The organism is Pseudoduganella lutea (assembly GCF_004209755.1).
In the GTDB taxonomy this organism is placed as follows: domain Bacteria; phylum Pseudomonadota; class Gammaproteobacteria; order Burkholderiales; family Burkholderiaceae_D; genus Rugamonas; species Rugamonas lutea.
Window position 1 is genome coordinate 7,115,404 of the sequence record NZ_CP035913.1, and the last position, 230,686, is coordinate 7,346,089.

Annotated in this window: 153 protein-coding genes, 1 tRNA gene and 9 pseudogenes (2 of these 163 running past the window's edge); 63 read left to right on the top strand and 100 right to left on the bottom strand. The window is 66.1% G+C overall.

Annotated features, from left to right (window positions below; all coding sequences use genetic code 11):
• Both EWM63_RS30090 and tnpB read left to right on the top strand, forming a co-directional pair.
• Positions 1–681: the 3' portion of a PEP-CTERM sorting domain-containing protein gene (locus EWM63_RS30090; protein WP_130189802.1), read on the top strand. The gene continues 105 nt to the left of window position 1, outside the view; 681 of the gene's 786 nt are visible here — the last part of the coding sequence; its start codon lies beyond the left edge, outside the window; the stop codon is at positions 679–681.
• Positions 682–684: 3 nt separating this feature from the next.
• Complete coding sequence (gene tnpB, locus EWM63_RS33155; protein ID WP_130189803.1) at positions 685–990, top strand: IS66 family insertion sequence element accessory protein TnpB; 306 nt, start codon at positions 685–687, stop codon at positions 988–990.
• Between the two features lie 705 nt (positions 991–1,695).
• On the opposite strand, the gene EWM63_RS30100 is transcribed toward tnpB, so the two are convergent.
• The 21 genes and pseudogenes from EWM63_RS30100 to tssA all read right to left on the bottom strand — a co-directional run bounded on the left by EWM63_RS30100 (position 1,696) and on the right by tssA (position 29,772).
• Positions 1,696–1,782, bottom strand: a tRNA-Leu gene (locus tag EWM63_RS30100).
• 879 nt (positions 1,783–2,661) lie between these two features.
• Complete coding sequence (gene tssM, locus EWM63_RS30105) at positions 2,662–6,198, bottom strand: type VI secretion system membrane subunit TssM (RefSeq protein ID WP_130189804.1); 3,537 nt, start codon at positions 6,196–6,198, stop codon at positions 2,662–2,664.
• Between the two features lie 12 nt (positions 6,199–6,210).
• Positions 6,211–7,572 (bottom strand): type IVB secretion system protein IcmH/DotU, encoded by a 1,362-nt coding sequence (gene icmH / locus EWM63_RS30110; RefSeq protein WP_229487601.1) that lies wholly within the window; start codon positions 7,570–7,572, stop codon positions 6,211–6,213.
• Between the two features lie 69 nt (positions 7,573–7,641).
• Positions 7,642–8,985, bottom strand: a complete 1,344-nt coding sequence (gene tssK, locus EWM63_RS30115; protein WP_130189805.1) for a type VI secretion system baseplate subunit TssK — start codon at positions 8,983–8,985, stop codon at positions 7,642–7,644.
• Positions 8,986–9,051: 66 nt separating this feature from the next.
• Complete coding sequence (gene tagH, locus EWM63_RS30120) at positions 9,052–10,584, bottom strand: type VI secretion system-associated FHA domain protein TagH (protein WP_130189806.1); 1,533 nt, start codon at positions 10,582–10,584, stop codon at positions 9,052–9,054.
• Positions 10,585–10,686: 102 nt separating this feature from the next.
• Positions 10,687–12,123 carry a serine/threonine-protein kinase gene (locus EWM63_RS30125; protein WP_165390995.1) on the bottom strand — a complete coding sequence of 479 codons (1,437 nt, stop codon included), beginning with the start codon at positions 12,121–12,123 and terminating at the stop codon, positions 10,687–10,689.
• 27 nt (positions 12,124–12,150) lie between these two features.
• Complete coding sequence (locus tag EWM63_RS30130; protein ID WP_130189808.1) at positions 12,151–13,029, bottom strand: Tll0287-like domain-containing protein; 879 nt, start codon at positions 13,027–13,029, stop codon at positions 12,151–12,153.
• Positions 13,030–13,069: 40 nt separating this feature from the next.
• Entirely contained in the window at positions 13,070–13,987 is a 918-nt protein-coding gene (locus EWM63_RS30135) for a hypothetical protein (RefSeq protein WP_130189809.1), read from the bottom strand.
• Positions 13,988–13,992: 5 nt separating this feature from the next.
• Positions 13,993–16,047: a type VI secretion system Vgr family protein gene (locus EWM63_RS30140; protein ID WP_130189810.1), complete on the bottom strand. Its 2,055-nt coding sequence runs from the start codon at positions 16,045–16,047 to the stop codon at positions 13,993–13,995.
• Between the two features lie 38 nt (positions 16,048–16,085).
• Positions 16,086–17,027 carry a hypothetical protein gene (locus EWM63_RS30145; protein WP_130189811.1) on the bottom strand — a complete coding sequence of 314 codons (942 nt, stop codon included), beginning with the start codon at positions 17,025–17,027 and terminating at the stop codon, positions 16,086–16,088.
• 50 nt (positions 17,028–17,077) lie between these two features.
• Entirely contained in the window at positions 17,078–17,467 is a 390-nt protein-coding gene (locus EWM63_RS30150) for a DUF4280 domain-containing protein (RefSeq protein ID WP_130189812.1), read from the bottom strand.
• A gap of 7 nt (positions 17,468–17,474) precedes the next feature.
• Positions 17,475–18,953, bottom strand: a complete 1,479-nt coding sequence (locus tag EWM63_RS30155) for an NAD(P)/FAD-dependent oxidoreductase (protein ID WP_130189813.1) — start codon at positions 18,951–18,953, stop codon at positions 17,475–17,477.
• A gap of 64 nt (positions 18,954–19,017) precedes the next feature.
• A complete protein-coding gene (gene tssH, locus EWM63_RS30160) occupies positions 19,018–21,702 on the bottom strand; it encodes a type VI secretion system ATPase TssH (protein WP_130189814.1) in 2,685 nt (894 codons plus the stop codon).
• 23 nt (positions 21,703–21,725) lie between these two features.
• Positions 21,726–22,784, bottom strand: a complete 1,059-nt coding sequence (tssG, locus tag EWM63_RS30165) for a type VI secretion system baseplate subunit TssG (RefSeq protein ID WP_130189815.1) — start codon at positions 22,782–22,784, stop codon at positions 21,726–21,728.
• Positions 22,769–24,727, bottom strand: a complete 1,959-nt coding sequence (gene tssF / locus EWM63_RS30170) for a type VI secretion system baseplate subunit TssF (RefSeq protein WP_130189816.1) — start codon at positions 24,725–24,727, stop codon at positions 22,769–22,771. The genes tssG and tssF overlap by 16 nt, the downstream gene beginning before the upstream one ends.
• Positions 24,728–24,767: 40 nt before the next feature.
• Positions 24,768–25,226 (bottom strand): annotated as a pseudogene (tssE, locus tag EWM63_RS30175) (type VI secretion system baseplate subunit TssE); the annotation flags it as partial.
• Complete coding sequence (locus tag EWM63_RS30180; RefSeq protein WP_130189817.1) at positions 25,219–26,010, bottom strand: type VI secretion system accessory protein TagJ; 792 nt, start codon at positions 26,008–26,010, stop codon at positions 25,219–25,221. The pseudogene tssE and the gene EWM63_RS30180, both read right to left, overlap by 8 nt.
• Positions 26,011–26,082: 72 nt before the next feature.
• Positions 26,083–26,564 (bottom strand): annotated as a pseudogene (locus EWM63_RS30185) (Hcp family type VI secretion system effector).
• 70 nt (positions 26,565–26,634) lie between these two features.
• A pseudogene (gene tssC, locus EWM63_RS30190) lies at positions 26,635–28,133 on the bottom strand (type VI secretion system contractile sheath large subunit).
• A gap of 16 nt (positions 28,134–28,149) precedes the next feature.
• Positions 28,150–28,650, bottom strand: coding sequence for a type VI secretion system contractile sheath small subunit (gene tssB, locus EWM63_RS30195; RefSeq protein WP_130189818.1), 501 nt, complete (start codon positions 28,648–28,650; stop codon positions 28,150–28,152).
• Between the two features lie 69 nt (positions 28,651–28,719).
• On the bottom strand, positions 28,720–29,772 hold the full coding sequence (tssA, locus tag EWM63_RS30200) for a type VI secretion system protein TssA (protein WP_165390996.1): 1,053 nt from the start codon (positions 29,770–29,772) through the stop codon (positions 28,720–28,722).
• A gap of 73 nt (positions 29,773–29,845) precedes the next feature.
• Between tssA and EWM63_RS30205 the strand changes: the two genes are divergently transcribed.
• Together EWM63_RS30205 and EWM63_RS30210 are read left to right on the top strand one after the other, a co-directional pair.
• The gene (locus EWM63_RS30205) at positions 29,846–30,310 is read left to right on the top strand and encodes a hypothetical protein (RefSeq protein WP_130189820.1); all 465 of its coding nucleotides are present in this window, start codon (positions 29,846–29,848) and stop codon (positions 30,308–30,310) included.
• A 211-nt stretch (positions 30,311–30,521) separates the two neighbouring features.
• Entirely contained in the window at positions 30,522–32,381 is a 1,860-nt protein-coding gene (locus EWM63_RS30210) for a serine/threonine-protein kinase (protein ID WP_130189821.1), read from the top strand.
• A 6-nt stretch (positions 32,382–32,387) separates the two neighbouring features.
• Here the strand turns inward: EWM63_RS30210 and EWM63_RS30215 are convergent, their stop codons facing one another.
• Both EWM63_RS30215 and EWM63_RS30220 read right to left on the bottom strand, forming a co-directional pair.
• Positions 32,388–32,927, bottom strand: a complete 540-nt coding sequence (locus tag EWM63_RS30215; protein ID WP_130189822.1) for an OmpA family protein — start codon at positions 32,925–32,927, stop codon at positions 32,388–32,390.
• A 95-nt stretch (positions 32,928–33,022) separates the two neighbouring features.
• Complete coding sequence (locus EWM63_RS30220) at positions 33,023–33,781, bottom strand: PP2C family protein-serine/threonine phosphatase (protein ID WP_130189823.1); 759 nt, start codon at positions 33,779–33,781, stop codon at positions 33,023–33,025.
• Between the two features lie 820 nt (positions 33,782–34,601).
• Here EWM63_RS30220 and EWM63_RS30225 point away from each other — a divergent pair.
• From EWM63_RS30225 to EWM63_RS30235, 3 genes are all read left to right on the top strand, one after another.
• Entirely contained in the window at positions 34,602–36,149 is a 1,548-nt protein-coding gene (locus EWM63_RS30225; protein WP_165390997.1) for a ShlB/FhaC/HecB family hemolysin secretion/activation protein, read from the top strand.
• A 65-nt stretch (positions 36,150–36,214) separates the two neighbouring features.
• The gene (locus EWM63_RS30230) at positions 36,215–43,357 is read left to right on the top strand and encodes a YDG domain-containing protein (protein ID WP_165390998.1); all 7,143 of its coding nucleotides are present in this window, start codon (positions 36,215–36,217) and stop codon (positions 43,355–43,357) included.
• Positions 43,358–43,429: 72 nt separating this feature from the next.
• Positions 43,430–43,774, top strand: coding sequence for a hypothetical protein (locus EWM63_RS30235; RefSeq protein ID WP_130189826.1), 345 nt, complete (start codon positions 43,430–43,432; stop codon positions 43,772–43,774).
• A gap of 90 nt (positions 43,775–43,864) precedes the next feature.
• On the opposite strand, the gene EWM63_RS30240 is transcribed toward EWM63_RS30235, so the two are convergent.
• Together EWM63_RS30240 and EWM63_RS30245 are read right to left on the bottom strand one after the other, a co-directional pair.
• The gene (locus EWM63_RS30240; protein ID WP_130189827.1) at positions 43,865–44,329 is read right to left on the bottom strand and encodes a DUF2726 domain-containing protein; all 465 of its coding nucleotides are present in this window, start codon (positions 44,327–44,329) and stop codon (positions 43,865–43,867) included.
• 67 nt (positions 44,330–44,396) lie between these two features.
• Positions 44,397–47,696: a glycoside hydrolase family 2 TIM barrel-domain containing protein gene (locus EWM63_RS30245; protein ID WP_130189828.1), complete on the bottom strand. Its 3,300-nt coding sequence runs from the start codon at positions 47,694–47,696 to the stop codon at positions 44,397–44,399.
• A 164-nt stretch (positions 47,697–47,860) separates the two neighbouring features.
• Here EWM63_RS30245 and EWM63_RS30250 point away from each other — a divergent pair, with 164 nt between their 5' ends.
• The 4 genes from EWM63_RS30250 to EWM63_RS30265 all read left to right on the top strand — a co-directional run bounded on the left by EWM63_RS30250 (position 47,861) and on the right by EWM63_RS30265 (position 52,768).
• The gene (locus tag EWM63_RS30250) at positions 47,861–48,142 is read left to right on the top strand and encodes a hypothetical protein (RefSeq protein ID WP_130189829.1); all 282 of its coding nucleotides are present in this window, start codon (positions 47,861–47,863) and stop codon (positions 48,140–48,142) included.
• A gap of 105 nt (positions 48,143–48,247) precedes the next feature.
• On the top strand, positions 48,248–49,405 hold the full coding sequence (locus EWM63_RS30255; RefSeq protein ID WP_130189830.1) for an acyl-CoA dehydrogenase family protein: 1,158 nt from the start codon (positions 48,248–48,250) through the stop codon (positions 49,403–49,405).
• Positions 49,406–49,412: 7 nt separating this feature from the next.
• Positions 49,413–52,340, top strand: a complete 2,928-nt coding sequence (locus tag EWM63_RS30260; protein ID WP_130189831.1) for a response regulator — start codon at positions 49,413–49,415, stop codon at positions 52,338–52,340.
• 188 nt (positions 52,341–52,528) lie between these two features.
• Complete coding sequence (locus EWM63_RS30265) at positions 52,529–52,768, top strand: hypothetical protein (RefSeq protein ID WP_130189832.1); 240 nt, start codon at positions 52,529–52,531, stop codon at positions 52,766–52,768.
• A gap of 55 nt (positions 52,769–52,823) precedes the next feature.
• Here the strand turns inward: EWM63_RS30265 and EWM63_RS30270 are convergent, their stop codons facing one another.
• The 4 genes from EWM63_RS30270 to EWM63_RS30285 form a co-directional block, all read right to left on the bottom strand.
• Positions 52,824–54,356, bottom strand: coding sequence for a S41 family peptidase (locus EWM63_RS30270; RefSeq protein WP_130189833.1), 1,533 nt, complete (start codon positions 54,354–54,356; stop codon positions 52,824–52,826).
• Between the two features lie 33 nt (positions 54,357–54,389).
• Positions 54,390–55,046, bottom strand: coding sequence for a hypothetical protein (locus tag EWM63_RS30275; RefSeq protein ID WP_130189834.1), 657 nt, complete (start codon positions 55,044–55,046; stop codon positions 54,390–54,392).
• Positions 55,047–55,727: 681 nt separating this feature from the next.
• The gene (locus EWM63_RS30280) at positions 55,728–55,967 is read right to left on the bottom strand and encodes a hypothetical protein (RefSeq protein WP_130189835.1); all 240 of its coding nucleotides are present in this window, start codon (positions 55,965–55,967) and stop codon (positions 55,728–55,730) included.
• Between the two features lie 393 nt (positions 55,968–56,360).
• Positions 56,361–57,386, bottom strand: a complete 1,026-nt coding sequence (locus EWM63_RS30285) for a LysR family transcriptional regulator (RefSeq protein WP_130189836.1) — start codon at positions 57,384–57,386, stop codon at positions 56,361–56,363.
• Between the two features lie 102 nt (positions 57,387–57,488).
• On the opposite strand from EWM63_RS30285, the gene EWM63_RS30290 reads away from it, so the two are divergent.
• Together EWM63_RS30290 and EWM63_RS30295 are read left to right on the top strand one after the other, a co-directional pair.
• On the top strand, positions 57,489–58,592 hold the full coding sequence (locus EWM63_RS30290) for an alkene reductase (RefSeq protein WP_130189837.1): 1,104 nt from the start codon (positions 57,489–57,491) through the stop codon (positions 58,590–58,592).
• A 66-nt stretch (positions 58,593–58,658) separates the two neighbouring features.
• Positions 58,659–59,045: a nuclear transport factor 2 family protein gene (locus tag EWM63_RS30295; protein ID WP_130189838.1), complete on the top strand. Its 387-nt coding sequence runs from the start codon at positions 58,659–58,661 to the stop codon at positions 59,043–59,045.
• A gap of 101 nt (positions 59,046–59,146) precedes the next feature.
• Here the strand turns inward: EWM63_RS30295 and EWM63_RS30300 are convergent, their stop codons facing one another.
• The 4 genes from EWM63_RS30300 to EWM63_RS30315 all read right to left on the bottom strand — a co-directional run bounded on the left by EWM63_RS30300 (position 59,147) and on the right by EWM63_RS30315 (position 64,079).
• Complete coding sequence (locus tag EWM63_RS30300) at positions 59,147–60,334, bottom strand: YsnF/AvaK domain-containing protein (protein WP_130189839.1); 1,188 nt, start codon at positions 60,332–60,334, stop codon at positions 59,147–59,149.
• A 28-nt stretch (positions 60,335–60,362) separates the two neighbouring features.
• Positions 60,363–60,785, bottom strand: coding sequence for a YsnF/AvaK domain-containing protein (locus EWM63_RS30305; protein WP_130189840.1), 423 nt, complete (start codon positions 60,783–60,785; stop codon positions 60,363–60,365).
• A 226-nt stretch (positions 60,786–61,011) separates the two neighbouring features.
• Positions 61,012–61,407 (bottom strand): DUF1987 domain-containing protein, encoded by a 396-nt coding sequence (locus EWM63_RS30310; RefSeq protein ID WP_130189841.1) that lies wholly within the window; start codon positions 61,405–61,407, stop codon positions 61,012–61,014.
• A gap of 38 nt (positions 61,408–61,445) precedes the next feature.
• Positions 61,446–64,079 carry a bifunctional diguanylate cyclase/phosphodiesterase gene (locus EWM63_RS30315; RefSeq protein ID WP_229487602.1) on the bottom strand — a complete coding sequence of 878 codons (2,634 nt, stop codon included), beginning with the start codon at positions 64,077–64,079 and terminating at the stop codon, positions 61,446–61,448.
• Positions 64,080–64,404: 325 nt separating this feature from the next.
• Between EWM63_RS30315 and EWM63_RS30320 the strand changes: the two genes are divergently transcribed.
• Positions 64,405–65,922, top strand: coding sequence for a CYTH and CHAD domain-containing protein (locus EWM63_RS30320; RefSeq protein ID WP_130189843.1), 1,518 nt, complete (start codon positions 64,405–64,407; stop codon positions 65,920–65,922).
• A 163-nt stretch (positions 65,923–66,085) separates the two neighbouring features.
• Here EWM63_RS30320 and EWM63_RS30325 read toward each other — a convergent pair whose 3' ends face one another.
• The gene (locus EWM63_RS30325; protein WP_207221194.1) at positions 66,086–67,888 is read right to left on the bottom strand and encodes a glycoside hydrolase family 43 protein; all 1,803 of its coding nucleotides are present in this window, start codon (positions 67,886–67,888) and stop codon (positions 66,086–66,088) included.
• 177 nt (positions 67,889–68,065) lie between these two features.
• Positions 68,066–68,839: an MHFG family PEP-CTERM protein gene (locus tag EWM63_RS30330; protein ID WP_130189844.1), complete on the bottom strand. Its 774-nt coding sequence runs from the start codon at positions 68,837–68,839 to the stop codon at positions 68,066–68,068.
• 239 nt (positions 68,840–69,078) lie between these two features.
• On the opposite strand from EWM63_RS30330, the gene EWM63_RS30335 reads away from it, so the two are divergent.
• Positions 69,079–69,873, top strand: a complete 795-nt coding sequence (locus EWM63_RS30335) for an MHFG family PEP-CTERM protein (protein ID WP_130189845.1) — start codon at positions 69,079–69,081, stop codon at positions 69,871–69,873.
• A 60-nt stretch (positions 69,874–69,933) separates the two neighbouring features.
• Here EWM63_RS30335 and EWM63_RS30340 read toward each other — a convergent pair whose 3' ends face one another.
• The 4 genes from EWM63_RS30340 to EWM63_RS30355 form a co-directional block, all read right to left on the bottom strand.
• On the bottom strand, positions 69,934–71,241 hold the full coding sequence (locus EWM63_RS30340) for a hemolysin family protein (protein WP_130189846.1): 1,308 nt from the start codon (positions 71,239–71,241) through the stop codon (positions 69,934–69,936).
• Between the two features lie 270 nt (positions 71,242–71,511).
• A complete protein-coding gene (locus EWM63_RS30345; RefSeq protein ID WP_130189847.1) occupies positions 71,512–73,158 on the bottom strand; it encodes a PD40 domain-containing protein in 1,647 nt (548 codons plus the stop codon).
• 738 nt (positions 73,159–73,896) lie between these two features.
• Positions 73,897–74,664 (bottom strand): hypothetical protein, encoded by a 768-nt coding sequence (locus EWM63_RS30350; RefSeq protein WP_130189848.1) that lies wholly within the window; start codon positions 74,662–74,664, stop codon positions 73,897–73,899.
• Positions 74,665–75,613: 949 nt separating this feature from the next.
• On the bottom strand, positions 75,614–76,360 hold the full coding sequence (locus EWM63_RS30355; RefSeq protein ID WP_130189849.1) for an SDR family oxidoreductase: 747 nt from the start codon (positions 76,358–76,360) through the stop codon (positions 75,614–75,616).
• Positions 76,361–76,454: 94 nt separating this feature from the next.
• Between EWM63_RS30355 and EWM63_RS30360 the strand changes: the two are divergent.
• A pseudogene (locus EWM63_RS30360) lies at positions 76,455–77,368 on the top strand (AraC family transcriptional regulator).
• Between the two features lie 140 nt (positions 77,369–77,508).
• Here the strand turns inward: EWM63_RS30360 and EWM63_RS30365 are convergent.
• The 5 genes from EWM63_RS30365 to EWM63_RS30385 form a co-directional block, all read right to left on the bottom strand.
• Positions 77,509–78,000 carry a hypothetical protein gene (locus EWM63_RS30365; RefSeq protein WP_130189850.1) on the bottom strand — a complete coding sequence of 164 codons (492 nt, stop codon included), beginning with the start codon at positions 77,998–78,000 and terminating at the stop codon, positions 77,509–77,511.
• Between the two features lie 604 nt (positions 78,001–78,604).
• Entirely contained in the window at positions 78,605–79,198 is a 594-nt protein-coding gene (locus tag EWM63_RS30370) for a hypothetical protein (protein WP_130189851.1), read from the bottom strand.
• A gap of 229 nt (positions 79,199–79,427) precedes the next feature.
• Positions 79,428–81,305: a glycoside hydrolase family 2 TIM barrel-domain containing protein gene (locus tag EWM63_RS30375; RefSeq protein ID WP_130189852.1), complete on the bottom strand. Its 1,878-nt coding sequence runs from the start codon at positions 81,303–81,305 to the stop codon at positions 79,428–79,430.
• Positions 81,306–81,326: 21 nt separating this feature from the next.
• Complete coding sequence (locus EWM63_RS30380; protein WP_130189853.1) at positions 81,327–84,062, bottom strand: exo-rhamnogalacturonan lyase family protein; 2,736 nt, start codon at positions 84,060–84,062, stop codon at positions 81,327–81,329.
• 223 nt (positions 84,063–84,285) lie between these two features.
• Positions 84,286–86,730: a glycoside hydrolase family 2 TIM barrel-domain containing protein gene (locus EWM63_RS30385; protein ID WP_165390999.1), complete on the bottom strand. Its 2,445-nt coding sequence runs from the start codon at positions 86,728–86,730 to the stop codon at positions 84,286–84,288.
• 229 nt (positions 86,731–86,959) lie between these two features.
• Between EWM63_RS30385 and EWM63_RS30390 the strand changes: the two genes are divergently transcribed.
• Together EWM63_RS30390 and EWM63_RS30395 are read left to right on the top strand one after the other, a co-directional pair.
• Positions 86,960–89,944, top strand: a complete 2,985-nt coding sequence (locus EWM63_RS30390; protein ID WP_130189855.1) for a TonB-dependent receptor — start codon at positions 86,960–86,962, stop codon at positions 89,942–89,944.
• A gap of 282 nt (positions 89,945–90,226) precedes the next feature.
• Entirely contained in the window at positions 90,227–91,387 is a 1,161-nt protein-coding gene (locus EWM63_RS30395) for a response regulator (RefSeq protein WP_130189856.1), read from the top strand.
• Between the two features lie 36 nt (positions 91,388–91,423).
• Here EWM63_RS30395 and EWM63_RS30400 read toward each other — a convergent pair whose 3' ends face one another.
• Positions 91,424–91,942: a M23 family metallopeptidase gene (locus EWM63_RS30400; protein WP_130189857.1), complete on the bottom strand. Its 519-nt coding sequence runs from the start codon at positions 91,940–91,942 to the stop codon at positions 91,424–91,426.
• A gap of 178 nt (positions 91,943–92,120) precedes the next feature.
• On the opposite strand from EWM63_RS30400, the pseudogene EWM63_RS32745 reads away from it, so the two are divergent.
• Positions 92,121–92,195: pseudogene (locus EWM63_RS32745) on the top strand (type II secretion system protein); the annotation flags it as partial.
• Positions 92,196–92,654: 459 nt separating this feature from the next.
• Here EWM63_RS32745 and EWM63_RS30410 read toward each other — a convergent pair.
• Positions 92,655–93,452: an FRG domain-containing protein gene (locus EWM63_RS30410; RefSeq protein ID WP_130189858.1), complete on the bottom strand. Its 798-nt coding sequence runs from the start codon at positions 93,450–93,452 to the stop codon at positions 92,655–92,657.
• Positions 93,453–93,639: 187 nt separating this feature from the next.
• On the opposite strand from EWM63_RS30410, the gene EWM63_RS30415 reads away from it, so the two are divergent.
• The 9 genes and pseudogenes from EWM63_RS30415 to EWM63_RS30455 all read left to right on the top strand — a co-directional run bounded on the left by EWM63_RS30415 (position 93,640) and on the right by EWM63_RS30455 (position 107,132).
• Positions 93,640–95,181 carry an MBOAT family O-acyltransferase gene (locus EWM63_RS30415; RefSeq protein ID WP_130189859.1) on the top strand — a complete coding sequence of 514 codons (1,542 nt, stop codon included), beginning with the start codon at positions 93,640–93,642 and terminating at the stop codon, positions 95,179–95,181.
• A gap of 24 nt (positions 95,182–95,205) precedes the next feature.
• On the top strand, positions 95,206–96,528 hold the full coding sequence (locus tag EWM63_RS30420) for a hypothetical protein (RefSeq protein WP_130189860.1): 1,323 nt from the start codon (positions 95,206–95,208) through the stop codon (positions 96,526–96,528).
• Between the two features lie 304 nt (positions 96,529–96,832).
• Entirely contained in the window at positions 96,833–97,306 is a 474-nt protein-coding gene (locus tag EWM63_RS30425) for an FxsA family protein (protein ID WP_130189861.1), read from the top strand.
• A gap of 727 nt (positions 97,307–98,033) precedes the next feature.
• A complete protein-coding gene (locus EWM63_RS30430; RefSeq protein ID WP_130190700.1) occupies positions 98,034–98,693 on the top strand; it encodes a PEP-CTERM sorting domain-containing protein in 660 nt (219 codons plus the stop codon).
• Between the two features lie 502 nt (positions 98,694–99,195).
• Positions 99,196–102,129, top strand: coding sequence for a TonB-dependent receptor (locus EWM63_RS30435; protein ID WP_207221195.1), 2,934 nt, complete (start codon positions 99,196–99,198; stop codon positions 102,127–102,129).
• A gap of 32 nt (positions 102,130–102,161) precedes the next feature.
• The gene (locus EWM63_RS30440; RefSeq protein WP_207221196.1) at positions 102,162–103,760 is read left to right on the top strand and encodes a family 43 glycosylhydrolase; all 1,599 of its coding nucleotides are present in this window, start codon (positions 102,162–102,164) and stop codon (positions 103,758–103,760) included.
• Between the two features lie 1,446 nt (positions 103,761–105,206).
• Entirely contained in the window at positions 105,207–106,004 is a 798-nt protein-coding gene (locus EWM63_RS32750) for a S8 family serine peptidase (RefSeq protein WP_229487603.1), read from the top strand.
• Position 106,005: 1 nt separating this feature from the next.
• Positions 106,006–106,305: pseudogene (locus tag EWM63_RS33160) on the top strand (MBL fold metallo-hydrolase); the annotation flags it as partial.
• Between the two features lie 185 nt (positions 106,306–106,490).
• Entirely contained in the window at positions 106,491–107,132 is a 642-nt protein-coding gene (locus EWM63_RS30455; RefSeq protein WP_229487605.1) for a ComEC/Rec2 family competence protein, read from the top strand.
• A gap of 24 nt (positions 107,133–107,156) precedes the next feature.
• On the opposite strand, the gene EWM63_RS30460 is transcribed toward EWM63_RS30455, so the two are convergent.
• Together EWM63_RS30460 and EWM63_RS30465 are read right to left on the bottom strand one after the other, a co-directional pair.
• Complete coding sequence (locus EWM63_RS30460) at positions 107,157–109,379, bottom strand: family 1 glycosylhydrolase (RefSeq protein WP_130189865.1); 2,223 nt, start codon at positions 109,377–109,379, stop codon at positions 107,157–107,159.
• Between the two features lie 332 nt (positions 109,380–109,711).
• The gene (locus tag EWM63_RS30465) at positions 109,712–110,521 is read right to left on the bottom strand and encodes a cyclase family protein (RefSeq protein ID WP_130189866.1); all 810 of its coding nucleotides are present in this window, start codon (positions 110,519–110,521) and stop codon (positions 109,712–109,714) included.
• A 186-nt stretch (positions 110,522–110,707) separates the two neighbouring features.
• Here EWM63_RS30465 and EWM63_RS30470 point away from each other — a divergent pair, with 186 nt between their 5' ends.
• Positions 110,708–111,694, top strand: a complete 987-nt coding sequence (locus EWM63_RS30470) for a LysR family transcriptional regulator (RefSeq protein WP_130189867.1) — start codon at positions 110,708–110,710, stop codon at positions 111,692–111,694.
• Between the two features lie 27 nt (positions 111,695–111,721).
• Here the strand turns inward: EWM63_RS30470 and EWM63_RS30475 are convergent.
• The 11 genes and pseudogenes from EWM63_RS30475 to EWM63_RS30525 all read right to left on the bottom strand — a co-directional run bounded on the left by EWM63_RS30475 (position 111,722) and on the right by EWM63_RS30525 (position 125,542).
• Positions 111,722–114,159, bottom strand: a pseudogene (locus EWM63_RS30475) (efflux RND transporter permease subunit).
• Positions 114,156–115,163, bottom strand: coding sequence for a WD40/YVTN/BNR-like repeat-containing protein (locus EWM63_RS30480; RefSeq protein ID WP_165391000.1), 1,008 nt, complete (start codon positions 115,161–115,163; stop codon positions 114,156–114,158). The pseudogene EWM63_RS30475 and the gene EWM63_RS30480 overlap by 4 nt, the downstream one beginning before the upstream one ends.
• Positions 115,164–115,267: 104 nt before the next feature.
• A complete protein-coding gene (locus EWM63_RS30485) occupies positions 115,268–116,665 on the bottom strand; it encodes a DUF1329 domain-containing protein (RefSeq protein ID WP_229487607.1) in 1,398 nt (465 codons plus the stop codon).
• Between the two features lie 20 nt (positions 116,666–116,685).
• On the bottom strand, positions 116,686–118,371 hold the full coding sequence (locus tag EWM63_RS30490; RefSeq protein WP_130189869.1) for a DUF1302 domain-containing protein: 1,686 nt from the start codon (positions 118,369–118,371) through the stop codon (positions 116,686–116,688).
• A 199-nt stretch (positions 118,372–118,570) separates the two neighbouring features.
• On the bottom strand, positions 118,571–119,539 hold the full coding sequence (locus EWM63_RS30495) for a cupin-like domain-containing protein (protein WP_130189870.1): 969 nt from the start codon (positions 119,537–119,539) through the stop codon (positions 118,571–118,573).
• Between the two features lie 55 nt (positions 119,540–119,594).
• The gene (locus EWM63_RS30500) at positions 119,595–120,539 is read right to left on the bottom strand and encodes an NAD-dependent epimerase/dehydratase family protein (RefSeq protein ID WP_130189871.1); all 945 of its coding nucleotides are present in this window, start codon (positions 120,537–120,539) and stop codon (positions 119,595–119,597) included.
• A 10-nt stretch (positions 120,540–120,549) separates the two neighbouring features.
• Complete coding sequence (locus EWM63_RS30505) at positions 120,550–121,551, bottom strand: fumarylacetoacetate hydrolase family protein (protein ID WP_130189872.1); 1,002 nt, start codon at positions 121,549–121,551, stop codon at positions 120,550–120,552.
• Entirely contained in the window at positions 121,548–122,141 is a 594-nt protein-coding gene (locus EWM63_RS30510) for a cupin domain-containing protein (protein WP_130189873.1), read from the bottom strand. The genes EWM63_RS30505 and EWM63_RS30510 overlap by 4 nt, the downstream gene beginning before the upstream one ends.
• The gene (locus EWM63_RS30515; RefSeq protein WP_130190703.1) at positions 122,141–123,271 is read right to left on the bottom strand and encodes an FAD-dependent oxidoreductase; all 1,131 of its coding nucleotides are present in this window, start codon (positions 123,269–123,271) and stop codon (positions 122,141–122,143) included. The genes EWM63_RS30510 and EWM63_RS30515 overlap by 1 nt, the downstream gene beginning before the upstream one ends.
• A 74-nt stretch (positions 123,272–123,345) precedes the next feature.
• Positions 123,346–124,293: a VOC family protein gene (locus tag EWM63_RS30520; protein WP_130189874.1), complete on the bottom strand. Its 948-nt coding sequence runs from the start codon at positions 124,291–124,293 to the stop codon at positions 123,346–123,348.
• Between the two features lie 76 nt (positions 124,294–124,369).
• Positions 124,370–125,542, bottom strand: coding sequence for an alpha/beta hydrolase family protein (locus tag EWM63_RS30525; RefSeq protein ID WP_130189875.1), 1,173 nt, complete (start codon positions 125,540–125,542; stop codon positions 124,370–124,372).
• A gap of 304 nt (positions 125,543–125,846) precedes the next feature.
• On the opposite strand from EWM63_RS30525, the gene EWM63_RS30530 reads away from it, so the two are divergent.
• Entirely contained in the window at positions 125,847–127,049 is a 1,203-nt protein-coding gene (locus tag EWM63_RS30530; RefSeq protein ID WP_130189876.1) for a porin, read from the top strand.
• A gap of 9 nt (positions 127,050–127,058) precedes the next feature.
• Positions 127,059–127,466, top strand: a complete 408-nt coding sequence (locus EWM63_RS30535; RefSeq protein ID WP_130189877.1) for a type 2 periplasmic-binding domain-containing protein — start codon at positions 127,059–127,061, stop codon at positions 127,464–127,466.
• Here the strand turns inward: EWM63_RS30535 and EWM63_RS30540 are convergent.
• A complete protein-coding gene (locus EWM63_RS30540; protein ID WP_130189878.1) occupies positions 127,447–128,382 on the bottom strand; it encodes a LysR family transcriptional regulator in 936 nt (311 codons plus the stop codon). The genes EWM63_RS30535 and EWM63_RS30540 overlap by 20 nt on opposite strands.
• Positions 128,383–128,528: 146 nt before the next feature.
• Between EWM63_RS30540 and EWM63_RS33220 the strand changes: the two genes are divergently transcribed.
• The 5 genes and pseudogenes from EWM63_RS33220 to EWM63_RS30570 all read left to right on the top strand — a co-directional run bounded on the left by EWM63_RS33220 (position 128,529) and on the right by EWM63_RS30570 (position 132,464).
• Positions 128,529–128,918, top strand: coding sequence for an ABC transporter substrate-binding protein (locus EWM63_RS33220; protein WP_165391001.1), 390 nt, complete (start codon positions 128,529–128,531; stop codon positions 128,916–128,918).
• Positions 128,918–129,723, top strand: a pseudogene (locus EWM63_RS32755) (ABC transporter substrate-binding protein). The gene EWM63_RS33220 and the pseudogene EWM63_RS32755 overlap by 1 nt, the downstream one beginning before the upstream one ends.
• Positions 129,724–129,735: 12 nt before the next feature.
• Positions 129,736–130,785, top strand: a complete 1,050-nt coding sequence (locus EWM63_RS30560) for a Rieske 2Fe-2S domain-containing protein (protein WP_130189882.1) — start codon at positions 129,736–129,738, stop codon at positions 130,783–130,785.
• Entirely contained in the window at positions 130,782–131,720 is a 939-nt protein-coding gene (locus tag EWM63_RS30565) for a PDR/VanB family oxidoreductase (protein WP_130189883.1), read from the top strand. Before EWM63_RS30560 ends, EWM63_RS30565 begins: the two co-directional genes overlap by 4 nt.
• A gap of 138 nt (positions 131,721–131,858) precedes the next feature.
• Positions 131,859–132,464 (top strand): TetR/AcrR family transcriptional regulator, encoded by a 606-nt coding sequence (locus tag EWM63_RS30570; protein ID WP_130189884.1) that lies wholly within the window; start codon positions 131,859–131,861, stop codon positions 132,462–132,464.
• A 249-nt stretch (positions 132,465–132,713) separates the two neighbouring features.
• On the opposite strand, the gene EWM63_RS30575 is transcribed toward EWM63_RS30570, so the two are convergent.
• The 5 genes from EWM63_RS30575 to EWM63_RS30595 all read right to left on the bottom strand — a co-directional run bounded on the left by EWM63_RS30575 (position 132,714) and on the right by EWM63_RS30595 (position 141,847).
• Positions 132,714–135,239: a glycoside hydrolase family 3 protein gene (locus EWM63_RS30575; protein WP_130189885.1), complete on the bottom strand. Its 2,526-nt coding sequence runs from the start codon at positions 135,237–135,239 to the stop codon at positions 132,714–132,716.
• Positions 135,236–136,528 (bottom strand): MFS transporter, encoded by a 1,293-nt coding sequence (locus tag EWM63_RS30580; protein WP_165391002.1) that lies wholly within the window; start codon positions 136,526–136,528, stop codon positions 135,236–135,238. Before EWM63_RS30580 ends, EWM63_RS30575 begins: the two co-directional genes overlap by 4 nt.
• Positions 136,525–138,192, bottom strand: a complete 1,668-nt coding sequence (locus EWM63_RS30585) for an alpha-L-rhamnosidase-related protein (protein ID WP_207221197.1) — start codon at positions 138,190–138,192, stop codon at positions 136,525–136,527. Before EWM63_RS30585 ends, EWM63_RS30580 begins: the two co-directional genes overlap by 4 nt.
• Before the next feature lie 30 nt (positions 138,193–138,222).
• Positions 138,223–140,910 carry a TonB-dependent receptor domain-containing protein gene (locus EWM63_RS30590; RefSeq protein ID WP_165391003.1) on the bottom strand — a complete coding sequence of 896 codons (2,688 nt, stop codon included), beginning with the start codon at positions 140,908–140,910 and terminating at the stop codon, positions 138,223–138,225.
• A gap of 115 nt (positions 140,911–141,025) precedes the next feature.
• Positions 141,026–141,847: a DeoR/GlpR family DNA-binding transcription regulator gene (locus tag EWM63_RS30595; RefSeq protein WP_130189888.1), complete on the bottom strand. Its 822-nt coding sequence runs from the start codon at positions 141,845–141,847 to the stop codon at positions 141,026–141,028.
• 197 nt (positions 141,848–142,044) lie between these two features.
• On the opposite strand from EWM63_RS30595, the gene EWM63_RS30600 reads away from it, so the two are divergent.
• The 9 genes from EWM63_RS30600 (at position 142,045) to ppk2 (ending at position 154,887) form a co-directional block, all read left to right on the top strand.
• Complete coding sequence (locus EWM63_RS30600) at positions 142,045–142,734, top strand: response regulator transcription factor (protein WP_130189889.1); 690 nt, start codon at positions 142,045–142,047, stop codon at positions 142,732–142,734.
• 5 nt (positions 142,735–142,739) lie between these two features.
• The gene (locus tag EWM63_RS30605) at positions 142,740–144,149 is read left to right on the top strand and encodes a sensor histidine kinase (RefSeq protein WP_130189890.1); all 1,410 of its coding nucleotides are present in this window, start codon (positions 142,740–142,742) and stop codon (positions 144,147–144,149) included.
• Entirely contained in the window at positions 144,146–145,435 is a 1,290-nt protein-coding gene (locus EWM63_RS30610; RefSeq protein ID WP_130189891.1) for an ABC transporter substrate-binding protein, read from the top strand. The genes EWM63_RS30605 and EWM63_RS30610 overlap by 4 nt, the downstream gene beginning before the upstream one ends.
• A 489-nt stretch (positions 145,436–145,924) precedes the next feature.
• Complete coding sequence (locus EWM63_RS30615) at positions 145,925–147,736, top strand: pectate lyase-like domain-containing protein (RefSeq protein WP_207221198.1); 1,812 nt, start codon at positions 145,925–145,927, stop codon at positions 147,734–147,736.
• Between the two features lie 230 nt (positions 147,737–147,966).
• Positions 147,967–148,227, top strand: a complete 261-nt coding sequence (locus EWM63_RS30620) for a hypothetical protein (protein WP_130189893.1) — start codon at positions 147,967–147,969, stop codon at positions 148,225–148,227.
• Positions 148,224–150,944 carry a glycoside hydrolase family 3 protein gene (locus EWM63_RS30625; RefSeq protein WP_130189894.1) on the top strand — a complete coding sequence of 907 codons (2,721 nt, stop codon included), beginning with the start codon at positions 148,224–148,226 and terminating at the stop codon, positions 150,942–150,944. The genes EWM63_RS30620 and EWM63_RS30625 overlap by 4 nt, the downstream gene beginning before the upstream one ends.
• Positions 150,945–151,366: 422 nt before the next feature.
• Positions 151,367–152,698, top strand: a complete 1,332-nt coding sequence (locus EWM63_RS30630; RefSeq protein WP_130189895.1) for an MFS transporter — start codon at positions 151,367–151,369, stop codon at positions 152,696–152,698.
• Between the two features lie 156 nt (positions 152,699–152,854).
• Positions 152,855–153,922 carry a patatin-like phospholipase family protein gene (locus EWM63_RS30635; RefSeq protein ID WP_229487610.1) on the top strand — a complete coding sequence of 356 codons (1,068 nt, stop codon included), beginning with the start codon at positions 152,855–152,857 and terminating at the stop codon, positions 153,920–153,922.
• A gap of 44 nt (positions 153,923–153,966) precedes the next feature.
• Positions 153,967–154,887: a polyphosphate kinase 2 gene (gene ppk2 / locus EWM63_RS30640; RefSeq protein WP_130189896.1), complete on the top strand. Its 921-nt coding sequence runs from the start codon at positions 153,967–153,969 to the stop codon at positions 154,885–154,887.
• A gap of 95 nt (positions 154,888–154,982) precedes the next feature.
• On the opposite strand, the gene EWM63_RS30645 is transcribed toward ppk2, so the two are convergent.
• A complete protein-coding gene (locus EWM63_RS30645; protein ID WP_130189897.1) occupies positions 154,983–155,525 on the bottom strand; it encodes a hypothetical protein in 543 nt (180 codons plus the stop codon).
• Between the two features lie 349 nt (positions 155,526–155,874).
• On the opposite strand from EWM63_RS30645, the gene EWM63_RS30650 reads away from it, so the two are divergent.
• On the top strand, positions 155,875–159,594 hold the full coding sequence (locus EWM63_RS30650) for an SdrD B-like domain-containing protein (protein ID WP_130189898.1): 3,720 nt from the start codon (positions 155,875–155,877) through the stop codon (positions 159,592–159,594).
• A gap of 51 nt (positions 159,595–159,645) precedes the next feature.
• Positions 159,646–160,389, top strand: coding sequence for a PEP-CTERM sorting domain-containing protein (locus EWM63_RS30655; RefSeq protein WP_229487611.1), 744 nt, complete (start codon positions 159,646–159,648; stop codon positions 160,387–160,389).
• Positions 160,390–160,451: 62 nt separating this feature from the next.
• Here the strand turns inward: EWM63_RS30655 and yghU are convergent, their stop codons facing one another.
• Together yghU and EWM63_RS30665 are read right to left on the bottom strand one after the other, a co-directional pair.
• A complete protein-coding gene (gene yghU / locus EWM63_RS30660; protein WP_130189899.1) occupies positions 160,452–161,288 on the bottom strand; it encodes a glutathione-dependent disulfide-bond oxidoreductase in 837 nt (278 codons plus the stop codon).
• Between the two features lie 192 nt (positions 161,289–161,480).
• Complete coding sequence (locus EWM63_RS30665; protein ID WP_130189900.1) at positions 161,481–162,707, bottom strand: ROK family transcriptional regulator; 1,227 nt, start codon at positions 162,705–162,707, stop codon at positions 161,481–161,483.
• A gap of 580 nt (positions 162,708–163,287) precedes the next feature.
• Between EWM63_RS30665 and EWM63_RS30670 the strand changes: the two genes are divergently transcribed.
• On the top strand, positions 163,288–166,353 hold the full coding sequence (locus EWM63_RS30670) for a TonB-dependent receptor (RefSeq protein WP_229487612.1): 3,066 nt from the start codon (positions 163,288–163,290) through the stop codon (positions 166,351–166,353).
• A gap of 164 nt (positions 166,354–166,517) precedes the next feature.
• A complete protein-coding gene (locus EWM63_RS30675; RefSeq protein WP_130189901.1) occupies positions 166,518–167,765 on the top strand; it encodes a GGDEF domain-containing protein in 1,248 nt (415 codons plus the stop codon).
• Between the two features lie 127 nt (positions 167,766–167,892).
• Here the strand turns inward: EWM63_RS30675 and EWM63_RS30680 are convergent, their stop codons facing one another.
• Positions 167,893–168,804 (bottom strand): sugar kinase, encoded by a 912-nt coding sequence (locus tag EWM63_RS30680; RefSeq protein WP_130189902.1) that lies wholly within the window; start codon positions 168,802–168,804, stop codon positions 167,893–167,895.
• Between the two features lie 176 nt (positions 168,805–168,980).
• On the opposite strand from EWM63_RS30680, the gene EWM63_RS30685 reads away from it, so the two are divergent.
• A complete protein-coding gene (locus EWM63_RS30685) occupies positions 168,981–170,624 on the top strand; it encodes a methyl-accepting chemotaxis protein (protein ID WP_130189903.1) in 1,644 nt (547 codons plus the stop codon).
• 301 nt (positions 170,625–170,925) lie between these two features.
• Here EWM63_RS30685 and EWM63_RS30690 read toward each other — a convergent pair whose 3' ends face one another.
• The 4 genes from EWM63_RS30690 to EWM63_RS30705 all read right to left on the bottom strand — a co-directional run bounded on the left by EWM63_RS30690 (position 170,926) and on the right by EWM63_RS30705 (position 175,983).
• The gene (locus EWM63_RS30690; RefSeq protein ID WP_130189904.1) at positions 170,926–171,579 is read right to left on the bottom strand and encodes a MarR family winged helix-turn-helix transcriptional regulator; all 654 of its coding nucleotides are present in this window, start codon (positions 171,577–171,579) and stop codon (positions 170,926–170,928) included.
• A gap of 63 nt (positions 171,580–171,642) precedes the next feature.
• Entirely contained in the window at positions 171,643–173,520 is a 1,878-nt protein-coding gene (locus EWM63_RS30695) for a putative bifunctional diguanylate cyclase/phosphodiesterase (RefSeq protein ID WP_130189905.1), read from the bottom strand.
• A complete protein-coding gene (locus tag EWM63_RS30700) occupies positions 173,517–174,002 on the bottom strand; it encodes a YfiR family protein (protein ID WP_130189906.1) in 486 nt (161 codons plus the stop codon). The genes EWM63_RS30695 and EWM63_RS30700 overlap by 4 nt, the downstream gene beginning before the upstream one ends.
• A complete protein-coding gene (locus EWM63_RS30705; protein WP_130189907.1) occupies positions 173,992–175,983 on the bottom strand; it encodes a TonB-dependent receptor plug domain-containing protein in 1,992 nt (663 codons plus the stop codon). Before EWM63_RS30705 ends, EWM63_RS30700 begins: the two co-directional genes overlap by 11 nt.
• A gap of 294 nt (positions 175,984–176,277) precedes the next feature.
• On the opposite strand from EWM63_RS30705, the gene EWM63_RS30710 reads away from it, so the two are divergent.
• Positions 176,278–179,631 carry a DUF8487 domain-containing protein gene (locus EWM63_RS30710; RefSeq protein WP_130189908.1) on the top strand — a complete coding sequence of 1,118 codons (3,354 nt, stop codon included), beginning with the start codon at positions 176,278–176,280 and terminating at the stop codon, positions 179,629–179,631.
• Between the two features lie 52 nt (positions 179,632–179,683).
• Here the strand turns inward: EWM63_RS30710 and EWM63_RS30715 are convergent, their stop codons facing one another.
• From EWM63_RS30715 to EWM63_RS30730, 4 genes are all read right to left on the bottom strand, one after another.
• Positions 179,684–180,145 carry a hypothetical protein gene (locus EWM63_RS30715; RefSeq protein WP_130189909.1) on the bottom strand — a complete coding sequence of 154 codons (462 nt, stop codon included), beginning with the start codon at positions 180,143–180,145 and terminating at the stop codon, positions 179,684–179,686.
• 1,490 nt (positions 180,146–181,635) lie between these two features.
• Positions 181,636–184,293, bottom strand: a complete 2,658-nt coding sequence (locus EWM63_RS30720) for a glycoside hydrolase family 3 C-terminal domain-containing protein (protein WP_130189910.1) — start codon at positions 184,291–184,293, stop codon at positions 181,636–181,638.
• 251 nt (positions 184,294–184,544) lie between these two features.
• Positions 184,545–184,907 (bottom strand): TIR domain-containing protein, encoded by a 363-nt coding sequence (locus EWM63_RS30725; protein WP_130189911.1) that lies wholly within the window; start codon positions 184,905–184,907, stop codon positions 184,545–184,547.
• 234 nt (positions 184,908–185,141) lie between these two features.
• On the bottom strand, positions 185,142–186,830 hold the full coding sequence (locus EWM63_RS30730) for a sensor domain-containing diguanylate cyclase (protein ID WP_229487613.1): 1,689 nt from the start codon (positions 186,828–186,830) through the stop codon (positions 185,142–185,144).
• A 277-nt stretch (positions 186,831–187,107) separates the two neighbouring features.
• Here EWM63_RS30730 and EWM63_RS30735 point away from each other — a divergent pair, with 277 nt between their 5' ends.
• Complete coding sequence (locus EWM63_RS30735) at positions 187,108–190,851, top strand: CHASE domain-containing protein (RefSeq protein ID WP_130189912.1); 3,744 nt, start codon at positions 187,108–187,110, stop codon at positions 190,849–190,851.
• Positions 190,740–191,081 carry a response regulator gene (locus EWM63_RS32195; protein WP_229488003.1) on the top strand — a complete coding sequence of 114 codons (342 nt, stop codon included), beginning with the start codon at positions 190,740–190,742 and terminating at the stop codon, positions 191,079–191,081. Before EWM63_RS30735 ends, EWM63_RS32195 begins: the two co-directional genes overlap by 112 nt.
• Before the next feature lie 81 nt (positions 191,082–191,162).
• Here EWM63_RS32195 and EWM63_RS30745 read toward each other — a convergent pair whose 3' ends face one another.
• Positions 191,163–191,867, bottom strand: coding sequence for a GntR family transcriptional regulator (locus EWM63_RS30745; protein ID WP_130189914.1), 705 nt, complete (start codon positions 191,865–191,867; stop codon positions 191,163–191,165).
• Positions 191,868–192,070: 203 nt separating this feature from the next.
• Here EWM63_RS30745 and EWM63_RS30750 point away from each other — a divergent pair, with 203 nt between their 5' ends.
• Entirely contained in the window at positions 192,071–195,043 is a 2,973-nt protein-coding gene (locus EWM63_RS30750; protein ID WP_130189915.1) for a glycoside hydrolase family 2 protein, read from the top strand.
• A gap of 13 nt (positions 195,044–195,056) precedes the next feature.
• Here the strand turns inward: EWM63_RS30750 and EWM63_RS30755 are convergent, their stop codons facing one another.
• Together EWM63_RS30755 and EWM63_RS30760 are read right to left on the bottom strand one after the other, a co-directional pair.
• On the bottom strand, positions 195,057–196,547 hold the full coding sequence (locus EWM63_RS30755) for a peroxidase family protein (RefSeq protein ID WP_130189916.1): 1,491 nt from the start codon (positions 196,545–196,547) through the stop codon (positions 195,057–195,059).
• Positions 196,548–196,925: 378 nt separating this feature from the next.
• Positions 196,926–197,264, bottom strand: a complete 339-nt coding sequence (locus EWM63_RS30760) for a hypothetical protein (RefSeq protein WP_130189917.1) — start codon at positions 197,262–197,264, stop codon at positions 196,926–196,928.
• A gap of 294 nt (positions 197,265–197,558) precedes the next feature.
• Here EWM63_RS30760 and EWM63_RS30765 point away from each other — a divergent pair, with 294 nt between their 5' ends.
• On the top strand, positions 197,559–198,455 hold the full coding sequence (locus EWM63_RS30765) for a phosphate/phosphite/phosphonate ABC transporter substrate-binding protein (RefSeq protein WP_130189918.1): 897 nt from the start codon (positions 197,559–197,561) through the stop codon (positions 198,453–198,455).
• A gap of 2 nt (positions 198,456–198,457) precedes the next feature.
• Entirely contained in the window at positions 198,458–201,211 is a 2,754-nt protein-coding gene (locus tag EWM63_RS30770) for a putative bifunctional diguanylate cyclase/phosphodiesterase (RefSeq protein ID WP_130189919.1), read from the top strand.
• A 236-nt stretch (positions 201,212–201,447) separates the two neighbouring features.
• On the opposite strand, the gene EWM63_RS30775 is transcribed toward EWM63_RS30770, so the two are convergent.
• Positions 201,448–202,140, bottom strand: a complete 693-nt coding sequence (locus EWM63_RS30775) for an SOS response-associated peptidase (protein ID WP_165391004.1) — start codon at positions 202,138–202,140, stop codon at positions 201,448–201,450.
• A 140-nt stretch (positions 202,141–202,280) separates the two neighbouring features.
• On the opposite strand from EWM63_RS30775, the gene EWM63_RS33020 reads away from it, so the two are divergent.
• The 5 genes from EWM63_RS33020 to EWM63_RS30795 all read left to right on the top strand — a co-directional run bounded on the left by EWM63_RS33020 (position 202,281) and on the right by EWM63_RS30795 (position 208,782).
• Positions 202,281–203,042, top strand: a complete 762-nt coding sequence (locus tag EWM63_RS33020) for an MFS transporter (RefSeq protein ID WP_307720813.1) — start codon at positions 202,281–202,283, stop codon at positions 203,040–203,042.
• On the top strand, positions 203,027–203,569 hold the full coding sequence (locus EWM63_RS33025) for an MFS transporter (RefSeq protein ID WP_307720814.1): 543 nt from the start codon (positions 203,027–203,029) through the stop codon (positions 203,567–203,569). Before EWM63_RS33020 ends, EWM63_RS33025 begins: the two co-directional genes overlap by 16 nt.
• Positions 203,566–205,233 (top strand): glycoside hydrolase family 43 protein, encoded by a 1,668-nt coding sequence (locus EWM63_RS30785; protein ID WP_130189921.1) that lies wholly within the window; start codon positions 203,566–203,568, stop codon positions 205,231–205,233. The genes EWM63_RS33025 and EWM63_RS30785 overlap by 4 nt, the downstream gene beginning before the upstream one ends.
• Before the next feature lie 155 nt (positions 205,234–205,388).
• The gene (locus tag EWM63_RS30790) at positions 205,389–207,344 is read left to right on the top strand and encodes an MHYT domain-containing protein (protein WP_165391005.1); all 1,956 of its coding nucleotides are present in this window, start codon (positions 205,389–205,391) and stop codon (positions 207,342–207,344) included.
• A gap of 223 nt (positions 207,345–207,567) precedes the next feature.
• A complete protein-coding gene (locus EWM63_RS30795) occupies positions 207,568–208,782 on the top strand; it encodes an MFS transporter (RefSeq protein ID WP_165391006.1) in 1,215 nt (404 codons plus the stop codon).
• Positions 208,783–209,274: 492 nt separating this feature from the next.
• Here the strand turns inward: EWM63_RS30795 and EWM63_RS30800 are convergent, their stop codons facing one another.
• Positions 209,275–210,423 (bottom strand): glutathione-independent formaldehyde dehydrogenase, encoded by a 1,149-nt coding sequence (locus EWM63_RS30800; RefSeq protein WP_130189924.1) that lies wholly within the window; start codon positions 210,421–210,423, stop codon positions 209,275–209,277.
• 286 nt (positions 210,424–210,709) lie between these two features.
• Between EWM63_RS30800 and EWM63_RS30805 the strand changes: the two genes are divergently transcribed.
• Positions 210,710–211,228 (top strand): zinc-binding dehydrogenase, encoded by a 519-nt coding sequence (locus tag EWM63_RS30805; RefSeq protein WP_207221199.1) that lies wholly within the window; start codon positions 210,710–210,712, stop codon positions 211,226–211,228.
• Here EWM63_RS30805 and EWM63_RS30810 read toward each other — a convergent pair.
• The 7 genes from EWM63_RS30810 to fdhD form a co-directional block, all read right to left on the bottom strand.
• On the bottom strand, positions 211,225–212,871 hold the full coding sequence (locus EWM63_RS30810; protein ID WP_130189925.1) for a sensor domain-containing diguanylate cyclase: 1,647 nt from the start codon (positions 212,869–212,871) through the stop codon (positions 211,225–211,227). The two genes, EWM63_RS30805 and EWM63_RS30810, sit on opposite strands and share 4 nt — an antisense overlap.
• A gap of 132 nt (positions 212,872–213,003) precedes the next feature.
• Positions 213,004–213,288 carry a GyrI-like domain-containing protein gene (locus EWM63_RS30815; RefSeq protein WP_130189926.1) on the bottom strand — a complete coding sequence of 95 codons (285 nt, stop codon included), beginning with the start codon at positions 213,286–213,288 and terminating at the stop codon, positions 213,004–213,006.
• 278 nt (positions 213,289–213,566) lie between these two features.
• Positions 213,567–216,065 carry an ABC transporter permease gene (locus tag EWM63_RS30820; RefSeq protein WP_165391007.1) on the bottom strand — a complete coding sequence of 833 codons (2,499 nt, stop codon included), beginning with the start codon at positions 216,063–216,065 and terminating at the stop codon, positions 213,567–213,569.
• A gap of 211 nt (positions 216,066–216,276) precedes the next feature.
• Entirely contained in the window at positions 216,277–216,540 is a 264-nt protein-coding gene (locus EWM63_RS30825; protein WP_165391008.1) for a hypothetical protein, read from the bottom strand.
• Positions 216,541–216,627: 87 nt separating this feature from the next.
• Entirely contained in the window at positions 216,628–216,819 is a 192-nt protein-coding gene (locus EWM63_RS30830; RefSeq protein WP_130189929.1) for a hypothetical protein, read from the bottom strand.
• Positions 216,816–218,690 carry a DUF4132 domain-containing protein gene (locus EWM63_RS30835; RefSeq protein ID WP_130189930.1) on the bottom strand — a complete coding sequence of 625 codons (1,875 nt, stop codon included), beginning with the start codon at positions 218,688–218,690 and terminating at the stop codon, positions 216,816–216,818. Before EWM63_RS30835 ends, EWM63_RS30830 begins: the two co-directional genes overlap by 4 nt.
• An 82-nt stretch (positions 218,691–218,772) precedes the next feature.
• The gene (gene fdhD, locus EWM63_RS30840) at positions 218,773–219,621 is read right to left on the bottom strand and encodes a formate dehydrogenase accessory sulfurtransferase FdhD (RefSeq protein WP_130189931.1); all 849 of its coding nucleotides are present in this window, start codon (positions 219,619–219,621) and stop codon (positions 218,773–218,775) included.
• Positions 219,622–220,114: 493 nt separating this feature from the next.
• Here fdhD and EWM63_RS30845 point away from each other — a divergent pair, with 493 nt between their 5' ends.
• Positions 220,115–221,461: a tyrosine-type recombinase/integrase gene (locus tag EWM63_RS30845; RefSeq protein WP_130189932.1), complete on the top strand. Its 1,347-nt coding sequence runs from the start codon at positions 220,115–220,117 to the stop codon at positions 221,459–221,461.
• A 467-nt stretch (positions 221,462–221,928) separates the two neighbouring features.
• Here the strand turns inward: EWM63_RS30845 and EWM63_RS30850 are convergent, their stop codons facing one another.
• From EWM63_RS30850 to EWM63_RS30890, 11 genes and pseudogenes are all read right to left on the bottom strand, one after another.
• Positions 221,929–222,525 carry a beta clamp domain-containing protein gene (locus EWM63_RS30850; RefSeq protein WP_130189933.1) on the bottom strand — a complete coding sequence of 199 codons (597 nt, stop codon included), beginning with the start codon at positions 222,523–222,525 and terminating at the stop codon, positions 221,929–221,931.
• A gap of 81 nt (positions 222,526–222,606) precedes the next feature.
• Entirely contained in the window at positions 222,607–222,807 is a 201-nt protein-coding gene (locus EWM63_RS30855; protein ID WP_130189934.1) for a hypothetical protein, read from the bottom strand.
• A gap of 2 nt (positions 222,808–222,809) precedes the next feature.
• Positions 222,810–223,199, bottom strand: a complete 390-nt coding sequence (locus tag EWM63_RS30860; protein WP_130189935.1) for a hypothetical protein — start codon at positions 223,197–223,199, stop codon at positions 222,810–222,812.
• 204 nt (positions 223,200–223,403) lie between these two features.
• A complete protein-coding gene (locus EWM63_RS31950; RefSeq protein ID WP_165391009.1) occupies positions 223,404–223,541 on the bottom strand; it encodes a hypothetical protein in 138 nt (45 codons plus the stop codon).
• 9 nt (positions 223,542–223,550) lie between these two features.
• On the bottom strand, positions 223,551–223,721 hold the full coding sequence (locus EWM63_RS31955; protein WP_165391010.1) for a hypothetical protein: 171 nt from the start codon (positions 223,719–223,721) through the stop codon (positions 223,551–223,553).
• A gap of 1,448 nt (positions 223,722–225,169) precedes the next feature.
• A pseudogene (gene terL / locus EWM63_RS33165) lies at positions 225,170–226,854 on the bottom strand (phage terminase large subunit).
• 71 nt (positions 226,855–226,925) lie between these two features.
• The gene (locus tag EWM63_RS30870; protein WP_130189936.1) at positions 226,926–227,135 is read right to left on the bottom strand and encodes a hypothetical protein; all 210 of its coding nucleotides are present in this window, start codon (positions 227,133–227,135) and stop codon (positions 226,926–226,928) included.
• Between the two features lie 7 nt (positions 227,136–227,142).
• The gene (locus tag EWM63_RS30875) at positions 227,143–227,436 is read right to left on the bottom strand and encodes a DNA packaging protein (protein WP_130189937.1); all 294 of its coding nucleotides are present in this window, start codon (positions 227,434–227,436) and stop codon (positions 227,143–227,145) included.
• Positions 227,433–227,660 carry a hypothetical protein gene (locus EWM63_RS30880; RefSeq protein ID WP_130189938.1) on the bottom strand — a complete coding sequence of 76 codons (228 nt, stop codon included), beginning with the start codon at positions 227,658–227,660 and terminating at the stop codon, positions 227,433–227,435. Before EWM63_RS30880 ends, EWM63_RS30875 begins: the two co-directional genes overlap by 4 nt.
• A gap of 60 nt (positions 227,661–227,720) precedes the next feature.
• On the bottom strand, positions 227,721–228,563 hold the full coding sequence (locus tag EWM63_RS30885; protein ID WP_130189939.1) for a glycine-rich domain-containing protein: 843 nt from the start codon (positions 228,561–228,563) through the stop codon (positions 227,721–227,723).
• A gap of 2 nt (positions 228,564–228,565) precedes the next feature.
• Positions 228,566–230,686 carry the 3' portion of a phage tail fiber domain-containing protein gene (locus EWM63_RS30890; RefSeq protein WP_130189940.1) on the bottom strand. It continues 510 nt past the right edge of the window, so only the last 2,121 of its 2,631 coding nucleotides appear in the window; its start codon lies off the right edge, out of view — the gene reads right to left on this strand; its stop codon occupies positions 228,566–228,568.

Here is a 230,686-nt window from a genome sequence, read left to right on the forward strand (position 1 = left end):
TCGGTAACCGATTTGGATCCGCATGACGGAATAGTGAGCAATATTTCAGACATTACGTATCATGCGGATATACAAACTGGGGTTCAAGCTGTTCCCTCATACTTCAATTCCGCTTCAGCATACGAACTGGGGGAAGCACACGCAGTAACTGGCTCCTCGGTCTGGGGGACCAGCGCAGCAAGTGCGACTGGGGTGTTCGGGGAATTTCAGCAGTCGTTCACGACGTCGAGCCGATTCGCTGAAGCGAACGACTTTACACAAAAGTTTTGGTCATCAGTATTCCAGGACTATAACTTTATCCTTACAGGGAACACGCGTGTTGATGTAACCGGATACATAACGCTGACTGTCGATGCGACGCACGAACTTGGTACCGACAATTTGGAAAACTTCGCCTTCATTGGCCTTTTTGATTGGGCCACATTTCCGACCTACGATCAGGCGATCAGCTTTAACACCAGTACTCCAGGGCACTACGCGCAAGAATACGAAATCAGCTTGTCAATTGAAAACACCGTAATTCATAACAACCACATTAACATCGTTCTATCCAGCAATTTGACTACGTATAATCGCGGAAGCGTACCTCAAGTTCCTGAGCCGGCGACGGTGATGATGTTGACTGGCGGCTTCCCCTTCGCCGTATGGGCAGCGCGCAGGCGTAAAATACTCACCGCCTGAAAGGTGGTTACTGCGACCACGTGCTTGTTTCGGGGACGCTGCTGCGATCTCAGCAAAGTGCTGTGGTGGAGCGGCGATGGCCCATGCCTGCTGTGCAAGCGTCTGAAATATGGGCGTCCTAACTGGCCTCAGGCGAGCAGCGGCACCGTCACGCTGGCACTTGCGCAGCTTTCAATGTCGCTTGAACTATTGTCTGACGCCGACCGGAACGCACTTGGCGACCGGATTCGGCCTTGTCGCACTATGGGCCGCGTAAGCTTGGCGGCATGCTTGACGCCGCCGACCTGCCCGACGATATCGCGGCTTTGAAGGCCATACTGCTAGCCAGCGAAGCGCCTGCTGCATGCATGGAGACACCGCAGAGCAGAGCGAATCGCTTGGCGCCTCTGACCGCCGAACTGTCGAGGCGTGACGCCGAGATCGGCAGTTGAGGCTGGTATTGGCTAAGCAGGCGGCGCATGCAATTTCGCCGCAGCTCTGAAAAGCTGATCAGCAGATCGAATAACTGGAGCTCCAGCTGGAAGACCTCGAAGCGGAGAAGCTGTCGCAGAGAACCAGACACCTCCAGAGGTGGCGCTTCGCAAGAAAGCCGAACGCAAGCCGCTGCCACCCGCATCTGCCGCCCTACCGCCAAGGCGCGAACTATGGCCGAGAAGGTGTGGAGCTTCAAGGCAGCTTGCTGGCGCTGCACATAACAATCACGGCCTGCCTCTGACGAAGATCGAGCTGCCCGGCGCATTCGATCGTCCGCAGGGCTGCGGCTAGGCTTCACCCGAACTGGCAGAGGAAATCGGACATTACCAGTCACGCCGCCTGCGCGAAAGCTGGTACCGGCAAGTACGGATCGCACGGCGCGGCAGTCCCAAAAGATCAGCTCGCCACACCGCTGAGAACATGACAGGCACTATACCCGGCACCGGCACGGCAAGGTGGAGACGCCGAGAAGGTCATCTCTGCGGAACTGGAGTGCGATCTGTTGACGGTGAGCGCTTCGCTGCAAACCCGCATGAACGCTGGTGCCCCGGGCCGGAATCGAACCGGCACGCCCTTGCAGGCAACGGATTTTAAGTCCGGTGTGTCTACCAATTTCACCACCGGGGCACAGAGCCCGGCATTATGACATGCTTGCAGGCTAACTTCCAGAGCAACCGGACACGCTCCCTTATTCGTGAGATGTCGATGTCTTTAACGAATAACTCAGGCTTACGCCGCAATGCCATGCCGGCACGATCGGGCCGCGTGGCTGGAATAGCTCGCCGAAGTTCTCGGCAAGCTGCCCGTCGCAAAAAAGCCTGGATCGCGTAGCAGCCCGCCCTTCAGGGCGGCAGGATTGGGGCCCGTCGGCGAGTTGGAGCAGGAACGTCCTCCTAGACGCGATACCTGATGTTATTGCCCGCACCTCTGTCTATGATCGTCGGAGGCATGCGCTTCGTCACCGTTCGCCGGAGATCATAAGGGAATATCTGTGCATTGGACATGCCCAGCGCTCCTCAGAGCAATCACGAGATCCTGGCAGTTGTACTGAGCGGTTCCTGTCCAGTCGCCTCTTGTCGCAGCTACCACCCCGACCGCGCTGATCACCTCCCCCAGTGTCCTGGCCGGATTCAATGTCAGCGTTTCAAGCTTCCCATCGGACCTACCCGGAGATTCGCGTTGTACAGCACCGAGTACCCGACCTCCATCAGGTCCACCTTGATCGAATGTGCGTCGCCTGTCAGGTAAAGTTCCTAATGCGCCTCCTGGACATCATCGAATCTGTAGATCCTGATCTCGTGTATCACGCTGGCGAGATTGCCAAGGCCAAGGGCCCCTGGATTAACCGCTACTGCATGCGGGGCGTGATTCACGGCCGCTGCATTTCCTGACATATCCCGCGCATGATCGGCAAGAAATTTCTCCTTCTCGCGTTGCCGCAACGATGACCGCTGTTTATCTGGCTTCCATGAGGACGATGAATGCGATCAGTCCTTCGCCTCGCAATCACAACCCCTCCATGCACCTGAACTGCTCCAGCACCCCACGCCGGAACGGATTCACCACGCTGCTGGCTGTCATCTCGAAGACCGCCTTTTTCCCATCCACGTCGAACGTCACCCGATACCGTTCGCTCTGAGCGGTCGTCTCCACCGTGCCCGCATCGAGCATGCGCAGCCACGCCCAGGGCCCCTCCTTGCGCAATGCGCCCTGCGCGGCGGGCGGTGTCGCGTCCAGCTGCACCACCCCAGTGCCCTTCCCGCTCGGCACCTGGAATGTCGCGGTCCCCATAGCCCCGGGCGCCACGGCCAGTGGCTGACCATCGATGTCCAACGTCAGCTTGGTGATCGCCGGATCGAGCGACACGGGCCGCAGCGCGAAGCGCATCGAGGCAAGCTGCCCACCACCACCGAACCACGCGTCGCGAATGCGGGCGGCGCGCTGGAATTCGTCGAGCGTGCCCTGCGAAATGCCCAGTGCAGCATTGCCGGCGGTCGGGCGCCAGCGCCACTGGCTGCCGCTCATGTCCACGTATTGCGCGAGATTCTTCTGGAAGAAGTCGTCGATCATGCCGCCCGGCGCGAACAGCTTGCCGAAGTCCTCGGCGGGAATGTCGGCCGCGGCGCCGCGCCGGATCGGGTAGCGGCCGGCCACGGCCTGGCGGCAGAACGTGGCCGGGCCGGCGCGCCACAAGGCGTTCAGGCGTTCGCGTTCGCCGCCCGAGGCCAGCCCGGCGCCGCTGCTGTCGAGTGCCTTCAGCATGCCGGCCAGGGGTTCCGGCTTGCCGTCCGCTTCCAGGCGCACCTTGGCCAGCGCGTCGGCTGGCGGCGGTGGCGCGCCGGTGCGTTTGGCTGATGCAGCGGCGTCCAGGAAGACGGCGACATCCTTCAGCAACGCCAGCGTTGCGTCGAGTGGTGGCGGGGTGCCGGCGGTCAGCTTGTGGAGGGCATCGAAATGTTCGTCGACGGGGTGCATGGCCGGCGCGCCGGCGGGGGCGGCCGGCGTGCCGAGTGCGCCCTGCAGGCGCTTCGTATAGGTGCCCAGCTTGCGCATCACGCCCGCGGCGGCCGCGGGCAGCGCGTCGGGCTTGGCGGCGCCGCCCAGCGTGGTTTCCCGGCTGGCGGCCAGTAAAAACTTGCGCAGCGGGGAATCGGCGCCGCCCAGCAGGTTCGTTACCCGCGCGCCCTGCTCCATCGTGTCGAATGGCCGCACCGCCACGTCGGCCAGCAAGGCGTCCCATTGCGCGATGTAGTCATCGTAGTAGAGGCGCAGCACGGCTTGCTGCATGGCGGCGGCATCGCCGCCGGCTGCTTCCTGCCGCGCCAGCACCCAGCGCTCGGCGGCCACGTCCGACAGCGCCTCCTTGCCCGCTTCGAGGAAGCGCGCGTGGCCGGCCACGGTGAACATGCCGTTGATGCCGCGCGTGAGCGGCTCGCCGCTGCGCCGCGCCAGCACGGACGCCGCTTGCGGGCCACCGGCGCTGACGGCCGAGAATTCCTGCAGGCCGCTGGCCATCACCTGCCGCTTCAGGCTTGCATACACGCGCTGCTCCAGCGGCATTTGCGCCAGCGCCAGGCGCGTCTCGCCAACCAGGTCGCCATCGAGCCGCGGCATCGCTTGCCCTTCCTTGAGGTTTTCCAGCAGCGCTTCCTGGTGCGCCACAAGGGCGCGCAGGCCATCTTCGCCGAGGCCGGCCTGGGCCTGCGGGTTGTCCCATGCCAGCCAGCCGGCCACCGATTCGGTATCGAAGCGGGCCGGGTCGCCCAGCATCAGATAGACCCTGAGCGTTTCGTACAGCGTGTCGGCATCGCCAGCGTTGCCGCGCCGCAGCCGCTCCTCCATCCGCTGCTGCACGCGCGGCAGCAGCGTTTCCTGCAGCAGGCGGCGGTAGGCAATGCGGGCCGCCTCACCGAGCTTGTCGCCCTGGTACAGGCCGAAGCGCATCGACCAGGGTGGCGACTGCTCCCGCTCCGCATAGCCGCCGGGCAGCGCGCGGGCCGCGTCCAGCAGCGGCAGGAACGGCCCGCCCGCCGCCACGCGCTTCGCCAGGTCGGCCGTGCGGGCCGCCATCTCTTTGACATAGGCGCCGTTGCGCAGGTAGCTGCCGACCATGCCGGCGGCCGTCAGCACGAACAGCAGCACGGCGCCGCCCAGCGCACCCCATTGCAGCCAGCGGCGGCGGCGCTCCAGCGCATGGTTGACGCCGGCCATTTCCGCTTCCGGGAACATCACGTCGCGCAGTACCCGCGTGAGGAAGTAACTGCGGCCTTCCAGCCCTTCCGGCCCACCCGCGCCATGCGGCGCGAGCACCTGGCGATCGACGCCGAACGAGGCGGCCAGCGCGCTCATCACCCGGTCCAGCGGCGTGCCCTCCTGCGTGCCGCTGCTGAAGTACACGCCGCGCAGCAGCGCGCCGGGCTCGAAGCGGTTCGGCTCGAACACGTCCTTTAAAAACGCATTGAGCTCGTCGCGGATGCCGGCGAACTGCTGGGGAAAGCGGTAGATCAGTGCGCGCCGCTCAGGGTCGCGCTCCTGCTGCATGCGGGCCAGCACACGGCCCTGCAGGCGCTGTTCGAGCAGGTCGAATTCGCCCGAAAAGGCCGCCAGTGCGGCCGCCACCGAGACATCGGGTTTTCCCGCTTCGGGCGGGAACGTCATGCCCCATGCCTGGCCGCGCTCTTCACGGCTCAACGTGTCGAAGAACTCGACGAAGCCGGCCAGCAGGTCGCACTTGGTGACCAGCACGTACACGGGAAAGCGCAGGCCCAGTTGCTCGTGCAGCTCCTTCAGGCGGGCGCGCAGCGCGGCCACATGCGCGGCTCGCCCGGCCTCATCGCGGCGCAGCATGTCGGTCACCGACAGGGCCAGGATCACGCCATTGATGGGGCGCCGGCGGCGGTGCTTTCGCAGCAGTTGCAGGAAGCCGGTCCATGCGGCACTGTCCGCCTCGGCATTGCTGTCCTGGGTCGTGTAGCGGCCCGCCGTGTCGAGCAGCACCGCGTCGTCGGTGAACCACCAGTCGCAATAGCGGGTGCCGCCGATGCCACCGATCGCCCCCTTGCCCATGACGCCGGCCAGCGGGAATTTCAGCCCGGAACGCGTGAGCGCGGTGGTCTTGCCCGTGCCGGGCGCACCGATGATCATGTACCACGGCAGCTGGTAGAGCCCGCCCCGACCACCCGTTTTCGACTTGCGCAGGATCGCCAGCGATTCGCGCATGCGCGTCGTGAGTTCGGCCAGCTCGGCCTGCGTTTCCGGCGTCTCCTTTGTTCCCTCGGCGCCGGCCGGCTTGTTCTGCGCCGCGAGGCTTTCCATCAGCCGCAGGTTGGCCAGCTTCACAGCCAGCCGCTTGCCGCCGAACCAGAGCGCCCACAGCAGCAGCAGCGCCAGGATCCAGTACCAGCGCACCCGTTCCGATGCAAAGGGCGCACTGCCGTCGAACGACAGCAGCGGTGCCTCGAACCAGATCACCAGCGCCAGCAACAGCACGCCCAGCAACGCCAGCACGGGCGGCTTGACCAGCCAGCGGAACAGCTTTTTCATGGAGGCTCCTCGCTACAGGGTGGGTGCCGGTGTGGCGACGATGATTTCCACGCGCCGGTTGCGGGCCCGGTTGGCCGGCGTGTCGTTCGGCACGCGCGGCGCGGCCTCGCCATGACCCTCGACTTCGTAGCGCGCGGGCGGGCCGGCGCGCGCGGCCAGCAGGCCGCGCACCGTTTCCGCGCGGGCGCGCGACAATTCGTAGTTCGACGGGAACCTCGCGGAAAGGCCGGGCCGCACATTGTCCGTGTGCCCCACCACCAGCACCTTGCCCGGCACCGTGGCCAACGCGTCGCCGATGCGGCCCAGCAGTGCCAGGTGCGCCGGCGCCACTTCGCCGCTGCCCGATGCGAACACGCCGTCGCCGCGCAGCGTGATCGTGGAGCGCCCACCGCTGTCGACCACGCTGACGAGGCCCAGGGCGATTTCCGGCGCCAGGAAGCCGGCCAGGTGGGCGGGCCGCGCCGGGACGGGCATTGGCGCAGGCGCCGCAGCCGGCGGACGTGCCGCCTTCAGCGACAGCAGGTTGGCGAACACGGGATCGGAAGCATGGCCCAGCCGGTAGGACAGGGTCAGGTGCAGTAACAGCAGCAGCGTGGCGCCGGCCGCCGCGACGATCCACACGGGCACGGCGCGCCACAACGGTTCCCCCTTGCCGCCCTGGCCCTGCCAGTGCACGGACAACTCCGGCGCGGCGGTTCCCCGCTCCCGTTCGATCATCTGCAACAGGCGATCGCGCAGCGTATCGAGCTGGCTCCGGCCGTTTTCCATCACGCGGTAACGGCCTTCGAAACCCAGCGCGAGGCAGACATACATCAGTTCCAGCGCAGGCAGGCTGGCCTTCGGGTTCTGGCTCAGCTTTTGCAAGATGAGAAAGAACTTCTCGCCGCCGAACGCCTCGTTATGGAAGGTCACGAGCAGGCTGCGGCTGGGCCATGCGCCGCCGCCCCACGGCGTGGAGGCGATGGTTTCATCGAGCAGCGTGCACAATGCGTAACGTGCCGCCGCGATCAGCTCATGGTCGACCTGCGCCGCCCGCACCGTCGTTTCAAAATTGCGTACCGCCTGCACGAGGCTCACGCGCAAGCCTTCCACGTCGGGATGGGACGCCATGCGGCGCAGCGGCGGCACCAGGTCCAGCAAGGGATTGGCCGCCTGAACGAGCGGATTCAGGCCGGCACCATGCAGGTGGACGGGGCCGGCGGGCCGCGATGCCGGCGATGGCGGCACCGTCGCCGGCCCCGCGGTCCCCTCGCGCGGCAGCAGGGATGGCGGTTGCACAGGCTGTTGTTGCGCCGCTGGCTGCGTGGGGGGCCGCGGCACGAGCATCGTGCGGTCCGAGTCGGGCAACGGATGGTCGGATTCACTGGCAGTCACGGTATCGCCCCTGTCAAATCGACGGCGGCCGGCGGTGCATGCCGCGCATCGCCGCCGTCCATCGCTTCCTTACTTGCGGATGGCCCAGAATTCCATTTGCAGGCCCGGATATTCGTTCGGCACGTGCATGGCGAATCCGGCCGACGTCAGCAGGGGGCGCCAGTATTCGCTGTTGCGGTCCAGTTCAAAGTACGTGTACCCGGCGTGGAAGGGCAACTGGCGTGGCGCCACGGGCAGTGCGCGCAGCGCGATGCCGGGCAGTTGCAGGTTGACGAGGTCGCGGATCTTTTCGACCGAGCCGATTTTCACCATGGCCGGGAAACCGGTGCGCACCGCCTCCGGGGGCACCTGCGCATTCACCGCCAGCACGAACGTGGCCGAGCGCAGCAGCTCCGGATCGGGCACCACGGCCACGCGCAGGCCGAACTGGCGCTCTTCCAGCTTCAGCGCCACCGCGTGCGGATCGATCACCTGCGACAGCGCGGTGCGCACGTCGTCCATCAGCGGCTGGAAGCTTTCGGCCAGCCGGTCGTGCCGGTAGGTCGGATACCCGTTGGCCAGCTTGTCGGGCCGGCTGAACGTGGCCAGTTCGCCCGCCAGCCGCGCCACCTCGGTGTACAGCGCCTCGGGGTGCAGGCCCGTCATACCGGCCAGGTGCGTGAACAGGGGCAGGCTGCGATTGAGCAATTGCAGCATCAGGAAGTCGGCGATTTCTGCGGCGCCGCCCACGCCCGGCTGGCTCAGGCGGCTGGCCAGCGCCTGGGCGCGCTGCCCCAGCAGGCCCACCAGCTCGTCCGCGAAGGCGCCCAGCCGGGGTGCCGCGCGGTAATCGAGGCATGGCGGGCAATAGGCCGCATCGAGCACGACGCGGTTGTCCGGCCGCCGCTCGATCACGCGCGCAACGCCAAGGGTCGTCCAGCCATTGGCCACGTCGCGCGCCAGCGCCAGCCGCAGGCGCAGGCTGCCCACCTGCATGAGCGCCGCGTTATCGAGCCCGTTGCTGTCCATCGCCTCGTACTCGACCGCCTGGTAGCGGGCAAAGTTCTCCGGATCCGCGCGGCTCTCCGGGCTGTCGCTCGTCTCGGCGATGCCGGGCCGCCGCACCGGCAGGGCCAGCACCACCAGCATGTCGCGCGCATCCTCGGGGATATGCAGCGGCATGGGCAGCATGTCGTCCTGCGGCAGCACCAGCGTGGTACCGTCCGGCAGCACGGCGCTGCACGACGGCAGTGCCAGCTTGCCCTGCGCCAGCAGGCCCTCGTCGATGACGAGCGAGGAGAAGCCCCATGAATAGGCGCGCACGCCGGCGACACGCGCCTCGATCACGCTGTGCAGGTAGCGGTCATGCTGCTGCAGGTGTTGCGGCTGCAGCAGCATGCCCTCCGACCAGACCACTTTACGATTCCACGACATCTTGCCCCGCTCTGTCCAGGTGAATGTTCAGCGGCCGGCCGCGAAGGCCAGCCTCGCTTGCCAACCTCATTTGCCAACCTCACGCAGGCGCCGCACCTGTTCCTCGTAGGCCACGGCGAACGCCTCGCCGAACAGGCGCTGGAAATCCTCGTCCGCCTCCACGGCCAGCCGGTCGTACAGTTCCACCATCCGGTCCCACATCCGCGCCTTGCGGTTTCCCGTGAATACCTTGTCCAGCACGCCCGGTTCCTGCAGCCGTTCCTCGATCGCCTGCGGGTCGAAGCGGCGCAGCACCCCGGCGAGCGCCGCACGCGTGCCCGCCATCACCGCCAGCTCGTGGGCGCGCAGATCGACAAACGCGCCGGCGAAGGCCTGCTGCGGCGCCAGGTAACCCGGCAACGGCCCTTGCAGCATGTTCGTCAGTGCGGTCGACGCGTCTGGGAAGAATTTCAACGGGTTGTTTGCCTGCGGCGCGATCATCGTCATTTCCACGCGGCTTTCGCGCTTCGTCAGGGTGCGCGCCATCAGCGCAGCGATGGTGCCCGCCGTTGCTTCGCGCAGCATCGCGCCGGCCAGCTCCGCCAGTTGCTCCGCGTCGTGCCGGCTGTGCAGCTCCGGCACGCCCAGGCCCCGGAGCAGCGCCTGCAGGACCCGGCTGTCGTCGGCCGCCGGCGCTGGCGCGGACGCGGCGCGAACCGGCGCCGCCGGGACGGGCGCGGGCGCGGGCGCCGGCTCGCGTGGCGGCGCGGACACCACGGGCGCCTGCACGGGTGGCCGCACGAGTTCCGTCACGGCCTCCAACGCGGGTGCCTGCACGGGCGCCTGCACCGGTGCCTGCTCGGCCACCGGGGCCGGCTGGACAGCGGTAGCCGGCGGCGCGGCGTGTTGCGCGGGCACGGGCGCGGGCTGCCATGGCGCCGGCGCCCGTGGCGCGGCTGGCGCCAGCAGGTCCGCCAGCGGATCGTAATCATGTGGAATGGCCGGCGCCGCCGAGGCGGCAGGCTGCGGCATCACGAATGCTGCCTGTTCCGGCGGTGCGTGGTCGCTCTCAGCGCCCCGGTAGCCCTGGCCCGGCGGCCGCGCAGCTGGCGGTGCAAGGTTCAGGCCGAGCGGATCGGCGCCCGGGTCGAAGTCGCTGGCGAACAGGCCATCCACGTTCATGATGCCGGCCGACGCGAGAGGATCGGCCGCATGGCCGAACAGCGGCACCGGGGGTGTTGCGGGTTCCCGCAGCGTCGGTTCCGCGTCCACCGGTGCGGGGACGGGTACGGGCGCCGGCGCGGGCTCCGGCTCCACGGTGGCGACCAGCGAGTAGTCGCCGATATCGATCCGCTCGCCCCCGGTCAGCCTGACCTGTCCGGCCGACCCCAGCAACTGCCCGTTGACGAGGCTGGGATTGCTGCCGATATCGACCAGGTACCACCCGCCATCGCGAAACTCCACGCGGGCGTGGGCACGGGAGATGTACTTGGTGGGATCGTCGAGCACCAGGTCGCTGCCGGCGGCCCGCCCCACCACGCCATCGCGGTCGAAGCGCCGTCCGACGGGCGGCACCGGTGCGGCGCCGCGGTAGGTATGAACGTCGAGGGAGATCGGCATCGCAGTCCTAACGGTAGGAATCAACGCGAACAACGGGGCCAGCGCGCCGCCTGGAAAAGCGGGGTTGGTGCAAACGATTATAGCGCCGCATCGCAGTGATAATCATGCCTCCCCCACTTCTTTCAGGTAGCGTGCACGCTCCGTGCTGTCGGGCACATGGTCGGCCAGCAGGCGATGGAATTCGGCGCGGTCGACGGCCACCTTCGATGCGCGCTTGACGAGCACCCTGGCGATCGGCCCGATGAAGGTGGCCAGGCGCCGCTGCGTCGCTTCCAGGAATTCAGGCGACAGCTGCGCCGCGAGCGTGCCCGGGCCGGGCGCCGCGTGCGTGCCCGAAGCCAGCAGGCCCGACCCGCCCTTTCCCGTGGCCGTCGCCGTCGACGTCGATGCCGGCCCGTGCCGGCCGCGGATGTCGCGCACGCTGTCGCGGAACCGCGTGCGCCCCTGCTCGGTGTCGATATGGGGCAGCAGCCGCGCCACCAGGTCGTCGATATCGGCCGCTTCCCTGCCGGCGCCCTTCAGCAGCACCTTGGCCATCGGCCCGACCTCGCTGGACAGCGCTGTCTGCAGCGCCGGCGCCATGGCCGCCAGCCAGGATGGTGCGCCGGTCGCCGTCTGCCCGGGCTGCGACAGCGGGCGCGGTGGCTCGATCCCGGCCGGCGGGCGCTGCAAGGCGAGCACCGTGCGCTCGTTGTCCTCGTCCGTCAGCGGCCGGCCGCCGTTGTGCTGCAGGTGCGCGTCGGCCAGCGCATCGGCGAAGGCCTGCGCCGTGGGAAAGCGCTCCGCGGCGTCCTTGGCCAGCGCCCGCCGCACGACCGCATCGAAGGCCGGGTGCAGGCCGGCGCAGCGGGTACTGGGCGGCGCCGGCTCGTCATGCAGCACCTGGCAGATCACTTCCGACGCGGTGCCGGCAAAGGGCCGTGTACCCGTCAGCATCTGGTACAGCACCACGCCGGCCGAGAAGATATCGGCCCTTCCATCCACCGGCCTGCCGTGCAGCTGTTCAGGCGCCATGTAGGAAGGCGTGCCCACCACCGCGCCCACTTGGGTCAGCGTCGATGCCTCCAGCCGGGCGATGCCGAAATCGGTGATCTTGACCTGGGCATCGCTGGCCACGAGGATGTTGGCGGGCTTGATGTCGCGGTGCACCACGCCGCGCCCATGGGCATAGCCCAGCCCCCGCAGCAGCTGCGCCATGCAGGCCATGGCGGCGTTCAGCGCCATCGGCACGTCGCGCGCCAGGAACGCGGTCAGCGGCGTGCCCTCCACGTATTCCATGGCGATGTAGGCGGTATCGCCTTCCTCGCCGAAATCGTAGACCGTGACGACGTTCGGGTGCAGCAGGCGGCCCGACGCCTGGGCCTCGTTGCGAAAACGCGCCACCAGCTCGCCGGCCTGCGCGCCGTCGAGGCATTCGCGGCGTATCGTCTTCAGCGCCACGGTGCGCGCGATGCGGGTGTCGAACGCCCGGTACACGACGCCCATCGCCCCCGTGCCCAGCACCCCTTCGATGCGGTATCTGCCGATCGTCTCCGCCATGGTTCCCCTGTTTCCGCTCATCCGACCTTACTCGTCCAGCATCTTCATCGCACTGGCCAGGCTGGTGCGCATGCGGTTGAACGAGCGGGCCAGCGTGCTCAGTTCGTCGTTGCCCCGCACCGCCACTTCATCGGCCTCGAAATTACCCATGCTGACCTGGTCCGCCACCGTGGCCAGGCGCCGGATGCGGCGCGTGACGAACAGGTGCACCATCACGTTCAGGGCCACGAACACGGCGAGAAAGACGCCGGCCAGCGACAGCATGAACGTGCGGAAGATGGTATCGGCGCGCCGCAGCGGCACGGTCATCGGCACAGACACCACCTGCGCCCCGATCACCTCGTTCAGCTTCCAGCCGAAGCCGTTGTTCGGTCCGTAGATGTCGACCATCGTCTTCGGCGCCATGGCGGCGGTCGTATGGCAGGACAGGCAGGCCGGATCCTTGATCTGCAGCGGGCGCGCAATGTACAGGCTGCGCCCGGTCGGCGTATCGCGCTCGCCGATGAATTCCTTCAGCTCGGCCCGGCGGCGCAGCGCCTGCACGATGTCCACTTCCCAGTCGGCGGCCTTGTCGCGCAAGTTCGTCGGGTTCAGCGTTGCTTCCTTGTACGTGAAATCGGGATACGATTTCAGGATCACGTTCATCGTTTCCACCGCCGAATACGAAGGCACCGATTGCGGGTGGAACTGGAACTTCATCTGGTTGCGCAGCAGCGGCGCGATCTGCCCGGCCGTGTACCCGCGCACGCTCATCGCCGCCTCCAGCAACAGGCGGGCATTCTGCAGCGTTTCCTGCCGCGCACTGCGCTGCAGCAGCCGGTCGGCCACGACGCCGGCGGCGATGAAACCGACCGCGAAGATCGACACGAACACGAGATTGAACTTGGCGGCGATGGAAAGTCTCATCGATGTCTTTCGGTCATTTGCATGCATGCACGACGGTTCATCAAAACAGTTCGGCCGCTGGCCGCGGCGCGGCCGGGCGCCTGTGCGGCTGCGACCCTGGCTGCGACCCTGGCTGCGACCCTGGCTGCAAATCTTGCTGCAATACCGGCCGCCACCCGGTGCTGGCGCCGAATTCCGCTTCGAGGGCGCCGCGGAATGCCGGGTCGGCCAGGCGCGGCCGGAATCGCGCCACGAACCCCTTGCGCAGCGGCGCCGGCGCCCGCAGCCATTCGGCCACATCCGCGAAGGCTGCCTCGCGCTCCTTCACGGGCGCCACCTTGCCGCCCTTCGCCGCGGCCGGTGCCGGCACCAGCGCATCACGAAACGCCGGCGGCAGCGCCGCGAGGAAACCGGCTGCCGGCCGGCCCACCACCGGCTTGTCCGCCACGAACGTGCCGAACTGCTCGCTTGCCAGCTTGACAGGCGTGGCAGGCTTGCCCTTGCCGCCGGGGCGCGTCGCCTGCAGCGCGCCTTCCTCGGCAAACACGGCGGCGTTGTCGCCGTGGTGGTGCACGATGGCCACTCCGGCGGGCAACGTGACCTGCAGCGTGGGCGCGACGATGCGCGCGCCACCGGGCGCGGCCACCTTCACCCAGCCCCGCAACAGCGCGACGTCGATGCCGCCGTTGCCGGGCAGTCGCGCCAGCAGCAGGCGCGTGTCCGGCCCCAGCGCCATGATTGCCCGTCCCGCCTCGACCTGCGCGCCGGCACCGGCCGTTTCCAGGATATCGTCCTGCCGCACGGCGCTGCCGGCAGGCGCCCGGTACACCGTTGCGCCGCGGATGAGGCGCAACGGCCCGTCGGCCATCGACACGACCGCCGCCGGCGCCGGCTGCGCAGCCGTGCCGGCGCCGGATGCGCCGAGCAGCGCGGCCAGGGCGAGGTTCGCAAGGGAAGCGGAAAGAACGCCGTGTCGCATGGGTGCTAGTTGATCTTCACCAGCGAACCTTCGACGGTGAGGATGCCGCCGGCCTTGATCGACATCATGCCGTCCGCCTCGATGGCGATCTGGGCCGACTTTATCGTGATCTTCGCCGGTTCGATCTTGACGCTGCTTCCCCCGACTTTCAGCTCGATCGACGTGCCCGCCTCGACGACGATCGTCTTGCCCACATCGACCTTCTGGTCGGCATCGACCTTCACGGTCTGGTTCTTGTTGACCGTGCGCTGTTCGTCACCCTTGATCGTGCTGGCCAGGTTGTTGTCGATGGCGATGGTTTCGTCGTTCGCCACGTGACGCTTGCGGTCATGCTTGACATCGATGCTCTGGTCGTTGTCGATGGCGATGGTTTCGTCGTTCACCACGTGCAGCTTGCGATCGTGCCCAACGTCGATGCTCTGGTCGTTGAAGATGGCGACGGTCTGGTCGCCCTTGTCCTTCTTTTCAAACCCCACCTTGAGCGTGTCGTTGTTCTTCACCACCCGGTTGCAATCCTTTTCCGCCTGGATGTACAGCTCTTCCGCGCCTTTCTTGTCCTCGAAGCGCAGCTCGTTGTAGCCACCGCCGCCCTTCGAGCTGTTGGTCTTGATGGTCGAGCGGGTCTGGTTGGCCGGCAGTTCATAGGGCGGGATCGTGTCGGCGTTGTAGACGCAGCCGGTGACCAGCGGCTGGTCCGGATCACCCTCGAGGAAACTGACGACGACTTCCATGCCGATACGGGGAATGAACATCGCGCCCCACCCCTTGCCTGCCCAGCCCTGCTGCACCCTCACCCAGCAGGAACTGGTCTCGTTGTCCTTGCGGTCGCGCTCCCAGTGGAACTGCACCTTGATACGGCCATGCTTGTCGGTCCAGACTTCCTCGCCCGCCTTTCCCACCACGATCGCCGTCTGCGGACCGTGCATGAACGGCTTGCGGGCAATACGGGGCGGACGGTAGCTGTGCTCCTTGCCCACGGCCTTGAAGGCGCAGCCGAACTCGAATGCGGCCTCGCCGCCGCCGCCGCCGTTACTCGCATAGGCGTTGGTCGAGAATTCGATTTCCGTGGCGGTGACGAGAAATTCGCGGTTCTGGTCTGCCCGCGGATGCTCGGCCAGCTTGAACAACGTTCCGGCGCCGATGCCGCGCGCATTCGTGGCGCCGTCCACCTGTTCACCCTGCCCGTGCAGCGCTTCCATCCGGGCGCGCGCACGCTCCTCGCCCGCACCCACCGCCTTGTAGCGGCCGGGGTAGTCATACTGGCGGAAGCGCTGACCGATGAAGGGTGCCGCAATGGCCGACTTCACCAGCAAGCCGCCACTGCGCACTGCCGCCGGCTGCTCGAAATCGTAGTCGTTCAGCGCATACTCGGCCGATTGCACGGCGCCCGCGGGCCACATCCGCGTGACCGACTTCTCCGGCGAGCGGCGGCCTTCCTGCTCGTCCCAGAACGGCAGCGTGGCATAGCCGGCGGCGGTGGCATGGGCGCCGTAGCTGTCGGCCAGCACCATCGTGTGGCCGCCGGCGTCGTGCCGGAAGTAGTAGTAGATGCCTTCCTCCTCCAGCAGCCGGCTGACGAATTCAAAATCGGATTCGCGGTACTGCACGCAGAATTCACGCTTTGCGGGCGTTGACGAGAGCTTGCCCGCGTCGATTTTGACCAGGCCGCCATATGCGCCATCGCCGCAGACGGCCTTCACGATGTCGAGCGTGGTCTTTTCCTGGAAGATCCGGCAATCGGACGATCGGGTGAGCAGCCACAGGGCCGGGTGGACCACCGCTTCCCAGGCCGGCATGCCGTCGCGCCAGCCCAGGTAGGCGAAGCGCGTGACGATGCCATGGAAATGCCGCTTGCCGCCTTCCTCCAGCTCGAGCGTGATCGCCAGTTCCTTTCCCAGCACGTCGGCGGTGGCGATATCGGCGCGCGCGGATGCCAGCATCACACGCAGTTCGAACAGCCGGCCAAGTCCCTCGCTGCAGTGGGCGCGGCGGAACAGCAACGCGTCGGGGCCGAGGCTCGATGCGACGGTGACGGGGCGATTGGCTTGGGTGGGCTGCATGGTGATGTCGGTGAGGGATCGGGGAGTCGGGTTGCTGGCTAGCGCTTGTCGGCCTTCCTGGCGGTTTCGCGCAGATTCCGGTAATCGGTCAGCGCGTCCACTTGCACCGCCACCATGCGGGGCAGGTCCTCGGCATAGTCGAAGAAGTCGATCCGCCTCGGCCGTATCCAGTCGAGCACGGCGCCATCGTCGCTCCAGTAGCAGATGATCGCGCTGTCCGTCGTCCTGGTGTCCGCGCGGCCGCGCGCACTGCGCAGGATGACGCCGTCGAGCTTCAGCAGGTGCCGCACTTCGTACAACGCCGCCGCCATTGACCGGTGCAGCAGTTGGTCGGCCTTCGCCTCGTCGCTTTCGCACAGGTCGGACAGCGTCATGTAGCACGGCAGTTCGTGTGCGATGTCGGCATCGCGTCCCAGTTCGTCGACAATGTTCCTGAATTCGGGATCCGTGAAGTCCATGTACAGGAACCGGGCTGCCTTGACGACCTCGTAAGTGACCACGTATTTGGCACCCGCGCCCAGTACCGGATTGACCCGCCCGTTGGCCATCCGGCGGTCGCCGTGCACCCGCACGCCGCGCTGCAGATCGCACTCGCCCGTCGCAGGGTCCACCATTTGCGTGTAGTGGCCCAGTTCGGCGTCGACGCCGAACCTGCCGATCTTGGACAGCATGGACGCCTGCTTGAGCCCCTGCTGGGGAGCAATGCCGAAATAGGTGCCGCAGTACTTGACCTTGTCGAGGAAGTTTCCGGAAAGGCGCACGTCGTCGCGCTCGCTCCCTTTGGGATGACTCTGCACCAGTCCGCCGGCGCCCTGCACGTATTCCGGGTTCAGGTAGCGCTGCATTTGTGTTTCCACGTCCAGCGTCACGATATGCGGCTCCAGTGTGACAGCGGCGAGCTTCTGGCTCCTGATCGTCGCGCTCATGCAATCGAATATTTTCTTGACGAACGGTGGCGTGATCGTTTTCCAAACATGCATGGCATTCTCCCTGGCCCGCGCTGGGCCCTGTACACCCAACCTGCTCCAGCTCATGGCACCTGCGTCTTGACGGTCCCGGAAGTGGTGAACTGGATCACGCCGCCCCAGTTGCACATGCATTTCGACACGTTGTCCAGCGTGGGCATGTTCGCCAGCAGCACGGTGGGCGCGCCGGGCACCCATGGAGCGGCCGTGGCCGGGATGCAGGGCATCGGTGTCAGCACGCCCAACGCCGCCGCCGTGGCCGCGGCCACGACGGGATTGGCGGGCGACATGCACACGCCGAACGGCAGGATGTTCACCATCGGCACGTGGTCCATGATGTTGGCCGCCGGCGGCCCTTCGCACAGCACCTTGTTCTTGGGCAGGACCACCAGCGACGACGGGGCGGCGCCCATCGTGCAGGTCATCATGGCGCCCATGGATACCTGGTTCGGCATGGCGGCCTCACGCCCCCTGGCCGGGAAGCTTGGCCAGGTCGATTTTCAGGTCGTACTGCGCCTTGAATCCCTGGAAGAGCGAAAGGATATCCGCGTCCTTCAAGCCGAATGGCGTGGCTTTGCGTGCGTTCACGACGGCGATGACGATCGCCTCCCTCGCGCTGTACGGAATGTCCATTGCATAGCGCTGTGCCAGCAACTGGAAAATGTCGCGCTGGTTCGCCTTGTTCCAGTTGAACGTTGCGACGTCCGTCTGGCGAAATCCCGTCAGCGCATTGATCGTGGCATCGATGATCGCGATCCCCTCCGGCGGGCGGCCGCCGCTGCACAGTACCTCGCCAACCTTCGCATAGCCGTTCACCCTGTTTTCCTCGAGCTTTTTACGGATCTCTTCTATGCCCAGGCCACGGAATACCGCGGCCCCCACGACCCACAGGTCGCCTTCCTTGTCGCGCAGCGCCGTGATGGCCTTGCGCTCGTCAGGCTGCGAGAAGCGGTAGTTATGGTCCCACACGGGTTCCATCCTGTCCTGAAGGTTGCCTTTCAGGATGCCGCCCGGCCCCAGGGCGTCGACCGGATTCGCGCCGACCGAATACACGAGCTGGTCGCAGTCGACCGAGGCCACCCCCTGGGGCCGCTTGTCCGCCTTGAAATGCACGCGCAGCCGGCCGCCGAACGGGTGCGGTTTGTCCAGTGTCTCGATACGGTCGATCTCGCAGGCCTCGATCAATCCGGCCTGTTCGGCCCTGGCGATCACGTCCGCATTGCGCCCGACGGGGTTCCCCTCGGTCTTGATCTGGTCGAGCCCGCGCCGGCAGCCCCACAGCAAGCCCTTTGCCGCCATCGCGAATGCATGGGCCACGGCCCATGACGACGATGCCGAGCCACCGTATACCACCACGTCGAGGCCTTTCGGCTGGGCCTTCGTCATGTACTCGATCGAATCGATATACTCGCCGGTGGCGGCCATCTGGCTTTCGTCGTAGGGGCCCTCAAATGGGATTTTCAGCGCCGCCAGCGTCTGGCTGCGGCCAGCCCCGGACGCGATGATGACCTGATCGGCCGTGTAGTTGCCACCGATGTCGGTTTCCACCCGGTACAGGGGTCCGACCGGATAGACCCCCGTGACATTGGCCTGCAGCTCCCACAGCGTGGGAAGTTTTTTCGCCTCGCGATCGTTCAGCGACTTGGTCCACAGCTTGTGCAGCAGCTGGTTGTAGTCCTTTGTCTGGATGAACTCGTCGTGGCCGCCTTGCAGTCCAGGATCCGGCGGCAACCCGGACGGCCGCAGCAGGTGTTCCGGCTGGCCCATCCGGTGCGAGGGATTGTAGTCGCCGACCTTGTCCCACAGCTGGCTGCCGGTCTTGCCGATCACGAGCGTGCGTGTCTTGGCGAATTGCCGCGCGCGCGTCCCTTTCAGGGCCGCATGGACGAATGTGGCAGCGCTGGTGCCGCGGCCGATGACGATCTGGTCCCAATCCGACATGATGATCTCCCCGCACCCGGCGCCAGGCCGCAAGTGCCCTGAATGGTTCCTTATACCCGGCTTGTCATGCCACCTCGTAGCCGAATGCCTTGTCGTTTACGCGCACCATGATGCGGCGCACCACCTCCGGCGTGCCGGCGCGCTGGAGCAGCCTGCGGCTCAGTTCCGGCAACAGCGTGTTGGTCAGGATCGCATCGATCATCCTGCCGCCCGATTCGCTCTCCGTGCAGCGCGACACCACCAGCGCGACCACGTCGTCGTCATAGTCGAGCGGCACGCCGTAGCGCTGCTGCACGCGGCGGCTGACCCGCTCGAGCTGCAGGCGGACGATGCTGCCAAGGATCTCGTCCGACAGCGGATAGTAGGGAATCGTCACCAGCCGCCCCAGCAGGGCCGGCGGGAACACTTTCAGCAGCGCCGGGCGCAGCGCCTTGGCCATGCCCTCCGGATCGGGCATCAGGTCCGGGTCCTTGCATAGCCCCGCGATCAGGTCGGTGCCGGCATTGGTGGTGAGGATGATGAGCGTGTTCTTGAAGTCGATGAAGCGGCCTTCGCCATCTTCCATGAACCCCTTGTCGAACACCTGGTAAAAGATTTCATGCACGTCCTGGTGGGCCTTTTCCACCTCGTCGAGCAGCACGACCGAATAGGGCTTGCGCCGCACGGCCTCGGTCAGCACGCCCCCTTCGCCATAGCCCACGTAGCCCGGCGGCGCCCCCTTCAGCGTCGACACCGTGTGTGCCTCCTGGTATTCGCTCATGTTGATCGTGATGAGATTCTGCTCCCCACCGTACAGCGCCTCGGCGAGGGCCAGCGCGGTTTCGGTCTTGCCTACGCCGGAAGTGCCGGCGAGCAGGAACACCCCGACAGGCTTGCCCGGATTGTCCAACCCCGCGCGCGAGGTCTGGATGCGCCGGCCGATCATATCCATGGCATGGTCCTGGCCCACCACCCGCTGCGACAGCACGGTTGCGATGTTCAGGATGTTTTCCACTTCGTTCTTTGCCATGCGGCCGACCGGGATGCCGGTCCAGTCGCCCACCACGGCGGCAACGGCCTGGTAATCGACGATGGGCAGGATCAGCGGCTGCTCGCCCTGCAGCGCGGCCAGCTTCGCGCCCACGCCTTTCAACTGTTCCTTCAGTCCGGCGCGCTCATTGTCTTCCATGGCCGTGCCGCCTGCTGGCGTGCCGTCCACGGGCTTGCCGCCGTCGCGCAGCCTTGCGCGCAGGGCCAGGAGTTCATCGACCAGCGCGCGCTCTTCCTGCCAGCGCGTTTCCAGCGCATCGAGCCGTTCCTGTTCCTCGCCCAGCGCGGCCAGCGCCGCCTCGGCACGCGCCACGGTATCGATGCCGATCGCATCCTCGCGGCGGATGATGTCCAGCTCCGTGTTCAGCGCATCGATGCGCTTGCGGCTGTCATCCACCTCGGCCGGCGTCGCGTGCAGGCTCACCGCCACGCGGGCGCTCGCCGTGTCGAGCAGGCTCACGGATTTGTCGGGCAACTGGCGCCCGGCGATGTAGCGGTGCGACAGGCGCACGGCCGCTTCCAGCGCTTCGTCGAGGATCTGTACCTTGTGGTGCCGCTCCATCGTCGAGGCCACGCCGCGCATCATGAGGATCGCGCGCGCTTCATCCGGCTCGTCCACCTGGATGCTCTGGAAGCGCCGCGTCAGCGCCGGGTCGGCCTCGATATGCTTCTTGTATTCGGCGAAGGTGGTGGCGCCGATGGTGCGCAGCGTGCCACGCGCCAGCGCGGGCTTGAGCAGGTTGGCCGCGTCCCCCGTGCCGGCGGCACCGCCGGCGCCCACCAGCGTATGGGTCTCGTCGATGAACAGGATGACCGGCTTTTCGCTGGCCTGCACTTCGTCGATGACCGAACGCAGCCGCTGCTCGAATTCGCCCTTCATGCTGGCGCCGGCCTGCAGCAGGCCCACGTCGAGCACCAGCAGGCGCACGTCCTTCAGCGCCGGCGGCACGTCGCCACGGGCGATGCGCTGGGCGAAGCCTTCCACCACCGCCGTCTTGCCGACCCCCGCCTCGCCGATCATGATCGGGTTGTTCTGCCGGCGGCGCATGAGGATATCGACCATCTGGCGGATTTCATCGTCGCGCCCCACGATCGGGTCCATCTTGCCGCCCCTGGCCTGCTCGGTCAGGTCGACGGTGTATTTCTTCAGGGCTTCCTGCTTGCCCATCGCGGCGGGCGCCACGGCACCCGAGGCCTCGCCCGGCGCGGCAGTCACGAAGCCATCGCTGGCCGCCATGCGCGCCTCCGGCGATTCCTTCAGCAAGGCGGCGAAGCGCTCGACCAGGTCGTCCGGCTTCACGCGCTCGAACTGGCGGCTGATCGCGAACAGGGCATTGCGCAGGTTCGGGGTCTTGAGACAGGCCATCACCAGGTGGCCGCTGCGAACCGCTCCCTCGCCGAACATCAGTGTGCCGTACACCCAGCCACGCTCGACCAGTTCCTCCACCTGCGACGACAGGTCCGTCACGGACGTGGCGCCGCGCGGCAGCCGGTCCAGCGCCGCCGTCAGGTCGCGCGCGAGCACGGCGCCATCGAGTTCGTAATGACGAATGATGCGGTGCAGGTCCGAATCCTGCAGCTGCAGTATCTGGTGCACCCAGTGGATCACTTCCACGTAGGGATTGCCGCGCAGCTTGCAGAATGTGGTGCTGCTTTCGATCGCGCGGTAGCACAGCGCATCGAGCTTGCCAAACAGTTTGACACGGCTGATATCGGCCATTTTCTTCTCCTCTCCTGTCCCGGTCACGCCGCGCGAGCGGCTCCCCTGAGTGTCAATCGATCCGCGTCGCGCGTCGCCGGTGCGCTGGCGAGATACGTCGTCCAGCCCAGCCGCCGCGCCCGCGAAGCGTCCGACGTCAACGCGAGCGGCGGCACCTGCTCCTTCTTCAGCACCAGCCGCACGTCCCAGTCCAGCGCGATGCCGGCATATTGGCGCACCCATGCCTGCAGCCGCCGCATGCCCGGCGTGCCGGGCAGCAAGCGAAGGTAATCGGCATGGTCGAGCGGGCCGAACACGAGGCGGAACCGGTGCTGGCAATCCCAGACGGCTTTTCCCAGCACGGCCGACGTGCCGAGCCTGTTACCCACGCCCCGGCCCACTCCTTGGCCCAACCCTTCGGCAGCCTGTTCCCTGCCGATGCGTGTCTGCCCGTGTGCCGGAATCGGCATCCAGTGGCCCACGAACTGTTCGATCCGCACGGGCAGCCGGTAATAGGCGCGCAGGATCGTGGCCAGCCCGGCGGCCGGGCGCTTGCCGTTCGCCAGTAGCCCGGCAAAGTGCCGCTTGGCGAAATCGCCGATGTCGTCCCGTTGCTGCAGCGCCGGGCTGCCGATGCCGCACAGGCAGCCCACGTAGTCGCCGAAGCGGTCGCTGTCCGGCCGGTCCAGGCTGATCGCCGGCTCGGCGCAGGCGCGCGCACGGTAGAACAGCGACAGCGCGCGGTGATGGAAGATGTCGAGGAACGCGACCAGCGTGCCGTCGCCATGATTGCGGCTGCGTTCCCGCGCGTATTCCGTGAGGTGCAGCGGCAGCGGGCCGTTCGCCCCCAGCAGCCCGACGAAGTTGACCGTCAGGCGCGCCTTGCGCGAGGCGTCGGCCGGCGTGTAGGCGCGCAGTGCGCCCGGTTCGAAGCCCAGCGACGGCTCCTGCCCGAAGCGCACGGCTTCGTCGCGCGGCCGCAGCGCCGTGCCGATGCGGGGCAGGTGCGGGTAGGCATTCTCCAGCAGCCGCACGGCCTGGAAGAAATCCATGCGCGCGGCACGTTCGGCCAGCTGGCGTTCCACCACTACAGGATCGCGCATGCACCCTCCCTGGCCGCCCAGCGCATGATCGTGCCCCGGCCCACCGTGCGCACCACGGTCTCGGTGAAGGTGTTGATGCTCGCATACTGTGCAAAGAAATGATTCAGCACGCCCCCCAGCAGGAAGGCACCAGCGCCCTCGAACGCCGCGTCGTCGAGCGTGACGGTGATCTCCAGGCCGCGGCCGAACGTGATAGGCCCCGGCGTGGGCATGCGCCGCGTCACGGGCCGGGCGTGTACAGAGCGCACGCCTTCCACCTGGCGCTGGGCGATCGGATCATCCTTGTGGCAATACAGGGCCAGCAGTTCCCGCAGGGCGACGGCACCTTCCGCGCGGCCCCCTTCGCGCCCGTTGCCTGCTTCGCCTGCCCGTGCGCCGGTTATTCGTGCGTCGCCCTCGCGCGGGTCGTCTTCGGCATCGACCAGCGACAGGTAGTTCAGCGACAGCTGGTTGATCAGCCGCCATGCCATGGCACCGTCGGCGAACGATGGCAGCGGCCGGCTCGGCCCGGCTACCACGCGCACCGCCTGCACGGGAGCGCCGCCTTCGAGCATGAAATCGGTGCTGCCCACGCCCAGCGGCATCGACAGCGGCAGGTCGCGATTGGTGCACCACACACTCACGCCCAGCTGGCGCAGGTCGTGCCGGTACGGGGCCTCGCCCGCGTCGACCAGGGAAATGAACGTCTCGCTGCCCACGTAGGACGAGCGCGGACCGCGCTCGCGCTGCCGCTGGGACAGCAGCCGCGGTTCCCGCCGCACATGGTAATAGGCGCGCCTGGGCCCGCCCAGGTCGGCGGCGCCGTACAGCGGTTCGAAGCGTTGTTCGCCATCGGCGCCGCTGCCGTAACCGGTGACACCGGCGATACTGTGCACCTCGAAATCCATCGGCCGCGTGCGGTCGACGAGCACGTGGTGCTCGAACAGGTCGCCGGACAGGTCGATGCGGTCGGCCCGCCGCGGGAACAGGTTGACAACCGGCGTGCAGTTCAGTGCGAAGTGCGCCGTGTCGAGCATCTGCTCGAGCCGGGCGTCGCCCTGGTCGAGCAGGATCACGATATCGAGCTCGCTGTCGGCGCAGCAGGAAACGGCGTCGCGCAGCCCGGTGATGTCGAGGAACAGGAAGCGGGATGCGAAGGCAAAGTATTCCTGCAGCAACCGGTACCCTTCGAAGCTTCGCTGGGCACCGGGCAGGAGCGCCTCGGCCGCCGTGAACCCGGCCGGCTGCAGGGCCTTGCGTGGCAGCAGGCGGTACCACGTGGCCGGCCGCCGCGCGGGCATCACCAGCACCCCGGCCGCGCTGGCAAGCAGGCGCTCGTAGATCTGCGCCGGCAGCGCGTCGCCGCCGCGCAGGTGCAGCGCCAGCCGGTCCAGCGCCAGCGTGTCGAACGGCGCATCGTGGGTGGTGCGCAGGCGCAGGCGCAGGCCGGCCTTGATCCCGGGCGGCAGCGCATGCTCCACGTTCGCGATGCCGCCGATGCTGCCGCCGTGCGTGAAGAACTTCGCCTCCACCAGTTCCATCGGCCACAGCGTGAGCGCATGGGCGGTGCGGTACTCGCAGGCCGTGAGGTCATCCTTGCCCAGCAGGCTGCGCATCGTTGTGCCGGCTGGAATGCGGAAGCCCGGCGCCAGTGCCGGGCTGGCGAGATCAGGCTGGCATTGCACGACGGCCATCGAAGGCGTAGGCGCGAGGAAATCCGGGTAGACGAGTTCGGACAGGTGCTGCGTAAAACGGGGGAATTCCGCATCGATCTTCATCTGCACGCGCGCCGTCAGGAACGAGAACCCTTCCAGCAACCGTTCCACATACGGGTCGGCGCAGTCGAATCCCTCCAGCCCGAGCCGGCCGGCGATTTTCGGGTAGCGGGCCGCGAACTCGCCGCCCATCTCGCGCAGGTGCTGCAGTTCCTGGCTGTAATAGTGCAGGAAACGGGGCGAAGTCATCGCACGGCCCGCCCTGGTCGGTCACGCTGACCTGGGAGACGTCGAGATCGAGCTCCGTGCGCAGGTACAGGCGTTCGGGATACGGCTGCGCCCACAGGTCGCCCTGGATCTCGAACACCAGCCTGGCGATGCTGTCGCAGGGGATTGCCCGCACGGCGACGGAAGCGCGGTTCAGGCGCGGCTCGAAATCCCAGATCGCCTGCCGGATCGCCCGCTCCAGGTCGGCCAGCTGCATGCCGGCCAGTGACGCACCCGAGAGATCGGGCATGCCGTAGTTCAGCACGGAATCCGACAGATGGGGCAGCGCCGGGGCGTTCGTCACGGACATGAGGTTCGTCGCATTGAGGAGCCAGCCGAGGTCGCGCAGCACACCATCACGCAGGACCCGGGCCGACAGCACCCGGCGTTCGCGCGATTCGACGGGCGATTCGGGCTCGTGGTCGGTCAGGCGGTCCAGCAGCGAAGGCTGCAGGCGTTCGCGGGGCGACAGTTCAGCCATTGCCGGCCTCCTCGCCGCCAAGGAACACGATGCTGCGCGTGTCGAGCAAGGGATGCTCGCCTGCGTCGGTGACGAACATGCGCTGGCCGAGGCCGCGCGCGCCCAGCCACTCGGTACGGCGGGCGAGCTTCAGCGCATTGTCGCCCTCCTCCACCGTGCCCACATAGCGGGTCGGGATCAGGCCAACGGATCGCGCGCCGTTGCTGAAGACGAAATCGGCCGCCGTCCAGACGGTGTCGCGCAAGTCGGCCGGCGCTTCGATCTCGATGGCCGCCAGGCGCGTGAAAGGAATCCAGAAATAGCGGCCGTCGATAATGGCTTCGAGGATGGGGCCGAGGCGCTGGTCGGCGTCGGCCAGCCACGCGAAGGGTTTGCCGTCGATAGTTCCCGCCGAGCCGCTGGCCGCCTCGAAGGCCTGTTCACGCAGCGCCGCGGCCTGCCCGGGGGATGTGTGCTCGAGCCGCAGGGCCTCGACGAGCAAGCCGACCCAGTCTTGCGGTTCGCCAAAGATCAGCGGCCCGCGTTCACCCGCGAACACGGCCGCGCGAAACGCCTCGCAGCGGATCGCCTCGCGGTAGGTCTGCACCATCGGCAAGGTGGCGGCATCGAGCTCGCCGGCCACGTTCAGCTGGGTCAGCGCACGCTGCCAGTCTCCCTTGACCGCCAGCAGCTGGAACAGGAACGTGCGCAGCTGCACATTGGCCGTATCCTGCCGGATCGCTTGTTGCAGGGCCTCGAGCCCTCCCGCCAGGTCGCCTTCACGGACGAGCTCTTGCGCCAGCATAGTGGTCTCCCGGTTGAATGCGTCGGTACGTCGATGGGGCCCGCCGTGCGCGGCGGGCCATGGCGGTGCCGGTCAGTCGGGGCTGTTGCCTGCGATATTCCAGACGAACGGCATGTAGGCCGTCACGCCGCCCTTGTCGGTCTGCGGCTTGTAGCCGAAATTGACCTTGGCGAAATTGAGCGTGACGTTCTCGGTCAACCGGTCCTCGCCACCGCTGCCGCCGGTCGAGATCGACGTCACGATCACTTCTTCCATGGCGATCGAGATGTAGTCCTGCTGCCCCTCGCCGGACTTGCGCACCAACAGCTCGGCCTTGGTGACGTGCGTGCCTTTCGCCAGCGCCGTCATCAGTGCGTTGGTCGCGCTGTCGACATACTTCGTGAACGACAGGTCCTGGAAGCTGGCCTTGCCCGCCCGCCGCCGCCGCCCATGTGGGTGGTGCCCGACTGGCTCATGCCCCAGCTCCACGCGAGTACGTCGATCTGGTCGGCGAGTTTCGTGTCGCTCGATTCGCCCTTGATGCCATCCATCTTGATGTACATGTCTACGGCCATTTTGATTCTCCGGTTGTGCCGCGGCCGTGCGCCGTGGCGATGGTGGAAACAACGCTGTCAAACAGGTCCTTCAGGTTTTCGCAGAAGGAAGCTTCGATACCAGCCGCAATGAAACGGTCAAGCCCTCCAGCTGGTAATGAGGGCGCAAATAGAACTTCGACGCGTAGTAGCCTGGATTGCCTTCGACTTCCTCGAGCACCACTTCGGCCGCGGCCAGCGGCTTCTTGGCCTTGTATGCCTCGCTCGAGTTGGCGGGGTCGCCGTCCACGTACTGCATGATCCATTTCGTCAGCCAGCGCTGCATTTCGTCGCGCTCCTTGAACGAGCCGATCTTGTCGCGCACGATGCACTTGAGGTAATGCGCGAAGCGGCAGGTCGCGAACAGGTAGGGCAGCCGCGCGGCCAGGTTGGCATTCGCGGTGGCGTCGGGATCGTCGTATTCGGCCGGCTTGTGCAACGACTGCGCACCGATGAAGGCAGCGAAGTCGGTGTTCTTCTTGTGCACGAGCGGCATGAAGCCGTTGGCTGCCAGCTCGGCCTCGCGGCGATCGGAAATCGCGATCTCGGTGGGGCACTGCATGTCCACGCCGCCGTCGTCGGTGGGGAATGTATGCACCGGCAGGCCTTCCACCGCGCCGCCCGATTCGATGCCACGGATGCGCGAGCACCAGCCATACATCTTGAACGAACGGTTGATGTTCACCGCCATCGCATAGGCCGCGTTGGCCCATGTGTAGTTCTTGCTGCCGGGGGCGGTCGTGTCCTCCTCGAAGTCGAAGTCGGCCACGGGGTCGGTCTTCGCGCCATAGGGCTGGCGGGCAAGGAAGCGCGGCATGGCCAGGCCCACGTAGCGCGAATCCTCGGATTCGCGGAACGAGCGCCATGCCGCATGCTCGGGCGTCTGGAAGATCTTCGTGAGATCGCGCGGGTTGGCCAGCTCGTTCCACGATTCCATCAGCATGACCGACGGGCGGCGGCGGAGATGAAGGGCGCGTGGGCCGCGGCCGCCACCTTCGCCATCGACGTCAGCAGTTCCACGTCCGGCGCGCTGTTGTCGAAGTAATAGTCGCCGACGATGCAGCCGAAGGGCTCGCCGCCGAACTGGCCGAACTCCTGCTCGTACATCTTCTTGAACAGGGGGCTCTGGTCCCAGGCCGTGCCCTTGAATTTCTTCAGGGTCTTGCCAAGGTCGTTCTTCGAGATGTTCAGCACGCGAACCTTCAGCATCTCGTCGGTTTCGGTGTTGTTGACGAGGTAGTGCAGCCCCCGCCACGCGCCTTCAAGTGCCTGGAACTGCTCCGTGTGCAGGATCAGGTTCACCTGCTCGGTGAGCTTGCGGTCGAGCGCGGCGATCAGACTTTCGATCGTGCCCAGCACGTCGCCCGAGATCAGGTTCGTTCCCGCCAGCGCCTGTTCGGCCAGCGTGCGCACGGCCACCTCGACGGACTCCCGCGCCTTGTCCGACTGTGGCCGGAATTCCTTTTGCAGCAGGGAGCTGAAGTCGCTTGCCTCCAGCGTGCCCGCCTGCCCATCGCCTTCCAGTTTCGCTGCTGCCGATGCTTCTGCCATGGCTGTCTCCCTGTGATTATTCGGTCGGCTTCGGCGCCGCGGTCAGCGACTGCATGAGGGCCGGTTCGGCCAGCAGTTTCGCGATCAGGTCCTCGGCACCCGTCTTGCCATCCATATAGGTCATCAGGTTGGCCAGTTGTCCGCGCGCTTCGAGCAGCTTGCGCAATGGTTCCACCTTGCGCGCGATGGCGGCGGGGCTGAAGTCGTCCATGCTTTCAAAGGTGAGATCGACCGCCACGTTGCCTTCGCCGGTCAGTGAATTGGGCACCTGCACGGCCACGCGCGGCTTCATCGCCTTCATCCGCTCATCGAAATTGTCGACATCGATTTCGAGGAATTTTCGGTCCGACACGGGCGCCAGCGGGTCGGATGGCTGACCGGACAGGTCGGCCAGCACGCCCATGACGAACGGCAGCTGGACTTTCTTTTCCGCGCCGTAGACCTCGACGTCGTACTCGATCTGCACCCGCGGCGCGCGGTTGCGTGCGATGAACTTCTGACTGCTTTCCTTGGCCACGATTTCCTCCTGATGATTGAATGCCGCGTTTTTTTGCGCAGTGGTACGCCTGCAGAACGACTTCCGGTGCTACTCCTGCAGCGGCCCGCGGATGACGAGCAGCTGCTTGACGCCGTCCGGCGCCAGGTCTTCCATCACTTCGATGAATGTCTTCGGCACGAGCCGCTTGGCCCGCTCCAGCAGCAGCGGGACGGGGCTGGAGGGCTCCTGCCGCTGGTAATAGTCGAGCAACTTGTCCAGTGTCTTGATGACGTCGTCCCGGTCCCGGACCTCGCCCGAGATGCCCGCGACGGCGGTGGGAGCGGTCGCTATTGCGCCGGTGCCGCCGGTGTCGCCGGCGGCATCGCCTCCCTCGGGCCCCGCCGCTTCGGGCTGCACGTACGGCTGCAGCGTGGCGCCGATGCGCGCCAGCGGGCGCAGCAGCGGTGCAAGATTGAGGGCCTGCGCATTGCCGACACGGCGCACGAGCGTGGCTTCGATACGCATCACGCTGGCATGGGCCTGTGTCGCCGCCGCGAGTACCTGGCGCAGGGTTTCCTGCATGGGTTCCTGTGACATGGCCTGGAGTGCCTTGTCGATCGATGCCGGGGCCATGGCCGTTTGCCCGGCGGGCACGGCGGCTTCGCCGCTCGCGTAGTCGAGCTGGCGCAGCGACAGCGGCCCCAGGCCAGGCAAGGCCACGAACGAGGCTTCGTTCAGCTCGCGCAGCACGGTGGCCGTGTCGGCCAGGGGCGCGAGGCTGTTGATGCGCAAGGTGGGATCGTTGCCGTCGTCGGCGTCGAGCTGCGGGTGCAGATCGTCCCAATGTGCTTCGAGCATGCCGTCGATCGCCTGCAGGCCGCTCGCCAGGCCGGGCACGCCATCCAGCGCCAGCAGCGCCCGGGCCAGCGGCACGGCAATGCGCAGGTCGCGGGTGCGGCCCAGCAGTTCCACGGCCTGCCTGCGCACCAGCTTCCAGTCCGGTGGCACGGCCGGGGTCACGGTAACGCCGTACTGCACTTCGGGCTTGCCGACGAGGTTGCGCTCCAACTCCTGGAAGGCAGGGTCGTACTCCAGATTGGGACCGCATGGCGCATCGTCGCTGACCGCCTGCCCCAATATCCCGATATCGATCATTTCCATGGCGCCATTGCCCGATGAATAAAAAACGCGAGTCGCCCCCCCGCGCATCCAAGGATGTGCCGGCTCGCTTTTAATGAATGATGTGCTGGTCGAATTGCTGCCGTGTACAGGTCAGACGGCAGCCCCAATATGGGCGTGTCTCTTCAATGCGAGTCCTGGATTCTTCGCCCCGTTAGCAAGGAGTGCTTTATCAAAGAATATTTTGCCGGAAATCCAGGCCTCATCCTCCGCCGATCGGCGGCATTATTCAGGTTCTTCCGCTAGCGCCCGGATCGGTAATCCGGGCGTGGTTCGGGGCGCCACCGATGCCTTTATTGGACGCCTGGATTGCAAACCCGGCGCTTCGGTTCGTTATTGGCATCTGCCCCGTCATTTCCGGTTAACTATACTGCCGCCGCAAGCAAAAAATGAAAATTATTTTTATGATGTTTTAATTTTGATACGCACGGCAACCACATCCGCTGGCACGACAGTCAGCCTTATTCAATTCATGACTGAATTGATTTCCTGTACAGCAGGATTCTCCGCCGATAATTAAACTATCCGGAAGGTAATAGCCATTGTCATCCCACCGTCCGATGCCGCTGATTACCAATGTAGCAAATCCCCCGGCGTGTTATTACCCCACTTATTAATGGGTGCCATGGGCGGGAAGCCATGTTAATCTTGCCCACAGCTTTGCCAGCCGCGCGGGCAACCCCGGCACGGCATTCGAGGCAGCAGTCGAACCTACCGGGAGCGCTCAGCGCATGAACCAGCCGCATGACGACGAGCACACTGTCCTGGCTTCCAGCGCTCCGCTCGGCGTTCCTCCCGCGGTGCCCGGAACGGGCCATGACGACAACGCGCTCCCCATCGGCGCCCGCCTGGGCGATTTCGAGATTGTCGGCATCCTCGGCATTGGCGGGTTCGGCATCGTGTACCGGGCGCACGACCATTCGCTCGACCGGGATGTCGCGCTGAAGGAATACATGCCATCGACGCTGGCATCGCGCTCACAGGCGAACGTGCGCGTCAAGGCGACGCATCACGCGGAGATGTTCCAGGCCGGCTTGCGCAGCTTTATCAACGAGGCGCGCATGCTCGCCCACTTCGACCACCCGGCGCTCGTCAAGGTCTACCAGTTCTGGGAAGCGAACGGCACGGCCTATATGGTAATGCCGTGTTATCACGGCAAGACGCTGAAGCAGGCGCTGCAGGCACGCCCGGGGCCACCTGGCGAGGCGTGGCTGAACAGGCTGCTGGCGCAGTTGCTCGATGCGCTCGAACTGATTCACGGCGAGCACTGCTTTCACCGCGATATCGCGCCCGACAATATCCTGATGCTGGACGATGTGCGCCCGCTGCTGCTCGACTTCGGGGCCGCCCGGCGGGCCATCGAGGGCATGACGCAGGCGTTTACCGTCATCCTCAAGCAGGGCTACGCACCGATCGAGCAATATGCCGAAGTGCCGGGCATGCAGCAGGGTGCATGGACCGACCTGTATGCGCTGGCCTCGGTGGTGCATTACGCCATCGACGGCCGCCCGCCGGTGCCGGCCGTTGCCCGCATCATTGCCGATCCGTACGTGCCGCTGGCAGACAGGCTTGCCGGCAGCTACAGCGAGGGGTTCCTGGCGGCGATCGACCAGGCGCTGGCGGTCAAGCCCGAGCAACGCCCGCAAAGCGTTGCCGAAATGCGAACGTTGCTGGGCCTGGACAATAAAGCGGCGTCCGTGGCGCTACCAGGCGCGGCGCTGCCGTTTGCCACGCCGCCAGCCGTGCCACCGGCTGCCACATCGTTTCCATCGCCGCCCGCCTCGCCGCCGCCGTTGCCACGTTCCGCTCCGCCGCCCGCATCACCGGCGCCTGCGGCCGTGCCATCCACGGCCGCGGCAGCCGGTCGCGCCAGGTCGCGCGGGCCGGTCTATGCCGGCGGCGTCGCCGTTGCGCTGGTCGTGGCAGGGCTGGGTTACTACCTGCTCTCCGGCAATCCTTCCACGCCCGCAGCGTCCACGCCAGGCGCCCAGCCGGGGCCGCCGGCGACGACAGCGGCCCCGGCACCCACGCCGGTGCAGCCGCCAGCCACGCCGCGCCCGTTCGAGCCCGTTGCCGCCCTCGACGACATCCTTGCCGCCGCCAGCCCTGACCGCACGGTAACCGTCCAGGTCGACAAGCCACGGGTGCGGATCGGTCGGGACGCGCTGGAATTCTCGGTCCGCGCATCCCACGCGGGCTATGTCTACCTGTACATGGTCGGCAGCGACCGCAATAACTTCTGGCTGCTGTTCCCCAATGCGATCGACCGCGACAACGCCATCGCCGCGGGCGAAACAAGGGAACTGCCTGGTTCGACTCGCGGCAAGGGCCGGTGGCGCCTGGAAGCGGGCGGGCCGCCAGGCACCGACCAGCTGGTCGTGATGGTATCGGATGCGCCACGCCGTTTCGACGGCGCGGGCCTTGTCGCCGGGGAAGCGTTCGCGGAGTTTCCCATCGCCCGCGCGGCACAGCTGCACCGGGCGTACACGGGAAAGACGCCGCTGTTCGCCGGCGTCCCCGACTGTGCCGGCGCGGCCTGCTCCGGCGCCTATGGTGCCGCCGCGTTCGCGGTCGAGGAAGTCAACCGCTGAACCCGTTTACTTCGACAGGTTGACGACGGTGACGCGCCGGTTCTCGGCGGCGATCGGGTTGGCCCTGTTCATCAGTTCGCGGTCACCCTTCCCCACCGGCTCGAGCCGCGCGGTATCGATCTTGCCGCTGCTGACCAGGTAATCGCGCACCGATTCGGCACGCGCCTGCGACAAGGCCAGGTTGCCCTCCGGCGTGCCGCGCGGATCGGCATGGCCTTCGATGGCAAAACGGAAACCGGCCAGCTTTTCCGACACGAGCGCCTCGCGCACCACGTCGAGCGAGCGCCGGGCGGCGGACGTCAGCGCCGCGGAATTGGTTTCAAATGTGATCAGCAACGAGGCGCTGGCCGGCTTGGCCGCATGGCCGCCGGCATCGTCGTCGCGGGTCACCCGCAGGCTGCGCATGCGGACCGGCTTGGCCGGCGGCGTCAGCGCATCGACCAGCGCCTTTTCCGTGACCTGCCCTTCCGTCAGCACGGGTGCCTCCTGCCCCAGCACCGGCAACGCCGCCAGCAGGCTGGCGGCCACCAGGATACGTCCCTTCATATCGAACTCCTTCAGCTTTTCGCTACGTGAAAGGCGCGATGTTCCCGCCGCGCGCCACCGGTCCAGTTGCCTTATAGCCATGCCGCATGGCAGGCTCATCGCAGCACCGTCGTGCATGAATCGGCGCAGGCGACCGCCAGCGCCGAATAGTTATCCTGCCCCGGGCGGCCGCGCTCCCTGATCAATTGCTCGAGCTGAAACAGCCACGTGTCGGGATCGACGGACGCGGCCAGGTTCCGCTCCATGTCGGCCTCGGCCACGTATTCCCAGAATCCGTCCGTGCACAGCAGGAAACGATCGCCATCGCGCACGTGCAGCGGCGCCGCCTCGACGCGCGGCTCGGGCGGATCGGTGTCGCCCATGGCGGCCAGCAGCGCATTGCGGTGACGGGAACCGCGCAGGTCACCCGGCGCCAGGTAGCCCGCATCGACCATTGTCTGCACCACCGAATGGTCGCGTGTCTGCAACAGGATGACGTTACCGCGGAAACAATACAGTCGCGTATCGCCGACATGCGCCCAGGTCGCCCGGGCATTCCGGGTGTCGACGGCCAGCACCACGAGCGTGGCGCGCATGCCGGCCAGCCCGGGGCGGCGGCGCTGCTCGGCCACCAGGCTGTCGTGCGCGGCGCGCACCGCGCCGAGGACATTGGCGGAGGTGGGCTGCGGTTGCCCCTGAAACCGGCCGAGCACGCCCTGCACGACGATCCGCGACGCAAGCTGGCCGCCGGCGTGGCCGCCGAGACCGTCGGACAGTACGCCGAACCAGCAGTCGGGGCCAGCCCAGAAACCATAGGCATCCTCATTGACCGCACGGCCACCGGGGCTGGAAAGCACGGAAACACGCAGATCCATAGGAGCCTGTCCGCCAATCTGTTGCAAACCATCGCTAACCCGAAGAAAACCCATCCGTTCGGGCTTATTTCCCTCGCATATTGCCGTTTCGTTCGGTAGCCAATAAGAAGCCGGGAAGAAGCCGGGAAGAAATGCAGGCGCCGAAGAAACCGGCGGCCATTCTCAGCAATTAACAGCGCAGTTATCAAAATAATATTTTGATTCTAGCGACGTCATTAGGGGGTGGCAAGGAATTCCCACCTTGTTGCGGCGGCACCACGCAGGATTAAATACGAGCGCTTTGGACTATACTGGCTTAACTTTTACCACGTGATGCTGGCGTTAATTCACGCATGCACTTGTGTGTATCTGACGGGTGTTTTCGGCTGTCCAGATGGACTGAGCAATATATTCCGTTTTGCAATCGGCCATATCGGCCACGCCATAAACCGACACAAAAACCACCACAAAAATCACCACGAGAGCCAGCAAGAGCCACTGAGAGCCAACGCATGAGCCGCCCCTGCCCGGTCGAGCATCCGGCAGGCTTTATTTCACGCGCCATTTTCGCGCGGCGCATTCGCGATACCTGTTGCCGGTGCAGATCGTTTGTATTGAAAAGCCATCCCGCAATCTGCCTGATAACGCAATGAACGGTGGCGATCCTTGCCGGTGAGTACCGGCACGATAAGGAGGAACAATGGTCATACGCTTGCGTTGCCTGGTCATGCAGCTTGCCCACGCCCTCCGTACGACAGCACCAGCATTTTCTCTTGCGCCACGCGCCACGGGGCTGGCAAGCCGGGCAGGCTATTGCGTTGCCATCGGCCTGCACATGGGGATGGCCTTCGCACAGGAACCGGCCGCACCGGCGAGCCAGCCCGGCATGCCGGTGCAGGCCGTGCGCGTGGAAGGCAATACCCTGCTGCCCGAACACACGCTGCGCGAACTCACCGCGGGGCTGGCGGGCAACCGGCACACCTTGGCCGAACTGGAAGCGCTGGCGGCGCGCGTGCAGGAAGCCTACCGGAACGCGGGCTACGGCGGTGTCGTCGCCTACCTGCCGGAGCAGGATATTTCAACAGGCAATATCGTGATCCGGGTCGTCGAGGGCAAGCTGGCGGCCGTGCGGGTGGCGGGCAACCGGTACTTCGATACGGCCAATGTCCGTGCGGGCTTGCCGAGCCTGCGCGAAGGCACGACCCCGCGGGTGGGCCATGTCGATCGTGACATCCAGCTCAGCAACGACAATCCCGCGAAGAACGTCAAGGTCACGCTGACGGCCGGCGCGCAGCCCGGCGACATCGATGCCGACGTCGCCGTGACCGACACCGACCCGCTCCAGTACCTCGTCGGCTACGGCAACACGGGCAACCGCAGCACCGGCCGGCACCGGGTGAGCGTGGGCATCCAGCATGCGAACCTGTTCGGCCGCGACCACGTGGGCACGCTGCAATTCCAGACCTCGCCCGAAGATCCGGGCCGCGTGAAGATCTTCAGCGCCGGCTATCGCATTCCGCTGTATGCCCGCGCCGCCTCGCTCGATGCCTTCGTGGCGCACTCCAGCGTGAGCAACGGCACCACGATCACGCCGGCCGGGCCGCTGTCGTTCACGGGCCGGGGTACCGTGGTCGGACTGCGCGCCAACCGCAATCTCGACCGGATCGGCGAGTACGACCATCACGTGACACTGGGCATCGACTGGCGCGACTACGAGGACGACTGCTCGATCGGCGACTTCGGCCCGGCCGGCTGCGGCTCCGCCGCGGTGGACGTGTCCACCGTACCCGTCAGTGTTTCCTACACGGGCCAGAAACAGGGGCCGCGCCTGGCGTTCGGCGTCAGTGCGGGGCTGTCGGTCAATACCGGAGGAAGCTCGCGCGCCACGTTCGACGCAGCGCGCCCTGGCGCGCCGCGCACCTATGCGATCGCCAGGGCGGCCGGCTTCGTCGACCGCGCATGGACGGCACGATTCTCGGTCAATGGCCGCCTCGACATGCAGTACAGCCCGCACGCGCTGATCTCCGGCGAGCGCTTCGGCATCGGCGGCGCGAACAGCGTGCGCGGCTATGCGGAGCGGGAAATGGCCGGCGATACGGGCTTCCTCGTGCGTTTCGAAGCCGCACCGGCACCGATCGACGTGGCAAACGGCGTACGCGTGCGGCCCTACCTGTTCGTGGACCACGGCCGCATCGTCAACCACCGGGACCTGCCCTGCCGCGGCGCCGGCGAAACGTCGTGCAAGCTGACGGGGGCAGGTATCGGCGTGCGCCTCGGCCTGGGCCGGAAAGCCACCGCCAGCCTCGATATCGGCCGAGCGCTGGAGCGCGGCATCACGACATCACCGGGAGACGTGCGGGGCCATGTCTCGCTCAATCTCGTTTTTTGACGGACCTGGCCGGGGCCTCGCTGTCTCGTCTCCATCGCAAGCCAGCTCCACGGGGGAATATCATCATGAAGCAGTCGATCGGTTCCATCGCCGCCGGCAACGATAGCGGAGCACGCCGCGCCGGACTCGCACGCCACGACAAACGCGCGCTGGAGCACCAGCACGCCCACCTTGCGCGGCACGCGATCGCCACCGCGATCGCCGCGGCATTCGGCACGGTGGCCGCGTGTGTTGCCATGCCGGCCTGGGCGCAATTGCCGACCGGTGGCGCCGTCGCGCATGGCAGTGCCGCCATCGCCACCGATGGCAACCGCATGACCGTCACGAACAGTCCGAACGCGGTGCTGAACTGGCAGTCGTTTTCCGTGGGTGCGCGCAACAGCGTGCACTTCGCCCAGCAAAGCGCCGCCAGCCAGGTATTGAACCGCGTGGTCGGCAACGACCCGTCGGCCATCCTGGGCAGCCTGTCGTCGAATGGCGGCGTGTGGCTGGTCAATCCGCACGGCGTTCTGTTCGGCAGCAATGCCCGCATCGACGTGGGCGGCCTTGTCGCCTCCACGCTGGCGTTGTCGAACGAGGATTTCCTGGCCGGGCGGTTCCGCTTCGACAGCGGCGCCCTGCCCGGCGGCCAGGTGCTGAACCAGGGGGAGATCCGCACCAGCTTCGGCGGGCGCGTGTGGCTCATGGGCGACTCGGTGCGCAACGAAGGCCTTGTCCACAGCCCCGCTGGCCACATCGTGCTGGCCGCCGGCAAGAGCATCGAACTGGTCGACTCGGGCATGCCCAACGTGACGGTGCGCGTTACCGCACCCGATAACGAGGCCGTCAACCTGGGCACCCTGCTGGCGTCCGGCCGTGGCAGCATCGACGTGCATGGCGGCATCGTCAACCAGCAGGGCATCGTCCGTGCCGACAGCATCGGCACGGATGACGGCGGCCGCGTCGTGATGAAGGCCAGCGGTGACGTCACCCTCGGCGCCGCCAGCCGGACCAGCGCGTCGGCGGCGGGAACGGGTACCGGCGGCCAGGTGCTGGTGCAATCGGCGACGGGCGCCACGCTGGTGCAGGGGAACGTGTCCGCCACCAGCGGCGGCGGCAAGGGTGGGCGCGTCCACCTGTTGGGCGAGCAGGTTGGTGTCCATGGCCAGGCGCAGGTCGACGCATCCGGCGCCACCGGCGCGGACGAGGTGCTGGTCGGCGGCGACTACGGCGGTGCCAATGCCGCCGTGCAGAACGCGGCGGCGACCTACTTCGGGCCGGGCGCGTCGATCCGGGCGAATGCCACGGGCACCGGCGATGGCGGCAAGGTCATCCTGTGGGGCGACCGCGCCACGCGCGCGTTCGGCGCGATCGCGGCGCGCGGCGGGCCGGCTGGCGGGAACGGCGGGTTTGTCGAGACTTCGGGCCTGTTCCTCGATGCGCAACCAATGGCGATCGACGTGGGCACGCACCATGGCGCACCGGGCACGTGGCTGCTCGATCCCGGCAATATTTCGATCACCGAGGGCTGCTGCATCTCCGGGATCGCGGGCACGATCAACTTCACCTACACATCGAACACAAACGATGCGGCCATTCCCGCCAGCGTCATCGCGACGGCGATCGAGAGTGGCAATAACGTGATCGTGCGCACCGGGGGCGGGGCCAACACCTCGCAGGAAGGTGACATCACCGTGGCGAGCGATATCGTGGTGCAGAGTGACTCCGCAACCGGTTCGCTCACCCTGGAGGCCCACAACGACATCATCGTGAATCCGGGCGTGAAGATCACGGCCCTTGGCACGCCGATGCAGGTGAGGTTGACCGCGGACAGCGATGCCAACAATGCCGGCGCCATCGTGTTGAACAGCGGCGTGGAAATCGGCACCCGGGGTGGCGCCATCGAGATGTTTGCGGCCAACGGCAGCACGGGCGTGGGCGATGGCATCAGCATCGCAGGCAGCACCCTCGAAGCCGGGTCAGGCCAAATCGCCCTGAATGGCAACACGGTCAACATCAGCGGCAACAGCTCGCTGACGGGGGTGAGCTTCGCCATCGTCAGCAACGCCACCACCGTTACCGGCTCGACGCTGACCGCAAGTATCGCGGGCATCTCGCTGTCGGCACGTAATCCTGCCACGAGCACCGTCACACTGACCAGCAGCACGCTGACGGCGGAGTCGCCCAACCCGACGCTCGGTGTCATCGACATCCGCGCCGGCACGCTCGACACGGTGGATGCAACCCTCAATGCCAGCGGCAACATGAACCTGGCGACGGCGCTCCGCACGTCCATCGACGGAGGCAATATGCGGGGCAGTGCCATCGTCATCAATGCCAGGGCCGTGGATATCACCGGCGACAGCAACCTGACGGGCACGAACGTCGGCATCACCGCCGGCGACGTCGCCGTCACCGATTCGACGTTGTTCGCGGCCGACGGGCGCGTCGGCGTCACGGCCAGCGCTTCCCGCGGCACGGGCGGCGTCGTCCTGCGCGATGCGCGGCTCGAGGCCAATGCGGACAACAACGAGGGCGCGGGCCTCGTTTCCGTCGTGGCCCGCACGCTTGAGGCGACGGACACCGAATTGCGCGCCGCGAACACCATCGACGTGGTGACCAGTTCGCCCGATGGCGAAGGCGCCAGCGTCGTCCTGCGCGCCACCTCGCTGTTCGCGGGCCCTGAATCGCAGGTGGCGGGCCAGCTGACCATCACCGCCGACGAGATCGATGTCGGCAATACGGTCCTGGACGGTGCCAGGTTCGTCGACCTGGTGGCGCCGTCCGTCACCATCGCGGCCGACAGCACGGTCAGGGGACAGCGTGTCGCCATCTCGGCGCAACGCCTCGGAATCGCGGACTCGCGCATCACCGCATGGGACGGCGCCATCGAACTCAGGGCCACCAGCGAAGCGGGAAATGGCGCCGCCACGCTGTCCAACGTCGTGCTCGATGCGGCGGCCGACTCCCCGACAGGGGCGGATGGCATCGACATCGTGGCCGACACGTCGGTCATGTCCGGCATCGACATGACGGCCGCCGGCGACGTGTCCATCACTGGCACGGCGACGTCCATCGACAATTCCGGCAGCGAGGCGGCCATCCGGGCGGCGGGGCTCGACATCACGTCGGGCAGCACGGAACTCGACAACGTCAACGTCACCGCTTCGCGGGAGGGCGACGCCATTACCATCCGCACCGGCACCCTGGTCAATCGAGGCAGCCGGTTTACCACGCTTGCCGGCCGCTGGCTGGTGCGCCTCGGTGCCGGCCAGCAGGGATTCCCCGCCGCGGACCTGGGCGAGCTCGACTACACATTCGTGCAGGTGAACGCCAGCGAGGCCGATCCGGTTGTCAACGGCATCGGCGCCCATGGCATCCTGATGGATGACCCGCTCAACATCGAGGTCAGGGTCGACGCCTCGCGTCCGTATGACCGTGGTACGGCGGCCACGTTCTCGCAGGCCCTGTCGCACGACGGGGGCACGGGCATCCTGGTGCTGCGCCGCGAAGGCAGCAGCATCGCCAACGGCGAGTTCGAGGACTGGAACGCGGGCACCAACAAACCCATCATCTACCAGACCGAAGGCGGCTACTTCGACATCTCAACGGCGAACGAGAGCCCCGTGTACAGCGCCACGCAATCGTACGTGGCCGACATCACGCCGAAACAGGTCACGCTGTCCGGCCTGGCGGTCGTGCCGAAGGTGTATGACGCCACCCCCTCGGCCACGCTGACCGGGGCACTCGCCGGCATCATCGAGGGCGACAGCGTCACCGTCAGCGACGCCACCGGGCTGTTCAACGACAAGAACGCGGGCGTGGACAAGCCCGTCGTGCTCACCGGCGGCACGCTGGCCGGCCCGGACAATGCGAACTACCAGCTGACCGGCGGCGCCGCGACCACCGTGGGCACCATTACCCCCCTCCCGATCACGGCGGCGGGCATCACGGCCGCCGACAAGGTGTATGACGGCGGCGTGTCTGCCACGCTGGCGGGATCGCTGTCCGGGGCCCTGCCGGGCGACGACCTGTCGCTGGCCGGCGCCACGGGAGCATTCGACGACAAGAACGCCGCCACGAACAAGCCTGTTACCGTGACGGGCGGCGCGCTGGCGGGCGCGGACCGGGCAAATTACCTCCTCGAGCCCGGCTACGTCACGCGCGCCACCATCGCCCAGCGGCCCATCACGACGGCAGGGATCACGGCGGCCGACAAGGTCTACGACGGCACCCGCGCGGCGGCGCTGGACGGCACGCTGTCGGGCATGCTCCCCGGCGACATCGTTGCGCTGGAAGGCGCCACCGGCTTGTTCGCCGACAAGAATGCGCAAGCCGCCAAGCCCGTCACGATCACCGGCGGCGAGCTTGCCGGCGCGGATGCGGGCAATTATGTGCTCGCGCCCGGGCATGTCCCGCAGGCCACCATCGCGCCGCGCCCCATCGGCGCCAGCGGCATCACGGCCGCCGACAAGGTGTATGACGGCACGCGCACCGCCAGCATCGCGGGCGTGCTGGCAGAAGCACTCGAAGGCGACGATGTGTCACTAACCGGTGCCACCGGCCTGTTCGACACGAAAAACGCGGGTAACAACAAGACCGTGTCGATCACGGGCGGCACGCTGGCCGGTCTTGACGCCGGCAACTATACCCTCGGCTCCGGCACCGGCGCCAGCACCACTGCCAGCATCGCGCGCAGGCCGATCTCGGCCACGGGCATCACGGCGGCCGACAAGGTCTATGACGGCAACCGCATTGCCGCGCTGTCGGGCTCGCTGTCCGAAGCGGTGGACGGCGACGACGTGTCGCTCGATGGCGCCACGGGACTGTTCGACGACCGGAATGCGGGAGTCGACAAACCCGTCGCCATTTCGGCGGGCGCGCTGGCGGGTCGCGACGCCGGCAACTACGTGCTCGATGGCGGGCACACGGCCACGGCCACCATCGCGCCGAAACCGATCGCCGCGACCGGGATCACCGCGCTGGACAAGGTCTATGACGGTACGCGCACCGCCAGCATATCGGGCCTGCTGGAAGAAGCGATCGAGGGCGACGATGTCGCGCTGGCCGGCGCCACCGGCCTGTTCGACACGAAGAACGCGGGCGCGGGCAAGGTCGTCACCGTGACGGGTGGCGTGCTGGCCGGCGCCGACGCCGCCAATTACACGCTGTCGGGCAGCCAGACCACCACGGCGGCCATCACCCCGCGCCCCCTCGACGCCACGGGCATCCGTGCCGCCGACAAGATCTACGATGGCAACCGCAATGCCACGCTGTCGGGCACGCTCTCAGGGGCGATCGCCGGCGATGCGGTAGCGCTGGACGGCGCCACCGGCCAGTTCGACAGCAAGAACGTGGGCACCGACAAGGCGGTGAACATCACGGGCGGGTCCCTGGCGGGCGCCGATGCCGCCAACTACGTGCTGGCGGGCGGCGGCACGGCCCGCGCCACCATCGCGCCGCGCCCGGTGGACATCGGCCTCGCCGGGCAGGTCATCAAGGAATACGATGCCACCACCGCCGCCAGCCTGGGTGCCGGCCAGTTCGTGCTGAACGGCGCGATCGCCGGCGACGCGGTCGTGGTCGGCGGACCCGCGCAAGGCAGCTTCGATTCGGCCAATGCCGGCCAGGGCAAGACCGTCAGCGTGACCGGCGTGTTCCAGATTTCGGGGGCCGACGCGTTCAATTATCGCGTGGGCGCCAGCAGCCCGGCAAACGGCGCCGGCGTGGTCACGGCGACCGTCACCGGCAACGTCGGCACGATCACGCCCGCCACGCTGTTCTACACGGCGACACCGGCGGTGCGCGAACCGGGCGTGCCCGCCGCTGGCCTGACGGGCACGGTGACCGGCTTCAAGGGAGACGACAGCCTCGCCTCCGCCACCACGGGTGTGCTGGTATGGCAGGCGGCCTCCACGCAGGCGCGGCCCGGCCTGTACCCGGTGCTGGGTTCCGGTCTCGCCGCGCTGAACTACGTGCTGGTGCAGGCGCCCGGCAACGCCGTTGCGCTGGAAGTGACGGCCGGCGTGTCGCCCGCCAACCCGCCGCAGCGGGCGCAGGAAAGCAGCACGGCGGCGATCGCCGCCGCGCTGGCGTCGGCGCTGCCACGGATCGACGCACCGCGCGCCGGCAGCGGCCTGCTGGACATGTCCAATCCCGCTGTCGGCCGCACCTATGGCGCCGTGCGGATCGGCGCGATGTCGCAGGATGAACTGACCCGGATGATCGCCCAGCGGCGCGATTTCAAGCGCAAGCTGTTCGCCGATGCGATCTACAAGCTCGAGCTCGACGCCAGCCTGGCCGATGTGCAACCCTGCACCACGGTGATCGAGGCCAGTTCCGGCGCCTGCCGCATCACGCCGAACCAGCTCAACCTGATCCAGGCCGACACGCGGCTGGCCGCGCTGGTTGCCCCGGTGAGCACGACAGGCACCTCCGTGGGCGGCAGCACGGGAAGTTCGGCGAACGGCATGGCGGGCAAGGCGGCCGCGCGCGCGGCCACGGCGCACGTGCCGCAGATCCAGCGCAAGATTGCCGTGCTGTTCGGTATCAACGACTATGCCGACAAGACCATTCCCCCGCTGGAAAACGCGGTGCCGGACGTCGATGCCGTGTCCGCGCTGCTGGAACAGAAGCTGGGCTATGACGTGCGCGTGGTGCGCAACCCCACGAAGGCCGACATCATCCGCACGCTGAACCAGTTGTCGGTCGAGATCAACGACACCGACAGCGTCGTCATCTATTACGCCGGCCATGGCTTCTCGCTGGAAAAATCCGGTGCCGGCTACTGGCTGCCCGCCGACGCGCAGGCAAGCGAGCCTGGTCGGTGGATTTCCAATGGCGACGTGGCCAGGCTGCTGTCGGGCATCCGTTCCAGCCAGATGGTGCTGATCTCGGACAGCTGCTATTCCGGCGCGTTCGCACGGGACGGCATGGATGCCGTGGGCCGCGACGTCACGCCCGAAGGCGTGCTGGCCAAGCGTTCCGTGGTGGTGATCTCGTCGGGCGGCGACGAACCGGTGGCCGACGAGGGCAAGGCCGGCCATTCGATTTTCGCGTGGAACCTGATGGAAGCGATGCGCTCGGTATCGGCCTGGAAACCCGGCAGTACCGTGTTCAACGATGTGCAGGCGGGCGTCCGCAAGGAATTCCCGCAGACACCGAAGTACGGTTCGGTCACGGCGGCGGGTCACCAGGCCGGCGGGGATTACCTGTTCGAGCTGCGGTAATGCACACCCTTTGCGTGGCGGGGCGCCAGCGTCTGCGCGCCCCGCCACGCGCCGACCTGCTATGCTTCGCCCATGACTACCGATTCCGATATTGAACTGTCCGGCCCGTTTCAGGCCACCGACAGCAGCGGCCGCACCCTCGACGTGAAGGCCATCCGCATCTTCGACGAAGGCTACGGCATCATCGATGTCTATGTCGACTTCGCGAAACCCCTCGATGGCGGCCACAAGGACAGCGTACTGCTGCGCCAGATCGTCGAGCGCCTGCGCACGCTGGGTTACAAGGGCCCCGATTTCGGGCTCAGCGATCCGGGTTTGCAGGAAAGCAAGCTGATCGTGCTGGAAGCGCCCGAGGAATTCGCCGCCTTTGCCAAGAGCCGCGGCTGGAAGAACCTGGCCGAAGAGTTCGACGAGTAAAGTCCGACGAGTAAAACAGGGTTTTGCGGGGGCGCTCCCTGAGCAGCATGGGCGCGGTGCGTGCCGGCTGCCGCCCGGCGGTGCTTGCCCCTAATCCAGGATGATCGACCTGATCGTTCCGACCGACGGTTTCGCACGGGATTCGAAGCGCACCGTGCGTATGCCGCCCTGCGCGAGCCGCTCGTCCCTGATCTCATCCCTGGCGCGCTGGTGCGTCCTGTCATCGAGTTCCACCACGGCGACCACCTCGCAACGCCTGTCGCATATCACGTAATCCACCCGCTGCTGCGCCACGCGCAGGCGGTCGATGTACCGCCTCTTCTCGCTGGTGCTTGCCGCTTCGATCAGCGCGGACATGGCGACCTGGGGAAACACATAGTGTTGCGGCAACGCCGCGACGAGGCGTCCGAAAAACTCCAGCTCGTTTCCCGTCATCAGGGGCCGCTCCCGGTACACGCCCAGCGCAATGCGCTTGCGCCGCCGATCGGCCAGGAACACCGCAACGGCCAGGACGAGCGCGGCCATCACCAGCGCCAGCATCACTTCTTGTTTCATCAGACAACTATCTACAGAGCAATAAAGACGGCATCTTAGCCGGTGATGCCGTCGAGAGCCAGCCCTGTTACTGGAATCGGAACGTCAGGCTTCCCTGGTACGTGCCCTGCGCAACAGGCCATGCCGCCGACGGGCCCAGCACCTCGGTGGCGCTGAACTTCTCGCCGATGGCGGGAATGGCGTGCAGCCACGACAGGTCCCCGGCGGGGAACTCCACCGTCGTGTTCACATGCGAGATGCGCGGCGTGCCCACCCGCAGGTAGCCGTCCGGCTTCCCTGCACTGACGAGCAAGGTGCCGCCGGTCGTCTGCAGGCGCGCCCACCGTACGCCGGCAAAAAAACCCTGCGATTCCGGGTAGCGGAACGTTTCGCCCGGCTGCTGGTCGACGTGCGCCACGTCGTGCACGCCCAGCCAGGTGCCATGGAGGCGGTTCTTCCACACGCGATACGGGCCTTCGCCCAGCCAGCGCATCGAACGCAGCACCGTTTCCGGATGGTCGAACGTCACGCCGTGGTACTGCACCGTGCCGTCGAGCCGGTACGCGTAGTCGAGGCGCAGCGTGCCGTCGGCGTGCAACGTCCAGCGCACGCGGTCGAATTTCGCCCCATCGCCCGTGCCATCGCCCGCGCCATGCCGGACTTCGAGCCATGCGCCCGGCGCATTGCCGGCCTGGCCCGCGGTAGCGGTGGTGACGGTGGCTTGCCCACCATCGGCCGCGGGAAAGCGCTGCGCGGCATGGCCCAGCCGCACGCCGCCGAAGGAAAGCGACTCGCCGTGCTCGTCCACCGGTGGCGACACGCGCACCGCCAGCACCGGCTGCGGCGGGAAACGGTACTCGGTGCCATCGGCACGGCGGCGCGTCGCGTCGAACAGTGTTTTCCAGTGTTCCCCGTCGGGGCTGATCTCCAGCTTGAACCGGGCATAGGCCGTTTTCCGGGCGGGGTCCGGTGCGATGTCGATGACGCTGGCCACCTGCGGGTGCGCGAGGCGCCGGATCATGCCAATTTCAGTGCCTGTTTCAGTGGCAGTGCCGCTTTCTGTGCCGGTGCCAGTGCCGGCGCCGGTGCTGCCCCCTTCCTCGCTGGCGAACGGCAGCCACGTCACCGCCGCCCCCGTGGCCGGGCGGGCAAACGCCAGGCGCGGGCCGTTGGCCAGCGCTGATTCTCGGTCGCCATGACGCAGCGACAGCAACTGGCCGTTGCCATCGAAGCTTGCGCTCACGGCGCCCGCCACCAGGCGGTAGTGGCCGCCCGACCCCTCCACCCGTTCGACCCGCGGTGCCCCGGCGGCCTTGCCGGATGGCGCCACCGGGGCCGCCCGCTGCGCCAGGTCCGGCGCCGGATACATCCACGTCCACAGCTGGCCGCCATCCGGCCCCGTGGCGGTCACTTCCAGCGCATCGGCGCCATGGCTGCGCCAGTTGGCCGGCAGGCGCAGGTCGAGCGTGCCGCTGCCACGCGCGGCGACGGCCGGGCCGCGCGTCGTACCCTGCGCCAGCACGCGCAAACCGCCGCGTGTCGCATTGGAGCGCGTGTCGGGTCCCATGTCGGGCCGCGCAAAGCGCACCAGCCGCCAGCCGAAGCGCACCTTGTCCAGGCTGTGGAAGTCATAGCGGTTATCGACGGGCAGGCGGCCGTCGAAGCGATCGTCCAGCACGGCGGCGCCCAGCTGTACGGGCGACCAGATATGCCGCACGGCGTGATAGCTGCCCTCCTTTTCGTGGGCCGGGCCGACGATGCCGTCCGGCCCGTACGTGCCGTACGGGTCGACGCGGCCGCCCTGGTCCGTGCGCACCACGCCTTCGTCGTTCAGCGCCCAGATCACGCCGCCCACGCCAAACGGCGAGGCCATCATCGCGCGCCAGTAATCGTCCAGACTCGCCGCGCCGCCGCCGTCGTACAGCGCGTGCAGGAATTCGGTGGGCATGAACAGGTTCGGGCCTTGCAGCCGCTCGTTGAGCAGCTTCCAGTTCGGGTAATGCTTCGTGTCGAGGTCGCTGAAGATCGCCCACGGGTGGATGACGGGCCGCCGCTGCGGATCGTACCGGTGGTATTCGTCGTCGAGCTCGAAATTGAAGCCGCCCTCGTTGCCGTTGGCCCAGAACAGGATGCTGGGGTGGTTCACGTCGCGCGGGACCATTTCCTTCACCAGCTTGCGGCCGATCTCCGTGCCGTGCGCAGCCTGCCAGCCGGACAATTCGTCGATCACGTACAGCCCCAGCTCGTCGGCCGCCCGCAGGAAGGCCGGATCGGGCGGATAGTGCGACATGCGTGCCGTGTTCATGTTCATCGACTTGATCAGGCGCGCGTCCGCGTAGTTGTCTTCCGGATCGAGAGCGCGGCCCGTGGCGGGACGGAAGCTGTGCCGGTTGACACCCTTGATGACGATCTTGCGGCCGTTCAGGTACAGGCCGTCGCCCTTGCGCACCTCGAACGTGCGGAAGCCGAACCGCTCGGTGGTCGTGTGCAACGCCTTGCCGCCGTGGCGCAGCGTGAGCCGCAGCGCATACAGGTTCGGCGTTTCGGCCGACCACAGGCGCGGTTGCCCAATGGTTGCGGCCAGCCGCAGCGGGGTGGCATCCGCCGACGGCACTGTGGCGGCACCATCGGCGGTGGCGGCGGTGGCGCTGAAAGGCTTGCCGACCGGCTTGCCGGCCGCATCGAGCACCTGCGCTTCCACGACCGTGCCGGCCACCGACCCGGCCAGCGTCACCAGCGCGGCAAGCGTGCCGTCGGCGCGGGCATCGATGGCGGTGTGCGCGATCGCCTGCACTGGCGCCGCTTCCAGCCAGACGGGCCGGAAGATCCCGCCGAACACCCAGTAATCGCCGCGCCGCTCGGCCTTGTCCGTCAACGGGTCGGTGGCGCGCTTGCTGACATCCACTTCCAGCACATTCGCCGCATCGGGCGAAAAACGCACGAGCTTCGTGATGTCATGGCTGAACCGGTAGAAGCCCCCGACATGCGGCGCGCCGGCCGCCACGCCGTTGACGCGCACGGCCGTTTCCGTCATCGCCCCTTCGAACACGAGCCGGATGGTGCGCCCGCGCCAGGCCGGCGGTACGGTGAAACGCATGCGGTACTGGCCCTGTTCCGTGAAGCGCTTCTCGCCTTCCCCGTAATCGTAGCCGCCGAAGCCCTGCAACTCCCAGTTCGACGGCACGGGGATGGTGCTCCATGCGCCGGCGCGGCGGCCGGCCGTGACGCGGAAGTCCCATGGCACGGCCGTTTTCGGACCAGTACCCGACAGGTAGCGCACTTCGGTGACGGGCGCCGCGGCAGGCGGGGACACGGCGGCGGCGTTTCCGGCCGCGGCGAGCAGCGTGCAAGCGGCAATCGCCGCCAGGAAATTCGTTGGCAGGAGCATGGGAACGGTGGCGGAGTGCGGACCGCCCAGCATAGCGCGATCGTCCGGCCGGATGGGGTCTTGCTTTCAAACGCTCATCATCATGCGCGCGCCGGCCCCTGGTGCGTTCCGCTAACCTTCAGCCGAACCACTCGAACCATTCAGACAAACCACGGAAGCACACCATGCCGGACCAGCAATGGAGTTACGACGCCGTGACGGCAAGCGCACTGCGCACCATCACGGACATCGCCACGCAGGCGCGCCGCGCCGAGGGCCAGCAGGCGGAGCCGCATTGGGCGATGGCGCACGGCGTGCTGCGCTGCTGGTGCGACCTGGTCGGCGACGCGGCCCGCGACGAGGACCGTGCGATGCTTGAACAACTGTTCGAGGGCATGCCCGTGCCGCCGGACAGCGATGCCGCCGGCTGGCATTTCACGTCGGTGCTGGTCCTGCCGCGCCAGTAAGCTGCGCCGCGGGCCTCGCGTGCCGGGCGTCGACCTTGGGCCCATCGTGCGCGTATCTGACCGGTCGTTCGCTTATACTGGGCTTGTGCCTAATACCGAGCCCCCATGATCTTCCCGAACGAACTCGAGCAACTCGTCAGCCTTACCCGCGACATCGTCGCCAGCGACGTGGCGCCGCGCGCCGCCGGGGTCGACGAGCATTGCACGTGGCCCGCGGCCTCGATGGAAGCATTTGCCGCGGCGGGCCTGCTCGGCCTGCAGGTGCCGGCAACACTCGGCGGCCACGGCCAGGGCCTGCTGGCGCTGGCCGCCGTCAGTGCCGAGATCGCCCGCGCCTGCCCTTCCTCTTCGCTGTGCTTCGGCATGCATTGCGTGGGCACGGCCGTGATTGCTGCCAAGGCCACGGCCGACCAGCAGGAACGCTACCTGCGCCCCATCGCCGCCGGGCGGCACATCACCACGCTGGCGCTGTCCGAAGCGGGTACCGGCGCCCATTTCTATCTGCCGGAAACGCAGCTGGTCAAGGGCGACACGGGCTATACGGTCAACGGCACGAAGCAGTTCGTGACGAATGGCAGCCATGCCGATTCCTATGTGGTGTCCACCCTGGCCAGCGACGGCAGCGCGGCCGGTGGCGATTTCAGCTGCCTGGTGGTCGACCGCGACACGCCCGGGATGGGCTGGCAGGGCGACTGGGCGGGCTTCGGCATGCGCGGCAACTCCTCGCGCGCGCTGGTGCTCGACAGCGTGCAGGTGCCGGCGGCCAACCTGCTCGGCGCCGAGGGCGATCAGGTGTGGTATGTGTTCGAAGTGGTGGCTCCCTTCTTCCTGATGGCCATGGCCGGCACCTATCTCGGCGTGGCGCAATCGGCGCTCGAAGCGGCCGGCGCGCACCTGCGCAACCGGCGCTATGCCCACTCCGGTGCCGCGCTGCGCGACATTGAAACACTGCAGACACGCTATGCGAAGATGTGGATCGCCTTCCAGAAGACGCGCGCACTCGTGTTCGAGGCGGCGGCGCGGGGCGACGCCGGCGATCCGGACGCCTTGCCCTTCCTCCTGGCCAGCAAGGCCGATGCCGGCGAAACGGCGATCGCCCTGGCCGGCGATGCGATGACGATCTGCGGCGGCTCGGCTTACCGCGACAACAGCCGCGTCGCGCAGATGCTGCGCGACGCCCGCGCCAGCCATGTGATGTCACCCACCACCGATCTGCTGCATCTCTGGGCGGGGCGCGCGCTGCTCGGCATCCCGCTGCTATGAGGTCGGCATGAGGCCGGCGGCCGAACCGGGCGCGCTGCTGGTCGGCGGCCCGGCCGCCGGGGAACTCGCCGCCACGCTGGCGCGCCAAGGCATCGTTCCCGTGCACGTGGCACCGGACGAGGCACCCGCCACGCTGTCCGCCGCCGTGCAGGGCGGCCATCCACCGGCCATCTGCGTGCTGATGGGCTTGCATGCGGACCCGCTCGCGCTGGTGCGCGACCTGCGGCGCCGCTGGGCTGGCGGCATGCTGCTGGCCTGTCCACCGGACCGGCTGCCCGAGCTGCGCCGCCAGCTCAGCTATACGCCGATGCTGGGGCCCAACGTGACGCTGCTGGATGAAAGCGATCCCGCGCTGGCGGGCGAGATCGTCAAGGCGGTGCAGGCGGAGGCGCGCGGCCGGCAGTTGCGCACCACGCTGCAGCGCGCCAATGCCGCGCTCGCGTCCATGGGTGGCACGGCGGCAGGCAACTTCCAGCGCCTCGCCAGCGCGGAACGCTACCTGACACGCTTCCTGGAAAAATCGGCCGAGGCGATCGCCGGGCTCGATCCGCAGGATCGTGTGCTGTACTGGAACGACGCGGCGGCCCGCCTGCTCGGCTTGCCCACACGTGAGGCGCGCGGCCGCAACGTGCACGAGCTGCCGTTCTGGAATGCGGACGTGCAGCGCGTGCTGGCGGACCTGCATGGCGGCGCGGAACACGCGGTGGCCGAGGTGCAGCGCGCGCCGGGCGCACAGGAGGGCGGGCTGCCGGTGGCCGTGCTGGAAGTGGCCGTGTCCGCCATTACGGATGAACACGGCACCTATGCCGGTGCGATGCTGCTGCTGCGCGATGTGTCGGAACGCCATCGCCAGCTGGCGCTCGAACGCTCGCGCAGCATCGAGGCGCTGTCCGTGGCGAACAGCCGCTACCGCCATCTGGCCACGCTGTTCGACCGGGCGCCCGGCTTCCTGGCCGTCACGCGCGGGCCGGATCACGTGTTCGAGCTGGCCAACCGCGCCTACCTCGCCACGTTCGGCAGCCGCGACCTGCTCGACCGCTCCATGCACGACGCATTCCCCGAGTTGCGCGACCAGGCGTTCGTGCAGATCCGCGACACGGTGTACCGCACCGGCGAGCCGTACATCGGCCGGGATGTGCCGGTCAGCGTGCGCCTGCGGCCGGGCAGCCAGCTGGTCGAGCGCTTCCTCGACTTCGTCTACCAGCCGCTGACGGGGAAGGATGGCCGCGTGTGGGGCATTTTCTGCCAGGGCAACGACGTGACCGAGCAAAAACGCATGCGCGACCAGTTGCTGGCCCACCAGAACGAACTGGAGCGGCTGGTCGCCGAGCGCACAGCCGAGCTGCAAAGTGCCCAGGCCGCGCTGCACCACGCGCAAAAGCTCGAAGCGATCGGCAAGCTGACGGGCGGCGTGGCCCATGACTTCAACAACATCCTGCAGATCCTGCACGCCAACCTGGAACTGCTCGCGCAGGAACCCGGCGTGGCCGGTGCCGGCGATGCCGCCAGGCGCGTGGACAGCGCCATGGCGGCGGTGGACCGCGGCACCAAGCTCACGGCGCAGTTGCTGGCCTTCGCGCGCCGCCAGCCATTACGGCCGGAACCGGTGGACCTGGCCGTCGTCGTGCGCGGCCTCGACGACCTGCTGCACCGAGCGCTCGGCGAGGCGATCGACATCGGCACCGTGGTCGAAGCGGGCCTGTGGGCCACGCTGGCGGACCGCACGCAGATGGAAAACGTGCTGCTCAACCTGGCCATCAATGCGCGCGACGCCATGGCGGGCACGGGCCGGCTGACGATCGAGCTGGGCAACGTGGAGCTGGACAGCGACTACGCGGCGCGGCAGGAGGATCTGCAACCGGGGCAATACGTGATGCTGGCCGTTTCCGATACGGGCCATGGCATGACGCCCGACGTGCTGGCACGCGCCGTGGAACCGTTCTTCACGACGAAGCCGGAAGGCGAAGGCACCGGCCTGGGCCTCTCGATGACCTATGGCTTCATGAAGCAGAGCGGCGGCCACCTGAAGATCTACAGCGAGCCGGGCAAAGGCACGTCCGTCAAACTGTTCCTGCCACGCACGCTGCAGGTACCGGTCACGCCCGCCGAGCCCACCGTCGGCGCCGTGCACGGCGGCCATGAAACGGTGCTCGTCGTCGAAGACGATGCCGACGTGCGCGCCGTCGTCACCGATGCGCTGGGCAAGCTGGGTTATAAGGTGCTGCAGGCCGCGCACCCGGAGGCCGCGCTGGCCATCCTGCAAAGCGGCGCCCGCATCGACCTGCTGTTCACCGACGTCGTCATGCCTGGCACCCTGCGCAGCCCGGAGCTGGCGCGCCTGGCCACCACGCTGCTCCCCGGCATCGCCGTGCTGTTCACGTCGGGCTATACGCAGAATGCGATCGTGCACGCCGGCCGGCTCGATCCGGGCGTGGAGCTGCTGAGCAAACCCTACAGCCAGCAGCAACTGGCGCTGCGCGTACGCCAGGTGCTGGATCACCGGCCCGCTGCTACCGCAGCGGCGCCCTCCCCTGCCCCCGTTCCTGACTCCGCGCCGGCCAGTGCGCCTGTTCCCGCTTCCGCCGAGGCACCCGGCGCTCCGGCGCGGCCCCGGGTGCTGGTGGTGGAAGACAACGCGGATGGCCGCGAGCTGCTGTGTGAAATGCTCGACCTGCTCGGCTGCGACGCCACCGGGGCCGCCACGGCCGAGGACGCGCTGCCGCTGCTGGCCGCGGCCGATATCCTGCTGACCGATATCAGCCTGCCGGGCATGCCCGGCATTGACCTGGCGCGGCAGGCCCACGGCGATCACCCGCGGCTGCGCATCGTGTTCGCCAGCGGCGGCACGCCGCCGGACGTGACCTTCCCGTCGGCGGCGATCCGCAAGCCGTTCTCGATGGCGCAGCTGGAAGAAATCATCAAGGGTGGCGGCTGAAACAAAGCGCCGTCACCCGAACTTGGCGACCTTGAGACGCACGCGCAAGCTGCACCGGATGGCAGGCACCGGAGCGCTCGCAAGCGGAATGTGGATCAGGTCCTACACCCGCAGCCGCTCCAGGACTATTCGTGCGCGGTCAGCCCCAAGCTACTGTTGAACCACATTTCATGACCACGGAGGACAGCATGTCGATGCAAAGCGAAAGCAAGGACAGCAAGGCAGGCAATCACCAGCGCACGCAGGACGGCACAACGGGCGGCAGCGCTGGCAACGGCAGCACCGGCGATACAGGCGCCATTGAGGGATCGGCCGCAAGCCAGGGCAACCAGCAGTCCGGTCAGCAATCCAGCCAGCAGAACGCGATGCCGCCCAGCGAGACGGATGACGACCAGTACGACCAGGGCACCGTGCAGCAAGGGCCGTGAGCGGGCCTGGCAAATAGCTTCCCCTGCAGCTCGGGGCTGGTTCTGCACTGCATCCTCAACGCCGGAGTGCGCTTAGCGTCGCAGCGCGCACGGCTTCGGTGCTGTTGAAGTCGACGTCCAGCTCAATATCAGGAACCAGTGTCTCACCGTCGCCGCGTACGCGGTTACGCCAGACCTTGATGGGGATGAAAAGCTGATTTCCGCTGGGCAGTGGCACGGACGCACGCTCAAGGTAAGCAGTGTCCGATGCGGTCGCATGCCCCAATTGAACTGAACCCGGAATCAACCGTACCTGATCCACGAAGTCGAGGCAGGCGCTGGCGCAGTTACCGTCCGTGATCACCGCAACTGTGCCGTTGAAACGTCGAAGCCGGCCATGACGCGAGGCGACTTCAGCGCGCGTTAATCGTGGTACACCTGCGGAATCCACCCAAGGATTGCCTGCACGCCTGGCATCGCGCAATCTGGCCAAAAGCTGCTTTGTTTCTTGCGTGCGTGGGTCGGCACTGCCATAGCGTTCCGACATCATGTCGACGTAGCCGTTTATGCCGGAAATCGAAATATCGGAAACCCGCCATTGTGCATACACCTGAAGCTGGCGTTCGAGTCCGCTGGTATCGAATTCCAGGCCGCCTGTGACGGCATCGAGAATCTGCTGGCCAACCGCACTGTCGCCCCCGGCATTTCCGCGCGTATCGAACACAATCGAACGCACGTCACGCAAGGCGGCAATTTCCCTCGACATGATGTCCAGATCCTTCGCCGCATCGGGACCGGGCATGAAATCGGGGACCCTGATCCAAAGCACATTGTCGCGGAAGTCATAGCGATTGCGGCGATCGGGCGAGTACGTGTGGACGCTGCGCAGGCCCTTCCACACATCCATTGTGGGCATACGCCGATACTTCGCCTCCACTACCATCTGCTCGCCATCCGGCCGAACAAACGTGCAGCGCTTCAATTCCAGACCGGCAAGTCTCAGGGAACTCAGCTCCGGAAACAGGCTATTGCGCACGGCAGGTAAATCACGCCGATCAAAGTATGGGGCCTGGTCGTTCGCGACGATCGCACTGGGCGTACGACCGTCACATTCCAGCAAAGTCGCGCCGAGCGTCGGCAAGGGGCCGTCCCACTTCGGCATGACTGCAGTGACGACGACCGCACCGCCATGCTCATCTACGCGCCACCCGTTGACCATTTCGTGGAAGCCACCGCTACGAGCGTTGTCCGAGTATGCGAGATGACCGTCCTGGAATCCCGTAACGTAGTAGCGGACTGCCGACATCATCGTGTCGTAATTGATTACCCGAGGGATCAGCGCTCGCGCTTCACGGTAGCCCTGCTCAGTCCATAAGCGCACGCCGGGATTGGCAGTATCGATGTAGCCGGGATGCGCCGCAATAATGGCGGCGTGAACCGCATCCAGGTCTGCAAGGGCCACGGCTTGCCACTGCTCCGGCGTCTTGTCCGGTGTCGGCGCGCCATGGATGGCCTGGTAGCCCACCAAGGTAGCTGAGCATACGAGCGCGACAGACAGCGTTGTTCGCGTGGGACTGGCGGCAAACAAGTGTCCGATTTTCCATTGCATAAGCGCTCATGCGGTTTATCAAAACACACCAGCTTAAAGAAAATCCGAGCTCGAATGTGCGTGCATTCTCACATTGAAAACTGCCGCTTCTGGGCCGATTGCAGACGTCCAGTATACGGCAGCTTCCGCCCAGAGCGCACGTGGGTGCATATGCCGATTTGCATGCCTAGGTATGCCCGGCCGCTCGTCCGTAGTTTCTCTTATCCTGGAATACTCACAGTCCAGATTGACGTAGCCGCGCTCCCACGACCACTCGTCAGCGGAGCAACGCTCGAGCCGCAACCCGTCGCTGGTCGGGTAAATGCGAAGCTTTACAAGCATTTTTGCCGTGTCTTCGCACTTCCAGTTGAAGGGCCCGGAGTCCGGCAGCCTGATAGAGCCGACTGTAAAGTTCTTAACTTCTACATACCCGGCACCCATGCACATTCCATTCGTGCCTTCAGATATCCTGACATCGATTTTGACCGTGTCTTTACCTACACGACATTGCAGCTTATGTGCGCCCTTTGGCAAAACGCGCACACCCTCCATATTGTTTACCACAAGGCTGAACTGCTTGTTGTGTTGGGTTACCGCACTTAATTCAAACCCGCTTCCTTGGCATCGACTTGCTGCACCGAAACTGATGACGTCAGCTAACACTGCACGATGCACGAATAGGGAAAGGGCCAGCACGAGAAGGATTTTCATAGTCGATCTTTTGTTCAAAATTGCTTTCATCTGGCGTCGCTTCCAGCCGATCTCGGCCGTTCATCGAAGGACCGGTGCCGCCCTAAAACCGGGCGGTCAGATTGACTTCGATAGCCGTGCTTTCGTTTCCCTATCGCAAAGAATAATACTTCCTACCCGCACGGAATTCTTCGGTATCTTGCCCAGGCAAGTCACAACCTTCCGGCGCCCTTCAGCGGGCGCGTCCACATCCAGAATTTTGAAATGCGTAAGGTTGAAGGATGCCTGAACGTCAAATGCCGGGCCATCAGGAGGCTGGACAGTTACAACCGCAGAGAAATTCTTGAACGGACCTTGCGGTGACGGTTGAAAAAAGGGCGCGCACACGAGTCCCTGGTTCGTAAGATCGAATACGTCCTCCACCCTCAAAAGTTCGACTCTCATCACTTCTCTATGTTCCGTGGCCATGTCTCGGGCGACGTCTCCATCGTCCGCTGTTGACCGAACTCGGCCGTTCGCCGCAGCATGGCAGGTCGTCGAACTGGAAAAGTCACAGACTGTCATGACCGTCTGCAACCGCGCGGATAGTGCCGGGTCACGGCGCATTTCTCGCCGGCTGGCGGGTTGAAGGGATCGATTTTAGTTGGCATTGGATTTTCGACTTATGGATTCGGGCTGCAACGACAAAGAACTGCTCGTGGCTCATCCATGTAAGGAGATAAGCAATGCCAAGATCGCTCCCAGAGTAATCATGCCAACGAGAGTGACGGCCATGAACTCGTAATAGATTTCCATGGCACGATCTTTCTGGGCACGGATGGCCCAGATTTCCTTCAGCGTTACGGGACGTACTCTGCCGAACGTCGCAATGATGATCACGTATCTTCCAACACCAAACAATACGGTCTCGAAAAGCAGATGAAATGCTAATTCCAGAATCATGACCGTGCTCCTTGATTGTGTTGTGGAATGGCGCAGGCAAGGTCTTGTCGACCTCGCTGCTATGCCCTGTTGGTGCGCCTAACAAGGCCAGATGGATCGGCTGTAACCATCTTTGATGTCGACAAGCTCGAACGCATTCCGGACACCAGAGCGCCGTGGTTCATGACTGGCATGAGCGATCCGGAGGGGCGAACCTGCCTTGGAACAGCGATAACTGTACATGACATTTCAGCGGCCGTGCACAACACTATGTCAGCCACATCGATTGGCAGCTACTGGTCTCCATACACGAGCGAAATTTCTGTTATCGACAGCCCGCGGCCGAAAGCCGCCCGTTGCATTGCCTCTGCGTACGGGCTCGATGATGCCTGCCTGACGACCGCCCCCTGGCAGTCATCGCGCGGCAGTACCTGACGAACGAACGCCTGACTTCGAGCCACGCTGTTCGAGGCTTGCTGGACGATTGGCCTCCCTCATGAAATCGACAAAGGCCCGCAGCTTCCCGGGCATCTGGGAGCGATGCGGGTAATAGATATGGAACGCGTCGTCAGTCGCGCCATCATCCGTCAGGATCCGCACCAACGATCCGGCAGCGATTTCCTGACGCGCAAAATCCGCGTAGACAAAGGCAATCCCGGCACCACGCACCGCTGAATCGACTACCGAGTGCATGTCGTCGACGATCAAGCGGCCTTGCACATCGATGTGGACCATCTGGCCGGCGACCTGGAATTTCCAGTCGAACAGCCTGCCACCAAACGAATAGCGCTGGCGGATGCAGTCATGCCCGAGCAAGTCCTCGATACGTTCCGGGCGCGAACGTTCCCGAAAATAGTCTGGTGCTGCGAGCACGACACGTTGCTGCAACCCGCCCAGTTGCACAGCGACCATGTCGTTTTGAACCTTCCGGCCCAGACGAATGCCGGCGTCGAAGCCCGCGCTGACAATATCGCTGAGCTGATTGTCCAGCGATATCTCCAGATTGATCGCCGGGAATGCGGCGAAGAACGCATCGATATGCGGTTCGACCAGGATGCGATATGCCACGTACGACAAATTAATCCGCAGCAGACCCGAAGGCCGGTCCGCGCCGTGGCTGACCTGAGCCAGCGCGCCGCGAATGCTTGCAAGTGCGGGAGCAATCGACGCGTTCAATGCAATTCCGGCCTCGGTCAAGCCGACGCTGCGTGTGGTGCGGTTGAACAACCGCACGCTGAGTTGTGCTTCAAGAATCTTGATCGTACGCGACATGGCCGTGGGCGTCACCCCCAGTTCCGCAGCGGCCTTGGCAAAGTTAAGCAGCCGGGCAGCCGCCTCGAACGCCATCAGACCCGGCAAGTGGATCGTTGTCGGAGCCGAGGTAATACCGCCCACCGCCAAGATCGGAAGCAAGTCGGTATTTATGGCGTTTTTGATCATTCTATATCTCTGTTTATGACGATTTACTTCATTATCAATCATCCATAAAGTGCTTGCACAGCGAACTTTACTGCAGCGCTTCACTACTCACGAGGACCGACGATGCCTGACAACAGCTTACCAACCGATCTTTTCAATCCCGGCAGTTTCGGTGCGATCTCTATTGCAAACCGCATCGTCATGGCGCCTGTCACGCGCAGTCGTTACGGTGAAGATGGGGTACCTGGGGCGTTGCACGCGACGTATTACGCCCAACGTGCCGGTGCCGGTTTGATCGTGTCGGAAGCCACCAACATATCGCCCCAGGGGCGTGGCTACGCGGCGACGCCTGGCATCTGGAACGATGCGCAGGTCGCAGGATGGAAGCAGGTTACCGATGCAGTACATGCGGCAGGCGGCAAGATCATCTGCCAGCTATGGCACGTCGGCCGTTTCTCTTCTGTGGAACTGCAGCCTGATGGCGGCGCACCGGTTGCTCCGTCAGCAATCAAGGCCGAAGGCAGCACTTATACAACTGCGGGATTCGTGCCGGTCTCGATGCCGCGCGCCCTGGAAACCAGGGAAATCGTCGATATCATCGCGCAATATGTGCATGCGGCGAACAATGCTCTACGTGCAGGATTTGACGGTGTGGAAGTGCACTCGGCCAATTGTTACTTGCTCGACCAGTTCCTGCGCGACGCCACGAATCGTCGTACTGATCAGTACGGTGGCACCCGGGAAAACCGCGTGCGCCTGACGCTCGAAGTCACAGAAGCAGTCGCTGCCATTTGGGGCGGCAACCGGGTTGGCATTCGTCTGTCACCCGTCACACCCGATGTCGGCAACACACCGCTCGACAGTAACGTCATGGACACCTACGGTCACCTGATCCGGGAACTCAACCGGTTCGAGCTGGCTTACCTGCATGTCGTCGAGGGCGCGACCGGCGGCTCCCGTGCAGTGCCGCACGACGTTGACCTCGACCAATTGCGTGCCATGTTCATGGGCCCCTACATCGGCAACAACAACTACGACCTGAATCTCGCCGTCGCTCGACGGGCGCAAGGAAAAATTGACGCCGTGGCATTTGGACGCCTGTTCATTGCCAACCCCGACCTCGTGGAGCGTCTGCGTCACGGGAAGGACCTTGCCATCGCACCGCGCGAGTCTTACTACAACGGCGGTGCAAAAGGGTTCACGGATTGGCCCGTCGCCAGTTTGTGAGCATGTACGCCAGGGCGGCCGCACCGTCCAGCCTCTTTTCAAGCCCATCACACACAGGAGAAACACATGAGCAAAAATGTCAAAGCCGTACCGACGGCGGATTACAACAACGTCATCGCTGTCGCCCAAAACTACGTGGATGGCCTGCGTACCGGCAGCATCGAGCAGATTGCCCAAGCATTCCATGAGGACGCTGTCATGTACGGGTTCACCAATGGGCAGCTCCTCGGCGGGCCAATCGACAACCTGTACAAATTTGTCAGGCAGAACGGAAAGGCGTCGGAGATCACCACGCGCCTGGACGTATTGGCGATCACGCCAACCACCGCCGTCGTGCGCGTGGACATGGAGCAGGACGCCATTGGTGCAGACTACAACGACTACCTCACGTTGATCAAAATCGCAGGCAACTGGAAAGTCATCGCGAAGGTGTACCACCAGTTCGAGGCCTGACGTTAATGGGCTCGGGCGACACCGCCTGACAATAAAAAAGGCAGTGCCGGCGACCATTGCGCCGGCACTGCCTTCATGTCACTGTGCCTTGCGGCAGATGATTACTGCGTGATGCGTTCCCAACCGTGGCGCACGGCGGACTTGAACTTTTCCCAGCCGGATTGCGGGTAGCGGCTTTCCCAGCTGCTGCGCAGGCCCGATTCGGATTCGTCCCAGGAGCTGCCATAGGTGCCAGAAGAGCGCATCGCGGCACCGTAGCGGTAGGCCGGAGCGTAGTCGTCATAGCTGCCGCCGGTGCTGGAGAAATTGCTCGTCCAGTGGCTGCGGTAGTAATCCTCGTCCTCGGTGGCGCCCAGTTGCTCGACATCGACCTCGGTATGGCGAACGGTGTCGCTGATCTGGTCGGTGCGCTGCGTGACTTCCTTGCCCACAACCACTTCCTCGACCACACGCGCCGTCTTCTGCACGACGGCTTCCTCGGCGCTCTCGCGCAGCTCGAACGAGGTGTCCTGGAACGCGCCCACCTGCGACGGGTCGATCGGGCGATCGACCGGGTGGCGCTCCACGTTCACGTGCTCTTCACGCAGGCTCACGCTTTCCTGCACCGGCGTTTCGACGAGGCGCTGGTAGATGCGCACGCCGCCGCGCTGCACGGTGCGCTTGCCCACGCGCAGTTCTTCCTGCATCACGGGGATCACCTGCGATTCCGTGTCGGCTCGTTGCAGCGAGCCGGTATCGCTGAGACCCTGCACCGAACCCTGCGTGCCGGTCAGCGAAACGCCCTGCGTGCCGGACACCGTGGTACCGCCGGACAGCGAGCTGCCCTGCCAGCCTTCGCTCTGCTGCGAGGCGCCCAGTTGCGCACCGCCGGTGCGTGCGGCCGCCGGGTTCCAGCCGCTCGCTTCCCACTGCGAACGCTGCTCGTCGATGTCGATCGGGCCGAAGCGTTCGATGATGTCGGCCGCGTCCTCCACCTGGTCCTGCGTGGCGGTCTGCACGGTCAGCACCACGTTGCCGCGGTTGACGGCTTCGCCATAGACCTGGCCATCGTCGTCATCGTCGCCGAACATATTGCCGAAGAAGTTCTTGATGCTGTCGCCAATCGAGTGCTCGCCACTGGCGCTGGTGCTGGTACTGGTGCCCGACGTGGCCGTGGTGGCATCGGCCGTGGACGAGCTGCTGGCGTTGATGTGGACCGACCCGGCGGCAATGCCCGAGCTGATCAGTTCGTCACGTGCGCGTTCTGCGTCGGCACGGTTGTCGAAAACGGCTGCTAGCGTATGGCTCATGGTTGCTTTCTCCTATTTTTCAGGTTGGTCAGGGGATATCGTTCCGCGCGGCTTCGTCGAACGCCTCGACCTGCACGTCCTCCACCCGCAGCGAGACGGTTTCCCGGTACTCCTGCTGCTTGCGTACCCGCGTGATACGGAGTTCTTCCTTGATGCGGAAGCGCTTTTCGATCACCAGGATCTCTTCGAGCACCGGAACCACGAGCACGTCACCCTCGTAGCGCGACGGCGGCGCTTCCGACACCACGCGGTCGACGGGCACGCGCTGCACGTCGAGCTCCTCGTGCCAGAGTTGCTCGCGGATTTCCGCGGGCTCCTCGGTCACGTTGCGGGTGACGCGAACGCCCCGCCCCGTGTCCACTACATGTGTCGTGACCTCAAGTTCTTCGCGGATGACGGGCACGGCAACGGCGCCTTCCACGACCTCGGTGGTTTCCGGTGGTTTGTTCATGGACAAAAAGTCTACGTGGTTTGGCGTCCGGATGGCGCTCCTTTGCCCAGCAGCATGATTGCCGGCGTTTCCGGCGCGGCGCGGATGCGCATTGGACAGGCAGGCTGACGGTGGCTTGCCGCGAGACATTCCAGCCTGATAACGGGCCGTTGACCCGACAATGATGCGCTTGCCGAGGCACCGCAAAAGGAACGGCGCACGGCCTGACGGCATCGCCGCGTTGCCGTCAGGCCGCCCTGGCCGGCACCACGCAATCGACGAACTCGAATCCGCTGAAATCCTCGCGCACTTCCTCGCCGAACGCGTGCGCCCAGTCGTCTTCCTCGTCGCGGTACCAGTGCAGGCGCACCTCGTTGCCGAAGATGGCGGCATCGTTCAGCGTTTCCAGCAAGGCTGCCAGCATCGCCGCGCTGGGCGCGTCGATGGAGGCGAGCGCCACGTGCGCATCGATGGACCGGCCATCGCACAAGGCCAGCCAGGCGCGCAGCCGTTCCAGCACCGGCGCATAGAATGCCGCGGCGTCGGGCGGGCTGCAGGGCCCGCGCAACGACAGGTGGTGCCGGGCGAAGTCGAACGATATTTCGGGCGAGTCGGGCGATGCGGCGATGAAGAACGGTTCCATGGTGGGCACTGGGATAAACCGGCTATTCTAGTGATGCATCATGACAGCGCCATGACCTCCTGCGGCGCCAGTACCGACATCAGCTGCGGCCGGGCCAGCAGGTTGCCGACCTGGCGCACCGGCAACGGGGCGGCGAACAGGTAGCCCTGCCCCTCGTCGCAGCCCAGCGCGATCAGCGCGGCCAGCTGGCCGGCCGTTTCCACGCCCTCCGCCACCACTTCCATGTCCAGCGCCTTCGCCATCGACACGATCGCCTGGAACAGCACGCGGCCTTCCGGCGACACCGTCAGCTCCGACGTGAAGGCGCGGTCGATCTTCAGCACGTCCATGTTCAGCCGCTGCAGTTGCGCCAGCGACGAATAGCCGGTGCCGAAGTCGTCGACGTGCAGCCTCACGCCCAGTTCGCGCAGCGCGGCCAGCTCGCCACGCACGTCCACCCCTTCGGCCAGCATCGCCGATTCGGTGATCTCGACTTCCAGCATGGCACCGGACAGGTGGTGGCGCGCCAGGTGCATCGCCAGATGGGCGTGCACCCCGCCGTGGCCGAACTGGTGGGCCGAAACGTTGATCGACACGGGCACGATCGCCAGCCCGGCGCCCCGCCACAGGGCCAGTTGCCGGCATGCCTGCTCGATCACGAAGCGGCCGATCGCGCCGATCAGGCCGCACTCTTCCGCGATCGGAATGAACTTTGCCGGTAGCACCATGCCCAGTTCCGGGTGGTGCCAGCGCAGCAGCGCCTCCATGCTGCACAGCCGGCCCGTGGCCAGGTTCACGCGCGGCTGGTAATACAGCTCGAACTGTGGCGCGTCGGCTTGCTGCGCCACCGCGACCTGCAGGCTGTGCCGCAGCTGGACCCGCGCCGTGGCGGCCACGTACAGATCGGGATCGAAGAAGCGGTAGTGGCTGCCCTGCTCCCGCTTGGCCGCGCACATGGCGATGTCGCCGTGCCGCAGCAGCGTGGCGGCATCCTCGCCGTCGCGCGGGTAGCAGCTGATGCCGATCGATGCGCCGATCGTGCAGCGCGCGCTGCCCAGGTCGTATGGGCGCGACAAGGCTGCCGCCACCCGCCCGCCGATCGCGGCCAGTTCCTCGTCGGACCCGCCCGGGGCGATCACCACGACGAATTCGTCGCCCCCCAGGCGCGCCACGATATCCTGCGGCCGCAGCAGGCCGCCGAGGCGCAACGCGGCCTGCTTCAGCAGGTCGTCACCGGCGCCGTGGCCATGGATCTCGTTGACCTCCTTGAAGCCATCCAGGTCGACCAGCAGCAGCGCCAGCGTGCCGTCGCGCTGCGCCGCTTCCTCAATTGCCCGGGGAACGAAGCGCGTCACCCACGGCCGGCTCGGCAAGCCGGTCAGCGTGTCGTAGTTGGCCAGGTACAGCAGCTCGCTTTCGTAGGCCTTGCGCTCGGAAATGTCCTGCAGCGTGATCGCCAGGCCGTTGCCGACCCGGACGATGCGCCGCCGGCCCCACGTGATCTGCATGCGCCGCCCGGCCGGCATCTGGCGCTCGTCTTCGTAAATGCCTTCCTGCATGGCCGCGTGGTAGGCCTCCAGCATGGGGCCGCCGTGCTCGCGCTCGATGACGGAAATACGCCGGCCGATCAGGTCGTCGCGGCCGCCGCCATAGAACGAGGCGCCGCGCTCGTTGCAGTCCACCACGATGAAATCGACGACGGCGCCCGTCGTGTCGCGCACCGCCTGCGCCATGTAGAAACCATCCTTGGCGTTCTCGGTCGCCGTCCGGTAGGCCGTGCGCACTTCTTCCTCGGCGGCGCTGCGCGCCTGCTGGCGCCGCAGGGCCAGCGCCAGCGCCAGCGACGCGAGCAGCATGCCCGCCGAGATCACGGCCCACACCCGCCGCGCCGCGGCGGCCCGCTCCCGGGCGGACGCCAGCGCATCGGCGGTGGTCTTGCCCGCCAGCGCCACCACGGGGTAGACGGCCGAACGGTGCCATCCCAACAGGCGCGGCGCGCCATCGGTGAAGCCGGTGCCGGGCAGCGGGGCGGCGCCGTCGACGCCAGCGATCGCGGGTGCGGTACGGAACAGCGACGCATCGCGACCGGCACCCGGCGCCTCGAGCCGCACCTCGCCCGGGTCCGCCGGCAGTCCGGCCAGCGCCACCAGGCCATGCCGGCCGAGCACGCGCTCGTTATGGAACGCGGTCAGGTACTCGGCGGCGACGACGAGCGACACGATACCGGCGAACTCGTTGTCCGGCGATTCGAGGCGCAGCGTCATCCTGACCTGGCGCTGGCGTGCCGCGGGGTCGCCCGGCACGGCGCCGATCCGCAGCGCGCTGGAATTGTTTTGCCGGTGATACCGCAAGGCGGGATCGGCCGGGTCCGGCACGGCGCGGGCACGCCGCGGGATGGCCGACACAGTCCGCCCGCCCGCGTCGACGATGGCCACCTCGACGAATGCCGCGTCGATGAACATGCCGTCGCGCCGCAGCGCCCGCAGGTCCAGCTGCCCCCCGGCCTGCTCCCACGCGTGTTTCAGCTGGATCGCAGCCTGCTCCATCTGGGCGATCGAGCGGGTGGCATACTGCTCGTAGGCCTCGGCATAGGAGCGCACCTCGCGCAGCGCGTCGCGCTCGGCCAGGGCGCGGTCGTGGCCGAGCTGCGCCTCCATCACGAGACCGTAGGCGGCAGTGGCGAGCAGTGCCACACACGGGGCGAGCGCGGGCAACCAGGCATGCGGCAGGGCTGGCGCAAATGGGAGCGCAAACGAGCGCGCGAACGGGCGTGCAACTGAGCGTGCAAGTGAGCGTGCGAAGAGCATAGTTGCACATGGTAAATGGCAGATATGACAGCGCCATGACCAAGTGGCAGCCGGGTGCCCGCCGGGTGCCCGTAGTGCTGCCCAGCCGGGCGACGGATGAGAACGCTAACTTGTATAGTACAAACCACGAGTTACCGGAAGTTCCTGCGGTGCTCATTCCTCTAATACCGCCCAGCGCCACTGCGCACGGGCTTTTTGCGACGGAGATTCCATGGAAACTGAACTGAAGCTGACGGTTGCCCAGGGCGACCTCGACCGGTTGCGCGACCATGCGCTGCTTGCTGGCATGGCCGGCGCCACGCCGGAAGAACATCAATTGCGCGATACCTATTACGACACGCCGCGCCTCGACCTGTGGCACAACGGCCTGACGCTGCGCGTGCGGGCCGATGGCGATACGTGGATCCAGACCGTCAAGACAGCGTCGGCCGGATCGGCCGGCCTGCACGAGCGCGGCGAGTGGGAATCCGCGCTGGCCGGGCCGGAGCCGGACCCCGTCAACCTGGCGCGGCAGGTGAAGCAGAAGCGCATCGCCGAACTGCTGCGCACGCCGGACATCGTCAACCAGTTGCGCCCCGTGTTCAACAACACCACGCGCCGCACGCAATGGAACGTGGAGCTGCCCGAAGGCCAGCAGGTCGAATGCGTGCTCGACGCCGGCGATATCCACGTGGGTGGTCGCAACGCCCCGATCGGTGAACTGGAACTGGAACTGAAACGGGGCGATCCCACGCCCCTGTTCGAGCTGGCGCTGGCGCTGCACGCGGAGATCCCGCTGCGGATCGCCAACGACAGCAAGGCCGCGCGCGGCTACGCACTGCTCGACGGCGAAGCACCGGCCCCCGTCAAGGCCGTGCCCGTGCACCTGACGAAGAAGATGCGGCTCGAAGAAGCGTTGCAGTGCATGGGCCTGAACTGCCTGCAGCAGCTCGAGGCCAACGTGCCCGGTGTGCTGACGGGCAGCGTGGAGAGCCTGCACCAGATGCGCGTGGGCCTGCGCCGGCTGCGCGCGCTGCTCGACATGTTCGAGGACATCGCGCCGCTGCCGGAGACGGTCCGCGACAGCCTCGAATGGCTGGCCGGCGAACTGGGTGCGGCGCGCGACTGGGACGTGCTGGCCGGCACCACCATCGAACAGATCCAGGGTGCCGACCTGGGCACGCTGCGCGCCACGGCCGAACAGCGCGCCCGCGACCTGCACCGCGCGCTGCTGCCCGCGCTGTACCAGCCCCGTTACACGCAGCTGATCCTGCAACTGAACGGCTGGTTCTACGGGCGCCAGTGGCGCGCGGGCGGCGCGCTGCCGGCCGATTCGCCGCTGCGCCAGCGGGCCCGCGATGCGATGGCACCGTTGCTGGAGAAAGCCCAGCGTCGCCTGCGCAAGCGCATCGAGGCGCTGGACGAGAACGACGCGCCGGCCCGCCATCGCGTGCGCATCGCGGCAAAGAAGGCACGCTACGCGGCCGAATTCTTCCACGACCTGCTGCCCGCCAAGGCCGCGAAGCCCTATATCCGCGCGCTGTCCGCGTTGCAGGACAAGCTCGGCCTGCTCAATGACCTGGCCGTCGCCGGCACGCTGTTCGACGAGCTGGAACAGCGCGGGCCGACCGATGACCTCAAGGAAGGCCTGACCTACGCACGCGGCTACGTGAATGCCATGGCGGCGGCGGAGAGCCACCACCTGGGCGGCGCATTGCACCAGATCGCCCGGCTGAAGATGACGGGGTAAATCCAGCTCGCGTGCCTGCATGCACCCAAAAGCAAGGGGCTGGGGTCAGACCCCGGGCTTTGCCGGGATTTCAAGGAGCACCGCTCCTTGCCGGCAAAGCGGTGCTGGCCTGCAGGCCAGCGCTCCTCCCTGACCCCGGCTTCTGCCGTTGGGTTCGAGCAGCTCAGCGGCCGAAGCGGAAATAATCGAACTCGGCGTGGCCGGCGCGGGTGGCCGTGTACGACGGCGTGCCGCCCGGCGCCTGCGCGAACAGGCCCACCTGCGTGCCGACCCAGCGGCCCGGTTGCGTGATGAACGGCGTGCCGAGCGGCTGGAAGTTCACGCCATCCACGCTGTAGCTGGCCGTGACGCGGGCGTGCGTCGAGCGAAGCATCGAATGCCAGTAATGGGGCACCTCCGGCGCCGGTTCCGCCACCTGCACGGGGGTGAACGACAGTCGCACGTGCACCGGGCCCTTCACCTCGACGGGCGCCGTCAGCACCGTCTCCGAACCCTGCTGGATCTTGCCGCCATTTACGCCGAGATCCGCCTTCAGGCGCGTGACGTGCACCAGGCGCTGGCCGGCCACCGTGTTTTCCAGGCCGATCCACGCATAGTCGTAACCGTATGCCACCAGGCCGGCGCGTTCGCCCGCCTGCCCGCCCGGCTTCAACGTGATGGCCGTGGTGGCGGAGAATGTCATGCCGGGCAGCTTTTGCGTGAGCAGGTGGCCCGCTTCCCACAGGTTGGCCGGCGACGACACGGCTTTCAGGCGCAGGTGGCCCTTCACCGATGTGTCGACCCAGTCCGCCATCGGGTTGGCCATCCATTGCCAGCCCAGGTGGTAACCGTCGTCGAATTCATCGCTCGTCACCGGAACGCTCACCGGCTGGACGGCGACGTTCGGCTTCCTGTGCCGAGTGACGGGCGCGCCATACGGCGCCTTGCCTTGCCGGACCCCGATCAGCGGCCAGTCATCGGCGCCCCATTGCATCGGTTGCAGGTAGACGCGGCGGCCATACGAATCGGCGTCCGAGAAATGCACGAACCAGTCCTCGCCCGCCGGGGTATCGACCCAGGCGCCCTGGTGCGGGCCGTTGATGGGCGTGTCGCCCTGGTCCATCACGTTGCGGCCTTCGTACGGGCCTTCGATATGCCGGGCACGGAACACGCCCTGCCAGCCGCCCTTGACGGACCCGGAAGGCACGAACACGTAGTACCAGCCATTGCGCTTGTACAGCTTCGGGCCTTCGGTGGTGAACCATGGCATGGGGCCCTGCGACGTGGCCACCTTCGGCAGCCTGTCGCCATCGATGATGCGCTTCTCGCCGGGCAGCGTGCGCTTGCCGTCCGCGCTCATCTTCTTCAGCGTGATGACATTCTTGAAGCCGGCGCGCGACCCGGCGAAGCCGTGCACCAGCCATGCCTGGCCATCGTCGTCCCAGAATGGCGCGGGATCGATCGCGCCTTTCGCATCGTCGACCAGCACGGGCGCCGTCCACGGCCCTTTCGGGTCGGTGGCACTGACCATGAAGATGCCGAAGTCCGGGTCGGGATAATAGATATGGAAGCGGCCGTCGTGATGGCGGATGGCGGGCGCCCACACGCCGCCGCCATGCCGCGGTACCGCGTGGTGCGCTTCGGGCACGTTCTTCTCCAGCGCGTAACCCAACAGCGACCAGTTCACCAGGTCCTTCGAATGCAGCACGGGCAGGCCGGGCACGTTCGTGAAGCTGGACGCGGTGAGATAGAAGTCCTCGCCCACCCGCACCACGTCGGGGTCCGAGTAATCGCCGGCCAGGATCGGGTTGATATAGGTGCCGTCGCCCTGGTCGGGAGACCAGATCCCCGCCGGCAGCGGCGCCGCGCGGTAACCATCCTTGCCGGCGGGCTTGCCCGAGGGCGTGGCGCCATAAGTGGGAGCATGCACCGCGGGAAGGATGATGCTGGCGGCCAGCAGCACGCTGGCGAAGGTCGTGGGTCGCAATGTCGTCTCGTGTGGTGGGTGATCATCGGCCTGCCGGGGCCGCGGCCCGCGCGCGCGGTCGTGTCAGCGCATTTCGCCAACGACGTGATGATAAGCGCAACCATTGACGCTGTCAGCGCCATCGGGACCATGCGGGCGAACTGCTCACCCGGTTGATCCGTCTCCTGCCGCTGTCAGTTACCCTTTGCAGGCGGCGGTGCGCCGCTTCTGGGCGTTCCGGGCCGAACGCAGGCGCACCACGCCATAGACCAGCGCGAGCCCCGCTCCCAGCATGCCCAGCGTTGCCGGCTCAGGCACGGGTGCCGGCTGCGCCAGCTCGGTATCGGGGAAGGGATTGCGGCCCGTCAGGCCGGGCCCGTGCACGGCTGAACCGAATGGCGACATGAATGCCGACGATGTTGCCACCGATGGTGCCGGAGCCCCCGCCACCTGGGCCATGGCATCCGCCGCGGCCACGTCGTCCGGCGAAGCGATCCAGCTCCCGCGAGGGGCCGGGGCAGCCGGCAAGGCAGCCGGCGCCGCCCCGGCTTGCGTACCGCGGCCGCCACCCGAGGCAACGCGGCGCACGCGGCTGATGTTGCTGCAGATTTGCGGCACGATCAGGCAATGATCGCCCACGCAGTACACCTTGGCCGGCTCGCGCGCAGTAGCGCTCCAGCCGTCCCGCGTCACGTGGTCGCATACCGTGCGCTGGCCGAAATGCATGCCGGTGATGTACGGGTCGTAATCGAACCGCCCGGAAATATGGTCGCGCCCGATCGTTGCAGCATCGTCGGCACGGCCGGCCTCGATCTTCGCCACCAGCGCAGTGCGAACCGGCGCGGGGATATCGACATAGCGGGACACCGCGGCGCTGACACTGCCACGATACGGGTTCCTGCCAGGGCTGTTCCAGGAGCAGTTCGACAGCATGGCGGTAGCAACGACCGCACTGGCAACAAGGGTAGACATAACTAAAGCACTATTGAAACGGGGTAACTTTGAGTATATCCCAGCGACAACCCTATTACAATCTTGCAACTGAATTCCTGTGGGTATTATGGTACGGCCATGGGAAAGTGTTGCAGCATGGATTCTTAATAAGTTGAAGTTGTCGCACGGCAGCTTTTCGATGGTACGATGGCTTCCGTGGCCGAGCCAACGCCACCATTGCCCGGTGCCCTTTTCGCCACCCGGACGGCCGCGATGGCATGCCGTCTGTCTCCCCGCCATCGAATCGCACGGTGCCCCGGCGCCAGTTCCTGAACATGTCCCTATTATTAGCTTCGGCCGCCGTGACGGCAGCCGCCATGGTGCCTGCCTGCTCGTGGAATATGCCCGGCCGCCATCCATATCGCGGTACCGCGACAGAGGCCGTATCCCGGTATGTCGACATCCCCGCCGCGACCCGGCACCGCCTCGCCGCGAAGATCGATGCCGGCAATGCCGACGATGACGTTGTCATCACCCGCGATGCCATCGAAGGGCGCGCCAGCTATGCGCCTGCCATCTCCGCCATGCATTTCGGCCGGCAGACCGTGTGCGAGCGCGTCACTCGGGAACGCTGGCCAGCAAGCGCGCGCGAGCCGGCGAAAGTGTACTGCGCCGATGGTCACTGCCTGATCGTGCCTCGCATCTGCAACAATATCAGCCGGATTCGCGTAGCCGGCGGTGGCGCCGGAAGCGGCATTGCGGGCCCGGCAAAAGTCACGTCGCCACAAGTGGCGCGGCCCGGCTCGATTCCCGAACCGGCCGGCGCCCCCGAAGTCGATATCGAGGCAGCCGACGCGATGGCACAACTGGCCGCCAGCGCGCCAGTTGCGCCGCCGCCCTCGTTGCCGGCAACCGCGTTCGGCAACTGGACTCCCGGCCCCGGCCCGGCGGTCGGCGGCCTGCCCGGCGACATTGCGCCGATGCCCGTCTCGGCCATTCCAGAACCAGCCGGCTGGATGATGTTTTTCGCCGGCGTGGCCGGCGTGCTGGTTTACTCGCGTTTCCGCCGCTAGCGCATCACCCGGTGACGGCGTGGTCATCAGGAGCGATGGATTTCCGTGTCGGCCTGGCCGTCAGCTATCGGCGGGCGTGGGCTCGTAATTGCCGATGAACGCGCCGTGCACCTTGTCGATGCGCTTGTCGTCCATGCCGGTGATCTCGAAACGCCAGTGCTCCCACTCGACCACGTCGCCGGCGGCCGGCAGGCGCCCCAGCAGCAGCATGATCATGCCGCTGATCGTGTGGTAATGGCCCTTTTCTTCTTCCGGCACGGAGCGCAATCCGAGCCGGTCCTTCAGCTCGTGGACGGGGATCGTGCCGGCCAGCAGCCACGTACCGTCCGGCTGCTCGACCGCCCACGCTTCTTCCACGTTGCGGGGCGTGAATTCGCCGGTCAGTGCCTCGAGCATGTCCTGCACGGTGACGATGCCTTCGATATCGCCGTATTCGTCGATCACAAAGACCATCTGCATGCCGCTGGCGCGGAACTGTTCGAGCAGGCCCATGCCCGTCAGCGTTTCCGGCACGTAGACGGCCGGCTGGGAAATGGCCGCGAAATCGGGCACCTGCCCCTTGGCCAGCACGGCCAGCGCCTGCTTGGCGGTGACCACGCCGAGCACGTTGGCCAGGCCGCCATCGCACACGGGGAAACGCGAATGCTCCGAGTCGAGCAGGCGTGACAGGTTTTCATCGACGGGCAGGCGCACGTCCAGGAAGACGATGTCCGACCGGGGAATCATCAGCGAGCCGAGCTTGCGGTCGTCGAGGCGGAACACGTTGCGCACCATGTCGTGCTGCTGCTGTTCGATGGCGCCGCTTTCCGAGCCCTCTTCCAGCATGGCGTGGATCTCTTCCTGCGTGACGCTGGCCTGCGCCGTCTGGCGCACGCCCATCACGCGCAGGATCGCATGGGTCGAACCGGTGAGCAGCATCACGAACGGCCGCGTCACCACGGCCAGGCTCTGCATTGGCCGCGCCACCAGCCGCGCCACCACTTCCGGGGCGATCTGGCCAAGCCGTTTCGGCACCAGTTCACCCACCACGATCGACACGTAGGTAACGACGACAACCACGAGCGCGGTGGCCGTGATCTCGGCCGGCTGCACGTTCATGCCAAGGCCCATCAGCCACAGCGCCAGCGGCCTGGCCAGCACGGCTTCGCCGACGATACCGTTCAGGATGCCGATCGACGTGATGCCGATCTGCACGGTGGAGAGGAAGCGCGTGGGGTCTTCCGCCAGTTTCAGCGCCGCGGCCGCGGCATGGTCTCCCTCGGCCGCCAGCTTCATGAGCTTGCCCCTGCGGGCGGTCACCAGCGCGATTTCCGACATCGCGAACACACCATTCAACACGATCAGGCCGATCAGTATCAGCGGCTCCACACACTGCCCTTCATCCAATGCGAAGCGTGCATCGTAGCATGCGGGAAGGAAGTGCAGCGCGGCAACAGGCCGACACGCCGGGCCAGGCAGGTACCTGTCCGCACGGTGAGCTCTGGGCTGTCCGGTTTCCTCCAGAACCAACTTCTGGTTATCGTACCGTCGGTCTAAAAGAAAGACGGGCTCGCCTTTGAATTGATCAAAGACCTGGTTTGGCCTCTGATACGGTTTTGATGGCCTGGCACCGAAAGAGACCCGACGCTGAAATGCAGATTACTTCGTCCGATGCGTATGACTTTTTTTGGGAAAGCCCGGCGCCCATTTTGGGGTTCCTTCTTCGTACTGGTTGTTGGTCAACCGGCGCCGGTCACTGCCATCCGCACGCATCACGTAGAGGTCACCGTAAGGCTGTGGATTGTAGGGGTGCAGCACCGCTTCATCGCGAAAGCCGTGGATACCGCTCGCGAAGGCGATCCACTCGCCATCGGGTGACCAGCTGTTGTGCGCATCATTGCCTGGAATATGCGTAAGACGCGTGAGTTGAGACCCATCCGGGCGCACCGTGTAAATTTCGTAGTCACCGGTCCGATTGCTGGTAAAGCTGATGAGGTCGCCTTTAGGTGACCATGATGGAAAATTATCCTTGATGACGGTACCGGGGATATGCCGCATCACGCGGCTGCTTACGTCGATGATGAGCAACCCATCCTTCCCCACACCGTTGCCGGCACCACGGAATACGATCTGTTTGCCATCGGGCGACCAGCTTGGCAATCCATAATTTCCGGACCCGTCGGTCAAGATCCGCAGATCACTGCCATCGATATTTATGACCGCTATGTCTGCCAGTGCCCGCCCTTGCGTGCCCTGGAAAAAGTTCCCGAGACCGAATGCGATCAGCTTTCCAGAAGGTGAAACCTCTGGCGCGAGCGCGCTTCGCTTTTCGTCATGAAAGAGGGTTCGCCGGCCGCTGCCATCGCTAGCGGTGCTGATGATATCGTTGTGTAAGATGCCTGCGGTCTTATCGTTCTGTACGAGCACATCACCGGAGGGTAGCCACGAGGGAAACACGCCGGTGCGCACCAGATTGAAGGCTGGGTCAAGGCTCTTCCAATGCTGGAATGGCGGCCACGGGACGATCGCTTCGCGATGAAATACCATTTGCGTGGCATCTTCCGACCAGCTTGGACTGCTAACCTCACCACGCAGCACGGTAGGGCCACTCAGCATGGATAGCCCGCCATCCGGCCCACCGTTGATAAAGGCCAGATTCTTGTCTGTCAGCCAGCGCGGCGAGGTTTTTTCGCCGGGCCCGTGGCTGATCACCGTACGCGTTCCACTAGCTAAATCTATGGTTATCAATTGGGTGATCCCGCGCAAACGTTTGGGATGCACGATCTTATTTACGTTGTCGATATCGCTGGCATAGAACACCACTGACTTGCCGTCACGCGACCAGCTGGGACTGCCTTCGAACTGACCGGTTTCGCCAATACGGCGCAATTGCGTTCCATCAGGCCTGACCAGATAGATAGCGGTGGAGTGCAAGACACTGAAACTAAGACGCGGATTTATGGAATCCCTGTCCGAGGAAAATACCAGCCATTGCCCATCAGGCGACCATGTCGGACGAAAGTCTCCGCCCGCATGTTGCGTCACGTTTGTGAGCGCACGGGTTTCAAGGTTCAATATCCAGATATCTGGCTGACCCGCCCGGTCCGATACAAAAGCAAGCCGGCTGCCGTCGGGCGATACGGCAGCCTGATCATCGAAGGCCACGCCCCCAACGAGCAGTTCGCGCCCACTGCCGTCAAGGCGCATACGGTAAATATCGGCTGAGCCTTCGCGCTCGGAGGTAAAGGCGACCCATTTGCCGTCGGGCCAGAGGGTGGCGTTGTAATTGCTCCAGGATTCGGCCAATAGCGGGCGGGCGCCACTGCCGTCCCCCGAGCAATGTACAAGTCGGTGCGGGCGGGACCGAAGCTGGCAAATCCGAGGGTGTACGCACCTGATGGCGGATCGTCAGAGGCCAGCACCGTGGTGGACGTCGCTATTAAGCATGCAATCAACAATCGTTTCATGGGTTCCTCACGCGAAATCCAACGATTAACATGATCACTTAAGCGCCTATGAAAATTTGTATCGGCGCTTACATTCATTGCGTTTGGGTCAGTACCGACATCAATAAACAGACTAAGGCGTCGCACTTCCCGTACCTTTCACTCACGGAACGGCACAGTGGCTCACGGTATGTCGACACATGAATTTGAAGTAATTCCGAAACTGCTGTGTCCGTGTAATTTTCCCGACTCGGGACGCTCGCGTAGAGTAAAGCTCTGCCCTGGCATTGCGCTGGGCAGTTGGCACCTGGCTAAACTTACGCCCCTTTCCAGCGGTATGACGCATTCATTTAGGAAATCCGCGCCAACTTCAACACGGTGGGGAGGCCGGCTTACGCCAGGCACGGCCCTGGCGCGGGAGGGGCCATGCGACGAGGCATATGATCACACGAAAGTAAACAAATAGCGACCAGACCGCGCGGATGGGCTCTCACGTATGCCTTCTGCCGGCGCAGTTGCGGTAGTGGCAGGCAAGGCCAGCCCGTGGAGTTCGACATGGGCTGGCGCAGCGATTGTTACGGTCCCCGGCGCCCTGCCTTTAGCGTCCCAGCCAGATTTCAATGTAGCCCGGCTTGCCGGTCGGATCGACATACTGCTTCGACACCACATTATCAGTGTTCAGATAGAAGCGCATGAACTCTGCAATCTTTTCCGATTGGGCTTTGTCACTGGCGTTGAAATACCGGACTTCCGGGTGATCCGGCCGGCCTGCGTCTTCCTTCACACGCGCTCCGACAAGGCCAAAGCCTGCCGATTTCAATTCCTCCTTCAAGCGCGGGAACTCGATGCTCTTTTCTTTTTCTCCGGCCAGCAGATAAATCCGGCCGTTCTCAACGATAGGCGGGGCCAGTTTGGAACCAGGTACGGTTGGCTCCAACGCCGCCCCGGTTCCCGGCTTACGCGTCTTGAGATAGGATGCCACCCGAGCCTTGATACCGCTATCGGCAACCAGGCCGGCATCGATGAGAAACCCCAGATTGACTGCTGCCTTGTCCGGGTCCCCGGTCTTGATCATTTCCAGCAGCCTCGCCTGCTCGGCCTTTTGCGTTTCCAGATCGCGCAGGGAATTGGCATTGCTGAACGCAACCCATGCGTTGCCGACCGCCGCAATGGAGCCCGCCAGAATGGCCACAATCAAGGGGCTGCGCCAGCTCGACGCTGCCATCTCCTTGCGTTTCAGTTCGAGTTCCGTTTCCTTTAGCAGCAATTCGCGTTCGCGCAGTGTCAATTCGTGCAATCGGACTTCCTTTTCGAAGACCCAGCGTTCCGCACTGATATCAGGAGACGGCGGCGGCGTGATCGTCATAGCTCACCTCTTCGATCAAATTTAATGATGTCCGGGTTGTTGGCTCGACGAAACAATCAGGGTAAGCGATCACGCTGCGGTGCGAGCCGGCCGGCCACTCAGGTCATGCAGGTCCGACCGAAGCGGATCATCGGCAACCATCTCGTTCCCGATTCGCGGCGTCAACTGCTGCACCAGTGACGCTGGGTGCTGACCAACGAGCTAAGGCACGTCCCGGGCAAGCACATCAAGGCGGAGAGTTTCGAAATCCACGTGGCCGTCGCATAACGCGTCCATGCTTGCATATTTTGCCGGTGAGGTCACAGTCTTTTCTTGGCCGATCCAGGCCACTCATCGGAACCGGTGCCGCCCCGGAGCTGACCTTTGAACTTATCATCAACGCGTGTATATAGGGCTGGCCTGACGACCCGTACAACTTCACAAGCACCGTGGTCGCGATCGCCATCGGATCGACATTGTGGTAAATGTTGTGTTCGGCGCCGGCAAAAACAGCCGACCAGGCAAGCCGCATAGCGTCGCCGCACCCACACCTGAACGGCGCACCCGGTCAAAAGGATGGGAAAGCAAGGCTGTAATGGTCCATGCTCCGTACCCGAGAAGCGATGAGGTGATTGCCTAGCACGCTGAGATTGGCCTGGGCTTTCAACGTATTCTGAACACGAAGGACCACGAAGGACCACGAAGCGTATCTACGTTCCGTGGGCGTGCCGGCCCACGTCACCGAACAAGTGCTGCAGACCACCAGACGTCGGCCATTACAGGCCGGCGTACTCCCGTCTTCAGTCCTGGGTGCTGGACGGCCACTGTTTCTGGCCCATCTGCAGCCTCCAAATGTAGGGCAGCTTCTGCCCCAAAAGCGGACATCTTGAGGCGTCTTGCAGACCGCCGAAACCGGCGCGAGTCCGCCGACATCAGGCAACCTCGGATAACGTCCACGGTCATCGGGCGATCAGCTTGTAGCGCGCGACATCGCATGGGCATCTGCGCCAGCCGGAAGACGTAGCGGGACCGATGGGTCTGTTGCTGCCTGCCAGACCGCTTCCGCTACGTCAGCGGGATGCGTCACCATGGTGGACTCGCCCATCCGGCCGAAAATCCCCTGCACGAACTCACTGTAGGCTTCTGGAAAAGCGCCTTCCATACGGGACTGTGCGTTCTTGCTGAATGCGGTTTCCGGCGCACGGCCTGGAATGACCAGATTGACCCGGACATTGAACTGCGCAAGCTCCAGCGCCAGCGATTCCGAGAAAGCATTGACAGCAGCTTTACTGGCTGTGTAGACGGCCAGCAATGGATGAGGTCTGTATGTCGTGGCTGAGGTCACATTAACGATCACACCCGAACGCCGTTCACGGAAATGCGGCAGCATGGCATGGGTCATCGCAATCGTGCCCAGGGTGTTTGTTTCGAATATTTCCCGGATCGTCTCCATCGGCGTCCCTTCAACGATACCGAGCAGGCCCACGCCGGCATTATTCACCAGGACATCGACCGGCCCGATCGATTCAACTGCCTGTTGAATGCTTTCCGGGTCAGTGACGTCGAGTTTCACGACGCGCAGATGTGGCGACTCGGGGAAATTGCCGGGCTTGGGCGAGCGCATCGTTGCAACGACTTGCCAGCCTTTGGCCAAGAAGTAGCCTGCTGTTTCCAAGCCAAAACCCGAAGAACATCCAGTAATCAGAACCGTTTTCATCAATCTATCCTTTCAAATGTGTGAAAACAGAATAGACGATGCAGCCCGGACGATCTACACTCAGAAGTCCATAATTTGTGCGCGGGAGTCCAGCATGGTAGATCCGTTGTCCGAAGTCGTGTCACTCCTCAAGCCAAGTGCCCTTACTCGAAGATCGTGAGCGGGTCTGGCGAGTGGACTGTGCACAGGACCGAATCTGGCAGGCCTTTTTTCTGTGCAGTCATGGAAGGAGAGTGTTCGATCGCTGTCGAGAAGCGTGAGGCCATCCGTTTGCAGCAAGGTGACTTCGTCCTCATCCCTGCAGCCTACTGTTTTGACATGTCGGGCAGTCAGCGGTATGAGAACAAGAACTATCATCCCGAAGATATTTCCATTTTTGATGGCGAAACCAGGCACGGTGACCCGTTGGGGCCCGCAGATGTCCGGCTGTTGGTCGGATACTGCGTTTTCGAGTCGCCGGACGCGATGTTGCTCGTGTCCTTGCTGCCGGACATCCTGCACGTGCGCGGAGAAACTCGTCTGCAGTCAGTAATGGAGCTCGTAGTCAGCGAGTCCCGTGCGAATCGCCCGGCTCGCGACGTCGTTCTCAGACATTTGCTGGAAGTGCTGGTGATTGAAGCATTACGGTCCACAGATGGCGTTTCCTCTTCGCCAGGGCTGGTGCGCGGACTTTCTGACGAGCGGCTGGCAAAAGCGCTACGTTGCATGCATGAGGCGCCGCAGTATCCGTGGACCGTGGCACAGCTCGCGAAGGAAGCCGCCTTGTCACGCTCGACTTTCTTCGAACGCTTTAGTCGAGCAATCGGCTCTGCACCCATGGAGTATTTGCTTGCGTGGCGCATGGCTTTGGCAAAGAGCCTGCTGGGACAAGCGGACCACAGCGTGGCAGACGTCGCCGAGCGGGTGGGCTACAGCTCCGCAAACGCTTTCAGCGTTGCATTCGCCAGGCAAGTGGGACACCCTCCGGCCAGATATGCCCGGTTGAATCGCGGTGTCTCTCGCGGATAGCGGGGGCATTGACGGTGGGAATACCGGCTGTAGCGCCTGATCTGTACGGCAGCTCCCACCCCAAAGCGGACATCTGTTCAAGTATTTATGCAGTGCCGCTAGTCGAGTGACCATCCACTAATGAAGCCGATCAGTGCGGTTCAATGGCGTGTTTTGTCGTTGACGACAGGACGTTCAGGAATAATTTTATGCAGCACAAAATATGACTTCAATTCTTCGGAATCTCCGTATCCATTTACCTCAGCCACATCACCTTGCGGATTGAAAACAAAAAGAAATTCACCCAGGTGGCGATCGCAATTTAATTCGACTAGCCGAATTAAATACATCATACCTCCAGGACGGAATTGGGCAAGGTTTTCCGGACTTTTGGAGAGCAGAACGCCAGCGCGCTCCTCGGGTAACAACGACCATTTGGCTCGGCATCTTTGCGATCTGCTGCTTGTTTTCCAACTTATCAATCCGGGTTCTATTTTCAAATCGGCATAAAGAGCCTGCGCATTTCTGCTGCTTGCCACATACCTCCCGAGAAGGATGCTGGGATGGGAAAAATCAGCGAAAGCATATACTGATAATGATGACATTAACAGAACCATGCTGATTGCAATCCAAACATTATAAATTTTCTTCATTATCTTGGTCTTTACGATGTCAATTCCATCTACTGAGCAAGGTAGCCATAGCGAGTTGGTATGCTATGGCGCCTTCCGCCCCGAAGCGGCCGCTCAGGATTGCTGGCTCTCCTATCGACGTGCGCGACGTAGCCGCTTCCCTGGAACACCGAAGTATCTGTCCGCTGACCGCCGACCAGAAGCATCCTCGACGGTCACCAGGAAATGCGGTCCGTAAGCAGCATCGGTTCCGAATCGGACTTGCAAAACGCGAACGACGCCAGGTTCAACACCGTGTTTCGCACAGAATTCCGGAAGTACGTCTCTATAGAGGCAAACTGCGCGAGCGAGGCTGGGGGACACTGGCGATCCAGCAGTAGTACCACTCAGAAAATCTACATGAACAAACCCTTCTGCTGAGGCAGCGGCTTCTGCAAACACATCCATCGCATAGTATCCGACCAAAAGGCCAATTCCGCTCGCGAAGGAGTCTGCAAAGTTATGTCCAATCGCTTTGATCGTTCCCAGCTTTGCCATTATTTCTTCAGACCTATGTGCATGCTACTGGTGAGCTATAAACTGTACGGCGGCTTCTGCCTCAAAGCCGACAGAAGAAGAGTGTTAGTCAGATGGTAGGATAGCCGGTCGCAGCCGCTTCGAGGACGAGTCGGTCGTACTGGCGATGTGATCCCAACGCTTGAATCAGAGCCGGGGAAAGTGGCTCATGCAGGTAGACACGGGCTATGGCCTCAATGGGGGTCTTCACCTCGTAGTAGTGCTCGGCAAAGTCAAAGTAGGTTTGCGGGCCACCCATGTAGTACGAAAGCATCCACGACGAGCCATCCGGGTCGCTCGCCACAGGATAAGCGATCTCACCCTGAATCCAAGCCTGAGCACCTACCGCAAACCAAATACAGAAAGTCGTATCGTCGATATGAAAGGCCGGCTCGGTCAACGAGGACGAAAATTGGGTTGGGACATGCTCCAGGACGCCCGGCCAGATTTTCGGAGGATCGGACACCCACGGCGACATCGCGGATTCGTGATCGAACCCTCGTATAAAACATCCTGCTTGATCGAAGACTGCAAAGAGATCGTCGCCTTGACCGTTGCGCATCGATCCCATCTGGGCACCAAGGGACCAGCCGGCATCGAAAGAAAAGTACCTGTAATCCCACCCCTCTTCCAATATTGCATCCAGCATTGCGAGGGACTGCATGACGCGTTTCAGCGTATCCGGTGGGGGAAGATCGAATGCAGGTCGTGAAAGCATGGTTTTCTATAGCTGATATGTCTGCTTCTGGCCGATCATGGCCGGTCGAAGAGCTCACTGTACAGGAGCATCCTTGTACCGGCCAGCGTGCGGTGGCGATCTCGCAGGATGGTACCGACCAACGTCGTTCTGACCCGATCAACTTGCCTGGCTCCAGTAAAGTCGGACTCGCCCATCAAGGCACGCCGGCAGTGGATTTCGCACGGTTGCGGTAGTAATCGGTCAGCACGCCGAACGCCTCCTTGCGCACGCCCGTCTCGGACACGAGGCCCTTGCGGTTCCAGCCGTTCTGGAACACCGGATGCTCGCGCCGCGGGGAGCGGAAGTCCTTCAGGATCCACGGCGACAGGCCGCGCAGGGTCGGGATCCGGTCGGCCATCGCCAGCGTCTGGCGGTAATACTGCGCCTGGTACTCCTCGGTGAATTTCTTCATGCCGTCATTTCGATAACCGGCCAGCGCGTCGGCGCCGAACTCGGACAGGATCAGCGGCCGGTCGGCCGGCACCCGCCACTTCAGCGCGGGCAGCGCGTCGAGCGTGTCGTTGCCGTACCAGCCGGCATAGGTGTTCACGGCGAGCACGTCGAGCTTGTCGACCAGCGGGTCCTTGATGACGGTGACATCCTCGCCGTTTTCCTTGCTGCGCTCGACCAGCAGCGCGGCGCTCACCAGCCGCGTGGGATCGATCGCGCGCACATTGTCGGCCATGGCGCCGTGGAAGGCGGTGCGGGCCGGCGATACGGGCGTTTCATTCCCCACGCTCCACAGCACGACGGCGGCGCGATTGCGGTCGCGGTAGATCGTCTCGGCCTGCATTGCCAGCGCCTTGCGCAGCACGGCCGGGTTTTCCCAGTCCACCGTCCAGTACACTGGGATCTCGCTCCATACCAGCAGGCCCATCTCGTCGGCGAGCCGCACGGTGGTTTCCGAATGGGGATAATGCGACAGCCGCACGTAGTTCCCCTGCAGGCCGTGCTTGATCTCGGTGAACAGCGCGCGCGACGCCTGTTCCGTCATGTTGCGGGCCGGGTTCGGGCCGAACTCCTCCTCGTGCAGCGAGATCCCGCGCAGGAAGATCGGCTTGCCGTTCAACAGGATCTGGTTGCCCTTCACGGCGATCGTGCGAAAGCCGATGCGGTCGCGTACCGTGTCGCCCGCCGCGGTGAAGCGCACGTCGTACAGCTTCGGGCTGTCCGGCGACCAGCGCTCCAGTCTCGGCGCGGCGATGTCGAACACGGCCCGGCCACCGGCATCCGTTTTCGCGGTGGCCGTGGCGACCGCGCCGATGGCGACCGTGACGGCCTGCCCTGCCGCCTTGTCTCCCTGCAGCCGTACTTCGCCCACGATACGGCCATCGGCTTGCATGGTCAGCATGGCGTCGTCGATGAACGTGGCCGGCGTGCGGATCAGGCGCACGGGCCGCGTGATGCCGCCATACAGGTCCCAGTCGGTGATAAAGGTGGGAATCGATTGCGCATCGTGCGTGGAATCGACGCCCACCGTCAGGCGGTTGTCGCCGCCGCGCAGCACGTCCGTCACTTCCAGCACGAAGGGCGTGAAGCCGCCTTCGTGCCGGCCGATCTCCTTGCCGTTCAGGTACACGTAGGCCTTGTAGTTGACGGCCTCGAAGCGCAGGAAGGCCCGGCCGCCATCGGGCGCCGGCGCCTTGAACCTGCGCTGGAACCAGACCAGGCCATCGTAGTAGCGCATCTCCGGCACGGCGGCGTTCCATGCGCCAGGGATGGCGACGAGCGGCCCGCGGTCCATGTCGAACTCGTAGAAATCGGTGGTGGCGCGTGCTTCCTCGGCCGCCACGTCCAGGTCGCGATAGCGCTGCATGCGCGACTTGGCGACCCAGCCATTGATGTCGGTGAGGCCGGTACGGTACAGGTCCTTGGAATACGTCCACTGGCCGGAAAGGTCCTGGCTGTCGCGCGATTGCGCGCCCGTCAGCAGGAACCGGGGCCGAAGGTCGTCGGCCGCGGGAGCGCTGGCCGCCGCGCTGCCGATGGGGCAAAGAAGTACGGCCAGCAAGGCAATCACGAATTGCTTCATCGGTGTCGATCTCTCAAAAAGTCAGGGAACCAGCCCGGCGGCGCGGGCGGCTTCGTCGAGGCTGTCGCCACCCAGCGCCAGATGCTGGATCGCGGCGAGCCCCCATTGCGCGGAGCCGTTCGTACTGATGCCGGACAGCTCGGCCAGTGGGCGCAGCACGGCCGGCCCGTCGATGCGGTGCGGGCGCGCGGGGCCATTCTTCAGCCAGTCGCTCTGGAAGAATTCGCGCCAGCCGCGCAGGGCCAGCGCGCGGTCGCGCAACTGGTAGGCGGCATAGGCCGTCATCCGCGAATTCGTGTCGCTCATGCCGCGCCCGCCCGGATCGCGCCCCAGCAACGCGACGATGTCCTCTTTCGGCGCGTTGTACGTGCGGCAGTACTGGATCCACGCCTTGCGGTAGGCCGGTTCGTCGACCAGCGTGAGCAGCTCGGCGTTCATTTCCACCACGCCGAACACGCCGTTCAGGTTCGAGAAGCTGGCCTTGTCGCCGGGGCCCCGGAAGGTGCCGGTCCTGTGGTCGTACGGCGCGCCCGCGGCGAACCACTGCCGCTCCAGTGCCGCGATGCTGCGCATGCCTGCCACGATCCTGTCGCGCCACCGCGTGTCGCCCGTGCGTTCCCACTCGGCCAGCCAGGCCGCAACCAGCGAACCCCACACGGTGCCGAACGACGCGTCGATGAATTCGCTCTTGGGCGCGCCAGCCTGCTTTCGCAGCTTGCGCGAGATGTCCACGTTGGCGAGACCAGCGTCGGAACCGAGCAGTTCGCGCATCAGGTCGCCGACGCGCTCATCAGCCGTGAGAAAGTAATAGATGCGCCGGTAGGCGGCGTTCGACACGCGCGGCTGCTTCGACGAATCGGACCAGTGCTGCACGCCGTGCCGCGTGCCGAAGCCCTTGAAGCGGCCCAGGTGGTACACGTCCACTTCGCCCGTGTGCCGCGTCATCGCTTCGGCCAGGCGGAACAGGTCGGCGCGGCCCGTGCGCAGGTAGCTGTACCACAGCCACAGGTCGGTCGACAGCTCGGAGTTGTCCCATGCATAGCCGCCGATGTCGTAGCGCCACATGTGGCGGTCGGTGTCATACGAATGCATCACATCGCCGTAGTGCCAGAAGCCGTACCAGCGGTGCTGTTCCACCTCGCGCAGGTACTGGTCCAGCTGCACGGTGAGCCTGTCCTCGATCAGCCGGCGCGCCGGCGTGCCGGTATCGACCGGGTCCCAGTCCCCGAACACGCCGCATTGATGGATGCGCTGTGGCGCCAGCACGAGCCGCGCCGGATTGGCCACCTGCTCCGCCATCGCCGACAGCGTGGCATGCGACGGCGTGCCGCCCGTGACCCACAGCAGCAACTCCGACGTGCGCGCCACGCCGGTGGCGGCATCCCAGCCCGCCTCGTAGTCTTCGTAGGTGATGTTCAGGCCGGCGATCTGCTCGGCGTGCGTGTCCATGCCATCCTCGCCGCGGTAGGAGCGCATGTCCATCGCCGGTGCCGAGGGTGACCACAGCCAGGCCGTCACGTCCGCCATCGGCGTGGCGGCGTTGCGCACGGCCAGTTGCACCGGCGCGCGCTGCCAGAAATCCTTCAGGCCCAGCACCACGCCGCCCGCGGCGCCACCCGCATACACGAGCCCCTTTGCGCGCGTACCGGCGTTCGCGTCGATCCATGCGCGCCCCGGCTTCGTGCGCTTCTTCAATGTAAACCCGTCGGGCGCGAGCTGCGCCAGCGAAAAATCGCCCCACTCGGGAATCCATTGCAAGCCCTCCTGCACGGGCTTCGCCATGCCGGCCAGCGGCGGCAGCGCCCGGCCCGCCACCTGGGCATCCTTGTATGCCTGGCCCGGATCGCGCCGAAGCCCCGTGACCGGCCGCACGGCCTCGCCCCAGATGCCGACACCTTCGCCGGCGAAGCGGACGTGGCGGTCATGGGATTCGTTCGTCATCGGCACCTGCGCCGTCACGCCAAGGCCGCGGATGAAATCGCGCTCCGGCGCGCCATCGTAGATGAAGGAATGGACGATGCGCACGCTGTCCGACCCGGCGTAGAAATACAGGCGCACGGAGAACGGCAGCCAGTCGCGGCCATCGGCCGAGTGCGTGCCATCGAGCTTCAGCACCGCGCGCACGGGCCCCGATTGTTCGACCGTCACACCCGTCACCTTGCTGGTGAACGGCTGGCGCGCCACGCTGCCGGCGGTTTCCGGGTCCGGCCCGTCCTGGCGCAGCGCCACCAGCTTCAGGTTCTGCATCGTCACCCTGCCGGCCCGGACCGCGCTGGCCACCAGGTGTTCGCCGGTCGTCGGCACGGTCCACACGACATCGCCGGCGGTGACCACGACCTGGCCCGTCGACCGTTTCACGGAGACGGTGCCGCCGGCGGAAGCGCCCGCGTTCAGGTTCCAGCCAGCGGCGGGCGTACCGCCGGCAATCGCATGGGCCGTCCATTTCAGGGAGCCGTCCGGCCAGTACGCCAGCGGCCACGATTGCATGGCCGGCGCGCCGACGCCGAGCGTGAAATGCAGCGTCCTGTTTGCCGGCAGTCGCAGCGTGCCGCGCGGCCAGGGCACGCCCAGCGTGGCGCCATCGAAGCGGGCCGGCGCCTTGCCGTCGAGCCAGCGCAGCGCGGTATCGGTGACGGGAGCGGATTTACCCCCCGTGTTCGCCGTGATGGCCTGGGAAAACCCGGGCAGCGAGGCCAGGATGGAGGTGGCCGTGGCCGATTGCAGGAAGCGCCGGCGTGACAGGGGGCTGGTCGTCATGGTCTCCGATGCGCGCATGCCTAGAGCCGCCCGCTCCCGGCATCGCGCACTGATATATTAGTGTTCCGGAGATGGTACCTGCGCGGCTCGGCTGCTGTCCATCGGCCCGCGGAAACGATCACGGGCTTGAGCATGGGGCTTCGTGAGGCAAATGCGGTTCACCCCCACGCAGTGGGTCATTCCGTAGACGGCGCCAAACGTGGGTGATGCGCAGGCCGTGTGGTCAATCCTTCGATCGGCTGGCCGCGTCGATCCGCAGACGTTGCACCGGCAAGCCCTCGCCGGCAAACGCCACGTCGATCGGTCCGGCCGTCACGCCCGCCCGCACGACGGCAACGAGGCGCCCATGGAACGTGCTCCGCTCGCCGGACTGCAGGCTCGAAGCGTCCATCGGATTGCCGTTGCCGGCCCCCGCCAGCGCACCGGCACCGTTGACGGTGACCTGGAACTTGCGATCCCCATCGCGCGCGTACACGGGCACGCCGTCCGCGTCGACCAGCTCCGCCGTCACGTAGACAAGATCCTCGCCATTGGCCCGCACCTGGCGGCGATCGGCCGACAGCTTCACGGCGGCCGGCGCGCCAGCGGTGCGCAGCTCCCACTGCCCTGCCGCCTTGCCGTCGCGGTAGCCCACGGCCACCAGCCGGCCCGGCGCGTACTGGACGCGGTAGTCGGCCTTGTACTCGGTCTGGCGCCCGACAGCCTTTCGCCCCAGGCTGCGCCCGTTCAGGAACAGCTCCACTTCCGGGTGCTCCGAATACACGACCACCTTCAACGGCTTGCCTTCCTGTCCCTTCCATGTCCAGCTCTGGTGCAGGTCGTGCAGCGACCAGTCCAGTTCTGGCTTGTCCTTGAAATACTCGCGGTCCGGCAGGTCTTCCGTGCCGGCCGGCTGCTCGACGAACGCGGCCACCGGATCGATGCCGGATTTCCAGATCACCTGCCGGTAGTAGGCGGCCGGGCGCTTGCGGCCGGTCGCATCGATTTCGCCGCAGTAGGCCAGGTGCCACGGATACTTGCCGAGTTCCTTCCAGTCCTTCGAATACCCCATCCAGCCGATGCCCGTCTCGCCGATGTAGTCGACCGACGTCCACACGAAGTCGCCGATCACCCAGGGCATCGTGCCCACAGGGTCCCAATAGCGGAACGCATCCTTCGACGTCGATTCCGACGTGTACATCACGCGCGCCGGATGCGTGGCATGGTCGCTGCCGAACAGGTGCACGCGGTAGTTGTAGCCCGCCACGTCCATCCCGGCGAAGATCGGCGCGTTGTCCGGGCTGTCCACATTGACGCCCTGCGTGACCGGCCGCGTGGAATCGAGCTGGCGGATGCGGGCCGCCAGCTCGCGTGTCGTCTTCACGCCTTCGGGGCTGGCCTGCTCCGGAATCTCGTTCCCCACGCTCCAGAAGATCACGCTCGGGTGGTTGCGCCCGGCGGTCACCATGCTGTCGATGTCGCGCCGCCAGTTCTCCTCGAAGAAGCGCGCGTAGTCGGCATCGCGCTTCGATTTGCGCCACATGTCGAAGGCCTCGTCGATGACGAGCATGCCCAGTTCGTCGGCCGCTTCCAGCGTGGCCTGGCTGGCCGGGTTGTGCGCGCTGCGAACGGCGTTGTAGCCGGCATCCTTCATCAGCGCGACCTTGCGCCTGTCCGCATCCGGCGCGCCGGCCGCACCCAGCATGTAGTTGTCGTGATGGATGTTGCCGCCCTTGAGCACATACTGCCTGCCGTTGATGCGCAAGCCCCGTTCCGCGTCGACCGTGACCGTGCGGATGCCGAAGCGGGTGCGGCGCGTATCGCGCAGCACGCCATTGACGCGCACCTCCTGCACCAGCGTGTACAGGTCCGGCGTATCGGGCGACCACAATTTCGGGTTCGCCACCATGAAGCGCTGCGCCACGTCGGCCTTGCCGCGCGCGGGCACCGCCAGCGCGCGGCGTTCCTGCGCCACCGTGCCGCCGTCGCCCGCCACCAGCTTCGATACCAGCTCGACCTTCACGGGCGCCGCGGCGCCATTGACAACGGTCGCCCGCACATCCACTTCGCCCTTCTCCGCCGATGCGGTGCGCGTGCTGGCGAACACGCTGTCCGGCGCCACGTGCACCGGATCGAGCAGGTCGAGGGTGGCGGGCCGGATCAGGCCCGATCCCGCATACCAGCGCGACGACGGGTCGACATGGTTCACACGCACCGTGATGACGTTGTCGCCCGCCTTGGCCTTGCCCGTCAGGTCCAGCGTGAATGCCGTGTAGCCGTAGCGGTGCCTGCCCACGTGCGCGCCGTTGAACCAGATGTCGGCATCCATGTACACGGCTTCGAAGTTCAGGCGCAGCACGCGCCCCGCGTCAGCGGCATCCAGCGCGATGTGCCTGCGGTACCAGCCCTGCCCGCCCGGCAGGTAGCCCGAATCCTGGCCGCCCACCGCTTTCGCGTCGAACGGTGGCGTGCCATCGGGCTTGTCCATGATGGAGAAATCGTGCGGCACCGCGACCTTGCGCCACCCGGCATCGTCGAAGGCCGCCTGCTCCGCGCCCGGCGCCGCGCCTTTCTGGAACAGCCAGCCTTGCGACAGGCTGCGTTGTTCGGCGGTGGCATGGCAGGAAAGCAGCGCCAGCGAGATGGCAATGGAAAGGGGCAGGTGTCGCGCGGTCGGGAGGAGAGGCATTCGGATGGTCTCGGAAATGATAAAAAATATTTTAATCGTAACAGCCGGACAACATGCGCAGGTATTCCATTTTGCAAACAAGGAATACCGAGTTGGCATAGCGTCGCATTTCCCGCCGCGCATTTTTCAACTCGGTGATTATTTGCCGTTCTGTTAAGCCGCAGCCCTCCTCGCCTTCATAAGATGCCGGGACTCGCACCTAGAAGCGACATCGACCACAAGGAGAGGCATGAAAACATCGACAGACAAGCGCCGCGAGATCCGGCTGACCGCACTGGCACTGGCCGCCGCCGCGCTGGCATCGTCCGCCGCCGCACAGCAGGCGCCCGCCACCACCCCGGCCAATGAAGCGCCGACCGTGGTCACCGTGACCGGCTTCCGCGCCAGCCTGGACAGCGCGCTGAACGCCAAGAAGAATTCCGACGGCATCCTGGACGTCATCAAGGCCGAGGACATCGCCAAGTTCCCCGACGCGAACCTGGCCGAATCGCTGCAGCGCGTGCCTGGCGTGTCACTGGCCCGCGGCGAAGGCGGCGAAGGCCGCCAGATCACCGTACGCGGCCTGAACGCCGGTTTTACGCGCGTGCGCATCAACGGCATCGAAGGCATGTCGATGACCGGTGCCTCGGACATCAACGGCAATTCCAACCGCGGCCGCGGCTTCGACTTTTCCGTGTTCGCCTCGGAACTGTTCAACAGCCTCGAAGTGCGCAAGACGTCGGAAGCCGCCGTCGAGGAAGGGTCGCTGGGCGCCACCGTCGACCTGCGCACGGGCCGCCCGTTCGACTTCAAGGGCCGCACCATCAGCTTCGGCGTGCAGGAATCGTGGAACTCGGTCTCGCGCAAGACGCAGCCGCGCTTCACCGGCCTGCTGTCCGACCGCTGGGATACCCGCTTCGGCAAGTTCGGCGCGCTGGTCTCGGCGGCCCACTCGAAGCGCCGCGCGGTCGAGGAAGGCTACGAGGCGGTGGACCTGTACCCGGCCAGCTTCGACGGCGGCTTCTGTTCGCCGGCAGGCAGCGCGCCGCAAGTGCCGGGCAACGACGCCGTGAAGGGCGTCGACGCCGCCAACTGCGGCTTCGGCGTGCCGCGCACGAGCAACCCAGCCGAATACGCCGAGGTGATGGCAAAGACCGACAATTTCGGCGGCACGGTCGCCAGCCCCCTCGCCGGCTCCGGCGCCTTCGCGCCCCGCATCCCCCGCTACCGCCGCTCGCAGACGGACTATGAGCGCACCGGCATCACCAGTTCGTTCCAGTGGCGCCCGGCGCCGGGCACGGACATCAACCTGGACCTGATGTACGGCGCGTTCAAGAATACCCGCTACGACAACTACATCGGCGCCATCTCGTTCGGCCGCAGCCTGGCGGCGGCCAACGGCAAGCCGCAGACGTCGATCCTGGAAGCCGAGTTCGACGACAAGGGCAGCTGGACGTACGGTCGCTTCAACGGCGTGGACGTGCGCACCGAAGGCCTGATGGATGTGTATGAAACGAAGTTCCGCCAGAACGTGCTGTCGGCCAGCCACCGCATCACCGATACGCTGAAGGTCGATTTCCTGCACGGTATGTCGAACACGAACCTGGACAACCCGATGCGCGCGACCGTCATGTTCGACGCACCGAACGTCAACGGCTTCTCGTTCGACTTCCGCAACAACCGCAACGTGCCCACGCTGAACTACGGCATCGACGTGGCCGATCCGAACAGCTTCACGTTTGCCCGCACGGAGCCGAACGGCACGTGGCACGGCCAGTTCTTCGGCCGCTACCTGCAGTCCGACAACAAGCTCAAGACCACCGCCGTGAACCTGGCGTGGGAAGCCAGCGACCGGCTCACCTTGCGCACCGGCCTGTCCGCCCGCAAGAACGCCTACGGCCTGTACGAAGTGGGCAACGGTTCCGATGGCGGCCTGGCCCTGCCGGCCGGCGTGGGCATGAACGATATCTCGCGCCAGATCGGCGGCTTCGGCCGCGGCCTGGGCGGCGCGGGCGTGCCCACGTCGTGGGCGGCCGTGGACCTGGACAAGCTGCTGGCCGTGCACAACATCGAATGCCACTGCGCCGAGGTGCCGGGCTCGCTGTTCAACACGGCCACGCCGGGCGTGACGCGCATCACGGAGGACATCGATGCCGCCTACGGCATGCTGGACTTCAACTATGACTTCTGGGGCATCGGCTGGCGCGGCAACGCGGGCGTGCGCGGGGTCGACACGAAGTCCACGTCGATGACGCTGCAGACGATTGGCGGCCAGCTGCAGCCGATCACCGTGGTCAAGAAATACCGCGACTGGCTGCCGGCGCTGAACCTGACGGCGCAATTGCCGAAGGACGTGTTCCTGCGCTTCTCGGCCGGCAAGACGCTGGCGCGCCCGGAATACGGCGACCTGCGCCCGACGGCCAGCGTGAACCACCAGTTCCAGACTGTTTCGGTCGGCAATGCGCAGCTGGACCCGATCCGCGCCCGCACGTATGACCTGCAGGCCGAGTGGTACTACGACAGGAACGCGATGATCTCGCTGGGCTTCTTCCGCAAGGAAATCAAGTCGTTCATCCAGAACGTACAGCAGCGCGAAGTGTATTCCGCACTGGGGCTGCCGAACGAACTGCTGACCGAGGGCGGCTGCTCGATCACCGGCGGCCTGCCGGCCTGCATCGTCCAGCCGGACAGCACGGTGGTGGTGAACCGCAAGTTCAACACGCCGGGCGGCCCGCTGAACGGCCTGGAATTCAATTTGCAGGCGCCGTTCAACTTCCTGCCCGGCATCGGCAAGAATTTCGGCCTGCTGGCCAACTACACGCGCGTGAAGTCGAAGATCAACTACATCGTGCGGCCGGATAACCTGACGACGGCACCCAATGAGTTCATCGGCGACACCGCCGACTTTATCGGCCTGTCGCCACGGGCGCACAACATCACGCTGTACTACGACGATCCGAAGTTCAGCGCCCGCGTGTCGGCCGCCCACCGCTCCAGCTATATCCAGGCGGTGCTGGGCGACATCAACGGCCACGATTACACGCGCGTCAACGGCATGACGAATATCGACTTTTCCCTGTCGTACAACGTGACGCCGAGCCTGCGCCTGTCCATCGAAGGCCAGAACCTGACGGACGAGGCGCTGCGCTATGGCCGCGACTCGGTGCGCAACGATACGCTGCTGTACGTGCACTCGGGCCGCTCGTTCGTGCTGGGGGCGAACTACAAGTTCTGACCGTCGCGATTCGTATCCTCGCGGCCGGGTGGCCGGCCGCGATCAGCCTCATCATCCTGCCTCCCCCGGCGGTGGGCAAGCGGCCTCGATGCGGGCAGCCTTTCCCGCAACCAGGTTCATCTCCCGTCATTCTGCCGCAGATCACGGCGTCCGGATCGCGGCCCCGTCCGCGCCCGCAAAATAAATAAAAACCGCAACACCACGACCGCGCCCTGTCGGCAGGGGGATACTGATCGCTGACCGGCAGTGTATCGCCTGCGAACGCTGCGCGAGGAGATCGGCATGGATAACCTGTCCACTACGCCTGCAAAGCCCGACAACAAGGAAAAGATCGATGCGGCCGTCATCGCACGGGAACGCCGCTTGGTGCCGCGTGTGTTGCTGGCCACGCTCGCCGTCGGCGTGGCCGTCGTGTGCGGGGGTGCGCTTTCCTCCCCCGGCTATCTTGCAGCTTCCGCACTGATCTGGGGCCTCGGGTTTTGCGTGGGCGGTGTATTGCTCGGGTTCGTCTTTGGTATCCCTCGGCCGCTGCCGGCCGGCGCGGTGCTCGCAACCGAAGTCGACAAGAAGGCGGAGCGCGATTCGGCCGACCGGACCAGGAACGGCGATGCGCCGATGCCGAGCGAAATCAATTCGAACCTGGTCGAGGTCTCCGACTGGCTCACCAAGATCATTATCGGCGTGGGGCTGATCGAGTTGAAGCACTTGCCGGAAGCCGCGCGGGAAGTCGCCGAGTACATCGCGCCAAGCATGAGCAACGACGTGGCCCACGCAACACCCGTTGCCGGCGGCATCATGCTGTTTTTCACGATCTATGGTTTCCTGGCCGGCTACCTGATGACGCGGATCTATCTGGCGGTGATCATCAAATGGGCCGACAACAAGGTGAAGTCGCAAAACATTTCAGTCCAGCTCGACAGCGGCCAGGAAATCGAACTGGGCGCCCTGAGCCGTCTGCAGCAGCGCACGCTCGACGATGTGCAGCAAACGCTTGCCGGCATCGTGTCCACGGCGCCGGGAGGCGTGTCGGAAGAAGCGGCGAACGCGTCGCGGGAGCACAATATCCTGCACCCGAAACGTGTGCTCTGGGTGGATGACCGTCCGGAAAACAATACGCTGCAAGTGGAACAACTGAACCGCTCGGGTATCGCCATCACGCTGGCGCTGTCGACCGACGAGGCCCTGCAGCAACTGGATCACGAGACATTCAACGCCGTCATCACCGACATGCACCGCTATGAGAACGGCAAGAACGTGGACGACGCCGGCGTGCAACTGATCCGTGCCGCCAGGGAGAAATTTCCCGACCTGGCCATCCTGGTCTACTGCAGCGGGCGCGCCGCGGAGCAGCATGGCGGCGCCGCACGCGCGGCCGGGGCGCGTTTCGTCACGGCCTCCGCCACGCGGCTCATTGCCGTGCTCAAGAATGTGCTGGGAACGTAGCCATGCTGCATTCCCAGGCGCGCGCTGCCGCGATGATCACTCGCACCGCAGCAGCGGAAACGGATTGATCGCGCCGTCGATGTCATACACGCCGTAATGCAGGTGGGGCGGCGTGACTTTCGCGTTGCCGGAGTTGCCGACATAGCCCAGCACCCGGCCAGCGCCGATTCGCATGCCCGTCTCCACATCCGAGTAACCGTCGAGGTGCGCATAGTAATGGCGCTGCCCTCCCGGCCCGAGCACCCACACCACCAGGCCGCCGAGGCGATTGGTGCCGACCTGCGTGACGATGCCCTCGGTGGTTGACAGCACGGGCGTGCCACGCCTGGCGAAGATATCGATGCCTTCGTGCCGGCGGCCGTCGCCGCGTGCGCTATTCCACGTGTCGCGCAACGCACGCACAGGCACGCCCTCCACGGGCACCGGCAGCGCCTGTGGCCTGGGCATCGCCATGAGGCGCATCGGGTACAGCGCCCGCTCGATGGCCGGCTCCAGGAAGTGATACCCCGCCATGAGGAGCACGGCAACGACAAGGATTTTTACAACGGTCCGCATGGTTGTTCCGTCAGGTCAGGATATCGGACAGATGGGGACACGCCCGTGCATTCCCAGCCTCGATGCAACGGCCGAAAAATCTGGCGCACATCGCATCTCCGGTAAGATTTACCGACCAGTATCGGTTGAATTCTCGCACGGCAACTTCGCGTTCCTGTCCTTGAATGGGGAGATCAACATGGACATATCGCCGTCTCATGCGTCGGTGCGCCCGGGTGGATTCACCTTGCTCGAGCTGATTGTCGTCATCGTCATCCTGGGCGTCGTGGCCGCCGCGGCATTGCCCAAGTTCGCTGCTGTCACCAGCGATGCCCGCAAGGCGGCCCTCGGCGCAGCGCGCGGCTCGCTTGAAGCGGTCAAGACCATGTACCACGGGCAGGCGCTGCTGGGCAGTACCGCCGTGCCCCATGTCGACGCGCAGCGCGCCAGCGTGGTCATGGTCAACGGGTATCCGGCCGCCGCCGCCAGCACCGCCGCCGCGGCCGGCCTGACCACCGCCGAGTGGGCCATCTCGGTCAATGGCCGGGATCTGGTCGTCTCGCCGAAACGCGCCCCGGACGCGGCGACCTGCAAGGTGATCTATTCCGAGGCCATCGCCGACGGCGCCGCCATCACCCCGGCGAAACTCGTGACGGTGGATACCGGTTGCGGACCAGCGCCAGGCAGCGGCTTGCACGCCCATCCCGGTCGCCGCCACGATCCCTCGCGTGCATCAGGCATCCCCGCGCTCACCGCCGCCGGCCATGCCCGGCCACTCCATCTCCAGCTCCATGCCGATCGACTTCGCCAGCCCGTCCAGGTCGGGGAACAAGGTGGCGTTGGTGATGTTCATGCGGTACAGCGCCTTCATTGCCTCCTCGCGCATGCCGATCGGCAGCACGATCTTCTTGAGCAGCGTGCCGCTACCGGCGTAATGACGCAGGATTTCGTCGAGTGGCTTGTCGAGCATGCCCGGCACCACCAGCGTGCCGGATTGGGCCACGAGGCGGCGGTCCATCTCGGTCGGTTCGCCGGTCCAGATGATCGCGTTCGTGTTCGGCAGGAACAGCCGGGCGAAATTTCCGGACAGGCGCGGATCGATCGCATTGCGGTCCATCGCCGGCTGGCCGCGCGGGGCGGCGCTCCACAGCCGCGGGGTGTCCAGCGCATAGACCGCGGCATCCCGCGTGGCGCGCTCCAGCGCAAAGAAGGCCGCCACGAAGGGCGACTTGGTGAAGTCCAGCAGCCGTGTCGGCGCGCCGTGGTGCTGCATCAGCGCCAGGCAGCGTAGCGCATTGTCCAGCACCCCCGGCTTGTCGAGGTAATTATGGGCCTTGCGGCGGAAGATGCGGATCGCCCGTTCCTCGCGCAGCCGCCAACTGGCCTGGTCCGGCACGTAGGCTTCCAGGTAGCGCGACAGCGACGTCAGCAGCGGCCAGCCGGCATCCTGCTGGCCACGGAATGCCCAGCCATCCAGCGCCGAGGACAGGGCGACGAATTCGTTCCAGGTGGGGACGTGGATTGTTTCCATAAGCACTTTGTCAGTGGCGGTGCAGCGAGTTTACCGCAGCGGCGCGTTGCGCCGTCTCGCGCAGGCAACGGATCCGGTACCGCGATGAATCGAAAACCAATAAAAAAGCAATCTTAACCAGCAATCAATAAGTTGCCGAAGTTATAATTCCCCGGCGCGCCGCCCGCGTTTATCGAGGAAGAGACCGATGCTGTTCAACTCCCATGCATTCCTGTTCGGCTTCCTGCCCGTGGTGCTGCTGGCGTATTTCGCCGCCGCCCGGCGTGGCCGCGAATATGGCAACATGGTCCTGGCGCTTGCATCGCTGTTCTTCTACGCATGGTGGGATACGCGCTACCTGCCGCTGCTGCTCGCGTCGATCGCCGGCAACTATGCGTGCTCGCTCCAGATCCGCGCTGCGCAAGGCGTGGCACGCAAACGCTGGCTGGTGGCGGCGCTCGCCGGCAACCTGGCGCTGCTGGCCTGGTACAAATACGCGGGATTCTTTGCCGCCAGCGTGGCGCAGGCCACGGGCTGGAACGTGCCCGTGCTGCACATCGTGCTGCCGATCGGGATCTCGTTCTTCACTTTCACGCAGATCGCCTTCCTCGTCGACACCGCGCGCGGCCATGTCAGCGAAAGCCGCTTCCTGCACTATCTGCTGTTCGTCACCTACTTCCCGCACCTGATCGCGGGCCCGGTGCTGCACCACGGCGATATGATGCCGCAGTTCGCCGACGAGAAGAACCGCTGGCCGCGCGCGGAAAACTTCGCGGTGGGCGCGACGATCTTCTTCATTGGCCTAGGCAAGAAGGTGCTCATCGCCGACAACCTAGCGCCCTATGCGAACGTGCTGTTCGCCGGGCCGCAGGACGTGTCGCTACTGGTGGCCTGGGGCGGCGTGCTGGCCTACGCATTCCAGCTGTACTTTGATTTTTCCGGCTATTCGGACATGGCGATCGGCCTGTCGCGACTGTTCGGCGTGCAGCTGCCGCTGAACTTCGCGTCGCCGTACAAGGCCACGTCGATCATGGAATTCTGGCGCCGCTGGCACATGACGCTGTCGCGCTTCCTGCGCGACTACCTGTACATCCCGCTGGGCGGCAACCGCAGGGGGCCGGCGCGCCGCTCGGCCAACCTGATGGCCACGATGCTGCTCGGTGGCCTGTGGCATGGCGCCGGCTGGAACTTCGTCATCTGGGGCGGCCTGCATGGCCTGTACCTCGTGATCGGCCAGGCCTGGCGCGGTGTCGCACAGCGCATGGGCTGGCACGGCGGCCGTGCTGGCGCCCTCGCCGGCTGGGCGTTGACATTTTCCGCCGTCTGCGTGGCCTGGGTATTCTTCCGCGCGCCGGACCTGCAGACGGCTCTGGCCATCCTGTCCGGCATGCTGGGTGGGCATGGCGTGCAGTTGCCGGCCACTCTCGGCGCGCATTTCGGCGGCCTGAAAGCGGCGCTGGACACCATCGGCATCGGCTGGTACCAGGGCGGTACCGCGCGCTTCATCGAAACCTGGGCCTGGGTCGTGGCGGCCGGCGCCATTGCATTCACGATGCCGAACACGCAGCAGATCATGCACCGCTTCGCGCCCGCGCTCGACGCCTTCGATGCCACGGCAGATCGTCCTCGGCTGGCAATGCGGCTGGCATGGCAACCGGCCCGGCGCCATGCCATGCTGGTCGGCGCGCTTGCCGTGCTGGGCGTGCTGTCGCTGAACCGGCCCACCGATTTCCTGTATTTCCAGTTCTGACACGGATTGCGCATGAATGCCCCCATGAACTCCCCCCGGCGCTCTTCCCTGCATTCGGCAACGACCACCGGCGGGTGCGCGCATCGCCATTATCTGCGCTGGATGCTGGGCACGCTCGCTGGTGCCAGTGTCGCGGTGGCCGGGTTCGTGATGCTCGTCGATCCCTATGGCCTGTATGCGCTGGCCGACATTCCGGGCTTTAACCGCATCAAGCCGCCGGTGGAACGCTATCGCAACGAGATCCGCCTGGCCAGGGCCGACCGCTTCCAGCCCGCCATCGTCATCGCCGGCAATTCGCGCATGGAAGTGGGCATCGACCCCGAAGGACCTCACCTCGCCGGCAGGTATGCCTTCAATCTCGCGCTGGCCGGCACCAGCGCGGAGAAGGCGATCGGCCAGTTGCGCCACCTGGCCGTGCGCGGCCATCCGCCACGACGCGTGATCGCCGGCATGGAATTCGTCGATGCGCTGACGGCCCGCCCCGTTCCTGCCGCCGCACCGGTACCGGCGCCGCCGGCCGAACCGGCCGGATGGCGCGCACACGCCTGGCGCGCGGACACGCTGTACTCGTTCGCATCGCTCAAGGATGCCATCGTTACCGTGGCGATCCAGCGCCAGCCCCAGGCTGCGATGGCGACGATGCGCGGCTTCAATCCGCTACTGCAGTATCACCAGGCGGCAGCCACGGAAGGCTATGCCGCGCTGTTCAGCCAGCGCGCCGCCGAGAACACGCGCAAGCTTGCCGCCACGGCCGAGGGCGGCCTCCACGCGCCGGCCGTGCACGCGCAAGTCGCGGCACTGATCGATGCCGCCGCCCAGGCCGATCCCGGCGTAGCGATCGACCTCGTCATCTACCCGTACCACGCGCAGCTGATGGCCCTGTTCGAAGGGGCGAAACTGTGGCCCCGCTTTGAGGCTTGGAAGGAAATCCTCGTCGACGAAGCGGCCGCCGGCCGCCGGCGCCATCCCGGCGCCCGCATCGCCGTCCATGACTTCTCCGGCTACGGTGCGATCCAGTGCGAGGCGATTCCCGCGCCGGGCAGCGCGGCGGGCACCCGGTGGTACTGGGAAGCGGGCCACTTCAAGCCCGCTCTCGGCGACATCGTCATGGCCCGGGTGCTGGGCGCGGCGGACGATCGCCTGCCGGCGGGATTCGGCTTCCCGCTCGACCGGAGCACGCTGGGCGCGAACCGCGAGCGCATTGCCGCCGAACGGGCCGGCTGCATGGCGCGGCAGGCCGACGTGTTCGATGCCGTCGCGCGCGACGTGCAGCGCGAACTGGCCCGTCGCGCAATCCAGGCGCCCGCCGACCGCCACGCCGGGCTCGGTCCTGCGCTGCTGGAATAGGCATGGCGATGCTTGCCTGGAGTGCGCATCGCCCAGTGACGCGGGATCTGCACAAACGCCATTGTGGTGGGTATTCAGCGTTGCCCCTCACCGGGCCGCCGCCATGGCGGCATCTGGCCGTCCGGCCAGCCGCTCGCGGCGCGCGATCGGTCCTTGCGATCCAGTCGCGGGAATCCCAGGTGAGGCCGCGGCTTCGCACCGCGCTTGCGGTACTTTCCGAGCGGCGCTGGCGCCCCGGAGTGCTGTAATATTTGCGATCGCGTTCCCACGCCCACTTTGCAGGAGCACTCAAATCCTACGTTTCTTGATCAACGCGGTACTACGCACACCAAAGCTCACGCTCGCTGTCGTGTTATCAGTCCTGGTTGCGCTGGCCGGCACGCTGACCTACACCGGTTACCTGGTCATCGGGGTATTGGCCGAATATCTCGGCACGGGTCGGTTCATGGCGGGATTGCTGCTCGGGATCCTGTTTGCACGCTTCCCCAGGATAAGCAAAGGCAAACTGCGCGTCGTCGGCCTGTTACCGAAACCGGTTCGCCGCCCCATCATTGTGAGCTTGCTGGCGCTCTGCTCCCTGCACTTCCTGTCGCGGGGCGAAGCCGTGCCCGCGTTCTTTACAGGTTTCGCATTGGCTTTCCTGCTCGGATTTCCCTGGTTGAGGCGGGCCATTTTCGATCGGCTTTTAGGGTCCGTCTTCCCGTTCGGTGGTCGTCAACAGGCCGAACGCGCGGACGACAAGGTGATCGACGGGGAGTTCAGGGAAAAGAAGGATTGATCGCGAAAACAAAGGCACTGCAGTTGAAAAATCTCGCTCCAAGCGAGCCTGGCTTCCAGTATTCGATGTCGCGCATGGACTCGCATCCATACCATGCAGGACACCCACGACCTTCGAATGCCAATAACGGAAATGTTTGACACCACATGCCAGCAAAGTGGATTGACCGTAGCGGATTTCCACTCACGCACACGGCAGCGGAAATGACCGCCTGCGGCCTTGGCCACCTGCCGCAACCGTTCATTGTACGCTGCTGCTTTTGTGTGGAAAAACAACTGTATTGCCAGACATTCCCTCGCGCGAATCCACGGGCTCTGCCGCACTTCCTGAATAAACAATATTCGATAACAGGACCATGGCAACGCCCGATAAACCTCCAACTTTTCGAGAGAACGGCTGAGCTTCCCCGGGCACGGCCAATTACTTCCTTCCTGGCCAGCAATTAAATAAACAAATAAAGATATTACTTTGCCGAACCGAACTCAACAATATTAGTATTTTCATGCGTGCAGGTAACGCGATACGCAGCATGGGATTTCGCGGACGGACGGCGCCTCTACATTAAACTACCGAATAACCCGCACGATTGAAACGTATTCTTTTTAATATTCTTCTAATTTTTTATTGCAGAGACAAGTCAACAACATTTATATTGGTATCACTTCAGTACTGAAGTGACCGAACGAAGTCTTCCTCAACCAAAAGTGAATGGAGTCTCATCGTGCAAATGCTGTCCCTCTCTGTCAAAACCGCCCTCGCCTCCGCCGCACTGCTCGCCGCTACCGCCGCCCATGCCGAACTCATTACGTTCACGTCCGAAGCCGCCTACCTGGCAGCCGTCGGCACGACGGGCGTGGATAATTTTGATGACCTCGACATCGAGCCCTATGACGGCCCCCTCATCCGCGAAGCGGGTAGCTACGGCTACACGGCCGAAGTCGGCCCAAGCACTCCGATCTTCTTCGGCGCCGGTGATGACGGCAGCGACTGGTGGCTGAGTTCCAACAGCCGCCAGGACACCATCACGTTCAGCGATTTCACCGGCGGCAGTATCGCCGGCGCCGGCGGCTACTTCTTCGGCTCCGATATCGAGGGCTTCTCCACATCCGCCGGTTCGATCACGATCTCCGCCACGGACAGCACGGGTGCCACGCTCACGTACACGATCGACACACCCGGGGTAAGCTCCTTCGTGGGCTTCGTGTCGACGGCGGAGATTACTTCGCTGTCGTTCAGCGTCGGCAACCAGCCGGGCGTATGGCCAACGGTGAACGACCTGCACCTGTCGGTATCGGCCGTGCCGGAACCGGCAACTTACGGCATGATGCTGGCCGGCCTGGGCCTGCTGGGCTTTGCCGCGCGACGCAAGGCGCACAAGGCCGCGTAAGCGCGCCAACGGGATATCGGGCGGCCTGCGGGCCGCCTTTTTCATGGGCGCTGCCAGCCGACGCCATGGGTGGACATTCGCCGTCAGCACCGTCTCGACAAATGGCGGCGATCATACCCTGCCGTCCGGCACGGTCCTCGTACAGCCAATATCGCCGAAAGCTCCCCATTTCGACAGACAACATCGTTCCGCTGCCTGCAAATTGCCTCATCCGGCCTGACCACTTGTTGCAAAAAGACGTCACTGGTCTGACAGAATCACATCCGGCCCGACCAAATCCGCGATTCTACGACAGCCTGCCAATGCAATAACCAAGCGAATTGCCGTCAAGTTGAGCGAAGTTAGCGCATATGCGCAACAAGGTTATCGTTTTCCGTTGAAACCATACGTTTTTATTATTTGTATAAGCAAACGAGCTCCGCAATGATGGATCCCGCGCGCACCTCCGCATGGTGCGCTCCCAAGGCGTGAGAGATCCGAAACAAATAGACAGGAGACTTGGATGCACAGCAGCAGAACCGCATTGAAAATGACCGCGATCGCCTCGGCCGTGCTGGCCCTGGGCCAGGCAGCCACCGCGCAGGCACAGGAAGCCCCGCAAGCCCAGGCGCAGGGTGCACAGGAAACGCAGACCGTCGTCGTGACGGGCCTGCGCGCGTCGCTGGAAAGCGCGCTCAATGCCAAGCGCACCGAGAACAGCATCGTCGACGTCGTGAAAGCCGAGGATATCGGCAAGTTCCCGGACACGAACCTGGCCGAATCGCTGCAGCGCGTGCCCGGCGTGGCGATCGACCGCGATGCCGGCGAAGGCCGCAGCATCACCGTGCGCGGCCTCGGCCAGGATTTCACGCGCGTGCGCATCAATGGCATCGAAGCGCTGGCCACCACGGGCGGCAGCGACAACAGCGGCGGCACCAACCGCGGCCGCGGCTTCGACTTCAACGTCTTCGCGTCGGAACTGTTTTCCTCGCTGACGGTGCGCAAGAGCTCTTCCGCCGAGGTGGAGGAAGGCTCGCTGGGCGCCACCGTCGACCTGCAGACGATGCGCCCGTTCGACCTGTCCAAGCGGGGCTTCAACGCCACCGCGATGCTCAAGGGCCGCTACAACGACCTGTCCGAGAAGTCCGACCCGCGCGGCGCGTTCATGTTCTCGGATACGTTCAACAACAACACGATGGGCTACCTGGTCTCCGTCGCCTGGGGCAAGCGCAACCTGTACGAGGATGGCTTCTCCACCGGACGCTGGGACAACGGCCCGTCGGTGGGCGGCTGGTGCGCGCCGATGGGCGTGGGCACGTCGACGTCGCCGAACTGCGGCACGACCGCACCGGGCTTCCCCACTTCGCAGCGCCTGCCCGGCACGCCGGAGAACATCGCCGCGTACAACGCCGCCAGCAGCGCCGCCAACTATCACCCGCGCTTCCCGCGCTACGGCCGCATGGTGCACGAACAGGAACGCCTGGGCGTGACCGGCTCGTTCGAATGGAAACCGCAGCGCGGCACCCGCCTGTCGCTGGACCTGCTGTATGCCGACCTCGATGCCACCCGCGAAGAAAACTACATCGAGGGCTTCTCGTTCTCGCGCAACCTGAGCTCCGGCGGCAAGCCGCAGACCTCCGTCGTCGACGTGCAGTACGACGCGCTGGGCCGCATGACCTACGGTGTCTTCAATGGCGTGGATATCCGCTCCGAGTCGCGCTACGACGAGATGCAGACCAAGTTCTTCCAGCCCACGCTGAACCTGTCGCACCAGATCAACGAGGACCTGCGCCTGACCGCGGCGCTGGGTCACGCGAAATCGAAATTCGAGAACCCGATCCAGACCACCGTCACGCTCGACGCGCCGAACGTGAACGGCTACACGGTCGACTTCCGGAACGGCCGCCTGCCGGTCATCACCTACCCGTTCGACGTCACGAAGGCCGGCGTGCTGGGCATCTACGGCGTGGCGAACGGCGCGACCACGGCGGCCAATGCGCTGCCGAGCGAGATCCGCATCCGCCCGGCGGGCACGGACAACACCAACGACGTGTTCAGCACCGACCTCGCCTGGCGTGCCTCGGACACGTGGACGTTCAAGGGCGGCGTGAACCTGAAGCGCTACAAGTTCAACACATGGGAATCCCGCCGCGCCAACACGGCCGAATCCATCTACAGCCTGCCCGCAGGTACCGACCTCGCAGGCCTGACGACGACGCTGTCGGGCTTCGGCCCCGGCCAGGATATGCCGGCTGGCAACGCGACCAGCTGGGTCATGCCGAATATCCAGGCCATCACGGCGGCCTACGATGCCTACTGCAACTGCCTGAAATCCGGCCCGGCCGGCGGCCCGGGCGACTTCACGCTGACCTCGCTGTCCAACACGAGCGCACGCGGCAACAACCGGGCGATCACCGAGCGCGACAACGGCGTGTACCTGCAGGGCGATTTCGACACCGAACTGTGGGGCTACGGCGTGCGCGGCAATATCGGCGGCCGCTACGTGAAGACCAAGCTGACCGCGACCGGCTATGTGGCCGCCGGCGGCGGCACCCCGGTCACGGTGGAAAACGAGTACAACGACTTCCTGCCGTCCTTTAATCTGGCCACCAACGTGACGCCGGAATTCCTGGTGCGCCTGGCCGCTGCCAAGGTCATGTCGCGCCCGCCGCTGGGCAACCTGAACCCGGGCGGCACCGTCAGCACCGTGGGTGCGCTGGGCATCTCGTCGGGCAACCCGCTGCTCGAACCGTTCCGCGCCAAGACCTTCGATGCCTCGTTCGAGTACTACTTCCAGAACAAGGCCTTCGTCGGCCTGGGCCTGTTCCAGAAGAACATCGCCAGCTACGTGCAGGGCGTGCGCGAATCGATGCCGTACAACCAGACCGGCCTGCCGCTGTCCTTGCTGCCGGCGAATTTCACGGGCACCGAATCGTTCGACGTGACGAGCTTCCGCAACACCCCGGGCGGCAAGCTGCGCGGCTTCGAGCTGAATTACCAGCAGCCGTTCACGTTCCTGCCGGCGTGGGGCCGCAACTTCGGCCTGATCGCCAACTACACGAAGGTGTCGTCGAAGATCGACTACATCATCTCGGCCACCACCGCCAACAGCGGCACCGTGCGCAACGAGCTGGTGAACCTGTCGCCGAAATCGTGGAACACCACGCTGTACTACGATGACGGCAGGTTCAGCGCCCGCCTGACCGGCGCCTACCGTTCGGCCTACCTGCAGACCGTGCCGGCGCAGAACAACAACGACGTGGCGGGCAAGAACGAAACGACGAACGTCGACCTGTCGCTGTCGTACAAGCTCAATGACAAGGTCGAATTCACGTTCGAAGGCGTCAACCTCACGAACGAGTCGAGCGACCAGTATGTGGGCAGCGTGCGCAACAGCGTGAACGTGCTGAACGTGACGGGCCGCGAGTACCTGCTCGGCGTGCGCTACAAGTTCTGAACGGGCCCACGATGGTTACGCGACGCGATGCAATGAAGTCCGCGGGCCTCGGCTCGCTGCTGCTGGGAGCCGGTGCGCCGGCCTCCGCGGCAGCGGCCGCTGCCTGCACCACGGGCGCGCCCCCGGCGTGGGGCACCGGCTTCGAAGGCCAGCGCAAGCCCGATCTGGGCAACGGCACTTTCCTGAACCCGGTCGTGGCGGGCGACCGCCCCGACCCGTCGATCCTGAAAGATGGCGACGACTACTACATGACGTTTTCCACCTTCGATGCCTATCCCGGTCTCGTGATCTGGCATTCGAAGGACCTCGTCAACTGGCGGCCGGTGACGGCCACGCTGCACCGGAACATCGGTTCCGTGTGGGCGCCGGAACTGTGCAAGCACAAAGGCCGCTACTACCTGTACATCCCCACCAAGAAGACGGCGGTGCCGGGCTCGAAGACCACGTCGTGGGTGATCTGGGCGGACAAGGTCGAAGGGCCGTGGTCCGACCCCATCGACCTGGACCTGCCGCGCCACATCGACCCGGGCCACGCCGTGGGCGAGGATGGTTCGCGCTGGCTGTTCCTGTCCGGCGTGGACCGGGTGCGGCTGGCCGACGATGGCCTGTCCACGGTGGGAAAGCCGGAAAAGGTGTACGAGCCGTGGCGCTACCCGGACGACTGGGAAGTCGAAGCATTCTCGCCGGAAGGCCCGAAGGTGCTGCGCCACAATGGCTACTACTACCTGATCCTGGCGGTGGGCGGCACGTCCGGCCCGCCGACGGGCCACATGGTCATCGCCGCCCGCTCGAAGTCGATCAACGGCCCGTGGGAACACCACCCGCGCAACCCGCTGGTGCGCACGACCGACGTGGCCGAGAAATGGTGGTCGCGCGGCCATGCCACGCTCGTGCAGGGCCCCGCCGGCGACTGGTGGAGCGTCTACCACGGCTATGAAAACGGCTACTGGACGCTGGGCCGGCAATGCCTGCTGGCGCCGGTCACCTGGTCGGCCGACGGCTGGTTCGACTTCGGCGGCGGCGACCTGTCGCAGCCGATCCGCAAGCCTGCCAAGGGGAATGCACAGGGCGCACACGGCATGCCGCTGTCGGACGACTTTTCCACCGACAAGTACGGCATCCAGTGGAACTTCTTCAATCCCGCGCCGGACGAGGCGAAGCGGCTGGCTCGGCGCGACGGCACGCTGCACCTGAAGGCCAGCGGCAAGATGCCCTCGGATTCTTCCCCGCTCGTGTTCGTGGTGCCGGACCAGGACTACGAAGTGGAATGCGAGATCGAGGTGGACCCCGGCACGCGTGCCGGCCTGCTGCTGTTCTATGACCACAAGCTGTACTGCGGCATGGGTTTCGAGGAAAAGAACCTCGTGCTGCACCGCTACGGCACCGAGCACGGCCAGCCGGCCAACCCGTTCGGCAAGCGCCTGTTCCTGCGCATCCGCAACCGCAAACACGTGGTCAGCATCCACCTGTCGGGCGACGGCAAGACGTGGACGCGCGGCCCGCGTGGCTACGAAGTCTCCGGCTACCACCACAACGTGCGCGGCGGGTTCATGTCGCTGAAGCCGGCGCTGTACGCGGCCGGTGCGGGCGAAGCCCGTTTCCGCAACTTCCGGTATCGCGCCTTCGGCTGAGCAGGGCAAATTACCGCGGCGTTACCCCAGCGCTACTGCTGCGTTGCTGCCGCTGCACATTGCCGGCCCCTCATACGGGCCCGGCTTTTATTTGTTTACTCTTCGTGGTCATCCATGACTACAATGTTGGTACTCCCCTCCCCCTGAAATGCCCATCCGCGCCGTGGAGGTGCCCATGCAGGCCGACCCGCTGCTTCCGCCAACCCCGCTGACCCCGCTCGCGCGCGATCTCGCGTACATGCTCGTCTATGCAGGCTGCGAGCCCGAGCCGGGGCGCTTCACGAGCGACCTGCCGATCGGTGCGGACGTGTGGCTGCACTATGCGGCCGAGCTGCGCTTCGATGGCGCCGCGTCGCTGCTGCTCACGCCGCACAGCGACGTCGACCCGGCCGCCTTGCGCCAGGCGATTGCGCGCTGCCACCGGGACCTGCGGCCAGACGACGCGCCGCCCGCCATCGCGTCGAATGAATCCCACCTGCTGGCGCGGCTCGACTTTCTCTCGCTGCTGCGCCTCCTGCCGCTCACGGCATGGTGGCGGCGCGGCGTTGGCCGGGTGGCGCAAGGTGGCATGGCAAGCGACATGGTGAGCGACACGCCGGGCACCGTGCTGCGCGCCGACCGCACGGCGCAGGAACTAGGCCGGCAGGTGCTGGAGCACCTGCAATCGATCGACACCATCAGCCGCTTCAAGAACGTGGGCAGGCTGGTGGTGGACGCCGTGCACGGCCCGGGCGGCGATGCCGGACACGCCGCGCTGGTCCGGCTCGTCAACGTGGCGGCGCTGTACGTGGGCCTCGGCCTGCTGGGCGTGACGCGCGACAGTATCGGCGAAGCGGCCCTGCAATCGCGCATCCGCACGGCCAGCCGCGCGGTGCTGCGGGTGCTGGCCGCTTGCTGCGATGGCGCCCGCGGGGCGCTGCCGGCCGGCGTGCCGCCGCTATGGCACATCGCCCGCAACCGACCGGCCCGGCATGCGATCGTCAAGAGCCGGGGCACGGTGAAAGCCGATGCCGCAGGCCGCGTCTTCGACACGGGCGGGCGCGGCGTACGCTGGGCCATCGTCGATTCGGGCATCGATGCGCGCCATCCCGCGTTTGCCGGCGATGGCTCGCCGGGCGACGCTTTGGCCAAGGATTCGGCTAACGATTCGGCCGAGGATTCGGCAAATGATCCGGCCAACGAGCAGCGCGACCCGCGCCGCTCGCGCATCGTGCGCACCCTTGACTTCACGCGCCTGGCCGACCTCACCGCGGGCACGCTGCCGAAAGCGGCCATGGCCCGCCTGGCCAGGCAGCCTGGGGGCGAGGCACTGCTCGACCGTGCTGCCCGCCTCGGTCGCGACCTTGCCGCCGGCCGGATGCTGGACTGGTCGCTGCTCGAACCGCTGCTCGCGCTGCCCCATGCGCCGGACGGCTACGAGCCCCCGTCGACAGCCACGGCACCCACGTGGCCGGCATCCTTGGCGCCGGCTGGCATGGCCAGCGCTACCTGGAGCGCGGCCTGCCCCTGCCCGCCGAGCTGGCGGACAGCACCGACCTGCTGGGCGTGTGCCCGGCGATCGAGCTGCTCGACCTGCGCGTGTTCGACACCGACGGCAATGCCGACGAATTCACGATCCTGGCCGCGCTGCAGTATGTGCGCTACCTGAACGGCAGCCGCGACCGGCAATTCGTGCACGGCGTGAACATCAGCCTGTCGCTGCACCATTCGGTGCGCAGTTATGGCTGCGGCAGCACCCCGGTATGCCTGGAGTGCAACCGGCTGGTCGGCAGCGGCGTGGTGGTGGTGGCCGCCGCGGGCAATTTCGGTTTCGACGACGCCTATGCCCGCACCAGCCTGGGTGGCGCCTACCGCGGACAGAGCCTGACGGATCCGGGCAACGCGCAGGCCGTGATCACCGTCGGCGCCACGCACCGCGCCGATCCCCACGTGTACGGCGTCTCGTATTTTTCCAGCCGCGGTCCCACGGGCGACGGCCGCGCCAAGCCCGATCTCGTGGCGCCCGGCGAAAAGATCACGTCCACGGCGCCAGATGGAACGACGGCGACGATGGACGGCACGAGCATGGCGGCGCCGCACGTGTCGGGCGTGGCGGCACTGCTGCTGGCCCGGCACCCGGAACTGATGGGCCATCCCGACCGCGTAAAAGACATCCTGCGCCGTTCGGCCACCGACCTGGGCCGCGAGCCGTCGTTCCAGGGCTGCGGCCTCGTCGACGCCTTGCGCGCCCTGCAGGCGGTATGAGATGGCGGCCATCTTTTCCCTCGAAGCGCTCGACGCGGCCGAAGGCGATGCGCTGATCCTGCACTATGGCAGCAGCGCCGCGCCCCGCCACCTGCTGATCGATGGCGGCCCGCGGGCCACGTGGCAGCGCGCGCTGCGCCCCCGGCTCGCGCAGATCGCGGAAAGGCTCGAACAATGGCCGCTCGAGCTGCGTCACATTCTCGTCTCGCACCTGGACAGCGACCATATCGGCGGCGTGCTCGCGCTGGCCGAAAGCCTCGGCGCGGAAGACTGCCCGGCCCAGTGCGACCGCTTCTGGCTCAACACCTTCGATGAAGCCCTGCTGGCGCACCTGCCGCAACCGGCAATGGCCGCGCTCGCCGCGCTCGATGGCGGCCCCCGTCCCGCCAGCCTGGGGCCGTCGAAGCAAGCGTCCGGCAGGGGCAGGACCTGCTGGCACAGATCGAGCGCCTGCGCGCCGCGTGCAATGGCGGCGCGACATCGCTGGTGGCGGACGGCGGCCCGGCGATGCTGCCGCTCGACCTGGGGGTGCTCGACGTGCAGCTCATTTGCCCGAACGTGGCGCACCTGCGCAAGCTGTCCATCGAGTGGGAGCGCAAGGCGGTCAAGGACGAAGCCGCCACCGCCGCCTACGTCGACCGGTCCGTGTTCAACCTGTCGAGCCTCGTGCTCGTGGTGACGGCGCGTGGATCGCACGGCCGGCGCGCCCGCATGCTGCTGACGGGCGACGCGCGCGGCGACCACGTGCTGGCCGGGCTCGAAGAGGCGGGCATGCTGGATGCGGAGGGCCGGGTCTTCTTCGACCTGCTGAAGGTGCCCCACCATGGCAGCGACCGCAACCTGGAACCGGCATTCTTCGAGCGGGTACAGGCACGGCACTACGTGATTTCGGCCGATGGGCGGCACGACAACCCGTCGGCCGACACGCTGGTGTGGATCGCCGCCGCGGCCCGCACACGCGGCTGGCGGCTGTGGCTGACGAACCGCAGCAATCCGCTGCGCCCCGCGCTGGCGGCCAACATCGCCGCCGCGCTGAAGGCCGCGCCGAAGCTGAAGACGCACCTGCGCATCCGCAAGGGCGGCGCGCCGGGCGTCATGGTGGACTTGCTGGCGAAGGTCGACTACTGAGGGCTGGCCAGGCTGGCCACTTTATTACCCGCGCCCTTGCCGCGGCACGCTGCGCCGTTCGACGGCGGCGGCCTGGCTGGCGGCGGCGAAGCGGGCCAGCGCATAGTCCAGCGCGGGCAGCAGCGCACCGCGCCGCGTTTCCAGCACGGGCGCGGCCTGCGCTTCATCGACATCGTGCTGCACCAGCATCGTTCCCAGCCCCAGCAGTGCGGCGGCCCGCGCCACCAGGTCCACCGCGAACACGCCGGCGTGGTTGCTCAGGTGCCAGATGCCCTGCTCGCCATCGACGGCCAGATCCAGGCACGCATCCACCAGGTCCGGCAGGTAGCTTGGCGCCAGCACCAGGTCTTGCGGCAGTGCCACGGGCCGCCCTTCGCGCAGCGATGCCAGGGCCTGGCCCAGCAGGCCCACGTCGCCATCGGCACTGAAGAACTGGCCGCTGCGTACGATCAGCGCGCGCGGATTGGCGCCCAGCACCCGGCGTTCGGCTTCAGCCTGGCACCGCCCGAAGGCATCGACCGGCGCGGGGGCGGCCGCTTCGTCGCGCGGGCCGTCGACGTCGGCCAGCACCGCGGTGCTGGAGAACACCAAGTACGGCAGGCCGTGCCGCGCAGCCGCCAGCGCCAGCACGAGGGCACCGGCCACGTGGGCACGGTATTGCTCTTCCGTCTCGCGCACTTCGGTCATGCCGGACGATGGCGGCCGGCTGCCCGCAGCGTTGACGATCGCCCATGGGCGGTGCTCGCGGATCATGCGCTCGACGGCCGCCGGATCCGTCGCATCCATCGTGTCTCGGCCCGCCAGCACGCAAGGCAGGTTGCGGGCCTTGCAACGGGCGGCAAACGCGCGGGCCAGCGCGCCGCTGGCGCCCGCCACCAGGATCGGTGGCATCGGCGCCCTGGCCTGCTGGCGTTCGGTCAGCGATGCCGTCACGGCGGGCGCCGCGACCGGCTGGCACAGGAACCTTCCCGGGCGGTGCCACCAGCCGGCCCCCCGCATCACTGGATGATCGGGCTCGCGGCCACTGGACAGGCGCCGCATCAGCTCGGCGACGGCGGTGGGCCGTGGCTCCTTGCCGCGCACGTCGAACGGCCCCGGCTCGTAGTAGCCATGGCAGGCGGTGACGAGGCAGTTCCAGTCGTAGGAGCCCAGCAAGGCCCAAACGGTCACGGCGCGGATATCGGCGCCGGCATCGCGCTGTTGCTGGGCGGCCTGCCAGATCTCGCGCAGCCAGCGCAGCTGGTCTTCGCGGTGCGCATCGATGTGCGCTTCGGTGATCGCCACCGGCAGCTTGTAGCGCTCCCACACCTCGCCCAGCAGCGGGCCGATGCCGCGCGTGGGGTTGGCAAGCACGCGCGCCGTTTCCATGTCGGCATGGCGCCGGCCCTTGTACTCGTGCACGTGACTGGCCGGGAACCGGTCCGCGCGGTGATCGAGCCAGCGCTCGCTGGTGATGTAGTAATTCACGCCGATGACGTCGGGCGGGCATGGATTGTTGCGGAACCACTGCAGTTCTTCCGGATCGGCACCCGATTGCAGCATGAAATCGTACAGCGCATGATCCGGCCCGACCATGCCGCACAGCAGGTCCCACGACAGCCAGCGGCGTTCGTTGAAGAAGTCCACCAGGTCGGCCATCTCGGGCGTGCCATAGGTGCGCGACAGGTCGTCGGTCTGCACCAGTTTCGCATCGGGATTGACTTCCCGGATCGCCCGCATGGCCAGCACGGTAGCGCGGCACTGGTTGATCAGTGCCCGCACGAAGGCTTCTTCGCTGCGCGCGTGCGGATACCACACGCCGGACAGCCCCGAGAACCGGGCGGTCGTCAGCGGTTCATTGACCGGCGTGTAGTACGTCAGCCAGGGATAGCGCCGCGCCACGGCGCCGGCATATTCGGCCAGCTTCTCCGGGAAGCATGGCGAGACGAGGCTCGTGTGCACCGGCCCGCTGCCATGGTGTACCAGGCCGGCGATCGGCTCCACGCCGAGGTCGCGAAGGCGCGGCAGGCGCGCATCCGACCAGGACCAGTCGGCGTGTTCCACCCCGTCCGGCGCGGTGCATTCCCACAGCACCGGATAACGTACGGCGCGGATGCCCAGCGACGCGAATCGGTCGATGTCGTCGATCCGCCCGCGGTGGCCATTGCGTTCCATCTGGCTGAAATACTGGTCCGACACGCGGTTGATCGTGCATTCGAGGCCGCCCCAGAGCTCAAGGGGGGCGGTGGTGTTCACGTCGTGACTCATGCTTTATCTCCAGTGTTGACCCGATCCCCAGCTTAAAACTGTACGGTACAGACCGGCGTGGGCGAAGGGGCAACAGCTTTGTCGGACAAAACCTCGTGGGGCGACGCGAACTGCTCCTATAAATGGTTGCCGAAAACTGCCGATTACAACTGGCGGACGTCTGCCGGTTGCAAGGCAAGTCGGCGAGCAATTGTTCTGCCCTGGACAGAGACGGAACCCGCTGTCCGGGAAATGTTGCTCAGAAAATGGGGTACGTCCCCATTTTCCAGGAAATATTGCTCAGAAAATGGGGTACGTCCGGATCGCCGGACCGCCCATTTTCCGGCAACGTTTCAGCGTGGCAGCGCCAGCAGCGCGTCGTCGACGATGGCAACGGCGCGCGTCCAGCCGGCGGAGCCGCGGCGCACCTTGTGGGGGAAGCAGCTGATGTAGAAGCCGTGCGCGGGCAGGGTTTCGAGGGCGTGGAGCTTTTCCAGGTGGCAGTAGCCGATGTCGCGCCCAGCCTTGTGGCCTTCCCAGATCAGCGCCTTGTTGCCCGTTTCCGCGATCTTCTGCGCCGTGTACGCGAAGGGCGCATCCCAGCTCCACGCATCGGTGCCGGTCAGGCGCACGCCCCGCTCCAGCAGGTACATCGTGGCCTCGTAGCCCATGCCGCAGCCGGCGGACACATAGTCATTGTGGCCGTAGCGGCTGCCCGCGCGCGTGTTGACGACCACGATGTCGAGCGGGCGCAGGTCGTGGCCGATGCGGTCCAGCTCCGCGGCCACGTCGGCGGCGGTGGCGACGTAGCCATCGGGGAAGTGACGGAAATCGAGCTTCACGCCGGGCTGGAAGCACCATTCGAGCGGCACTTCGTCGATCGTGATCGACGCCTTCTTTTCTCCCATCGCAGCGTCCATCGTCGAATGGAAGTGGTATGGCGCGTCGAGGTGGGTGCCGCTGTGCGTCGTCATCGTCACCCATTCGGCGGCGGCGGCTTCGCCGTCCGGGTAGTCGGCGGCCGTGGTGCCCGGGATCATCGCCATGAATTCATGCAGCGTGTCGGTGTGCTTCTGGTACGTGATCTTCGGCGCCAATGGCGGCGGATCGGACAGCACCTCGTTCTCGAGGTAGATGGAAAGGTCGATGAAACTTCGGGTCATGGCGGTCTCCGGCTTATTGTCAATGTTGATGTCGCGTGAAGCGTACTGCCCGGCGTGCCGGCCGCCAAATGGATTGTATCGATCACAGGTATCCACAAAACCGATGCCCGCGCCGGCTTGCAGGCACAGCGGATGTGGCATCATCCTCCGCATAAATTCACATAAAAGTAGAAAACAGGAGACACCATGCGTTTCAACCGCCTCGACCTGAACCTTCTGGTCGCGCTCGACGCGCTGCTGAGCGAAAAGAGCATCACCCGTGCGGCGCGCCGCCTGAACCTGAGCCAGTCGGCCACCAGCGGCGTGCTGGCCCGGCTGCGCGAGTATTTCAAGGACGAGCTGCTGGTGCCCGTCGGCCGCACCCTGATCATGACGCCACTGGCATCGAGCCTGTGCGATCCGGTGCGCAAGGTGCTGCTGCAGATCCAGGCCACGATCGACATCCGCCCCGAATTCGATCCGCAAACGGCCACGCGCGCCTTCCGCATCCTGGCCTCCGACTACATCTCGACCGTGCTGCTGGGCGACCTGGGCCAGCGCTTCGCCACCGCCGCGCCGAACATCACGCTCGACGTGCTGCCGACCGCATCGGGCGCGATCGACCTGCTCGAACGTGCCGAGGTCGACCTGATCGTCCTGCCCCGCAAGTTCATCGCCGAGACGCACCCGGTGCAGGTGCTGTTCGAGGAAACCTACACGTGCATCGCGTGGACAGGCAACACGGCGATCGGCGAAACCCTCACGCTGGACCAGTACATGGCCCTGGGCCACGTGTCCTCCCGCTTCGGCAACGCGGTGACGAGCTTCGAGGAATGGTTCCTGAAAGTGAGCGGCTACGACCGCCGCATCGAAGTGACGACGACGAATTTCACCAGCATCCCGCACTTCGTCATCGGCACGAACCGCATCGCGACGATGCACACGCGGCTGGCCCGCACGCTGGCGCGCTACTATCCGATCCGCCTGCTGCCGCCGCCGCTGGACATTCCCGCGCTGGAGATGTGCATGCAGTGGAATCACTTCCTCGACCGCGATCCATCGCACATCTGGCTGCGTTCCGTGCTGGCCGATATCGCGCGCGCCGATCCCTTCGGTGGTCCATACTGCGAGTCATCGAGCGCTGCGTCGCGGGAGCGCGCGGCCGCGCTCGCCGCGCTGGCCGCGTGCTCCTGACCTGACTTCCCGCCTCGACTTCCCGCCCTATTCCGCCAGCGCCGCTTGCGGCGTGGCGCCGGCCGGCGCGATCCGCACCTGCCGCTGCGCCGACGGCATCAGGAAGGCGGCCAGCGCTGGCAGCAGTACCAGCGCGCCCACCATATTCCACAGGAACATGAACGCCAGCAGGATGCCCATGTCGGCCTGGAACTTGATCGGCGAGCCGGCCCACGTGGCCACGGCGATCGCCAGGGTCACGCCCGTCAGCAGCACCACCTTACCCGTGAAGCGCAGTGCGTGGCGGTAGGCTTCGCGCAGCGTGTCGCCGGCTTTCTGCCGCGCCAGCAGGATGCTCATCACATACAGCGCGTAATCGATGCCGATACCGACACCCAGCGCGATCACCGGCAGCGTGGCCACCTTGATGCCGATACCGAGCCACACCATCAGCGCCTCGCACAGCACGGAGGTCAGCATCAGCGGGATGACGGAGCAGACGACGGCGCGCCATGAGCGGAAGGTGACCAGGCACAGCGCGATCACCGCCGCATACACCCAGTACAGCATCGCGCGGCTGGCCTCATGGACGACGATGTTGGTGGCCGCCTCGATGCCCGCATTGCCGGCCGCCAGCAGGAACTTCACATCACGCGTGTCGTTCTCGCGGGCGAAGTCTTCCACCACCTTCACCACGCCGGCCAGCGTATCGGCCTTGTGGTCGGTCAGCCAGGCATACACCGTGAGCAGGTTGCACGTGTCGTTGTACAAGCCGCGGGGGGCGGCCGCCGTGACCATGTTCAGCGCGCCCTGGTTCTGCACCAGCTCATACCATTTCAGGCTGCCTTCGTTCATGCCCGTCAGCACGCGGCGGTTCAGCAGGGCCAGCGAGTTCGTGGTTTCGACAGCCGGGAGTTGCGACAGGCGGTATTCCAGCGCATCCACGCGCATCAGCGTGTCGTAGCTGGCGCACGCGTTGTCCGGCGTCTTGACCATCACGGCAAACACGTCGCTGCTGGCCGCGTAGTGGCTGACGACATAGGCGTTGTCGCGGTTGTAGCGCGAATCCGGCCGCAGTTCCGGCGCCCCGGATCGAGGTCGCCGATCTTCACGTGCAGGCTCGCGTAATAGCCGCCGGCGCCCAGCAGCGCGGCAATGGCGATCGTCACGCCAGCCGTGCGGCGCTCCGTGAACCGTTCCAGCAAGCGCCAGGCACCGCCGGAAGCATCGGCAGCCTTGCCTGTCTCGGCTGCCTCGGCGCGCAGGCTGCGCCGCGCCGCATCCGCGTCCACGCCCAGCCAGGACAGCAGGATCGGCAACAGGATCAGGTTCGTGAGGATCAGCGCGGCCACGCCGATGCTGGCCACCGCCGCGAGATCCTTGATCACCTTGATGTCGATGATCGCCAGCACGGCAAAGCCCACCGCGTCGCACAGCAGTGCCGCCAGCCCGGCCAGGAACAGGCGCCGGAACGTGTAGCGCGCCGCCACCAGTTTATGCGTGCCGCGGCCGATGTCCTGCATGATGCCGTTCATCTTCTGCGCGCCATGGCTCATGCCGATCGCGAACACGAGGAAGGGCACGAGCATCGAATACGGGTCGAGCCCATAGCCGAGCAGCGGCAGCAGGCCCAGTTGCCACACCACGGCCACCAGTGAACAGGCGACGACCAGCAGCGTGCTGCGGGCGCAGCGGGTGTACCAGTACAGCATCGCCGCCGCGATCAGCGTAGACGCGGCGAAGAACAGCAGCACCTGCCTGAGCCCCTCGATCAGGTCACCCGCCACCTTGGCAAAGCCCACGATGTGCAGGTCGACCTGGCCGCCGGCATACTTGCCGCGCAGTTCTTCCAGCCGGGCGCCCAGCGCCGCGTAGTCGAGCGGCTGGCCGTCTGCGCCGCGCGCCAGCAACGGCACGTACAGGATGCTGGATCGGCCGTCCACGGCCACCAGTTGGCCGATCTCGCCGGAGCGTGCCACGTTCTCGCGCACCTGGGCCACGCTGCGCGGCGAACCGTCGTAGTCGTTCGGGATCACGGGGCCGCCTTCCATGCCCTCTTCCGTCACGCCCACCCATCGCGTCGACGGCGTCCACAGCGATTTCATGTACGTACGGTCGACACCGGGGATCAGGAACAGTTCATCGCTGATCTTCTGCAGCGTCGCCAGGTACTGCGCGTCGTACACCGTGCCGCCCTTCGCCTCGACGGCAATGCGCACGGCATTTCCCAAGCCGCTGAGCTGGTCGCGATGCGCCAGGTAGCTGGCGATGTACAAGTGGCTGGTCGGAATCATGTCCTCGAAGCTGGCGTTCAGCTTCAGGCGCGTGGCCTGCCAGCCCAGCACCAGTGTCGCCAGCAGGCAGGCCAGCGCCACCAGCAGGCGGTGGTTGAACAGCAGCCGCTCGAGCGCACTGCCGGAACGGCTGTCGAAATCGGCCAGCGAGCGGATCACCGCCTGCTCGCCCGTGGAACCGGCAACGCTCATGGCGCACCTCCTTCAAGTACGGTGGCGGAAATTCGGGAAACACCGCGCACGCCGGCGACCAGCACATCGCCCCCGGCCGTTGCCACCATGGCGGCGATGGGCGACGGCGGCGTGGTCAGCCGCACCATCCGCGCCGGCTGCTGCCCGGTGCCCGCGCGGTACAGGTGGCCAGCCTGGTCGGCGAGCAGCACGCCGCCAGGCGCGGTGGCCGACGCGGCCAGCGACACGGGCGCATAGCCGGCCAGTTGTTCGAAGCCCTGGCCATTCCAGCGCCAGGCATTGCCGCGCAATCCCGCGAACAGCAGGCCGCCGTCCGGCAATGCCCGGGCGGTGAACCACGTGCCCCGATAAGGTGCCTGCACGCGCGTGAAAGCGCGGCCGCCGTCGAGCGAGCGGGCGATGTAGCCCTGCTCGCCGGCCAGCCACGTTTCCTCGCCGCGCACGGCGATCGCATACACGTGCAAGCCATCGGGATTGTCGGTCGCGCCGTTCAGCACCTGCCACGTGGCGCCGCCATCCTCGGTGCGCAATACCAGGCCATAGGCGCCAGCCACGATGCCGCGCTTCGCGTCGTAGAAATGCAGGTCGAGCAGGGGCTTGTCCGGGCCGTCCGCGGCGAACTGGCGGGCGGTGGCGGCCAGCGCCTCGTTGCCGCGCGCCGCCGATTCCAGCAAGCGGATGATGCCGCGCCCGTCCAGCTGGCGGCGCCACGTGGCGCCACCGTCCTCGGTGTGCAGCACCACGCCGCCATGGCCGATTGCCCATGCCAGGTCCGGGGTGACGAAACGTACGGCGGTGAGCGTGACGCTGACCGGCACCCGCGCCTGGCGCCATGCCTTGCCGTCGTCGTCGGAGACCAGCACCAGGCCCCGTTCACCCACGGCAAGCGTGCGCTTGCCGTGCCGGTCCAGCCCGAGCATCACCCGGCTGGCCGGCTGGCGATCCTGCGCGGCCGGACGATCCAGGACATCCGCCACGCGGGCGGCACTGTTCACAGTCGACACGCCAGTCGATGCAGCACTGGATGCAACGCCACATGCGACGCCGGATGCCAGGCAGGCAGCGACGGCTGCCCCTGCGCCCAGCCACCGGGAAGTCAAGCGCCCCATCACCGCAGTCCCGCGCCGGACAGCGCTTCCTGGCTCCACGTGGCTTCCGGCCAGCGCGGCACCTGCTTGTACTGCGCCGTCTTCTCGGTGACCACGTCGCTGGCGAACCACGTTCCCGACACCAGGTCATAGAAGCCGAACGTGATGCTGGTGGTTGCCGGCAGGTCGGGCATCGTCACCGGCAGCGACCACAGCGTCTTCCACAGCTGGCCGTTGGCATCCCAGCGGTCCGCCAGCGCGCCCGTCCACGAGTCCTCGTCGATGTAGTACACGCTGCGCGGTGCCAGGTGGCGCTGGCCTCCCTTCAGCTTCGCTTCCACCACCCACACGCGGTGCAGTTCCCAGCGCACGGCATCGGGATTCAGGTGGCTTGCACCCAGCAGGTCGGCATCCTTGCCCTTCAGCGAACGGTTCGAGTTATACGGGATGTACATCTCCTTCTTGCCGAGGATCTTCCAGTCGAACCGGTCCAGCCGGCCGCCGAAGATATCGACCTCGTCGAAGCTCATGACGCCGGCGGTCGCAGGCGTCGGCGTGTCGCAGCACGCGTTCGGCAACTTGCGCGTGCGGCGCTGCCCCGGCAGGTACACGTAGCTGGCATCCTTTTCCGGATCGAGATTGAGCTTGCCGCTGATCGCTTCGCCGGCGCGTATCGGCGGCCCGGAATTGACGAGACGGATCGTCCAGTACGTCCCGTTGAATTTTTCCGGCGCGGCGTCCTTGTAGTAATAGGGCATGCTGCCATCGGCCGTGCCGTCCACCGTCATCACGGGCTTGCCGGCCGCCGTCGTCAGGTAGGAGCGGAAAGGCTTTTGCCAGTCGGTGCCGCGCCAGCGCAGCAGGTGATTCCACATCACTTCGGCGCCCGTTTTCGGGATCGGGAACGGCACGCCGGCGTAGGCGCCTTCGGGCACCAGCTTTTCGGTCAGTTTCGCGCGCGTGGCGTTCTTCAGCGTGTTCGCGTACACCCAGTCCGGCGCGGCCGCCGTGCGGTGCGTCGGATAAACGTCGATGCGGTACGACGGATATTTCTTCAGCATCGCCTTGCTGCCATCGGACAGCCTGTCCGCATGCTGGTCCATGTTCTTCGCCGTGATCGACACGACCGGCTTCTCGCCCGCGTACGGGTCCTGGTCGCGCCGGCCGCCGTTGGCGAAGCCCGCCGCCGGTTTCGCCAGGCCACCATCCCATGCCGGGATCGTGCCATCCTTGTTGCCGGCCTTTTCGGCGCCCAGCGGCGTCAGCGTCTTGCCCAGCTGCGCCGCCTCCTCGGCCGTGGCGGCACAGGCGTTGCCGCTGATGGCGCCGCTGGCGATGGCGAGGACGGCCAGTGCGGCCGCCAGGTGCGGCTTGCGCGTCTTGATTGTCCTGGTTGCCTCGGTTGTCATGCGTGTCATGCGTGTCTCCTTGCTGATCATTAGAATGTGCGGCGCAGGGACAGCGACAGGAAATCGCGGTCCTTCATCGCCTGGCCATAGGTGTAGGCGGTCTGCGGCAGCGTCCGCGCCGCGTGCGTGACCACGGTCGGCGTGTCTTCGCGGCCAAAGTAATGGGTGTAATTCAGCGACAGGAACCAGGCGCTTTCATAAACGCCATTGAGTCCGATGCTGATGTCGCCGCCGCGCTGCACGCCGAAGCTGTTGCCCAGCGCGAGCGAGCGCCCGGCCGGCGCGTAGCCCAGGCCGATGGGCACGGACAGATCGAGCCCGCTGCCCACCTGGCGGTAGTTCGGTTCGTAGATCACCCGCACGGCAGTGCCTTCGCGGCGCGCGTTCGGATCGATCATCGACGCGTTCTTCGTGATGCTGGTGACGCGGTTCCATGCGATCTCGCCCACCAGCGACGCTTCGCGTGCGATGAAGCTCGGGCCGAGCGAGGCCAGCACCGACACGTTCAGGTGCGCCGTGCGGCCAACCGGGTACACGGGATTGCCGGCATTGTCCGACGCGGCCGAGGGGCCGCCGAACGCGGCGGGCACAAGGCCGATCAAGTCCGCCGTGCCCGCATGGGACAGTGGCGCGTTGTGGCGCACGGACGCCTCGGCCGCGAAGTTGAACTCGCCCAGCGTCGTCGTCGCGCTCGCGCCATAGGTACGAATGCCTTCGTGGTAATACAGCGAGTAGGTGTGCAAGCCTGGCGCCAGCACGACCTGCGGCACCTTGTCATGGTAGCGCGCCGCATAGAAGCCGAAGTCGATGCCCACTCCTTCCGGGCTCCATTTGAGCTGCACGCCACCCTGGCCCGAGTTCTTCGCGAGGCGGTCGTGCGCGCGGGCCAGCGCCACGGGCCGGCCCGTCGCATCGACACCGGCATACAGCTGTTCGCCGCCATCGTCGAGGAAATCGACGGTCGAGAAATAGCTGCCGGCGGCCGGCAGGCGGCTTTTATCCCAGCGGTACTGGTAGTACGCACCGAGACTGACGTTGGCGCCCGCCTGCACCTGACCCGAGACCTGGCCCACGGGCCGCAGCAATTCCTTGAATTGCGTGCCCGGCACCGACAGGCCCTTGACCACGTCGATCGGTTGCTGGGCGCCGGCGATACCGTTCATGCCGAAGAACAGCGTTTCGCCATACACCAGCGCGTGGCGGCCGGCCCGCACGGTAAACGGCATGTCGCCCAGCGTGCCCTTGGCGAACACGAAAGCGTCGAGCAGCTCGGCCTTCCGGCCATGCAGGTCGCGCGTGGCGCGCGTGAATTCGCCCGCAGGTACCGAAGCAGCGTTATTGGTGGGCTGGAAAGGATTGTCGGCGGAACGGTTGTACACGCTGTCGTACCATGCGGCGCCGCTGACGCGCACGCCGAAGTTCCGGTAGGCCACGTCCAGCTCGGACAGCAGGTCGGCGCGGTTCGATACGATGCCCTTGCCGAAGTTGCGGTCGCCGTCGCCCGTGTTGATCGTGTTTTCGCCCGGAGCAATCTGCACCGGGGACGGTTGCTTCAGCCGATACGCCGCGCTGTACTTCACCGTGTTGTCCCAGCGGACCGTCAGGTCGGGCACGGTGGTGGCGATTTCGGCGCCCTGCGCGCCGGCCATGGCGGCTAAAGCCGTTGCCACGGCCGCGGTCATGACGTGGCCAATGCGGGCTCTCGTTTGCTTCATGGTGTCTCCTCTGGTTTTATCCGGGGCGCATGGCCCCGCCGCGCCTTCGTGGGCGCGTGGTCATGGTGCTGCGGGTGGAAAGCTGGGGGAAGAGGTTCCCGGTATTCCTGAAACCAGAATACCGGCCGGCGCTGTTGCCGGAAAATGGTTTATCGCGATTCGACGTATCGCGAAAACCGATGGAGCCCGCAAGGAGGTATCAGAGTGGGACTGGCGGCGCCGCGCGCAACGAGGCATCGCCCCGCACGGAAAACGGGATGGCCCTGGCCCAGCGGTTCGATGACAGCGAGAATGTCAGCGAGCGCACCTGGTGGTACCAGCCGGCCGGCACGTAGAGCATGTCTCCGGGACCGACGATGCATTCGATGACGGTTGCCTGCCGCGCGAGCGGGAACCGTTCATAGTCCGGGGCCTCGGGATCGAACGGGGAGCCGAACAGGATCGCGTTGGCCTCGTTCGGGTACAGCCACGCATCGTGATGGGGCGGTACCAGCATGATCCGCTTGGTCCCCCAGATCTGCGCGAAAACATTGTCGTCGTAGTCGCAATGCAGTGGCGTCACGGTGCCGGCCGGGCCGAGCCAGAAGCGCGGCGGGCCGATCTTGTCGAAGAAGGCGGGCCAGTGGCAAAGGCGATTGAGTTCGCGCATCTCCAGGTTGCCCAGGTAAGGCGGCAAGCCTGGTGTCCCGGCTGCCACGAGGTCGAGATACTCGAGCAGGCGCATGTCGCGCATCGCCCGGTCGGGCGCGAATGCCGTGTTGACGTAATCGCCCACCCGCGCCCGTACAGGCAGGTCGCTGTAATGGTCGCGCAGCGTCTGCACCGTGAGCGCCGCCAGTGGCCAGCGATCGACGATGCCCGTCATCAGGAACGGCAAGCCCAGCGAAGCCCTTTCCCGGAACGCCGCCGGGTCGAGGGGGCCGATGCGCGGCACGCTTGTAATCGCCGGCAGGCTGCGCGCGGTAGCCTTGATGGCGTCCCGCATCGCCGCGATGGACGTGACACCACGCACCTGCGCATCCCTGCGCTCGCGGGCTTCCTGGTGGGCCGCCCGGTCGGCGGCGGCCGCCTCCGATTCCTGCCGGGTGGGTGGCAGGCGCGCAGCGCCGCGGGCGTCCGGCTGCCCGCGGTTTTGCGTGGCCCCTTGCTTGAACTCTTCTGATGACATGAAACCTGCTGCTGCAATCGCTGTAATCCGTGATTGTAGCGCCAGCGGGCATTGTTCAAGCTTGTGTTGCCCTGCCGACCAGCAGGTCGCTGTCACCGTCATGCATGAAGCCAAGGTGTCCGGCGATGCCTGGCGCCTGGTGCGGCATGCGTCCGAACAGCTGTTCGATACGTTCGTCGGGCACCCAGCGGATGCCGGCCACGGCTTGCGCGCCGAACCTTCGGGCCAACGCCGCAATCACGTCCGCCACCGTCAGGCGCAGTACCGGCAGCGTGACGACGCGGTTCTCCGGCAACCGCGCACCGTCGAGCGCCGCCGCGTGCGCCAGGTTGGCGACACAGCATGCCACGGACATCCACCAGCACGCCGCCGCCGGCGCCACCGGGCACGCATAGCGCTCCCCGGCCTGTGCCGCGCGCATGATGGCGCTCATGAAGGCCGAGCCATGCCCGGCCGACAGCCCGGGGCGCGCCACGATGCCCGGCAGGCGCAGCGACACACCATCGACGAGGCCGCGCCGGGACAGGTCGGCCAGCACGATCTCGCCCACCAGCTTGTGGGCACCGTAGCTGATGTCGGGGCGCGGTGGCGTGCTGTCGTCGACCGTTTCCGGCAGCGTGCCGCCATACACGGCGATGCTGCTGGCATGGACGATCCGGACCGCCTGCTCCTGCGCCGCCGCACGCTCGAACAGGGCCAGCGGCGCCACCAGGTTGACGCGGTAGCCCAGCGCGGAATCGCGCTCGGCTTCGGCTCCAGGCACGCTGGCCAGGTGGAACAGCACGTCGACCTGCTCGTCGAACATTTCGTCGAGCACCGCCTCGACGCCAAAGTCGCCGTGCAGCACCCGGATTCGCGCATCGTCGGGCAAGATGTCGAAGTGACGGTCCACCAGTGTCAGCCGGCTGACGGCCGGAAGGCCAGGCAAGCCGTGCGCCGCGATGTGCCGCGTCAGTGCGGCGCCGACGAACCCGCCGGCACCGGTGATCGCGATATGCATGGCGCCCTCCTCAAGCCTGCGGGTTCGCGCGGACCACGCGCTGGTCGATGGTGCCGAACGGCGCTTCTCCCTGGCTATCCCGCGCCGCCATCGATACCCGATCGCCGAAGCGCATGAACTCCGTGCGCGGTTCGCCATGGTCGATGATCTCGATCACGCGGCGCTCGGCGATGCATGCCGATCCAGCGGCGCGGCTTTCGTTCGACACGGTGCCGGAGCCGATCACCGTGCCCGCGGCAAGGCGCCGCGTGCGCGCCGCATGGGCAATCAGCTGTCCAAAGCCGTAGTTCATCTCCGCACCGTTGGGATTGCCGAACCATGCACCGTTCCACTGCACGTGCAGGTCGAGCTTTACCCGCCCGTCATGCCACGCGCCGCCCAGTTCGTCGGGCGTGATGGCAACCGGGGCGAAGCTGGTCGATGGTTTGCACTGCAGGAAACCGAAGCCCGTCTTCATTTCGCGCGGACCCAGCTTGCGCAGGCTCCAGTCGTTCACCTGCACCAGGAGGCGCACCCGTGAGAGCGCCACGGCGGCACTGGCCCCCATCGGCACCGTGCCGGTGATCACGCCGAACTCGCCCTCGAAGTCGATGCCCAGGCTTTCGTCCGGCAGCGGCACGTCGTCGCAAGGGCCGAGGAAATCGTCCGACGCGCCCTGGTACATCACGGGGATCGTGTCGAAATCGGGAATCGGTTCCGTGTTGAAGGCCCGTTCCATGAGACGGCCGTGGTTCAGGAACGCCGAGGCGTCGCACCACTGCCAGGTGCGCGGCAGCGGCGCGGCGCAGGCCGCGGGGTCGAACAGGAAACTGCCGTCTGCGGTGCCGGTGCCCGTCTGCTCGTTCAGCCGCTCGTACAAGGCCTGCAAGGACGCGGCAACGTCATCCCAGCGCTCGACCGCGTCGAGCAGGCTGGCCGCGATGGCGCCGGCATCCACGGCCCGCGACAGGTCGCGCGACACGACGACCAGCCGGCCATCCGGGCGGTCCGATTTCAGGGTGGCGAGTTTCATGGTTTCTCCTTTCGCGCCGCGAGCGCGGCACGCACTTCGGGTTCATATTCGCCGTCCAGCAGCACGAACAGCATGCGGCACATGGCGCCGGAACGGTTGGCCCACGCGTGGTTGGTGCCCCGCTGGATGACGATGTCGCCCTGCGCCAGCGGCACTTCGCTGTCGTCCAGCACCAGGGTCATCGCGCCTTCCAGCACGATGCCGTAGTCGACCGATTCCGTGCGGTGCATCAGCGGGTGCGGCGAACCCGCCTCGACGGTCGAGGCGGCCGCGTCGCCGATCTGCGCGAACGCCTCCTTCATGCCGGCGGCGCCGTGCGCCAGGAACGCTTCGGTATCCGGCGGAATGTCGACGATGCGCAGGCGCGAGCCATGGCGCGGCGGCGGCAGCACGAGGGCCCCGAGGGTCGGATCGGGGCCGTTGCCCACCGGGGCGGGCGTGGCCGCCGTCGACCAGATTTCATGGAACACGGTGCCGGGAATCCGTTCGATCGGCACCACGGTGGGCAGCGGGCCGGCTGCGCTGACGATCGCCTTGCCGGTGGCGTCGTGGCCGGTAACGATGCGGCGCACAGGTTTCAAGGCGCCCATCAGATGGCTTGTCCGAGCGCGACCAGTGTTTCGCGCATGATACGGCCATGTTCGGCCTTGTCGCCGCCGGTAATCTCGATCTCGCCCAGCCGGCCGGAATTCTCGACGACCATGCGGCAGCGCTCCCAGCGCCGTTCCTCGAACGCGGCCAGTGCCGCGTGCACGCCCGCGCCGCGTTCCAGTTCCTCGGCCAGCACGATCGCATCCTCGATGCCGATGCAGGCGCCGGACGCCATGTGCGGCGTGGTCGCGTGCACGGTATCGCCGATCAGCACGATGCGGCCGCGATGCCATGGGCGCGGCAGCAGCATGCCTTCCAGCGGGCGGTAGATCACTTGCGAATCCTCGGCCAGCCGGGCGCGGATTGCCTGCAGCGCGGGCACGTCGAACGGCGCCAGCAAATCGCGCAGCAGCGGCAGGAAGCGCGCCGGATCGATGTGGGTGCGTTCGGCGCGGTCTTCCGTCACGTACAGGTACATCTGCGTCGCCGACACGGGCGCAACGCCCGCCTTGATCTTCGGGCCCAGCCACATCATCGCGTGGTCGACGGACTCCAGGCGCGGCAGCACGGCGCGCCAGACGCCCTGCCCCGTGTACTGCGGCGTCGGCGCGGCCGGGAACAGTGTGGCGCGCATCGTCGAATACAGGCCGTCCGCGCCGATCACCAGGTCGTACCGGCCGGTGTCGCCGTCGGTGAAAACAACGTCCACCCCATCGTCATCCTGGGTGAACGAGGCGAACGTGCAGCCGAGGCGCACCTTGGTGCCGGATGCACGGGTGGCATCGGCCAGGATCGCCGCCAGTTCGGGGCGCATGATGGCGCCCCCGCCCGGCACGTCCGGCCCGGCAAGGCGCGGCGTCGGCAAGGTGGCGAGGTGGTGGCCGGTCGAAGTATGCAGGTCGACGTTGTCATGCGCGGAACCGCGGCGCACGAATTCGTCGAGCACGCCCAGCGTGCGGAATGCACGCAGCGTGGCGCCGCCCAGGCTGATGCCGGCGCCGTACGAGCGCCAGCCCGCATCGATTTCGACGAGATCGACGGCAATGCCGCGTTTCCTCAGTTCGATGGCGGCGGCCATGCCGGAAAAGCCGCCGCCGACGATCAGCACGCGCTGCACGGCAGCATCCATTGCGGTAGTGGTCATGTTGGTCTCCTGCCGCCCTGTGGCGGCATGTGGATATTGTTATAGGGGATCGGCGGGGGTCAGTGACGTTCCGCGGCGCCAGCGGCGCCGGGTGGCGGGCCGCCCGGTGCCCAGTTGTCGCGCTTCTCGAACAGGAACAGCTGCGAAGCATCGGCGCCGGCCGGCGCGGCGCGGGCGGTCCACTGCTCGTCGTGCAGGTCCATGTCCGCGTCGTACTCGACGTGGCAGCCGAGCGGGCTGTTGAAATACCAGAACCAGTTCGAACCCATCTTGTGGCGTCCCGGTCCCCAGAACGACTGGTAACCCTTGTTCACGAAGCGCGAGCCGGCCTGCATCACTTCGGTCGGGCCGCCCATGTGGAACGTGAAATGTTCGATGCCCTTCATGAACGGCGGCGTCTGGATCAGGAACAGCGTGTGGTGGTCGAGCGTGCCGGCCGGGCGCAGGAACGGGCCGGCGCCCACGAGGCGGTCCGTGCACGCGAAGCCGAGGCGCTCCACATAGAAGCGCTCCGCCCGCGGCACGTCCGGCACGAAGTAGACGACGTGCGACAGCGTGCGCGGCAGCGCGGGAGCGTTCTCGTCGACAGCAACCACGTTCGGCTTGCGCTGTGCCGGCGCGCCGGGCGCATTGATGGTTTCGGCCGGCATGTCGAGCGGGCGGCGCACCGTGACCTGGAAGCCGAGCACGAAGCCCATGTCATCCACCGATTCGATGCCGCCATCGGGCAGGCGCTTCACTTCGCGGTCGCGGCCCAGTTCCTCCGCAATGGCGCCCAGCGCCGCTTCGTCCGCCACGCCATAGACGGTCTTGCGCAGCATGCTGGCCGTGCCCATCGCCGGCGGCAGGCTTGCGTCGTCCTTGTGCGCCAGCACGATCGCCGTGCCGTCCAGGGCCTCGAAGCGGCCGTCGCCGGCCGGGTGCAGCCCGTAGTCGGTGAGATACTGCGCGCAGGCGGCAACGTCGTCCACGCCAAAGACCAGCGCGTCGGGTCCGATGATATTCATGATGTCTCCTGTGTGTTTGTGAGTCTGGTGTCCGACACCTTTCCCTCTCGGGAATGGTGTCGGACACCGGTTTGTCCTAGATGGCTACCCGTCCGCCCAGCGTTTCCGCGACCCAGTCGGCGATATACGCGCCGGCGTTGGCCGAATTGTCGAAGCTCGAATGCTGCACGCCGCCCTCGCGGTCCGTGAAGATCTTCAGCTCCCGGCCGGGGCTGTTCACGAGCTGGTCGTAGGTGCGCTGTGCCCAGTGCAGCGGGATCTGCGAATCCTTTTCGCCATGCGTGACGAGGAATGGCACGGTGATGCGGTCCAGCACACCGTCCAGGTGCACGTTCTCCGCGATGCGCATGAAGTCGTCCATGTCCTTTGCACCCCAGACCCAGCGCACGTGTTCCCAGTAATGGGGCACCGGGAAGCTGCCTTCCTTCGCCAGCCGCTTCTTCTGCACGTCGCGCCAGTCATGGTTGGCGCCCCACACCACGCCGCAGGCGAAGCGCGGCTCGAAGGCCACCGCGCGGGGGCAGTAGTAGCCGCCCAGCGACACGCCTTCCAGGCCGATGCGCTTCGGATCGACATCGGCGCGGCGCTCCGGTGCCGATTCCAGCCAGTCGACGACCTTCGATGCCCAGCGCTCGCTGTCATGAACAGCCGTCATGCCGTGCAGGCGCAGCGCTTCGCCGGTGCCCGGCTGGTCGATCACCAGCGAGGACACGCCGCGCTGCGCGAGCCAGCGCGGCAGGCCGACGCGGTATTTCATTTCCTTCGTCGAGTCCAGGCCGTTGACCTGCACGAGAAGCGGCGCGGGTCCCGTCACGCCCTCGGCGCGGACGTAGAGCCCCGCGATGTGCCCATCGCCATAGGGGATTTCCACGCGTTCGCAGTTCTCGCCGGCCAGCCGGATGCCGCGCGCGAACACGTCGAGGAAGCGCTTGTAGAGCTCCGTGCGGCCCGGTGCGCCATGCGCCTGCAGGCGCTCCGCGGTCAGGTAATAGGTGGCGGCACGGCCGTACTTGTCACCGGCGGAGATGAGGCGGCCGCGCCGCTCGTCTTCCTCGGCAAGGCCGCACAGCTTGTCGGCCATGTTCGACCAGGTGGCGCGAAATGCGCGGGTGCCCTCGGCGTCGGGCTGGCGCGCGGCTTCCTGCAACGGCGCGCACATTTCTTCGATCTCGCCGATCCTGGCGCCCATCTCGATGGCCAGGTCGACCGACAGGTTCCACACATAGTTGGTCGGGAAGTACTTGAACATGCTGTTTCCTTTGTTTATTGGGGTAGCGGCGCGCCCTGCGGCGGCGCCGGCACGACGGCTGTCAGCAATATAAGGAAACGGCACGATGCCGAAAAATGGATTATTTCCATGGCAGCCATCCGCCGGATCGATACCTGGCCAGGACAAGGGCTGCGCTGTTGAAAAAAGGCGACAGTAAATTGTTAAACCACCACGCAAATTTGAAAACTATTTGATGCCGCACAGCAATCCCTCTATCGTTCGATGCTTACCGGCCGCCGCCACCGTCCTTGCGGCACAACGAACAACAATGGATCACTACGGAATGAAACGCACACTGTTAGCTGCAGCGCTCCTCGGCACCTTTGCCATCGCCCACGCGGCCGATCTCGGCAGCGACAACCTCAGCATCACCGGCTTCGGCACCCTGGCAGCCGCGAAAAGCAATACGGAAGATGCCCGCTACACGCGCTCGAACCAGCGCGAAGGCACGGCCGGCACGACGACCATCGGCCTCGATTCGAACCTGGGCCTGCAGGCCACGTACAAGTTTTCCGACAAGCTGTCGGCCACCACGCAGATCCTGTCGCGCAAGTCGACCGGCGACAGCTTCACGACCGAGCTGGCCTGGGCATTCGTGAAATACCAGGTCAACGACGATGTCGCCGTGCGGGTGGGCCGCGTGGTGATGCCGACCTTCCTCATCTCCGATTACCAGAACGTGGGCTATGCCAACACGATGATGCGTCCGCCGACCGAGCTGTATGGCTCGAACTTCCTCGAGAATATCGACGGCGCGGACGTCAGCTGGCAGCACAGCGTGGGCGAGACGAACTTCACGGCGCAGGCGGTAGCCGGCGTGGTGCGCGGCAAGGCCTACACGGCGCAGGACAAGTCGGTGGAGCGCTTCCAGTCGCCGCACGCGGCGTTCGCCTTCACGGCCGAACGCGGCCCGGTGCTGCTGCGTGTCGCCCACGTGCGCGGCAAGCTGACGATCGACGCGAAAGACCTGAACATGCTGGCGGATGCCGTGTCGCATGCCGGCTTCGGCCAGTTCGCCAGCGATTTCAGCATGCGCGAGAAGAAGGTGATCTCGTTTACCTCGGTGGGCCTGATGGCTGACTGGAACAACATCGTCGTGCAATCGGAATACGGCATCCGCCGCGGCGTGGACAAGATGTTCCTGGCCGACGCGGATGCGTGGTACACGATGGCCGGCTATCGCTTCGGCAAGGTGCTGCCTTACTACGCGCACGGCAGCTTCAAGTCCAAGCCCTCGGTCGACATCCCGGCCGGCCTGGCGAACATTCCCGCGCTGTACGGCGCGATGTCGGGCATTCTCGCGCCCACCGGCCAGAAGTCGGACACGATCGGCGTGCGCTGGGACTTCGCCAAGTCGGCCGCGCTGAAGGTGCAGGTCGACCGCATCAAGCCGGGCGTCAAGAATGCGCTGCTGTCGGACGTCACGCCAGCCGGCGTGGGCAAGAACGTCACCGTCGTCGCCGCCGGCGTCGACTTCGTGTTTTAAGGATCAGCCATGAAAAAAATCTACAGGATCGCCGTCGCCGCCGTGCTGGCGACCGCCGCCGCCACCGCCGCCGCTGAAACGGTCGTGATCGTCAGCGCCAAGAATCCCGCCACCCGCATGTTCTCGGAGCAGGCCGCCCAGTTCTTCCTCGGTAAATCGACGATGTTCACGCCGGTCGACCAGGCCGACGGTTCGGCGATCCGCAACGAGTTCTACAAGAAGGTGACCGACAAGGATGCCGCCCAGGTGAAGGCCATCTGGTCGAAACTCGTCTTCACCGGCAAGGCGCAGGCGCCGAAGGAATTCAAGTCGAACGCCGACGTGAAGAAGGCCGTGGCCGACGATCCGAAAGCGATCGGCTATATCGACAAATCGGCCGTGGACGATACCGTCAAGGTCATTCTGACCCTGCAGTAAGCGCTTTTCCACTCCCCTGGGCGCCGAACAGCTCGACGAGCAGCGCGCGCAGCCAGGCGCTGGCACCGTCCTTGTGGTATTTGCGGTGCCAGTGCTGTTTCAGGTCGAACGGCGGAATGTCCAGCGGAGGTTCCAGCAGCCGGATGTCCGCCAGTTTCGCGAACGATTCTCCTACCGCCCGCGGTACCGTCACCACCAGGTCGCTCGACGCGATCAGGAACGGGATCGACATGAAGTGCGGCGTCGACAGCACCACCCTCCTCTCGATCTTCTGCCGCGCCAGGAACTGTTCGAACACTTCCTGGCTGCGCCCTTCCGCCTTGATCACGGCGTGCCCCATCTTCAGGAATGCCTCCAGCGTGAGCCGCCGCGCACGATAAGGGTGCCCCTGCCGCAGCAGGCAGGTGAAATCGTGCGAGAACAGGCGCTGCTGGAACAGGTTGCGATGGTGCAGGTCGGGAAAGTAGCCCACGGCCAGGTCCACGTCGCCGCTTTCCAGGGCCCGCGCCAGCTCGCCGGGCGGCATGGTCACCGAACTGATCGTCGCCTCCGGCGCGTCGCGCTGCAACCGGTCCAGCAGCTTGGGCAGGAACGTCATCTCGCCGATGTCCGACAGCGCCAGCGTGAAGCGCCTGCGCGTGGTGGCGGGGTCGAAATCGCGGCGCGCCAGCACGTCCGTCTCGAGGCGCTGCAGGATGTCGCGGGTGGGCGCGATCAGGTCGAGCGCGCGCGGCGTGGGTTGCATGCCCTGCGTGGTGCGCACGAACAGCGGGTCGCCGAGGGCCGTGCGCAGCTTGTTCAGCGCCACGCTGACGGCCGGCTGGCTCATCCCCAGGCGGCGCGCGGCCCCGCTCACGCTCTTTTCCTCGAACACCGCCAGCGCCACCGGCAGCAGGTTCATGTCGAAAGCCTTCACACGCCCTCTCTATTACGTTTTCGAATTCAGATTATGCAATAAATTCCATTTTCAGATAGCGCAGATTGCGTGATCATCGTTCCACGACGGGCCGGTCCAGGCCCGCGCCACCGCGGGAGCCCCTGGTTCCCGACAAGGAGACGATCTTGCGCAACCTGATACCCGGCAGCGCCCTGCCTGCCTTTGCCCTCGCTTGTACCGCTGCTTTTGCCCTTGGTTTTACCGTTGCTGCATCCGCCACGGAACCCGTGCGGATCGGCGTCATCACTTCTCTCTCCGGCCCCGCCGCGCACAGCGGCGCGCAAATGAAAGCGGGCGTCGATACGTGGCTGCGGCTGAACGGCGCCATGGCCGGCGGCCGCAGGATCGAGGTACTGTACCGCGACGACACGGGGCCGCAGGCCGAGGTGGCCAAGCGCCTGGCCACGGAACTGGTCAGCCGCGACAAGGCCGACATTCTTGCAGGCTTCATCTTCACCCGAACGCGATGGCCGCCGCCAGCGTGGCCGACCGGGCCCGGCGCCCGCTGGTGGTGATGAACGCCGCCGCTTCCGGCATCACGAAACGCTCGCCCTACGTGACCCGCACGTCGTACACGATCGCGCAGTCGGTGGTGCCGCTGGCACAGTGGGCGCACAAGACCGGTTCGCGCAGGGTGTATTCGCTCGTGGCGGACTACGCCCCCGGGCTGGACGGCGAGGAATGGTTCGATCGCACGTTCAAGGCGGCCGGCGGCACGATCGTCGGCTCCGTGCGCACGCCGCTGTCCACCGTCGACTACGGCGCCTATGTGCAGCGCATCAAGGATGCAAAACCGGATGCGGTGCACGTGTTCCTGCCGAATGGCCAGCCCATGGTGTCGTTCATGAAGGCGTGGCACGAGAAGGGTCTGGGCAAGGCCGGCATCCGTTTCCTCGGTGGCGAAGGCTGGGCCGACCAGGATGTGCTGGCGCAAGGCGGCGAAGGCCTGGCGGGTATCTACACGGCCGGCTTCTACGCCTGGTCGCGCCCGGGGCGGAGAACGCCCGGTTCCGCGAAGCGTTCGCGAAGACCGTGGGCGGCCGTTTCGAACCGAACTTCCTTGCGGCTTCCGCCTACGACGGCATGGCCCTGATCGCCGCCACGCTGGCGAAAACGGGCGGCAAGGCGGACGGCCCCACCTTCATGAAGGCGGTGAAGGGCTACCGCGCCGCCAGCCCGCGCGGCACGGTCACGATTGACGCCGCCACCAACGACATCGTGCAGACGATCTACATTCGCCGCATCGACAAGAGTGCCGGCGGTTTTGTCGCCAATGAAATCGACCGGTATGACGCGGTCCACGACCCCGTGAAAAACTAAAAGGAGACCACCATGACCTATCCACTGAACCGCTGGTACGTTGCCGGCTTCGACTGGGAGGTGACCGACGCGCCGCTCGGCCGCACCTTCCTCGACCGCCCGGTCGTGCTGTTCCGCGACGCCACCGGCCGGGTTGCCGCCCTCGAAGACCGCTGCTGCCACCGCGCCCTGCCCCTTTCCTGCGGCCGTGTCGAGGATGGCGCGCTGCGCTGCGGCTACCATGGCCTGTTGTTCGCCGCCGATGGCCAGTGCATCGACGTGCCCGGCCAGGCCAGGATTCCTGGCAAGGCGCGCGTGGCGCCATACCCCGTCGCCGTCGTCGACCAGGTGATCTGGATCTGGATGGCACAGGAAACCGGTGGCCAGCCGGACCGCGAGCCTCCCCGCGTGCCCGCCCATGCCGACCCGCGCTATCGCTTCCGGGGTGGCGCGTTCCACTACCAGGCACCGTACCAGCTGATCCACGACAACCTGCTCGACCTGAGCCACGTGGGCTACGTGCACACGAAAACGATCGGCGGCAACGCCCGCGTGCACATGGAAGCGCCGACGAACGTGGCGGCCGACGGTGAACACGTGCGGGTGGTGCGCAGGATGATGGCGTCGACGCCACCGGCCACCTATACGGCGGCGTGGCCGTTCGAGGGCGCCATCGACCGCTGGCAGGAGATCGATTTCCACGTGAGCCACCTGCAGATCTTCACGGGCGCCGTCGATGCCGGTGCCGAACCGATCGACAATCCGGATCGGGGCGGCTTCCACATGCGCGGCTTCCACGGCGTCACGCCGGAAACGGCAACCACGTCGCACTACTTCTGGACGATGGCCGCATCGAGCCACCCCGACGGGCCGGACAACCTGGAGACCGTGTACCGGCAAACGGCCGACACCTTCGAGGAAGACCGCGTGATCATCGAGGCGCAGTGGCGCAACATGCAGCGCTTTGGCCAGCCGCCGATGGTGGATATCCACGTCGATGCGGGCGCGAACCGGGCAAGGCGCGTCATCGCGCTGCTGAAAGAGAACGATGTGGAAAACAACCGGGAAAGCGCCGTGCAATGAAAGCCGTCATTTGCAGTATTGCGGACACCACGCCCGAAGTCCGGATCATCGAGCTGGCGGCGGCCGACGGCGGCCCGCTGCCGCCCTATGAACCGGGCGCCCACCTGGACGTGACGCTGCCCGGCGGGATCACGCGGCAGTACTCGCTGTGCTGCGCCGCGCCGTCGCCGCTGCGCTACCGGATCGCGGTCAAGCGCGAACCCCGGTCGCGCGGCGGCTCGGCATGGCTGCACGACGCGGCCGCCCAGGGATCACCGGTGGAAATCGGCACGCCGCGCAACGCCTTCGCGCTGGCACCCGCGGCGTCGGCGCACCTGCTGTTCGCCGGCGGCATCGGCATTACGCCGGTGCTGTCGATGGCCCATGCGCTGGCCCGGCGCAACGCACCCTTCCGGCTCGCCGTCTTCGCCCGCGCGCCGGACCTGGTGCCATTCGCCGGCGAACTGGGAGCTGCGCCGTTGGCGCCCTTCACCAGCGTGCATTGCGCATTGGGTCCGGACGAAACGGCCGCCGCGATCGACGCGCTGCTGGCCGCCGCGGTGGACGGCACGCATGTGTATGCGTGCGGACCCGCACCGTTCATGGCAGCGGTCACGGAGCGGGCCGCTGCCCGGTTCGGGGCCGATTGCGTGCACACCGAGTCGTTCGGCGCCATCGCGCCGGCCGGGGGCGACCGCGCGTTCGTGCTGCGCCTGCTGCAAAGCGATCGCGAGATCGCCGTACCGGCCGACCGCACCGCCCTTGCCTGCCTGCAGGACGCCGGGATCGACGTCGCGTCGTCGTGCGAGGTGGGCGTGTGCGGCACGTGCATGACACGGGTACGCGAAGGCCAGGCGGATCACCGCGACAGCTACCTGACCACCGCGGAACGGGAAAGCTGCTTCCTGCCATGCGTGTCGCGGGCGGTGACGCCGGTGCTGGCGATCGACCTGTGAAGCGGGCGCGGGGCCCACGTTTCGCCGCGCGCCGCCTTTCCCTGGCGGGCGACCCGCGATAGCGGGGCGGCACCGACGCTACCGGACCCGGGGCGATTGCGGCATACTGTGCGACCCGCAACGCCCTGCCACGTATCCATGAGAACAAAATCGGACGAGCGGCGCCACCACATCCTCCAGGTGGCCGCCGCGACCTTCAGCGAACTTGGTTTCGAGAACACCACGATGTCCGACATCGTCTCCCGCATCGGCGGCTCCAAGTCCACGATCTACAGTTACTTTCCCTCCAAGGACGTGCTGGCCCAGGCCGTGCTCGCGCATACGGCGCAGATCAGGTTGCAGCAGGCCTTCCAGGCGCTGGACACGGCGCGGCCACTGCGCGACGTGCTGCGCCAGTTCGGCCGCACCTACCTCGTGCAGCTGCTGGCGCCGGAAATGCTGTCGGCCGTGCGCATGGCCCAGCAGAACACGCACCGCACGGAACACGGCAAGCACTTCTACGAGGCCGGGCCGCGCACCGGCTGGACCATCATCCAGAAGTTCCTCGAGCACCACACGCAGGCCGGCACCATCCTGCCCTGCGACGGCTGGGTCGCGGCGATGCACCTGAAGGGGCTGCTGCAGGGCGAGCTGCTCGAGCGGGCCATGTTCGGCGAACAGATCACGGCCGTGCGCGCCATCCACCAGGTGGCCGACCGCGCCATCGAGGTCTTCCTCAGGGCATACGGCGCGCCCGGCGCCTGACGACGTTGCGCGCCACACGGCGTGCCTTTGTCCTGCTGGCCCGGAGCGTCGATCCGCCAGGGATCGGGAAGTCGCGTGATGTACTTTACCTTTCGGTTAGTTGCATTTTTTTGGCATCAGCTTTGCGGACGTGCTTCGCCATGCCGACGCCAGTGCGTGTGCCGGAGGTCCCCACGCGCGCTGGCGCCCGTCACTACGTGCCGCTGCGCGGCCGGGGCGGCAATGTCCCGCCACCCCGGCCCTCCTGCCTTACTGCCTTGGCGATGGCAGTTGCACTTCCTGCCGCTGCACGATCTCGGCGGCGTTGAACCCCACGCCCAACGATACCTTGCCGGCCGAGGTCCGCCACCCGTTCCCCTTCTCATCCCAGTACGACAGCAGGCGCCGCTCAACGGGGATCGTCACGACCCGCTCGCCGCCGGCGGGCAACTGTACGCGGGCAAAGCCCACCAGTTTCACGGCCGGCGTCTCCACCGGTGCCGGCAGTGCGCCACTGTAGACCTGCACGACGGTCGATCCGGCCCGGGCACCCGTATTCTTCACGCGCACGGAGACCGTGGCCGCCGTGTCGCCCTGCCCCGGCCGCACGCCCAGCTGGTCCAGGCTGAACGCCGAGTACGACAGGCCGTAGCCGAACGGGAACAGCGGCTTCTGGCCATGTTTCTGCAGATAGCGGTAGCCGACGAACACGCCCTCGTCGTAGCGCACGGTGCCGCCGCCGCGATAGGGCCGCGGGCCCTGGCTTTCATCCGCCGGGAACGACACGGGCAGCCGGCCGCCCGGTTCCGCGTCGCCGAACAGCACGTTGGCGATCGCCGTGCCGGCAGCGGCGCCGGGATACCACATCTGCACCACGCCCTTGACACGGGACAGCCAGGGCATTTTCACGGCGCCGCCCGTGTTCAGCACCACCACGGTGTTCGGATTGGCGGCGGCCACGGCGTCGACCAGCGCATCCTGGTCGGCCGGCAGCGCATAATCGTCGCGATCCATTTCCTCGCCCGTCACCTGGTTGACGAAGACGATCGCCACGTCGGACTTCTTCGCCAGCGCCACCGCATCCGGAATCATCGACGCGCCCTGCCAGCCCAGCTGGATGCGCGGCCCGGTGAACGCGCCCCGGGACGAATACGCCACCTCGATGCGCACCTTGCGGCCCTTCTGCAGCGGCACCGTGCCATGCAGCGGATACGTGAACGGCCCCGAGCCGGGGAATCCTTCGGCCGTCGACCGGGCACCGTCGATGACGGCCTTGCCGTCGACCGTCACCTTCACCGCGCCACTGACGGAAGCGGTCAGCCGCACGGGGCCATCCTTGTCCGGGGTGTATTCGGTCACCCATTTCGCCGACCACTTCGCCGGCATCGACATCGATGGCTTGCCCTTGATGTCGATGTCCTTCACCGTGTCTTCGCCCAGCGGCGCACCACTGTGATCCTCGGTGCCGAAGTACTGCACGCGCCAGCCCGCCTTGCCGTCCGGCGCCACCAGCCCCACCGGCGGCGCAAAGAGGCCGCCATCGGCGGACATCGACGGCAGCACCACGTCGCCCTGCGAACCCTGGGCATGCGCCACCTTCGCGGCGTTGCCGGCCTTTGCCGCGATGGCTTCCAGGGGCGTGACGAACTGGCCGGGATCGACGAAGGTCGACCACATCACGCCAGTCACCGCTTCCCTGCCGGCCGGGCCGATGACGGCGATCCGCCCGGTGCGCCGCAACGGCAGCACACCGCCCTCGTTCTTCAGCAGCACGGTGCCGCTTTCCGCCACCTTCACGGCCAGCGCCTGGTGTGCCGGGTTGGTGACCACGGCGGCCGGCGTATCGGTGACGGGATTGTCGAACGTGCCTGTCGAGAACAGCGCCCACAGCGTGCGGCGCGCGGCATCGTCGAGCCGGGCTTGCGGGATGCGGCCATCCCTGAACCCTTCCGCCTTGCGCAGGAACGGTTGCAGCGACCATGAATCGATGCCGGCATTGAATTGGGCGATGCCGTCCGCGCCGCCCATGAAATCGGTGGCCATGTAACCGTCGAAGCCCTGACGCTTGATGAGCGACAGCAGCCATGCGTTTTGCAGCATGAAGGTGCCGTTCACCTTCGGGTAGGAACCCATCAGCGACCCGATCCGCGCCCGCTCCACCAGGTAGTTGAACGGCAGGTTGTACACCTCGTGCAGCGCGCGCTGACCCACTTCCACGTTCAACGTCAGCCGTTCCCGTTCCGTGTGGTACACCGTGTAGTGCTTGGCCATGGCGATCACGTGCTCGCCCTGCATGCCGGCGGCCACCTCGGCTCCCAGCGCGGCGTTGACCAGTGGGTCTTCACCGAACGATTCCGTCAGGCGCCCCGACAGCCCGTCGCGCGCCACGTCCACCGTGGGGCCGAGGATCACATTCCAGCCCTTGCCGCGTGCCTCCGTGGCGATCGCCTTGCCGTATTCGCGCGCCAGCGCCGCGTCGAACGTGGCGCCCAGTTGCAGCGGCACGGGAAACGCGGTCACGCCCTTGTCGCCACGCAGGCCCGCCGACGCATCCACGCGGGTCAGCGCCGGCACGCCCAGCGATGCCAGCGGCGCGTACTCGGCCGGGTCGACCGCGCTGACCAGCGCCACCTTCTGCTCTAAGCTCATCGCCTTCAGCAACTGGTCGGCCCGCACATGCGGCGCCTGCGTGGCATCGCGCCACGGCTGCGCGGCCGGTTCGGCTTGGGCCATGATCGCGATGGCCAGGCCCACGTGCAGGACCACGCCGCGGCGCAGCAGATTCAGTTTCGTCATCTCGTCTCTCTTGTCGTTGTGAAATCAAATGATTGCGGCGCGGCGACCGGCAGCCTGCGAATATACAGCCAGCCGAGCCCCGTGGTGAAGCTGACGGCCACGGTGAGCGTGACGAACAGCGTGGTCGGCCCGCTTTCGATCAGCAGCGGCGTGGCCAGCGCGGCCACGGCCGCCAGCATGCGGGTGAAGAACGTGGTGGCGCCCTGCGCCGTCGAGCGCAGCAGGGTCGGGAACAGTTCCTGGCTCCAGACCTTCCACATCGACTCGCCGGCAAACGCGCCGCCGATACCCTGCAGTATCTGCCATGCGGCCAGCGACGCCACGTTCACGCCGAACAGGATCGGCATCAGCTGCCCGGCCACGGCCAGCACGCCACCGGCCACGAACCACGTCATCCGCGACGGCAGGTCGACGGTGCGCATGAACAGCACGGCGCTGGCGAAGGAAATGACCAGCACCGCGGTGTTCACCAGCCCCGCCGTGGAAATGGACGTATGCGCCACTTCCGTGTACAGCAGCGTGCCGAACTGCCCGCCCGTGTTGGCGGCCAGGTTGAACACGCCATAGAACAGGGCCAGCGCGATGAACGGGCCGATGAAGCGGCGGTTGAACAGTTGCCGCATGCCGCCCGCGTCGATGTCCGTATCGTCGCTGCGTGCGTCGGCATCGGCGCGCGCCCGCATCCATTCGACCGATTCGGGCAGCGTGGCCCGCAGCGCCAGCACCAGCAGCGCGGCCACCAGCACGTGCCCCCACATGAGCCGCCCACCCAGCTCGCCCAGGTTGCCGACGATCACCTGCAGCACGTAGGTCGTGCCGATCGCCGCCATCCACAGCACGTGCGAGAAGGCGATCAGCCGGCCCTTGAAGCCGGGCGGCGCTTCCTCCGCGATCATCGCCATCGATACCGGCAAGTCGGCGCCGATGCAGAAACCGACGATGATGGTCCCCGCATACAGCACCGCCAGCGAGGGCGCGAACGCCAGCATGGCCGTGCCGAGCGCCAGCCCGACCATCGTGGTGGTGAACACGCGGCGCCTGCCGAAGCGGTCGCCCAGCCGCCCGCCGACGAGTGCGCCGATGGCGAACAATGCCGTCAGCACGGCGGACAACTGGCCGATCCGCATCAGGGTCAGGCCGAAATGGTCCTTGTACAGCACCAGCGCGCCGCCGCTGGTGATGATGGCCGCGGCATCCAGGTAGGACGCCATGCCCGCCAGGATCGCCACGCGCCAGGCGGAACGCGGCAAGTCCCGCAGGCGCGGCACGGGGATGGCTTCGACCTTCATGCGCCCTCCCCTTGCGGCAACGAATCTCCCGTGAAACCGGGCGGCCGGCCCAGCCCGCGCGCCCGGAACAGCCATGCGGGCGAACAGCTCCATGCGTGGCAATAGCTGTTCGCGTGGATGTCGCCATACGGCGAAGCCAGTGGATCGGCGGGGTCGAACGCTTCCCAGAACGTGTCGGCGCCCGCATCGAGCATGCCGCCCCAGTAAGAACGCACGAGTTCCAGCGCTTCCCCGGCCATCCCGCAGGCCAGCATGGCCTCGGCGATGTAGTGGTAAGCATACGGGGTGATGGGCCTCACGGCCTGCGGATCGGCCAGCGCGTTGCGCAAGGCCGCCTGCGCGACGTCCACCGATTCGGGAATCCCGGCCAGCACGATCCACGCCTGGGCCACGCACGACACCTGTTGCCCAGGGCCGCTCGTGTAAACGCCCCGCCCCGCGTCGAACAGCTGCTTGCGCGCGGCCGCCGCCATGCCGTCGACAAGCGGGCCATAGTGATCAACCTCGCCGGCGCAGTCGAGCAGTGCGGCCAGCGCCAGCATGCGCCGCAGCGCGAACACGATGACGGCATGCGTGGCGGCACTCTTGTCCAGGCCGAAGGCCCAGTCGATGAAGCACCACGTTTCGCCCGTGTCGTGGAACATCAGCGTGTCGTCGAGCCGCGCCAGCAGGCAGTCGACCTGGCGCCGCGCCACCGGCCACAGCTCGCGGCCGCAGACGGTGTCCCCTGTCGCTTCCACGTACTCCTGCAACGTCACGCAGAACAGCGCCGCGTAGTCGAGCGTGGTGGTGTCGCCGTACGTCGGTTCCGGCCGCTCATAGACGCAGCCGTTCACCAGCCCGTCGGAACGCGGCAGGCCGGCAAACAGGTACAGGCAGCGCTTGACGACATCGTCGGCGCGCAGCGTGGCATAGCTGGCCAGCGCCTGCAGCCGCAGGTCGCCCACCCAGAGCCGCCGGTCACGCCGCGGGCCATCCTCGAACGCCGTCTGCAGGCAGTCCCGCAGGGTGCGCTGCGCAACGAGGTCGACCCGGCGGATCCATTCCGGATACGCCGCCGGCAACGGCGCCGGCTCGTTGCGGGCCGACGTGACCGCGTGCGCCGTCATCGCCTCGAAACGCACGCCGAAGCGGCGCGACGCGGCCAGTACCTCGACCTTCACGTAGCGGAACGCGTGCCGGCGCGGCAGCTTGGCCACCGCCGGAAGGTCGTCGATCGTGACGATCTCCTCCGGCAGCCACGCGGCGCTGATCCAGCCCGAATACGGATAGAGCGGCTCGGCCACGTCGGTGGGCACTTCGCCGAACGTGAGCCGCAGGCGGATCGGACTGTCGGCAACGCTGCCCACCGGCACGGCGCGAAACGACAGGTAGCCCGTCAGGTGCTCGCCGAAATCGACGATGAAGGCGGCGCCCTCGGCCCAATCGCGGCGCGCCAGGTCGGCGCCACCGGCCACCGGCCGCATCGCATGGCGCAATGCCAGGTCGGGCCGCGATTGCGCCTCCACCAGCGCGACCGGCAGGATGGCGCGCTCGTTCAGCGCCGGCGTCAAGGCCTGTGCCGTGCGCAGGAATGCCGCCACCGGTTCCCCGGCCGGCAGGTTGACCCGCCGCGCCTCCTCCGCCGCGTTGGCCTGGGCGATCTGTTCCGGACTTGGTTTCATTGCTCTCCTTGTTGTCACGTGAAACGGTGCTTACCAGCGCTTGCTCAGGCTGACGGACACCACGCGGCCCAGTGGGTTGGCCGTATTGCCGTCGAAGCCCAGGATCGAGCCGCCGGTATAGAACACGGGCGGGTCGCGGTCGAACAGGTTCGTCACGTCGATGGCCAGCGTGGTGTTGTCGAGAATGCCGCGGTCCTTGAAGTTCCAGGCGAAGTGGCCGTCGACCGTGTTGAAGCTCGACACGCGCTGCACCGGCGACACGCCCGTGTTGCGGAACGTGCCCACGTGGTTGGCGAACAGCGCCGCGCTGAAATCGCCGCGCACCAGGCCGGCCTGCAGCCGCACCTTGTTGCGCACCGCGTAGTTCGTGTCCAGCAGCTCGATGGTGTCCGCCACGCCCGGCACGTTCTGGTCGAACGTCATCATGTGGCTGCCGGACAGGCCGAACTTCCACTGCCCCACGGCGCTCCTCAGCTGGTACTCCACGCTGTAGTCGATGCCCTGGATCTTTTCATCGGCAAAATTCTGGCGGCGCAGGTCGTACACCACGTACGGCAGGCCGACATCGGGATACACGAGGCCGTCGTGGCGCATGCCCGCCAGCAGCGGTTCGACGATCCCGCGCCAGTCCGCATCGCTGGCACCGGCCGGCCGCAGGATGCGATATGGCGCGTATGCATCGATCGGATTGGTCAGCACGCCGAACGTGGGGAACGTGATCACATCCTTGTAATCGATGCGGAAGTACGTCAGGCCCACCTTGAAGCCTTTCAACAGTTCCGGCCCCAGGTCGAGGCCCACGTTGTAGGTGTTGGCCTTTTCCGGTTTCAGGTTGTTGCCGCCTGCCAGCCACACCGCATAGTCGGAGGGTGCCGCGCTGGCACAGCCGATGTGCTGCACGGGATTGCAGTCGGCGCGGATGACGCGGGTATCGATGGCCGTCGGCGCGTCGGCCAGGCTGGGCGCGTGGAACGAGCGGCCGGCGGAGAAGCGCACCTTCACGCCGTCCGTCACCGTCCAGTTGGCGCCCACCTTCGGATTGGTCGTGTTGCCCACGTCGCTGTACTTGTCCCAGCGCGCGGCCACCGACACGTCCAGCCTGCGCACGCCGGGCAGCGCATTGGCGTCGCCGACGACGGGGAAATACAGCTCGCCGAACACGAAGTCGTCGTCGCGCGTGCCTTTCGACGTGTAGGGTGCCGACGTGAAGTTGCCGCCCACGGGGCCGGCCGACGTCAAGCCTTCCATTTCCTCGCGTCGGGTGCCCGCACCCAGTGCCGCCCTGGCCTTGCCGCCGCCCATCGCGAACAGCGGGCCATCGAGCTTCACCTGCGCTTCCTTCAGCGTATGCCGGGCGTTGTAGCGGGTGACGAAGTTGCCGATCCGCGCCAGCAGGCCGGCGCTCGTCTGCGCGCCGATGCCGGTCGGGTTGAACGTGCCGTCGGCCGCGCTGGCGATCGCCAGCGCCTGGTGGATGCCGTAGTTGTTGACGTCATCCTTCTCGATGCCGTAATTGAAGGCGACCCTGGCGTTCCACTCGTTCGGCAACTGCACGTTGGCGCCTGCCACCAGGCTGCGCGTACTGGTGGTGATGCGGTTCGTGAAGGCGCCGAAATCCGCTTCGGGGTTGTACGTGACTGTTTGCGGCGCATTGGCCGCCGCGCCGGCAAGCGGCAGGTAGAAGGGGCTGGTCGAGGGCACCGTCAGCGCCAGGCCGCCGCTGGTCACGCCGCCACCGGTCACGCGCGAATCGAGGGTGCGACCGGAGTACAGGAAGCTGGCGAACAGCTCCGTGGATTCGCCGGCGTCCTGCCGCACGCTGAAGTATGCCTGGTCGCGGCGCTGCGCCGGATACAGGTCGTTGCCGCGGTTGCTTTCGCAACGGACCGGGTCGCCCGGCACGAGCGCGCCGTTACCGGCCCTGTTGCCGATGATGGGATAGTTGACGCCCCCCACGCTGGCGGTACCCGGCGTGCAGTTCGAGGAACGCGTGTCCGGCCCGCCCCAGCGGCGCTGGTCGGCCACCGCGTAGGAACGGCCAAAGCCGTCCAGTGCCGAGTTTTCCGACCGTTCGATGGCGGCCAGCGCATGGCCGCCATCCCATTTGTGGCCCACCAAGTGGCTGAAGTTCTTCGTGCGGTAGCCGTCGGCGCTGCCGAAGCGCGCCTTGGTCTCGGCGCCGTTGAAGTTCTTGCGGGGCACGAAGTTGATGACGCCGGCCACGGCATCGGAACCGTAGATGGCCGAGCCGCCGTCGGCCATCACTTCCACCCGTTCCAGGATCGAGGTGGGAATCGAACCCGCGTCCGGTGCGGTCTGGTTGATGCCGGCGCCGGGCAGGCGGTGGCCGTCGAGCAGCACGAGCGTGAGGCCGGCGCCGCCATTGCCCACGCCGATGCCGTGGATCGCCGGCTGGTCCACGAAGTTGGCCTGGTTCTGGCCATTGTTGATGCCCGACGCGCCGAAGTTGTTCATCTCCGGCACGGAGCGCAGCAGCTCGGTGGATGTCGTGGCGCCGGTGGCGGCGATGTCTTCGCGCCGGATTGTCGTCACGTCGGAGCCCACGGCGGCCACGCCGCGGATGCTGGTGCCGGTGACGGTCACGACGTTTTCGGGTTGCACGGCCTGCTGGGCCGAAGCGCCCTGGCACAAGCCCGCCAGGCCGCAGATCGCCAGCGCGATGCGGGTCTTGCGGGTGTGGAATGGTTGTAGCGGCATTGCCTGTCTCCTGTCGTTGATATGGTTGGTGCGTTGCACTGCGTACTGCAAGGCGCGACAGGGCACCGCGCACGGCCGCTGGCCGCGCGTGCGTGGTCCCGCCACGGAGAAAGAATCAGTGCGGCCCGGCGCGAGGCAGCATGCAGGCGGCGGGGGCCGGCGCATCCGGCGGCACCACGTCGACCTCGATGCCGGCGCGCTCCAGCATCTGCACGCCGGCATCGGGCGCGCCGGTATCGGTGACGACGCGGGCAATCCGGTCGAGCGCGCACAGGAACATGCCGCCGCGCTTGCCGAACTTGGAGGAATCGGCCAGCACCACCACCTCGCGGGCCTGGTGCACGAGGCGGCGGCCGGCGCCGATCAGCAGCGCGTCGGCTTCCATCACGCCCAGCGCGGCCAGGCAATGCGCGCCCATGAACAGACGGTCGGCATGGCAGTATTGAACGGCCTCCGTATCGAAGGGGCTGAGGATGACGCCCTGCGCCGGATAGACCTTGCCGCCGCTGAGGATCACGTCGCTGTCGCCGCTGGCCAGCAATGCGCGGGCGATCGCGAACGAATTGGTCACCACCCGCATGCGCCGCCCGGCCAGGAAGCCGGCCATGTGGAAGGTGGTCGTGCCGCTGCCGATGAGGAGCGTGTCGCCATCGGCGCACAGTGCCGCGGCACGGCGGGCAATGGCGCGCTTGCGCTCGACGTGGACGCGCGCCGCTTCCTCGAAGGTGGCGCCCTGCCATGGCCGCGCGATGGCGGGTTCGATACGGCGCGCGCCGCCGTGCGTGCGGTGCAGCTGGTCGGCCGTGTCGAGCAGCCGGATATCGCGCCGCACGGTGGCCGCCGACACCCCGAGCCAGGCGGCGAGCCGTGGGATGGGCGCCGCGCCGTGCTCGGCGAGCAGGCGCAGTAACTGTTTGTGACGATGACGCTGGTCCATCGCGGTCTCCTTGTCGACCCTTGGCGGGCCTTGTTGTCGCTCGACTTGTCGATCGAACTTATTTTTCAAACCTTAACGATCTGTAATTAAATATACGGCTTCATTAATCATGCGTAAACGTCTTACGAAAACATTACAAAAAGTTGATCGTTTGTTGTCGACTGGCCGCAACGTTCATTTATTGTTAAACTCTTTTCATGCATATCCTCCTTGCCGAAGACGACCCGATCCTTGCCGACGCCCTGTGCGCCCACCTGCGCGGCCAGGGCTACACGGTGGAACACGCGCCCAACGGCCCCGTGGCCGAGTACCTGCTCGGGCGCGAGTCGTTCGACCTGTCGATCCTGGACCTGGGGCTGCCGATGGTCGATGGCCTCGACGTGCTGCGGCACGTGCGCGCCACGAACCAGCTGATGCCCGTGATCGTGCTCACGGCGCGCGATGCACTGGAGAGCCGGGTGGCCGGGCTCGATGCCGGCGCGGACGACTACATGACCAAGCCCTTTGATTTCCCGGAGCTCGATGCGCGCGTGCGCGCCCTGCTGCGCCGGGCCAGCGCCGGCAGCGGCACGGCGGACCTGGGGTTCGGCAAACTCAGTTTCGACCCGCGCACGCGGCGCGCGGCGATCGGTGGCGAACCCGTCGAGCTAAGTCCGCGCGAATGGTCGCTGCTCGAACTGCTGCTGCTCCACCGCGACAATGTGGTGACGAAGGAACAGATCAACGAAAGCTGGACCAGCGACGGTGCCGGCACAGGGGCCGGCAACGCGATCGAGGTCTACATCCACCGGCTGCGGCGGCGCCTCGAAGGCTCCGGCCTTGACATTCGCACGGTGCGCGGGCTGGGTTACCTGCTCGAGGCGGACGGCCGGGCCGCGCGCGCCTGACCCGCATGGTCTCCCTGCACCGCAAGCTGCTGCTCTGGCTCCTGCTGCCGCAGCTGGTGCTGTGGGTGGCCGGCGGTTTCTTCACCTACCGGCTGGCCGCCGGCTATGCCAACCGTGCCATCGATGCCAGCCTGGCCCAGGCATCCCGCGCGCTGCTGCGGCAGGTGAAACCGATCGAACAGGGCTTGCTGATCGACTTTCCCCGCGCTGCCCAGGACGTGCTGGAAGCGGACCCGCGCGACCCCCTGATGTACACGGTGAGCACGCCCCCCGGCCACTTCATCCTGGGGAACGAAAACCTGCCCGCGCCGCCGGCCGGCATCGGCCGCAAGCTCGATACGCCGTACTTCTACGACGGCGACGTGGTGCCGCAACCCGATCCCAGCGGCACGCCCAGGCAGATGCGCATTGCCGCCCTGTACGTGGCGTTCGGCGACATCAGCGCACCGCGGCAGACGATGCTGGTGCAGGTGGCCCGCAGTAGCGCGAACCGCGAGGAACTGGCACGCGCGATCCTGGCGGACACGCTGCTGCCGCTGTCCGGCCTCGTGCTGCTGATGAGCGTGATCGTGTGGGCCGGCATCCGCGCCGGACTGGCGCCGCTGGCGCGGCTGCGCCGCGAAGTGGAAAGCCGCGCGCCCGGCGACCTCACGCCCCTGAAGCTCGACCTGGCCCCCACCGAACTGCGCTCGCTGGCCGGCGCGCTGAACGACCTGCTGGCCTCCGTGCGGCACCACGTGGGCGCCCAGCAGCGCTTCATCGCCGACGCGGCCCACCAGCTGCGCACCCCGCTGGCGGGCCTGAAAAGCCAGACGAAACTGGCCCTGGAAGCGGCCGGCGACGAGGCCCAGCGCAGCCGGCTGGACATGGTGCACCAGAGTGCCACGCGCAGTGCCCACCTGGTGGCCCAGCTGCTGACGCTGGCGCGCGCGGAGCCGGGCGCGGCGGCGCTGGAGCGCAGCCATTTCGACCTGCACCGCTTCGTGCGCGAAGTGGCGGCGCACCTGGTGCCACGGGCGCTGCGCGCGGGCGTGGACCTGGGCGTCGACGCGCCGGCCGGCGAGATCGCCATGCATGCGAATGCGGCGCTGCTGCGCGAAGCGCTGACCAACCTGGTCGACAACGCGATCCGCTACAGTGGCCGGGGCGCCGAAGTGACACTGCGCGTCAAGGAAGATAACGCGGATGCCGTCATCATCGTCGACGACAATGGGCCGGGCATCCCGGCCGCCGACCGCGAACGCGTGTTCGAGCGTTTCGTGCGCGCCACCGAGGGTGGCGACGGGTGCGGGCTGGGGCTGGCGATCGTGCGCGAGATCATCGAGCGGCACCAGGGCACCGTCACGCTGGGCGATGCGCAGCCGCGCGGCCTGCGCGTGACGATCCGGCTGCCGCGCGGGGCGGTGGCGCCATGAGCGCCATGACCGCCATGGGCGCGCTTGCCGTGCGCTCCGTCCTCCTGCTGGCGGCACTGCTGCCGCCGGTGCTGCCCTCCGCCGCGCGCGCCGGCGAAGTCGAAGTGCTGCATTTCTGGGCCAGCGGCGGCGAGGCACAGGCGGTGGCGCAGCTGAAAGCCACCCTCCGGGCGAACGGGCACACGTGGAAGGATTTCGCGATCGCCGACGGCGGCGGCGGGCTGGCCGTGGTGATGCTCGACTCGCGCGTACGCTCCGGCAATCCACCCACCGCCGCGCAGATCAAGGGCGTGGCCATCCAGGAGTGGGCACGCACGGGAAAACTGTCCGGCATCGAGGACGTGGCCAGCGCGGAGCGGTGGAACGCCGTGCTGCCGCGGCTCGTCAGCGACACGATGAAGTACCGCGGCCATTACGTAGCGGCGCCGCTGAACGTGCACCGCGTGAACTGGCTGTGGATCAATGCGGCCGTGCTGCGCAAGGCCGGCGCGAAGGTGCCCGCGACGTGGGACGAGTTCTTCGCCGCGGCCGAGGCGATCCGCAGGGCGGGCATCACACCGGTCGCCTACGGCGGCCAGTCGTGGCTGGACATGGGCACGTTCGAGAGCGTGGCGATCGGCGTGGGCGGCGTGGACTTCTACAAGAAGGCGTTCCTGGAACTCGACCGCGCCGCGCTGGGCAGCCCGGCCATGGAAAAGACACTGCAGACCTACCGCCGCCTGAAGTCCTATACCGACCAGCGCAACATGGGCCGCGACTGGGTGGCGGCGACGGCCATGCTCAATCGCGGCGCCGCCGGCATGCTGATCATGGGCGACTGGGCCAAGGCGGAAATGCTGGCCGCCGGCAAGCGGCCCGGCACGGACATCCTGTGCACGCCCACGCCCGGTTCGCGCGAAGTGTTCAGCTTCGACATCGATTCGATCGTGCTGTTCGACGTGGCCGCGGACAAGAAGGCGGCCCAGCGCGACCTGGCGCGCGCCGTGATGGGCCGCGATTTCCAGCAGGCCTTCAATCTCGCCAAGGGCTCGATTCCGGCCCGGCTCGACGTGCCGCTGGACCGCTTCGACGCGTGCGCCCGCCGCGCCCGGCAAGACTTCCAGCACAGCGCCCGGCGGGGCACGCTGCTGCCCAGCGTGGCGCACGGCATGGCGCATCCCGCGCACACGGTGGCGCCGCTGTGGGACGTCGTCCAGCAGTTCTGGAACCAGGACCGGATGACACCGCGCGAAGCGATGGCGCGGCTGGTGGCCGCTGCGGGCCAGAAACCGGCGGCCGCGCGCTAGGCTCGCGGCTTGCTTCAGAACAGGGGTCAGTCCCTAATTCCGTTTAGTTAAGCCGACGTGGCCATTCGAGGTAGCGCTAGCGTGCTTGGTGTCGGACATTTTTTCCGAGCGGTTCATCCGGAAAATGTGTCGGACACCGGTCTTCGCCTGATGTTGCCGAATTCCTGAGCGGAAAACCGGTCGGTCCGCCGCAGCGGTCCGACACCAAGAAGCCGGTGTCCGACACCGATACGCTAGCGCCGAGGACTGCATCCGGTTCTGCTAACTGAACGGCATTAGGGTCTGTCCCGGGTTTCGGCACAACGCACCGGTGCGATGATGTTGCCTCTAAACAGGGGTCTGTCCCTGGTTTTTCCGGTTTGCATGCTGTCGAATCTACCTTGTAATTGATTATTAAGGTCATTAACCCGGTGTTAATCTGGTCTTCCGCGTGGTTCCGCGGCGGCCACGCCGGGTTCATCGCGCCGCATCGATAACAAGGAGATGGGTATGGAGATCATCAAGGCAATTTTCGCCACGCGCTGGACGGCCCGGCTCGCGGCCATCGCGGTCATGGCGGGCGCGGGGCTCCCGGCCGGGGCGGCGGCGCCGGATTTCGGCCCGAACGTGCTGGTGTTCGACCCGGCCACGCCATCGGCCACGATCGCAGCAAAGCTCGATGCGATCGCCGGCGAGGCGGAATTCGGCAGCGGGCGGCACGCGGTCCTGTTCAAGCCCGGCACCTACACCGTGGATGCGCAGGTCGGCTACTACACGTCGGTGGCGGGCCTCGGCCGCCATCCGGGCGACGTTGTCGTCAACGGCGGCCTGCGCGTCGAAGGCCGCATCGACTGGAGCGCCGGCACGGACAGCGCGCTGATCAACTTCTGGCGTTCCGTTGAAAACCTGTCCATCGTCCCCACCGGCGGCACCACGCGCTGGGCCGTGTCGCAGGCGTCGCCGATGCGGCGCGTGCACATCCGCGGCGGGGTGGAGCTGATGCCGGCATGGTGGGGCTACTCCAGCGGCGGCTTCATCGCCAACAGCCGCATCGACGGCCAGGTGCAATCCGGCTCGCAGCAGCAGTGGTACACGCGCGACAGCGCGATCGGCAGCTGGGCCGGCTCGGTCTGGAACATGGTGTTTTCCGGCGTGGCGGGCGCGCCCGCGCAGACCTACCCCGCCCCGCCCGTGACGACCCTCGAAACCACGCCACGCAGCCGCGACAGGCCCTTCCTCTATATCGACGGCGACGGCGAGTACCACGTGTTCAAGCCGGACGTGCGGCAACGTGCCAGCGGCCCATCCTGGGGGCTCGACGCGGCAACGCAGGCCGAAGCGGGAGTCTCGATCCCTCTGTCCCGCTTCCTGATCGCCCGGCCAGCCACCCCGACGGCGGACATCAACCGCGCGCTGGCTGACGGCCGGCACGTGCTGTTCACGCCCGGCGTCTACCAGCTGGACGACACACTGGCGGTGCAGCGGCCCGATACGGTGCTGCTCGGCCTGGGCATGGCCACGCTGGTACCGGCGCCCGGCAAGGCGGCCATCGTGACCGGCGATCACGCGGGCATCGCGATCGGCGCGCTGATCGTCGACGCGGCGCCGGGCGGTTCGCCCGTGCTGATGCGGATCGGCGCACCGCGCGGCACGGGCCCGCGCCCCGATGTGCCGGTTTCAAAAGGCGCGCAGCGCAATCCCGCCCTGCTGAGCGACGTGTTCTTCCGCATCGGCGGCGCCATTGCGGGCACCGCGGAGGTCAGCCTGGAAGTGAACAGCGATAACGTGATCATCGACCACCTGTGGGCCTGGCGCGCCGACCATGGCGCGGGCGCACAATGGTCCGTCAACCGCGCCGATACAGGGCTCGTCGTCAACGGCGACCATGTCACCGGCCTTGGCCTGTTCGTCGAGCACTACCAGAAGCGCCAGCTGGTCTGGAACGGCAACCATGGGCAAACGATCTTTTACCAGAGCGAGCTGCCGTACGATCCGCCCGCGCAGGCCGAGTGGATGGACGGCGCAGTAAACGGCTACGCGTCGTACCACGTGGGCGCCGGCGTGAAGCGGCACAGCGCCATCGGCCTGGGCGTCTATTCCTTCTTCAATGCGGGCCAGCCGATCATCGAGACCAGCGCGATCCGGGTGCCGGATACGGCGGGGGTCACGATCGAGCACGCCGTCGCGGTGTTCCTGTCCGGCTCGGGCGGGATCTCGCACGTCGTCAACGAGCAGGGCGCGGCGGCAGATGCATCTTCGTACATCAGCTACCTGAACCGCTACACGGGAAGCCGGGCCGCCGGCCGCCACCCCGTCGACTGACCGGCCAGCATCGACCATCCCGGCAGGCAGCCGGGATGTCTTCCATGTCCATCTCCCTCTCATTCCTAGCAACTCTGCATATTTCCGTTTTGACAATAGATTTTACAAACTAACATTAACGCTATTGTTAATATTGTAAAGTCTCGTATATACTGTACTCATTGGTACGCTTTTAAAGCGCCTCTGTTCGTGCGGCCGCGCGACTCCCTCATTTCCATCGGAAGAACACCATGAACATCCAACGCCATCGCCATTGGGCGCTCGCGGCCGCCCTGTGCGCGCTGTCGGCGCACGCGGCCGAACCGAAATCCACGCCAGCCGAAACCCCGGCCGCGCAGCAGGAACGCGCCGCCCGCGCCGAATTCCTCGACAAGCAGAAGCAGCTGTTCGAGGAAAAACGCATCACGGTTGATGCGCCCGCCCGCGACTCCACCCCTGTACTCGACCTGCCACAGGAAGAATCGGATACGCCGGGAGCGGTGAAGCGATGAAGCGATCCTCTGTCCTGCCCGGCGCCTTGCCGGCGATCGCTGTCCTCTGCCACGCCGTGCTGCCCCTCGCCGCCACCGCCGGCCCCGTACAGGGGAACGAAGTGGAAGCCCGCGTCGGCGCGATGATCGACAACATGAGCCTCGCGCAGAAGTTCGGCTTCATCCGTGTCAACGACGGCCACATGCTGCCGGTGCTGCCATCGCAAGGCTTGCCGGGCACCGTGGCCTACGATTCCTCGATGGGTGTGCACGTTGGCCTCGGCACGTTCGGCGCCCAGTTTCCGTCGCAATCGGCGCTGGCGGCCACGTGGAGCATCAATCGCGCCCAGCAGTTCGGGCTGGCGCTCGGCTACGAGACCCGCCAGGCCGGCGCGCAGCAGATGCTGTCGCCGGGCCTGAACATGTTCCGCACGCCGTTCAACGGCCGCAATGCCGAATATGTCAGCGGCGAGGATCCGTTCCTGGGCGCCGTGCTGGGCCCGGCGATCACGAACGCCATCCAGGCCCAGGGCATCCAGGCGGCCGCCAAGCACTACGTGGCCAACGACCAGGAAGCCAACCGCCACCTGCTCGACGTGACCGTGGACGAGCGCACGCTGCGCGAAATCTACCTGCCCGGCTTTGAATCGACGGTGAAGAACGCGAATCCGGCGTCCGTGATGTGCGCGTTCAACAAGATCAACGGCGACTACGGCTGCGAGAGCCATCACCTGATCACCGAGGTGCTGAAGGGCGAATGGGGCTTCCGCGGCTTCGTGATGAGCGACTTCAACTCGATCCACCACCCGCAGAAGGCGGCGTGGGCGGGCGCCGACCTCGACATGCCGAGCGGCCTGGCGTTCACGGACCAGACAATGTACGACCTGGTCTACAGCAACCAGGTGCCGATGAACGTGCTGGACGACAAGGTGCGCCGCAACCTGCGCGCGATGGTCAGCTACGGCTTCGACAAGACCCTGCCCGTGCCGACGCCGCTGGATACCACGTACGGCGATGCCGCCTCCCTGGCGGTGGCGCGCGAGGGCATCGTGCTGCTGCAGAATGACAGCGGCAAGGGTGGCTCGATGCCCCTGCTGCCGCTGGCGACGAATGCCCGCGTGGCGGTGATCGGCGACCTGGCGCAGCAGTCCCCGGCTTCGCCGTTCGGCACGGCATGGGCGCCGGCGAACCGCTACGTGACGGAATTGAGCGGCCTGCGCCAGCTGAACGTGGACCCGGCCAACGTGACGTTCATTCCCGCGCTGTCGCTGAACCCGGCGCAAGCCATCTGGTACCAGCCCGGATCGACGGCGGCCGCACTGGCGCCCGGCCTGAAGGCCGAATACTTCACCAATACGACGCTGGCCGGCTCGCCCGCGACGACGCGCGTCGAACCCGGCGTGGCGCTGGACTTCATGGCCGGCAGCAATGTCACGGCGGCGGGCACCAGCACGCTGGCCGGCATCGCCACGGGCGCCGGCGCGTTCTCGGCGCGCTTCACGGGCACCATCCGCCCCACCGTCACCGGTGCGCATGTGTTCAAGGTGCGCGCCGATGGCGCCTACAAGCTGTGGGTCAATGGCGAACTGGTGATCGACTTCGACGGCGTGCCGGTCGCGGGCGACGTGGTCAACGCGTTGGCAAAATCGGGCAAGACGGCGCAACTGAAGGCCGGGTCCCTGTACAGCGTGAAGCTGGAATACCGCCGGGTGAGCGGCGCCTACTTCCCGGTGCTGGGCGGCATCAACGGTATCCAGATGAGCTGGGCCTCGCTGTCCGCCCCAGGCAACCTGGCCAGCTACGACGCGGTCGTCGTCGCCGTCGGCAAGAACGCCGAGCATGAAGGCGAAGGCATCGACGTGGCGTATGAACTGCCGGAATTCCAGTCCGAGCTCGTGGCCAGCGTGGCCAAGGTCAACGCCAACACGATCGTGGTCGTGCATGGCGGCGGCCCTTCCGAGATGAAGAGCTGGTCGAAGAAGACGGCGGCCGTGCTGCAGGCCTGGTATCCGGGCCAGTTCGGCGGCCAGGCGCTGGCCGAGATCCTCTACGGCACGGTCAACCCGTCCGGCAAGCTGCCGGTCACGATCGGCGGCACCGCGGCCGATTACCCGACGACCGCCGGCTATGGCGCGATCGCCGACTACCAGCCATCGGGCACCTTCGCCGACGCGTCGACCAACCAGGCGCGGAAGAAGATGGCCTATGCGGAAGGTGTGTTCATGGGCTACCGCGGCTTCGACAAGACCGGCGTGAAGCCGCTGTATCCGTTCGGCTTCGGGCTGTCGTATACCACGTTCGGCTATTCGGGCCTGGCGCTGTCCGGCACGGACCTGAATGCCGGATCGACCATCGACGCAACGTTCACGCTGACCAACCGCGGCACGCAGGCCGGCTACGAAGTGGCGCAGCTGTACGTGCGCCCCGCCGCGGCCACGGTGGCGCGCCCGAAACAGGAGCTGAAGGGCTTCGCCAAGGTGTTCCTGCGCGCCGGTGAAAGCAAGACCGTCACGATCCCGGTCGATGCGCGTTCGCTGAGCTTCTACGACGTGGCCACGGGCAGCTGGCAAGTCCCTGCCGGTAAATACACCGTGCACGTGGGCAGCTCTTCCGTGGACCTGCCGCTGAAGACCACGCTGTCCGTGAAGACGGCCCTGCGGCTGTCGACCGGCGCCTCCAACCCGTTGCCGGCTCCGGTGCGGGAAGCCGTGCAGGTCGCCGCGGATCGGGCTTACTAAGCACGCGGCCTGTCATCGCGACAGCTGCCACGGGCCGGTCATTGCGCCGGCCCGTGGCTTTTCCCCATCCGCACCAACAGCATCGCGCCGCCAACGGCCGTGGATCCCCTTCGCCGCCGTGCAGCAGGCGCTCGTCCTCTCTCTCTCTCCCTCCTCTGATACCGGAAGATCGCGCGCCATCGAACCGCCTGTCCAATCATGTGCAGCAGCGTAAATAGTGTTCGATCACCGCACAAACGGTTGTCTATCGAACGGACGTTCAGTATAGTTGCTGCGCGATCCCGCCGGCCGGCCCGTGGCCGGGCGGACGCAATATCATTTATCCGGGCGCCGACGGGCGTGCGTGCCCCCGCAACGCGGGCGCATCGGCGGCAAGAAAGCACCTACCGCACCGCCCGGGCTTCACGTATCAAGGAGACTGCATGGAAAACCAAGCGCTGGACGTCCGGACCCATATCAATGGCCGGAACATGTCCAGGTACCAGTGGCTGCTGCTCGGCCTTTGCTTCCTCATCGTCGCCACCGACGGCATGGACGTGGCGATCATGGGCTTCCTGGCCCCGGACATCATTGCCGAATGGGGTATCTCGCGCACCGCGTTCGGCGTGGCGATGAGCGCCACCCCGGTCGGACTGGCCATCGGCGCGCTGTTCGTCGGCCCCATGTCGGACCGCTGGGGCCGCAAGCGCATGCTGCTGGGCGCCGTCGCGCTGTTCGGCATCTTCAACCTGCTGAGCGCAGCCGCGAACGATATCGTGGTGCTGGGCCTGCTGCGCTTCCTCACCGGCCTGGGCCTGGGTGCGGCGATGCCCTGCTGTACCACGCTGCTGTCCGAATACGTGCCGGAGCGTTCGCGCAGCACGCTGCTGGCCGTGATGTTTACCGGCTTTAACCTGGGCTCCGCGCTGATCGGCTTTGCCGCGGCGGCGCTTCTGCCGTCGCATGGCTGGCGCGCCATGCTGCTGATGGGTGGCGCGATTCCGTTGCTGTGCCTGCCCTTCTATGTGTGGCTGCTGCCGGAATCGGCGCGCTTCATGGTGGTGCGCAAGATGGACCCGGCGAAGATCGCCGCCACGCTGCGCCGCGTGGTCGGCGGCACGTTCTCCGACGCGACCCGCTTCCACGTCAGCGAACCGCCGGTCGCCACCGGCCACCCGGTGGCCACGCTCGTCTCGCCGACGTACAAGACGATGACGTTGTCGCTGTGGACCACATATTTCATGGGCCTGCTGGTGATCTACCTGCTGGGCGGCTGGCTGCCGACGCTGATCCGCGACGCGGGCCTGCCGATCGAACGGGCCGCGAGCCTGACGGCGCTGTTCCAGCTGGGCGGCACGGTCGGCGCGCTCGTGGTGGGCTTCTACATGGACCGCTGGCGCGCCAACCGCGTGATCGGGCTGGCCTACGGCGGCGGCGCGATCTTCATTCTCGCGCTGGCGGCCAGCGACATCCACTCGGCGATGTTCACGGCATTCGTGATGCTGGCGGGCTTCTGCATGAACGGCGCGCAGACCGGCATGACCGCGTTCGCGCCGGCCTGCTACCCCACCGCGGTGCGTGCCACCGGCGTGTCGTGGATGCTGGGCATCGGCCGCTTCGGCAGTATCCTCGGTTCCTTCCTCGGCGGCGTGCTGCTGTCGATGGGCTGGGGCTTCTCCGCCGTGATCGCCATCCTCGGCATCCCGGCCGCCATCGCCGGCATGGCGATCCTGCTCGTGCATGCCGGCGCGCGGGGTGCGCCAAAGGCTGCGTGACGCGTGACCGGCACGCACCTTACAGGCACCTGACAGACACGTGACATTACAGGCGGCAGTGCGCACTGCCGCCTGATCCGTAGCGCCGCGCATCGGCAAAATTCCCTACCCTAGTCCATATCGGCCAACAGGCCTTTCGACTAACGGAGAATTACCTTGCTGATCACCACGCGAAAAACTGTCAGCCTCGCCCTGCAGGGCGGCGGCACCTACGGCGCCTTTACCTGGGGCGTACTGGACCGGCTGCTCGACGAAGAGCACCTCGTCATCGATTCACTGACCGGCAGCAGCGCCGGCGCCATCAATTCCGTCGTCACGGCCGATGGCTACGCCTATGGCGGCGGCCGGCGCGGCGCGCAGGCCGCGCTGCGCCGCTTCTGGACGACACTGGGCCAGGTATCGCTGATGAGCCCCCTGCAACGGTCGCCGGTGGACCGGCTCACCGGCCGCTGGGACATGGGAAACACACCCGCCTACCACCTGATGGAAATGATGGGGGCGATCATCGGACCCGTGACCAATGTGCCGCTCACCATCAATCCGCTGAAGCAGTTCCTGTCGACGATGATCAATTTCGAGCGGGTGCGCGGCTGCGAGGAATTCGAACTGTTCATCGGCGCCACCAATGTGCGCACCGGGACGGGGAAGATCTTCCGGCGCCGCGAGCTCGACGTGCAGAAGGTGGTGGCCTCCGCCTGCCTGCCGACCGTGTTCGCCGGCGTGCAGATCGACGGCGAACTGTATTGGGACGGCAGCTACGTCGCCAATCCGCCCCTGTTCCCGCTGCTCGAACGCCCGGCGCGCGACGTGATCGTCGTGCAGATCAATCCGATCGCGCGCACCGAACTGCCGCGCAGCCAGGCCGACATTGCCAACCGCTCCAACGAAATCGCCTTCAACATCGCCTTCGTGCGGGAAATCAGCGCGCTGCTCCACCACCAGGATCTGGCGGACGAGGAACGGGCCGCGCGCATGGCCGGCACGCCCACGCGCCTGCACCTGATCAGCGGGCTGGACGAGCTTTCCGGCCTTGGTTTCTCCAGCAAGTTCAATTCCGAACTGCCCTTCCTGGAAAAGCTGCACGGACTCGGCGCACAGGCCGCGGAAGCCTGGCTGCGCGAGCACGGGAGCGACCTGGGGAAACGGTCCACACTCGACCCGGCGCGCATCTTCACGGCGGACAAGGTGCTCGAACAGGAAGCGTCATCGGCCTGTCATGTTTGATCCGTAAGCTGTAGCGCCATCCACCCTCGTTGCCGGAGTACCGCATGTTGCAAAACAATCCCGAAGACCAGATGCACCGCGTGCAGCGCGACATCGCCGACAGTTACGACGAGGAGCTGGAACTGGAGCTGGACGATCGCGAGCTCGATCCGGAAACGCTGTTGCCGGTGCACGGACGCAGCGACGAGGAGCGGGAAGCACGCCGCGCCTACTTCAGCGAGTTGTTCCGCCTGCAGGCGGAACTGGTGAAATTGCAGGACTGGGTCGTGCACACGGGCCACCGGGTGGTGATCCTGTTCGAGGGTCGCGACGCGGCCGGCAAGGGCGGCGTCATCAAGCGCATCGCGCAGCGCCTGAATCCCCGCGTGTGCCGCGTGACCGCCCTGCCCGCGCCGAACGACCGGGAACGCACTCAATGGTACTTCCAGCGCTATGTATGCCACCTGCCGGCCGCCGGCGAGATCGTGCTGTTCGACCGCAGCTGGTACAACCGCGCCGGCGTGGAACGGGTCATGGGCTTCTGCACCGATGACGAGTACGAGGAATTCTTCCAGACCGTGCCCGAATTCGAGCGCATGCTGGCCCGCTCCGGCATCCAGCTGATCAAGTACTGGTTCTCGATCTCCGACGAGGAACAGAACGCCCGTTTCCTGGCCCGCATCCACGATCCGCTGAAGCAGTGGAAACTGTCGCCGATGGACCTGGAGTCGCGCCGCCGCTGGGAGGAATACACGAAGGCCAAGGAAATCATGCTGGAGCGCACCCACATCCCCGAGGCGAAGTGGTGGGTCGTACAGGGCGTGGACAAGAAGAAGGCGCGCCTGAACTGCATCGCGCACCTGCTCGAGCAGATTCCCTACGAGGTGGTCGAACGGCCGGCGATCGCGCTGCCGGAGCGCGAGTACCACGAAGACTACGTGCGTCGGCCGGTGCCGGCGGAGATTGTCGTGCCCGAGGTCTACTGACCCCTGCCGTCCCTTGCCGACTCGCTGGCCGAACCTTTACCGGCGCAGCGGAAGGGGCAAAGCGCCAGGCCCCGCGCCTTGGTTGTTGGCGCGCCTTAGTTGATGGCGCGCTTGTCGGCGCCGGCCGCGAGGCCCCCGCCATGGCCCCATGTCGGCCAGCTGTCATCGCGCGCCGGCGGCTGCGGCCGCGATAGCGCGAGCTTCATCGCGCCGATCACTTCATCCTTGGCCTGCAGGCGCTCGCGCCATGTCACGTCCGCCGCCTGGCGGGTGGCCTTTTCCAGCTGGGCGATCCGCTCCAGCAAGGCCATGCGGTGCTCGCAGGCCGCCAGCCGCTCGCGCAGCATGGCCACCTCCATCGCCGCTTCCCGTGCTGCGTCATCCGCCCCGCCGCCGTCCACCTGGCGCAGCACGGCCTGGATCGCCTTGTCCGTCGCTGCCGGCGATGCACCCGGCGCGCCCGGTTCCTCGCGGCGGCCGATTTCACCATAAGCGCGCGCCAGCGCCACCGAATCGATCTTCAGCGTGCCGTCGGCCGTGAACACCTTGTCGAGCCGCCCTTTTTCCAGGTCGCGGTAAATGGAAGCACGGCTGCGGCGCGCCAGGCGCGCGGCTTCGGTAACGGTCAGGAGTGCCATGAGGTCGATCGAGGGGTAAAGGCTCGCATGATGACTGGCCGATAACATTTCGTCAAGGCACTCCGCCAGGTGCACATGCGTCCTGTCCAGGACGTGCGAATTACAACAAGTTTTATTACATCGAATGTAACTTTCGTTGAAACTTAAAAACATTTATTTACTATTGGTACTACGCAGATCAAAATGCTATACAATCAGCAACATGTATGTCTGAGCTGCATCAAAACGGCCGCTCGTACTTTTCTTCCCGGCAGAGGCTGTACCCAACACCTGTACTGCGCCCCGGGGCAACCCCCGTCCGTCTACGCATCCATGAAATGCGCAGGACTGGCATTGGAGCACACACTGCATGAGCGACATTTCACTTACCAGCACCATCCACGTCGACGAGGACACCTCGGCGACCGTTTCCCTGCGTGACATCCTTGCGGATGCCGGCTATACCACCACGGCAGGCTTGAAAGTCGAGATGTACGAGACCGAACTGCCGAACGGCGAATGGGCGGAAGGCGATACCCCTTTGCTTGGCATGGTCGACAGCGAACATCTTTACATCCGCCCGGGTGCTTGGGAAAAGGACTATAACGGTGAATTCTTCACCTATCAGTTCTTGCTGGAGGACAAGGCAAATGGCACTTACCTGACGCTGGAAGTACGCGTCGTCATCGACCCCGTCAACGACGCGCCCACTGGTGCCGACCGAGACTTCGACCTGGCGAACCACGATCCCGTGGTGCTGGGCAAGTCCGACTTCGGTTTCGAGGATGCCGTCGAGGGCGACGCATTCAAGTCCATCATCATCAAGTCGCTGCCGGCCGACGGCAAAATCCTGCTGGACGGTGAAGCCGTCGCGAAGGGCGATGAGATCTCTGCCGCCGATATCGCGGCCGGCAAGCTGACGTTCGTGCCGAGCGACACCTCCGGCGGCATCGTCGAACTGGGCTTCCGCGTGCGAGACGACGGCGGCACGGTGGGCACCGGCGCGCAGGACACAAGCATCAACACGAACTACCTGTCGTTCAAGGTGCCCGTCCCGGAAGTGACCCCGCCGGGCGGCGGCGCGCCCACGCTGGCCAAGATCGGCGACACGGTATGGGAAGACGATAACGGCGATGGCCTCCAGGATGCGGGCGAAGATGGCATCGCCAACGTGACCGTGGCCCTGCGCGATGCCGACGGCAACGTCGTGCTCACCACGAAAACCGATGCGGACGGCCAGTACAGCTTCGAGATCGGTACCGGCACCTACACCGTCGCGCTGACCGCGCCGAACGGCTACGTCGCCACCGAAAAGAACGCCGGGTCCAACGGCGCCATCGACAGCGACATCGATGCGGGCGGCAAGACCGACGCGATCACGGTCACCAAGGGCGACGTCTACGACAGCGCCGACGCCGGCCTGTATCGCTACGCCAGCGTTTCCAGCACCGTGTGGAACGACACGGATGGCGACGGCAAGCTTGACGTGAACGAAGGCGGCATCGCCAACGTCACGGTCTCCCTGCTCGACGCGAACGGCAAGGTGGTCGCCCAGGCTTCCACCGATGCCGACGGCCATTACAAATTCGGCGACCTGAAACCGGGCACCTACAGCCTGAAATTCGACGCCGCCACGCTGCCTGAAGGCGTGACGTTCGCCTCCGGCAACGGCAGCACCGCGCAGGTGACGCTCTCCTCCGGCGAGAACGCCGTGTTCGAGGCGCCGGCCAACTCGCAGCCGGGCACGATCGCCAGCACCGTGTGGGAAGACGCCAACGGCAACGGCGTGCAGGACAGCGGCGAAACCGGCATCGCCGGCGCCACCGTATCGCTGCGCGATGCAAACGGCAATACCGTTGCCACCACCACCACGAACGCCCAGGGCGACTACACGTTCACCACGGCGGTCGGCAATTACTCGGTGCAGGTGGCCAAGCCCGCCGGCTACACGTTCACGAGCCAGAACACGGGCAGCAACGACGCGGTCGACAGCGATGTCGACGCGGGCGGCGCATCCGCCACGTTCGCCGTGAAGGCCAACGCCACGGTCGATCCGGCCGACGCCGGCCTGTATCGTGCCGCCTCGCTCGGCAACAAGGTCTGGTTCGACTGCGATGCCGATGGTATCCAGGACGCCGGCGAAAGCGGCATCCAGGGCGCCAAGGTCACGCTGCTCGACGCGAACGGCAAGTCGATCGCTTCGACCACGACGAACGCGAACGGCGAATACGCCTTCGCCGGCCTGAAGCCGGGCACCTACAGCGTGAAGTTCGACACGGCGCAACTGACCTCCGGCTACACGATCACGAAGCAGGATGCCGGCGGCAACGACGCGCTCGATTCCGACATCGACGCCAATGGCCTGTCGCAGAAAGTGACGCTGGTGTCGGGCGAGAACAACACCTCCATCGACGCCGGCGTGGTGCAGACCGCGACGATCGGCGACCGCGTGTGGCTCGACAGCGATGCCGACGGCATGCAAGACAGCGGCGAAGGCGGCGTGGCGGGCGTGGTCATGACGCTGACGAACGCAAACGGCGACGTGGTAACCACCACGAAGACCGATGCGAACGGCTACTACAAGTTCAACGTGGCGGCCGGTACTTACAGCGTGAGCATGAAGACGCCGGACGGCTACGGCGTGACGAAGCAGTACGCCACCAACGGCTCGTACGACAGCAATGCCGACGCCAAGGGCAACCTGGGCACCGTCACGGTCAAGGCGGGCGAAGCGCAGAAGTCGCTCGACGCCGGCCTGACGCAGACGAGCATCCGCAGCACCGTGTGGGAAGACAGCGATTTCGACGGCGTGCAGGACGCGAACGAATGCGGCATCGGCGGCGTGACCGTCAAGCTGTATGACGCGAACCATGTGCTGAAGGGCACCACCGTGACCAAGGCCGATGGCAGCTACGCGTTCGACAAGCTGGCCGCCGGTTCCTACAGCGTGGAAGTGACGCGCCCGACCGGCTACCACACGACGAAGGCGAACGTGGGTGCGGACAGCACCGACTCCGATTTCATCAACCTGGCCGGTTCATCGACGGTTGCGGGCAGCGGCGTATTCACGCTGGCCGCCGGCGAGCAGAAGACCGACGTCGACGCGGGCCTGTACCGCAAGGCCAGCATCGGCGACAAGGTGTGGCGCGACGCGAACCACAACGGCGTGCAGGACAAGGGCGAGGAAGGCATCGGCAAGATCAAGGTCATGCTGTATGACGCCACCAGCAACAAGGTGCTGGCGACGACGACGACCGACAGCAGCGGCGGCTACCTGTTCAGCAACCTCGATCCGGGCAGCTACTACCTGAAGTTCGACAAGACCAACGTGAAGTTCACCGATGCCAAGGGCCTCACGTATGCGATGAACGACTGGAAATGGGGCGTGCAGAACACCGGCAAGAACGACCTCGTCGACAGCGACGTCAAGGGCGACGGCGTGAGCAAGGTGAATCTGACGCAGACCGACGCCACGTTCCTCTCCTCCGGCGAGAACGACATGAGCTGGGATGCGGCGATCACGCCGATCGCCATCGACCTGAACGGCGACGGCATCCACACGATCGCGCGCGCCGACTTCGGCGGCAGCTTCGACCTGCTCGGCACCGGCAACGCGATCAAGTCGGGCTGGCTGTCGTCGAGCGACGCCTTCCTGGCGATCGACGCGAACGGCAACGGCAGCATCGACGATATCGGCGAACTGTTCGGCGGCGCGAGCAAGGGCAGCGGCTTTGCCAAGCTGGCGTCGTTCGACAGCAATGGCGACGGCTTCGTGACGGCCGACGACGCGCAGTTCGGCGCCCTGACCTTGTGGCAGGACGCCAACAGCAACGGCATCACCGATGCGGGCGAGCTGATCTCGCTGGCCCAGGCGGGTGTGACGTCGCTGGCGGTGTCCTTCGAAGAGCTGCCGTTCCTGGATGCCAACGGCAACCTGCACCTGGAACGCAGCAGCGCCACCGTCAACGGCCAGGAAGTGTCGATGACGGACGTGTACTTCAACGTCGACGCGGCCGACGTGGCCGCAGCCGGCATCGACGGCCTGAACATGGCCGAGCTGATCGGCCAGGCCGCCACGATCATCCACTAATCACCACCGTGCCGGCCGCGCCGGCACCATTAACAATAACTAAGGAATGACATGACCACCATTTTCGCCAAGCTGTCCGCCGTCGCCATCGGCGTTGCCCTGTTCGCTCCTGCGCAGGCCACTACCTCGACCAGCGTCTACATCGCTTCGCACAACGGCCAGCAAACGTTAGCGGCCAAGAATTTCAATGCGCTGGATAACCGGGGCTTCAACCTGCAGACGTGGGACGTTTCCACCAGCGCCGGCAAGACGTTCCTGGCCCTGTGCGTCGAGCCAGGCGCCAACATGGGCATGGAAAACCAGAGCTACGCTGCTGACTCCACGTTCAAATTCGCCGACCTTACTCCTGGTGTTGAGCGCCAAACGTCGATCGCGCGCCTGTATGGCCTGTACTACGACAAGATCACGGGGGCCGACGAGGCCTCGAAAGACCTCAGCCTGAGCTTCCAGCTTGCGCTGTGGGAACTCTACAACGACGACGCGACGTTCGAGACGGCTGCGACGGGCAAGCTTGCCGTCAATAATACGATCACTGGCGGTCGCGGCAACGGCGCGGGCGGCTATGCGGGCGCGGCCCCTATCGTCACCGACGCCTACAAGATGCTTGCCGAAGCGAAGGACAAGAGCCTGGCCTACACACAACAGTACACGTTCACGCGATACACGTCGGGGACGTCCCAGGACTTTGTGATCGCCCAAGCCGTCTCGGCCGTGCCGGAACCATCGACCTACGCGATGCTGGGCCTGGGCCTGGCCGTCGTTGGCTTCGCCGCGCGCCGCCGCGCCAAGCGTTGATCGTCGCTTGAATCAATCAAAACGGGCGCCGCGGCGCCCGTTTTTTCATCCGCCAACGATCGTCAGTCGAGATCGGCGGCGCTATGCCGTTCCGGCACCTGACGCTCGCCCTGCAGCCGGTTCACGCGGCGCCCGCGCTGCACGGCGGGGCGCGCCCCCACCTCCTCGGCCCAGCGCCGCACGTTCGTGTACTCGTGCACCGACAGGAATTCGCCCGCGCCATACAGCTCGCCCAGCGACAGCAGGCCATACCACGGCCAGATGGCCATGTCGGCGATCGTGTATTCGTCGCCGGCCACGAAACGGTGCGCCGCCAGCTGGCGGTCCAGCACGTCGAGCTGGCGTTTGGTTTCCATCGCATAGCGGTCGATCGGGTACTGCAGCTTTTCCGGCGCATAGGCATAGAAGTGGCCAAAGCCGCCCCCGACAAAGGGCGCCGATCCCATCTGCCAGAACAGCCAGTTCAGCGTTTCCGTGCGCGCGCGGGTCTCCGTGGGCAGGAAGGCGCCGAATTTCTCGGCAAGGTAGACGAGGATGGAACCGGATTCGAACACGCGCAGCGGCGCATCGCCACTGCGGTCGACGAGGGCCGGAATCTTGGAATTCGGGTTGGCTTCCACGAAGCCGCTGCCGAACTGCTCGCCGTCGCCGATGCGGATGAGCCACGCATCGTATTCGGCGCCGGCATGCCCCAGCGCCAGCAGCTCCTCCAGCAGGATCGTCACCTTCTGGCCGTTCGGCGTGCCCAGCGAGTACAGCTGCAGCGGGTGCTCGCCTATTGGCAGTTCCTTGTCATGGGTGGCACCTGCCACCGGGCGGTTGATGCTGCCGAAGGTGCCGCCGGCCGCCGTTGGCGGGGTCCAGACATCCGGGGGTACGTATTTCGTGGTGTCAGTCATGCGATCGCTCTCCTTTGCGGTGATGGCCGTCATGGTGCGGCCGTCGGGGTGGCTAGTTTGGCATGACTGGAAAAATCGCGTACGGGGCTGCGAATTCACGGCGAACCCCGAGGCACACCCGGGGTCAGACCCGCAGGGTCTGACCCCGGCCCTTTGCCTTTGGGTGCATGCATGCGGATTCGCGCCTGGTGCCTACGATCCACGCTCCGTGCGCCGCTCCAGCGTCTGCAGGTCCAGCGGCCGGGTGAGCCGGTAGCGCGCCAGCGCGGCGGCGCCCACGGCCACGGCATCGGCGCCGAAGTGCGACGTGCGGATTTCGGGTGGCGTCAGCAGCGCCGCTTCGGCGTAGCCGGCCAGCGTTTGCCGCGCTGGCCCGATCAGCGCGTCGCCAAGGCGCAGCGCCGGGCCGCCGATGACGATCGCCATCGGGTCGAAGCCGGCCCACAGGTTGTTGAGCAGGATGCCCAGCTGGTGCCCGGCCGCCGCCACCGCGGTGCAGGTGGACGGGGCGCCGTCGGCCACCCGCTTGTACAGCCGCTCCAGCGCCGCGTAACTGGGCCGTTCGTCGCCCAGCAACGCGGCCAGGCCGATCAGCGCATCGGCACAGCCGCGCCGGCCGCACGAGCAGCGCGGCCCGTCGGCCTGCAGGATCGCGTGGCCCACTTCGCCCCCGAAGCCGCTCATGCCCGTCAACAGCCGGTCGCTGACGATGATGCCCGCGCCGACGCCGTAGCTGATCGACAGGTAGATCAGCGGATCGCCCGCCGTTTCGCGCGAAAACTCGAACTCCGCGAGCGCCGCCACGTTCGCCTCGTTCTGCATGTACAGCGGCAGGCCGTGCAGCGCGGTGCCGGCGAAGTGCGCCTCGACCTGGGCGCGCACGTCGACGTTGCGCCAGCCCAGGTGCGGCGCATGGCGCAGCACGCCCGTGTGCTCGTCGACGGCGCCGTGCAGGCCGATCCCCAGGCCGAGAACGCGCCGCGCGCCGCCGGCGGTGGACGGTCGCGCGAGCCGGCGCGCCTGGCGCACCATCGCCTGCGCCGCCAGCCGGATGCAGGATGCGGGGTCGTGCGCATCGTCGTATTCGATGACGCGCGAATCAAGCACCTCGCCCAGCAGGTTCGTCGCCAGCACGCGCGCTTCGTCGACCCCCACTTCGGCGCCGATCAGCGCCAGCCGGCCCGTGTCCAGGTGCAGGGGCGTCGCGCGACGCCCGACCTCGCCCGTGACCAGCAGCTCGCTCTCGGACAGCCAGCCTTCCTCCATCAGCTCGCGCACGAGCTGGCTGACCGTGGATTTCGTCAGCCGCAGCTCGTCTGCCAGCGCCGCGCGCGACAGGCCGGGCTGCGTGCTGACCTGGCGCACCAGCGCCATCCGGTTCAGTTGTTTCAGGAGTTGCTGGTCACCGGTAACGGGCATGGCGGGTCGGGGTCGTTTGCAGTGGGCGGATTATGCAGCACCGGTGAAGCTCCCGCCAGAGCAAGGCCACCCGGTGCGGCCCGCCCGCGGCGCTCGATCCCGCGCCGGTGGACACGTTTCCATGGTGACCGTTGGTTTTATGCCGCATGTTGTGAGGATTTTGCAACGGTGAGAAAACACGGCAAGTCGAGCCACGCGTTCTGGCATGCCGAAAAGCAAACATGGCGCCGCCTTGGACACGTTTCCAGAAGTCGTTGATTTTGCTGTGAAAACGATTTCTTGGAAACCGTTTTCCCAATCATTACATAAGGTATGTAATCGTTCTTCATCACGTAAATGCCTGCCACAACAGGGTTTTTTACTGTTTCGTTACTAAATTTTATTTGTTCGCGCGATTGACCAATTACGCCAATTTTCTTACTCTTGCGTAAATTACGTCACGTGAGCAATGTTGCGCAGACAGCATGCGATGTGGCGAGTCCCGCGGCAATCGGAACGCCGGACAAGTGATTTGGCAAGACCAATGACGCCGCCTCCCCCTGCCCACGGGCGTGGCGTTCCACACCAGAGAGGAGACACCGTGCTGTACAGCAAGAAGAAGAGTTCCAAGGAACTCAGCGCATCACCCAATACCCACCATCGCCTGATCGCCATTGCCGTCGCCGGGGCTTGCGCCACGCTGATGGCGCCGGCGTTCGCGCAGGAGGCCACCCAGGCGGCACCGGCAGTAGCCCAGGCCGCCACCGGACCCTCGGCCCAGGAAGTCGCCGGCAACGTCGCCGGCAATGTGGCCGACCCGAGCGCACCAGCCACCGTCGTCGTCAAGGGCATCCGTGCCTCGATGCAGTCGACGCTGAACCTGAAGCGCAATTCCGACGGTATCGTCGACGGCATCGTGGCCGACGACATCGGCAAGTTCCCCGACACCAACCTGGCCGAATCGCTGCAGCGCATTTCCGGCGTGTCGATCGACCGCAACCGCGGCGAAGGCTCGCAAGTGACCGTGCGCGGCGTGGGCCCGGACCTGAACATGGTGCTGCTGAACGGCCGCCAGATGCCGACCTCGAACCTCGGCGACCTGGCTGGCCGCGCGTTCGACTTCTCGAACCTGGCGTCGGAAGCCGTGTCGCAGATCCAGGTGTACAAGAGCTCGCGCGCCGACACGCCGCCGGGCGGCATCGGCGCCACGCTGAACATCATGACGGCGCGTCCGCTGGAACTGGGCAACATGGCCAGCATCGGCGGCAAGCTGGTGTACGACACATCGAACGACAACCTGCCGCAGGAAGACGCGGCCAAGCGCTCGTACACCCCGGAAGTGTCGGGCATCTACAGCACCACGTGGGCCGACGGCATGTTCGGCGTGTCCGTCAGCGCCAGCTACCAGGAACGCAACCTGGGCGTGAACCAGGCGCAGATCACCAATGGCTGGAAAGGCCCGTACACGGCCACGCAGACCGGCGTCACCGGCGTGATCCCCCTGCCCGGCGCGCCCGGCTCGGAAAACATCACGAACCGCCCGGACGGCAGCGACGTGTATTCCGTGCCGCAGAATATCTCGTACTTCATGCGCGGTTCGCAGCGCCAGCGCACGAACGGCCAGCTGACGTTCCAGTTCCGCCCGAACAAGGACCTGACCACCACGCTGGACTACACCTACTCGCTGAACAAGGTGCAGACCAAGTACCACGAACTGTCGGCGTGGTTCAACCACGGCCCGTCCGTCTCCAGCTGGACCGACGGCCCGGTGGCGGCACCGATCTTCTACCAGGAGAACGTGGCCAACCAGGATATCGCGATGAATGGCGGCGACTTCGCCACCAAGTCCGAGAACAAGTCGCTCGGTTTCAACACGCAGTGGAAGGTGTCGAACGACCTGCGCCTGACGTTCGATGCGCACCACTCCACCGCGACATCCCAGAAGGACAGCCCGTTCGGTTCCAACAACGATCTGGCCACCGTCAGCTTCAGCCGCGGCAACACGCGCGTGCTCTTCGACAACGAAATGCCTGTGCTGTCGATCGAAGGCGCCGACTTCAACCGCGCGCCGATGCAGGTGTCCGGTTCGTGGTTCCAGGATGGCTACCAGCGCATGGAGATCGACCAGGCCCAGGCCGGGGGTCGCCTGAAGCTGTTCGAAGACTCCGAGCTGAACTTCGGCCTGTCGATCACGAACGTTAAGAACCGCTCCGCGTTCCAGCAGGTGCAGAGCGATTCGTGGGGCGGTGCCACGTCGCCGGCAGACTACCCGCAATCGATGTTCCGCCCGGATTCGCTCGGCCAGTACTTCGACAAGCTGGGCGGCCACGACAACCCGGCCCTGTTCCAGCAGATCCACCTGTTCGACTTCGCGGCGATGCGCCAGCGCGTCTCGGATGCGACCGGCAAGCCGGCCCTGTACCTGCCGAGCCTGTCCAATCCCGACTACGACCGCCGCACCACGGAAAAGAGCCGTGCGCTGTACTTCCAGCTGAACACCGAGTGGGATACGGCGATGCCGATGCACACCGGTATCGGCGTACGCTACGAAAAGACCGACGTGCTGTCGACGGCACTGTCGCAGACCGTGGCCGGCGTGAACTGGGTGGCGCAGAACGAACTGCCGTTCGTCTTCTCCGGCAAGGATTTCACGAGCCTGAAGGGCAAGTACCACCACTTCCTGCCGAGCCTGGACTGGGACATGAACGTGCGTGACGACTTCAAGGTCCGCGCCAGCTATGGCTGGACGATCGGCCGGCCGCGCTACGACCAGATCCAGGGCGGCACGAACATCAACCCGACCGGCAACATCAACTACGGTACCGGCACGCGCGGCAACCCGGCGCTGGAACCGGTCAAGTCGAAGAACCTGGACCTGTCGGCCGAGTGGTACTACTCGCCGCAGAGCACCGTGTCGCTGGGCCTGTTCCACAAGTCCCTGTCGAACTACGCGGGCCAGAGCGTGAACATGGAAGCGTCGCCGAACGTCACGACCCCGGTGGGCGGCGCGTACTGGAATGCCGCATTGGCTTCCGGCTGCATCAACACCGACACGACCTGCATCCGCAACTACATCTTCCGCAACTTCGCCGGCCAGGATGGCGTGGTGCGGGGCGCGCCGAATGCGCTGGGCAACGAGACGGGCACCATCTCGGGCATCGCCGGCAATCCGGCCGTGCAGTACCAGATCACGTCGTTCGTCAACGAGAAATCGGCCAACGTGAAGGGCGCGGAAGTCAACTGGCAGCACATGTTCGGCACCAGCGGCTTCGGCATCCAGGCCAACTATACGTACGTGAAGTCGAACCTGGCCTTCGACAACGCGGGCTCGGGCAACCAGTTCGCTCTGGTCGGCCTGTCCGACTCGGCCAACGTGATCGGTATCTTCGAGAACGACAAGTGGTCGATCCGTGCCGCGTACAACTGGCGCGACGAGTTCCTGTCCTCGGTCACCGACCAGGCCGGGCCGAATCCCCAGTACGTGGAGCCATATGGCCAGGTCGACCTGTCGATCGGCTACAACCTGACCAAGAACCTGACGCTGCAGTTCGAAGGCATCAACCTGAACGACGAAACGCAGCGCGTGCACGGCCGTAACAAGATGATGGTGCTATCCGCCACGCAGGGTGGACCGCGCTACATGCTGGGCGCGCGGTACAAGTTCTGATGAAGGGTTGATCGTCGCGGCGCATCGCAGCGCCGCGCTCCCGGCGGGCCGTCCAAGGACGGCCCGTTTTTCATGGCGCGCATGGCGCCTGCCGGCTTGCGGCTGCCTGCCGCGGCGCGGCGAAACCGGGAGTGCATAACAGATTGATACTTATAAGAATTTAAATGTACAATGCCGGGGCATCGCGCACGTCCGGTGCGCATCGTTCATGCCAGAAGGACCCCGTGCCGCACCGCGACCTGCCCCATCCCCGCCTTGAAATCGATCGCCAGCGTGCGGAGTTCGCGGACGCGGCCGTCGAAGATCGCTTCAACCGCCACCACCTGCCCGAGCGTTCCGCCCAGCTGAAGATCAGCCTGCTGTTCTGCGCCGCCTTCTACGTGGCCTTCGGCGCCACCGACGTGGCCACGCTGGGCCCGACCACCACGGCCGGCGTGATGATCGCACTGCGCGTGCTCGTGGCGCTGATCGCCGGCGCCGGCCTGCTGGCGATCACGCGCCGCCCTGAATCGGTGCGGGTGGCGGTGCTGGCCGCGTGCAATGTCGAAATCGTCGGCCTCGCGGTATTCATGGTGCTGTGCTGGTACCAGCCTGCCGCCATGACGTGGAACGTGATGTCGCAGGCGCTGATCCTGATGGCCATCTACGTCAATATTCCGAACCGGTTCATCTACGCCGTATGGATCGCCTGCGGTTCGTCGGCCGTGTTCTGCGTGATGCTGTTTGTCCAGGGCAGCCTCAGGATGGACGACCAGGTGGCGCTGGTGCTGCTGCTCATGCTCGGCAATACGCTCGGCTACATCGGCGCGCGCCGCTTCCACCTGGCGCAGCGCGAGCAATTCCGCTCCGCCATCCTGCTCGAGCAACTGGCCGACCGGGACCCGCTGACGGGCTGCTTCAACCGCCGCGTGCTGCAAAGGGGCCTGCTCGATGCCGAGCTGGCGCGGGCACGGCGCTACGGCACGGCGCTGTCCGTGATCCTGTGCGACATCGATCACTTCAAGCGCATCAACGACACGCATGGCCATGCGGCGGGCGACCATGTGCTGCACGAATTCGGCGGCCTGCTGCTGGCGATGACGCGCGAAACCGTCGACAGCGTGGTGCGCTACGGCGGCGAGGAATTCCTCATGGTGTTGCCGGAAACGGATCTCGATGGCGCCCACGCCCTGGCCGAACGGATCCGCCATGCGTTCGGCAGCACCGGCAGCGCCGTCGAGCTGGGCCAGTTCGTGACCGCCACCGCCAGCTTCGGCATCGCCGCCGTGCCGGCGCTCGATCCCGATGCGCCGGACCGCCCGGACATGCTGGTCGAGGCGGCCGACGCGCAGTTGTATGCGGCGAAGCGGGGCGGGCGCAATTGTGTGCGCGGCGTGGCGGTGACGGCGGCGCCGGTCAGGTCGACGGCGTAAGGTTTCCGAGGCAGCCGTGGTGCGCGAGCAAAAGGCTGGGGTCAGTCCCCTCGATGCGCGAACAACCAGGATTGACGCCTTCACTTACCGGGGACAGACCCCGGTGACGCACGCGTTCTTCGTGACATCAAGCTTCAACTGACGCGTTCCGAGGTGGAATCGCGCCGCGGTGTGCCAGCTTGGCGGCGGCGACACGGTTGGCGAGACCGGCGGCTTCGGCGGGCGTCTCGCCACGCAACACGGCGGCGAGATAGGCGCCATTCCACGCATCGCCGGCGCCGGTGGTATCGACCACGTTCGCGGCCACCGCGGGCACCGCCGTGCGCTCGCCGTGCAGCCACACTTCGCAGCCCTCTTCCCCGTGCTTGACCACCGCGTGCGCCACCAGCGCCTGCGGCGCACCGGGCAGGATGGCGGCATCGGCCGGCAGGCTCGGGAGCAGGATGTCGACGTACGGCAGCAGCTCGGCACAGGCGGCGCGGGCAGCATCTTCATCGTTCCACAAGCGCGGCCGGTAGTTCGGATCGTAGGCCACCAGCACGCCCCGTTCGCGGGCGATGCGGGCCGCGGCCAGCGTGGCGGCGCGGGCACCGGGTGAAATGGCTTGCGTAATGCCCGACAGCAGGATGCAGCGGGCCGAGGCGATGAAGGCCACGTCGATATCGGCGGCGCTCAGCTGCGAGGCGGCACTGCCGGCCCGGCGGTACGTGAACGACCGTTCGCCGTGCGCATCGAGCGAAATGAAATACACCCCGTTTTCACCCGGCACCAGCGGCGCGTGCGAAACGTCGATCCCTTCGTCTTCCCAGGCGGCGCGCAGGCCGGCGCCGAACGGGTCGTCACCCACCCGGCTGGCGAATGCCGTGCGCGCGCCCTGCCGGCTCGCCGCGACGAGCGCGTTCAGCACGTCGCCGCCATAGGCCTTGCCGAAGCGTTGCGCACGCGACAGCGGCTCGGTGGCATTGAACTCGACCATGCATTCGCCCAGGCCGACCAGGTCGAAGCGGCGTGCGGTGTCCGGGGGGTTGGATTCAGTCATCGATGAATTGGTGGAAGGTTAAATAAACGCCAACACAAAATCGGCCTTCCAGCTTTTACCATCGTTTTCCGTCGCTGAAAAGTTCTTTGTGCGCCAGCCATGCCATCACTACGGTATAAATGGCGGCACGAAAGGCGGGCCACTGCCGGAAACCTGATCACTAGGAGACGACGACAATGAATGTAGCGAATCTCACCATCGGAAAACGGCTGGCGCTCGGCTTTGCGATCGTGTGCGTGATGCTGATCGCGATGGTACAGCTGTCGAACGTCATGCTGTCGCGGGTGAATACCGGCACCGGCGAGATCGTGAACAACCGGATGCCGAAGATCGAGGCGACCGGCCGCATGCTGGAAGAAGTCAACGACATCGCCATCGCGCTGCGCAACATGATCCTCAACGACCATCCGGACGACCGCCGGCAGCAACATGCGGAAGTGGTGGCGTCGCGGCAGGCGATCAACGACGTGATGCGCGAGCTCGAGGCCACGCTGCAGGATCCGAAAGCGCGCGACCTGCTGCGCCAGATGCGCGCCGACACCGACCGGTACATCGCCGCGCAGGACACGCTGATCGGCCACGTCAACAGCGGCGCCACCGACACGGCGCGCGCCTACCTCGTGGGCGAAATGCGGCCCCTGCTGGTGCGCCTGAAGCAGGCCACCCGCGAGCAGGCGGCGTTGCAGAAACAGATCAGCGCGAACGCCGCCGAGGCGGCGGCGGACACCTATTCGAGCACGCGCAACCTGATGTGGGGCCTGGGCTTCATCGCCGTCGCGCTGGCGGCCGCCGTGGCATGGTGGATCACGCGATCGATCACGGGGCCGGTCGAACAGGCGCTCGGCGTGGCGAACACGGTGGCGGCGGGCGATCTCACGAGCCGCATCGATGCGCAGACACGCGACGAGATGGGCGAACTGCTGCGCGCGCTGCGCCGCATGAATGAGAGTCTGGCCGCCACGGTGGCCACGGTGCGCCAGGGAACGGACGTCATCGCCACCGCCGCGGCCGAGGTGGCGACCGGCAGCCAGGACCTGTCGTCCCGCACCGAACAGCAGGCCAGCGCACTGGAGGAAACGGCATCGTCGATGGAGCAGCTGGCATCCACCGTGAAGCAGAATGCCGACAATGCGCGCCAGGCCAACACGCTGGCCGGCGCCGCCTCGCAGGTGGCGGCGCGCGGTGGCGACATCATCGGCCGCGTCGTCGGCACGATGGACGATATCCGCGCGTCGGCCAGCCGGATCGGCGACATCACCAGCGTCATCGACGGCATCGCGTTCCAGACCAATATCCTGGCGCTGAACGCGGCCGTGGAAGCGGCGCGCGCCGGCGAACAGGGGCGCGGCTTCGCCGTCGTCGCTAGCGAGGTGCGCGCGCTGGCGCAACGCTCGGCCGCCGCGGCCAGGGAAATCAAGGAGCTGATCAGCGCTTCCACCGAGCAGGTCGCCGCCGGCAGCCAGCTCGTGGGCGAGGCCGGCGCCACGATGGGCGACATCGTCGCCAGCGTGCAGCGCGTGACGGACATCATGGCCGAGATCACCGCGGCCAGCACCGAACAGTCGGCCGGCATCGAGCAGATCAACCGGGCCGTGGTGGAGATGGATGCCGTGACCCAGCAGAATGCCGCGCTGGTCGAACAGGCGGCCGCGGCTGCCGAGTCGATGAAGGACGAGGCACGGAGGCTGGCGGAGGCGGTGGCGGTGTTCAGGATTGGAGGGGATGTGGGGGTGGGGGCTCAGGGGTCGCTGGGGTCTCTGGGGTCTGTCCCCGGTAAGCGGCAGGGTCAGCGCTTGCTGGCGGCGTCACGAGGGGACTGACCCCGGTTTTATGCGGGCGTTCCGACGGCGCGGCCAAAAGGCTGGGGTCAGTCCCCTTGATACGCTAACGGCAAGTCTTGGAGTTCACAGTTACCGGGGACAGGAAGGAGTGATCCCTTGCAAGGGATCACCGCTGCGCAGGCGAGGAGCATGCTCCTCGAACCCCCTGCTCCGCCCCCTGCTGATCAACCGCTAGTTGCGAGCTCGCGGAATAACCGGTGTCTGACACATTTTCCGGGAAAAACGTCCGGAAAAAATGTCAGACACCAGAAGCGCCATCTGCGACATCACCTGGTGCAATTCACGCGAAGATTTGCCAGTTGCGCTGGGCGGCGGTGGGGTCGGCGGGTTCGTGTTCGGCGCAGTCGATGCGCAGGAAGGCGATGGGCAGGGGGGCGCCGACGAGGGCGCAGTGGTGCGGGGCGTCGGCGCCGGGGAATTTGTTGGGTTCGAAGTGGCGGCACGACAGGCAGACGCGCAGTTCGGGGAAGCGTTCGGTCTTCTGCAGTTCGGCGATCGTCTTGAACAGGCCCGTCAGCAGGGCCACCTGCAGCGCATGGGGCAGCGCGGAGACGGCGTCGTCGGCGAAGTCCAGCGCGCCCTCGAGCCGCCCGGCCAGTTGTTCCCCCTCGGGCGTCAGCAGCAGCGCCGTGGCGCGGCCGTCGTCGGCCGCGCGGGTCTTGCGCACGTAGCCCTTCGACACGAGCGCGGCGACGGAATCGCTGGCGCTGGCCGTGGAAATCGACAGTTGCTGCGCCAGCCACGACAGCCGCATGCCACGCGCGCGGCGGTGCAGCAACTGCACGATCTCCGCTTGCGCGGGATTGAGCTGCTCGGCGGTGGAAGCAGCCCACATGCCGGCCCGCATCACGCTGGCCAGGCGGGCGATGGCGGTGACGATCCGGGCCGACAGGTCCGGCGTCGTGTCCCAGGGAGTTTCCGGCGAGATGTCCATGCCGCAGCCTAGTGCCGCCGCGGCGCCATGTCAAGGAGTCCTAAGGGCCGCCAGGTCCCGGCGTCACGCCGTGGCAGGCTCGAGGAAGCGTTCCCTGAACGCGTCGGCCGCCATCGGCATGCCCAGCAGGTAGCCCTGCACGACGTCGCAGCCCGCTTCGCGCAGCCATTCGAGCTGGCGTGGTTCCTCCACGCCCTCGGCCACCACGGTGAGCCCGAAGCCGCGCGCCAGCGCCAGCACGGCGTGGATGATGGTTTCCCCCCGTTGCGGCAGCAACTGCACGAAGCTGCGGTCCACCTTCAGCTGGTTGATCGGGAACGTCTGCAGGTAGGCCAGCGACGAGTAGCCCGTGCCGAAGTCGTCGATCGCCAGGCGCACGCCGAGCGCGCGCACGGATTGCATGAACGCGAGGGCACCTGCCACGTCTTCCATCAGCACGCTTTCGGTCAGCTCCAGTTCCAGCCGGCCCGGCGCGAGGCCGCTGGACGCCAGCGCGCGCGTCACGTCCTCGATGAAGCCGGGCTCGCGCAGCTGCCGCGCGGACATGTTGACGGCCAGCGTGAGGGCCGGACCGCCGGCGCGCTGCCACTGCGCCACTTCGGCGCAGGCATGGCGCAGCACCCAGCTGCCCAGCTCCACGATCAGGCCGCTTTCCTCGGCGATTGGGATGAATTCGGCCGGCGAGATCGGCCCGTGTTCCGGGTGGCGCCAGCGCACCAGCGCCTCCACCCCGAGCAGCGCACCGCTGGCGCAATCGAACTGCGGCTGGTAATGCACGGCCAGCTGGCCACCATCGATCGCCCGGCGCAGCTCGCGCTCGAGCGCGGCGCGCCGCTGCGTGGCCGCCGTCATCGCCGGCACGAACTCGGCCAGCCGGTTACGACCCGACTGCTTGGCGTGGTACAGCGCCGTGTCGGCGCTGGACACCAGTTCGCTCATCGTCGTCGCATCGTCCGGATACAGGCAGACGCCCACGCTGGCGGTGGCGAAGAATTCGCCCCCTTCCACCGCGAACGGATGGCGCAGCGCCTGCGTGACCTTGTCGGCGATCGCCACGGCGGATGCGCGGCCCGGCACCGGCGCCACGATGATCGCGAACTCGTCGCCGCCGATGCGGCCCACCAGGTCCGAGGTGCGCACCGCGCCGGACAGCGCGGCGGCCACCTTCTTGAGCAGTTCGTCGCCGGCCGCGTGCCCGGCGGTGTCGTTGACGGTCTTGAAATTGTCCAGGTCCACCAGCAGCAGCGCTACCTGCGTGCCCGCCACGCCGGCCTCCTCCAGCGCGCCTTCCAGCCGCGCATAGGTGGCGTGCCGGTTCGGCAGCTGCGTGACGTGGTCGGTGTGCGCCATGTAGTCGAGCTTGCGCTCGGCGGCGGCCACCCGCGCACGCGTGGTACGGCCCAGCGTGGCCACGACCAGCATGGCGCCCAGCGATGCGACCACCAGCAGGCCCACGTAGCGCAGCATTGCCCCGCGCAGCCGGTCGGTGCCGACGTGCAGCACCGTGTGCCCCACCACGTTGCCGCGGTAGCGCACCGTGTCCTTCACCACGATGCCGCCATCGCGCTCGCCGAGGGCGGCTTGCAGCGTCAGCGGCAGGCGGCTGTCGGGGTACGAGAATTCCGCGAAACGGCGGCCATCCTGGTCGTAGATGCCCACCGCCTTCAGGCCTTGCGCATAGCGGAACGCGCGCAGCGTTTCCTGCGCCGACTCGCGGTCGCCGAACATCAGTGGCGCGGTCACGCTGTCGGCCACGATGGCCGCCTGCACGCGGGCGCCATCGGCCAGCGCCTGGCGGATCTCCAGCAGCTGGTAGGCCACCAGCACGGCGCCGGCGATCACCAGCGCCGCCACGGCCGCCAGCAACTGGCCGCTGCGCAGCGCGGCGGCGATCGGCATGCGGCCTTTCGGGGCCGTTGCCTGGGATGGGAGCAGTTTCATCGCACGTTCCTCGCCAGACGCAACAGGCGCGAACTGAAGCGCAGCCCGGCGCGCGCGGCTTCCTTGGTGTCGATATCGAAGCGCAGGTGCTGGTCTTCCTCCACGAGCGCCACGGCCCCGGCGTAACCGGTGGCCGGTTCATCGACGACAGCCAGCATGCCCGTGCCGTCCGCCGCGGGGCGTACGGCGCCGGCACGCAGCACGGTCACGTCGCACGCCGTGCCGGCCGCCGGCTCGACGACGGCGACCTTGCGCTCGCCCACCGGCTTGCCGTGCAACTGGCGCAGGCTTTGCCACAGCGCGTGGCCGCTGGCGACGCACACGTTCAACGGCCGCGTGCCCGCGTTTGCGGGCCACACCGTGAACTGGGCGATGTTGTAGATATAGGCGGCTTTCAGCACGGCGTCGTCCGTCTGGGCGCGACCGGGCAGCGCCGCGACGAACAGCGCCAGCGCAGTGGCGGCCAGGTATTCAGAACGCATAGCCCGTCTTGACGAGCACCGTGCGGCCCTCGCGCGCGATTGCCTCCTGCACGAAGGCAGGGCCGGCCGGGTCCGCGTAGCGGCGCCCGGTCGCGTTATACATGCTGACCGACCAGTCGACCTTGCCGGTGCGGGTGGCCGGGCCGAGCGTGAGGTTCCACCGGCAGAAGCCGCCCGTGCTGGCGTTCTCGGTGAGGCGGCGCGACGTGCACTGCCCTTCCGTGCCCAGGCGCAGCCGGTCGCCCGGCAGCGCCCACGTGGCGTTGACTTTCAGCAGGTGGCGCGGCGAGTTGACGAGCCAGGCGCCTTCGTGGTCTTGCGCATGCTGGTACGTGTAGCTGCCACGCACGCGTGTGCCGCCGGCGAACAGGCGTTCGCCGGACAGCTCGACGCCGTCGGCCGAGGCCCGCTGGGTATTGTCGAACATGAGGATGCCGTCGGGGCGCAGTATTTCCGTGATCAGGCCCTTGATCCCGTAGTGGAACGCCGACAGCGACACCTTGCTGTACGCGTTCGGCTGGCGTTCCCATACCACCTCGGTCGTGGCGATTTCTTCCGCGCGCAGGTACGGATTGGCATCCGCATAGGCGTCCACGTCGTAGTACAGCTCGTAGGCGTTCGGCGAACGGTAGGCGGTGCCGTAGATCAGCTTCAGCGTATCCTTCGCGCCGGCGTGCCAGATCAGCGCGGCGCGCGGGTTGACACGGCTGCCGGTGATGCTGTCGTGGTCATAGCGCACGCCGGCGTTCAGGATCAGGTCCGGCGTCAGCCGCGCTTCGTCCTCGATGAAGACGCCCGCGCGCGTGGCGGTACGGCGGTCGTTCATCGCCACTTCGTAGGGGTCCAGGTCGAAGTTGTATTGCTTGATTCGTGCGTTGCGCTGCGCATCCACGCCCACCAGCAGCTTGTGACCGGCCAAGGCGGTGTACGTGGCGGTTGCGTTCATCGCATACCACGAGCCCTGGGCGCCATCGACGTTGGTGCGCGGATTGCCTTCGTCGTCCGGATACGGGCCCGCACCCACGTAGGCGACGCGGCCCCAGTCCAGGCGTGTGGAAAACTCCAGCGTGTCCGACAGGTCTTTCGTGTAGCCGATGCTGGCGAAACTCTGCGCGTCGCGCGTCCGGTTCGCCATGTTGTACATGGCGCCGTACGAAGCCGTCGGCACGCCCTTCTCGCGCGTCACATGGCCTGCGCTGAACGACAGCGGGCCGCGCGAGGCTTTCACGAACGCGCTGCGCGAACGGTCATTGTCCTGGCCCGCGGCAATGCCGTTGTTCTGGTCGGGCGTATCGAATTCGGCCGCGTAGAGGTCGCCGCCGTCACGCGTGAACCCGCTGACGGACAGCAGCACGTCGGTGCCGTCCTGCGCGTGGTAACCGTAGCTGGCGCGGCCGCGGCGCTCGCCCTTGCTGCCCACGGACACGGAGACCTGCGGACCGGCCAGCGCACTGCCCGACTTCGTGACCACGTTGATCACACCGAAGATCGTGTTCGAGCCATAGACGGCGGCGCCGGGGCCCGGCACGTATTCGATGCGCTCGACAAGATCCATGTCCAGCATGCCCTCGGTGCCGATCGATGCCTGGTCATACACGTTTTCGTTGACGCGCACGCCGTCGATCATCAGCAGGAAGCGGCCGTTGTAGTCGCCCGGGCGCTGGAAGCCGCGCGCGCCGATATAGGAATAGTTGCGGTCGTCCGAGATATACACGCCGGGCAGGCTGGCCAGCGCCTCGGCGAGCGTGCGCCAGCCATGCTCGCGCACGTCCTGCGACGTGAGCACCGACACGGCTGACGGCGCATCGCTGACGCGCTGCACGAAGCGGGAAGCCGATGTGACGACGGTGACACCCATCAGGCTTTCAAGCGGCATGGCCGCCAGGTCGTCGGCTGCCGCGTCCTGCCCGGAGGCCTGCGTAAATGCGGCTTGCAAGGCAAGCGCCACGATGATGTTGCGGCGAAGATTTTTGCTGGACATTGTTGTTGGGCTGACGCGATGTGGTCCGGCTTGAATCCTGCCGGCGGATGATTTACCTAAGGCAACATGGTACCAATAAGGCGAATCGAATGTGTCTCAAAATATTTTCCAAGTAACTTTTTGTGCGCATAAGCAACACATTGCAGAGTCTCCACCGGGGCGGTGCCGTGCGGACCGCTGACGGATCGGCAACTCGTTGGCGCTTGCTCATCTTGTTGACTGCTTGGCAGCCACCCACCCCCGGTGCCCGGCCGCACGCGATAATGCGCGGTCCCGTTGCCTGCCATCTCGCCGATGAACCATTCCGCCTTGCCATTCTTCCGCCGCGCGATTGCCCGCTCCCCGGCCGCCCTGTTCACCATTGCCCTGTTCGCGGCGCTGCCGGCACTTGCCGCCGCCGACACGCGCGACCTTGCCGGCACGTGGCGCTTTGCCCTCGACCGCCATGACGAAGGGATCGCCGCACGCTGGCAGACCCGCGCGATGATGGACCGGTTCGCGGACCGGATCGTGCTGCCCGGCATCCTGAATGCGCAAGGCCATGGTGACGAGATCTCGACGCAGACCCCCTGGGTGCTGTCGCTGTATGACAAGGACTGGCACCTGCGCGAGGATTACAAGGCCCATACGACGCCGGGCAATGTGAAGGTGCCGTTCCTGTCGCAGCCGCCGCGCCACTACCTGGGCGCGGCCTGGTACCAGCGCGATATCGACGTGCCGGCCGCCTGGCGCGGCAAGCGCGTGGCACTGCACATGGAGCGCCCGCGCTGGGGCTCCACGCTGTGGTTGGACGACCGCGAAATCGGCAGCAACCGCAGCCTGGTTGCCGAACACGTGTACGACCTGGGCCTGCTGGCGCCAGGGCGGCACCGCCTCACCGTGCGCGTGGACAACCGCATGCTGATGAACTACCGGCCCGATTCGCACAGCGTGTCCGATTCGCTGGGCATGAGCTGGAACGGCATCGTCGGCAAGGTGGCGCTGCGCGCCACGTCACCGGTATGGATCGACGATGTCCAGGTCTACCCCAACGTGGCCGACCGCACCGCCCGCGTGCGGGTGAAGATCGGCAATGCCGGCGGCAATGCCGGCAGCGGTACCGTGCGCGCCAATGGCCGGCGCGTCGCCGTGGCCTGGACCGCCCACGGCGGCAGCGTTGAATTCACCGTGCGCTACCCGCGCGATGCCGCGCTGTGGGACGAGTGGAACCCCGCGCTGCAGGCGCTGTCGCTTGAGCTCGACGGTCCGCAGGCGCGCGACCGGCGTCTCGTCAAGTTCGGTTTCGTGGAGATCAGGGCGGCAGGCACGCAGATGCTGGTCAACGGCCGCCCCACCTTCATGCGCGGCACCCACCACGGCGGCGATTTTCCGCTAACCGGCTATCCGCCGACCGACGTGGCGTACTGGAAGAAGATCTTCAGGATCAACAAGCAATGGGGCATCAACCACGTGCGCTTCCATTCGTTCAACCCGCCGGAAGCGGCATTCCAGGCGGCGGACGAGGTGGGCATCTACCTGCAGCCCGAACCGGGCATGTGGAACGCCGTCTCGCCGGGCACGCCGATGGAGACGATGCTGTACGAGGAAACGGAGCGGATGATCCGCGCCTACGGCAACCATCCGTCGTTCCTGCTGCTCAGTCCCAGCAACGAGCCAAAGGGCAACTGGAAGGCGGCGTTCGACAAGTGGATCGCCCACTACCGCGCGGCCGACCCGCGCCGGCTGTACACGAACGGCACCGGCCACACGGAACCGAGCGTGCCGGAGGTGGACAAGGGTACCGACTACCTGGCGATCCAGCGCATCGGCCCGAAACCGCTGCGCAACAAGACAGGATGGTTCGGCCGGGATTATTCGGCCTCGCTGGAAGGCATCGGCGTGCCCGTGCTGTCGCATGAGAACGGCCAGTGGGTGGCCTACCCCGACTTCTCGGTGATCGACAGGTTCACGGGCTACCTGCGCCCGGGGAACTACGAGATCTTCCGCGATTCCGCCAGGGCGCGCGGTGTGCTGGACAAGAACCGCGAGTTCGCCCTCGCCTCGGGCCGCTGGCAGCTGGCCTGCTACAAGGAGGAAATCGAAGCGATCCTGCGCACGCCGGGCATGAGCGGCTACCAGCTGCTGGACCTGCACGATTACCTGGGCCAGGGCACGGCGCTGGTCGGCCTGCTCGACACGTTCTGGGAATCGAAGGGCTATGCGTCCGCCGAGGCTTTTCGCCGCTTCAACGGCGAGACCGTGCCGCTGGCGCGCGTGACGCGCCTCGTGCTGACCACTGCCGACACGCTCGACGTGCCGGTGGAGATCGCCCACTACGGCAGGGACACGCTGCGCGGCGCACGGCCGTGGTGGAAGATCGTCGACGCCACCGGCACCACGGTGGCGGGTGGCAGCTTCACCGCCACCGACCTGCCGGTGGGCCACAATGCGCAACTGGGCCGCATCGCCCTGCCCTTGGCCGGCATGAAGGCGCCGGCGCGTTACCGGCTGGTCGTGGGCCTGGCCGATACGGCGATCGAGAACGACTGGAATTTCTGGCTGTATCCGCAGGCGCTGCGGGCCGACGCGCCGGCCGACGTGCTCGTGACCCGCACGTGGCCGGAAGCCGAAGCACGGCTGGCCGGCGGCGGCAAGGTGCTGTACCTGCCGCGCAAGGCGGACCTGGACTGGACGTCGCCGCCAATGGCCGACGTGCCCGTGTTCTGGAACCGCCTGATGAACCCGGCCTGGAGCCGCATGCTGGGGCTGTGGATCGACAAGGCCCACCCTGCACTGGCCGGCTTCCCGACGGAAGACCACTATGACTGGCAATGGGCCGAGGTGGCGGCGACGGCGCGCGGCATGAACCTGTCAAGCCTGCCGCGTGGCTTGCAGCCGATCGTCCAGCCGATCGATGACTGGAACCGCAACTACAAGCTCGGCCTCCTGTTCGAGGCGCGTGTCGGCAATGGCCGGCTGGTCGTCTCCACGGCGGACCTGGACAGCGACCTTGACCAGCGCGTGGTGGCACGCCAGTTGCGCAAGTCCGTGCTCGACTACATGGGCAGTGCCGCCTTCGCGCCACGCACCGCACTCGAGCCGGCGGCGATGCGTGCGTCGCTGTTCGACACGCGCGTGATGCAAAAGCTGGGTGCCACGGCCACCGGCTGGCGCGATGCCGGGAAGGCGATCGATGGCGATCCGAACACGTATGCGCTGGAAACCGTTCGCGGCGACGCACCCCGGCCGCAGCCGGCGCTGACGATCGCCTTCCCGGCCGCCGTGCCATTCGACGGCCTCGTGCTCATGCCGCGCCAGAACCACCGCGACCACGAAGGCGATGTGCGCGAGTGGCTGGTGCAGGCCAGCGACGACGGCACCACGTGGCGCGACGTGAAGCGCGCCACGCTGGGATCGACGTTCGATCCGCAAACGATCCGCTTTGAAAAACTGAGCACGCGCTGGCTGAAACTGACGGCGCTGTCCGGCTTCGGCGCCGACCGGGCCAGCGCGCTCGCCGACGTGGCCGTGTCGTACACGGGACCGGCGCTGCCCGACGAAGCCGCCGAACTGCAGTACCAGCGTTCGCGGTCGGCATCGTCGGATATCGACGAAGCGGGCATGGATGACCGGCGCCCGGCACGGCCCGAGGCGGCGGGCAAGCGCTGACCATGGATGGCGGGAAGCTGGCGCCGCCAACTGGGGCAACCGCGCACCCTGTCTACAGATCGGAACTGCGGCGCACCTGGCGGCGCCGGTCGGCGTACGGCTGCACGGATTTCAGCTGGTGGCTGCTGCGCCACATCGACGCATGCGTCCAGCAGCCGTTGACGGTGCGCCGCACCCAGATGTCGCGCCACGGATTGCGCACCGTACCTGTCAACCCGAGCAGCCAGCTGCGCGGGGTAACGCTCTCGCCATCGGCCATGATCCGGTCGCCCTCCACGATCGCGTAGTGATACGTGTAGCGAAAGCGGACACGCAGCTCGGTGCCGTGCGGCAGGAACAGCTCTTTCCACTGATACCCCCGCACCGCCCCCGCCCCATTCGCGGCGAGCCAGTAGCGCACGGCGACCGGGACGATGTCTTCAGGATTGCGGTCGTCACCGACCTTGCGCAGTTGCATCAGCAGGTCGATGTAGGTGCTTGGTTTCAGTGCGATGTTGAATGCCTCGCTTGTCATCGAAATCTCCTGTTTTGTTTCTTCACTGCTGTTGGATATCGAATTGCAGGGAAAGTTCAGCAGGATGCAGGCGGGTGGGCGAACGATCAATCGGGCAGTCGGGCGGTCGGGCAAGCAGCCAGGCAGCCAGTCAGGCAATCAGCCAGTCAGCCAGTCAGGCAGTCAGGCAAGATGCCCCATATGCATAGATGGTTGGCGGTTAGGCGCGGGCGCCTCGTCAACTGTCGAAAAGCCTCGCGGTTGCCTCGACGGTCCGCTGCAAAGTGTTGATTTGATTGAGAAGGCCAAATCGCGACGAGGCGATCGGCAGACGCTTCGAGAACAAACGAGGCGCGGGCCACCACTGCGGAACCGGCAATATATACCCGGCAACGATGGACGACGCCCGCCGGCCTCAGCGGCTGCCGCTCCTCCGCGCCCGCCGCCGCCTTCGCCCGCCGAGGCCTTCGTCCGACCCCTCCATTCGCGCCGCCTGCCGCACTCAGCGGGAAGAGGATAGATATTGACGGTTGGGGGCCTGGAGCGGCCGCCTCGTCGTCTATCGAAATGCCTCGCGACTGCCTCGGCGGTCCCCTGCGAGGTATTGATTTGATTAGGGAACCCGAATCGCGACGAGGCGATCGGCAGACGCTGCGAGAACAAACGAGGCGTGGGCCGCCACTGCGGAACCGACGATATATACCCCGCTACGACCGCTAATACCCGCCGGCCTCAGCGGCGGCGGCTCCCCTGCGCCCGCCGCCGCCTTTGCCTGCCGCCACCTTCGCCCGCCGCCGCCCGCCGCCGCCTGCCGCCGCCTCCGCCTGCCGCACTCAGCGGGAAGAGGATGGGTATTGATGGTTAGGGGCCTGGGGCGGCCGCCTCGTCGTCTATCGAAATGCCTCGCGATTGCCTCGGCGGTCCGCTGCAAGGTGTTGATTTGATTGGGGAGGTTGAATCGCGACGAGGCGATTGTCAGACGCTGCGAGAACGAACGAGGCGTGAGCCGCCACCGCGGAACCGAGGATATACCCGGCAATGCTGGCCAACGCTCGCCGGCCTCAGCCGCGGCCGCTCGCCTGCGCCTGCCGCCGCCGTGCTTGCCGACTGCCTGCGCTCGCGATCCGCAGCAGAGCATCCTTCACCGATCAAGCTCGCTCCGCACAGAAAGCGCGTGCAGCTCGCCGATAGTCTGGGCAAATGCCTTGCTGCCAGGCCTATCTGCGTAAAGCTCGCTGCTTAGCTACTTAGCTACTTAGCTGCTTAGCTACTTAGCTACTTAGCTGCTTAGCTGCTTAGCTGCTTAGCTGCTTAGCTGCTTAGCTGCTTAGTGCTTAGCTAATTAACTGGTTTGCTGGTTTGCTGGCTTGCTGGCTTGCTGGCTTGCTGGCTTGCTGGCTAGCTCGTATGCTGGCGTGCTGGCTATGCTGGCAACCCGGTGAACCGGCAACCCGGCGCCCCGGCGAGCCGCCCCGCCCAGCGCTGCAGCGCCGCCCTCTTCCAAACGTCGCTCACTTCGGCAACGCAAACTCACCTTCGACCAGCAACTTCGCCTGCCCAACCCTGGCAAACCTCGGCTGCCCGCCACCGGCATACACGGTGTACTCGCCGGAGCGCACCGAGCGCCGGCCCGCGGTGTCCACCTGCGACTGCGCGCGGGCATCGATGTCCATCGTCACGACCTGGCTAGCGCCGGCCTTTACGTGCACGCGCCGGAAGCCGGCCAGCACGGGGTTCGAGCGGTCGCCCGGCTTGGCAAGGTACAGCTGCACCACTTCGTCGCTGTCGCGCTTGCCCGTGTTGCGCACGGTGACCGTGGCCTTGACCGCCTGCCCCGCCTTCACGCGCGTGGTGGACAGCTTCGGCGCGGCGTAGCTGAACGTGGTGTAGGCGAGGCCATGGCCGAACGGATGCAGCACCGGACCGTTGAAGTAGCGGTAGGTGCGGTGCTGCATCGAGTAATCGGCGAACGGCGGCAGATCCGTCTCGGAGCGCACGATCGTGTAGGGCAGGCGGCCAGCCGGGCTGACGGCGCCGGACAGCACGCGCGCGATCGCGGCGCCGCCGCCCTCGCCCGGATACCAGGCGTGCACGATGGCGTCCGCGTTCGCTTCCACCCACGGGTCCGAGATCGGCCCGCCGGTCAGGTAGACCACCACCAGCGGCCTGCCGGTGGCCTTCACGGCTTCGAGCATGCGGCGCTGCGCGTCCGGCAGCGCCAGCGTGAGGCGGTCGCCGCCACGGAAGCCAGGATAGTCCACCTTCATCTCCTCGCCTTCCAGGTCGGGCGACAGGCCGACCATCGCGACCGCCACGTCGCCGGCGCGCGCGGCCGCCACGGCGTCGGCGACGAGCGCCTCTTGCGGCGCCACCCATTCCAGCGCGCTGTGGCGGTCGTTCTCCGTGCGCGCATAATCGATGCGCACGCGGCGCGGCGTCGTGTCGTCGAACGTGAAGTGGATCTTCTCCATGCGCTGCTGGCAGTTGCCGGCCACGCATTCAGCCGTATTGCCGGCGCCGATCCCCGCCTTCTCGGGCGAGACCACCAGTTCGTCGTCGATCCACACGCGGATGTTCGGCAGCGGGCGGTCGCGCGGCACGATCATGCGGAAGCCCAGTTCGTACTTGCCCGGCCGCGGCGGCACGATGACGCCCGTCCAGCGGACCGAGAACCGCTTTGGCTCGAAGCCCTGTGGCGCGCTGTGCTCGAAGTTGAAGTTGATGACGGGGTCGATGCGCGTCATTTTCGGCGTGCCGGCGAATTCCAGGTTGTCGAAATACTCGCCTTTCAGGCCATGCTGGCCGCTGTCCGCCGCCACCTTCAAATACGTTTCCGGGATCGGCATGCGCTTGCCGTCGATCAGCGGCGCGCCGGGCGCATAGCCTACCTGGTCGGCGCCGAACGCCCTGCGCAGTTCATCCACCGGCAGCGCCGGGTGCGCGATCGTGCCGTTGTAGTTGCCCTCCAGGCTTTGCAGCAGCGCCGCGTTCGGCCCGATCACGGCAATGCGCGCGCCCTTGGCGAGCGGCAGCGTGCCGCCATCGTTCTTGAGCAGCACGATCGCTTCCTCGGCGGCCTGCTGCGCCAGCGCGCGGTGCTGTGCCGAATTGATCGCGCTGTACGGCACCTTGTCGTACACGCTGCCATCGAGCAGGCCCATGCGGATGCGCGCGGCCAGCAGGCGCACCAGCGACGTGTCGATCTCGGCCTCGGTGATCAGGCCTTTCTCCACCGCTTCCGGCAGGCCCAGGTAACTCTGGCCGCATACCAGGTCGGTGCCCGCCTTCACGGCAGTGGCCGAAGCATGGGCAATGTCGGGCGACGTCTTGTGGCCGGTGACCAGGTCACGCACGGAATCGCAGTCGGACACGATGAAGCCGTTGAAACCCCAGTCCTGGCGCACCAGGCCATTCTGCAGCGGGTGCGCGCACATGGGAATGCCGTCCACCGCGTTGTACGCGCACATCAGCGAATACGCTTTCGCATCCACGATCGCGTTGCGGAACGCAGGCAGGTACGTGTCTTCCAGGTCGAATGGCGACACGTCCACGTTGAAGCTGTGGCGCTCCGGCTCGGGGCCGGAATGCACGACGAAGTGCTTTGGCGTGGCCACGCCCTTGTACAGTGCCGGATCGGTGCCCTGGATGCCGCGGATGAACGCCATGCCCAGCTGGCCGGTGAGGTGCGGGTCCTCGCCATAGGTTTCCTGGCCACGGCCCCAGCGCGGATCGCGGTAGATGTTGATGTTCGGCGTCCAGTAATTGACGCCGAAGTAGCGCGCCGTGCCCCTGCCGTCGCGCCGCAGCGCCGCATTGAAGTTGGCGCGACCTTCCAGCGCGATCGCATCGGCGACGCGCTCCGCGAGCGCCGTGTTCCAGGTGGCCGCGAGACCGATCGCCTGCGGGAACACGGTCGCCTGGCCGGCCCGCGCCACGCCGTGCAGCACCTCGTTCCACCAGTCGTAACGCTTGAGCCCGAGGCGCTCGATGGCCGGCGCGCCGTTCTGCATCTGTTCCGCCTTTTCCTTCAGCGTCATGCGCGCCGCCATGTCCCGCGCGCGCACCTCGGGGGACAGCCTGGTGTCGCGGAATATGGGCGTGGTCTCCTTCGCGGGTTCGGCCGCCGCCAGTCCCGGCGCACAGGCCAGCCCCACGGCCAGCGGCATCATGGCCAGCCGAAAGGCGGCGAGGATACCCGGGCGTGGCCGGGATGGCGAGGGTGAGGGTGAGGGTGAGGGTGAGGGTGAGGTCGGGCGCGCGCCGCGGCTGGCAGTGGGATGCATGGGTCTCCTGGACGGTCTGATGACGAAGTGCCGGTTATCCGGCAATTCTGCAGGCTCGTGGCGACCATGGCAATGTTGAAATTCCCCAAAGGCCAAGCGATTTTACGGGCGCGGCCGCGGCCAGTGCCAGTGCCGCGTCAGGCGGCCGGGATGTCGTCGAGCGTCTGATAGACGGGCAGCCCGCGCTCGCGTGCGTGCCGCACGTCGCTATCGGCGCCGCGCGACGCGCCGGCGATCCGGTACACGGCATCGCACTGGTCGATCACACGGCGCGCCACGTCGTACAAAAACTCCGCAGGCACATATTCGGCCACCCGGCCGTGGCCCGCGTGCTGGGCCAGTGGCAAGGCCAGCCACTCGCCGATCAGCGGCACGTGCCCTTTTTCATAGACCTGCCAGGCCGCCGCCTCGAGCGCGCGCAGGTTGCGCGCAATGTGCAGCAGGTCGCCTTCCGTACCGCTGCGGTACGGGCCGGCAATCAAGATACTCATCGGTTTCATCGTCTTCTCCCCTTGTTGGAAAAACACGATATTACACGCATCTGCACGTTTTTACACGTTTATGCGCGAATTGCCGCTAAAACTTGTCATGCACGAAATGGATAGTGCCTATCAGAATTGACAATTGGTGTCCCGGACGCGGGCTGGCGATAATGGCCCGTCTCCTCCATTGTTCTGAAAACGTACCGGAACTTCGGCCCGCTCATCGAGCGGGCTTTTTTTTTGGCGGATCGGTCAGGCGTGGGCCACCCCGGGCGGTGTGGCGGCCCGGGGAGGATGCTCGTCAAGGCCACGCACGCTGGCAAGCTTCTCGGCACCGACCACGTTGACCGCATAGCCGTTGCGGCCGGCGGCCTTCACGCCGTACAGCGCGTAGTCGGCCGACTGCATGATCGCTTCGGCATTCGTGGGCACACCCGTGATGGCGATGCCGATGCTGGCCGTCACGCGCAGCGTGGAGCCGCCGACGACGAACGGGGCCTGCATCGCGGCCAGGATCTTGTCGCCCAACTGGTGCGCCTCGCCGGTGCCGCGCACCTGTTCGAATACGACCACGAATTCATCGCCCGCCAGCCGCGCCACGGTGTCGGTGCAACGTACGGCGCCCTGCAGCCGGGCCGAAAATTCCACCAGCACGGCGTCACCCACGGCATGGCCATGGGTGTCGTTGATGCTCTTGAAGCGGTCGATGTCGAGAAAGGCCACGGCCACCGACTCGCCCGAACGCCGCGCGCGTGCCAGCGCCGCGGGCAGGAACTGGTCGAACATGCGGCGGTTGTGGGTGCCGGTCAGCACGTCGGTCGTGGCCAGCCGGTGCAGGTCGTCGGAGGCCTGCTTGCGGCTGCTCGACAGCCGGTACAGCGCACGGCTCAGCAAGCCGAATTCGTCGGCATGGTCGACGTTGAAGGCGCTGATGTCGGTAGCGCCGGCATCGATCGACTCGACGACACGCTGCAGTTCATCCAGGGGTTCCAGCAGCACCTTCACGAGGCCCCAGCCGAAGATCCCGGCCATCGCCGTGAACAGGCCGGCGGCGCCGAGCGCGTTGAACCACACGGATGCCATCGGCGCGAACGCATCGCGCAGCGGATAGGACACGGCCACGGTCCAGTCCACGTGGCGCAGGCGCTTCCAGGCCACCAGCGCCGGCTCCTTGCCGTCGAGGATGTCGGCGCGCCAGCCTTCCGGCCCGGCCAGGGGCGCTGCCAGCGCGGGCATCTCGTCGCCGGACGGGCGGGTCAGGATCAGTTCCTTCTGCGGATGGTGCACCACGGTGCCGTCGTTGGCGACGATGAACAGGTAACCCTGTTCGCGGGTGCGCAGCGCTTCGACCTGGGCAGCGAAGGCGGGCCGCAGCAGGTCGAGACCGCCGACGAGGACCGCGTAGATATTGCCCCTGGCATCGTGCAGCGGCTGCGCCACCGACACCACCGGGCGCCCCGACAGCTGGCTGCGGAACGGCGCCGAAATCACGCTGTCGCGCGAGCGCAGCACTTCCTGGAAGTACGGCCGCGTGCTCACGTTGAGCATCTTGTCACGACGGTTCTTCAAGTTCGCCACATAGTCGCCGCGCACGTCGAACGCCACCACATTGGAGAATTCGTCACGCAGCCCCGGATGCGATTCCAGCAACGCCTGCACGTCGCGCACGCTCAGGTTGCGCGTCTGCGCCTCTTCCGCGATGCTGCGCAACACGCCCTGCCTTGCGCGGACGTCGTTGTCCAGATAGGCGGCGGCGCCGGACAGCGCCGAGATCTCCTGCCGCGCGATCATGCGCTGGATCTGCGATTCGGCGATCAGCAGCGAGATGCCGCACACGCCCACGGCGGCGATGAGCACCATCGAGGTCACCAGGAGGGAGACCTTGGACTTGAAGCTGGTGAAGGGTAAGGCGGCCGAGAACACGACAACTCCCTGGCGCACGAAGACGCATCGATCGTTGATCCGGCGGGAGCTTGGGCCAGGGGTGCGGTCCCGCGCAGGGGTATTGGGGCAAGACCGCGATCACACGATTATAACGGTGGCATCAACACGGGGCAGCCGGATTCATGGCAGATGTTGCCTAGGAACAACGATAATAAGAACGAAGGCAGCATCGCGGCCACCGCCGCTACGGCCGCGTTTGCCGCACAGCCATAGAATGCAACTTTATACCAACTAGGGCATCATCGCGACATTACCGGGAGGAGAACAATACCGCATGGAGACGCGTTCCGGTCCGCTCACCGCCACTGCCGGCAGGGTCGTGCTGTGCGCGCTCGCCTATGTACTGGCCGCTACGCTGTGCATTGCCATTTCGGTACCGACCGGTAACAACAGCCCCGTCTGGATTCCCACCGGGATCGCGCTCGCGGCGGTCTTGCGCCATGGCCGCCCGATGCTCGCTGGCGTCGCGGCGGGCGCCTTCGCCGTCAACCTTTACCTGCTGGCGCGCTGGCTCGGCTTCGGCGGCGCGTCCATCGCCACCGCGCTGGTCATCGCCGCCGGCAATACGCTGGCCGCCGGTGCCGGCGCCTGGCTCGTGCGGCGCAATGCCCGTGCGCTGCGGCGCGACAGTCCCCTGCTCGTCTACGCTTACGTGCTCGCGGTGATGGCAGCCGCGATGATCGGCGCCGCACCGGGCGCTTGCGCACAGGCCCTGGTCGGGCAACTGCCGTGGAGCAGCGTGGGCTCCGTGATCGTGCTGTGGTGGCTGGGCAATGTCATGGCCCTGCTGCTCGTCACACCGCTCCTGGCCGCCTGGACCTGCAACAAGGCCGTGCGCCAGTTGCGCAAGCGGGAAACGGCCAGCGAGGTCGCCCTGCTGCTGGCACTGACCGCGCTCGCCACGCTGTGCCTGTTCCAACTGGGGACCGCCGCAGTGCAGGCGTGGGCGCCGTTCCTGCTGCTCGCCCCCGTCATCGGCGCGGCCTGCCTGTACGGCGCGCCGGCCGGCACCGCCGCCGCGGCCATCGTGGCAACGGGCGCCGTCGCCGTCACGCTGGCCGGCAGCGGCCCGTTCGCGACCCGCGACCAGTTCCATTCCCTGCTGGGGCTGGACATCTACCTGGCATCGCTGGGCATTGCCGTCATGCTCATCACGAACACGGCCGCCGGCCACCACCGCCCCGCCACCTTGCCACGACCGGGCCGGTGGCCGATGGCCACCCTGGCGCTGTGCCTGGCCATCACGGCCGCGGCGTGGCATGCGGTGGACGCCCACACGGAACGCCGTATCCGCGAACAGTTCGACGCGATCATCGACCTGACCTGGCAGCAGATGGAATACCGGATGGGCAACTACCGGCGCATACTCATGGCCGGCAAGGCCTACTTCGATGCGTCGGACGACATCGAGGCCGCCGAATGGGAAGCCTACGTCGCCAACTTCGACGTGGAGCGCGCATTTCCGGGCACGCTGGGAATCGGTTTCGCGACATGGTTGCGCACCCCGGCCGCCGCACAGGAATTCGTGCAGCGCAAGCGTGCTTCCCGGCCGGCCTACCGCATCTGGCCGGAGCCGGTGCGCTGGCCCGTCGCGGCGGTCACCTACCTTGCGCCGACGAACGACGGTAACGAGCGTCCGCTCGGCTACAACATGACGTTCGAGGCCAACCGGCGCATCGCGCTGACGCAGTCCATCGCCAGCGGCGGCATCGGCAGCACCGGCACGATCCTGCTGGTGCATGACTTCGACCGGCAGCCGCAGCAGGGCATGCTGATGTTCATGCCGGTCTATCACCGGGGCGCCCCCGTGGCCACGCGCGCGGAACGCGAAGCGGCGCTGCGCGGCTTCATCTACAGCCCGTTCCGCGTACACGAGATGGTCGGCGCCCTGCTCGGCCGGCATGACGCGTTCTCGCTGCGGATCGTCGACCTGCATCCGGCATCGGCCGGCAAGGAACTCTACCGCAGTGCCGGCGGTGAAGTACGCGGCCCCCGTTACGTGCGGCCCCTGGCGGCCGTACGCACGCTGGCGATCGACGAAACGGGCCACCACTGGCAGCTCGAATTCACCGCCAGCGCGGCCTTCGAGGCGGGCATCGACCGGCAAGGCCCGCTGTTGACGCTGGGCCTGGGATCGCTGATCAGCTTTCTGCTGTTCGGCATCGTGCGCGGGCTGGCGACGACGCGCGAACGGGCGCTGCAGATGGCGCGCCAGATCACCCGTGAGCTGCAGATGCAGCAGCGCGTGGCGCGCGAGGGGGAGGAGCGCTTCCGCCTGTTCACCGCCAGCGTGCGCAGCCACGCCATCATCTTCCTCGACGCGGCCGGCCACGTGGAAGCATGGAACGATGGCGCCGCCAAGATGTTCGGGCACTCGGACGCCGAAGCGATCGGCCGTGCGCTCGACCTGTGGGTAGATCCCGAGCCCGGCCGGGCCCTGCTGGCCGAAGCGACGGCGGGCGACAGCGGGATGGCCGCCATGGAGCTGGTGCGCAAGGATGGCACGCGCTTCACGGGCGAACTGCAACTGACGGCGGTGCGGCACGATGGCGTGGCGGCCGGCTTCGCGTGCATCGTGTATGACGTGACGGCCAAGCGCAAGGTGGAGGAGCAGTTGCGCCAGGCGGCTGCCATCGCGCAGAGCGCGAGCCAGGCCAAGAGCGCATTCGTGGCCAACATGAGCCATGAATTGCGCACGCCGATGAACGGCGTGCTGGGCATCGCCGCGTTGCTGGAGCGAGGCACGCTGGCGAAGGAGCAGCGCGACCTGGTGCGGATGATCCGCACCTCCGGCGAGACCCTGCTGGCGGTGCTGAATGATATCCTCGACTTTTCCAAGATCGAGGCCGGCAAGGTCGAATTGCACCCGGAGCCGGTGGCGCTGGACGACGTCGCACTGGCCTGCGCGCGCCTGATGGCCGTGAACGGTGGCGGCCGCCTGCGCGTGCGCGTCGACGTGGCGCCCTCCCTGCCGGCCACCATCGTGGTCGATGCGCTGCGCCTGGAACAGATCCTGACGAACCTGATCGGCAATGCGCTGAAGTTCACCGAACGGGGCGCCGTGGACTGCCGCTTCGCCCGCGCCACGCTGTCTGGCGCGCCGGCCTTGCGCGTCGATGTTTCCGATACGGGCATCGGCATCGATCCGGAGCAGCAGAAACGCCTGTTTTCCGCGTTCGCCCAGGCCGACGCGTCGACGACACGGCGCTTCGGCGGCACCGGGCTCGGCTTGACGATCGCGCGCAGCCTGGCCGAATTGATGGGCGGTACGCTGGGCGTTGCCAGCACCCCGGGCAGTGGCAGCACGTTTACGCTGACGGTGCCGCTGCGCGAGGCCGGCGTGCCGGATCCCTACATGCTGCAGCCCCCACACCTGCAGTTGCCGGTGCTGCTGTGCGAACCGGATGCGGTGGTGGTCTCGGCGCTGGCCAACGCCACCGCGCGCTGGGGCTGGCACCTGCACGTTGCCCACGATCCTGCCCGCCTGGGATTGCTGCTGGCGGTGCCGGGCACGCTCCCGTACGACCTGGCCATCGTCGGGCCCGGCATCGATGCGGCCGCGGTCCTGGCCACGCTGGCGGCTAGGCGCGCCCAGATGCCCGCCGGTTTCACGGTGATCCGCATCGTGGCCGGCTTCGACGTCCCGGCCGCGGAGACACCGGTGCCCTTCGCCTTCGCCACCGTGCATGCGCCAGCCACGCGCGCCGCGTTGCATGCGGCCTTGCTGGAGGCGCGTCACGCGCCGGCGTCGGCCACGGTCGTCCCCCGGCCGATGCCGATGCCAGCGACAGTGCCGATTCGGACGCCCATTCCGATTCCGGTTCCGACTCCGGCGCCGCCATCGACCAGCCGCCACTGGCCGGCATGCGCGTGCTGCTGGCCGAGGACAATGTCATCAACCAGACAGTGGCCGTTGCGCTGCTCGACTACGCCGGCGCCATCGTCACCGTGGCCGGTGATGGTGCCGAGGCGGTGGCCCGCCTTCGGCGCGACCCCGCCGGCTGCGACGCGGTGTTGATGGACGTGCAGATGCCGGTGATGGACGGCCTGGCCGCGACGCGCGAAATCCGCCATGCACTGGCATTGGCGCTGCCCGTGATCGCCATGACGGCCGGTGTCACGCAGGACGAACGCGACGCCTGCACCGCCGCGGGCATGGACGATTTCATCGCCAAGCCCATCGACGAGGACGAACTGATCGACGTGCTGCGCAAGCATTGGCGCCGCCCCCCAACCGGCGCCCCCTGAGCCATGGTGTCGGACATGTTTTCCGGCGCTTGTTCGGAAAACGTGTCGGACACCGGTTCTCCCCGGAAGTCCCCCTCGATGTCAGTTCACCGGCAACACGAAATCCGGATACCGCGCGCGCAGCGCGTCGAGCTCCGACAAGGTGCCCGACAGGTGCTGCCGTACCCATGACTGGGCACTCGCGGCGTCGCCGTCGCCGATGGCCCGGGCGATCTCGGCATGCTGCTCGAGAATCGACCGGGCCTTGCCGTTCAGCGGCAGGTGCAGGCGGCGCAGCCGGTCCAGGTTGCCGCTGCCGTCGCGCAGCCGGTGCCACAGGCCCGCGAGCGATGCCGCGTCGTACATCGTGTGGTGGAATGCCATGTCCGCCGCCGTGAAGCTGGCCAGGTCGCCCGTGGCCAGGCAAGCTTCCTGCCGGGCCACGATGTCGAGCAGCCGCCCGGCCAGCCGCGGGTCCGGCCGCTGGGCCAGCGTGTGCACGAGCTCGAGCTCCACCGACAGCCGCAGGAAATGCGCCTCGCGTGCCGACGACAGGTCGACCGCGCGCACCCGCGTGGCATGCTGGGGAAACACTTCGACGAGCTTCTCGTCGTCCAGCCGCGCCAGCGCATCGCGCACCGGCGTGACCGACACATCGAAATAGCCGGCCAGGTCGGTGCGCGACAGCACGGCGCCGGGCGGCAGCGCCAGCGTGACGATCAGCTCGCGCAGGTGTTCATACACCTGCACTGCCGCGCTGCGGGACCGGTCGAGCCGGAAAGTGCCAGGTAAAGTGTAGTCGCTCATTTCTCGAAGGTTCGCCGCGGGATGGCGTGATTCTACCGGCTGCGCGGGCGCGGATCGCAATGACATGGCCCCGGATCAACTTCGTGAGCGATTGCCCGCAGCCGCCGGCGATGGCTGGACAGTGCGGCGCAGCCCCGGATAATCGCCGGAGCGCCCAGGCACCCGCCCGGCGCCATTGATATATTAGTATTCGAGAGACCTTGATGACCGCCACCTCTCACGTGGCACGGCACTTCGGCGCTTCCCTGCTGGTGTGCGCCGCCGTTGCCGGCCATGCGCTGCCGGCGCATGCCGCCCGCACCGTCTACAACTTCAACCCCGGCTGGCGGCTGGCCGTCACTGACACGCCAGAAGCCATTCGGCCGGCGTTCGACGACGCCACCTGGAAACCGGTGACCCTGCCGCGCGCGTGGAACGAGGACGAAGCATTCGCCAAGGACATCGTCGACCACTCGACCGGCATTGCCTGGTACCGCAAGCGCTTCACGCTGCCGGCCGCGGCGAAGGGCCGCAAGGTGTTCCTCGAATTCGAAGGCGCGCGGCAGGCGGCCGAAGTCTACGTCAACGGCCGGCGCATGGGCCTGCACGAGAACGGCGTCACGGCATTCGGCTTCGACATCACCGATGCGCTCGTGCCGGGCCGGAACGTGGTGGCGGTCCGCACCGACAACAGCTGGGATTACAAGGAAGCGGCGACGGGCCAGCGCTACCAGTGGGCCGACCGCAACTTCAACGCCAACTATGGCGGCTTGCCGAAGAACGTGAAACTGCACGTGACGGACCGGCTGTACCAGACCCTGCCCCTGTATTCGTCACTGGGCACGACCGGTGTCTACGTGTATGCGCGCGACTTCGACATTCCTGGCCGCCGCGCCACGATAGCGGCGGAATCGGAGGTGAAGAACGATGACGACCACGCGCGCACGTTCACCTATGAAGTGCGGCTGCGCGACCGCGACGGCAAGGAGGTGGCCCGTTTCGCCGCGCCGCCGCAGACCGTGACGCCGGGCGCCACCGCGACCGTGAAGGCGCAGGCGCCGGTGGCGGGACTGCACTTCTGGAGCTGGGGCTACGGCTACCTGTACGACGTGGAAACGACGCTGAAGGTCGACGGCGTGCCGGTCGACACCGTCGTCACGCGCACGGGCTTCCGCAAGACCGAGTTCAAGGACGGCGTGGTGAAGCTGAACGACCGCGTGCTCCAGCTCAAGGGGTATGCGCAGCGCACGTCGAACGAATGGCCGGCCGTCGGCATGTCGGTGCCGGCCTGGCTGAGCGACTACAGCAACGGCCTGGCGCTGGCCAGCAATGCGAATCTGATCCGGTGGATGCACATCACGCCATGGCGCCAGGACACGGAATCGCTCGACCGGCTCGGCCTCATGCATGCGATGCCGCCGGGGGACGCCGAAAAGGACGTCACGGGCCGGCGCTGGGAACAGCGCATCGAAGTGATGACGGACGCGATCGTCTACAACCGCAACAGCCCCAGCATCCTTTTCTACGAAAGCGGCAACCGCGGCGTGAGCGCGGAGCACATGCGCGAGATGAAGGCGCTGCGCGACCGCTACGACCCGCATGGCGGCCGCGCATCGGGCAGCCGGGAAATGCTGTCCACCGAACTGCACGGCATCGCCGAATATGGCGGCGAAATGCTGTACATAAACAAGAGCGCGCGCATTCCGATGTGGGCGATGGAATATTCGCGCGACGAGGGTGCCCGGAAGTTCTGGGACGAGTTCACCCCACCCTTCCACAAGGACGGCGACGGCCCGCTCCACAAGGGGCAACCCGCGCCCACCTACAACCGCAACATGGACACGCACGCGATCGAGAACGTGAAGCGCTGGTATGACTACTGGCGCGAGCGGCCCGGCACGGGCAGGCGCGTATCGTCCGGCGGTGTGAACATCGTGTTCTCCGATTCGAACACGCACCACCGGGGCGCCGAGAACTACCGCCGCAGCGGCGAAGTGGACGCGATGCGCATCCCGAAGGACGGTTTTCATGCCCACCAGGTGATGTGGGATGGCTGGGTGGATGTCGAGAAGCCGCGCGCCCACATCGTCGGCCACTGGAACTACGCGGCGGGTACCGTGAAGCCTGTCACCGTGATTTCCAGCGCGGACAAGGTGGCGTTGTACCTGAACGGCAAGAAGCTCGGCGAAGGCCGGCAGACCGAACGCTTCTTGTTCACGTTCGACAGCGTGGCCTGGCAGCCGGGTGAGCTGAAGGCGGTCGGCCTCGACTCGGCCGGAAAAAAGGTCTGCGAGACGACGCTGGCCACGGCCGGTGCTCCCGCCGCGCTGAAGCTGACGGCAATGACGGCGCCGGGCGGCATGCGCGCGGACGGCGCCGACCTGGCACTGGTACAGGTCGAAGTCGTCGACGCGCGGGGCCGCCGCAATCCGGTCGCGCTGGACACGGTGAAGTTCGACCTGCAGGGCCCGGCCGAATGGCGCGGCGGCATCGCGCAGGGTCCGGGCAACCATGTGCTGGCCCGCGCGCTGCCCGTCGAGGGCGGCGTGAACCGCGTGCTCGTGCGCAGCACCACCAAGCCGGGCCGCGTGGTGCTGCGCGCCAGCGCCGCCGGGCTGGCGCCGGCCACGGTGACGCTGGCCACGCAACCGTTCAAGGTCGAGGGTGGCCTGGCCACGCGCTTCCCGGCCGATGGCTTGCCGCTGCACCTCGACCGGGGGCCGACGCCGGCCACGCCTTCGTTCCGCGTGTCGCGCGTGACCGTTCCCGTGGCCTCGGCCGAAGCGGCCAGCAATGCGGGCGATGCCGCGTTGACGTTCGACGACGATGAAACGACGAAGTGGTCCAGCACCCCGGGCCACGGCGCCATCACCTACCGGCTCGCGCAACCGGCCACGCTCGGCGAAATCTCGCTGAAGCTTTCCGGCTGGCGCGAGCGCAGCTACCCGCTGCGCGTGATCGTCGACGACACACCCGTCTACGAAGGCATGACGCCGAAGAGCCTGGGCTACGTGACGCTGCCCCTGAAGCCGGTGCACGGCGGCACGGTGCGCGTGGAACTCAATGGCGTGGCCGACGAGTCCAATGCCATCAAGCTGACCGAGGTGGCGAACCAGGCGATCACCGATACCGGGGCGAACCAGACGCCGAAGGGCGTGCTGTCGATCGTCGAGATCGAGTTCTACACGGCGCCCTGAGCCGCGGGCGCCGTCAGTTCATCCGGAACTCGTGGGCTGTCGCATCGGCGAACGACAGCAGGTCGACCATCGAGAAGCGGTTGCCACGGTCCGCATCCTTGCGGGTCGGCAGCGTTGGCCGCCACTCCGGATCCTGGGTCAGGTAGGACTGCTTGTCGCCCAGCAGCAGGCCGATCATGACCTCGGCGACGATGCGTCCGCCCACCGGCCCCAGGTGTTCACCCGAGGCTTCCAGTTCGGCTTCCTTGAGGATGTAGTACCACAGCGGCGTGGCGTGCTGGAGATTCAGCGCGTGCAGTTCGGGAAGCTGTTCGGCCGACAGCGGCGTGACGTGCATCGCCTGCGCGACACGCTGCCCGGAAGGCAGTGCGAACGTGAGGTGCCGCAGCAGGTTGCGCTGCGCGAGCGACGCCGGATTGCTGGCCGGCGAAGGGTTGGCCACCACGGATGACGGCAGGGCGAACAGCGCCGTCGACAGCTTCGTGTCGATCCTCTTGTTCGGTTTCACCTGCTCGTCGCCGAAGTCGAAGAAGGTGGACCAGCCCACGAAGCGCCGCCCGGCGCGGCAGCCGCCGCGCAGGTCTTCCGGATCCGAGACTGAGCCACCCTGGCCGCCGAAGATCATCGCGATGAAGGGCTCGCCGCCGTTGCCGGTGAAATTGGCGCGGTACGATGGCCGCACCTGGCTGTGCCCGAAGCGGTAGGCCGCCACGGAAAATTCCACGGGAATGAACGGTTCGTTTTTCCACTTGTAGAACTTCAGGCCGTTGTCCACCACGTCCTTCACGATCGCCTTGCCGCAGGTCAGCGGGAGGAATTCGTGCAGCACGATCCACTGGTAATGCCAGCGCACCTGGCGCTGCGCTTCGCAGAACAGTTCCGCGCCGCCCAGCCCGAGCGGCGCCAGGTGGTCCACCACCGCATTGTGGAACTTCAGCATGGCCAGGTGCAGTTGCGAGACGATCAGGTTTTCGTCGTTGCGGGGATCGCCGATCAGCGCGCAGCCCTCGCAGTTCCTCGGCAGGTCATCCTTCATGCCACCGTGCTCGATCAGGAATTTCGCGGGATTGGCGCGCTGGTACAGGAAGGGATTTGCATCGGGCCCGGCGCCATAGATGCTGTCGAGCGACAGCGTCGGCGTACGGAAATTCGAGATGTGTTCGGGATCGGCCTGCCGTTCCAGGCTGGACGTGGGATCGTACGTCATGTCGTGGTCGAGGAACTGGCCCAGGAAGGTCATGCCCGCGCTCATCTTCGGGTTGTCCTGGTTGTGGATGCCGAGATTGAGATCCGTCACCAGCGCGACCGGTGTCGCGTCCCGCGGGTCGCAAGCATCCATGATGCCGCCGGCGCGGCCCAGTTCCAGCAGCTTTTCGCGCACCGACGGATTGTCGGAGGCGAACGGTGGAAGGGATCCGAACATCCGCCCGAACTTCCCGCTGTCGTGGTAGCGGGAACGGGGTGGAATGAAATCGTTGGTGCTCGTGGTGCCGTGGCGTGCCATTGCTGTCTCCCGGTGGATTCGCGTTGTCGCGAAACTGGTTTGCATGGAGGAAGTGCCTGGACGCCGTCATGCCCGCAAGGCGAGCTCGGGTGCTCCTGGGTTCCGGCTTGCATGTTCCACCCAAGCCTGCCGCCAAGTTGTATTCGTTTGTCGCTATCGGCTTGAAAACAACATGCGCTGTTCGCCGGAACGCACCGGTTCTCATCGGCCGGTAGCCGACGCGCACAGGCCCTCCGGGCAATGTGCCCGAAGGCGCATTGTCGATCGACAGCGACGCTCCCCGGCCGGCGGCCGGGCAATGCCCGCACCGCATGGCCGTTCCGCGTGCCCGTGTTGCTGTGCGACTCAGCGACCCATTATTTGCCTGCCGCCTCGGGATCAGCTGCCCAGGTGCTGATCGTCCGGTTGCTGCGCCGATTTCGGCCGGAACTCCTGGGGGCTCATGCGCATGCGGCCACGCCGGTCGCCCATCAGGTCGCGCAATTCCCGGATCGGAATGCCGCTTGCTTCGTGCATGCGCAGCAGGATCGTGGCACCGACCGGCAAGCGGCCATGGCGGATCTTGCTGAGCACGGGCGGCGCCACTTCGAGCGCGCGCGAGAGGGCCGCATCGTTCTTGGCGCTGAGCCGCTCGGCCAGGGTGTCAAGCAGCCGCCCCGGGTTGTAGGCACCGACATCGTGATCGGCGCCACCATTGTTGAGTAGGGGTTCCATCATGTTCTCCTTGTCAATTGCTACCAGGCCGATATGCAGGCGAAGCAATGCAAATCAACAGGGTAATGACGAAAAATCAGGGGTTTTTGAGTAACGATATAAAAGGTTTAAACATTATTAAAAGATAACCGTAATCAACTGCCAACCTGTGAGCTTTGCCAGATTTTTAACTTCTTAATTTCTGGTTATTGTTCAATCGCTATCGGTTTGCGCTAAAATGCCGTCCGCCGTCCGCCGTCCGCCGTCCGCCGGGCGGCCCTTCCCTGCGTCTGCCAACGCGCCATCGATGGAGCCCTGATGTACCCGACCCGAACCGCCGGCCTGCTGGCCGCCTGCTGTGTTGCGCATGCCGCCTGTGCTGCGCCCGCATCCGACAGCGCGGCCCCGCAAGCCCCTTCGGCTCCCGCTTTGTCACCTGCTATTTCACCTGTTTACCAGTTTTCCCCGGTCAACCAGTACAACGTCCAGATCACCGCCAGTTACTGGAATCCCATCATGGAATACGTGTCGCAGGCCAGCGGCGTCATGATTCGCCTGAAGCTCGGCCGCACATCCGCCGATACCACCAGTTTCGTGCTGGCGCAGGAAGTGGACTTTGCCTTCACCAACCATCTGTTCGCGCCGGAACGCTCGCGGATGGGCTGGCGCGTGCTGGCGCGCCGCAGCGGCAACCCGGTGCGCTCGCAGATCGTCACGCTGGCCAACTCGCCGGTACGCGACCTTGCCGGGCTGGCCGGTGCCGACGTCGCGTTTCCCGGCCCCGAGGCAATCGTGGCCTACAAGGTCAGCTACGCCGAACTGCTGCGGCGCGCCGTGCCCGTGAACGTGGTTTTCGCCGGCAATATGGATGGGGCCTTTGCCCAGCTCGTCAGCGGCAAGGCGCGCGCGGTGGGCGCCAATTCGCAGCTGGCCGCGTCGTTCATGGCCCGTACCCGGCAGCCGCTGCGCGTGCTGTGGCAATCGGAACCGTTCACCGACCTGGCGCTGATGGTGTCGCCGCGCGTGCCGGCCGCAACGGCCGAGGCAGTGGCGCGCGCCTTCACCGGCATGGCCGACGACCCGCGCGGGCGCGGCGTGTTGGCCGAAGCGGCCGCGCTGGTCAAGACCGCGCCCTTCGCCTTCGTGCCGGCGAGCGAGGCCGACTACGGCGCCTACCGCGAATTCTACGGCCGCATCCCGGCCAGCCTGCGTTGACGATGGCCGCGCTGCGCCGCCTGACCCCGCGCACGCTGTGGGGCCGCATGCTCGCGCTGTACAGCGCCACGCTGCTGTGCTTTCTCGTCCTGGGGCTGGGTACCTATTACCACCTGCAGTTCACGCGCGAGATCGAGGACGTGCAGGACACGGCCGGCATGCTGGCCGAGGTGGCGTTGCAGGCTGTCGAGGACAGCGTCGTCGTCGGCGACTACGACACGGTGCAGCGCACGCTGGCCAAGACGCTGCACTACTCGCCGTTCCAGTCCGCCGCATTCATCGACGTGGGCGGCCATACGCTGCGCATCGCCGCGCCGCCGCGCGAAGGCGGCGTGCCGCCCGCCTTCATCGTCGACATGGTGGCGGCCCGGCTGTACGACGTCAACCGGCCGATCACCGTGGGCGGCCGCGATTACGGGGTGATGCGGCTCACTTTCGACGATGCCGAGATCGCCGAGCGGCTGTGGCACCTGATGCGCGATGCGGCCTGGCTGGCGGCCGCCTGCGTGCTGCTGTCGCTGTTCGCGATGCACCGCCTGCTGCGCCGCTGGCTCGGCCAGTTGACGCGGCTGCAGCGCTACGAAGCCGACCTGTCGGCCGGCGTGGCCGAAGCCGCCGCCCGCTCCGGCGACGCGCCGCTGGAGATCGAACAGGCGATGCGCGCCGTGGACCGCATCACGCACAGCATCCGCAGCCGCTTCGACGAGCGCATCGACACGCTCATCGACTCGCTGATCCAGCACAAGAGCGCGCTCGACGAGGCATGCAGCGTGTGCGAGCTCGATCCGGCGGGTCGCATCGTCGCCGCCAACGACCGCTACGTGACCGCTTCGGGCCATACGCGCGAGGAGCTGCTGGCGATGCCGATCGACCAGATCGGCGAGCTGCTGGAACCGCGGCGCCAGGGCCTGCACGGTGCCTCCACGCTGACCTGCGAGGTGCGGCTGGTGGACCGGTCCGGCCGGCCGCGCTGGCACCGACGCACCGTGGTGCCGATCTTCGATGCCGCGCGCAACGTGGAGAAATACATCTGCATCGAGATCGACATCACCGACCGCCGCCGCAGCGAGCACCTGGCGCTGGCCCACGCGCGCAAGCACGAGCAGGCCGCCGCATTCGCTCGCTGTGCGCTGGTGGAATCGGACTACGAGACGCTGTGCCGCCTGCTCGTGCGCGCGGCGGCGGTCGGCCTGGAGGCCGATTGCGCCGCGCTGCTGCAGCAGGCCGAAAAGAGGACCATCTGCGTGGCAGTGTGGCCGCCCCTCTACCCTGCCCGGTCGGCGCCCCGCGACAGCGCGGACCGCGCCGAGGTGGCGCTGCGCTGGGGCGACGCGCATGGCGTGCTGGCCGTGCAGGGTGCCCATGACGAGGCGTTCACGGACCACGATCGTCACTTCCTCGACAGCCTTGCCGGCACCTTCGCCAACGCGGTAGAGCGCCATGACAGCAGTACGCGGCTGCGCTACCTGGCCACGCACGATCCGCTGACGGCGCTGCCGAACCGCGCCGCGTTCGGCGACCGGCTGGAAAGCACGATCGCCGCCGGCAATGCCGTGCAGCTGCTGGTCATCGACCTGGATCACTTCAAGAACGTCAACGACACGCTCGGCCATGCGGCCGGCGACGCCCTGCTGGTCGAGGCGGCGCAGCGGCTGCGCGCCGGCGTGCCGCCGCGCGCGTTCGTCGCCCGACTGGGGGGCGACGAATTCGCCGTGATCTGCCCGCCCGGCTTTCCGGACGACGGCGCCGACGCCTGCGCCGAAGCGCTGGTGGACAGCCTGGATCGCCCTTTCGTGCTCGATGGCCGCGAGGTGTTCATCGGCGCCAGCATCGGCATCGCGTGCGCGCCGCGCGACGGCCATGCGGCCGAGGACCTGGTGCGCAACGCCGACACGGCAATGTATGCCGCCAAGCAGCACGGGCGCGCGCGCGGCTGCCGTTTCCGCAGCGAGATGAACGAGCGCGTGGCGTACCGCGTGGCGCTCGAATCCGGGCTGCGCGGCGCACTGGACCGGGGCGAATTCACGCTGGCCTACCAGCCGAAGCAGGATGTGGCGTCCGGCCGGCTGACGGGCTTCGAGGCGCTGCTGCGCTGGCATGGCCCGCTGGGCCCCGTACAACCCGCCGAGTTCGTGCCGGTGCTGGAAGACACGGGCCTGATCCTGCCTGTCGGGGCCTGGGTGATCCGCTCCGTGTGCGCCCAGGTGCGCGCATGGCGCGATGCCGGCATGCCGCCGGTGCCCGTGGCGGTCAACCTGTCGGCCCGCCAGTTCCAGCAGGAAGACCTGGTCGACGCGATCCTCGCGGCGGCGCGCGATGCCGGCATCGCGCCGGGCGCGCTGGAATTCGAACTCACGGAAACGATGCTGATGAGCGATCCGGCCGTGTCCGAAGGTATCCTGCTGCGCCTGAAGGCGGCCGGCATCGGGCTGTCGATCGACGATTTCGGCACCGGTTATTCGAGCCTGTCCTACCTGAAGCGCTTCCCCCTCGACGCACTGAAGATCGACCGCGCCTTCGTGCGCGACCTGCCGGAGGACAGCGAGGACCTGGCGATCACGCGCGCCGTCATCGCGCTGGCGCACAGCCTGGGATTGCGGGTGATCGCCGAAGGCGTCGAGGATGCCGCCCAGCTGGCATCGCTGCGGGCCAACGGCTGCGACGAGATCCAGGGCTATCTGTACGGCGAGCCGCTGCCGGCCGAGGCGTGCCTGGCGATCTTCGCGGGGCGGGCGGTGGAGCAGACGGTGGCTTGATCGGGACGGAAAAGAAGCGCGCACATTTGCGGCACGCGAAAGTCTGCCAGCCAGTCGACGGCGCTTGCAATCGCCCCAACAGCGAACGGCCGGGGTCTGACCCGGCGGGGCTTTGCCGGGATTTCAAGGAGCACCGCTCCTTGCCGGCAAAGCGGTGCTGGCCTGCAGGCCAGCACTCCTCCCTGACCCCGGATTTTGCCTGTGGGTGTCGGACACCGCTGCCCGACCACTGCGGGCTAGAACAACTGCGCCTGCGGCGGCTCCTCTTTCCCCGCCAGTGGCGCCGGCCCGGCCACCAGCAGGCCATCTTCCGGCAGCACCAGCAGGCGCCGCGCCGCGTCGGCATCGCGGCAGTGCAGCCAGTCGTCCCATCGTTCCGGAGGCAGCGGCACGAGGGCGCGTTTTTCGTCGCCAGGGCGGTGGAACCGCGACAGCAGCGGGTGCGCGTCGGCATTGACGGTCAGCTGCGTGAACGAACACACCCGGCGCCCGTCCGGCTCTTCCCAGGCGCGCCACAGGCCGGCCACGGCCAGCGGTGCGCCATCGGCGCGGCCGATCGACCAGCGCTGGTGCCGGCCGCTCTCGTAGTTCGGCTCGAACCAGCGCTCCATGGGCACCAGGCAAAAGCGAAAGCGCATCCACGCCTCGCGGTAGCTGGCCAGCTCGGCGGCCGTCTCGCTGCGCGCATTCATCGTCGAGTAGGCGCGGCTGCCGGGCGCCAGGCGGTGCTGCGGCACCATGCCGTAGGTGCCCACGAGGCAGCGGCGGCCTTCGGGCGCGGCGATGACGATCGGTGCCGCATAATCCTGCCACACCTCATCTTCCCACTCGCCGCGCGGGGCGAACGGCGTCTGTTGCCCGGTTGTTCCCTCCGAGGCGGCAAAGCGCGCCAGGCTCTCCTTTTTTACCGTCACATAATTCACGCACATGCGCCATCTCCTTTCCGGGCGCATGGTAGCAGGCATCATGGAAAATGGTGCCATGCATCATCGATTGCGCTACCAGCGACGTGTCTTTTTTGCCGCTTGCTATGCTATTGTTGCGGTCCATTCGATATGATTGCGCAAACATGCATACCAAGAAAATACGGGGACTGCGCTGGTGGATGATCGGACTGGTCATGCTCGGCGCCATCATCAACTACCTGACGCGCAGCACGCTGGCCGTGGCGGCGCCCACGCTGCTCACCGACCTGGACATCACCACGCAAGAGTATTCATACATCACGGCGGCCTTCCAGGGCACGATCATGCTGCAGCCGCTGTGCGGCTACGTGCTGGACGTGATCGGCCTGAAATACGGCTTTGCGATGTTCGCCACGGCATGGTCGCTGATCTGCATGGCGCACGGCATGGCCACCAACTGGCAGACGCTGGCGTTCCTGCGCGGCCTGCTCGGGCTGGCCGAGGGGTCGGCCAACCCGGCCGGCATGAAGGCGGTCTCCGAATGGTTCCCCGCGAAGGAGCGTGGCCTGGCGGGCGGGATCTTCAACATCGGCGCCTCGTTCGGCTCGATGCTGGCGCCGCCGCTCGTCGTCTGGGCGATCCTGTACTACAACTGGCAGTCGGCGTTCGTGATCACGGGCGCCCTGGGCCTCGTGTGGGTGGCGGCGTGGCTGCTGCTGTACGACGCGCCGGCGCGCCACCGCCGGCTGGCCGCCGCCGAGGCGGAGCACATCGCCGCGGGGCAGGAACAGCACCTGCAGGGCGACGGCACGCGCCCGTCCATCCTCAGCATCCTCAAGCTGCGCAACTTCTGGGGCATCGCCCTGCCCGCTTCCTGGCCGACCCCGCATGGGGCACGCTGGCGTTCTGGGTGCCGCTGTACCTGACGACCGTGCGCGGCTTCGACCTGGCGCAGATCGCCATGTTCGCCTGGCTGCCGTTCCTCGCCGCGGACCTGGGCTGCATGTTCGGGCCGATCGTCGTGCTGTGGCTGCAAAAGCGCGGGGTCCGGCTGATCAATGCGCGGCGCGGCGCCTTCACCGTGGGCGCCTGCATGATGATGGGCGTGGCCTTCGTCGGTTACGTGGAAAGCCCGTATGCCGCCATTGCCCTGCTGAGCCTGGCCGGCTTCGCGCATCAGACGCTGTCCGTCACCGTCATCACTATGTCCTCGGACCTATTCCGCCGCAACGAAGTGGCCACCGTGGCCGGCATGTGCGGCACGTTCGGCAACCTGGGCCTGCTGATCTTCTCGCTGCTGATCGGCGGCATGATGGCCACCGTGGGCTACACGCCGTTCTTCGTCAGCCTCGCGGTGCTCGACCTGGTGGCCGCCGCCGTGCTGTGGATCCTGGTGCGCGAGCCCGCGCCGCAACCCACCGGTTTCGACACCCTGACCCTGCAAAAGACATGATCCAGAATCCCATCCTTCCCGGCTTCAATCCCGACCCGTCCATCGTGCGGGTCGGCGACGACTACTATATCGCCACGTCGACCTTCGAGTGGTATCCGGGCGTGCAGATCCACCATTCGCGCGACCTGGTGAACTGGCGCCTGCTGACCCGGCCGCTGACCCGCGCCAGCCAGCTCGACATGCTGGGCGCGCCCGATTCCTGCGGCGTGTGGGCGCCCTGCCTGACCCATGCGGATGGCCTGTTCTGGCTGATCTTCACGGACGTCAAGCGCTACGGCCGCACGTCAACCGGCGGGGCCACCGGCAGCGCCTCGCTGCGCGACTTCCACAATTACCTCGTCACGAGCCCGGCCATCGACGGGCCGTGGTCCGATCCCGTCTACCTGAACAGCAGCGGCTTCGACCCGTCGCTGTTCCATGACGACGACGGCCGCAAGTACCTGCTGAACCAGCTGTGGGACCACCGCCCGGGCGGCAACCGCTTCAACGGTATCGTCGCGCAGGAGTACTCGGTGGCGGAACGCCGGCTTGTCGGCCGCCGCGAAAACATCTTCCCCGGCACGGCCCACGGCCTGACCGAGGCGCCGCACCTGTACCGGCGCAACGGCTACTACTACCTGCTGACGGCCGAAGGCGGCACGGGGTGGCACCACGGTGTGACGATGGCGCGCTCGCGCAGCCTGCACGGGCCGTATGAACTGCATCCCGACATGACGATCCTGACGTCGCGCAACCGCCCCGATGCGGCGCTGCAGCGGGCCGGGCATGCCGACCTGGTCGACACGCCGGACGGCCGCACGTACATCGCCTATCTGTGCGGCCGCCCGCTGCGCAACCGCGGTACGTGCACGCTGGGGCGGGAAACGGCGCTCCAGCCCGTGGTGTGGGGCGAGGATGGCTGGCTGCGCACGGTCGATGGCGACGCGATGCCGGCGTTGACCGCCGCCGCGCCCGGCCTGCCACAACACCCTTTCCCCGCGACGCCGGTGCGCGAGAACTTCGATGATGGCCAGTTGCCGATCGATTTCCAGTGGCTGCGCAGCCCGTGGCCGGACGAGCTGTTCTCGCTCGCCGCGCGGCCCGGCCACCTGCGCCTGCACGGCCGCGAAAGCCTCGGCAGCACTTTCCGCCAGGCACTGGTGGCGCGCCGCCAGCAGTCGCACTGCTACAGCGCGTCGACCGTGGTCGATTTCATGCCGGAACACTACCAGCAGCAGGCGGGGCTGGTGTGCTACTACAACGCGTCGAAGTTCCACTACCTGTACATCACGCAGGACGAAACCCATGGCCGGCACCTGCGCGTGATGAGCAGCCTGCCGAACCACGTGCAGACCGACACGTTCACGGCGCCCGTGCCGCTGCCGCCGGACGGCCAGGTGCACCTGCGCGTGGAAGTGGACGACGAGCGCCTGCACTTCGGCTGGCGCGCGACGGGCAACAATGGCGATGCCGATGCCGGCGCATGGCAATGGCTGCCGCAGCAATTCGATGCGAGCATCCTCTCCGACGAAGCCAACGCCCCCGGCCAGCCCAACTTCACCGGCGCGTTCGTCGGCATGGCATGCCAGGACATGTCCGGCGCCCGCCTGCACGCCGATTTCGACTGGTTCGCCTATCGCGGCCGGCCCTACTGCGCCGATCCGAAGGCCTTGCCATGCGATTGAGCTGGCGGCCGGCCCGGCCGAGCTGACGGCCGGCCCGGCATGCGCGCTGCTATCGTGGCGCCCTTGCCACCCTGCCGCCCCGTACGCACGTCCCGTCCTCTCATTGCACGCGTGACTCCGGTATAGTGATGACAGCCCATCGGCACACTGGAATCATGCTTAGCGGCAACTACCACCCCATCCTCGTCGGCATCTCGATCGCGGTCGCGATCTTCGCGGCCTTTACAGGCCTGAGCCTGGCCGACCGCGTGCGCAGCGCGCACGGCATCGCGGCGGCCGGCTGGACGGCCGGCGGCGCGCTGGCGCTCGGCACCGGCATCTGGTCGATGCACTTCATCGGCATGCTGGCGTTCCGCCTGCCGATCCCCATCGGCTACGATCTCGGCATCACCGGCCTGTCGCTGCTGCTGCCGGTGGTGGTCACGGGGCTGGCGCTGTGGCAGCTGCGCCACCGCGTCGTGCCCGCGCGCCGGCTCGGCAGTGCCGCCCTGCTGATGGGCCTCGGCATCGCAGGCATGCACTATACGGGCATGGCGGGCATGCGCATGTCGCCCGGCATCGTGTGGGAACCGCTCGCGCTCGCCGCTTCCGTACTTCTGGCGATCGGCGCCGCCGCCCTGTCCCTGTGGATCGCCTACCGCCTGCGCATGCGCACGCCACGGGCCACGTTGATCCAGGCCGCGGCCGCCGTGGTGATGGGCCTGGCGATCGCCGGCATGCACTACACGGGCATGGGCGCCGCCGGTTTCCCGGCGGGCAGCGTGTGCCTGGCCGCGGCGTCCGGCGCGGATGGCGTACACCTGGCCGTCCTCGTTGCCATCGGCACCGCCGGCATCCTGACGATCGCACTGATCGTCGCCGTCTACGATGCCCGCCTCGAGGCCCGTACCCACGTGCTGGCGGCATCGCTGGCCACGGCCGAGGAGCGCCGCACGCAATTCCAGAGCGAGCACGAAGCACGCTTGCAGGTGGAACGGCTGTCGCTCCTGAAGGATGAATTCCTGGCCACGCTGTCGCACGAGCTGCGCACGCCGCTGAACGCCGTGCTGGGGTGGGCGCAACTGCTGCAGCAGGGCGGGAAGGACGACGCCACGCTGCAGCGCGGCCTCGCGGCGATCGAGCGCAATGCCCGCGCCCAGGTGCAGATGATCGACGACCTGCTCGACATGAGCGGCATCGTGTCCGGCAAGGTGCAGGTCGAGCCTGCGCCGGTCTGGCCGGCGGACTTCGTCACGGCGGCCGTCGATGCGATCCGCCCGATGGCGCTGGCGCGCCGCATCACCGTCGCCACCGACATCGACCGCCAGGCCGGCCCCGTGCTGGCCGACGCGGCGCGGATGCAGCAGGTGATGGGCAACCTGCTGTCGAACGCCGTCAAGTTCACCGAGCCCGGTGGCCGCGTCACCGTCACGGTGGCCGGCGCCACCGACAGTGCCGGCCAGGCGGTGATCCGGGTGGCCGATACGGGCGCCGGCATCGATGCCGCCTTCCTGCCCCACGTGTTCGAACGCTTCCGCCAGGCCGACGCCTCGCTGGCGCGCCAGCACGGCGGGCTGGGCCTCGGCCTGTCCATCGCGCGCCAGCTGGTGGAACTGCAGGGCGGCACGATCCGCGCCGACAGCGCCGGCACCGGGCGCGGTGCCACGTTCACGGTGGCCCTGCCCCTTTCCACGTTCGCCGCGCCACGCAGTGCGGAGAACGCGCCGGTTTCCCTGCAGGCAGTAGACCTGGGCGGCGCCGTGATCGTGGCCGTCGACGACCAGCCCGACTCGCTGGACGTGCTCAAACGGGCGCTCGTCGCGGCCAATGCGCGCGTGTACACGGCCGGCAGCGGCACCGGCGCCGTGAATCTCGTGGCCAGCGTACGCCCCGCCCTGCTGATCAGCGACATCAGCATGCCCGGCATGGATGGCTTCGAACTGCTGCGCAAGGTGCGCGCACTGCCGAACTGCCGCGCGCTGCCGGCCCTCGCGCTCACGGCAATGGCCGGCGCGCGCGAGCGGGACCGGGCCATCGCGGCGGGCTATACGGATCACCTGGCGAAGCCGGTCGGGCCGGCCACGCTGGTCAGTGCCGCTGCTGAATTGCTGGGGTTGCGGGAAAAGGCCTAGGCGCCGTCCTGGACGGCAGCCATGCGTGTCGGCGGTCAAAGCAATATGGTTGTGAAGCCATGTCCGGTATGCCGTATCCGGCATACCGGACCACCGTTGCGGCGCTAAGCTCGCTCCATGGTTCGCATCGACGAGGCGCCTGGCCTGCCGGATGCCTGCCTGCTCGAATTTTTCTTCAAACGGGATAACCGAAACGCCGTGTCGAAACCCGACGGATGTGCAGATGGCCGGCATTTTCCGGCCTCATCTAAATGTCGGGGGCTTCATGGATTGTCGCGTGCTGCTGTTGGCTGTTGCCGTGTTCTTTGCCGGTATCGATGAAAACGTCTTTATCGGCATCCTGCCGGGTGTATCGTCGAGCCTCGCGGTTGATCCATCCACGGCGGGGCAACTGACCACCGTGTTTTCCTTCGCGTACGGCATCACTGCGCTGGTCGTGTCGTCGCTGCCGGGACAATGGGCGACGAAGCGCATGCTTCTGGCAGCGATGCTGGCGTTCATGGCGAGCAACCTCATCGCGGCGTTGAGCCCGGACTTTGCGTTCCTGCTCGTCTCACGCGTGCTGATGGCTGCCTGTTGCGCGCTCATCGCCATGCAGGCGACCCGCTTCGCGGCGGAGCTGGTTCCGCCCGAGGCACGCGGCAAGGCGATCGGCATCATCTTCATGGGCATCAGCGGTTCGATCGTCCTTGGCGTGCCGATCGGCATTGAAATCGAACGGCACCACGGGTGGCGCGCGATCTTCGTGGCGGTCACGGTGTCGGGGCTGCCGTTGACCTGGGCGCTGTGGCACCGCATCCCGAAAGGTTTTGCGGTGAAGATGCCTGCCCGGCCCGCCGGCTGGCGCTCGTCGATGCAACAGCCCCTGCTGCTTGCGCAACTGGTGTCGATCACGATGATCGGTGCGCATTTCACCTTGTTCGCCTACCTGGCACCCTATATCTCGAGCGCATTCGGCGCGGGTGGGCGGTTGCTGACGTTCGCGTTCCTCTGCTTCGGGACCGCCGGCGTGGCCGGGGCATACCTGGGAGGCTGGTGCTCCGACAGGTTCGGCAGGGCCCGGGCCTTGCTGCTCAGCCCCACACTGTATCTGCTGTCCTACCTTGGCATCTGGCTGGTCCAGCAATCGACCGCGGGCTTCCTGGTTTGCCTTGCACTGTGGGGATGCCTGAGCTGGACGGTGTCACCGGTCGTCCAGGCATTCCTGCTGGATGCGTCGCCGAAGGACGCCGCGCGAAGCGTGGGCACGAACATGGCCGCGATGCATTTTGGCGTGGCCGCCGGCGGCGCCCTCGGTGGCGCCGTGCTGCACTGGTTCGGGCCAGGCTGGCTCCCTGCCGCGGGGAGTGCCCTTGCCGCCGTGGCGAGCGTGCTCGCCTTTTGTGCGACGCAATCGGCCATTGTGCGGGAACCGCCGGGGTTGCGGGAGCGAGGCTGATCGGCAGTCCTGCGCGGGCTGCGGCAAGGATCGTCGCGCGCGGAAGCGTCCAGCATGTGCGAGCAGTTCAGATGGTCAGGGTTTTCATTCAATGGTCGCAAATCGAGGTTTGCGCCGCCACGCCGCAACTCTGCGCCGCCAGCAGAGTGGCGCCGGTCAGCACGTCGATGGAAATCGACAGCCAATCCTCAAGACGCCGCGCTTGGCGGCAACGTCGACCCCTACGCGTTTGTTCAAGCGCAGCATGGAAACGCGTGCGATTCTTCAGGCGGGCGTCGTTCTGGGCATGCCGCTGGTCGCCATAGGGCGACGGGAACTGGTGTGTCCGGCCACTAGTCCCGTGAGTTGAACGCTAACCGGGTTCAAGACAGTCAAACACCGGTTCCTCGTGCGCCGCACTTTCCCCATCGGCAGAGAACGTTAGAAACCCGCGATGGCGGCATGTACATCATCAAAGCGCGGGGTGTTGCCGAACGTGAGCCCCCTGCTGCGCTAGCCGCCGGGATGCAGGACCACCTTGGTCCAGCCGTGATCGCGCACGTCGAAGTGCTGGTAGGCGTCCGGCGCCTGTTCCAGTGTCAGTTCGTGGGACACGATGAACGATGGCTTGGCGCGGCCGGCGTGGATCAGGTCGCGCAATTGGCGATTGTAGGCTTTGACGTTGCACTGGCCGGTGGCGACGCGTTGGCCCTTGAACCAGAGCTTGCCCCAGTCGAGCGCGAGCTTGCCTTCTTTCTCCAGCTCGTCCGGGCTGTTCGGATCCTCCGGAACGAATACGCCGACCACGCCGATCCCACCGGTGAACTTGACGGAGTTGATCAGGTTGTTCATGGTGAGGTTGGGACGCTCCTGGCGGTGATGATGGTGGTCGTGGCACTGGTAGCCGACGCATTCGCAACCCACGTCCGCGCCAACGCCATGAGTCAGGTCCATGATCCGCTGCACAGGGTCCTCCTTCGCATAATCGATCGCGATCGCACCGATCGACTCGGCAAGCTTCAGCCGGTCGGAATGGCAGTCGACCACCATCACGCTGCAGGCGCCCTTGATCATCGCCGAGTGCGCGGCCATCAGGCCCACCGGCCCGGCGCCGTAGATGACCACCGCATCGCCAGGCTTCATGCCGGCCAGTTCGGTCGCATGCCAGCCGGTCGGAAAGATGTCGGCGCACATCACGTAGTCGGTCTGCCTCTCCTGCGCGTCGGGTGGCAGCTTCAGGCACATGAAATCGGCCCAGGGCACCCGCAGGAGTTCGGCTTGGCCGCCCTGCCAGGGTCCCATGTCGGCAAAGCCGAACGCGCCGCCGGCTATGCCCGGCTCGTTGGCCTTCAGGCAGTATGCGGTCAGGCCGCGTTCACAGTTCTTGCAGTGGCCACAGCTGATATTGAACGGCATGCACACCCAGTCCCCGGGCTTGAGCCGCTCAACCGCCGGGCCGACTTCCATGACCACGCCGAGGTTCTCGTGGCCGAAGACGCGGCCCTGCTCGAAATCGGTCCGGCCCTCGTACATGTGCAGGTCGGAACCGCAGATGTTGGTGCTGGTAATTTTGACGATGGCATCCGTCGGACGTTCGATCTTGGGATCGGGCACGTTTTCGACGGCGACCTGATTGGGACCGCGATAGACAACAGCTTTCATAGTCTGCTCCTTTGATCTACCAGGATATGAACGGCCCACCTGACGGGCACGGCACTCCCGGCGGCTATCGACAAAAACCCGCAAGTAAGCGCTCGCGGGTACCTCTACACCGCGGAAGCATCGATCCGCCGCAAGTGCATCTATACACAGTGTAAGCAGGCCACGAATTATGAAGAGGGGCATTCATTTGATTTTATTGATTGATCCGCCGAGCCGAATAGCTTGCACCACGCCCGGCCACGAGTTCATGGGCGTGATCGAGGAAGTCGGCCCCGCGGTCTAGCGCGTGGCGAAGGGCGACCGCGTCGTGGTCCAGTCATTCATTGTGTGCGGCCAATGCTGGTATTGCCAGCAATCTCTCTACTCCTTGTGCGACAACACGCATCCCAAACCCGAATTGCAGGAGCCAATGCTCGGCGGATATCCCACGGCCGGCATCTACGGCTATACCCGCGCTTTCGGCGGCTACGCGGGTGCGCACGCGCAATACGTTCGGGTACCGTTTGCCGACAACGACTGCTTTAAGGTCCCCGACGGGGTGGCGGACGAGACCGCGCTGTTTCTATCGGACGCGGCGCCGACCGGCTATATGGGCGCCGATTTCTGCGACATCCGTCCGGGCGACACGGTCGCGGTCTGGGGCTGCGGTGGCGTGGGCCTGATGGCGCAGCAGAGCGCGCGGCTGATGGGCGCCGAGCGGGTGATCGCGATCGACCGTTTTCCCGAGCGATTGCAAATGGCGCGCGAGCACGCCGGCGCCGAGACGATCGACTACACGCAGGTCGACAGCGTTCTGGCGCTCTAAGCCGCCATCTGGACGTTATTCCGGCCGCGGCGTTTCGCCACATACAGTGCCGCGTCGGCAGCGCGGACCAGGGCATCGCCGTCCAGCCCGAAGTTCGGATGGCTGGCAACGCCGAACGATGCGGTGACTTGCGGGATTTCACGCCCGCCGTGCTCGATCCGGACGGACTCGATCGCCCGGCGGATCATCTCTGCCCGCTCCATCGCCATGCCTTGGGCACAGTCGGGCAATACCACGATCATCTCCTCGCCGCCGTACCGGCAAACGATGTCCGCCTTGCGCACTGCCGCTTTCGTGGCCGCGGCGACCGCCTTCAGGACCACGTCGCCCGCGTCATGGCCGAAGGTGTCGTTCAGCCGCTTGAAGTGGTCGACATCGAACATGATCACGGAAAGGGGCGCCCGGTTTCGCACGCTGCGCGCGAGCTCGCGCTTCAAGGACTCTTCGAGGAACCTGCGGTTGTACAGGTCGGTCAGCGGATCGATGATCGACTGCTCGCGCAGGGCTTCGCGCAGGCGCACGTTGGACAACGCCAGCGAGACCTGTTCCGCCAGCACGGTGACCAGTTCGCGGTGCAGCGCAAAATTCCTGTCCGGCAGCTGGTCCACCTTCACCGACATCAATCCCAGTACCGCGCCCTGCGTCACCATCGGGATGCAAAGGTGGTGCCTGTGCGGGTCGCCTTGCAGATGGTGGCAGCACAGGTCGGTCTCGACGTGGTGATCATGCGCCCGGCCGAAACGAAGCGCCCAGCAGTCTTCCGATGCGATGGCTGAACGTGCCGCATCGGCGCCCCAGCTTGCCAGGGGTTCCAGCACGTCATTCGCGTCACGGTAAAGATAGACCGTTCCGGACACGTTCGGCAGCAAAGCCGTCAGGCATGGCGTGAGGACAGCCGACGTGTCATCGAGCGTCCGTATCGAGTCGAGTGCCTGCAGCAGGCGGGCACTGCCCGACATCATGGCATTGCGCGTTTCCGCCAGCGCAATCGCTTCTTTCAGCTGATCCGCGGCGTGCGCACGATCCCTGAACAGCCGCCGGACATTGAAAGCTGCGGTGCCGAGCAGCAGGGCATTGAACAGTCCGGCGAAGGCGCTGAAATAGGCCACCTGTGCCGACCCGTCAATCAGGGTTTTCCTTGCGCGATCGCGCCGTTCCGCCATCAGCGTGATCTGCTTGCCGATGAGACCTCTCAGTTTGTCCATCTGCGCCTTGCCGAGCGCAGTCGATGCATACAGGCTATCGGGTGCCGCGCCAAAGTTCTTGCGTGCAGCAATGCTGTCGGCGGCGTTCGCCAACTTGGCATCCGTCAGCTCGGTGATCTGGCGAATCGCGTCGCGCTCCTGGGCATCCAGTGCGCCCTTCATGAGCTCGCGCTTCAGCGAAGGAATTTCCAGGACGGCCGCCGTGTAGGGCTCGAGAAAGACATCCAGGCCGCTCAGTGCAAATCCCCTCTGCCCGGACTCGACGTCCCGCAACATGCCGAGCAGGTCGGTGTACGCGGTCTGGCGGTCTGCCGCAAGCTTGAGTTGCGGTACGCCTTCGCTGACGCGACTGTTGATGAAAAACGGAATGGCAGCAACGAGGATGGAAACCACGACTGCGATGATGGCGATACTACGAGCACGTGCTTCAGCCGGCATAACAAATCTTCATGACTAGGGAGGGCGGGCCTAGTGTCAAGGAAACTGCGGGGGCAAGGCAGGTCCTGGAATGTAACACGATAAAGGGAAACTATCACAGTGATAGCGTTCTGCCAGGCCTCGTTCGTTGCACTATAGTAACAAACTTGATGGCACCGTGTTGGCCGACACGGCGTTTTCGAGATTCGTGTACACCGTCACGGCGTAGCGGCCAGCCGGCAGCAGGCCGCTTTCCACCTGGCCCGCAGTGTCGTGCGCATGGTCTGTCGGCATGCCGAGCTCCACATCCATCCGTTCCGGCATGTCGATGACATGGAAGCGCAGGAATGGCTCGCCCGACGGGCGCACGTGGTGGGCGTCCAACCACCCGGCCACCGCCGCCGTCATCGCGGGGATCTCGCGATCGAAATCGCGCATGGCCATGACCTTTCGCGTCCCCACATAGGGTTGCTCGCGCCGCACCTCCAACGTGGGTTCATTGCCCATATCCGCCCCATTCAGCCGCCGGCGCGGCAGGCCCGCCAGATGACGTCGAGCCGGCTCGTTCGCATTGATCCGCTATAGGGCGAAGTATTTGGCGTTACAACGCAAACTTGCCCTGCGGCGTGAACGATACGGGACGCATTTTTTGGATCAGCCAAGCCTGTCTGCCACGACTGTCAGCGGGCCGCAGGCTTGCGACCGGCGCGTGGCTTCTACACTCGGAGCGCCGCTGCCGGCGCGGCGCGCGTGGCCAGCCAGGCGTGGCGGGCCGCGGCGACCAGTGCCACGGCCACCGTGGCAGCCACCGCGCACGGCAGCGCCCACTGCCCGGCCGGCGCGCGCTCCACGTAGCCGGCAAGGTAGCGTTCGATGACCAGCGCGGCGACGGGCAAGCCGGCAACGGCGCCCAGCACGGCCAGCGTGCCCGTTTCGCGCAGCACCAGCAGCCCGACGGCGCTGCCGGGCGCGCCGTGCAGCTTGCGCAGCACGATTTCCTTCGCGCGCCGCTGCACGGTATGGGCCGACAGCGCATAGCAGCCGGCGGCGGAAAACGCCAGCGCCACGCCGGCCGCGATCGCGAGCAGGCGGGCCAGGCGTGCATCGTCGGCATAGTTCCGTTCCAGCACGGCACCGGCGGGGGCGATGCGCGGCAGCGCGTCCGGGAACCAGCGCGGCCACAGCTGGCGCACCAGGGCATCGACCCGCGCCGCGGGCAATGCCGAGCGCACCGTCAGCGTGGCGCCGCCGGTCGACAGTTCAAAGGCGATGGGGCGCGGCGGCTCGCGCAGCGACTGGAAGCGCAGCGGCGGCGCGATGCCGATCACGCTACGCGGCGATACCTTGCCGTCCCAGTCGCGGAACAGCACTGTCTGGCCCACCGCCTGCGCCGGGTCCGTGAAGCCCAGCGTGCGCGCGGCCACTTCGTTCAGCACCAGCGGATGCGGATCGTCGTCGCGGTCCAGGCGCGGATCGAACAGCCGGCCGGCGCGGGCGCGAATGTTGTACAGCGTGAAGAAGTTCGCGCCCACCCAGCGCACCTCGAGCGTCATGCCCTGCCCGCCCGGCTTCTGGTAGCTGCGGCCGAGCGTGTCTTCGCTGCGGCCCACCGCGTCCAGCGACACGGCCACGCCGTCGATGCCGGGCTGCGCCGCGATCGCCGCCATGAACCCGCGCGCCTTGTCGGAAAAGCGTACCTGCTCGGGCACGTCGACCAGCGTCAGCGGCCGCGGGTCGAAGCCTGGGGCGGCCTGCGCCGCGTAGCGTGCCTGCCAGGCGATCGCCAGCGCCACGCCGGCCACGCCCATCGCCACGGCCAGCTGCAATACCGTCAGCACCCGGCGGGCCCGCGCGGCGCCGCGCGATTCCGTGTCGGGCTTGCCGGACAAGGCCCGGTCGGGACGCACGCGCAAGGCCAGCCAGGCCGGGTACGCGGCGGCGGCGCAGCCGAGTGCGATGCCGGTGGCCACCACCCCCGCCACATGGGCGGCCCCGAACATGGCGGACAGGTCGCGCCCCGCCAGCGCGGCGAATGCGGGCTGGGCGAGCCATGCCAGCAGCAGGCCTATGGTGGTGGCGGCCAGCGCCACCGTCAACGCTTCAGCCACGCACTGGGCGGCGATGTCGCGCGCCCGGGCGCCGAGCACCTTGCGAACGGCCAGTTCACGCTGCCGGCGCAACACGCGCACGGCAGCCAGGTTCACGTAGTTGGCGCCGGCCAGCGCGAGGATCAGCAGCGCCACCGCGCCCAGTCCGGCCACCAGCACCGGATTGACGCGCTCGCCGGCGCTCCACAGGAAGTTGCTGCCCAGTTCATGGTCGAAATAGGCGCTGCGCAGCGGCGCCAGTCCCAGCTCCAGCGGCTTGCGGCCCGCCAACCTGGCGATCACGTCCGGCGCATGGCGCTGCGTGCCGGGCAGGCGCTCGACGGCGGCCTGCAGCGCGGCGGCGATCGCCTCCGGCGATGCGTCGGGCGCGAGGCGCAGCAGCACCTTGCCGGGCCAGCCCTGCGCCCCGGTCAGCATCTCTTCACGGATTGCCGGCTCCACGATGGCGCTGGCCACGCCCGTCAGCGCATCGAAGGGCAACGTGGTCGGTCCGGCCTGCGGCACCAGCACCGCCGCCACACGCAGCACCCGCCCCTCCGCCCGGAGGGTGCGGCCCACGGCATCGGCCGTGCCGAACAGGCGCAGCGCCGTGGCACGGGTCAGCACGATGCCATCGGGGCGCGCCAACGCCGCTTCCACGTCGCCGTCGATGGCGCGCAGGCCCATCATGTCGGCAAACCCGGGCAGCACCGTCAATCCCTGCACCGGTACGAGCCGGCCGCCGGCGCGGACGGTCAAGCCTTTCATTTCGGGCCGCAAGGGCACAAGCACGGTGGCGCCGGCCACGCCGGGCAGTGCCGCCGCCGCGCGTGCCAGTGCCATCGGCGCCTGGTCGAACCAGGGCGCCTGGGCGGCGGTATTGTCGCGCTGCCTGACGAGATACAAGCCTTCGGGCAGGTGGGCGTTGACGCCCAGCGCATGGCCCACAAATCCGCTCAGCAGCGTAAACACGGCAAGACCGAGCGCGAGGGCGCTGGTGGCGAGCAGCGTTTGCCACCGCGCCGCGGCCAGCGCACGCCAGGCAGTGCGCAGGATCAGGAAATCGACGCGCCTGCGGAAGTGGGGCCCGACTCGTGAACCTGGTCGTGAACTATCGTGGGCGCTCATCGGCCGTGCCCCGGGTCGGTTGCAGTCATCCATTCCTCCACTGTAGCAATGAAAGATGGGTTATGTGCAACTTGCGTGCCAGGGCCGATCTTGTGGTGGCGTGCCCGTTCGCGCGCGGCGCAGCGGATGCGGTCGCCCGGAAGCGGCCAGCCGCTGTCCGCTTCCGAACAGTTTCAGATGGTTCCCGATCGTTCCGAACAATGCCTGAACATCAGCGGCAGTCGCGCCGCTGCAGCGCGCGCGCCACTTCGACGAGGATCGAGCGTGTCAGCGGCGCGTCGTGGTGTTCATCGCGGGTGGCTTCCGTCAGCAGGCGCGCCGCCGTGCGTGCATTCTGCTCGGGCGACATGCCTCTCAGCACGCGCCCCACCAGTTCGCAGGCTTCCAGTACGGCGTCGACGTCCACCGTGTCCAGTCCGAGCTTGATATGCGGCGTGGCGCCGCTGGCGTGGTGTTTGTCCATGGTGTGCTTCATGGTGAGCCTCTTTGCGCCATTTAACCAAGGGTCGCACCGGCGTTGCGTCAGCACACTGCCCACGCGCGTGTCAGTCTACGCCGCATCCTATGGCGGGTTCAGCAGCACCCCCACGCTGTGGACCACCCGTTCCAGCAAGGCTTCGTCGTATGGCAGCCAGGGCACGGCAAGCAGGCGCTTGTCCCCCTTGCTCCCTTTGCCCACTTTGCCCTTTATCGGCGCCAGGTCCAGCTCGACCGGTGTGCCGTCGCGCACAACGCGACCGGTGCGCAGGCTCACCTGCGCCCCCCCGCATGCACATGAAAACCTTCGATGGCCACGCTGCCGGCCGCGATCTGGGCGTGCAGCAGCCGTTGCAGCACTTGCCGGCGCAGGCCATCCACGCCGGCCTGGTCCACCAGCACGTCGAGGCGTTGCCAGTAGGGCTCGTTGCGCTCGTCCCGCTCCAGCGCCACCGCCGACACGCTGACCAGCAAGTCGGTGGCGCGGCATGCTTCCGACAGCACGCGCGGTGGCACATCGCGCACGGGTAACCGTTCGCGTCCGCGGTAAAACCCGATCGCGGCGCTCGTGACCGTGCCGCCACAACCGGGATACAACGACCAGCTGGTGTCGAACTTCACGCGGACATCGCCGAAACGCCGTGCGGGCGTGCCGTTATCGAGGATCCAGCCTTCGCGCCGCGCCAGGCCGAGCAGGCGCACGGCGGACAGTTCATAACCGGCGAACTGGCTGCATGCGTCCACGTCGTCCGGGCGCGGCAGATAGAATTCGCGAAACACCTGCCGCACGGGCTGTCGCAGTTCCCGTGCGACCAGCCGGGCGCGCCAGGCTTCGCGCTCGGCTTCGTCTGCCTCGACCGGGTGCCACAGCGTGACGGGCGCCTCGTCGGGCACGGCGACCGGGCGCCCCGCCGCGTCGACGGGTTCATCGCCATCGCCCAGCATGAACGCCGCGCCGGCAGTCCACACGAGCGTGCGCGCATTGTCGGCCATCACGTCGCCGGCCAGCAGCCGCGTGCGCCAATCGCGGTACGGCAGCGTGAAGGGCCGGCACAGGGCCGTGTCGAAGAAACTGGCCAGCAGCGCGCGCTGCTGCTTCGGCGGCAGGCCGATGTCGCCCAGGCGCAGCGCCACCTCGGGCCGCGCGGCCAGGCCCCGCTCGGCCGGCTTGACGTTGCGGGACAGTTTCTTCTCCAGGCCGGCATGGCGCACCACGCGCACTGCGTCGCGCAGGGCGGCCACGCTTTCCGGCGTGGGCACCGCTTCGATGGCCTGCCCCAGCGCGATCGTCACGGCCTGGGAAGGCGCCGTCTTCGCGGCAGTGGGCGCCACGCAAACGGCCGGCAACAGGCGGCCGATGGCATCGCCATACCATGGCGCATCGAGCGCCCCCGCCACGCGTGCCGCCAGGCCCAGCACCTCGGCATCTGCGGTGGTAAAGGCGCCGTCGGATTTGTAGGGGACGGCGCCATCCTGCACGCGCTGCGCCGCGTCGGCGGCCTCTTCGAGCGCATCGCGGGCAAATGCCACGTATGCCGGTTCCTCGGCCAGTGCTTCGGCGACCTCCAGCCAGCGGCGTGCCGCGACGTCGTCCCGGCTGTACTCGTTCGATGCCTGCAGTGCCAGCAGCGTGCGCCGGCCGACCTGTTTCAATGCGGCGTGTTCACGGGCGGGCAACGACGTGCCGAACGCGCCGCTGACCATCAGGTCGAGCAGCGCGAGCTTGTCGTGCGCGCCGGTCAGGGACAACGATGCCAGCAGGCTGCGGCGCCCGGAGACCCAGCGCGCCTCGTCGGGCAGCAACGGTTGCAGTGCCTCGACCAGCTCCTCCGACGGCGGGCCGGCAAGGCAGGCAAGCGATTGGGCCAGGCTGAAACCCCACCCGCCGCAATTGGCGGCCGCGCGCAGTGTGGCGGCCAGCGTGGCGCTGTCCAGCTCGGGCGCGATGCCGGATTGCGCCACCTGCCTGAACACCTCGTCGGCCAGCGGTCGCAGCATCTTGTCGCGCCGCGCCGCATGCAGCAAGGGCCAGATGCTGCCCAGTTCCTGCGGGGTGATGCCGGCGATATCGATCGTGGGTCCGGTAAAGCGGACATGGTCGGGGGCGGGCCCGGACAGGCGGGCGCGCAATTGCTCAACAGTCGTCATGGGCGGCGGCACGATGAAATAAAAACAACATCATACCGTCACGGGCACGCCGATCCAAGCCGCCGGGATCAGGGCACGAAGGTCAGGGGACTACGCGGGCCTCCCCGGCGTAGCAGGTGAAGCGGTCACCGCGGGCAAACGCCACCAGCACGAGCCCGGCGCCGGCGGCCATGCGCACGGCCGCCGCCGTGGGCGCCGAGACACCGACGATGCCCACGGCCCCCGCCATCGCCGCCTTCTGCACCATTTCCACGCTGACGCGGCTCGTGACCAGGACGAAGCCGTCACCCGTGCGCAAGGACGGCTCGCGGGCCAGCGCGCCGGCCACCTTGTCGAGCGCGTTGTGGCGCCCCACATCTTCGCGCACAACGGCGAGGTGGCCGGTCATGTCGCACCAGGCCGCCGCGTGCGTGGCCCCGGTGAGCCCGTTGAGCGCCTGGCGCCCCGGCAGCGCGGCCAGCGCGGCGCGCACCGCCTGCCCCGTGAGGACCGCCTCTCGCGGTGCCTGGGGCAGCGTGCGGTACACCTGGTCGAGACTGTCCACGCCGCACAGGCCGCAGCCGGTGCGGCCGGCCAGCGAGCGGCGGCGCTCCTTCAGCGCGACGAACGCCCGGCTGGCGATCTCCAGCTGCACGGCCACGCCGGCCGGCCCCGCTTCGATATCGATGCCGTAGCATTCGCCGGGGTGGTCGATCAGCGCCTCCGTCAGCGAAAAGCCGAGCGCGAAGTCTTCCAGGTCGAGCGGCGTGGCCATCATCACCGCATGCGAGATGCCGTTGTAGACGAGCGCCACCGGCACCTCGTCGGCCAGCACATCCTCCGCCCGCGCCGCACTGCCCTCCTTCACGCGCAGCACATCGCGCCGCGCCGTGGCGGGAGGCGGCTCCTGCCCGAAAGCGGTGGGACAGGCGATAGAGGATTCGTCGACCATGGCAATGCGCTCCTTCAGATGAGGCGGACATGATGCCACAGGCATCGGCGACCCGCCGGACCATCACCTGCATAAAGCGATGCCGAAAAGTTTCCTGAAACCGGGGTCTGACCCCGAATTTAGGAAACATTTCCTAAAACTGGGGTCTGACCCCGGTTTTAAGCAATAGTCACACGTGGGCTGAATGATGATGAGATTCCGCGGGACGATAATGAGAATTATTCTCAATTTATTTCCTGATCTTTTGAATAAGATCAAGCGGTTCCGTCAAAGATTTTGTCGTTTTTTGATAAGGGATAACACGTAGTTCAGCGTTCCACCCCTTGTTCGATTGAGTTTCGCTGCGAAAATACTTTCTTCGCGGTGATAACATTCATTGGCGAAAGAAATAAACTCCTTACAGATGAGCAGGTAGCCAACCCTTAACTATCTGATTATAAAGGAGTATCCACACTTTCCGGCCTCGAAAACGTGGTAGAAGTGTGGTAGAGTGATGAAAATTTCTTCCGGCATTCTCACCATGACTATCCGCTACGCATACCAGCGCGGCAACTCCATCTACTACCAGCGGGCCATTCCAGGCGACCTTCAGGCACGCTACGGTGCCAAGACCATCAAGGTCAAACTCGATGCACAGAACGTGTTTGAGGCCGCTGGCGAGATCAAAAAACTGAACCAGAAGACTGAGGCCGAGTGGGCAGCGATGCGCGGAGGCGTCACTTCCCAGACTCCCAGGAGCACCCGAGAGCGTGCCCATGGCTTCCTCGGCGCCTTCGGTATTGACCCAGTTCGCCCAGACCCAATGGCCGTGGCTTTGCTGTATGACAGCCTGGACGAGAAACGGATTGCGTTTGCTGAAGGGGACGAAATCGCCTACCGTGAGGCCAGCCCAGATGAATACTTGGCACCACATGAGATGGCAGCCGCCCAGATGCTCGCGGGGTCCCTCACGGAGACCCTCAGCGATGCCCTGAAGCTGTACCTGGACCACCACAAAAAGCGTGATGACCCGAAGTTCCGCAAGACCACGGAATATCTCTTCTCGAAGATGGTGAGTGTCTTAGGCGACAAGCCAGTCAAGGATATCAACCGGACCGATGCCCACATGCTGGTGTCTAAGCTTCAGGAGCAAAAGCTAAGTACTGGCTCTATCCGGCGTGTGCTGAACACGAACCGGGCGATCCTGAACAACTACTTCACGGAGCGGGAGATTGACCGCAAGAACCCCTTGGCGGACCTGCCGATACCGGGCGAAGGTGACGACAAGAATGAGCGTGAGCCATTCACACATGACGAGTTGGTCAAACTGGCGGACCTGATCCAGGATGCGGACGATCCGGACCGATGGCTCCTCGGCCTGCTCATGGATACCGGGCTGCGCTTGGCGGAGGCTGTTGGCCTGGAGATGGCCGACATCAAGCTGGACGCGCTGGTACCTCACGTGGTGATCCAGTCGCACCCTTGGCGCTCCCTGAAGACTGCCGAGAGTAAGCGTAATGTGCCACTGGTGGGCATGGCCTTGTGGGCGGCCAATCGCATCTGTAAGAGTGCCGTACCGGGCCAGCGTTTCGCCTTTCCGAAGCTGACCACGGAGACCCATGCAAACGCGGCCGTACCTAGTGCCGTCATCGCTAAATGGCTCAGGGCCAAGGGCCTGGACCATACCGCACATGAGCTGCGGCATACCTTGGCGGACCGCCTGAGGGACGTGCAGTGCCCTGAGGATGTCCGGCTGGCCATTGGGGGATGGTCCTCGACCGGCGTGGGCAACAAATACGGGACCGGGTACGGGCTGGGTGTCAAGGCGGGATGGTTGGAGAAAATCGTCCTGCCCAAGTGACGTAAATACCACACAAAATTTAAGCTTTCCTTGTGGCAATCAGTTTCAAAGCAATTCTACTTAGAATTCTCCCTATGCCATTTCAGCAAAGGGAGAATCAGAATGCAGCAGTTGAAGCGTATCAGCGTTAAAGCAAAAATCTTCGCGTCCCTCGCAGGGGCCGGCTGGTGGGCTTGGGTGTACGCCAAGGAGGTATGGCACTTCGTTCAGGGGCTCTAATGAGTAAAGCCCTGGCGGGTCGGCCAAGGCTTTATGTTAGAGGTGCGCAAGGAGCCAACTTAGGCCGGCTTGCTTGGCTCCCAGGTAGACCACGAGGAGCCCCAGGGCGGCCCCCAGGAGGGGATAGGACCGGGCCAATGCGGCTGTCAGGTTCATGCCCACGCGGGCGAGCCAGTAGGCCATTGCGAGGCGACTACAGCCCCAGTGATGGGAGCACGGCCGGGGTCCGCTACGGGTACGTGAGGGGTTCATGCTGCCTGGTCAATCGGTGCGGGCCATTGGGCGCCCCAGGTGGACATTACAGGCGCCTCTTTGGGTTTCTTGAGGGGCATCATCACGCCCGTGAACTCAGGGCGGCCCAAGACCTGTACAGCAGCCGCATCGGTTCCCGAATGCCAGATATGCACGGCACTTGTCTTCTGGCCCAGGGCTTTCGCCACCTTGCCAAAGACCGCTAACAACTCAGGGTCAAACTGACCTACCGCGCCGCTGGCTTTCGTTGGGACGATGCGCCGGTAATCTGGGAATCGGCCGTCCATCGGGGTGAAGACCACACTGTTAAGGCTCCAAAGGCCGCCATTCAAGGACTCCAGCGAGCTTCCACCACTTTTCCAGCCCGTAAGAGCCCGCTTGATTACGTCGTTGGGAATGATGAGAGATACGCACTGGTCAAGCGTGTGCTTTTGCTCATCGCGCAGCACTGCAGCAATGTTACCGTCCGTTGCAACGAGGCGCGTTTCCTCCAGCAAGAATTCCACGAAAACCCCGTTAAGGTAAAAGCGGATGTCTTTGGTGGCAGCGCACAGGGCTGCAGCTTTGAGGTGATCGGTTTTCAACAACATCATTCGGTTTCTCCTGGTGATGAGCCAGCGCGGGACCATCCCACGGGCTCACTCCCAGGCCCCCGTGAGGAGGCTTGAGGGGACTTACTGGGCCTTCTGTGCCTTGTAGAGGCCAGGGCCGACCGGCTCAACGCTGGCAACCACTTGGTAGGTCTCACGGTTCACGATGGTGGCCGCCTGTTGCATTACCTCGCAGCGCTGGACCGCCTGATCCATGGCCACGTCCAGGTCATCCGAGAGGCCGTAGCCGATGACGCCACTTGCATACGAAAGGAGGTAGGACATGCTTAGGCCCCCTCTTTCTCGGTCACGTACCAGCCCAGGGTGTTGCCACGGTTGCGGCCCTTCTTGGCGTATTCACGTTCGACCTCCAGGCCGATGGCCTCGGCAATCGTGGTCATACTGTTGATGCCTGTCCCGCCGTCCAGGCTGGCCTTGCCATCGTTCAGGAAGCGGAGACCGTAGAAGGTCCCTTCGGTGCCTCTGAGGGCCTGGAGGCGGTCCTGATAGGTCTCTTCGAGCCACATGCCGAAGACCGTGCCGATCATGTCGTAACCGCCACCCATGCAACGGAAGCGCCGGCCGGTGTTGCGGTCGTCCAGGCGGCAGATGTTGTAGCCGTAGGTCTCACGGCCACGAGAGGTAGACCACGACAGGCTGAGGTGATTGATGTTCATGTTGTTTTTCTCCTGGTGATGAGCCTGCACTGGCCGATCCAATGGGCTCACTCCCAGGCCCTCGTTGCATCCATCCTGTTGCGCAACAGTTGCACTTCAGGAACCTTAGGACGCAATGAGGCCGTCTTGCTGTCCCCACTGGTAAGCCCCCACAGATGGTAGGAGGCTTACTACTGGGTCCTCCGAAGAGGTCTTGTGTGGTGCTTAGAGGGTCTCAGCGATCACCAGTGCGGCGTACTTACGCACCATCGTCTTCCAGAACCACCAGCCCTCTTTGTCCATCGTGATGCTCTGCCTGTTGAACTCCCGCAGGGACTCTTGGAATGCTTCCGTGTGTGTCATGGCAGCCCCTTAGAGATTGTCGTAAGCTGCCTGGAGTGCATCGGCACCCACGTTGTAGGCCAGTGCAACCTTCGGGTGAGCATCCGGGTATTCCCAGCCGTCTTCGATGAGGCGCTGCAGGTGTTCCAGGGCTGCTTCTACGTCACCTTCGAGGGTGCTGGGCTTCTTACGAGTGGTCATGCTGTCCTCCGTTCGTTGTGTTGTTTGCTGCGATGGATCGAACTATATCGGGAACTGTTCCGATTGTGGAAGCTTTGATTTAGAGGGATCATTCTAAATGTGGAACTGTTCCCTCATCACCATAGGGCGTCAGTCAAGCCCCTATAGGAGCCCTGGAGGCTGCCTGGTGTGCGTGCCTGGTGATGTGCCTGGAGTGTCCCTGTAGGGCTCCTGGTGGATTCCTGGTAGGTTCCTGGTGGTGTACCTGGTGGGGCTCGTAGGGTGTCCTGGTGGTGTACGTGGGCAAACGTTACAGATACGAGAATCTAGAGATAGTTGATAAAGTCAACCATCGGCTTAAAAGCCCCGTGAGCACCCCAAGAGGGCACCATACGAGGCTGGATAGGCTCAACACTAGTTGGATCAGCTAGTGCGATCCCTTATGAATCAATGAGTTACGCTTGATGTGCCCGCTTGATGTGTCCGAATGGATGCGGGTGTGCCCTGGTGGTGCATGGGCGGAGGTGGGGGGTACGGGGGGAATCGCCAACCCATTGCGTTCGAGGTGGGCTTTCAAATTTTTGCGGTAAAACATTTCACCCTCTCATGCCTTTCCAAGCGACCCCTAGAAGGAACCCGACAAGGAAACAGCCGGCCACGCTAAGTGGCAAGTAGGTGCGCCAATCGGCACCGTACGCGAGCGTGAAGGCCGCCTCAGTCCAGCCATTGGTGTGGACCTGGAGGTAGGCAGCACGGGCCACAGCGGCAACCGCACCGATGCCCAGCGAGGAGAGTAAGGACCGACGAAGTGACATCGGATTATGTTATCACAGCAGTTCCTACGGGTGCTCCCCGAGGAGGGTGACACGCCACTCCTGCATGAACGCAGGGGCCTTCTCGTCATTGCCGGGGCGTTGGAAGCCCCTGAAGACCATCTGACTGCCAACCCAGGCCAACAGTTGGGGCTCCCAGAGATCAGGGAGGACCCTTGAGTCGGACCTTGAGTTGCCATATTCCTGGATCGACAAGGTGCGGTGGTGTCCCGCACGGATGAGCGTGAGGGTCCCACGGATGCCTGGGTCATTGGCCAGGTCCTTATCCGAACGCTGGATACCGTTGACTCTTACTTGCTTGACAAGACTGTACATCCATACAGTATATCTGATTGGATGGACTATGATGGTATTGTTACCTTCAGGACACCTCTAGGGAATCTTAAAGAGTAACTGAGGGGTTATCCTCAGCATAGGGCTGATCCACCACTAGGAACACTTACGTTTCCCCCCTACCCCCATAAGTTGTCTTATAGAGTGCAGGAGTGAAACGTAGAGTTCCCAGTAGGTGGATCAGACAACAGCACAGGTCTGACCGCACACACTGAGGTTCCCCAGTCCGCAGTGATGCGGCACAGCCCATAGGCTCGTGATCCCCCGGTTAGAAAGCAACGGCTCTCTATCCTATTGTGCTACCTATGCCCTCCTCGCCTTGTTGGTCCCCATCCAGTTCCGTGAACGATCCTTCTTGCCAGTGATGCCCTGCCTCCACCGCTTCAGTTCCTCCTGAAGGGCCTTCTCACGATGAACCTCATGGGCCTTCGAGACATCCTTGCTCATGTGCTCCACCCAGTAGGCAACAGCCATAGCCAGTGCATCGAGTCGGTCATCATGGGTCAGGGCACCACGGTCACGAGTGATCCGGGTGAGCTGGTAGAACAGGCTGTACTTGATGTCCGCTTCAGCGGTCCTGAAGTCCTGCTCGATGACCCTTTGGTCCACCACCAGCTTGTGGGTAGACAGGATCGGTTCCAGCGTGTCGATGATCCGCTGCTCCTTCTGCGTGGAGTGCTTGACCTCCTCCACGAGCACCTTATGTCCCACCTGCGAGAAGAACGGGGTGATGAGCTTGGTGTACATGCCGTCACCGAAGTTGGCCTCGATGATGACGTGGTTCACCTGGTGGGTCTTTGCGAGGTTCGCCAGGGCCTTGAGGGTGTCGTCCTCATAGCCACCCTTCAGGCCACCTGCAGCTACCAGGTAGAGCTGGGCGTTGAGAATCTTCACGATGGCATAGCCGGTCTCGTCACTGCCTCGGCCGCTGGGGTCAATCGCCATGACACAGCCGGTGTAGTCCGCCATCTCAGGGGAATGCCACATCGGGCGGTAGTAGCGGTCACCTACCAGGGCCACCGCAGGGAGGTCGTTATGGACCAATGCGGGATCAGCGGCCCAGGCCAGCTTCACGTGCCCCATCATCGGGTTCAGGCTCATCACAATGAGGTCCTGAATCTTCAGTGGGAATCGGTCACCGTCCGAGAGGCTGGTATCCAGCATGAACTGGAGGGCAAAGCCGGCACGACCATACGATGCCGCACGTTCCGCCAGGTCCTTCTCATCGAACCTTCGGGGTCTGTAGGTTTCCCCTGGAGGGACGGATCAGCTTCCAGCGCACGGGTAATCATTGGCGCCAGGCGGCCCTGATAGCTCAGTACCTTCTGGATGGTCGGGTACAGTGCTGGCCACACCCTGATCTCATAGCCACGCTCGGGGAGCTGGTTATACAGAGACATCTCGGTCTGTGGGGTGCCGAGGTAGATGATGCGACCACCCGGCTTCAGGATTGCGTCAAACTCCTTGACCGCTTCGGCCAGCTTGTCACGCATCATCTGGGTGGCCGAGTTGTTCGGAACCTCGATGTCGTCCGCGATGAGGATGTCCGCACGGGAGCCGGTGATCTGCCCGGTGATGCCCGCAGCTTTCACCGAGGGGGACTGGTCAGGTAACGCCGGCCCCACATCGAAGATCAGCATGGAGTCACGCTGGTCTGGGCCTGGGCGAAGGTGGTGCAGGATTGGAAGCTCGTGGATCAGGCGCTTCACGAACGTGGCGAAGGCATCCGCTCGATCCTTGGAGGCGGAGATCACTTCCACCTTGAGCTGTGGGTTGTTGAGGAGGACCCAGCAAACGAATGCTGCGGTCACCCAGGATTTACCGACACCTCGGAATGCCTCGATCACAGACCGGCGTGGGCCGTGCTGGAGGTACTTGGCGATGTCGTATTGGAGGGGGGTTGGATCAGGAAGGTTAAGGTGCTTCCACACCATGAACATAAACTTTCGGAAGTCCTCCCGTGCGGGGTGAACTGCGCGTTGTGCCATTGGAGCCTTTGTAAAGGCAGGAGGGAGAAACTCCCGTCCCTCCCGCAAAGTCGTCTAATTCGTGGATACCACTAAGGTTGGATTCGATCCTGGGGCATCTTCTCGGACACCCAGAAGCCGGCCGTGTTCTTAGCCATCTTTTTCGATTCCATCTCGGGCACCGTTAGGCACCGGCGATTGGTGCCGAAGTCACCTGTGCGGTGCTTGTCGAATGCAAAGGACGAATTGAAGTATTCGCCGCAGCCAGGGCATTGGTTGCGGTCGCCATTGAGTTGTTTCATGTGTTGTCTACTTGCGGAGTGGGACTACGTTGTCGTCATCGAATACGGGAAGATCATCGAGCCCGGTGGTTGCTTCCAGGCCGGGGATACTTGCAGCTTCGATCCGGTTGTCCTTGAGGAACTGGCGGATGACGTTCAGGTGTGCTGGGGATGGCGGAACGAGCCATGGCTGGCCATCAGGCTGGAGGACTGCATTGCCCTCCTTGTCCATAAGAGGGACGCCCCGCAGAATTAACTTGCACCAGTCGGCCATGCCACCATGGACTTCGCCTAGTTCCTTCTCTGTTGCCTTGTCGGTCATAGGCCCAGCAGCTTTCGGGCGACTTCAACCACGCCCACTTGTTGGACCACGAAGGCCCCGGCCGCACCTGCAGCGATCCATTTGATTTGCAGTAGGTTGTCCTTCATGGACTTGAGTGTTTCGCTCATGCTCTTGGAGTCCTCCTTGATAGTCGTGAGGTCCGTGTCGTGAGCATCCACGCGGAATTCGAGGCGTGTTACTCGATGCTCAATGGGATCAGTCATCGTTCTTTCTGTTTAGATGTGGTGGTTCAGCAGGAATGCGAGCAACGCCCGCAAACCCTGTTAGCTGAACCACTCGATTGTGATGAGGCCACGGGTGCCAGCAATGCCGGTAGTGGCCGTAGGCGAGTTCTGGCTGGGTGCACCTGTGCCGTAAGAGTTGCCACCGTAAATGTGGATATTTGCGTACATCACCGAAAGACTGCTGGAGGATGGCCCAGGCTGTCCGTGCGTACCAGTGATATTGATATCCCCGCCAGAGGCAGTTCCGCCAAGCCCACCAATAACTTGGCTGGCCGAATTAACGGCTTTCCCGCCCCCGTTAGCGGTGATCGTAGAGCCACCGATAGTCACCGTAGATGCACCACCAGCACCTCCCGCACCACCGCTGGGTCCTGCAGTTCCCCCAGCGCCCACTGTGTAGCCAGCCGGGGTGTCGCTTGTGAGGCCGAACACCCAGGCGATCGACGTTCCTCCTGTGCCGCCTTGGCCCACGAAGTTACGAGTGGAGGTTGGGCCATCTGCCCCACCACCACCGCCGATGGCCATGATGCGGGCCTTGGTGGCTCCTGCGGGGATCGGAAGGGTTCCTGAGCCTGCAGTGTTGAGCACGGTAGTGGCGATCAGGCCGCCACCGCTAGACGAAGACCCAGTGGCAATAACCACGGCGCCTGTCTGCCCGTTCACCGAAGTAACGGGTGGTGGCGGGATCGTGACGGCCCCCGTTTGGCCATTGACCGAAGTGACAGCGGCCGCGCCACTCGTGCCTTCAATGACAACATCTCCGGTCTTCCCGTTCACCGAGGTGACAGGGACATGGGTGATTGGCGGTGCAGTAATCCCTTTCAGGATATGCAGATTTGGAAACAGCTCGAACAGCCGCGCCAGTTTGGAGGAATTACTCATGGTTAGCCACAGACATAAATGCAGGCGACCTGCTTCACCTCGGTAGGCGAATCGAAGGTCACGGTTTCACGGGCACGAGCTACTGTGTAGCTGCGCAGGAGGTCGTCCCCTTGGCGCATTCCTTTGCCGGGGATGCTGGAGGTGACGATGAAGTCGCCAGCTTCGATGTTGCCGTTCTCACCGCAAACGTTGATCTGACCTTCGCCCAGCGCGTTCGCGGACCCAAGCCAGTAGTCGTGCTTCACGGAGTCATAGCTGGCCAGCCTCGCGACGGTGATCTCCCCTTTTTCGTTGAGGCCCCTTTCGCCTAGGAATGCAGCCGGTACGGCTTCCGAGAGTTCCCCTCGGAACATCACCAGGGCACCCATCGCGGCCCGCTGGTAGGGCTCGGAGGAGCGTTCCACCTCGAAGATGGTGTTGGAGATGTTGGACCGTGCGACGCACTGAAGATCGATGAGGATGTCTCCAGGCTCCGCGATTTTGTCCTTTGCCATGAGAACATCGTGGGCACCCGTGAATGGGCCGTAGTTCACGCCATCGCCATCGGCATAGAAGTCATAACCGTTGGCGGCCCCCACGATCCCGGAACTCACTACACCGTTGGATGATGTGGCCCGCGACTGGATACCATGCCCCGTGGCGGATTTGTTCTTAGCGGTCACATAAATGCCGCAATGGTTACCGAAGTTACCTGTCGATACCGTAAGCGGACGTACGGCGCCATTGGAGGTGTTATCGAAGGTTGCGTTGATCCCGCTCAACTCCCGAATGAACGCCCAGCCATCCGTACGGCGCACCGAGAAATTGCCATTGGCAATATTGATCCCAGAGCCGGTGATGGTGCCGCCGTCGATCTTGTCAGCCGATAGCGTGCCGGTTACCAGCATGTTCCCGTTGATATAGGCGTTCAGGGCCAGCCACGAACCATTGCTGTAAAAGCGTGTCTCACTGTAGTTCGCGGAGGTGTTATACAGGGTAACCACGTCACGGTTCTGAGGAGCACCGTAGCCAGCGGAGGACAGGGCCGAGTTGGCAACTGAGTTCGACCATACGCTACCAGTCGTGCTGGTGGCGATGTTTACGGTTCCCCGTTTGCCATCGGCCCCATCGTCACCGTCCGATCCAGCCGCACCGTCTTGGGCCATGAGCTGCGCCGCTGCCCACTCGGTAGTGGGAATAGCATCCGTGTCCGTGAGCGAAGAGGCTGTTGCGGTCGAAACGTACAGGTACTTACCGCCGGCACTTGAGGGAATAGTTGTGGACCAACCGTTGTTCACCCCCGTGAGGGTCTTCGTGGCGAAGTCGTAGGTGGAGGTGCCAGTCGGAAGTGCGGGGGCTGCTGGCGTAGGCTTCCGCTGGTAGATGTACACCGTGGCCACCTTCAGGCCATCCGTGCCGTTCTTCACCAACATCACGGGCTCAGACCACTCCAGACCGGAGATATTGTCCGTGCCAGTGTTACTGCTTGCCGAAGCCACAGTCACCCACAGCGGATCACTACCGGACGGAATATCCCGGAGCCATCCACTGGCCAGCGTTGCTGGGGACGTGATGGTGTTGCTCGTGAGGTCTACTGTGACATCTCCAGGAGAACCTACAGGGGCCACCGCTTTCCGCTGGTACGCATAAACGGTGCCGTTGGAATAACCGGGGGCACCACCCTCACCACTTCCACCCGTACCGCCCACGTGTACGTGATCGGCCCGTGCATACTCCGGAGAGGTGCCAGCGGAACCGAACAGGCCGTTCGGTGCTGGAATGGCGTTGGAGGGCTTAGGCGCCTCGTTCATCAGTTCCATCAGCGCGAGTTGCACGTTGGTGGACTGCAAGGACCCCGAGGGGACAAACGCAACGTTCTGCGCAGTCGTGGCGCCACCAGGGCCGCCCACCACTACATCTCCTTCCACGATCTGGACCGTCGAGAAGAACTCGTAGAAGACCTCATCGAGAGCCTTCAGGGGGTCCTTGAAGATGATGTTGGCACCATCGGTAATGGAAACGTCGGGCTCCGTCAGCGCGGCACCGTTCAGGAACACCAAGCCTTGGCCTGGGGTGTAACCCTCGGGAACCGGAATCTTCGTCTGCCCTTCGTAGGCGATGATCGGGGTGCCTCCTGCTGGCTT

Coding starts and splice junctions, on each gene's coding strand:
- tssM (WP_130189804.1), bottom strand. CDS start 6,198: ATGAAAAAGCTGTTCCGCTGGCTGGTCAAGCCGCCCGTGCTGGCGTTG.
- tssK (WP_130189805.1), bottom strand. CDS start 8,985: ATGTCGTGGAATCGTAAAGTGGTCTGGTCGGAGGGCATGCTGCTGCAG.
- tagH (WP_130189806.1), bottom strand. CDS start 10,584: ATGCCGATCTCCCTCGACGTTCATACCTACCGCGGCGCCGCACCGGTG.
- EWM63_RS30125 (WP_165390995.1), bottom strand. CDS start 12,123: ATGGCGGAGACGATCGGCAGATACCGCATCGAAGGGGTGCTGGGCACG.
- EWM63_RS30130 (WP_130189808.1), bottom strand. CDS start 13,029: ATGAGACTTTCCATCGCCGCCAAGTTCAATCTCGTGTTCGTGTCGATC.
- EWM63_RS30135 (WP_130189809.1), bottom strand. CDS start 13,987: ATGCGACACGGCGTTCTTTCCGCTTCCCTTGCGAACCTCGCCCTGGCC.
- EWM63_RS30140 (WP_130189810.1), bottom strand. CDS start 16,047: ATGCAGCCCACCCAAGCCAATCGCCCCGTCACCGTCGCATCGAGCCTC.
- EWM63_RS30145 (WP_130189811.1), bottom strand. CDS start 17,027: ATGCATGTTTGGAAAACGATCACGCCACCGTTCGTCAAGAAAATATTC.
- EWM63_RS30150 (WP_130189812.1), bottom strand. CDS start 17,467: ATGCCGAACCAGGTATCCATGGGCGCCATGATGACCTGCACGATGGGC.
- EWM63_RS30155 (WP_130189813.1), bottom strand. CDS start 18,953: ATGTCGGATTGGGACCAGATCGTCATCGGCCGCGGCACCAGCGCTGCC.
- tssH (WP_130189814.1), bottom strand. CDS start 21,702: ATGGCCGATATCAGCCGTGTCAAACTGTTTGGCAAGCTCGATGCGCTG.
- tssG (WP_130189815.1), bottom strand. CDS start 22,784: ATGCGCGATCCTGTAGTGGTGGAACGCCAGCTGGCCGAACGTGCCGCG.
- tssF (WP_130189816.1), bottom strand. CDS start 24,727: ATGACTTCGCCCCGTTTCCTGCACTATTACAGCCAGGAACTGCAGCAC.
- EWM63_RS30180 (WP_130189817.1), bottom strand. CDS start 26,010: ATGCTGGCGCAAGAGCTCGTCCGTGAAGGCGACCTGGCGGGAGGGCTC.
- tssA (WP_165390996.1), bottom strand. CDS start 29,772: ATGGAAATGATCGATATCGGGATATTGGGGCAGGCGGTCAGCGACGAT.
- EWM63_RS30205 (WP_130189820.1), top strand. CDS start 29,846: ATGAATGATGTGCTGGTCGAATTGCTGCCGTGTACAGGTCAGACGGCA.
- EWM63_RS30210 (WP_130189821.1), top strand. CDS start 30,522: ATGAACCAGCCGCATGACGACGAGCACACTGTCCTGGCTTCCAGCGCT.
- EWM63_RS30215 (WP_130189822.1), bottom strand. CDS start 32,927: ATGAAGGGACGTATCCTGGTGGCCGCCAGCCTGCTGGCGGCGTTGCCG.
- EWM63_RS30220 (WP_130189823.1), bottom strand. CDS start 33,781: ATGGATCTGCGTGTTTCCGTGCTTTCCAGCCCCGGTGGCCGTGCGGTC.
- EWM63_RS30225 (WP_165390997.1), top strand. CDS start 34,602: ATGGCCTTCGCACAGGAACCGGCCGCACCGGCGAGCCAGCCCGGCATG.
- EWM63_RS30230 (WP_165390998.1), top strand. CDS start 36,215: ATGAAGCAGTCGATCGGTTCCATCGCCGCCGGCAACGATAGCGGAGCA.
- EWM63_RS30235 (WP_130189826.1), top strand. CDS start 43,430: ATGACTACCGATTCCGATATTGAACTGTCCGGCCCGTTTCAGGCCACC.
- EWM63_RS30240 (WP_130189827.1), bottom strand. CDS start 44,329: ATGAAACAAGAAGTGATGCTGGCGCTGGTGATGGCCGCGCTCGTCCTG.
- EWM63_RS30245 (WP_130189828.1), bottom strand. CDS start 47,696: ATGCTCCTGCCAACGAATTTCCTGGCGGCGATTGCCGCTTGCACGCTG.
- EWM63_RS30250 (WP_130189829.1), top strand. CDS start 47,861: ATGCCGGACCAGCAATGGAGTTACGACGCCGTGACGGCAAGCGCACTG.
- EWM63_RS30255 (WP_130189830.1), top strand. CDS start 48,248: ATGATCTTCCCGAACGAACTCGAGCAACTCGTCAGCCTTACCCGCGAC.
- EWM63_RS30260 (WP_130189831.1), top strand. CDS start 49,413: ATGAGGCCGGCGGCCGAACCGGGCGCGCTGCTGGTCGGCGGCCCGGCC.
- EWM63_RS30265 (WP_130189832.1), top strand. CDS start 52,529: ATGTCGATGCAAAGCGAAAGCAAGGACAGCAAGGCAGGCAATCACCAG.
- EWM63_RS30270 (WP_130189833.1), bottom strand. CDS start 54,356: ATGCAATGGAAAATCGGACACTTGTTTGCCGCCAGTCCCACGCGAACA.
- EWM63_RS30275 (WP_130189834.1), bottom strand. CDS start 55,046: ATGAAAATCCTTCTCGTGCTGGCCCTTTCCCTATTCGTGCATCGTGCA.
- EWM63_RS30280 (WP_130189835.1), bottom strand. CDS start 55,967: ATGATTCTGGAATTAGCATTTCATCTGCTTTTCGAGACCGTATTGTTT.
- EWM63_RS30285 (WP_130189836.1), bottom strand. CDS start 57,386: ATGATCAAAAACGCCATAAATACCGACTTGCTTCCGATCTTGGCGGTG.
- EWM63_RS30290 (WP_130189837.1), top strand. CDS start 57,489: ATGCCTGACAACAGCTTACCAACCGATCTTTTCAATCCCGGCAGTTTC.
- EWM63_RS30295 (WP_130189838.1), top strand. CDS start 58,659: ATGAGCAAAAATGTCAAAGCCGTACCGACGGCGGATTACAACAACGTC.
- EWM63_RS30300 (WP_130189839.1), bottom strand. CDS start 60,334: ATGAGCCATACGCTAGCAGCCGTTTTCGACAACCGTGCCGACGCAGAA.
- EWM63_RS30305 (WP_130189840.1), bottom strand. CDS start 60,785: ATGAACAAACCACCGGAAACCACCGAGGTCGTGGAAGGCGCCGTTGCC.
- EWM63_RS30310 (WP_130189841.1), bottom strand. CDS start 61,407: ATGGAACCGTTCTTCATCGCCGCATCGCCCGACTCGCCCGAAATATCG.
- EWM63_RS30320 (WP_130189843.1), top strand. CDS start 64,405: ATGGAAACTGAACTGAAGCTGACGGTTGCCCAGGGCGACCTCGACCGG.
- EWM63_RS30330 (WP_130189844.1), bottom strand. CDS start 68,839: ATGTCTACCCTTGTTGCCAGTGCGGTCGTTGCTACCGCCATGCTGTCG.
- EWM63_RS30335 (WP_130189845.1), top strand. CDS start 69,079: ATGCCGTCTGTCTCCCCGCCATCGAATCGCACGGTGCCCCGGCGCCAG.
- EWM63_RS30350 (WP_130189848.1), bottom strand. CDS start 74,664: ATGACGATCACGCCGCCGCCGTCTCCTGATATCAGTGCGGAACGCTGG.
- EWM63_RS30355 (WP_130189849.1), bottom strand. CDS start 76,360: ATGAAAACGGTTCTGATTACTGGATGTTCTTCGGGTTTTGGCTTGGAA.
- EWM63_RS30365 (WP_130189850.1), bottom strand. CDS start 78,000: ATGAAGAAAATTTATAATGTTTGGATTGCAATCAGCATGGTTCTGTTA.
- EWM63_RS30370 (WP_130189851.1), bottom strand. CDS start 79,198: ATGCAGTCCCTCGCAATGCTGGATGCAATATTGGAAGAGGGGTGGGAT.
- EWM63_RS30375 (WP_130189852.1), bottom strand. CDS start 81,305: ATGAAGCAATTCGTGATTGCCTTGCTGGCCGTACTTCTTTGCCCCATC.
- EWM63_RS30380 (WP_130189853.1), bottom strand. CDS start 84,062: ATGACGACCAGCCCCCTGTCACGCCGGCGCTTCCTGCAATCGGCCACG.
- EWM63_RS30385 (WP_165390999.1), bottom strand. CDS start 86,730: ATGCCTCTCCTCCCGACCGCGCGACACCTGCCCCTTTCCATTGCCATC.
- EWM63_RS30390 (WP_130189855.1), top strand. CDS start 86,960: ATGAAAACATCGACAGACAAGCGCCGCGAGATCCGGCTGACCGCACTG.
- EWM63_RS30395 (WP_130189856.1), top strand. CDS start 90,227: ATGGATAACCTGTCCACTACGCCTGCAAAGCCCGACAACAAGGAAAAG.
- EWM63_RS30400 (WP_130189857.1), bottom strand. CDS start 91,942: ATGCGGACCGTTGTAAAAATCCTTGTCGTTGCCGTGCTCCTCATGGCG.
- EWM63_RS30410 (WP_130189858.1), bottom strand. CDS start 93,452: ATGGAAACAATCCACGTCCCCACCTGGAACGAATTCGTCGCCCTGTCC.
- EWM63_RS30415 (WP_130189859.1), top strand. CDS start 93,640: ATGCTGTTCAACTCCCATGCATTCCTGTTCGGCTTCCTGCCCGTGGTG.
- EWM63_RS30420 (WP_130189860.1), top strand. CDS start 95,206: ATGAACTCCCCCCGGCGCTCTTCCCTGCATTCGGCAACGACCACCGGC.
- EWM63_RS30430 (WP_130190700.1), top strand. CDS start 98,034: ATGCTGTCCCTCTCTGTCAAAACCGCCCTCGCCTCCGCCGCACTGCTC.
- EWM63_RS30435 (WP_207221195.1), top strand. CDS start 99,196: ATGCACAGCAGCAGAACCGCATTGAAAATGACCGCGATCGCCTCGGCC.
- EWM63_RS30440 (WP_207221196.1), top strand. CDS start 102,162: ATGAAGTCCGCGGGCCTCGGCTCGCTGCTGCTGGGAGCCGGTGCGCCG.
- EWM63_RS30460 (WP_130189865.1), bottom strand. CDS start 109,379: ATGAGTCACGACGTGAACACCACCGCCCCCCTTGAGCTCTGGGGCGGC.
- EWM63_RS30465 (WP_130189866.1), bottom strand. CDS start 110,521: ATGACCCGAAGTTTCATCGACCTTTCCATCTACCTCGAGAACGAGGTG.
- EWM63_RS30470 (WP_130189867.1), top strand. CDS start 110,708: ATGCGTTTCAACCGCCTCGACCTGAACCTTCTGGTCGCGCTCGACGCG.
- EWM63_RS30485 (WP_229487607.1), bottom strand. CDS start 116,665: ATGACACGCATGACAACCGAGGCAACCAGGACAATCAAGACGCGCAAG.
- EWM63_RS30490 (WP_130189869.1), bottom strand. CDS start 118,371: ATGAAGCAAACGAGAGCCCGCATTGGCCACGTCATGACCGCGGCCGTG.
- EWM63_RS30495 (WP_130189870.1), bottom strand. CDS start 119,539: ATGTCATCAGAAGAGTTCAAGCAAGGGGCCACGCAAAACCGCGGGCAG.
- EWM63_RS30500 (WP_130189871.1), bottom strand. CDS start 120,539: ATGCATATCGCGATCACCGGTGCCGGCGGGTTCGTCGGCGCCGCACTG.
- EWM63_RS30505 (WP_130189872.1), bottom strand. CDS start 121,551: ATGAAACTCGCCACCCTGAAATCGGACCGCCCGGATGGCCGGCTGGTC.
- EWM63_RS30510 (WP_130189873.1), bottom strand. CDS start 122,141: ATGGGCGCCTTGAAACCTGTGCGCCGCATCGTTACCGGCCACGACGCC.
- EWM63_RS30515 (WP_130190703.1), bottom strand. CDS start 123,271: ATGGATGCTGCCGTGCAGCGCGTGCTGATCGTCGGCGGCGGCTTTTCC.
- EWM63_RS30520 (WP_130189874.1), bottom strand. CDS start 124,293: ATGAATATCATCGGACCCGACGCGCTGGTCTTTGGCGTGGACGACGTT.
- EWM63_RS30525 (WP_130189875.1), bottom strand. CDS start 125,542: ATGTTCAAGTACTTCCCGACCAACTATGTGTGGAACCTGTCGGTCGAC.
- EWM63_RS30530 (WP_130189876.1), top strand. CDS start 125,847: ATGAAACGCACACTGTTAGCTGCAGCGCTCCTCGGCACCTTTGCCATC.
- EWM63_RS30535 (WP_130189877.1), top strand. CDS start 127,059: ATGAAAAAAATCTACAGGATCGCCGTCGCCGCCGTGCTGGCGACCGCC.
- EWM63_RS30560 (WP_130189882.1), top strand. CDS start 129,736: ATGACCTATCCACTGAACCGCTGGTACGTTGCCGGCTTCGACTGGGAG.
- EWM63_RS30565 (WP_130189883.1), top strand. CDS start 130,782: ATGAAAGCCGTCATTTGCAGTATTGCGGACACCACGCCCGAAGTCCGG.
- EWM63_RS30570 (WP_130189884.1), top strand. CDS start 131,859: ATGAGAACAAAATCGGACGAGCGGCGCCACCACATCCTCCAGGTGGCC.
- EWM63_RS30575 (WP_130189885.1), bottom strand. CDS start 135,239: ATGACGAAACTGAATCTGCTGCGCCGCGGCGTGGTCCTGCACGTGGGC.
- EWM63_RS30580 (WP_165391002.1), bottom strand. CDS start 136,528: ATGAAGGTCGAAGCCATCCCCGTGCCGCGCCTGCGGGACTTGCCGCGT.
- EWM63_RS30585 (WP_207221197.1), bottom strand. CDS start 138,192: ATGAAACCAAGTCCGGAACAGATCGCCCAGGCCAACGCGGCGGAGGAG.
- EWM63_RS30590 (WP_165391003.1), bottom strand. CDS start 140,910: ATGCCGCTACAACCATTCCACACCCGCAAGACCCGCATCGCGCTGGCG.
- EWM63_RS30595 (WP_130189888.1), bottom strand. CDS start 141,847: ATGGACCAGCGTCATCGTCACAAACAGTTACTGCGCCTGCTCGCCGAG.
- EWM63_RS30600 (WP_130189889.1), top strand. CDS start 142,045: ATGCATATCCTCCTTGCCGAAGACGACCCGATCCTTGCCGACGCCCTG.
- EWM63_RS30605 (WP_130189890.1), top strand. CDS start 142,740: ATGGTCTCCCTGCACCGCAAGCTGCTGCTCTGGCTCCTGCTGCCGCAG.
- EWM63_RS30610 (WP_130189891.1), top strand. CDS start 144,146: ATGAGCGCCATGACCGCCATGGGCGCGCTTGCCGTGCGCTCCGTCCTC.
- EWM63_RS30615 (WP_207221198.1), top strand. CDS start 145,925: ATGGAGATCATCAAGGCAATTTTCGCCACGCGCTGGACGGCCCGGCTC.
- EWM63_RS30620 (WP_130189893.1), top strand. CDS start 147,967: ATGAACATCCAACGCCATCGCCATTGGGCGCTCGCGGCCGCCCTGTGC.
- EWM63_RS30625 (WP_130189894.1), top strand. CDS start 148,224: ATGAAGCGATCCTCTGTCCTGCCCGGCGCCTTGCCGGCGATCGCTGTC.
- EWM63_RS30630 (WP_130189895.1), top strand. CDS start 151,367: ATGGAAAACCAAGCGCTGGACGTCCGGACCCATATCAATGGCCGGAAC.
- ppk2 (WP_130189896.1), top strand. CDS start 153,967: ATGTTGCAAAACAATCCCGAAGACCAGATGCACCGCGTGCAGCGCGAC.
- EWM63_RS30645 (WP_130189897.1), bottom strand. CDS start 155,525: ATGGCACTCCTGACCGTTACCGAAGCCGCGCGCCTGGCGCGCCGCAGC.
- EWM63_RS30650 (WP_130189898.1), top strand. CDS start 155,875: ATGAGCGACATTTCACTTACCAGCACCATCCACGTCGACGAGGACACC.
- EWM63_RS30655 (WP_229487611.1), top strand. CDS start 159,646: ATGACCACCATTTTCGCCAAGCTGTCCGCCGTCGCCATCGGCGTTGCC.
- yghU (WP_130189899.1), bottom strand. CDS start 161,288: ATGACTGACACCACGAAATACGTACCCCCGGATGTCTGGACCCCGCCA.
- EWM63_RS30665 (WP_130189900.1), bottom strand. CDS start 162,707: ATGCCCGTTACCGGTGACCAGCAACTCCTGAAACAACTGAACCGGATG.
- EWM63_RS30675 (WP_130189901.1), top strand. CDS start 166,518: ATGTACAATGCCGGGGCATCGCGCACGTCCGGTGCGCATCGTTCATGC.
- EWM63_RS30680 (WP_130189902.1), bottom strand. CDS start 168,804: ATGACTGAATCCAACCCCCCGGACACCGCACGCCGCTTCGACCTGGTC.
- EWM63_RS30685 (WP_130189903.1), top strand. CDS start 168,981: ATGAATGTAGCGAATCTCACCATCGGAAAACGGCTGGCGCTCGGCTTT.
- EWM63_RS30690 (WP_130189904.1), bottom strand. CDS start 171,579: ATGGACATCTCGCCGGAAACTCCCTGGGACACGACGCCGGACCTGTCG.
- EWM63_RS30695 (WP_130189905.1), bottom strand. CDS start 173,520: ATGAAACTGCTCCCATCCCAGGCAACGGCCCCGAAAGGCCGCATGCCG.
- EWM63_RS30700 (WP_130189906.1), bottom strand. CDS start 174,002: ATGCGTTCTGAATACCTGGCCGCCACTGCGCTGGCGCTGTTCGTCGCG.
- EWM63_RS30705 (WP_130189907.1), bottom strand. CDS start 175,983: ATGTCCAGCAAAAATCTTCGCCGCAACATCATCGTGGCGCTTGCCTTG.
- EWM63_RS30710 (WP_130189908.1), top strand. CDS start 176,278: ATGAACCATTCCGCCTTGCCATTCTTCCGCCGCGCGATTGCCCGCTCC.
- EWM63_RS30715 (WP_130189909.1), bottom strand. CDS start 180,145: ATGACAAGCGAGGCATTCAACATCGCACTGAAACCAAGCACCTACATC.
- EWM63_RS30720 (WP_130189910.1), bottom strand. CDS start 184,293: ATGATGCCGCTGGCCGTGGGGCTGGCCTGTGCGCCGGGACTGGCGGCG.
- EWM63_RS30725 (WP_130189911.1), bottom strand. CDS start 184,907: ATGAAACCGATGAGTATCTTGATTGCCGGCCCGTACCGCAGCGGTACG.
- EWM63_RS30735 (WP_130189912.1), top strand. CDS start 187,108: ATGGAGACGCGTTCCGGTCCGCTCACCGCCACTGCCGGCAGGGTCGTG.
- EWM63_RS30745 (WP_130189914.1), bottom strand. CDS start 191,867: ATGAGCGACTACACTTTACCTGGCACTTTCCGGCTCGACCGGTCCCGC.
- EWM63_RS30750 (WP_130189915.1), top strand. CDS start 192,071: ATGACCGCCACCTCTCACGTGGCACGGCACTTCGGCGCTTCCCTGCTG.
- EWM63_RS30755 (WP_130189916.1), bottom strand. CDS start 196,547: ATGGCACGCCACGGCACCACGAGCACCAACGATTTCATTCCACCCCGT.
- EWM63_RS30760 (WP_130189917.1), bottom strand. CDS start 197,264: ATGATGGAACCCCTACTCAACAATGGTGGCGCCGATCACGATGTCGGT.
- EWM63_RS30765 (WP_130189918.1), top strand. CDS start 197,559: ATGTACCCGACCCGAACCGCCGGCCTGCTGGCCGCCTGCTGTGTTGCG.
- EWM63_RS30770 (WP_130189919.1), top strand. CDS start 198,458: ATGGCCGCGCTGCGCCGCCTGACCCCGCGCACGCTGTGGGGCCGCATG.
- EWM63_RS30775 (WP_165391004.1), bottom strand. CDS start 202,140: ATGTGCGTGAATTATGTGACGGTAAAAAAGGAGAGCCTGGCGCGCTTT.
- EWM63_RS33020 (WP_307720813.1), top strand. CDS start 202,281: ATGCATACCAAGAAAATACGGGGACTGCGCTGGTGGATGATCGGACTG.
- EWM63_RS30785 (WP_130189921.1), top strand. CDS start 203,566: ATGATCCAGAATCCCATCCTTCCCGGCTTCAATCCCGACCCGTCCATC.
- EWM63_RS30790 (WP_165391005.1), top strand. CDS start 205,389: ATGCTTAGCGGCAACTACCACCCCATCCTCGTCGGCATCTCGATCGCG.
- EWM63_RS30795 (WP_165391006.1), top strand. CDS start 207,568: ATGGCCGGCATTTTCCGGCCTCATCTAAATGTCGGGGGCTTCATGGAT.
- EWM63_RS30800 (WP_130189924.1), bottom strand. CDS start 210,423: ATGAAAGCTGTTGTCTATCGCGGTCCCAATCAGGTCGCCGTCGAAAAC.
- EWM63_RS30810 (WP_130189925.1), bottom strand. CDS start 212,871: ATGCCGGCTGAAGCACGTGCTCGTAGTATCGCCATCATCGCAGTCGTG.
- EWM63_RS30815 (WP_130189926.1), bottom strand. CDS start 213,288: ATGCGCGATTTCGATCGCGAGATCCCCGCGATGACGGCGGCGGTGGCC.
- EWM63_RS30820 (WP_165391007.1), bottom strand. CDS start 216,065: ATGAGCGCCCACGATAGTTCACGACCAGGTTCACGAGTCGGGCCCCAC.
- EWM63_RS30825 (WP_165391008.1), bottom strand. CDS start 216,540: ATGAAGCACACCATGGACAAACACCACGCCAGCGGCGCCACGCCGCAT.
- EWM63_RS30835 (WP_130189930.1), bottom strand. CDS start 218,690: ATGACGACTGTTGAGCAATTGCGCGCCCGCCTGTCCGGGCCCGCCCCC.
- fdhD (WP_130189931.1), bottom strand. CDS start 219,621: ATGGTCGACGAATCCTCTATCGCCTGTCCCACCGCTTTCGGGCAGGAG.
- EWM63_RS30845 (WP_130189932.1), top strand. CDS start 220,115: ATGAAAATTTCTTCCGGCATTCTCACCATGACTATCCGCTACGCATAC.
- EWM63_RS30850 (WP_130189933.1), bottom strand. CDS start 222,525: ATGATGTTGTTGAAAACCGATCACCTCAAAGCTGCAGCCCTGTGCGCT.
- EWM63_RS30855 (WP_130189934.1), bottom strand. CDS start 222,807: ATGTCCTACCTCCTTTCGTATGCAAGTGGCGTCATCGGCTACGGCCTC.
- EWM63_RS30860 (WP_130189935.1), bottom strand. CDS start 223,199: ATGAACATCAATCACCTCAGCCTGTCGTGGTCTACCTCTCGTGGCCGT.
- EWM63_RS31950 (WP_165391009.1), bottom strand. CDS start 223,541: ATGACACACACGGAAGCATTCCAAGAGTCCCTGCGGGAGTTCAACAGG.
- EWM63_RS31955 (WP_165391010.1), bottom strand. CDS start 223,721: ATGACCACTCGTAAGAAGCCCAGCACCCTCGAAGGTGACGTAGAAGCA.
- EWM63_RS30870 (WP_130189936.1), bottom strand. CDS start 227,135: ATGAAACAACTCAATGGCGACCGCAACCAATGCCCTGGCTGCGGCGAA.
- EWM63_RS30875 (WP_130189937.1), bottom strand. CDS start 227,436: ATGACCGACAAGGCAACAGAGAAGGAACTAGGCGAAGTCCATGGTGGC.
- EWM63_RS30880 (WP_130189938.1), bottom strand. CDS start 227,660: ATGACTGATCCCATTGAGCATCGAGTAACACGCCTCGAATTCCGCGTG.
- EWM63_RS30885 (WP_130189939.1), bottom strand. CDS start 228,563: ATGAGTAATTCCTCCAAACTGGCGCGGCTGTTCGAGCTGTTTCCAAAT.